Source organism: Dermatophilaceae bacterium Sec6.4 (genome assembly GCA_039636865.1).
In the GTDB taxonomy this organism is placed as follows: Bacteria; Actinomycetota; Actinomycetes; order Actinomycetales; family Dermatophilaceae; genus Allobranchiibius.
In genome coordinates, this window is sequence record CP144172.1 from 2,068,886 (window position 1) to 2,299,571 (window position 230,686).

Here is a 230,686-nt window from a genome sequence, read left to right on the forward strand (position 1 = left end):
CGCACGCGGTAGAACTCGGTGGCAGCCGCGGTACCGGTCGCCGTTCCGGTAGGACAGCCGAGGGCAGTACCGCCGGCCGCGCGGCGTCTGCGGCAGGGGGAGCGACGAGCGTGTCGGGAGCTTCAGGGCTGACCGACGCGGCGGGACCCGACTCCCGCTCGGACATCTTCAAGGCATATGCGCCCTACCTGATCATCATCGTGGTCTTCTCCGTCGCCCAGATCGGATTCATCGCGAAGCTGCTGGCCAAGGGCGCGACCAAGTTCACCTGGCCCGGGCTGGACATCCAGACCCCGGCCGGGAAGTCTCCGTCCGCTGTCACGTTCGCGTTCGGCTGGCTCCCCGCAGGCGGCACGCTGCTGCTGATCTCCGGAATCATCACCATGCTGGTGTTGGGGCTGGGCCCGATCACCGCACTGCGTGACTACCTCAAGACCCTCGACCAGCTCAAGTGGGCCATCGTGACGGTCGCCGGAGTGCTCGCCCTCGCCTATGTGATGAACCTGTCCGGACAGACCATCACGATCGGTAAGTGGATGGCCGGCGCCGGAGCGGCATTCGCCTTCCTGTCGCCCATCCTCGGGTGGCTCGGTGTTGCCGTGACAGGGTCGGACACGTCCTCGAACGCGTTGTTCGGCACCCTGCAGACGTCCGCTGCCCAGTCGGCACACCTGCCGCCGGTGCTGATGGCTTCCGCGAACAGTTCCGGTGGTGTCCTCGGGAAGATGATCTCCCCGCAGAACCTCGCCATTGCCGCGGCTGCCGTCGGCCTGGCGGGAGACGAGGGCGTGATCCTGCGCAAGGTCCTCGGATGGACACTCGGCTTCCTGCTGTTCATGTGTGTGCTGGTGTATCTGCAATCCACCAGCGTCCTGTCCTGGATGCTGCCGTGAGCTGACGCCGCCCAGTACCCGTCAAACGCCCACTGCCCTCATCGGCAGTGGGCGTTTGACGTTCCCCGACATGCAGGTGGGTCAGGACAAGGCCTGCGCTGTGACCACGAGGCCGGAGAGTAGAGCGAATCCGAGGACGGTGTAGCGCATCAGCGGACCGGTCAGTCGGTGATGCACGAGGTGGCTCAGCAAAGCGCCGATGGCCACTGCCGGTAGCAGCAGAACCGCTGATCTGATCTGATCCGATCCGATCCTGCCGGTCAGGGCCAGAATGACCAGCGAGATCACCTCACCTATGACGAAGCACGCGGCGACGGACGAACGCAGCGTGGGCGCCGGGCGATGTTGAAAGACGAGCGCCAGTGGTGGACCGCCGATGCCCGTCGAGGTTTCCGTCACGCCGGTCACCACCCCGGCGATCACGAACGCAACCCGCTTCGGGTCGAACGACGGCGCGAGCAGCGTCGTGATGACAGCGAGGATGATTGACAACCCGATGAGCAACTGCAGCTGGTGCGCGGTCACCAACAGCAGCACACCCAACCCCCCGAATGTTCCGAGGAGCCTCCCGGCGCTGACCCAGGTGATCCCAGGCCTGTCGATCCCTCCGCGTTCGCGCCACAGGATGTAGCTGTTCAGCGGGATCATCTGGATCAGCAGGAAGCCTGGCAGGAGTGCTGGTTCCACAATTCCGATGACAGGCCCCGCCAGCAGAGCGAAGCCGAAACCTGTCGCGCCTTGGACGAAGGCAGCTATCAGCACGGCTGCCGCCAGGATCAACAGGTCGGTCATTCGTCCTTCGGGGTTGACCTCATTCAGTGGATATCGACCGAGCAGCTTTCTGGGAGGCTGGAATCACCATTGGCGGAGATGGCAACCAATCAGGGTGCGCGTCACTCGGTTTGGGGGACCAGTCCTGCCGACTCGATCCCTGCGATGGCTGCTGACTCGTCGTTGTCCGAGGTGTCACCGGTCACCCCGACCGCTCCCAAGAGGACGCCGGCAGAGTCTCGCACGAGCACCCCACCGGGAACTGGCAGCAACGCTCCGCCGACGGCATGGGAGACCGCTGCGATGAAGTAGGGCTGTTGCTCGGCCCGAGCCATGATGGCTCGTGACCCTATGCCGAGCGAGAGCGCACCGTGGGCCTTGGCGAAGGCGATCTCGAAGCGCTTGTTGGACGAGCCGTCCTCGCGCTCGGCTGCTACGACGTGACCACCAGCATCGAGAACCACGATTGTGAGCGGCTTGAATCCCACTGACGAGGAGTGGTCACGAGCACTGGCAATGATCCTCCGGGAAGTTTTCAGGTCCAGTGTCATGAAGCGACGTCCTCGTTGATGAGTTTGCGGGCTGCCCGTCGCCGGTGCAGGATCGGTTCGGTGTAGCCACTCGGCTGGAGGATCCCCTCCAAGATGAGGTCCCGGGCGGCGAGGAACGCCTGGCCGTCGAAGTCGGGCGCCATCGGTACGTAGGTCCTGTCGTCGGCATTCTGGCTGTCCACGACGACAGCCATCCGGCGTAACGTTTCTTCGATCTGCTCCTTGGTCACGACCCCGTGCAGCAGCCAGTTAGCAACGTGCTGGGACGAGATTCGACACGTCGCACGGTCCTCCATGAGGTTCACGCCGTGGATGTCGGGGACTTTCGAGCAACCGATGCCTGCATCGATCCACCGCACCACGTAGCCGAGCGCACTCTGCACGTTGTTGTCCAGCTCTGCCTGCCGGTCCTGCGGCGTCCACTCAGCCGCATCACCCAACGGAATTGTGAGCAACTGGTCTCTGGTCGATCGTCGTCCGCCAGCAGCCAACTCGCTCTGTCGCTGCGACACATCCACCTGGTGGTAGTGAATAGCGTGCAATGTCGCAGCGGTAGGGGAAGGGACCCAGGCGCAGGTTGCACCGGCCTGTGGGTGCTCGATCTTCTTCTCCAGCATTTCGGCCAGGTTGTCAGGTGCGGCCCACATGCCTTTGCCGATCTGAGCTCTACCCTGCAACCCGCATTCGAGGCCGATGTCCATGTTGGAGGCTTCGTACGCCGTGATCCACGGCTCGTTGCGCATGTCATTTTTGCGCACCATCGGTCCGGCCTGCATGGACGTGTGGATCTCGTCGCCGGTCCTGTCGAGAAATCCGGTGTTGATGAACGCAACGCGATCACTGGCGGCCATGATGGCTGCTTTGAGGTTCAGCGACGTGCGACGCTCCTCGTCCATGATCCCGACCTTGATCGTCAGTGCGGGCAGGCCCAGGGTCTGTTCGACTCGCGCGAACAGTTCACAGGCGAACGCGACTTCGTCGGGTCCGTGCATCTTGGGCTTCACCACATACATTGAGCCTGTTCGCGAGTTCCCCCGTGTTGTGTCGCCTCTGAGGTCATGCGTGCTTCCCAGCCCCGTGACGAGAGCGTCGAGGATCCCTTCCGGAACCTCGTGGCCCTCGCCATCCAGCACCGCATCGGTCGTCATGAGGTGGCCCGTCTGACGAATGAAAAGCAACGAACGCCCGTGCAGGGTCACCGCATCTCCAGCCGGAGACGTGTAAATACGATCGGGGTTCAACTCGCGGACGAATGTGCGTCCGTTCTTCGATACCTCTTGCGACAACGTCCCCTGCATCAGGTGAAGCCAGTTTCGATAACCGAGCACCTTGTCTGCAGCGTCAACCGCAGCAACGGAGTCCTCCAGATCCATGATCGTTGAGACCGCCGCCTCGAGGATGATGTCCTTCACGCCGGCCGAGTCCGTGGCTCCGATGGGGTTCTGATGGTCGATGGCTATTTCCAGGTGCAGCCCATGGTGTTCGAGCAGAACGGCGTCGGGTGCGTCTGCCGAACCCCTGTAGCCGGTGAGCTGTGCGGGATCTTCCAGCCGGAGGATTTCTTCCTTGACGGACACGGCCAGTCCCTGAGCATCGACCGCGTACGAAGTGGCGTCGACATGAGAACCGCCAGAGAGCGGCACGTACTCATCGAGCAGTGCACGTCCCCGGGCGATGACCTCAGCGCCTCGTACGGTGTTGTAAGAGGTGCCTCGGGCCAGGTCGCCACCCTCCGGAATGACATCGGTGCCGTAGAACGCGTCGTACAGGGATCCCCAGCGGGCATTGGCCGCGTTGGTGGCGAACCGGGCGTTGAGCAGTGGTACAACCAGCTGAGGACCCGCAATTTCGCAGACCTCTGCGTCAACGCCCGCTGTTGTGATTGTGAAATCTTCGGGCTCCTCCAGCAGGTACCCGATCTCCCCTAAGAACGAGGAGTATGCGTCTGGCTCAGGAGTGCCTGGGTGGGCGCGGTGGTAGTCGTCAATTTGCTGCTGCAACGTGTCACGTTTTGCCAACAGTGCAGCATTTCGAGGCGCAAGATCATGAATGATCGCGTCGGTGCCGGCCCAGAAGCGGTCCGCATCGACTCCCGACCCAGGCAGGGCCTCCTGCACGATGAACGTATAGAGCTCCTCTGCCACGCTCAGCCGACCGACCTGCACACGCTTCGTCATGTGGATCCCTCACTCGTTTTTCCACTAGATGAACAAAAGTTTCCGTACGTCGAAAATATCGTCCCATGTGCCGACACCGAGCGAAAACTGACGCGACGTGAGCGGGAACGGGTTTCCTGCCCACCAGAGCGGGCACGGCAGGAGAGCGCCGGGGTCAGTCGTGGTGGTCGCGTGGTGTCAGCTGCCGTAGCTGGGTGACGTGTGCGGGTTGGAGGTCGGCGATCGTAGGCACCTGTAGGAGTTTCATGGTCCGCTCAATCTGCTCGGCGAGAATCTCGATGGCCCGGTCGACACCGGCTCGTCCTCCGGCCATCAGCCCGTAGAGGTAGGCGCGTCCTATCAGGGTGAAATTGGCGCCGAGGGCTAGCGCAGCAACGATGTCCGCACCGTTCATGATTCCGGTGTCCAGAATGATCTCGACGTCTTTTCCCACTTCTTTCACGACCGATGGCAGCAGGTAGAAGGGCACTGGTGCGCGGTCCAGCTGACGACCACCGTGGTTTGACAGCACGATCCCGTCGACGCCGAGGTCCACCAGCTTGCGCGCGTCCTGCACGGTCTGAACGCCCTTGACGGCGAGCTTCCCAGGCCACAGGTCCCGGATGATTTTCAGATCCTCGAAGCCGATCGTGGGGTCCATGGCCGAGTCGAGCAGCTGGGCCACGGTGCCACCGGTTGATGTCAGGGAAGCGAACTGCAACGTCGGTGTGGTGAGAAAATCAAACCACCACTGTGGCCGCCGCGCCGTGTCGAGCACGGTGCGGGCGGTCAGTTGCGGCGGGATGGAGAACCCGTTGCGGACGTCTCGCAGGCGCGCCCCGGCCACTGGGGTGTCCACGGTGAAGAAGAGCGTGTCGAAACCTGCCTGGGCCGCGCGGTGCACCAGGTCGTAGGAGATCTCCCGTTGGCGCATGACATACAGCTGGAACCAGTTACGACCTGCCGGGTTGGCGGCCCGCACCGCTTCGATCGACGTCGTGCCGAGCGTCGATAGGGTGAAAGGGATTCCGGCCGCGCCGGCCGCACCGGCCCCGGCCGTTTCTCCCTCGGTCTGCATCAATCGGGTGAACCCCGTCGGGGCGATCCCGAACGGCAACATCGACGGGCCGCCAAGAACCGTGGTGGACATGTCGACCGTTGAGACATCCCGCAGGATCGCCGGATGGAACTCGATGTCCTCGAATGCCCTGCGCGCCCGGGCCAGGCTGAACTCCGCCTCAGCGGCACCGTCGGTGTAGTCGAATGCTGCCCGTGGGGTGCGCCGCTTGGCGATCTGGCGCAGATCGTAGATCGTCAACGCTCGGGAGAGCCGGCGGTGGGTTGCGTCCAGATCCGGCCGACGGAACTGCATCAGCTCGCGGATCTCCGCCGGTCGAGGGACTTGCCGAGAAACCATGATCAACACCGCGATCCATCCAGAAAAAGCCCTTCCGGGCCTGGCACCAGGCGCGAACTCCTGGTAACCCAATCGAGAGCTGGATACCGCAGGTCAACGCACCGTCGACCACCAGGCTAGCCGCGCAACCGCTCTTGGGACCTCGGTCGGCCGCCCGGTGAGGCCCGTCCTAGGGAGGGGGGCCTGCAGAAGCGGTCATCGTCGTCTCGTAGAGGCGTGGGTTGCACGCGGGCAGAACACGCCGCGGCGCACCTGTCCTTGGCTACGCAACCGTGGGATCCACACCTTTGGCACGCGATGTTCTCGGTTTAGTAGCAGATGAACCGCCAGCCGGAGCCGGCCATTTCGAACAGGGCCAGTGGGAGAAGTGCGCGCCAAGCACGATGTGCCAGGTGACCAGCCCGCGCACGTCGAGCAGCGTCAGGAGTTCGACCCCGCACAGTCGTGGGCGTGTCGAGGCGGGCGATCACGCTGTCGACGGTGGGGTCGACCCGTCCACCCGAAACTTCTGCCCCATCCAACTGACAGGGCTTCCATTGCACCCGGTCAATGAGACGGTCCTGTAGTTGTTTCTCGTGGAAGCTGTCTTCTTCGCGCTGCGCGGTTGGTGGAGTGGGCATCCCCCTTGTCTCGGGTCTGTCGTGACGTCGCTGGAGCAGGCACAGTACGCGATCAACAAGCCCTCGACGGGTGGGACCATGGCCGGTGGTATTTCCACCATCGGGACCGTCGGTGGGTCTGCGACGACTCCATCGAACTCCACTGCCGTCCCGCCCACCCATCGGCAGAAGACCACCGCCGTTCCCGTATGGATCACGCCACCGGCCCAGTCGAGATTGCGACCCGAGGGCAAGGGCACGACCTGTTCTCCGTCAGGTGCGCCGGGGCAGCCCGAACTGCACTGTTGACGCCCGGACACTTTTCAGGCGTCCTCGATCACGGGGTGTGCAGGTCACCGTCACTGTCTTGTTCGACGCCCGGGGTTTGTGATCTTCGGTCGCCGGGTGCTGTCAGCTTGGAGAGTGCGTCGGGTGCCGCAGCGACGGACAGTGCCGCCACTTCAGGGTGGTGCAGGTCGAACGCGGGGCGTTCGGAGCGGATGCGGGGGATGGAGTCGAAGTTGTGCCGCGGGGGTGGGCAGGAGGTTGCCCATTCCAGGGAGGCCCCGTAGCCCCAGGGGTCATCGGTTTCGACCAGGGGTGCGGTGCGCGCCGTTTTGTACACGTTGTACAGGAATGGCAGCATCGAGACGCCCAGGATGAACGAGCCCACGGTGGATACATCGTTCATCCACTGGAAACCGTCTTGGGGTAGGTAGTCCGCGTAGCGCCGTGGCATGCCGTCCACGCCGAGCCAGTGCTGGATCAGGAACGTGGTGTGGAACCCGATGAAAAGCAACCAGAAGTGAATCTTCCCCAGCCGTTCATCTAACATCCGGCCGGTGAATTTGGGCCACCAGAAATAAAACCCGGCGAACATCGCGAAGACCACGGTGCCAAAGACGACGTAGTGGAAGTGCGCGACCACAAAGTAGGAGTCCGTCAACGACAGGTCCAGGGCCGGACTGGCCAGGATGACACCGGTCAGGCCGCCGTACAGGAACGTCACCAGGAAACCGATCGCCCAGATCATCGGCGTCTCGAACGAGAGCGACCCGCCCCACATGGTGCCGGCCCAGTTGAAGAACTTCAGACCGGTAGGCACCGCGATCAGCATCGACATGACCGCGAAGAACGGCAGCAGCACTTGCCCGGTGGCGTACATGTGATGGGCCCATACACTCACCGACAGCGCTGCGATGGCGATCGTCGCGAACGCCATGGTCTTGTACCCGAACAGTGGTTTGCGGGAGAAGACCGGCAGGATCTCGGAGATGATCCCGAAGAACGGCAACGCGATGATGTAAACCTCCGGGTGGCCGAAGAACCAGAACATGTGCTCCCAGAGCATGGCTCCGCCGGTTTGGGCATCGAAGACGTGCGCGCCCATCACCCGGTCGGCACCTAAGGCGAAGAGCGCTGCCGCGAGCACGGGAAACACCACGATCACCAGGATCGAGGTGATCAGCACTGTCCAGACGAACATCGACATCCGGAACATCGTCATACCGGGGGCGCGCATGCAGATGATCGTGGTGATGAAGTTGACCGATCCCAGGATGGTGCCGAACCCGGCCAGCGCCAGCCCGAAGACCCACAGGTTCCCGCCCAGGCCGGGGCTGTAGACCGAGCTACTGAGCGGCGAGTAGGCGAACCAGCCGAACGACGCGGCGCCTTGTGGGGTGAGGAAACCACCTGCCGCGATGAGCCCACCAAACAAGTAGAGCCAGTAGGCGAACATGTTCAACCGTGGGAACGCCACGTCCGGCGCGCCGATCTGCAACGGCATCAAAGCGTTTGCGAAACCCGCGAACAGTGGCGTCGCGAACAACAGCAACATGATGGTGCCGTGCATTGTGAACAACTGGTTGTACTGCTCAGGGTTGTCCACGATCTGCAGACCCGGCGCCCACAACTCCGCGCGGATCAACAGCGCCAACAGGCCACCGATCAGGAACCAGGCGAACGAGGTGATGAGGTAGAGGTCGCCGATGACCTTGTGGTCTGTCGTCGTCATCCACTTGACTGCCGCGCGGCCGGGGTGGCGGAGGGGCGCGGGTGGTGGGTTCTGGCGACCATCCGACCTCGTCGGTGGCGCTTGGGTGGTTGCCATCGGGGTGGCCTCCTAGAATTTTTGTGAACTGGATCAGAAGCAGAGGGGCGGTCGGACAACCCGAGATATCTGCGCCTTCTAACGCGCTTTTTAACGCGCCTTCAGCGGCAGGTCTGAACGGTGGGGCACGGGTATCGCCAGCGGCGATCTGGGGCCGCGCGAATCCTTGATCTGACCGTCGCGGCGGTCCGGCTCACCCGGGGGACAGAAAGGCTGTCCGAGAGGAGCGCAGGATCGGGAGCAGGGCCAGTGGCCCAGAGCATGCTCATGGGGTGGGGCATCGCGGTCCTGACGAGAACAGCAATCGCCGTGGTGTCCGGTTGGGAGCGTGCGCTCCAGAAGGCGGCAGCGGACGGCCGGTCTTCGTTCGAACCTGCTGTGGTCTCAGCACTAAAGACGTTACCTGGGCGGGCCCAGTGTTGTCACCCTTACTCGAACCGACCCGTTATCCACTGCTACAGTAATTGCAAGATTGTGCAAGTCTTCATATTCGTGCCCGAGACTCCAGGTAGTTGAGGGCGGCCATCGTTCAGGACCACTCCGGGAGGTAACGCATGGTGACCCCTCTGCATCAGGTAAAGGCCGAGTTCTTCAAGACCCTCGGCCATCCGCAGCGAATCCGGGTGTTGGAGGTTCTGTCCGATGGTGAGCACTCAGTGGGCCAGATGCTTCGTGCGATCGAGATCGAGGCCTCGAACCTCTCGCAACAACTGGCAGTCCTGCGCCGTGCCGGCCTGGTCACGACGCGCAAGGAGGGGTCGACGGTCTACTACTCCCTGGTCAGCAGCCAGATCGCGGACCTGATGGGTGTTGCTCGCTCGATCTTGACCAGCGTGCTTTCCGAGCAGACCCAGCTGCTCACCACACTCCAGTCTGATGCGGAACCTGCACGTCGCGACACGGTCCGCCGGGGCGGGTCGTGAGAGATCTGCTGCGCCTGGTCCACCGGACCGGACGGATAGCGGAACCGGCGCCGCCAAGGCCCCCGGTCGCCAGAGGAAACAGCAGCGCCGACGCTGTTTTCGGTGGCTCGATCCAGGTGCGGCACGTGGATGCGGGCTCCTGCAACGGATGCGAGATCGAGATCGCGTCGGCCTTCGGACCCGTCTACGACCTGGAGCGGTACGGCGTGCGACTGGTGGCCTCACCTCGGCACGCGGACGTCCTGCTGGTCACCGGGCCGGTAACCCGCAACATGGTGGATCCGCTCATCAAGGCCTATGAGGCGATGCCGTCGCCGAAGCGCGTCGTCGCTCTGGGTGACTGCGCGCGCGACTGTGGGATCTTCGCGACCGCCTACGGGGTGCTGGGGGCGGTCAGCGATTTCGTCCCTGTTGACATCACCATCGCGGGGTGCCCACCCGAGCCTGAAGTCATCATCGCCGCGCTGCGCGGGTTGAGCGGCCGATGAGCCTGATCGCATCCGGTCTTCTGCTTGTCGCGGGCGCCACAGCCCTGGCATGCGCGGGTGCGGCCTTGGCCTCACGCATTTCGCACCGGTGGCGGCCACTTCTCTCGGGGGCGCTGACCTGTCTGGTCGGCCTCGGCGGCGTACTCGCCGGCATGGGTGCGCTGAGTGGCGCGTCGTGGTCGGTGACTATGCCGCGCCTGCTGCCGTTGAGCCAGGCGGTGCTCGTGGTCGACCCGTTGGCTGGGCTCTTCATGACCCTGGTGGGTGTCGTCGCCATCGCGGCGGGCATCTACAGCGTCGGTTACCCCCATCCGCACGGCGATGAACATAAGGCTGCCGAAGGGGTCGGGTCGCGGACCGTGCAGGCAGCCCTGCCAGTTTTCGTGGCCGCTATGGTGGCCGTTCCCGCGGCCGGGAACGTGACGACCTTCCTGGTGATGTGGGAAGTGATGGCGCTGGCTTCGCTGGTGCTCGTGCTCGCCGAGCACCGGGCGCGACCCGAAGTGGGCCAGGCCGGGGTCTGGTACGCGGGAATGACCCACGCCGGCCTCGTGGCCATCCTGCTCGGCCTTGTAGTGTTCGCGAACGCTGCCGGCACTGAGTCGTTCGCAGGGATGCGGGCGGCGTCCTCGGGCCTGTCGTCGAGCACGCGTTCGCTGGTGTTCCTGCTCGTGTTCGTCGGGTTCGGGTCGAAAGCCGGGCTGGTGCCGCTACATGTCTGGCTGCCGCGAGCCCATCCCGAGGCACCGAGTTACGTCTCGGCGCTGATGTCCGCGGCGATGGTCAACCTGGGGCTGTACGGCGTGTTGCGGGTCGGGTTCGATCTGCTCGGTGGCGGCCAGCGGTGGTGGTGGATCCTGGTCCTCGCCGTGGGTGCGCTCTCCGCGTTGTACGGGGTCCTGCAGGCCGGGGCGGCCACCGATCTCAAGCGGCTGCTGGCGTACTCGACCACCGAGAACATGGGCCTGATCTTCATCGGTGTGGGTGCCGCCGGCATGTTCGCCGCCGCGGACAACGCGACGCTGGCCAGCCTCCTGATGATCGCTGCCCTGTTGCACACGGTGAACCACGCGGGTTTCAAGACGTTGTTGTTCCTGGGCGCCGGGGCTGTTCTGCGTAGCACCGGGCTGCGCGATCTGGACAAGATGGGTGGCCTCGCACACCGGATGCCGGCCACCGCCCTGCTCTTCGGGCTCGGTGCGCTCGGCGCCTCGGGCCTGCCCCCGGGCAACGGATTCGTCTCCGAATGGTTGCTTCTGCAGGGGCTGATCCACAGCCTGTCGCCATCCGGCTCGCCCGATGTCGCCACGGCCATCGCCATGCCGCTCGCCGTGGGCGCCGTCGCACTGACCGCCGGACTCGGTGTCGCCATGTTCGTGAAGGCTTTCGGGGTGGGGTTCCTGGCTCGGCCACGATCGGCCGAGGCGGCCGCAGCCACCGAGGTCCCTCGCACCATGCGTGCGGGCATGGTGCTCGCAGCGGTGTTCTGCGCGATCCTGGCGCTGGCGCCGCTGGCCCTGGTCCGCTCACTCCAGCGGGCGCTGCGCGCGCTGCCCTCCATCAGGCAGGAACGACCTGTTCACGGTGCCCTGGAACTGCAACTGTCGGGCATCCGAGGGTCGATGTCCCCGGTACTCATCGCGCTCGCCCTGACCGGGGGAGCGCTGCTCATTGCGTTTCTGGTGCGCCGTACAAGTGGTCAGCAGCGACGTACTGCTCTGGTCTGGGGGTGTGGAGGCACCCGACTGAGCCCGCGCATGCAGTACACCGCCACGGCGTATGCCGAGCCACTCACCCGGGTCTTCGACGACGTGCTCGGTCCCGAGCAGGACATTGACGTCACCCATCACGCCGAGTCGTCCTATCTCGTGCAGAGCATCCACTATCGCCAGCGCGTCGCCGACCGCATCGAGAATCGTCTCTATCCGCCCCTGTTCGCTGCGGCATTGTGGTGGGCGACCGTGGCACGACGCCTGCAGAACGGCAGCGTGCACCGATACCTCGCGTACGGACTGGTGGGTCTGCTGGTCGTGCTGATCGTGGTCGGGGTGTCGTGGTGAACGGGGCCACGACGTCATGGTCGGTGCTCGGCGTGGTCGTGCAGGTCATGCTGGTCATCGCCGGCGCCCCGGTCCTGGTTGCGCTGATGCGTCAGGTCCGGGCGAGGCTCGAGGGTCGCGTCGGCGCCGGACTGGGGCAGCCTTGGCGGGACTTGCGCAAGCAGCTGAGGAAAGAATCCATCGCGCCCGACGGTTCGACGATGGTTTTCGCCGCTGCGCCGGCCGTGGCGCTGAGTTCCATGGTGCTGATCGTGTGCGCCGCCCCGTTCATCACGACGACCTCCCCGCTCGACGGGGTGGCAGACCTGTTCGCGGTGGTGTCGTTGTTGCTGGTCGCGTCGATCGCTTTGGCCTTGGCCGGGCTCGACACCGGTTCGGCCTTCGGTGGCATGGGATCGAGCCGCACTGTCACCGTGGCCGCACTGGCCGAGCCGACGCTACTGGTGGCGGGCTTCGCTCTTTCGGTGCAGGTCGGGTCCTCGAACCTGGCAAGCCTGGTCGAGCACGGCCAGCGGGTACCAGGCACGATCTTGTCGCCGGCCAGCCTGCTGGCTGCGGTCGCGCTGTGGATCGTCGTCGTTGCCGAAGCTGGTCGACTGCCCGTGGACAACCCGTCGACCCACCTCGAGCTGACCATGATTCACGAGGCGACGATCCTGGAGTACGCGGGCCCAGACCTCGCCATGGTGGAGCTTGGTTCCGCCATGCGTCTGGCGGTCCTGCTCGGTCTATGGGGAAACCTGTTCCTGCCCTGGGGAGTGGCGACCACAGCCGGACCCGGCACGCTGGCTCTCGGTGCCATCGTCTTCGTCGTCAAGGTCGCTGCCCTCGGTGCTGTTCTTGCCGCGAGCGAGGTCTTCATGGCGAAGTGGCGTCTTTTCCGGGTGCCCGAACTGCTCGCGGGATCCTTCCTCTTCAGTGTCCTGGCCGTCTCGTCCTCCTTCTTCCTCTCATGACCTGCCCTCTCACAACCGCCACGGGAAGGAGATAGCTCGTGTCCGTCGCGCTGTTTTCACAGCTTCTCTACCTCCTTTGCGGTGGCTTGCTGCTGTCCTCGGTGCTGATGCTGTGGCGCCGGCAGCTGTCGGCACTGGTCGGCCTGCTGGCCGCCCAGGGTGTGCTGCTGGCGGGGATGGCCGCGCTGCTGGGGACCCAGGACGGCGGCCTGGAGCTGTACGTGGTCGCTCTGGGCATTCTCGTGCTCAAGGGTGGTGTGCTGCCCGCAGTATTGCGCCGTGTGCTGGCCAATAGTGGTGCAGCGCGGGAGACGCAGCCACTGGTCAATGTTCCTGCCTCGCTGCTTGCGGCAGCCATGTTGACCCTGCTGGCCTACGCGGTGAGCAGGCCGCTGGTGGAGCTGGACCCGACGCCGATCACGCACGCGGCGCCGGTCGGTATAGCCATGGTCCTGCTGGGGTTCTTCATGTTGGTCACCCGCCGCCGCGCACTGTCTCAGGTAGCGGGGTTCCTGCTGCTGGACAACGGCATCGCCGCCACTGCCTTCCTGGTCACGTCGGGGGTTCCGTTGATCGTCGAACTCGCAGTGTCGATGGACCTGCTGCTGGTCGTTCTGGTCCTGCAGGTCCTGACTGTCCGGCTCAGAACGGCCTTCGGCGACACGGACATCGGCGAACTACGGGAGCTGAAGGACTGATGCTCGAGATGGTCGGGGCTCCCGCCACCGGACAGGGCGGTTTTGTGGACGCCCTGCTCATCGGGGCTCCCGTGGCTGCCCCCGCACTCGCCGCCGTGGTGGCCCTCGCTCGCCGTACGCCGAGCCGCGCGACCGGCTGGATGAGCGTCGCTGCCGCATTCGTCATCCTGGGCAGTGGCGTGTTCGCTGCGGTGCTCACCGTCGACGGGTACGCCCTGAGAGCCGGTTCCCTGCTGCGCGTGGACGCCCTCTCCGCCGTGATGCTGATCGTGATCGGATCGGTGAGCGTGATCGCAACCTGGGCCAACGTCGACTTCGTGGGCAACGAACTGGCCTCCGGGAAGGCATCGAGCGCCGACCTTCGTCGCTACACCACTCTCGTGCCGACGTTCCTGGCGGCGATGGTCCTGGCGGTGTTGGCCAACAACCTCGGACTTCTGTGGGCTGCGGTCGAGGCGACCACCATCGTCACCGCGTTCCTCGTCGGCCACCGACGCAGCCGCGGCTCGGTCGAGGCGACCTGGAAGTACGTGATCATCTGCTCGGTCGGGATCGCACTGGCCTACCTCGGCACCATCCTCGTCTACTACGCGGCACAGCAGACCACCATTCCTGCCGGTGCCGCGCTGGAGTGGGATCAGCTGGTCGCCCACTCGACCGAGCTCGACCCAGGCGTGATGCGGATCGCGTTCGCGCTGCTGTTGATCGGGTACGGCGCGAAAGCAGGCATGATCCCGCTGCACAGCTGGCTACCGGATGCGCACAGCCAGGCCCCGGCCCCGGTCTCCGCACTGATGTCCGGCGTCCTGTTGCCGGTGGCGGTCTACGCCCTGATCCGCTACCGGGTGATCGCCGTGCACAGCTTGGACCCGTCGTTCGTGCGGGCGCTCCTGCTGGTGGTGGCGCTGGCGTCGCTGGTCCTGGCGACCTCGCTGATCATCGCCCAAGGCAACTACAAGCGGCTGCTCGCCTATTCGAGCATCGAACACATGAGCCTGATCGTGATCGGTCTGGCGATCGGCACGCCATTGGCGATCGCTGCGAGCCTGCTGCATATCATGGGACACGGGCTCGGCAAGGCTGTGCTTTTCTGCAGCGCCGGTCAGGTGCTACTTCTCGAGGGGACCTCCAAGATCGCCGGCGTCCGTGGGATCCTCGCGCGACGCCCGGTGCTCGCTGCTGTGTTCGGCGTAGGTTTCCTGGCACTGCTCGGTCTGCCGCCGTTCAGCCTCTTCGTCAGTGAGCTCGGTCTGGCGCGCGCCGCGTCCGCCGATGGCCTCACCTGGGTGATTGCCCTGGCCCTGATGATGGTGGTGATCGTCTTCGTAGCCATCACCACCCAGTTGGCTCCGATGATCCTGGGGTCGGGCAGTGGCTCGAGCGCTGCTGGGCGCGATACCGGCTCCACCACCCCGTTGGTCGTGGGCCTGGTGGCGCTGGCCACATTGGGCATCGTTGCCTGGCCGGTGGACCAGCTCCTGCATGCTGCCAGTCTGATCGCGGGCACACCGTGACCTGCCGCCGCCACCATGATCGCCACCAGGTCGAGGTGACCGTGGAGAGCCTGAGCGTCCGGGCACAGGAGTTACTTGACGACGGTTTCCGCCTGGCTCTGATCGCCGCCCACGAGGACGAGGACCGTTTCCGCATCGTCTACGTCTTCATCGCGCCCGGACCCGACCGCCGCGTCGAGCTCGTGCTGCCCACCGACCGCGAAGCACCCTCGATTCCCAGCCTGGCGGGGCTATCGTTCCCGGCGGGACGTTTCGAGCGGGAAATGCGGGACCTCTACGGCATTACGCCGATCGGTCATCCCCTGCCACGGCGCCTGGTGCGACACCAGCACTGGCCGCAGGGCTGGTACCCGATGCGCAGTGACGCCGGCCCGCCCCCACCATTCGGCTCGACGGAGGAGCCGTTCCCCTTCCTCACAGTGCAGGGCCCAGGTGTCTTCGAGATCCCCGTCGGACCCATCCACGCCGGCCTCATCGAACCTGGCCACTTCCGACTCTCGGTCGTGGGGGAGACCGTCCTCAAGCTCAAGGCCCGCCTGTGGTTCGTGCACCGAGGCATCGAAAAACTCGCTGAGGGACGTGACCTGCCAGACGTGGTGCCGCTGATGGAACGGGTATCGGGCGACACGGCTGTCGGGCACGCGTTGGCGTACTGCCTCGCCGTTGAAGAGGCCATGGGCTGGCCGGTGCCGGCCCAGGCCCAGGTGACGCGCGCAGCGCTGTTGGAGCTGGAGCGGCTCTACAACCACGTCACGGATATCGGTGCCTTGTGCAATGACGCTGGTCAAGGGTTGTTGAACACCCATGCCCAGCGGGTCCGGGAGCGGCTGCTGCGGCTGAATGCCGTCGTCACCGGCCACCGGCTGCTGAGGGGCGCGGTCTTCCCCGGAGGGGTGCATATCCGGGACTGGCCGGATGCGCGCGAATTACTCGAGATCGCCGCCGATGTCGCCGAGATCGTCGATCTCGCGTTGACCCACAGCGGCGTCCACGACCGCTTCGCCGGCACTGCGGTCCTCACCGCCGCACAGGTCAGGGACATCGGTGCGGTTGGTTACGCCGCCCGCGCGAGCGGCGTCGATCTCGATGCCCGCCGTGATCACCCTTTTACCGAGGCGACATCCGCGTTGACGGTGGTCACTGAAACGGGCGGGGACGTGCTGGCCCGGTTTATGGTGCGAGCCAGGGAGGTCCAGGCATCAATGGCCGTGCTGTTGCCGCTGATCGACGACGTCAGTGCCGGGGAGGTCGCGTGCGACAAACCCGTGCGGCAGCTTCGAGGAGCGTCCGGGTTGGGTCTGGTCGAGGGGTGGCGCGGCACCATCGCCCACCGCGTCGAGATCGGTCCGGACCATCGTCTGAGCCGGCTCAAGATTGTGGACCCGTCGTTCCTCAACTGGCCGGCGGTGCCCCTCGCGATGGTGGATACCATCGTCCCTGACTTCCCCCTGACCAACAAGAGTTTCAACCTCTCCTACGCAGGCAACGATCTATGAGCGCTTCTCGCGCAATAGTGCGGTGTGTGCACAGTTCCTCGACAGTCGCTTCGCGCCCGACCAGCGAGTTTGCCCACATCCGCACCCGCCCACTGTTGATTCACTGCACTAGCTGGTGGTGCAGGCTCGGCATGTGGTGTGGGCACAGCCAGAGCATGGGGGTGATCCATCGCGATTCAGGTGGCAGAGAACGGTCGGTTGCGCGAGATGTGAGGGCCCCTATTCGGCGGTGGTTCCCCGAGCGGCATTGCTCAACAACCGTGTCAGTTGCAGGTCATCCAGGGCGCTCCACGCCAACTCGTCCCGGTTGCCGGTGGGGGTCACCACTACGCCTGAAGGTGCCGTGACTGCTGGTGGTGCTGGGGTACGTCGCGGTAGGCAGGCGCGTACGAGGAGTGCACAGACCGCGGTGAAGCCCTTCGCCTGCCGGGTCGGGGTGGACGTGGCGCGGGCGTGTCGAGCTGGACCCAGTAGCCAGATGGCCGTCCAGAATGCTGCGTAGATCCCTAGCGCGATGAGGGTGACCATGGGTGGTGCTCGATTCAGCTCGGGTAGGTCGATACGTGGCATTGCCGACCGGAGGTGATCGGCGCAGCTGACCATGCTCGCGTATCACCGGATGATCTGAGCAGTGTCCAGATCAGTGCGGTGTACGCGTAGAAGGTGGATCTCGCGGTGTGCCCGATGGTGAGCTCATGCTCGTCGCGGTGGCCGTGGGGCAGGCCGCGATGTCCAGGCCGGCTGCGATGCAGCCAGATGTGAATCTACGCCCCTACGGGGCCCACGTACAGCGGCGCCAGGACGTCGGGTTCGCAGGTCAGATCACGATCCAGGTCGGCGCGAATGCGCAGGTTCAGGCCTTACCGCTGCTCACCGGTTCATGGCCGGCGGTTCATGCTGGCGCCTGCGATGTAGCTCTTGGGTGATGGTCTCTTCTCGTTGCCTCAGTGCGGCGCGGCGGGCAACCCCACCTGGTGAGGGCCGGTACCCGCTGGCAGCTGCGTCGGCGCTCACGGTGTTCTGCAGCCTGGTCAGATCCTGCAGTAGTTCTCGAATGCTCAGCCCGGTCAGGTCGTTGACCTCCGGTGCGCTCAGGGTGCTCATCGCGACCTGGTGACCGGGCAACCGTGCAGCGTGAACGCACCCGTTCGCGCACGCCGATGATGGTGGGTCACTGGGTGAAGGGGAACCGCGTCGCGGTGGAAATTCGTCATAACAGCTCCTTGCATCTGACGACGTGGGTGGGGCGGTGCAAAAGTTGCGTTCCCTGGTGGGAGGCCGCACTGTTCGGGACCGGTTCGAGCAGATCGGTGGTCGTTGCTGACGTCCAGGATCGCGCGAATGTCCATGTTGATCCGGTCGGTCTCGGACAAGGTTTCATCCAGGGTGTGCTGGCCGACCACCCGGCCCAGACAGAACAGCACCCCTTCCTCGTACTGCTTCACAATCTTCAGCGCAGTGACCACCACCGCGATGAGGAGCACGAGGAGGATGACGATGGTCAGGGAAAGAGTGGAAGAAGACACGAGAACCTACTCAGAGGCAGTGGTGACGTGCGAGGGGGCTTGAGGCTTGTGCCCCAGCGGCGCGGCGGCGGACGGCCACACCATTCCCGAACTGGCTGAACTGATCAGCAACTCGAACGCTACACCCGAAGGGATGACATCGAGTCCGGCTGCGGTGAGTGTTGGTGAGCGGCGTCGTCGCCACCATTGATCTGTCGCAACGAGAAGTTCTGGATGCCGGCCAGGGGTGGTTCTCGGTGGTTGGCGGTATCTTTGAAAAGGACCAGTCTCGCGGCGAGTGTCTCCTACCGGCGTTCCACCGCCAGCTGTGCCCATTGTGTCTCCAGCAAGAGGGGAACGGCAATGAGTGATCAGCCGCCGCATGTAGGTTCGATCAAGCCAGCCACCGAAACGCAACACCAGCAGATCGACGAAGACGACGCGGATCTACACACCAGCCTCGCCGATCTGGCCGCGTTGGTGACCAGTTCTCATGGTTTGGATCGGTTACTGGAACTGGTGGCGACGTATGCGGCCAAGGCGATTCCTGGCGCGGATGGTGCGGGGGTGACCTTGTTGCGGATTGACCGCCCGGATAACAGGGTGCAGGCGTTGGCTGCCAGTGACCCGTTCGTTGCCTAGATCGACCATATTCAGTACGTGACGGTGAACGAGGGCCCGTGTATTACTGCCGCGTTGGAGGGGCGCACGGTGCGTTCGGGGTCGCTGGGTGGGGAGAAGATGTGGCCTCATTTCGGGCCGCGGGTCGGGCGTCTGGGTGATGATCACGCCCAGGAGTTGGGTGAGTTGTTTGCCGCACCGGCGGCGGTGCGGTGCACAACGCGCACACCCTGTCTCAGGCGGTTGCGTTGACCACCCAGTTACAGACCGCGTTGGCCGACCGGCCTGTCATTGATGAGGCGATCGGGTTGATCCGCAGTCGCACGGGAGTCAGTTCGGTCCAGGCCCGTGAACGGTTGCAGACGATGAGCCAGCACGAGCACGTGAAAATGGTCGATATCGCCGCACACATGGTCGATGAAGCGGTACGACGCGCCCGCGCCCGCCACGCGGGCAGCTGACGTGACGGCGCGGAGGACATACGGACGGGCGGCAGCAGGCTCGTTAGCTCTGCGCTCGGGAGCGCTATCGGAGCAGATGCCGGATGGAAATCACTACCGCGCTGAGCGCAGATCTCGCTCTTTTGAGTGCCGCCCTGGGTGACCCAGTGACCGGCCCCAGGATTGACACTGCAGGGCTGGTCGCGGAGTCAGATATCCAGTTAGTGCTCGACGCGGCAACACCGGGCGCGTTCGTAGACCTGGCTGCTGACGAGCAAAATCTTGACGGTCCTGCGACCGGACGGCATGGATCTAGCGCGCCGGTGATGCGCCGTTGGCGCGTCACGCGCCCCTGATTGCCGTGGGCGGTAGCCGCCGCTAGGGGGGCTTCTCGGAAGGGATCGTGGTGTAGAGCATCGATCAGAGCACGTGAAACGCCGTAGTGTTGGTATTGCTGGGATCCCAGCAGGTCCGAATACCGGTCGGCCGTCCGCTGCCGCCGCAGGAGCATCCGCTCCGATCCGGACACCACGGCGATCGCTTTTCGTCAGGATCACCATGTCCACCACATCAGCACATCGCACAACAGTGCAGCAGGTTCGCCCCGATGCCCTTCAGACCGCAGGGCGGGCACGTGTGCCGGGCAAAGTCCCGGGTGTTCTCCGACCCCTCGGATGGAATCGGTAAAAGCACACCGGGGACACGCGGGGCGCGCAGGCGGGTCCTCACGTTTGAGGCATGGCTGGGCGGCGCCGGGATTCGGACCACCACCGAAGGACCGTCTCGCACGGCCGGGGGTCAGCACGTCCTGGTGGCCGTTGCCTCACCCGCAGTGCGCCCTGTTCCGTCGGGGCTCGGTGGACCAGACCGGCAGGAGTTTCGGTGATGAAGGCAGTTCAGTTCAGCGAGTATGGCGGTCCTGAGGTTCTGACGGTCGTCCAGGTGGCCGAGCCGCACGCCGGGGGCGCGCAGGTGCGTATCGCGGTGCGCGCGGCCGGGGTCAACGCGTGGGACTGGAAATTGCGGCAGGGTTTGATGAGGGAGCAGATGCCGCTGGATCTGCCGGCGGGTGTGGGCCTGGACGCATCTGGTGTTGTTGATGAGGTGGGCGAAGGAGCGCACGGTGTCGCTGTGGGCGATGCCGTGTTCGGTAGTGGCCCGGGCGTTGGTGGCTCGGGTGCGTACGCACAGTTTGCGGTGCTGGATCATTGGGTCGCGAAACCTGCGCGGATGGCCTTTGAGGAGGCTGCCGGGTACGGGGTGCCGGTGGAGACCGCTGTGCGGATCTTGGACCAGGTCGGTGTGCGGTGGGGACAGGTTCTGCTGGTCAGTGGCGCGTCGGGCGGGGTGGGGTCGGCGGTTTTACAGATCGCTATCGACCGTGGGATCACGGTGATCGCCACGGGTAGCCCCGCAAATCAGGATTATTTGCGCGGGTTCGGTGCTATTCCCACGACGTATGGGCAGGGATTGGTCCAGCGGGTGCGTGGAATTACCCCGGACACGATCGACGCGGCGCTGGACATCGCCGGGTCGGGGGTTATCGATGAGCTCATCGAGCTCACCGGTGACCCTGCGAAAGTGTTGTCGATCGCGGACTTTGGTGCGGGCGCGAAGGGCGCGAAAGTCTCAACAACTGCGGTGCGCCAGGAGGAGGCATACAACCAGGCCGCTGCGCTGTTCGAGGCCGGGAAGTTCACCCTGCCGGTGGAGCAGACTTTCACCTTGGAGCAGGCAGGCGCGGCACACCAGGCCAGCCAAGCCGGCCATGTCCGCGGCCGGTTCATCATCACGGTCTGAGATCCACCCGCGGCGTCGTGACGGTGAGGAGGTGCTCAGCTTGCCCGGGGGCAGTCCCTGGCTCCTGGGTACGGCGCCCAGATCGGCGCTGAGCGACGTCCGGCGCCAACGGTCTCGGGTGTAGCGTCAAAGTTGCTGATCAGATCAGCTGGTTCGGGAAGGGTATGGCCGTCCGCTGCCATGCCTCAGGAGTCTTTGCTCCGCGCCCTTTCGTCCTGGCATCCCTCTCGTTGTGCAGGTCCCCCATGATGATCAGCAAGCTGCCGTCGGCTCCGACTGATGTCGATACTGAATTGGCCTCCCCGGTCCTGTTCGTCCGGCACTCGATCAACCCAATACATCGTGTGCGCACGAATGATGTTGATGGGGCGGGTGGGCGGTAGCTGATGGCTCAGGACAGTGTTACCCATGTCAGGGCGGTTCGTGCCGGTTCGGGGGTGGCTTTGAAGGCTGCGATGGCGGTGTCGGGTTTGCTGATGGTGGTTTTCCTGGTGGGTCATATGTACGGCAATTTGAAGGCTTTCGCGGGGCGGGGCGCTTTTGATGGGTATGCCCACCACTTGCGGACCGTTGGTGAGCCGTTTTTGCCGTATTCCGGCGCGTTGTGGATTGTCCGGGTCGTGTTGTTGGTCAGTGTGGGGGTGCATGTTTACGCGGCGGTCGTGTTGTGGCGTAGGGCGCGGGTAGCGACTAGCGGGCGTGGCGGGTGGCGTTATGAGACGTCCAGGAACCGCGGCGGGGTTCAACGTACTTACGCATCGTTCACGTTGCGTTGGGGTGGGGTCCTCATTGTGTTGTTCGTGGTGTATCACCTGTTGAATTTGAGCGCGGATGTGATCCACCCTGGTGGTGTGTCCTCGAGCCCGTATGACCGGCTCGTGAATGGGTTCCAGATCTGGTGGGTCACGGCCAGTTACGTGCTGCCGTTGCTTGTCCTGGGTTTTCACCTGCGTCACGGGTTGTGGAGCGCGTTCGCGGATCTGGGGGCGAACACCAGCGTTGCTCGCCGCCGTCACCTGAACGTGTTCGCCACGACTGTGGCGTCGGTTATCACGGTTGGTTTCCTTGCTCCGCCTCTCGCAGTTCTCTTTGGATGGATAGGCCCATGAAGATTTCGCACGAGGTATTTGATGGTCGGGCGCGCTGATGGACTTCACCCTGCGGGTCTGGCGGCAAGCTGATGCGGGCAGTGCTGGTGAGATGGTCAGCTACCAGGTCGGTGATGTTTCTGAGCAGATGTCGTTCTTGGAGATGTTCGATGTGTTGAACGAGCGTCTCGTGCTGGCGGGGCAGGAGCCGGTCGCGTTCGACCACGACTGCCGCGAGGGTATCTGCGGATCGTGCGGGATGGTCATCAACGGCATCGCGCATGGCCCGCAGGCTGCTACGACTACCTGCCAGTTGTACATGCGTAGCTTCAATGATGGTGAGGTGATCGACGTCGAACCGTGGCGCGCGACCCCGTTTCCGATCATCAAGGATCTGGTGGTTGATCGCAGCGCGTTCGACCGGATCATCGCGGCCGGTGGTTACATCAGTGCACCGACCGGGGCGCCTGCTGAGGGCAACGCCATCCTGGTGGCCAAGAAGGCGGCCGACCATGCCTTCGATGCGGCGATCTGCATCGGTTGCGGGGCGTGCGTGGCTGCCTGCCCGAACGGGTCGGCGATGTTGTTCGCGGGGGCGAAGGTCACCCACCTGGGTCTACTACCGCAAGGACAGCCCGAACGGGACTCGCGGGCCTTGTCGATGATCGCCGCCCATGATGCTGAGGGATTCGGTGGGTGCACACAGATCGGGGAATGCACCGCGGTCTGCCCACAGAGCATTCAACTCGACGTCATTTCCCAGTTCAACCACGACGTCCTGCGCGCACTACTACACGGAGAAAACTGACCGGAGGAAGGCACCGACGCACACACCGCGATCGCGACCGATCAGACCCATTGGATGCCGGCCGGTCTTGCCGACAGAAGCAGCCAATCTGCCCCCTCGACCCAACTCCTGCCATCAGCGGGACCGCAATCCGCACCATTCGCACCTTTCGCACCCTGAAAGGATCGAGGAAGACCCAGCACGACCTTCCATCTCGCAGCGGTGAGCAGAGCATCCGCCACCGGCGCGAGTTCAATGCAACATCCGCCCTGGTCCAGAACGCCCACACCGATCCTGAACTCTTCACCGGCTGGATGGGTCCACGCGGCACCACCGTCCACCTTGATCGCTTCGAGGCCGTTACCAGCGGCGCCTTCGACCTGTACATCCAACGAGGCCTGTGACGCGATGCTGGCCGGCGGCCTGGACTCCGGCATGGACGAGGGCGGTTTCACCTGCGGCATGGCCCCGCTGCTGATGGAGGCCGACGTACAGGAAGCCCGCGGGGATCGAACCGCGCACCACGTGCGGCGTGCTGCTCCAGTGCAGACTGCGTCTGAAGATGAGGCGAACTGGCGGGTGGCTTCTGGGTTAAAGCTGCCCCCGGGAACTGCAGAATCAGCGCTCAGCGCAGGTAGCTCAGTGAGGTGGACGGATTCGTCAGGAAATTCGCGGGACCGGCAACCACCCCGTCCTGCGGGTCCCCGTATCCGCTACTTGTCAACCTCGAGCCGTTCGGATAGTCAGCGGTCCACAACTGCGCCCCGGCCGCGAGGGAGAACCCACTGGCGCGGGAATCATTCGTGATCACCACGCTGTCGTGGGTGCAGCGGATCTGCGGATAGGTCCCCCCGTCGAAGACCGTCGCCCACCGGCCGGCACCGCTGGACGGGTCGTAACCGGCGAAGACACCTCTCATGGAGGTCACGATCACGCCCCCGCAGTAGGCGACCGGCTCCTCACCCGTGTGCAGGTGGTGAGCATTGTGAACTGGATCAGTGGGAGCCCGGGTCACGAAGCTGCCCGTGGAGAATTGCGTCGTCAGGACCGGCTCGCCCGGTGATCGGTCGTCGGCGGAGAGTACTGAAACAGCGTTGTCGGCGACCTTGCGGTTACCGATGCTCATCTGACCTCTGCCCACTTGGGTCACGACGCTCTGGTCAATCACAGTCAGCACGTGGCCGGGTGCCGAGCGGATCGGTGTTCCCTTCTGAACCGCGAAGATAGCCGCCCGCCCGCCCACTTCGCTGAGCGAGACCAGCGCCCTACCGGCCAGTTCGTGCACCTGGGGGCTAGCTTCCTCGCCGGTAATCCCCGAGAAGCTCCCCTGCGGCTGGATGACGGTCACCAGGTGATTCCACTGCGGCGTGCCGTTCACCGAGAACCGCACGACCGTGCCCGCGGAGTTTGAGTCGCGGCCGAGGACATAGAACCCACTGGGTCTGACTCCGACTCCAGCGAAGGCAGCAGCGACGCTCGAGCCCGGTATCGGCGAACTCCGCAGGACAACACCGGTGGTCGGGTCCAGCCCGGTCAGCACCGCGCTACGGTAGGCAGCGCTGAGTTGGGGACGGCCGCTGAGGGGCTGATAGGCCAGCGGAACCGTCAGACACCACAGTCGCTTGTTCAGAACCATGCAGTCGTACGTCGAACCGGCGGGTGCGCGTCTGTGCCAGGTGACACCACCATCCGCCTTGCTCAGCCCGACAAGTTCGGCCTGCTGGGAACGTTGCACCGACACCACGACAACGTCGGCCACCGTCGCACTGGCGGTAACGACGCACGGGTCCGCAATCGGAGGGGTCGGTGTAACCACTGTTGGGCATCGCAGGTCCGGTGCGATCTGGGCCAACGGGTGTTGCCACCGCACCTTCGGGCTCGAAGAGACCCGCACCACCCCGTACGCAGCGCCGTCAGGCACGCGGGGCGGCGCAGACCGCAATGCGGCATACGTCGCGCCGAGCGCTAATCCGAGGACCACCACAACCGTCAGAACCAACAGGCGCGCCCGACTCGGGTGCGCCCTGTCGGCCCCCGACCACCTCTGCAACTGATCAAAATCGGCAACCTCTGCGCCACCGCCTGCGGCCTGCTGCAGACCAGCCGTCGGCGCCAGCACCGTAAAGGGGGCCTGCGACGAGGTGGCCCTGATCGGCTCGCCACAAACCCCACACACCCGGGCCTTGCGAGGCAGTCGCTGACCGCATACCGGGCACGACCTCGCCATCAACTCACCTCAGCCTCGGTGCATGCACCCGCCGACCGTACCTTCGATCACTTGATGGAAGATCGGATCAGGTCGTCCACCAGGGACGGACGGTCAGTCGATGCTCGGGACTGGACCTGACTGAGCTGCTTTGCGAGACCCGGTCACTGATCGTCATCTGAGACGATGGCCCTGTGATGATGGCAATGGCGGGGGACCGCCTTCAGCAGACGTGTCTCTGGTTGGGGTGGGTGGTCTGTACCGGTGCGCCCGGCCCGCGCGCTGAGGTCGCACCACGGCATTACCTACGAGGGCGCACCTTCAGATGAACGACGCCTCGGTCGCCACCGACCCGCGCAGTGACAACGAGCCCGACAAACCCAGCGCTGGCGGATTGACTGCAACGTTGGACGGTTTCCAGCGGCGCCATCCCCAAGCTGGATTCCCTCTTGCTGTCCTCTACAAATATTTCGATGACTCCGGGGGGTATCTTGCAGCGCTGATTGCCTACTACGGGTTCTTGTCGCTGTTTCCCCTGCTCCTGCTCCTGTCGACCATCCTGGGGTTCCTGCTGGCCGGCGACCCGCACCTGCAACAACAGATCCTGCACTCGGCGTTGAGCCAGTTCCCCGTCATCGGCAACCAGCTCAACGACCCCAAGAGGGTCGGTGGCGGCGCCACCGGCCTCATCATCGGAATCCTGGGGTCCCTGTACGGCGGCCTGGGAGTGGCCCAAGCCGTCCAATACGCGATGAACACTGCGTGGATGGTCCCCAAGAACAGTCGTCCCAACCCGTTCAAGGCCCGCGGTCGCAGCGTGCTGCTGCTGGGTACCGCTGGCCTGGCCATTGTGGGCACCACGGCGCTGTCCACCCTGGGCGCCAGCAACGTCGGATCCTTCGGGCCGCTGCTGAAGATCGTGGTGCTGGTCGCCTCAGTGCTGGTCAATGCAGCGGTGTTCGTGTTGGCTTTCCGTATTGCCACCGCCCGCAATCTGTCGGTGCGCGACGTCGCGCCTGGTGCGTTGGCCGCTGCCATCGTGTGGCAACTACTGCAAACATTCGGCGTGGTCTACGTCGGGCACGTCGTCAAAGGCGCCAGCGCGACCAACGGAGTGTTCGCCCTGGTCCTTGGACTCATTGCCTTCCTCTACCTCACCGGTGTCGCGGTCGTCCTGTGCGTCGAGATCAACGTCGTGCGGGTAGACCGACTACACCCCCGATCTCTGCTGACCCCCTTCACCGACGACGTCGTCCTGACCGGTGGCGACCGCCGCGCCTACACCGGGCAAGCGACCGCACAACGCAACAAGGGCTTCGAAGACATCGACGTCGAATTCCACCCGCCCGGCCAATAAATGCCGTCACACCAGCTGCCCCCATGTGACCATCGGTGACCCGGATGGTCGGGACTTGACCGGCCCTGTCCGGCGCGTCCCCGGTGCGTTCGTTGAGGCTGCGCCTGCGGCACCGGGGAGAATCTGCAGCGCGGTGTTCTGATGGGATGGACGTGGCGATTTGCCGACCATGGACGCGTGCTGCGGGGCGAGGCTCCTCACTGCACCAGGTTCGTGCCGCCGGGGGTGAGGGTGGTCAAGATTCTGGTTGCTTCGGTGAGTCTGTTGGTGGTTGCTTCCTGCGCGAGGGTGTCCAGTTCGGTGTGGGCCTGTTCACGGGTGTTGCCGCGGCCGATCAGGACCCCAATTGCTTCGCTGATCATCGATTCATCCTGGATGACGCCGGTGATGTCCGGTTCGCGCGCCAAGCGTTGATGCCGGTCCAGGTCGGCGCTATCGAGTTCGTTGCCGGTCAGGAACGCCAGGTCAGCGGCCAGGTCTACGAACGCGCCCGGTGTTGCCGCGTAAAGCACTACCTGGATATCCGGCAGGTCCTGGGTTGTGTCGGCCGGTCCCGGCAGTAGCAGGGATGTCGTGATGTCACCCGGATCAGCGGGATCCTCCAGCAGGGTCAGGCGCAGCAGGACCTGGTCAGCCAGTGCGCGGGTGCGCTCGGTGATGGTGATGCTCAGCCCGACGAACGAATCCACTGCGAGCCGGGTGGTGGCTGCCAGGTCCAGGACTGCCACGGCAACGTCAGTCTTGGGTTCCGCCGCGAAATCGAAAAGTGCGGAGGTGAGTAGGGTCAGGTCGGCGTTCAACGCGGCAGAAATCTTCATCCGGCATCTGCTCCGATAGCGCTCCCGAGCGCAGAGCTAACGAGCCTGGTGCCGCCTGTAACGAGTCGTCGCGGAGCGGTGGGTGCGGATGTGGCAGGCGTCAGGAGCCTGCCAGACTTACACATCCCTTGATCACCGTACGCCACTGGCCGCCTTGTCCGTAGCCCCTGCGGGCAGAAGGGTGGGCCATCCTGTCGCTCACCTGTCGGAGTGGCGAGCGCGGGCGCGTCGTACCGCTTCATCGACCATGTGTGCGGCGATATCGACCATTTTCACGTGCTCGTGCTGGCTCATCGTCTGCAACCGTTCACGGGCCTGGACCGAACTAACTCCCGTGCGACTGCGGATCAACCCGATCGCCTCATCAATAACAGGCCGGTCGGCCAACGCGGTCTGTAACTGGGTGGTCAACGCAACCGCCTGAGACAGGGTGTGCGCGTTGTGCACCGCGACCGCCGCCGGCGCGGCAAACAACTCACCCAACTCCTGGGCGTGATCATCAAAGACGTCCTTACCGCGGGCGTACACATTGATCGCACCCACCACCTGACCGGGAAGTAGCAACGGCAACGACAACGCACTGTGCACACCCAGGCGCCCGACCCGCGGCCCGAAATGAGGCCACATCTTCTCCCCACCCAGCGACCCCGAACGCACCGTGCGCCCCTCCAACGCGGCAGTAATACACGGGCCCTCGTTCACCGTCACGTACTGGATATGGTCGATCTCGGCAACGAACGGGTCACTCGCCGCCAACGCCTGCACCCTGTTATCCGGGCGGTCAACCCGCAACAAGGTCACCCCCGCACCATCCGCGCCAGGAATCGCCTTGGCCGCATACGTCGCCACCAGTTCCAGTAACCGATCCAAACCATGAGAACTGGTCACCAACGCGGCCAGATCGGCCAGGCTCGACTGCAGATCATTGACGTCGTCCTGAATCTGCTGCTGTTCTGCCTCCGTCGCTGGTTTCATCGGATCCGTTTGTTGCGGCTTGTCATTCATTGCCGTTCCCTCTTGTTGGAGACACATGGGCCACAGATGACGAGATCACGCTCGGTATGAAAAAGACACTCGCCGCGAAATGGCCCTACTTTGAAGGTACTGCCAGCAGCTGGGAACCACCCCATTCCCCGCATCCGGGGCCCCACCTTGCGCGAGGTGGCAGGTGGTGAACCCGCCAGTGAACAGGACCGGCCCGGCGGATATGCACATGTCATTCTCCGGCACCGCACGACAGGCATCGCGTGTAGAATTTGATCTGCTGAACCACTTCAGCAAGTCGAAAGAATCCCGCCGTCCGCTGCTGGATTCTCGGGCATCAGCTCGGTGTCGACAACTCGGTGACCACCCGCTCGATCGGGATCATCATGATTGTTCGTTCATCTATTTCCGTTGAATCGTGCCGCGGTTCCGCAGACGCCCCCGACTGTGCGGCAGCGCAGCGATGAGCGCCGAACCGCTAATGCCTCCTGCACGTCACGTGGTCGTCGGTGTCGACGGCTCCGAGTCGAGCAGGCAAGCGCTGCGCTGGGCGCGCGTGTTGGCAGCGCCGGCTGCAAGCACCGTGGAGGCCGTGATGGCCTGGACGCTTCACACGGAGTGGGGTGTCATGAGCGCCGGCATGGACGGGATAGTGCCGACCACGGATCCCGAAGCCGATGCCAAAGAAGTCCTGATAGCGACCGTCCACGAGGTTTTCGGTGATGACCGACCGGCTGGTATGTGCTTGTCCGTCCGAGAGGGCCACCCGGCAGAAGTACTGATCGAGGCCAGTCGGAGCGCATTACTGCTCGTCGTCGGTAGTCGAGGACACGGCGGTTTCGCCGGACTGTTGTTGGGCTCGGTCAGCGCGGCCTGTACGGCGCACGCTTCGTGCCCTGTCGTGGTTCTGCACGGCGACACCCCGCCACCACAAGTCCCCAGCAAGGACGACCATCAGTAGCGTGCGGTGACGACTGATCGGTCCGCTCGAGGTCCTGCTGCGACGTGGGAGGCCGAGACCGCGATAGTCCAGGCGGCCACCCAGGAGACCGGCGTCGTCCTGACGCAGCTCGCCACGTCTGGTGAACGCGGACTATCGGCTGACGACGTCGCCCGGCTTCAAGAGCGATGGGGTCCGAATGCGGTCTCCTCGCACAAAGCACGACTGCTGCCTGTGTTGTGGCACCAGTTGCGCTCGCCGTTACTGGTGTTGCTGCTCACGGCGGCAGCGGCGTCGTATTTCGTCGGTGAGCGCAGCGGCGCCCTCATCATCGGCGCGATCGTCGCGTTGTCGGTGGGGCTGGGATTCGTGAACGAGTACCGTGCCGAAGCGGCGGCCGAGGCTCTGCACGATCAGATCCGGCACGAGACGGTCGTAACACGCGAGGGGTCGCCGCGTTCGGTCGACGTGACGGAGCTGGTGCCTGGCGACGTGCTCGACCTGCGTCTGGGCGACATCGTGCCGGCCGACGTGCGGCTGCTGTCGGTCGTCGGGTTGAGCTGCGATGAGTCAGTGCTGACCGGTGAATCATTGCCGGTCGAGAAGACTGCGGCCACCGTCTCTGCGCAGACGCCGCTGGCCGATCTGATCGGTTGTGCGCTGATGGGCACGGTGGTCAGCGCCGGCAGCGGGCGATGCGTGGTCGTGGCGACCGGCGCGCACACTGAGTTCGGCAAGATCGCCGCCGGTTTGAGTACCCACCAACTCGATACGGAATTTCAGCTGGGATTGCGCAGGTTCTCGATGCTGCTCGTATATGTCGCCGGCGCGTTGACCACCTCGATCTTCGTGCTGAACGTGGCCCTGCACAAGCCGATCATGGATGCGCTGCTCTTCTCGCTGGCGATTGCTGTCGGAATAACGCCGCAGCTGCTACCGGCGGTCGTGTCCAGCAGCCTGGCTGCCGGGTCGCGGCGGATGAGCAGGCGCAAGGTGCTCGTGAAACGGCTGGTGTGCATCGAGGACCTGGGCAACGTGGATGTGCTGTTCACCGACAAGACCGGCACCCTGACCGCGGGACGCATCGACTTCACCCGTGCGGTTGTCGCAGGCGAGTCGGACGCCGAATCGGTCGTGCGGTGGGGCCTGCTCGCCACCGAGAACGGCGGCACGAACGGCGCAGCAGTCGGCGGCAATCCCCTTGACCAGGCCCTGTGGCGAGCACCGTCAGCCGATGGGCTGAAGGCTCGACTGGCGACCTTCGAACGGCTCGGCACGGTGCCGTTCGATCATGAACGCAATATGGTCTCGACACTGGTGGGGGACACCTCGCGGCAGCTGACACTGGTCACCAAGGGCGCGCCGGAAGCTGTGCTGGATCGTTGTGTCGATGTCTGCAACACGGCCCGCGAGGCACTGGCCCGGGAGTTCGCTGCGGGGAACCGAGTCGTCGCAGTAGCCACCCGGAGCGTCACCTCGACCACGGCTCCGACCACGGCCGACGAGCAGGGAATGCAGTTGGCCGGCTTCCTCGTCTTCCTGGACCCACCGAAGGCGGACGCCGCTGCGGCGCTGGCCCGGCTGGCCACTTTGGGCATCGCGGTCAAAGTCGTCACGGGTGACAATGCGGCCGTGGCTGTCAAGGTGTGCCAAGAACTCGGACTTGACGTCGGCGGGACGCTCACGGGTGCGCAAATCAGCGCCCTGGACGACGACGCGCTGCAGGCATCGATTGCGACGACGACGGTGTTTGCACGCGTCAGTCCGCAGGACAAGGCGCGGATCGTGCGGGTCCAACGGCGCAGTGGTGGCGGTGTCGCCTTCCTCGGTGACGGCGTCAACGATGCGCTAGCGCTACACGCCGCCGACGTCGGCATCTCGGTGGACTCCGCAACCGATGTCGCCAAGGACGCCGCGGACGTCATCCTGTTGGAGAAAGATCTGGACGTGCTCGCCGACGGTGTTGCCGAAGGGCGGCGCATCTTTGCGAACACGATCAAATACGTGCTGATGGGCACGTCGAGCAACTTCGGCAATATGTTCTCCGCGGCTGGTGCCTCTGTCTTCCTGTCGTTCCTGCCGATGCTGCCCTCCCAGATTTTGTTAAACAACCTGCTCTACGACACCAGTCAGCTCGCGATTCCCACCGACAACGTCGATGAGGAACAACTGCGCCGCCCCTCCCACTGGGATATCGCCTTCATCCGACGCTTCATGATCTTCTTCGGACCCCTGAGCTCGGTCTTCGACTTCGTGACCTTCGGGGTGATGTTGTGGGTCTTCCATGCTGGCGCCGCAGAATTCCGATCCGGCTGGTTCGTAGAATCCCTCGCGACGCAGACTCTGGTCATCTTCGCGATACGGACCCGGCGTATCCCGTTCTTCCGCAGCCATCCGAGCCTGCCGCTCACCCTCGCGGCGCTGAGTGTGGTGGTGGTGGGGGCGGTGCTACCGGCCACCCCGCTGGCCCACATGCTCGGATTCAGCCCGCTACCCGTAGCTTTCTTTGCGGCGCTAATCGCCATGGTGCTCGGCTACCTCGTGCTGATCGAATTCGGGAAGCGGCTCTTCTACCGCACCGGGCCCGTACCCGCCGGTCGTCGACAGAACAATCGCAGGCACACGCTGCGCCGCAGGGCCGGTCGGTTCAGTACTTCGGCTGCACGTCGCTGAGAAGTACCGGCCACGTGTATGGGGACGTTCGCCTCTACCTTGCGTTGCCTGCTTGCAGGAGCGTTGTGGCAACAACTCAGGAGGTCCCCGTCATGACTATTTCCCGATCACTGCATCGGTCCGACACTCATCCAGAACGGCCGCCGCTGCCGGTGGCCACGCTCACCTCGGCCGCCGCAAAGGCGCTGGCGGTGCTGCGTATTGCGATCGGTTTCGTATTCCTGTGGGCCTTCCTCGACAAGACCTTCGGGCTGCACTATTCGACACCGTCGGCCAAAGCGTGGATACACGGTGGCTCACCTACGAAGGGGTTCCTCAGCGGTGTCGCGGTCGGCCCGTTCCAGTCCGAGTTCCACTCGATCGCCGGCACCTGGTGGGCGGACGGGTTGTTCATGCTGGGCCTGCTCGGCGTCGGTGTCGCGTTGATGGCAGGCGTGGCCGTGCGAATCGGTGCTGTCTCAGGAGTCCTGCTGGTGGCCGGAATGTGGCTGGCGACCTACCCGCTGGCGCAGTTCGACGCCACCGGAGCGGCAACCCACTCCACCAATCCGCTCATCGATGACCACGTGCTGGAAGCTCTCATCCTGATTGCTGTTGCCCTCACCTGCGCGGGAACGACATGGGGCTTCGGGCGGATGTGGGCGCGGATACCGTTTGTCAGCCGCCACCACTGGGCACTATGAGCTGACAGGTGGCTACAGCCGCCAGGCCGCGGGTCAGGACAGCTACTGCGTTGCAGCTGTCCTGACTGCACGGCTGTCGTCATCACCGTCCGCGACGCGCGCGGCGCAATCGACCGTGACCCTTGCGGCAGTGTGCGATTCCTCGGCAGTTATGACCCTTCACCGTGAGGTCGTCCGGGTGCTCGACAGCATGTGATGCCAATCGCGCCGTGGCGCCATTGAGCGAGGCCCGCCACCTCGTCTAGGTAGGTCGCTCGGTCGACTCCCTCTGCCGCGAACGCTGCACGGGCGGCGCGATGAAGCGTTGCCGTGAACTAGAAGTTCACACGATGAGTGCAGGAGGTTTTCGTGGGCACCACCGGTCGCGTTACCGACGTGGTGATCCAGGCCGTGGACCTGCGCAAGAATTTCGGCAAAGTAATTGCGCTGGGCGGTTTGGACCTGTCGGTCCGCCGCGGTGAGGTGCATGGCTTCCTCGGCCCCAACGGTTCCGGCAAGTCGAGCGCCATCCGGATTTCGCTCGGCCTCGTCCGAGCCACTGGCGGCACGGTTCGGCTCTTCGCCGACGATCCGTGGCGTGCGGCGATCGAGCTGCATCGGCGGCTCGCCCATGTGCCCGGTGACGTGTCTGTGGTCCGGTTGACCGGTGGCGAGTCCCTGTCAATGGACTTCGTCGTGTGAACCGGCCTTGCGGGTGGTTTCCTCGTCAGCAAGCTCGCCGTCGGCGGGACCCCATCCAGTGTGGGTGCGGCCGCTTTCGTACCCGCCTCCGTCGCCCTGACTTTGTCCGCTGGAGGCTGCCATTCCTCCCGGTTGGGAGCGACGATCATGATCTCGCCACGCGTCGCCGTCACCGTGGTGCCGCCCCCCGGAGGAGGCCGACTCTTCCTCAGCGAGCTCGCCGTCGGCGGGACCCCACCCGGTGTGTGTGCGGCCACTTTCGTAACCCTCGCCGCCGCCCTCGCTCTGTTCACCGGAGGCTGCCATTCCTCCCGGCTGGGACTGGCGCATGTCATCTCGCCACGCATCGTTTCCACGGGCCTGTTCTTCGTGGACCTCCGCGTCGCCGGCCCGGTCTTCGTCGCTCATGGTCGAACCTCCATCGAGTAGCAGGTGGATGAGGCGGCGCCTGTTGTCTGTCCAGTACATGCCTGCCGGGTCACAGGTGGTACATCCCGGTGTGGTCCGGTAGGTAGCCATGACCCCAGTGCGACACGTAGCCGAAGTGGTCGGCGATATTCGCGTGGTACACCCGGTCATCGACCAGATGGGGAACATACCCGGGCGCCGAGGCGACCCGTTCGCGCGTCTGGTCGATGAGCACCTTGTCGTGAGTGATCTTCGTGACGGCTTCGACCGGTAGCAACGTCTTCGATTCGCCCATCCCGAGGAATCCGCCATGCTCGATCACCAGGAAACGGACCTTGTGCTCCTGGTCGTCGACGAGCAGGTCGGACACTTTGCCGATATCGGTGCCGTCGGTGTCTTCGACCGTGTAGCCACGGACGTCGTTGACGGTGCCGTCGATGGTTTCACCGCGGTCACCGAGCGTGTAGAGGGTGGCGATGGGCTTTTTCTCTGTCATCGGTGTTCAGCTCCTGGCGTTCTGAGGCATGGTCTCGAGCAGCTCGTGGGCCCGAGCGGCTTGCTTGTGCTCTACGAGGACCTCGTATTTGGTGGCCACGATCTGCTTGACGGAGGCGAAGTCGCGAGTGCCTCGCCGGGTGGTGGTGCTGTAACCAATCTGGCTCCAGGCCAGACCGAAGGCCGCTCCGAGCAGCGGCGTGGTCGCGAGGTAGCCGACCTGGTTCTGGGTGCTGAAAAGACTGAAGACGATCCCGACGAACAACCCGATCCAGAGCCCCGAGAGGGCGCCGGCAAGGGCGATCCTGCCTCGGGTCAGGCGGCCGGTGACGCGCTCGACGGAGCGTAACTCGGTGCCTACGATTTCCAGGTTCTGCACTGCGAATCCCTGATCGGCGAGGTAGTCCACACATCGTTGAGCCTGGTCGTACTGCCCGTACACACCCAAGGGCATCGGGTATTCCAGTTGGATGCCGGCGGAGTCGAGTAGTTGATTCTTCAGCATGGCAGGGGTCCTATTCGGGGTCGGTGCGTCGTGCGGACTCGGTCAGGAGCCGGGTCAGCTGAAGATCGTCCAACGCCGTCCAGCGCATCCCGGCCGCGTGGCTGCCGCCGGGCATCATGTCGTCCTGGAGCGGTGAGCCAGCAGGCCCGCCAGGGGCAGGGCTGCGATCGTGCCGATTTCGGTGCATCAGTTGACGTGCCAGGTAGGCCGTGGAACACACGGAGGCGATTACCACAGTGATGAAGATGATCATGAGTTGTGCTCGATTCACTTCGGGTTGTTGATCGCCGATCGAACGGGTCGGCGCAGCTGGTGCTCACGTGGTGCCTGATCGCTGGTGCGGCGAGGTGAACGTGGCTGAGGTGATTCCCCGAAGTACCCGGTGGTGAGCGCATGCTCGTCGTGGTGGCTAGGGCAAACCACGAGGTCCGGGCTGGCTGCGATGCAGCTACCTGTGACGTTACGCCGGTGCTGCTGGCAAGTACAGGGCAGATCGGGTTGGTCGAGTCGGTCATCGCCGTGCCTCCACGTCAAGGACATGCCGCGTCGTCTTGACCACCGTGTCAGGGTTGAGCGATATCGATTCGATGCCCAATTCAACGAGGAACTCGGCTATCTCGGGGTAGTCCGACGGGGCTTGGCCGCAGATCCCGGAGTGGATGCCGTTACGCGCGCAGCCCTGCACCGCGAGTCGGATCATCTCCTTGACGCCTTCGTCGCGCTCGTCGAAGTCGAAGGCGACGATGGCGCTGTCGCGATCAACGCCAAGGGTGAGCTGGGTCAGGTCGTTGGAGCCGATCGAGAAGCCGTCGAAATGCTCTGCGAATCGGTCGATGAAGATGACGTTGTTCGGGATTTCGCACATCGCGTAGACCTTCAGGCCATTCTCGCCACGCCGTAGGCCGAGCTCAGCCATCGTCTTCAGCACCTGAATTGCCTCGGCGACACGGCGCACGAACGGCAGCATCAGGATGACGTTGGTGAGCCCCATTTCCTCCCGCACCCGCCGCATTGCCGCGCATTCCAACGCGAAACCCTCCGCGTAGGAAGGATGCGCGTAGCGCGATGCGCCGCGGAAGCCCAACATCGGGTTGTCCTCGACCGGCTCGAAGTCGGCTCCACCGGTCAGGCTCGCGTATTCGTTGGTCTTGAAGTCCGACATCCGCACGACCACCGGCTTCGGCCAGAACGCAGCAGCGATCGTGCCGATGCCCTCGGAGAGCCGCTCGACGAAAAAAGTCCCGCCGTCGACGTAACCCGCAGTGAGCCGCGCGATCGCCGCCCGCGCGACCGGATCGGAAACCTTCTCGGGGTGGATCAGAGCCATGGGGTGGGCCCTGATCGAGCTGGAGATGATGAATTCCATCCGCGCCAGGCCGACGCCGTCGTTCGGCAGGAACGAGCTCTTGAAGGCAAGATCCGGGTCGGCGAGGTTGACCATGATCTGCGTTTTCGGCCGCGGCATACCCGCGATCTCGGAGTGCTCGACGTGGAAGCTCAGTTCACCCGCGTAGACCCGGCCGGTGTCGCCCTGCGCGCACGACACGGTGACGGGCACCCCGTCCGCGAGGGCGGTGGTCGCGTCACCCACGCCGACGACAGCGGGGATGCCGAGCTCACGCGCGATGATCGCCGCGTGGCAGGTGCGACCGCCCCGGTTGGTCACGATCGCCGCAGCCGTCTTCATCACCGGTTCCCAGTCCGGCGTCGTGGTGTCGGTGACGAGGACCTCTCCCGGTTTGAACTCCGATAGACGCGCCACCTTGTCGAGCACGCGGGTGGTGCCCGAGGCGATCTTCTCGCCGACGGCGCGACCCTCGATCAGCACTTCATCGGGATTGTCGAGGGTGTAGGTATCGAGGGTGTCGGCCGCGCGCCGCGAGGCGACGGTCTCCGGTCTTGCCTGCACGATGTAGAGCAGATCGTCAGTGCCGTCCTTGGCCCACTCCATGTCCATCGGGTGCCCGTAGTGGGCTTCGATCGCGATCGCGCTTCCTGCGAGTTCGAGCACATCGTCGTCGGTGAGGCAGAACCGCGCGCGGTCGACCTTGGGGGTCGGAATGTTGCGCGTGGTGCGCTTGGTCTCGCCCTCGACGAAGATCATTTTGACGGCCTTGTCGCCGAGCAATCGACGAAGTACCGTGCGATGGCCCAAGGCGAAGGTGGGCTTGTGTACGTAGAACTCGTCGGGGTCAACGGAGCCCTGCACCACGTTCTCGCCGAGGCCGTAGGCGCCCGTGACGAACACGACGTCGCGAAATCCCGACTCGGTGTCGAGGGAGAACATCACCCCCGACGATGCGAGGTCGGAGCGCACCATCTTCATGATTCCGATCGAGAGGGCCACTTTGAAGTGGTCGAACCCGTTGTCGAGTCGATAATGGATGGCCCGGTCGGTGAACAGGCTCGCGAAACAGCGCCGGCAGGCGTCCAGCAGACTCTGCTCGCCCTGGACGTTCAGGAACGAGTCCTGCTGACCCGCGAAGCTGGCGGTGGGCAGGTCTTCGGCGGTCGCTGAAGACCGCACCGCGAGGCTCACGTCGTCGCCGTACTCATCCCGCAGCCGTCGGTAACCGTCGAGGATCTCGGCCCCGAAGTCTTTCGGCAGCCCTGCTCCGTAGACGATCTCCCGCGCTTGCTTGGCGCGACGTGCGAGATCATGCACGTCGGAGGGGTCGAGGTCATCGAGCGCGGCGTGCAGTGGCCCCCACGCGTCGGCTTCCGCCAGCATGTAGCGGTACCCGTCGGACGTCGTCGCGAAGCCGTGGGGTACGCGCACCCCCTGGTCGGAGAGCTTCTGGTACATCTCACCCAGAGAGGCGTTCTTGCCTCCGACGATCGCCACGTCCCCGACCCCGAACTCCTCGAAGAACTTCACATAGCTCAATGGGTTCACGCGCACGGATTTCTCCTGGAAACCCTGCGGGCGTCGCGGCCGGTCGTCCCGCCGGTCCCCGAGGGCACGCCGGCTTCCACCGTCGGTCCATCGGGGAAATTCAGGGTCACAGCGAGCGTCGACCGGGACCAGGGGTCCAGGATCTGCAACGCATCGGGCGTCACGGGTGCGCAAGCCATAGGGGCCTCCTTGAGGTAGCCGATCTGATCCTCCGCTGCTACCGACCCGTCTCACCAGGGCACAACGTCACGACGTCTGTCATTTTTTCGGTTGACGTCGTTTGCGTGGGTTACGCGGCGGGACCCCGGCGGCGCTCAGCCGCGGGCGAGGGCACGTCGTACGGCTTCGTCGACGACGTGTTGGGCAACCACAATCATTTTGAGCTGTTGTTGTTGGCTCATGGCTTGCAACCGTTCGCGTGCCTGCACAGAACTGAGGCCGGTGCGGGCCCGGATCAGACCGATGGCTTCGTCGATGACCGGGCGAGCGGCCAAGCTCGTTTGCAGCTGGGTGGCCAGTGCAATCGCCTGCGACAGGACGTGCGCATTGTGCACAGCCACGGCAGCGGGTGCGGCGAACAACTCTCCAAGTTCCTGGGCGTGGTCATCGAAAGCATCCTCGGCGCGGGCGTACACACTGATCGCTCCTATGACCTGCCCCGGAATGAGCAGCGGAAGCGACATCGCGCTCTGGATGCCCGATCGCGCAATGCGTGGCCCGAATTGCGGCCATTTGGTGTCCTCACGGAGGGAACCAGATCGCACCGTGTGGCGTTCGCGCGTCGCAGTGATGCACGGACCTTCGTTCACCCGCCGGTGCTGTATCTGATCGATCTGCGTAACGAACGGGTCGCTGGCTGCCGATGCCTGCAGCCGGTTGTCGGGGCGCCCGGCATCCAGGAGGGTGATCCCGGCCCCATCTGCGCCAGGGATCGCGTGGGCTGCATAGGTCGCTACCCGTTCGAGAATGTCCGATAGGCCACCGGGGACCGTCACCATCGCTGCGAGGTCGGTAAGGCTGGCGCTCAAGGCTTCCGTGGCCTGCAGGTGTTGCCGTGGTGGCTGGGGCCGCTGCGTGGCGGGACAATTCGATGTTGTCTGCAGAGGGGTCGGTGACAGTGATGTCGGGTCCATGGGATGTCCTTCGTCGGTCGGTAGGTGGCCGATCTGACCGGGGTGCAGGTTGCCTGTGCGGCGACCTGGTCGCACCTCGCGGCGGGTGGACGTGTTCCTGAGAGGTGATGGGCGGTAGGTCAATCTTTCGATGCTGCTGCATGGGGCGCACGGTGCTCAGCGGAGCCCGCGGTGGGCAGCCCGCGCGATGCCTGGCGGTGAGTGATCTCGCACCGGGTGCGGCGTACGCGGCACTCGGGCTCCAGGCCGGCTGATTCCCAGCGATCACGACCCTATCGTCGATCCAGGGCACCGACGAGTGTGTATCCCGCTTTTTGCCCAGTGCGAACTGCAGCTCTCTGGCCGTCCGCCGCCGCACGGTCGCGTGGGCGCAGAGAGTGCACCGACCGCGCCGGAGATCGGGCCGGGCCCGGGCCGAGTAGCCACCAAATTCTGCGAAATCTGACGGGGCGCCGGTGTTGCGGGGACGTTCGGCCCTAGCTCACGGGACCGTCCGGCGACGATCCTAGGGAAGGGGAACTGCGACCCTCGAGGGAGGCCACGGTGCAGGAGCTACCGACGCCGGAGGACGTGTGCAGCCACCTCGCGTTGACTGAATCAAGAGAAGGACTGACATGACGACACGTATTGCCATCAACGGATTCGGCCGCACCGGACGGGCGCTCTACCGGGCGATTCTGGAGCGTCATCTCGACATCCAGATCGTGGCGATCAACGACCTGGGGGCCCCGGAGGCGCTGGCCAGGCTGGTCCGGCGCGACTCCGTACACGGCCGGTTCCCCGGGACGATCACGGTGCAGGGTGATGACCTCGTTGCGGACGGACACCACAGCCGTCTGCTGCGGGAACCGGATGTCGAGCAGCTGCCGTGGAAAGAACTCGGGGTTCAGGTCGTCGCGGAGTGCACCGGCCGGCATCGGACTCGCGACGCCGCTGCCGCGCACCTGGGCGCAGGCGCCGAGCGGGTCGTGGTCTCGGCGCCGTGCAAGGAAGCGGACGCGACCTTCGTCATCGGCGTGAACGACCACGAGTTCGATCCTGAGCGCCACATCGTGGTGTCCAATGCCTCGTGCACCACCAACTGCTTCGCGCCGATGGCCAAGGTGCTGCAGGATGCTTTCGGGATCGAGTCGGGCCTGATGACCACGGTGCACGCGTACACCGGCGACCAGCTCCTGATCGACGGGCTACACAAGGATCCTCGTCGTGCCCGGTCGGCCGCACTGAACATCGTGCCGACCTCGACGGGCGCCGCGCGTGCCGCAAGCCTCGTACTTCCGTCACTGGAAGGGCGCTTCGAGGGAGTCTCGCTGCGGGTGCCGATTCCGGATGGCTCGATCACCGACTTCGTCGCGCTTCTCGCGAGGCCCGCCTCGGCAGCGCAGGTCAACGCGGCGTTCCTCGATGCGGCCAGCGGACCGCTCGGTCACGTCCTGGAGTACTCGCAGGAGCCGCTGGTCTCCACTGATGTGGTGGGGTCGGCTGCTTCGTGCATCTTCGACTCATCGCTCACGCTGGGCCACGACCGGCTCGTCAAGGTGTTTGGTTGGTACGACAACGAGTGGGGATACTCCAACCGCCTCGCCGAGATGTGCATGCTGGTGGGTGGTGGCGGGCAGTAGGTACCCGATCGGGCGTACCGGAAGCCACGGACATTGGTTTTGTGCTGCCCGTCCTCTTGTGCACTGATGGTGGATCCGCGATGACATAGGAGGGCGGGCGACGCAACGCCTAGCTGCGGGTGTCGCAGGCACGGGCGTGTCCTACTGCGTCATCGACCAGGTGTTGCGCGACGTCGATCAGTTTCAGGTACTCGCCGTGACTCACCGCGCGTAACCGTTCGCGTGCCTGTTCCGAAGTGAGGCCGGTACGGGCACGCATCAGGCCGACCGCCTCGTCGGTGATAAGAGGGGCGGTCAGTGGCGTCTGCAGCCGGGTGGTCAGTGCGATCGCCTGGGTCAGGGTGTGCGCGTTGTTCAGCGCGACGGCAGCGGGCGCGGTGAACAACTCCGCGAGTTCCTGTGCGTGGTCGTCGAAGACGTCCGTGGCGCGGGCGTACACACTGATCGTGCCGATGATCTGGTCTGCTGTCACCAGCGGAAGCGCCATCACGCTCTGGATGCCTGCCCGCCCCGCGCGCGGCCCGAACCGTGGCCACCTCGGCTCGCTCTCAAGATCGCCCGAACACGCCGTCCGGCCCTCCAGTGCAGTGGTGATGCAGGGGCCCTCATGCACGCTTCGATACTGGATCTGGTCGATCCTGGCGATGAACGGGTCACTCGCGGCGGACGACTCCACCCGGACGTGCGGGTGATCGACGGACAGCAGCGTCACCACGGCTGCGTCGGCGCCTGGAATGGTGCGTGCCGCGTAGGTCGCGACCTCGTCGAGCATGTCGGGCAGGCCGCCGGCGCCGGTTACGAGCGCTGCCAACTCGATCAGGCCGGCGTGCAGCGTCTGCAAGGCTGGCGAGGCCCGTACTTCTTCTTGTGTCGGTGAGCTCTGATCCATGGCCCGTGTCCTTCGCTGGTCGAGTCTGACGGCGGTAAGCCCTGCAACATCGAGGCCATCCAGGTCGTGGCGTCCGGCCGGTTCAGTCGCGGGCAGGACAGGCCGACGTTCGGAATCTACGAGTTCGGATGGGCGGGAAGTCCGCCTATGGTCATCTGCCTACGTCCCGACCTCAGGGCGGGCCTTGGGCGGCGATTTCCTGCTGTCGGGGCCACTTACATCTGCAAGCTCACGGTCGCTCTGACCGCTGATCGAGCGTCCCCCTGAGTGCCTGGCGGTGAGTGATCACTCTGCCGGGAGCGGCGTACGCGGCCTACCCGGATCCAGACTGGCTGGTTACCAGCACTTCTCAACCTACCGCCGGCCCTGGGCTTTGACCAGAGCACATACCGATGGCGCACCGCGTGAATTCGGGACCTAGGACACTGTGCCGCTACCCGCGTCAGCGTCATGGTGGAAGTGCGCGAGCCCGCGCCGACGAAAGGCATCATTGTGACCACCAGCGCGTTCGTGAGAAGTGACCTCCAGATCCAGGAGTCAGTGCGAGAGGAACTGGCCTGGACCCCCGATGTCGACGACGCGGGTATCGGGGTGGCTGTCCGGGATGGCGTTGTTGCCCTGTCCGGAGAGGTCGACGATTACGCCCAGCGCTTGGCTGCCAATCAGGCGGCCTTCCGCACCTCGGGGGTGACCACCGTCGTCGATGACCTGGAGATTCACCCGGCGTCCTACGCGTGGACGGTCACCGAGACCGATATCGCCAAGAATGTCCAGGACGTGATTGACGAAAGCATCCAGCCGCCAAATTCGGTGCGTGCCACCGTGCAGAATCACACCGTCGTCCTCAAGGGCGTGGTGCGGTGGAACTACCAGCGTGAGGCTGCTCGTAGTGCGGTCGAACGCATCAAGGGCGTCGTCCTCGTGGTCAACGACATCACCCTCAGCAGTCGCCCGTCGGCTGCAGATACCGAGGGCAATATTCGTAAGGCTCTGATCCGCAGTGCGACCGTGGACGGCAATCGGGTCCATGTCACCGTGAGCGGCAACACCGCCACTTTGAGCGGCCACGTGCGTTCCTATATCGAACGCACAGAGGCCGAGACCGCTGCCTGGGCCTCCCCGCACGTCACGCACGTGACCAACAACATCGAAATGACCTTCTAGCACCAAGATCGGAGACGTTCTGTGCAGGACATGGCGGCATGGGCTGCGGGAGGTGTACCCGGACAGATCAGACTGGTGACGAAGCCCCGTCCCACGCCGGGCCCGGATGAAGTCGTCGTCCGTGTCGAGGCGTGCGGACTGTGCAGGACCGACCTGCACATCGTCGACCACGAGCTCGAACGCCATCTGGTCGACGTGACCCCCGGCCATCAGATCGTCGGGACGGTGACTGCGCTCGGCGATCGCGTGCAGCAGCTGCGCGAAGGCGACACGGTTGGAATTGCCTGGCTTCGACGTACCTGCGGGGTATGCCCGTGGTGCCGGAGTGGTCGCGAGAACCTCTGCCCAGAATCGCAATACACGGGTTGGGATGTCGATGGGGGCCTCGCCGAGTACACGACCGTGCCGGAGGCATTCGCGTATGTACTGCCAAGGACAGCTGATGCTGTCGAACTCGCTCCGCTGTTGTGCGCCGGGATCATCGGGTACCGCGCGCTGTCCCGGGCCGCCGTGCCTGCCGGTGGCATTCTGGGAATTTACGGTTACGGGTCCAGCGGCCACATCACTGCTCAGATCGCGCAGGCTGCGGGGGCCACCATCAACGCGATGACCCGAGGCGAAGCAAACCGGGATCTCGCGTGCAGCATCGGCGCGGCCTTCGTCGGCGGCGCGATGGACGAGCCACCCGCGAAGCTCGACTCCGCAATTGTCTTCGCACCTGCGGGAGAACTCGTCCCGGTCGCGCTCGGCGCAACCAAACGTGGCGGCACAGTGGTCCTGGCCGGCATCCACATGTCCGAAATCCCCGCGATGAACTACGACACTGAGCTTTTCAACGAACGTGATCTGCGCACCGTCACGGCCAACACGCGCGCCGACGGGGCGACCTTCCTCGCGTTAGCGCACAACTTGGCGATCAAACCGACCGTGACGACCTACCCATTCGACAGCGTTGACAAGGCTCTGAGCGACCTCCGTGTCGGAAACGCCTCAGGATCGATTGTCATCACCACGCTCTAACCGAAGACGCTTGAGCTGGAGAACGAGAAATCAGCTGAAGATTCAGGTTCATACCGACTTGAATGTCGATGTCGACGAAGCACACAGCGAGCAGATCGATACGCAGATCGCGGATGCGCTGGAGCGGTGTGAAGATCGCGTGACGCGCATGATCGCGCTTTTGGTGAGCAATTATTTTGCGTGCTGCCGTAGTGTCAATTTGCGTGCTTCGCTGACCCAGAGGACGGCGCTGGCCAGCGCGATACATACCCCCCACTGGCTGAGCGTGAGGGGTGTGGTGGTGAAGGCGGTTTGGAGCACTGGCGTCTGAACGACCGCGACCTGAAGGGCTATTGCGATGCCGATAGCAGCCCAGAGCCACCGATTCGCGAACGGCTTGTGGAAGGCGCTGCGGGTCTCTGAGCGGGCGTTCAACGCATTGAACAGCTGCGCCAGGACGAGCACGGTGAATCCCGCGGTCCGGGCGTTGTCGAGTGTCTGAGTTCCTGGGATCAGTCCGCCCGGTAGGTAGAAGTCGATCGCTGTGAGCGTGGCGATCGCGATGACGAGACCGATCATCACGACACCGGCCCACATCCGTCCGTCGATGAGCCGGTCGTTCAGTCGGCGCGGTGGGCGGTCCATCACGTCTTCGGTTTCCGGGTCGACTCCCATGGCGAGGGCTGTTCCGCTGTCGGTGAGCAGGTTGATCCACAGGATCTGGGTGGCCAGTAGCGGCAGCGCAGTCGTGCCCAAGTCGTCGCTCAGCCCGATCACCCCCGCGAAGACGACGCCGAGAAACACGGTCAGCACCTCGCCGGTGTTGGAGGACAGTAAATAGCGAAGGAACTTGCGAATGTTGCCGAAGATGATCCGGCCCTCGCGGACCGACCGGACGATCGTCGCGAAGTTGTCGTCGGTGAGGATCATGTTGGCGGCTTCTTTGGCGACCTCCGTCCCGGCCAGGCCCATCGCCACGCCGATATCGGCGGCCTTCAACGCCGGAGCGTCGTTGACTCCGTCCCCGGTCATCGCGACGACCTGACCTTGCGCTTTCAATGCTGTGACGATGCGTAGTTTGCTACGCGGCGAGACCCTGGCGTACACCGTCGTGGTCGGGACGATGCGCCGCAACTGCGCGTCATCGAGTGACTCCAGCTCGGTACCGGAAACCGCAACTGTGCCGGGATCGGTGATGCCGAGGTCGGTAGCGATCCGTGCCGCCGTGCTGGGGTGGTCACCGGTGATCATGACGACCCGGATACCGGCGCGATGTGCTTCCTCGATGGCGGTGGCCGCCTCCTGCCTGGGCGGGTCGATGATCCCGACAACCCCCGCGTAGATGAGGTCCTGTTCGAGTCCGTCGCCGTCGCCGTCACCAGCACGGAATGCGTCCGCAGCATCGTCCCCCAGCGGCCGGTACCCGACGGCGATCGTGCGAAAGGCTTGACTCGAGAGGCGTTCGACATCCCCCAGGAGCTTGCTGCGCCACGCAGCGTCCAATGGCTCGGTGCGATCACCAACCTGGACGCGTGAACATCGCTGCACCAGTACGTCCGGTGCCCCCTTGGTGACCAGGGTAAGCTTTCCGTCCCGCTCGCAGTCGGCTTCGATACTGCTCATCATCTTGCGTTCAGACGTGAACGGGACCTCGCCGACGCGGTCGAAACGCCTGGCCCGGTGTTCTCGAAGGCCCATCTTCGCCTCGGCGACCAGGAAGGCGGCCTCGGTCGGATCTCCGTGGATCAGCCACTCGCCATCTGTCTCGAACAGGGCGGAGTCGTTCGCCAGGCTCCCACCGGACAGCACGAGAGCAGTTTGCTTCCACACCCCGCTACCGGCCTCGATCGGCGACCCGTCGCACTCCACCTGGCCCTCGGGGCGGTATCCGGTCCCGGACACGACGACCTCACCGGCTGCGGTGACAACACGGCCGATGCTCATTTCACCGCGAGTCAACGTGCCGGTCTTGTCGGTGCAGATCACTGAGGCTGAGCCGAGCGTCTCCACCGAGGACAGGTCTTTCACGATGGCGTTGCGCCCGGCCATCCGTCGCACCCCGAGCGCAAGAACGACCGACAGGATCGCCGGAAGTCCCTCCGGGACGGCTGCAACGGCAAGCGCCACACCGAGCAGCAGCGCCGTCACCGCACCCTCGACAGAGTGGACCTTGAACACCAGGAACACCGTGCCTATGACGGCGACCGCGATGAGGATGACGGCCCCGCCGAGCATCCGGCCGACCCTGGTGATCTCACGCTGCAACGGGGTCGGGTCCTGGTGTGTGGTCTCCAGCAGATCGGCGATCTGGCCCGTCTGCGTTGCCATCCCGGTTGCTGTGACCACTGCCCGGCCGACGCCCTGGGTCACCGCGGTGCCGCTGAAGATCATGTTCTGCCGATCCCCGAGCGAGGCAGGCCGCTGCAACGGCGCGCTGTCCTTGATCACCGGGGCGCTCTCCCCGGTCAAGGAGGCCTCCGACACCTGTAACGCCGAGGCGCTCAGCAGCCGAGCGTCGGCGGCGACCGAGTCGCCCTCGCCCAGCACCAGAACATCCCCGGGGACGAGATCGCGGGCGGGTATCTGCGCGGGCGCACCGTCACGCAGCACGGTCGCCATCGGAGCGCCCATCCGGCGCAGAGCGGCTACGGCCCGCTCGGCTCCCGACTCCTGCAGGTAACCCAGGACGGCATTCAGCACGATGATGACCGCGATCACGATCGCGTCATAGGGCCATTCAGCCGTGCCCTCGAGCCACCATGCCGCGAGTGAGATAACGATCGCGGCGAACAGCAGATAGATGAGCGGATCCTGGAACTGCTGGAGCACCTTGCGCCAGACGGGCACCGGCAGCGACTGACGCACCTCGTTGGGACCAGACCAGATCAACCGATCAGATGCTTCGGTGGCCGTCAGGCCGCGCTGTGCATCCGTCTCCAGCCCGCTCAGAACTTCGACCACGTCCAGGATTGAAGGGTCCTCCAATTTCGGCTCCGGCATCTGGGGGGCCCACTCTTCTGCTAGGAAATGCGAACCTGTCTGGCCGGGCGGGGGTCGAACGACTCGTCGGCTACAGCACCGATCCAACCGCGATCATGGCCGTACACAAAACCACCAGGAGCAGGATCAATGGTGCGACGAAGCGCAGGTACTGGTCGTAGCGAACCTTGGCCAGGGCCAGTCCGCCCATCACGACCGCCGACGTGGGGGTGATCAGATTGACGACTCCTGAGGCCGACTGGAAGGCCGTGATCACCATCGACCGGGGGACGCCGGCGAAGTCGGCCAGGGGCGCCAGGATCGGCATGGCCAGTGCGGCGTGGCCGGAAGTTGATGGCACCAGGAATGCCAGCGGCAGATTGATCAGGAACATCAGTCCGCCGAACACTCCTGAAGAGGTGCTATGAACGATGTTCTCCATGGAGTGCAGCACGGTGTCAGTGATCTGTGAGTTGTTCATGATCACGGTCACGCCGCGGGCGAGCACGATGATCAGACCGACCCCGACGAAGTCACCGGCACCTTTGACCAGCGTGTCGGTCAGGCCCTTCTCGCCCAGGCCGCCGATCAGGCCGACCACGATCGACATCACGAGGAAGAGAGCAGCCAGTTCAGGGAAGTACCAGTCCAGCTGCCAGCTGAAGCTGGCCGCGTCCGGTCCCTTGAAGACCTGCGCCCAGGGCACGATCGAGAAGATCATGAACGCGAAGGTGAACGCGATGATCGCCAACACGCTCTTGTGCTTGCCGGTCAGGTCGGGCACCTCACCGATGCCGGCAGCGGCAATCGTCGCGTCCCCCTCCTTCGCGCCGACCATCGATTTCGTCGGATCCTTCTTGACCTTCCTCGCGTATCGCAGGACAAATCCGACGCCGATGGGTACGAGGACGACATACATCAGCAGACGGAAACCGATCCCGTTGCCGATCGATACGCCGGCCGACGCGGAGGCGACACCGGTGGCGAACGGATTGACGGTCGAGGCCAGCACCCCGATGCCCGCACCGATCAGGATGGTCGCGGCGGCGACCATCCTGTCGTATCCCAGCGACAGCATCAACGGGATCACCAGCGCGTAGAACCCGAGAGTCTCCTCGGCCATGCCCTCGGTGGTGCCGCCGATCGAGAACAGGATCATCAGAATCGCGATCACGACCGCGCCGCGGCCGGCGAAACGTTTGGCAATGTGCGCCACACCCACGTCGATGGCGCCGGTCTTCATCGACATGGTGATGAAGATCCCGATGGCCAGCACGAACAGGAACACTCCGGCAGCGCCGAACAGTTCGCCGCTTTCATTGGGACCGATGAAGCCGCCGTCCGTGGCCTTGATCCCGTAGAGCCCGTTCACCGGCGCCATGAACAGTTGCATCAAGCGGTCGTAGAACGACAGTCCGGACGCGACGTGGTGGTAGCTGCCTGGGATGGGGCCACCGGTCTTCTTACTGACGGTGTAGGCGCCGGTGGGTACGGCGAAGGCGAGCAGCCACACCGCGATGGTGACCCCGTACAGAATGGTGAACGCACTGGGGAAACTGAACTTGCGTGGTGTATCGCCCGGGTCCGTCTGTTTGACCGTAGCCGTCTGAGTGGCCATGGGGCTCCCTTGCCGAGTCCGATGTATGCCGTGTCAGCCAAGCAGCGCCCAAGGTCGCCTGCCAGGGTCCTTCGTCCCCCTTGGCGGGGGACCTTGGGCCCTCAGCCGGAACCCCCAGTGGGCCCAGACTTCGGTCATCCGGATAGGAGTAGCTATATGCCCACCAGCACGCTCGAAGCTCAGGTTGCCGAGCTCATGCCGCAGTGCAGAGCAGATCTCGGCGAACTCGTCGCTCTGAAATCTGTTGCAGATGCAGCCGAACAACCGATCTCCGAATGCCATCAGGCAGCCGATTGGATTGTGCGCAAGTTCACCGACGCCGGCCTGCAGGAGATGACCCGTCATCGGACGTCGGACGGTAGTGACTGCGTCACCGGCTATGCGCCCGGGCCGATCGGCGCCCCTACCGTGCTGCTCTACTGCCACTACGACGTACAGCCGCCCCTCGGGGAAGGCAGCTGGCGGACCCCGGTGTGGGCCCTGACCGTGGGTCAGGACGGTCGATGGTACGGAAGGGGCACTGCTGATTCCAAAGGCAACATCGTGGCCCACCTGACCGCCCTTCGCGCCCTGAGAGCCGTCGGTGGGTCATTTCCGCTGAATGTGAAATTCGTTGCCGAGGGGTCAGAGGAACAAGGCACTGGCGGTCTCGAAGCGTTCGTTCCGCAACATCCCGACCTGCTGCGCGCGGACGCGATCTGCGTCGTCGACGTGGGCAACGAGGCCGTCGGCCATCCCACTCTCACCACCTCGTTGCGTGGGATCACCACCGTGGACATCACGCTCGCAGCCCTCACCAGCCCGCTGCACTCCGGCCTCTTCGGCGGGCCTGCACCAGATGCCCTCGCGGGTCTCATCGCCGTCCTCGCCTCGTTGCACGACAAGAATGGCAACACGACAATCGACGGGTTGGACAACGACAACGTCTGGCAGGGGGCGGAATACCCGACCCAGCAGTTCCGCAACGACGCGAACGTCTTGGACGGGGTGGACCTCACCGGCAGTGGATGCGTCGCCGACATGCTCTGGTCACGCCTCACCGCAACGGTGCTGGGCATCGATGTGCCGGCTGTGGAGAGTTCGGTCAGCGCGATTCAGGCATCAGTCCGCGCCCGTATCTCCCTACGCGTGCCGCCGCTGATAAGCGCGTCCGACGCGCAGGAGGCGCTCGTTTCCCATCTGCAGGCACGCATCCCGTGGCACCTACGCTCGAGCATCGAGAAGATCGACGTGAGCGAACCGTTCACCGGCTCGCTCACCGGCCCGGCCTTCGATGCCATGAAGGCCGCCATGCGGGAGTCTTACGGCCGGCCCATCGTGACGCGAGGCCAAGGCGCATCGATTCCGCTCTGCAACGTCTTTCAACAGACCTTTCCAGATGCCGAGATCATGCTCTACGGCGTGGAGGAACCGCTGTGCCTGATCCACGTACCGAACGAAAGTGTCTCTCCGACCGAGATCGAGCACACGGCTCTCGCCGAGGCGCTGTTCATGCGTAACTACGGCAGGTGGCAGGCAGAACCGGCCGTGCCCAGTTGAGGACGGGCGAACCGAACCGCAGTCCCAGTGCATCCGACCGCGACGCTGTCGGCACGGGCGGGCTCACGGCGCTCGTGGCCGGGGCCGGTGTGGTCAGCTGCCGCGCCTACGACAACGGCGTCCTGGACACCGGCGACGGCCGCCTCACGAGGCGTGACGTCACTGGCGCGACGATCCGAGCCCCCTAGCCGTCAGTTCCAACCCTACGCAAGTCGCCTCGGCGGGGCTGGGCCCCGGCTGGACCAGCATCGCGACACCCTGCGTCGCCCTGCTGGAAATCCCGCTGATTCGCGATTTATCGCGAGTGGATTACGCAGTGTGCGCGTCGTGAAGACGGGGTGGCAGGGAGTCACCATGCAGCACCACGACGGGGCATTTGGCGTGCTGGGCGCATGCGAGGCTGACCGAGCCGAGCAGAAGTTCGGCGAAGCCGCCATGCCCCCGATTGCCCACCACGAGCAGTTGGGCGCTCTGGCTGGCCTGTATCAGGGCCTGCGCCGGATTGCCATGCCATACGGTCAGCTGCAGTCGGTCGGGTCGTTCATCGCCGAAAACGTCGGTGACGATCGCGGCCAGCGCCTTCTTCGCACCCTGATCGGGAGTCCAGCTCGGCGCGAGCCCGGCCAGTCCGGCGTTCATCATGGTGTACTCGCTCGGGGGCGTCCAGACGATGACGGCTTCCACGGTGCTTGCACTGGCACGTGCCAGGAACGCAGCCCAGCGGAGTGCTCTCTTACTCGAGTCGGAGCCGTCTACGCCGACCACCACACGACGCGAGGAGGTAGCGGCCGGATCGGCATTCACGAGCGCGGCCGCGAACGCGTCGAGGTTCGGATACAGGGACCAGGCGATTTAAAGGCGGAAACTGGAAGAACATTCATAATCATCCGAATCTTCCTGTGGTCACTGGGTGTCGGTGTCGAGCGCATGCTCGCGCCTGCAACGTCGGATCGCTGAACCAATCTCGACAGGTTCAATCGGCGGGAGTCTCAGAGCTGCAGCGGATGCCGACGCCATTCATCCAGGCCTCGAAGCTGAGGACTCTGCGGCGCGCTCCGCCGGTTCCGTGGGCTGGGGCGGCAAGAACGGGGGATTCGCTGGGGTTCTTCGGGATGCAAGAAGGACCGACGTTGATGCTTGGGAGTGTGAAGACGGTGGGATTCATGGTGATCCTGACGCGCAGGAAATCGCCGGTGTGTCCGCGTCGGAGCTCGTGCTCCGGGAGGCGGCAGCGGACGGCCGGCCTCTTGAGGACCTGCTGGGTTCTCCAGCACCTACAGACTACAGGGTTACTGCGGCTGAAACGAGGTCTGGTCGACCCCGGATCAGGCTGTTTCGATGGTGGTTGGCAACTCGCCAACAACTGCCGTGCTGAGGACAGCCGGGGAGCGGAAATGACGTGTGTCCGGCCGCAGCACACCGACAGTATGAGCGGGTGCACATTGAGGATTCCTGGCTCGGTAGGTCCCCGTTCATCCCATCCGACTGGCGTCGAGACGGCGGGCGCAGGCAGCGCAGCGGCAGTAGGCCGAGGACCATTCCTCACCCATTTGCGGCCAGGGACCGTCGAGAAATGGCGTGTCGATTCCGCACAGCGAAGTACTTTGCCCGGCTTCGGTCGCGTGTGCCATACCCGTCGCGTTGTTTGCTGGGTCCAGGCTCCATGCAATCCGCATTGACCTAGTGCCTTGGGAAGTCATTTGGGTCATAAGTGGCGCCCGCCATCCATGTTCGGTCGGTACCCGACACCCCAGTACGGCGCGTATCCGTAATGTTGGTAGACGCCCGCGTGATGGAGCCCGTCGTCAATCAGCTTCGGGTCGTAAGCGGGAGCAGCGGTGACCCTCTCACGTGACTGGTCGATCAGCACGTGGTGCTCGGTAATCTTTGTAATGGCTTCGACGGGGATCAGGCTCTTCGTCTCTCCGAATCCCAAAAACCCGCCGTGTTCGACCAGCATGAACCTGACCTTCTTCTCCCGTTCGTCGATCAGCAGGTCCGCAATCGTGCCGATGCCGGTGCCATTCGGGTCTTTGACCTCGCGGCCGCGGACGTCGTTGACCAAGCCGTCGATCATCTGGCCGCGGTCGCTGAGCATGTAGAGCGTCGAGCGTCCGGTGAACGTGGGTTCGGTAACGGTGGATTCGGCGGTCGTGGATTCGGCGGTTGTCGTGTCGTCGATGGTCATTGCGTATCGTCTCCGTGGGCTTCGTAGATGCGGGTCGCGAGATTGCGGTCGAACTCAGTCAGCAACAGGTGCGGTGATCGTGTTTGCCGATTTCCAGCGCGACGCGGTACCCGACAAAGGAGCGGTCCCGGTACTACCTGACGGTGAGCGAATGCTCCTCGTGGCGGCCGTGAGGCAGGCCGCGAGATTCAGGCTGGCTGCGATGCAGCTGTTCATCACCGTACGCGCATCAAGCAGCGCCGTACAGGGCTGCTGCGGGGCCATCTGCAAGGACGTCGCGGGGTGCCCGGCCCGCTCTATTTCGCGTCTGTTGCTGCAGAGACCGGATTGACGTCGGGGAGGCCGGGAGGCGCGGTGTCACCGCGCATCACAACGACAGGGCAGGCCGCATGTGCCGAGCAGACCGAGCTGACCGAGCCGAGCAGGAGCCCCGCGAACCCACCGTGGCCCCGGTTGCCCACTACGAGCAGCCGTGCGTTCTGACTGGCTTCGATCAGCACCTGAGCCGCGTTGCCCTCGTGCACGCTCAGACGCAGTCCGGCCGGGCGATGGTCACCGAAGACCTCGTCGACCGTCGCCCTCAAAGCTGTACTGGCATCCTCGGCAGGATTCCAGTCGGGTGGGATTGCGGCCAGTCCAGCGCCCATCGCGCCGTAGGTGGTGAAATGGGCCCAGGCCGCGACTGCCTCGAGGGTGGCGCCGGTCGCCTGGGCAAGGAACTGCCCCCACAAAAGCGCATTCTTACTCGGTTCGGAACCATCAACGCCAACCACGATGAGATCCCGCTCCGGGCTGATCATCGGTTCGTCAGCCATCGACCCGCTGCTGCAGCGCACGAGGCGCCCGCGTCATCGCGACATGGTTCAAGCAGTGGAAAATGGAAGATGATCATGATGGTCCCGATCGAGCGGGTAGTCACCGAGTGTCGACAACGAGTGAATACTCGGGAACGCAGCGGCGGACAGCTGAATTCTTTCGACTGGCTGATGCAGTCAGCGGTTCAAACCTACCGGCCGGCTCGATGCATCGCCAGGCACGCGGCCTGAGTTTCTTTCTCGACCAGCTCCCCGTCCGAGGTTCCCAACCCGTACAGGTGCGGCCACCTGCGCAGTTGTCGAACGTGATCCGGTTTTTGAGAGCACAGTTTTCGACGGCGCGTACGCGGGTCCGGATAGCTGGTCCAACCCGACGTCGATGTCAGACTTCGGGTGTAGCGTTGAAGTCGCTGATCAGTTCAGCCAGTTCGGGAATGGTGTGGCCGTCCGCCGCCGCGCCGCTGGGGCACAAGCCTCAAGCCCCCTCACACGTCACCACTGCCTCTGAGTAGGTTCTCGTGTCTTCTTCAACCCTTTCCCTGACCATTGCCATCCTCCTCGTGCTCCTCATCGCGGTGGTGATCGCTGCGCTGAAAATCGTGAAGCAGTACGAAGAAGGGGTGCTGTTCCGTCTGGGTCGGGTGGTCGGGCAGCGCAAACCTGGGCTGCGTCTGATCATCCCGTTCGTGGATGTGATGCACCGGGTCTCGTTGCGGATCGTGACGATGCCGATCCAGTCCCAGGGCATCATTACCCGCGACAACGTCAGCGTTGATGTGTCGGCGGTGGCGTACTTCAAGGTCGTTGACCCGGTCAAGTCCGTGGTCGCTATCGAGAACGTGTACTCCGCGATCGACCAGATCGCCCAGACCACCCTGCGTAAAGTCGTTGGCCAGCACACCCTGGATGAAACCTTGTCCGAGACCGACCGGATCAACAAGGACATTCGCGCGATCCTGGACGTCAGCACAGTGGACTGGGGGGTCGAGGTCACCCTGGTAGAGCTGAAAGACATCCAGCTGCCGGACAGCATGAAACGGGCGATGGCCCGCCAGGCCGAAGCCGAGCGGGAGAAACGTGCCAAGATCATCAACGCCGAGGGCGAATCGTTGGCCGCGGCAGCGTTGGGTGATGCGTCCGACACGATGATGAAACACCCGTTAGCGCTGCAACTGCGCAACCTGCAGAGCATGGTCGAGATCGGTGTCGACAAGAACACCACCGTCGTGTTCCCCGCACCACTGATGAGCACTATCGGCGAACTCGGCGCCTTCCTGGCCCGAGAATCCAAATCCGCGACGGACCTGGTGTCCAGCCACCCGGAACCACCAAAAGATCCTGCGACCGATCTGACGAAAACGCCGGTGGACCTGCCAGAGCCCGTCCCGAACGGTGTGGCCTCCCACTGAGTCGGACGCTCGGCTGCCTACGCCGCACCCCGTTCACCCCGCTTCGCCCGTTCGTTCAGGAGTGATGATGAAGAACATCGACGACGACCCGGTCGACACGCCGACCCCCGCCGGTCCGGGGTCGGCGCCCGCTTCCAGGCGGACAGCACCGGCCGGGGATCGCGGGATGGGCCTGACCCAGTCCACCGCGCTGATCGTCGGCAGCATCATCGGCGTCGGGATCTTCAGCCTCCCGTACTCACTCGCGGCCTACGGTCCGATCAGTCTCGTCGCGCTGGGCATAGCGACCGTCGGAGCGCTGGCTTTCGCGGTCCTGTTCGCTGCTCTGACCCGGCGGATGCCGGCTGACGGCGGCCCCTACGCGTACGCCCGGACCGCCTTCGGCAATGTCATCGGTTTCGGAAATGCGTGGACCTACTGGATCACCGCGTGGGCGGGTAACGCGGCAATCGCGGTGGGCTGGGTCTACTACGTGGAGAAGTTCATCAACCAGGGTGGCGGGAAATTCTGGACCATTGTGATCGCCCTGTCGGCGCTGTGGATCCCAGCATTGGTGAACCTCACGGGCATCCGCAACGTGGGCAGTTTCCAGGTGGTCACCACGGTGCTGAAGTTCATCCCGCTGCTGATCATGGCGACCGTTGGCCTGTTCTTCATCCACGGCGGCAACTTCACCCCGTGGAACACCAGCGGGGGCTCGAGTCTGTCGGCGATCGGTGGCGCAATGGCGATCTGCCTCTTCAGTTACCTCGGCGTCGAAACGGCTGCGGTTGCCGCCGCCCGGGTCCGTGATCCGTCGCGCAACGTGCCGCGTGCCACCGTCTACGGCACATTGGCCAGTGCTGCCGTCTATCTGCTCTCGATGATCGCGGTTTTCGGCATCCTGCCCACCAGCGAGTTGGCCAAGGGCGCGAACAAGGCGTCCTACTCGGTCGCTGCCGACACGATGGTCGGTGGCTCCTGGGCGGGCGACCTGGTCGCAGTGGCCGTCATCGTCTCCGGTATCGGCGCCTTGAACGGCTGGACGATGATCTGCGCCCAGATGCCGCTGGCGGCGGCCAATGACGGCTTGTTCCCCCGTAGGTTCGCGGGCCTGAGCTCGCGGGGTGCGCCCGCATTCGGCATTGTCTCCTCGACGGCTCTTGCCTCGGTGGCTGCGGTGGTCTCCTACCTCGGCACCAGCGGCTCCACGGTCTTCACGACCCTGGTGTTGATGACCGGGATCACCGCGGCCGTCCCGTTCGGTTTCTCCGCTCTGGCGCAGATCGTCTGGCGCATGCGGGACCGCGGCCACTCGATCAGTACACCGCGGCTCGTGCGTGACCTCGTGGTCGCCGGGGTCTCCCTGGTGTTCGCGATCGCGTTCATCTACTTCTCGACCAACACAGGTAATACCTGGTACGTCGTGTGGGGGCCGTTCCTGATGACCGGCGCCGCACTGGTGATCGGGGTGCCGGTTTACCTGATCCAGCGCAAACACATGACCGCACCCGAGCCGGTGCCGGCGTATCGGTAACCCGCCCGCGCAGCCATCCGCCCGCCCGCCGACTCCACCCCCGAAAGGAAGCAACCATGAACTTCTCCGTCAACTCCGAGGTCGGCACTCTGCGCCAGGCCATCGTGCATCGCCCCGGTCTGGAGCTGGACCGGCTCACTCCGCTGAACGTCGACGACCTGCTCTTCGACGACGTGATGTGGGCCTCGCGCGCGAAGGAGGAGCACGATCTCTTCTCCGGTCAGCTGCGATCGCACGGTGTCGTCGTCCATGAGTTCTCCCAGTTGCTCCGCGAGGCGCTCGATATGCCGGGTGCCCGGGAGTTTCTGATCGAACGGCTGACGATCGCGACCCGCTTCGGTCCAGCGCTGGACAAGCCGCTGGATCTGCTGGTCTCCTCCACCCCGGCGGCCGAACTGGCCGACATCCTCATCGGGGGGTTGCTCAAGCGCGAGATCCTGCCTTTGCTGCATACCTCGAGCCTGCTCATCGACCACCTCGAGGACAACGATTTCCTGCTCACCCCACTGCCGAATCACCTTTTCCAGCGGGACAACTCGGCCTGGGTGTACGACGGGCTCTCGATCAACCCGATGACCAAACAGGCCCGTAAGCGCGAGACGGTCAATTCCCAGGTCGTCTACAACTTCCACCCGATGTTCGTCGGCGCGATCAACACCTTCCTCTACGGCAACGACGGACTGAATCACGAGCCGGCCAACATCGAGGGCGGCGATGTCACCGTGATCGGTAACGGCGCGGTGCTGATCGGGATGGGCGAGCGCACCACACCGCAAGGGCTGGAGTTCCTCACCAGACGGCTGTTCGAGACCGGCACCGCGACGAAGGTGATCGTCGTCGAACTGCCCAAGTCACGCGCTTTCATGCACCTGGACACGGTGATGACGATGATTGATCAGGAGACGTTCTGCGTCTACCCGTTCCTACCGGGGGAGTTGCGCTCATTCCTGCTCAGCCCGGTCGGAAACGGCGGCGACTACAAGGTCGAGGAGAACAAGACTCTCTTCCCCGTTGTAGCCGATGCGCTCGGTCTGGAGAAGGTCAGAGTGCTGCGTACCCCGATCGACGAGATGGGCGCTCAGCGCGAGCAGTGGAACGACGGCAACAACTTCCTCGCCCTCTCGCCCGGCGTGATCATGGGTTACGAACGCAACACCACCACCAACAGCTACCTCACCGATCACGGCATCACCATCATCCCGGTCGTGGGGTCGGAGCTGGGCCGAGGTCGCGGCGGACCACGCTGTATGACCTGCCCCATCGAGCGCGATGCGGTGTCGTCATGACCAGCGCCCAGACGATGCCGAGCACGGGCGCGCCGGTGACGTGGGAGTCACTCGCGGGCGCCAGTTTCCTCAAAGAGCTCGATCTCACTGTGCCGCAGTGGCAGGCGCTGCTGGACCTGGCTCGGCAGTTGAAGGCGGACAAGAAGGCCGGGCGCGAGCATCGGCATCTGAGCGGTAAGAACATCGCGTTGATCTTCGAGAAGGCCTCCACGCGCACCCGCTGCGCTTTCGAGGTTGCAGCCCACGACCAGGGCGCCCACGTGACCTATCTGGATCCGACGGGCTCGCACATCGGTCACAAGGAGTCCATTCGGGACACCGCGCGGGTGCTGGGGCGGATGTACGACGGGATCGAGTACCGCGGCTTTGCGCACGCAACCGTCGAGACGTTGTCCGAGGCGGCCGGTGTACCGGTCTGGAACGGTCTGACCGATCTGTGGCATCCGACGCAGTCGTTGTGCGACATGCTCACGATGACCGAGCACGCTGGTAAGCCCGCATCTGAGATCTCGTTCGCCTATGTAGGCGATGCCCGCGACAACACCGCAAATTCGCTGCTGGTCGCCGGGGCGATGATGGGTATGGACGTGCGCATCGTCGGTCCGGACTCGCTGCGAAACCCTGACGACGTGGTTGAGGCTGCCAGACGGATCGCCACGCAGACCGGCGCCCAGATCACCCAGACCGACGATGTCGGAACAGGGGTGCTCGGTGTCGACTTCGTCTACACCGACGTCTGGGTATCCATGGGTGAGCCGGACAAGGAGTGGGACCAACGCATTGCGCTCCTGGGGGAATACCGGGTCACATCCCAGATGCTCAATCTCTGCCGCAACCCCGCCGTCAAGTTCATGCACTGCCTGCCCGCCTTCCACAACCGCGAGACAGAGGTCGGTGAGGCGCTCTTCAAGCGGACCGGCATCTCCGAGCTCGAGGTCACCGAGGAGGTGTTCGAGTCGGAGCACTCGATCGTCTTCGACCAGGCCGAGAACAGGTTGCACACCATCAAGGCAGTGCTCGTCGCCACGCTGGCCGGCCCACAGGGTGGCTGACATGCTGACCGTGGTTGCGCTCGGCGGCAACGCACTGCTGCAGCGTGAGGACAAGCCCGACGCCGTCATCCAACGCCACCACATCCGCGCCGCTGCCGCGTCGCTCGCACCACTGGCAGCGCAGGACCAGCTGCTCATCTGCCACGGCAACGGCCCGCAGATCGGGTTGCTCGCGATGGAGAGCGCGGACGATCCGGCGTTGAGCAGTCCCTACCCGCTGGATGCCCTCGGCGCCCAGACGCAGGGGATGATCGGATACTGGCTGGCTCAGGAGCTGCACAACGCGGGGGTGGCCCGGCCCATCATCACCGTGGTAACGCAGACGCTCGTGGATGCGGCAGACCCCGCGTTCGCCGCGCCGTCGAAGTTCATCGGTCGCGTCTATCCCCGCGCGGAGGCTGAGCGACTGGCGGAACAACACCACTGGACGATCCGCGCCGACGGGTCGTCCTGGCGCCGCGTTGTGCCCTCCCCGCGACCACTGGGCATCGTCGAACAGGGCTGTGTGCAGAGTCTGCTCGAGACCGGAGCGGTCGTCATCTGTGCTGGTGGGGGCGGTGCACCTGTCACCCGGGACGGGTCCGGTGCACTCATGGGGGTCGAGGCAGTGGTCGACAAGGACTACGTCAGCGCTCGTATCGCCCTGGACCTCGGCGCCCAGCGCCTGCTCATCCTCACCGACGTGTCGGCCGTGATGCGCGACTTCGGCACCTCGGATGCTTCCGCGATCACGCGCCTCAGCATCGAGCAGGCAGCAGCGCTGCACTTCCCGAACGGCTCCATGGGCCCGAAGGTCGACGCGTGTGTCCAATTCACCAAAACCTCCGGTCGGCCGTCGGCCATCGGCTCGCTCACCGAGGCTGCCGCCGTTCTGCGCGGCGAGGCCGGCACCACCATCAGGGAAGAGACCACCTCATGACCACCACCATCAGACCGCAGCACTCGGCTGCCACCCCTGGCGAGAGTCCGACGCTCAGCCCGGAGTTGCTGCAGGCAATGAACGCATACTGGCGCGCGGCGAACTACCTCTCGGTCGGCCAGATCTACCTGTACAACAACCCGCTGCTGCGGCGGCCGTTGGCGCTGACCGACGTGAAACCGCTGGTGGTAGGGCACTGGGGCACCACACCGGGCCAGAACTTCATCTATGTGCACCTCAACCGGGTCATCAAGTCCGGCGACCTGAACATGATCTATGTCGCCGGGCCCGGCCACGGCGGTCCGGCGCTGGTCGCCCACACCTACCTGGAGGGCAGCTACAGCGAGATCTACCCCGACGTCAGCCAGGACGAAGCCGGGATGAAGAAACTCTTCACCCAGTTCTCTTTCCCCGGCGGGATCTCCAGTCACGTCGCCCCCACCACACCGGGTTCGATCCACGAAGGCGGCGAGCTCGGGTACTCCCTGAGCCACTCGTTCGGGGCAGTGTTCGACAACCCCGACCTGATCGTCGCGTGCGTCATCGGTGATGGCGAGGCTGAGACCGGTCCGCTGGCCACCGCCTGGCACTCCACCAAATTCCTCAGCCCGGTCGGTGATGGTGCGGTGCTGCCGATCCTGCACCTGAACGGTTACAAGATCAGCAATCCGACCGTGCTCGCCAGGATCGAGCCGGAGGAGTTGGACCAGTTCCTACGCGGCTGCGGATGGGACCCGCGCTACGTCGAGGGCGAGGACCCGGAGACGATGCACGAGCTGATGGCATCGGTGCTGGACGGCGCGATCGAGACCATCCAGAACATTCAGACAGCTGCTCGTACGGGCGGTAGCACCACGCGGCCGCGCTGGCCGATGATCGTGCTGCGGTCGCCAAAGGGGTGGACGGGCCCGAAGGTGGTCGACGGCCTTGCTGTGGAGGGCACTTTCCGGTCCCACCAGGTGCCACTGCTGGTGAACGACGCGCACCCGGGTCACGTCGAGCAGCTGGACGCGTGGATGCGCAGCTACCGGCCGCAGGAGCTGTTCGACGAGGAGGGGCGACTGGTGCCCGAGCTGGCTGCCCTCGCTCCAGAGGGTCAACGGCGGATGGGCGCCAACCCGCACGCCAATGGCGGACTGCTGCTGCGCGATCTGCGGATGCCCGACTTCCGCGAGCACGCGGTTGCGGTCCCAGTACCCGGCGCTGTGCAGGCGAAGGACACCCTCGTGCTGGGGGAGTTCCTGCGGGACGTCGTCACCCTGAACGGACAGGAGCGCAACTTCCGGATCTTCGGTCCGGACGAGACGCTGTCCAACCAGCTCGGTGCGGTCTTCGAGGTCACCGACCGGCAGTGGGAGGCCCGCACCGTAGAGAACGACGAGTGGCTGGCCCCTCAGGGCAGGGTGCTCGATTCGATGCTGTCCGAGCACCAGTCGCAGGGATGGCTCGAGGGCTACCTCCTGACAGGTAGACACGGACTGTTCAACTGTTACGAGGCGTTCATCCACATCGTTGACTCGATGTTCAACCAGCATGCGAAATGGCTGAAGATCACCAAGGACCTGCCGTGGCGACGCGATATTTCATCGCTGAACTACCTGCTGGCCTCGCACGTCTGGCAGCAGGACCACAACGGCTTCACCCACCAGGACCCCGGATTCCTGGACCACGTGGTGAACAAGAAGGCCGACATCGTGCGGGTCTACCTACCGCCGGACGCGAACTGCCTGCTGTCGGTCGCCGACCACTGCCTGCGCAGCCGGCACTACGTCAATGTGATTGTTGCCGGAAAGCGCGATATGCCGCAGTGGCTGACCATGGCGCAAGCGGAGGTGCACTGCACCGAAGGCATCGGCATCTGGGAGTGGGCGGGCAACGACCGCGGCAGTGAGCCGGACGTCGTGCTGGCCTGCTGCGGTGACACGCCGACCCTGGAGGTGCTGGCCGCCGTCACGATCCTGCGCGAGCACCTGCCGCAGCTGAAGGTGCGGGTCGTGAACGTGGTCGACCTGATGAAGCTGCAGTCCGCCAGCGAACACCCACACGGGCTGTCCGATGCGGACTTCGACGCGTTGTTCACCCGCGACAAGCACATCGTCTTCGCCTTCCACGGCTATCCCACCCTGATCCACCGCCTAACCTACCGCCGCACCAACCGCAACATGCACGTGCGCGGATACGTCGAGGAAGGCACCATCACCACGACATTCGATATGCGGGTGCAGAACCGGCTCGACCGGTTCCACCTCGTGCAGGACGTCCTGGAACGGCTGCCGCAACTCGGGGCAACCGGGGACTACCTCAAGCAGACGATGGCCGACAAGCTCGTCCAGCACAATCTCTATATCAACCAGCACGGCCAGGATCTACCCGAGATCCGCGACTGGACCTGGACGTCGCTGCAGTGAGCACCCCCAGTGCGTCATCGCAGTCTGCTGACATGTATTGGCTGGTGGCCGCCGCGCATGCACTGGTCGCTGGCGACAGGGGACTGCTCGCGGCCGATGAATCCATTCCCACCTGCAACAGACGATTCGCCCGGCTGGGCATCGCGCAGGACGAACCCGCCCGCCGCGCCTACCGCGAGATGATCGTGACAACTCCCGGTCTTGGTGACTTCATCAGCGGGGTCATCCTGTGCGATGAGACCATCCGGGAGGCCACCAGCGACAGCGTCCCGTTCCTGGAGGTGTTGGCCAACGCGGCAATCCTGGCAGGAATCAAGGTGGACCTCGGTGCGAAACCGTTGACCGGCCATCCTGGGGAGAAGGTGACCGAGGGGCTGGACGGACTGCGGGAGCGACTGGTCGAGTACGCCGCCATGGGTGCGCGCTTCGCGAAATGGCGGGCCGTTTTCGGTATCGGCGACGCGATCCCGAGCCGAGCGTGCATCGAGGCGAATGCGCAGGCACTCGCGCGCTACGCGTCCCTGTGCCAGGAGGGTGGTCTGGTGCCCATCGTGGAGGCTGAGGTGCTGATGGCCGGTGACCACTCGCTGGCTGAATGCGACCGGACCACCGAGGCGGTGCTGCGAGAGGTCTTCGCCCAACTTCGTGCCGAGGGGGTGGTGCTGGAGGCGATGCTGCTCAAACCCAACATGGTCATCTCCGGTGCGGACTACCCGGTCCAACAGCCGGCTGATTCCGTGGCCGCAGCGACCCTTGACTGCCTGCGGGAGGTGGTGCCGGCCGCCGTCGCAGGTATCGCGTTCCTGTCCGGTGGGCAGACCGGCGACCTCGCAACCGCCCGGTTGGCGGCAATGAACGCCCCTGGACTGACCCCGGCGCCATGGCCGCTCGCATTCTCGTTCGGCCGCGCTATTCAAGAACCGGCACTCACCATCTGGGGCGGCGACGACGCCCAGGTGAGGAGGGCGCAACAAGCCCTCCTTCAGCGGGCCGGTTCCAATCGCGATGCACGCCGAGGGATACATCAATGAGCACCCATTTAGCCGACCCCTCCGCCAGCACGGCGTCTGGCAGTACACCCGACCTGAAGAAGATACCCATAGCCGAGGTCGAGAAGCAGCTCGACTGCACCTCGGACGGGCTGACCAAGGCTGAGGCGACGAAGCGCCTGGCCACATACGGCCCGAACGAGATTGCCGAGCACAAGACCAACCCGCTGCTCAAGTTCCTGTCTTATTTCTGGGGCCCGATCCCATGGATGATAGAAATTGCGGTAATCCTGTCCGGTGCCGTGGGGCACTGGCCCGATTTCTTCATCATCCTGGTACTGCTGTTTGCCAACGCATTGGTGGGATTTACCGAGGAGCGCCAGGCCGGTAGCGCGATCGAGGCGCTGAAAGCCAAGCTCGCGATCAACGCGCGCGTACGACGCGACGGCAAGTGGAGCACTCCCGCTGCCCGCGAGTTGGTGCCAGGCGACGTGATCCGGCTGCGCCTTGGTGACGTCGTACCCGCCGATGCCCGGTTGCTGGACGGGGATGAGATCGAAGTCGATCAGTCCGCCCTCACGGGGGAGTCACTACCCACGACATGTGCTGCAGGGGACGCGGTCTTTTCCGGATCGATCATCCGCCGCGGCGAGATCGGCGCGTTGGTCTACGCCACCGGCACGCACACCTACTTCGGCGAGACGGCCGAGCTGGTGCAGGACGCGCATACGGTCAGCCACTTCCAGAAGGCCGTCCTCAAGATCGGCAACTACCTCATCATCCTTGCGGTCGCCCTGGTCAGCGTGATCGTGGTCGTTGCGGTCCTGCGGGGCGACAAGATTCTGACCACACTTCAATTCGCGCTGGTGCTTACCGTCGCCGCGATCCCTGTTGCAATGCCGACCGTGCTGTCGGTCACGATGGCGGTCGGTGCCCGGTTGCTGGCCAAGCAGAAGGCCATCGTCAGCAAGCTCGTCGCGATCGAAGAGCTCGCCGGCGTCGACATCCTGTGCGCGGACAAGACCGGCACCCTGACACAGAACTCCCTGACCCTCGGTGACCCGTTCAGCGTCGGCGACATGGCGCCCGCTGACGTGATCCTTGCGGGTGCGCTGGCTTCCCGCGGCGACAATGACGACCCGATCGACCTTGCGGTACTGGGCGGACTGCAGGATGAGACGAGCCTGGACAAGTACACCGTGACCCACTTCGAGCCGTTCGATCCAGTGCACAAACGCACCGAAGCCACGGTCACCGACGCCGACGGATCGACGCTCAAGGTCAGCAAGGGCGCTCCGCAGGTCATCCTTGCGCTCGCCGACACCGACTCCACCACGACCGCATCGATCAAACCGGCCGTCGATACGGCGGTGAACGACTTCGCTGCCCGCGGCTTCCGTTCGCTGGGGGTGGCGCGATCAGACGGTGACGGTCCGTGGCGGATGCTCGGCGTGCTGCCGCTGTTCGACCCGCCCCGTACAGATGCGAAAGAAACCATCGCGACTGCGCGGTCGATGGGCGTGACCGTCAAGATGGTCACCGGCGACGCGATCGCGATTGCCAAGGAGACAGCGTCCAAAGTCGGTCTCGGCACCAAGATTCTGGACGCGGCAGGGCTGGGCGACGTGAAAAAGAAGGAAACGCCGCAGGTGGCCGAATCGATCGAGGTCGCAGATGGATTCGCTCAGGTCTTCCCCGAGCACAAGTACCACATCATCGACGTCCTGCAGCAGCGTGGACACATCGTCGGGATGACCGGCGACGGGGTCAATGATGCGCCCGCGCTGAAGAAGGCCGACTGCGGTATCGCTGTGTCCGGGGCGACCGATGCTGCGCGCGCTGCTGCCGCGATCGTGCTGCTCACCCCCGGCCTGTCGGTGATCGTCGACGCGATCAAGGAGAGCCGCAAGATCTTCCAGCGGATGAACTCCTACGCGATGTACCGCATCGCGGAGACCCTGCGGGTGCTGCTGTTCATGACGGTGGCGATTCTCGTCTTCAACTTCTACCCGGTCACCGCAATCATGATCGTGATGCTCGCGCTGCTCAACGACGGCGCGATCTTGTCGATCGCCTATGACAACGTGCACTACCGGATGAAACCCGAAGCCTGGAACATGCGCGTCGTGCTGGGCATCTCCACGGTGTTGGGAGTCGTCGGCCCGATTGCCGCTTTCGGGCTTTTCTACCTCGGCGACAAGGTCTTCGATCTGGGGCACCCGCGGTTGCAGACCATGATGTATCTGATGCTGTCCGTCGCCGGACACCTGACGATCTTCCTGACCCGCACCCGCGGCCCGTTCTGGTCGATCCGCCCGGCGCGCATCCTGCTCTTCGCCGTCCTCGGCACCCAGGCCATCGCCACCCTCATCGCCGTCTACGGGTTGTTCATGCACCCGCTCGGTTGGGGTTGGGCAGCCTTCGTATGGGGTTACGCCATCATCTGGGCGCTACTCAGCGACCGGATCAAACTGGTCGCCTACCGCGTCTTGGACCGCACGGGCGCTCCCGATCAGCACACGGCGTCCGATACCGATCTCGCCCACCCTGACGGTGTTCGCGTCGGTTGACGGTGCCTGAACACCGTCAACCGTGCTGAACGCCGTCACCGTCCAGGAACGCGAGGAATGCCCGTGTCAGGGCTGAATCCGAGCGCTGCCAGTTGTGGCTGTTCGCGCAGGCTGCGTTTGAGCTCGGCGAACCCGGGGAAGCTGGCCAGTGCGACCACGTGATCCCACAGCTGGCCGGCCTGCTCCTCGGCCGGCAGTCGGCTGATGACGGGACCGAAGAAGGCCACGCCTGCGGGGGGCTCGAAGTGGATGATCGGCGTGCCCACGTCTTTGCCCGTCAAGGCCAGCCCCTCGTCGCCTTCTGTGCGGATCTGCTCGTCCCACGACTCGTCATCCAGGGCGTCGGTCAGTCCGATCGGCAGACCCGCCTCGGCGAGGATCGGCTCCACGAAAGCCCGTGACCCGCGCCGTTGATGAAGGTCGCGCTGGGTCTCGTGGTCATCGGCGGGGGCGGTGTCGAAGATGTGTGCTCCGAAAGCGGCGTACAGCGGCCCCATCGCCTCTCGCCCGTGTTCGGCTCGTGCCCGTGCGGCTACCCGCAGCAACCGCAGGCCAGCGGTATGTCCGGCGTCGTACTCGGGTGGGAAGTGCGCGTCGTAATCGACCGCGGCGTTGATCAGACGTAATGAGATGAATCGCCAGTCCACGGTGTAGTCACGCTGGGACTGCACCTGGCGCACCCACTTGCTGGTCATCCAGGCGAAGGGGCATACGGGGTCGAAGTAGAAATTGATGTCTGCATCCATTCCTTCACCCTAAGGTCGATACCGAGGCGAGTTGTGCTTCTTCGTCTGCTCGGGACGTGCCCTTCACCATGACCAGGAGCATCCATGCATGAACCGCGATCCACGTCTGGCCACCCCGTCGAACTGCGCGGTTCCCGTCGCCCGCAACTGCTGATCTTCGATGTCAACGAGACGCTCTCCGACCTGGCGCCACTCGGCGCACGTTTCGTTCAGCTAGGGCTACCCGAGCATTCAGCCGGTACCTGGTTCGCCGGTCTGTTGCGTGACGGGTTCGCGTTGACCGCAGCCGGTGCGAGCGCACCGTTCGCCCAGATTGCCGCGGAATCGCTACGGGTTCTGCTCGGTGCGCACCAGCTGAACCGCGGACTGGAAGAGGCCGTCGGGCACGTCATGCACGGGTTCGCCGACCTGGGCGTGCACGCCGACGTCCCGGCCGGGTTGACTGCGTTGGCCCAGCTGGATGTTCGCGTCGTGACACTCAGCAACGGCTCGACGGCCGTGGCCGAGGAACTGCTGAGCGCGGCGGGCGTACGTCATCACTTCGAACGGCTGCTCTCTGTGCAGGACGCCGGCGCATGGAAGCCCGACTCCCGCTCCTACGCCTACGCGCTGCGGCAATGCCAGGTCGACCCATTGGATGCCATGCTCGTAGCAGTCCACCCCTGGGATACTGACGGAGCCCGCAGAGCCGGTCTGTCCAGCGCCTGGATCAACCGCAGCGCTGATCGGTACCCCGCGTACTTCCTTGCCCCTGACGTGGAAGCCGACTCGATAATCAGCCTGGTCGAGCAACTGCACTGACACGCACCAATCACCGCAGCAGACCGCTCAACTCAGGGCGCGATAGTGCCCGCTGGTTCTTCTGCTCGCGGGTCGTTGACATTGCTGGTTTCAGACGGGTCTGCTGTGGGGCCTTTTGGCCCTTACGGCGGCGATGGTGCGCATTTAGCGTCTTCAGTAGGGAAGTGCGTCCTCAGATCGCTCCGGGTGACGTGCCCGCCACACGACATACGGTCTGCCTCCTCGCGGGCCTGTTCTGGAGTCCCGAATGACGATCACCCGAGAACGCAGTTCAGCTGAGATCGATGCCCTGACTGATGGGGACGCGGTGGCGCGGGCTGAGCATCTGTGCAAGGTCTATGGGGTGGGCGATGCGTAGGTCGTGGCCCTGGACGATGTCACGGTGGAGTTCGGTCGTGGCCGGCTTACTGCGATCATGGGCCCGTCGGGGTCGGGTAAGTCCACGCTGATGCACTGTATGGCAGCGCTGGATGCGCCGACGTCGGGTCAGGTGATCATCGACGGTGTCGATATCCGGGGTCTGAAGGACAAGGCGCTGACGATGTTGCGTCGCGACCGGCTCGGGTTCGTATTCCAGGCCTACAACCTGGTGCCGACTCTGACGGCGCGCGAGAATATCACCCTGCCGGTCGATATCGCGGGCGCGAAACTCGACAGCGCCTGGTTCGACACGGTCGTGGATACCCTCGGTATTGAAGATCGGCTGACGCACCGGCCGGGTGAGTTGTCCGGTGGACAGCAGCAACGGGTCGCCTGCGCGCGTGCCCTGGTACGTCGACCTGCGATCGTGTTCGCCGACGAACCGACCGGCAACCTGGATTCTGCTGCGGGCGCGGAGATCCTGGCGTTCCTGCGTCGCTCGGTCGACGACTTCGGGCAGAGCATCGTGATGGTTACCCACGACCCGGTCGCGGCGTCGTTTGCCGACCGGGTGCTCTTCCTCGTCGACGGTCGCATTGTTGATGAGATCCTCGCCCCGACGACCACGTCGGTCCTGGAGCGGATGAAGAGCTTCGAGCTCGCCCGCCGGAAGGCCTGAGATGTTGCATGTCACCCTTCGGGGTCTGCAGGGCCACGTGATGCGGTTGCTGCTGACGGCGTTCGCGGTGATGCTCGGGGTATCGGTCGTGGCCGGCACCTTCGTGTTGAGCGACAGTATTAACAACACCCTGGGTGGCCTGGTTTCCCAGGCGTCCAAGGGGTTGGACGTCCAAGTCCGTAGCGTAGGGAACGCGGCCGTGTCTCCGGTCTCCGCAGGTGGATCCACCGTCAAGCCCGGCATACCTCTGACCCTCGTCCCGGTTGTCGCGGCCGTGCCTGGGGTCGCGCGCGTGGCGCCGGACCTGCAGGGCACCGCCCTGCTGGCCGGGAAGGACGGGCTCGCTGTCCGCAACGGCGGCGCGCCATCGCTGGGTTTCGCCTTCACCAAGGACGACCCGGCGTTCGTCCTGGTCTCCGGCCGCGGACCCACAGGCCCCACTGAGGTCGCGGTCGAGAGCAGCACCCTGGCTCGGGCGCATTTGAAGGTGGGGGACCGCACCCGCGCTGTGATCGGTGACCAGGCCAGGTCGGTCATCATCACCGGCGAGGTGGCTTTCGGATCGCTTTTCGGTGCCACGGCCGTTCTCGTCGACGATGCCACCGCCCGACGGGCCTTCGCGCCCGACGGCACGGTCCCGTCACTGTCGGTCACCGCCGCCCCGGGAGTCAGTCAGGCGACGTTGCGGGCAGCCGTCGCGAAAGCCCTACCCGCCCAGTTGGAGGCGGTGACCGGTGCGACCGTGCAGGCCGAGACCGAGACCTCGGTGCAGCAGGGATTGTCGTTCTTCACCACGTTCTTGCTGGTGTTCGCCGGTGTCGCGCTCTTCGTCGGTTCGTTCATCATCGTCAATACCTTCTCCATGCTGGTCGCGCAGCGCGCCCGCGAGCTGGCCCTGCTGCGAGCCGTTGGAGCGACCAGGGCCCAGGTGATCCGGATGGTGCTGGGTGAAGCGGTCGTCGTTGGCCTGGTGGGTTCGGCGTTCGGCATCCTTTTCGGGCTGCTGATCGCGGCCGGCGCCAAAGCGGTCATCAGCACCTTCCTCAATACCGATCTCGGATCGGGCCTGCCCGTTCACCCCACCACCATCGTGCTCAGCGTGCTGGTCGGGGTCGTAGTCACCGTCATCTCTGCGGTGCTGCCCGCACGTCGTGCCTCGCGCGTCGCGCCGGTCGCCGGGATGCGCGGCGATGACGGGTCGAACGCCGGTGGCCTGGGCAGGCGTGGCCTGATCGGCGTGGCCATGGTGATCTGCGGCGCTCTGGTGCTCGGCGTCGCGGTGACCCGCGCACAAGTGTCGTGGCCGGTAGCGGCCGTGGGAGCAGTGGCGACTGTGCTCGGCATGTTGGTCGCGGCGCCGCTGGCGACCCGCCCGGTCGTCCGGGTGATCGCCTGGCCATTCGTTGCCCTTCTCGGAGCTGTGGGGCGGCTCGCCCGCGAGAACGCGCTGCGGGTCCCACGTCGTACGGCAACCACAGCGAGTGCCCTGATGATCGGACTGGCCCTGATCGCCGGTATCTCGGTGCTGGCGCAGAGCGTCAAAGCCAGTGTGAGCAGTGGAGTCGCCGACGAGCTGACCTCCAACTTCGTGCTCAACAGCGGCAATATCGCCCCGGTGCCGGCACCCGTGGCTGCCGCTGCCCGCGACTTGCCGTCGGTGCGCTCGGTAGCCGCGGTGAGTTTCGTGGATGTCCGGATCGGGACCTTCCACACCAGCGCTTCGGCCACCAGTGCCGCCGACGTCGCGGACAACTTCCGGGTGCCGATGAAGAACGGCGCCCTGGCAGCACTGGGTCGACACACCGTCCTGGTCGATCAGACCACCGCCACCGCACGCGGCTGGCACGTCGGAGAGCCCCTGTCCGCAACGGTCGGCACCCTCAGGGGCGAACCCCTGGTCGTGGGCGGCATCTACAAGGACAGTCAGGCGTTCGGCTCGCACCTGATCATCGACCGGTCTCTGTACGACGCCGCACTTCCGGTGAGTCAACGGGCCGATGCCCGACTCTTCGTGCGGGCCGTACCGGGGGCCGACCTCCCGGCCCTGCGAGTCGCGCTGAGCGATCTCGTGCGTCCCTACCTGATCGTCTCGGTCCAGGACGGCACGGAATTCGCCAACGCCCAAGGCGCCTCGATCGACCTGCTGATCAACCTGCTCTACGTCCTGCTGCTCTTCAGCATCGTGGTCGCCGTCCTGGGAATCATCAACACCCTGGCCCTGTCGGTGTTCGAGCGAACCCGAGAGATCGGGCTGCTGCGGGCGATCGGCCTGCGCCGTCAACAGCTGGGCGCGATGATCACCATCGAGGCCGTGACCACCGCAGTATTCGGCGCCGTGCTCGGCACCGGCCTCGGCCTCGGGCTGGGGGTGGCGCTGCAGCGTGGCCTGGTCTCTCAAGGGCTGACCCAGCTCGCGATCCCCTGGCCGCTCATCCTCGCCATGCTGCTGGCTGCTGGCGTGGTCGGAGTCCTCGCCGCAGGCCTACCGGCCCTGCGCGCTGTCCGCCTGAACATCCTGCAGGCAATCGTCACCTCCTGAGGATCCACACCAAAAGGGACGTCTTGAACCGAAAGGCAGTGCCGCGGAGGGCGACAGGGGCGACGACCGCGCTACTGGCGTTGGAGTCGATCACGTCGGTGACCGCACTGTTTGGCGGGTTCCTGCTGGTAGCGGCGCCCGACGGCAGGTTGCTGGCCTCTGGTCCGGCATGGCTGTCCTGGTCCTGGCTTCGCTACCCCCGCAACCCCAGCAGTTCGATCTCAATCATCCTGTCCGCCTCACCTATCCTGCGAACCGAGAGAGCTGATTCCTATGACCACCACACTGCGCTGGGTGCTCGTTGTCGTGCTCACGGGGCACGGTCTGATTCACCTGCTGGGCGCCGCAAAAGGATTCGGGGTGGCCGATGTTCCCCAGCTCACCAAGCCGATCGGAGTCGTCGAAGGCGGGCTCTGGCTGCTCGCTGCCATCTGCGTGCTCACCGCCGCGGCATTCCTCGCCGCCGGCGCGCCCACCTGGTGGTGGGCCGGTGCGCTCGGTGCAGCGGTCATCTCACAGATCGCCATTGCCACCTCCTGGCACGACGCGCGGGCCGGGACCATCGTGAACCTCATCCTGGTCCTCGCCGCCAGCTACGGCTTCGCCGCTGAGGGACCGACGAGTTTCCACGCTCAATACCGCCAGCATGTCGCGCAGGAGCGGGCCGATGTCGACCCCTCCCCAACAGTGCTGGCCGAATCGGATCTCGTAGGCCTACCAGCCCCGTTGGCGGCCTACATCCGAGGTTCCGGCGCAATCGGGCGACCCCGGGTGGTCAGCTTCCACGCCGACTTCCACGGACGTATCCGCAGTGGCCCGCACGCAGCATGGATGCCGTTCACCGGTCAACAGGTCAACACCTACGGACCACGACCACAGCGGATCTTCCTGATGGACGCCACCAAATCTGGGTTCCCCGTCACCGTCCTGCACGTCTTTGCTGACACCACGGCCACCATGCGGGTGAAGCTGCTTTCGGTGTTCACCATGGTCAACGCATCCGGCCCCGAGATGAACCGAGGGGAGACCATCACCGTGTTCAACGACCTGGTCGTCATGGCCCCTGGCGCGATCGCCGACGCTCCTGCCAAGTGGAGCGCCATTGACGCTTTGCACCTCCGTGGGGAATTCACCGACGGCAACCAGACCGTCTCCGCCGTCCTGACCTTCGACGCACAGCACGATCTGGTCGATTTCGTCTCCGACGACCGAGCGGCAGCATCCGCCGACGGGAAAACATTCACTCCACAGCGCTGGTCGACCCCGCTCGCAGGCCACCGTGACACCGGCGGACGCCGGGTCCTGACCTCCGGCGAAGGGGTATGGCACGCCGCAGGAATGGACGGCACGTTTACCTACCTGGAGTACCACCTCGACGCCATCACCTACAACCCGCGCAACGGTGCGACAAAGGCCGCCGCACCCCGGTCCACACCCGCAGTCATCAACCGCGCCCGCCGCTAATTAACCGCCGTCCACGCGGGGACGACAGCCCCGGGCGCGGCGTCCCTCTCCGCGACAGCGAATCGTCGCCCAGCACGGTCGATGCAGCAGGACGCACCCTGCCTGCCTCCCCAGCGGGGCAGGCCACCTCGGGTCCGGTCAGGGCATTGGGCAGGACCAGGGGAGGAAGCGGGCCCTGCTGACAACGTGGGTAGGGCCCGCGTGGGCCCTGCCGGAACCCCAGCTGCGCTCGGCCAGGGGTGTCCCACGGTTATCTGTTCGACGGATAGCTCAATCGCCCTGGCCGCGGTTTGCCCATGCCGTTGCTCGGACGCACCTTCGGAACGCTGTGGGAGTTTCCGCATGCGCGATGCTCCGAATTTGCGATAGTCCCAGGGCTCGGCCCAGGTATCGATTTCCGGCAGGTCGTGGGACGTGGTCGGGACTGTGAGCGTCATCCTCAGGTCGTGCTGTCCGGCAACTGGATTCGAGAGTCCCGGTCAGCTGGATTGGTCTGATTCCGGCTGATGATGGACCTCGATTTCCCAGTCGCTGGCCAAGGCGGCGATTGCTGCAACTGCTGTCAGAGCAGGTGCTGCGATGGCGGCGACGATCCCGGCGGTGACTGGGATCTCGATCACGGTGTGGCCCTGGTCGTTTTTGACCGTGATGCGTCGAACGTTGCCCTCGTGCAGGAGGTCTTTGACCTTCGCGGTCATCGCCTCGCCGCGCAACTTGGTCTTCGGAGTGAATGGTCCGTTAGCCCGGTCTGGAGAGTTGGGACCTTCGTGGCTCGTTGTGTCGTCGTTGTTCATGGCTGCCTTTCGTCCTTCAAGTTGTCGTGCGCGTGGTGTGTCTAGCGATGAGTTCTGCACCGGATACGACTGGATTCCGGCCGTAGGTTTTGCCGTCGGGGTGGAGTTTCGCGAATTGTCAGCGCCGCATGAGAGTGCACGGCAGCGTTGGGGTGCGAGCAGAGGTGCCACAAGGAATCCAGGGTTGGAACCCTAGGGCTGGTGTTAGGGAGTGATGTGGCGGTGTTGCTCGCGACGGTGACATGGACCTGGTTGGTAGTGATTCCACCGCACCTCTCCTTTGGGGTCCACGGTGTGTTGTGGACGGTCGCGCGCACGGAGTCTGGGAGTTTCGCGACCCATTTGATGGCTTCTTCGACGGTTACCCCGATTCTGGCGTCGTCTCGATCTCCCGGACCCGACCAGCTCTTCCTGGACGGACTCTCGGATTTGGTAGTCGCCCTTGATGATGGTGCTGGGGATGGTGCTGGCTTTCGTTGGCGCTTTCGCGCGGTGGACAATGTGCCGTAGTGGTCAGTGGGTGAGACATTCGAAGTGGGATGCGGCACACGGGGATGCGTGAAGGATCGGTGACCTTCCTCCCGCGAGCGCCGTTGGGTACGCAAGGAAGACCTGAGGCGTCGAAACTCGAATGTGACGCTGCTGGCCTGGTGCAAAGCTGGAGCTCTTCCAGGTCGGCGGCGGACGGCTTCCGTGGCGAGCGCGCGATGTTCATAGACAGCGGAGCTGGTTATCGATGTGCTGGTGATCGGCGAGGTAGGTGACGGCGACCTCGACCGCAAGTAGGTCACCGGCAGATGAGGCTACCCCGGTGAGGGTGATGACGTCGACGTCGATCTGCACGCTGATAGTGGGCAGGGGTAATCGAAAGATGTGCTCAATGGCCAGGTGAGCGGTTGCCGTGGCGAGACTGATGACAGGGGTAGTTGCCGGACCAACTGGGCAGAGCGCACCACGAGCGGCATTGACATCATCTGCAACAAGGCGAACATCGCATAAGAAGTTCACCGCAGCCTGGACACTGAGCCCGGTTTGGGGGGTTGCGCTCGCCCGGATGGGGTAGGTTCTGTGGCCGTCCTGAGTGGTGACCATGGTCGGTGGCGCGTGCCGATCTGAGCCGGCCCAACGGGCCGGTGTATTGATCCTCATCGGGCGCGCTCCAGTTCCACCAGCCGGCGGCGAGTTGCTCGATGGACGGAGCTCACCACACTGTCCGCGACCCGAGAGCGAGGCCGCCCGTTGGGATCACCGATGGTGAAATGTCCGCGTTGTAGCGGGAATGTAATGGCAGCCAGGGCGCGCCCTCGGTCATCGATGCCGCGGGTCCGCACGCGGATGCGGTCTTTGTGGGCGCAATTGTTGACCGCATGCACCAGCGGGCTGAGCATGCTGGAATCGTTGGATTCAAGGACGACCAGTGTAGTGGCGAGCCCGTTGCGATGCCAGGTAAACCACACGTCTCCCAGCGCGGGAGACAGTAGACCGCAGGGCCCGGCGCAGCAGTGACCTAGACCGCACAGCACCACGGCGAGGCAGGGAGAGCGATTCGGTTGTGCCGAGCCGAGCGGGCGTGAATGGGCGCACATGAAGGTAGTCCCGACTTTTCGGTGACCCCGTACGTTCCGGCTGCGAGCTGAACATGCTCTGAAGCGCGCAGCAGACGGCAACGCTTCTTCCGGTGGGCTGACCTCTCAGCGTTGCCTACGCTAGCAGTTGGGGCAGCAGTCCGCTCCCTGGGCGTGAACACGTCGGTCTGCGGGCCTTCGACGTGGCTGCGAACAGGATCAGCTCGTCTTGGGGGGTGGGGGATGAGCAGAACCTGTAGCGTGGGCACGCTGAGAGAATCAGCCAGTCGAAAGGGATTCAGCCGTCCGCTGCTGGATTCGTGAGCCTTTGCTCGGTGTCGACGCCCCGGTGACTACCCGCTCGATCGGGATCATCATGAATGTGTTTTTTGTTTCTCTGTGTGAATCGTGCCGTAGTGGTGCGATCACCTCGACCTCATCGGCAGCGCGCTGATGGGCGCCGCGCCCGGGACTGGCTCAGGTCGGGGGGTTGTGGTGGTGGGTGTCGATGGTTCGGATGCTAGTAAGCAGGCGCTGGTGTGGGCCCAGTTCTTTGCCCACGCGACCGGCGACACCCTCGAGGTGGTCGCGGCGTGGGTGCCGTTGACTTCCTACGGGGTGATGGGCGCCGGGGTAGCAGTTGTCCCACCGGCCTGGGATCCCCGCGCCGATACCGCCAAAGCCTTGACCGCGACCATCAGCGAGGTTTTTGGACAGCACCCACCTGTCGGTTTGCGCCAGTCTGTGCGGGAGGGTCATGCGGCGCAGGTGTTGATCGAGGCCAGCCGGGGCGCTCAACTGCTCGTGGTCGGCAGCCGGGGCCATGGTGGCTTTGCTGGGCTTCTGCTGGGATCGGTCAGTTCAGCGTGTTCCGAGCACGCAGAGTGCCCGGTTGTGGTCGTACGCGGTGACACCCCGCCACCGGGCGTACCTGAGGAAGACCGGGCCAGCCGGGATAAGTAGCGGCCTGGCACAACATGCCAGATGGGCGGGACCACCTCGAGGGTCGCGGCGTCGGGCTCAGGGCCTCCGCAGAGCACTACCCCGCAGAAGCGCGGCGCCGACCTGCATTGGGATCGCGATCCGCACGAATTGCTAGCGGACGTCGCCACTCCCGACCTGATCCACGGGAGTACCGACCGTGCCTGCAAGAGCCGGAGGAACCGGAGGGCTTCCCAGGTCTGCAAGGTTGAGCCCGGCCTCAGGAAGTCGGACGACAGGTTCGATGATCCCCTCGAATCCGCTCGTCTGGCTCGCGAACGCCGTGAGGTTGGCCGGCGCGTACCCACCCTCCTGGTAGTGGCTGACCGCGGAGGACGCCACTCGCACGGACAGGGCGTGTTTGTCGGTCAGCAGACGCAGCCGGTGGCTGAACTCGCTCTCCTGCTCATGCCAGGGGAGATGCTCTTTCACCCCAAGAATCGCGTTGTCGACCTTGTATATCAGGCTGAGGGGGTTGTGACAGATGGGGTCGGACCCGCTGTTGACATAAAATCCCAACAACTCCGTGTCGAAGACCAGGCCCGCGGCGTGGGCCTCGCGCGCCATCCACAGCAGCGACGTGTCGGACAGGCCGGTCTGGGCATAGCCCCCTCCGACATCGGAGTGTGCCCCCTCGAACCACACCTGCTTGACCCGCGGGTCCTCTGTTGCGTCGTCCGAAGGATCGCTGGGGGCCTCCCAGAAGGTGGGCGCGAACTTCAACCTGGTCTCGTCGATCGCCAGCGCCTGTCGAGCACACAGCACCTGGTCGCTCAGTTGGACGTCGTGGAAGCGTGGTGTGTCGCGCTCGAAGCCGGGCACCCCCAGGGCGCCTACGGTGTCGAAGACGCCGAGGAAGGTCACTTGTGTAGCGTGGCAGTGGTCGTGCTTGAACTCATCCACACTCTCCCCGAAGGCGCCCTCGGGCATCTTGGTCCGTGTGTAGAGGTGAACGGCCTCGGGCAGTCTTTCCTGAACCAGCGCCATCTTGGTGAGCAGCCCCACGCGTGCGAGCATCCCGGCCACCGAACGTGCGGTGTATGAGCCCCGACTGAAGCCGATAATGAAGATCTCGTCGCCGGGTTCGTAGTTTTGTGCCAAGAACCGGTAGCAGGCAATTACATTGTGTAACAGCCCGAATCCAAAGGCCCCACCCAACACCCGGTCAGCGCCGTAACTGCCGGCACCGACCCCGCTGATGTAATACACCAGCTGGTGGACGCCTCCGGTCGCCAACGGGTCAGTCTGTACCGTGCGGGCAATCTTCTCGACGTTGGTGACGTTCTCATTGTCCGGCTTGTTCCACGTTCCGTCGCAGCAGACGACCAACCTTTTCATATTGTCATCGTGGCACCGCTGGTGCCGTTGCGCATCGGTTCGCAACGAAACTTTGAGCTGATCTCTGACCCGGACGATGTGGTCCACGATGAGCCGACCGGACGAGAGAAACAACCGACGTCGCTACAACAGGCGATGATGGCGGCTGGGCCCACACCCTTCATCCACCCGACGATCTGGAGACGACATGACGCAGTACGAGAGCAAGCAGGTCCACCTTCGTGAACGCCCTGTCGGATTACCCTGTGACGACACCTGGGACGTCGTCAGGGTCGATATTCCGGAGCCGGTGGACGGGCAGTTCGTTGTCAAGGTCGACTACATATCGCTCGATCCAGCGATGCGGGGATGGTTGAACGACGTCCGCTCCTACATCCGCCCCGTGGCAATCGGGGAGGTCATGCGGGCTGCGGCAGTGGGCGTGGTGGTCAGCTCCAAACACCCGCAGTTCCCCGAAGGGGTGGCCGTGTCCGGTCCGTTCGGAGTCACGGAGTACGCACTCAGTGACGGCTCCGGGGTGTCCGCGATCGACCTCGAGGTAGCGCCCGCGCCGACCTGGCTCGGTGCCCTGGGGATGCCCGGTATGACCGCATACTTCGGTCTGCGGGACGTCGGCGCACTGAAGGAGGGTGACACCGTCCTGGTATCCGCCGCCGCCGGCGCGGTAGGCAGCGTGGTGGGGCAGATCGCCAAGGCTGCCGGGTGCACCGTCATCGGTATCGCCGGAAGCAACGAGAAATGCGGATGGCTCACCGAGCTCGGTTTCGACGCTGCGATCAACTACCGCGACGGCGATGTGTTGCGCAAGGTTCGAGCGGCCGCCCCCAAGGGAATCGATGTCTTCTTCGACAACGTCGGTGGCGACATCCTGGACGCAGGGTTGGCCAACCTGCGTCGTGGAGCGCGCGTGGTGCTGTGCGGCGCGATCTCCACCTACAACGACACCGAACTCGCTCCCGGGCCGCGGCGGTACATGTCGCTGCTGGTCTTCCGAGCATCGATGACCGGCTTCGTTGTCTTCGACTTCCAGGACCGTTATTCCGAGGCCGTCGAACAGATCAGCGAATGGATCGCGGCCGGGAAGCTGAGCGCCCGCGAGACCATCGTCCCCGGTGGGGTTGAGGCATTCGGGCAGACTCTCCTCGGTCTCTACAGCGGGATCAACACCGGCAAACTGGTGCTCCAGATCTGAACGTCTCGACGATCGTGCAGCCGTAGAACCTACCGAAGGGCAATCCGATGGACACCAGCACACTGTTCTCGCTCGCAGGACGCACCGCTCTCGTGACCGGGGGGTCCCGCGGCATCGGCCGGATGATCGCTGAGGGATTCCTGGCCCAGGGTGCGCGCGTCTACATCTCCTCCCGCAAGGCAGCGGTGTGTGATGCCACCGCCTCGGAGCTCTCCGCGTTCGGCGACTGCCTCTCGCTGCCGGCTGATGTCTCGACGCTGGATGGTGTGAACGACCTGGTACAGCGGTACGCCGATCGTGAGTCCCACCTCGACATCCTGGTCAACAATGCCGGAGCCGCCTGGGGCGCACCACTGAGCGAATTTCCCGAGTCCGGGTGGGACAAGGTGATGGACCTCAACGTCAAGGCCCCTTTCTTCCTGACCCAGCAGTTCCTACCGCTGCTGCAACGGGCCAACAGCTCGCACCTCGCCAAGGTCATCAATATCGCCTCGATCGACGGCATCGCCGTCAACCCGGGGGAGACGTACTCCTACCAGGCGAGCAAAGCGGCGATCATCCAACTGACCCGCCGGATGGGGATCGAACTCGCCGTGAAGGGCGTCGTGGTGAGTGCCATCGCGCCCGGCGCGTTTGCCTCCAGCATGAATCGGGACGCGCGGGACCACGAGCAGGAGGTCGCAGCCCAGATCCCGGCGGGTCGGATCGGCACTCCGGAGGACATGGCGGCCGCCGCCATCTACCTGGCCTCTCGGGCCGGTGACTATGTCGTCGGGTCGACTGTCATCGTCGACGGTGGGATCGCGCATACGAGGGGATGATCAGCGAGTCTCTCCATCGCTGAGGTCGATCGCGCGCTTCAGGATTTTCCCGGTCGCGCCCTTGGGCAGCGTCGGAACGAAGCGGACGATCCGCGGGATCTTGTAGGCGGACATCCGCTCGCGCGACCATGCGGTGATTTCCTCGCCGGTTACTGACGCGCCGTCCCGCAGGGTGATGACCGCTGCCACTTCCTGGCCGTAGTACTCATCCGGCACACCCACCACAGCCACCTCGATGATGTCGGGGTGGCCGTAGAGCACCTCTTCCACCTCGCCGGGGTAGACGTTGTAACCACCGCGGATGATCAGATCCTTCAGCCGGTCCACGATGCGTAGATCGCCATCGGCATCGAGTGCGCCGAGGTCACCGGTGCGGAACCATCCGTCGACGAATGCTTCTGCGGTGGCTTCGGGTCGATTCCAGTAGCCCTTCATCACCTGGGGGCCCCGCATGAAGACCTCGCCCACCTCGCCCTGGGCGACGACCTGGCCGTCCAGTGACCGGATCTGGATTTCCGAGCGGGGGATCGGTGCTCCTGTCGACCCGATCTTGGGGCCACGATCCAGATCGTTGAAGGTGCCCAGGGCGCTGGATTCGGTCAGTCCGTAGCCCTCGATGACCGGGCATCCGAAACGTCGTTCGAAAGCTCTGGAGACCTCCGCCGGCAGGGACGCACCCCCGGAGACGGCCGCCCGCACGCCCGCAAAGTCACCATCACCGGCACCTTCAGCGGCGCGCAGCATCGCGTTCCACATCGTCGGTACGCCGAGCACGATGGAGATCTGGTCCCGTCGGATGAGTTCGAGCATTCGATTGGGCTCGAACGGTGACAGGAGCGACAGCGAAGCCCCCGCTGTCAGAGCCGACATCATCACCGCGATCTGACCGAAGACGTGGAACAGGGGCAGTCCAGTGGCGAAGCGGTCCTGGGGAGTGCTACGGCCGATCTGCACCGAGATCTCTGCGGAGTCCAGGATGTTGGCGACGCTCAGCTCGGCGCCCTTGGGGCGACCAGTGGTACCCGACGTATAGAGAATTGCCGCGGTATCACTGCGATCCCGTGGACAGATGGCGCTCTCTGACCCAACCGGCCGATGCGCACCGGGGGTGAGCTGCCTGAGCACCTGCAGGGGGACACCGAGGTCGTCGGCTGCCTCCCGCGCAGCAGCGCCCAGTGCATCCCACGCAATGATGCGCGCAGCGCCCGAATCGTTCAGCACGTACCGGATCTCGTCGCGCACCGACATCGTGTTCATCGGGATCACCACGCACCCCGCCGCTGCGATGCCAAGGTAGGCGACCACGAATTCCGGTACCGACGGGGCGATCACACCATGTGGGTACCGGGCGCCATACCGAAGGCCTGCAGGTCCGCCCCGAATGCCTCGGCGGCGCCGGCCACGTCGCCGTAGGTCCAGTCGCCCCGTTCGTCGCGGAGCGCGATGCGGCCACGCTCTTCTGCAGCATGACGGAGAATCGGGTCCAATACGCTCGCCATCGCTTAGAACCAGGCCTCGTCCAGATCAAGAGTCGAGCGGTCCAGGGTGGCCAGGAGCGCCAGTTGAGCATCGACTTTGGGCAGTTCGAACAGGTAGAAGTAGCCCGCCGCAGCACGTTTGCCGTCGTAGAAGCTGCCGGTCCTGCCATCGGCTGCCAGACATTGCTCGAGCCACAGCCAGGCCACCACGATGTGGCCCATGGCTTCGAGGTAGACGCTGGAGTGGGCCAAGGCAACCTCGGGGTCGCCGCCACGCCACAGCGTGTCCGTCGTTTCGACCAGTGCCTCGATGCGAGGCCTCAGCTGATCGGCACGCTGGCTGAGGACTCCACCCGCGCTGGACGCGACCTCGACGGTCGCCGACATCCGGTCGACGAGGAATTTGAAATCGAGGCCGCCCCTGGAACGGACCTTGCGACCCAGCAGGTCCAGGCCCTGAATCCCGTGGGTCCCTTCATGGATGGAGTTGAGTCGGTTGTCGCGGTAGTACTGCTCCACGTCGTAGTCACGGGTGTACCCGTATCCGCCGTGTACCTGGATCGCAAGATCGTTGGCCGCGACGCACCACTGGGACGGAAAGGACTTGGCGATCGGGGTCAGGATCCCGAGCAGGGACTCAGCGGAATCCCGCGTCGATGCCTCCGGCGCGGTGCCCGCCTCATCTACCAGTCGCGCGCAGTAGAGCACGAGTGCCAGACCGCCTTCGACGTACGCCTTCTGCGCGAGCAGCATGCGTCGGACGTCCGGGTGGTTGATGATCGGGACCGGAGCCGAGCTGGGGTCCCGCTGGCTCACCGGGCGGCCCTGCAGACGGGTCCGTGCGTAATCCAGCGCATGCAGGTACCCGGCGTACCCGAGGGCCACTGCGGTGGTGCCCACCCCGATCCGAGCCTCGTTCATCATGTGGAACATGTAGGCCAGGCCGGCGTGTTCTTCACCGACCAGGTAGCCCACGGCCCCCCGCACCTCATCGACGGCATGCGTGCCATCTCCGAAACTGAGCAACGTATTGGTCGTGCCGCGGTAACCCATCTTGTGGTTGAGACCCACCAGCGTCACGTCGTTGCGTACACCGACCGCGCCGTCATCGGCGACGAGAAACTTGGGCACCACGAACAGCGACAGCCCTTTGACACCGGCCGGTGCGCCAGGCGTCTTGGCCAGCACGAGGTGCACGATGTTGTCACCGAGTTCGTGGTCGCCACCGGAGATCCACATTTTCGAGCCCCGGATGCGCCACGTGCCGTCGGCTTGCCCCTCGGCGGTCGTGCGGGTGTCCGCCAGCGAGGAACCGGCGTCCGGCTCCGAAAGGCACATCGTCCCGTAGAAGCGGCCTTCGATGATGGGGCGCGCATAGGTGTCGATCATCTCCGGTGACGCATGCGCCACCAGCAGATTGGCTGCAGCAGACGCGAGGAACGGGTAACTGGTGGTGGCCGCGTTTCCGGCTGCCAGCCAGGCGGCACAGGCGGTGCGGATTGTCTCGGGCAGCTGCATACCGCCCAGCTCCACGGGGAAGGATGACGCCTGCAGACCGGACTCGTTGTAGCGATCGAGCGCCTGCTTGATCTGTGGAATCAGCTGGACCGAACCGTCTGCTGACATCACCGGCTCGCAGCTGTCCGAGGCCTTGTTGTGTGGCGCAAACTCATTCACCGCGATGTCTTCGCTCAGATCCAGGACCGCGGCGAAGGTCTCCGCCGAGTGATCCGCGAAACGAGGCCGCTCGAGCAGGTCGTTCACCTGCAGCCACTCATTCAGCAGGAAGTCCAGATCGCGACGCGACAGATGAAGTGCTGACACCGTAGTTACCTCGTTCGGACGTGCGTTGGTGGTGGAACGCCGCTCAACCGGCGCAGCGCAGCTCTCATGATGGACCTGCTCCACCAACCTAGCCAGTGTCGCGCCCTGGGGACCGACGCCACCCGGCGCACTTGATGACTGCTGCTCGTCAGCCGCGGCGCGCGAAGTGATCGTACAGATCCGGTCGGCGGTCGGTGTGGACGTTGCTGTGCTGGCCGATGTTCTTGTCCAGAGCATCGGCCAGGCGGCATTCAGCGATCGTGGTGATGGCCTCGGTGGTCGCGGATCCGCCGGCAATGGGCCACCCGTCGGCGTCGACGATGACCGACCCGCCGACCCATTCGGCGCCACGTTCCGGGCCGGTTCGGTCGCAGGCAGCGATGTACATCCGGTTCGCGCCGGCATCGGCTTGCACCCTGACGACTTCCGCGGGGCGTTCGCCGTCCGGGCGGGGATAGGCCGGCCAGTTGACCGGGGCACAGAGCAGCTGGGCACCGGCCAGCGCCGGAAGCCGAACCCATTCGGGAAATTCGAGGTCGTAACAGATCATCATCGCGATCGCACCGAATCTGGTGTCGAACACGGGTGGTGCTTGGCCGCCAGGGGTGAAGATGAAGCGTTCGGCGTCCCACAGGTGTGCTTTCCGGTAGGTCCCGCGCAGGCCGTCCGGGTCGAGGAGTGGGGCACTGTTGTAGACCTCTGCGTCGGACCCCAGTTCGCAGAATCCGCCGACGATCACGATCGCATGCTCGCGAGCGAGACGCGCCCACAGGGCCAAGGTTTCTCCATCAACGGTTTCCGCACTGCCTGCCGCTTCAGCGGTGTCGGTGAACATGTATCCGCTGGACATCAGCTCCGGAAGCACGATGATCTGGGCGCCCGAGACGACCGCTTCGGTCACCGCGTCTGCCACACATTCCCGGTTGGCGGCTGGATCACCAAGGGTGGGGGCAAGTTGACAGCAGGCTACGACGACAGCCGATCCGGTTTGGGTGTCCACCATCTCAGTATCCGCGGACTCAGCCACGGTTGGTCAGATCCCTGTCGACGGTTGCCGGTGGGTATTAGGGTCGGTGGGTATCCCACACCTGGACGTTAAGAGGCTCGGCATGGATACTTCCCGACCACCAGTCACCACTGAGCTGACCCGCGCGCTCGCGGAACACGCCAGGTTGCCGCTGGCGGAGGAGCGGATTGCCGGCGCAGCGCAGGTACTCCAGGGAGTTCAAGGGCTGATCGACCAGCTGTACGAGGTCGAGCTCGGCGACACAGCGCTGGCTGCAACCTTCGACCCACGGTGGACGTGATGGAGTCCTACGAGCTGACCCTGAGCGCCGCTGCCGACGCCATCGCGGCCAAGCAGCTCTCCCCGGTCGAGCTGACGGAATCGGTCATCGGGCAGATTGAACGCCACGAGACTCAGGTATGCGCGTTTGCGGCACTCACTCTCGATCAGGCTCGCGAATCCGCCCGGATCGCCGAGGCCGAGATCGCAATATCGGGGCCGCGTAGCCGACTGCACGGGATACCGATGGGCGTCAAAGACCTGTTCGACACGCAGGGCGTCCTGTCCACGTCGAGCTCACAGACCAGGGCGGGGCGGGTCGCAGCCTCGGACTCGGCCGTCTCGGCACGGTTACGCGCAGCGGGCAGCGTCCTGATCGGCCAGACACACACCCATGAGTACGCCTACGGCGTCCTGACCCCGACAACCCACAACCCCTGGGATCTGACGCGTACGCCCGGTGGATCCAGTGGTGGCTCCGGTGCCGCATTGGCTGCCCGGATGGTGCTCGGGGCGGTCGGCACCGACACGGGAGGATCCATCCGGATCCCCTCAGCACTCAATGGCATTACCGGGCTAAAGCCCACGTTCGGGCGAGTATCCCGACACGGTGTCACGCCTCTGTGTTGGGCGCTGGACCACGCCGGCCCGATGGCTCGGACCGTTCTCGATACCGCGGAGCTGCTTCAGGTCATCGCGGGTTACGACCCGCGTGATCCGGGGAGCTTGGATGTACCGGTGCCCGACTACACCACCGGGTTGGGCAACGGGGTGAAGCACATGACGCTCGGGGTGCCGACCAACTACTTCTTCGACCACATCGAGCCGGATGTCGAGGCCGCCTTCCGGGCCGCCCTCACGGTGCTCGAGTCGTCGGGCGCCACTATTCGCCAGGTCGAGCTTCCGTTGTCACAGACCTACCTAGCCACCGAGTACGCATTGTTCGTGGCGGAGGCGAGCAGCTACCACCAGGGCACTCTGCGCGCCAAGGCCGACCTCTATCAGCCCGACGTGCGGGCACTGTTGGAGGCCGGTGAGCTGCTGTACGCGACCGACTACATCCGCGCGCAGCGCGTCCGCGAGCTGATCAAGCAGGGCTGGAGACAGATGTTCCAGGATTACGGCATCGACGCGGTGCTCGCGCCGACCCTCCCCGCCGTAGCGGTACGCGCAGACGACCCGACCGTGCGGTGGTCTGACGGCAGTGCGGACTCGGCGATCAACGCGTACGTCATCACATCGGCGCCAGGTAACCTCACCGGGCTGCCGTCGCTGTCGGTGCCGTGCGGATTCGACAGGCAGGGCCTACCGATCGGCATTCAGATCATCGGCAGACCGTTCGACGAGCCGCTGGTGCTGCGTGTCGGGTCGACATTCGAGTCAGACACCGACTTCGCCAACCGGATGCCGACCGGCCTGGGCTGACCGGTTGCTGCGGCATAGGGGGAGCAACAGGTCTCGTGCTGCTCTCGCGTACCGTTCGAAATGTGACACCGACAGATGACAATGACGGGCCGACGTCAACTCTCGCTTGTGAGATGTGCGGCGAGCAGATCGCTGTATAACGGATTGCAGCGCTGCCCCGCGCGACGACCTGCATCCGATGCGCCAGCAGGCACAAGCGACCGTCGCGTGGTCGCACCTGCTCGTGACCCGGGACTGCGAGGCTCGAGGTCACCCGGGCAACAGGTACAGCTGTCGGGACGTCAGGCGAAGCGTGCGACCAGTGCCTCAAGGGTTTTGGTGATGCCGACCTTGTTCTTCTGGTCGGTCTTCGTCAAACGGATGACCGCGGGGATCTTCGTGGTCGAGTAGTCGAACGTTTCGGTGACCATCGTCATGCCCGGTCCGGCAGATTCAAACTCCCAACGCCACAGGTGGCCCATCGGGTGCTGCCACTCCACGAGGTGATCATCCTCGAGTGCGGTGCAGGTCGAGGTGATGGCGTAGGGAATACCGTACATTTTCATTCCCACCCCAAATTTCGCACCGACCGACAGCCGGTCGGGGCCTTTGACGTCGCGGGCGCGGACGGTGCCCGACCCGTCGAGCTCGGGGTGACGGTGCGGGTCGGCTACCAGGTCGAAAATTACGCTCGCTTCGGCGGGCACCAGCACCTGGCAGGAGACTTGCTCAGGACCGGTGCTGACGGACGTCACGGGGGATTGGCTCACGCCGTCACTGTACTGAGGTCGCCACGGCGTTCAGGCCGGCCAACGAGCCATGCCGGCCACGCAACGGACTCAGCGCGTCCAGGTGCCGTGCTTCTGAGCGTCGAAGAATTGCAGGGTCACCGCGGAGGCCTTGCCGTGGGAGACCACGAATTTGGCCGAGGACAGCGAGCCGGCTGGTGCGTTCTCGCCGGTCGGTATGAAGGAGAAGGTACTGCCGTCCCAGTGGTTGAGGGTGAAGGTGTACCGGTGCCGGGGGCCGAGTTCCATCGTCAAGATACCTCCGTGCCGACGCACGACCGCCGTTCCGTAGTAGTGGTTCCGGTAGGTGCCGACCAGAGCGTTCGTGGGTGCGGACGGTGCTGGGTGCTTCGGTGGCTTGACGCCGACCAGGTCGCCGACGGGGTCCATCAGACCGGCCAGGGCCGGTTGGTAGGTCTTCCACCAGTCGCGGGTGAGGTAGCCGAACTGCACGATGTCCAGGAACGACGCGATGAGTGATTCAGCGGCTCCCACGGGCGAACCGTTGGTGAGTACGACGATGCCGATGTCGGCGCTGGGGATCATGGTGAACGCGGTGCCGACTCCTTGGGCGAAGGCTCCGGAGTGACCCATCGTCACTCGACCACCGGGTTGGACCCCGACGTTGAAGCCGTAGCCGTACTGACCGGGACGAGCCAATACGTCGTTGGCCGGGTGTTGGATCATCTCGGCGCTGATGGCGGGCAGCAGGGCGGTGGTTTCGATCCACTGGTTGTGACCGATTTTGCCCTGGGCCAGGACCATTTTCATCCAGGCGGCCATGTCGATGACGTTGGAGGAGACCCCGCCGGCGGGGGACTGTGGGTCGGCGTCGCGTTGGTAGAGCGGTAGGAACCGTTTGCCGACCTTTGCGTGCATGGCGGCCCGGTTGGTCCGTGCAATGAAGTCGCGGTACCGGGAGCTGGTCGAGGTCATCCCCAGCGGTCCGTACAGCTGCTGTTGGGACAGGGTGTCCCAGTCGATACCGGCCGCCCGCGCTACCGCTTCGGCGCCGATCGTCAGCCCGAAGTTCGCGTAGGCGTAGGAGCTACGGAAGGGGGCCAAAGGTTCGTCCCGCAGGTGGTGCAGCACGTAGTCCCGGCCGTACCCGATGTCCTCCAGCAGGTCTCCGGCTGCCGGTGGCAGACCGCTGCGGTGGGCGTAGCAGTCACCGATGGTCAGGTGGGAGGTGACCCACGGGTCGGCGAGGGCGAAGTGGGGCAACAGCGCCGTCACTGGCGTGTCCCACTTCACCTGCGAGCGTGAGACCTGCCTGGCCACGACGGTGGCACCGATGGGCTTTGACAGCGACGCCAGCTGGAAGACGGTGCGGGTATCGACCCGGCCGGGTTTACCGATCTGGCGGACGCCGTATCCCTGCGCGAACACCGTTTTGCCCTGGTGAACCACGGCGATCGCCAGGCCGGGAACCCTGCTCGCTATCAGTGTCGAGCCGGTCAGCCATGGCAGCATTCTCAGCGCTTCGCTGACGCCGCCTGCGGGTGACTCCACGACAGCCGTGCCTGGATTCGGCGGGGACGTGACTCGGATGCGGGTGTCCACGGGTAGTGGTCGAGGTTTCCCGGCCGCCGGCTGCGACGCCGGTTCTGTCGCTGATGCGGAACCCGTGACTGCTGCGGCGGCGACGCTCAGGCCGGCGCCGATGAGAAATTCACTGCGTTTCATGACGGTTTCTCCATGTCAATGTTGCTGGGGCGGGGTGAAGGTGTGACCGAGCGCCGTCGACAGGGCGACGAAGATGCGCACGGCCGGGGAGGAGCAGACCAGCTCGCGCGGGTGATCGGTGAGAGTCGGTGGTAGGCCGCTTCGAGGGCCCGGCCGGTCACGTTCTGGACGGCCATGACCAGCAGGGCGCTGTTGGTATTGGCGTAGTTGAACTTCGCGCCGGGGGCGAACAGCGGCGACTCGCTGGGGCCAACCTTCAGGAGTTGCCGCGGGGTGAACACCGTCTGGGGCTTGGCGAAGTAGGTGTCGGTAAAAGGTGGTGCTCTGCGTGTAACTGGCGACACCGCTGGTCATATCCGCGAGCTGACGCAACGTGATCTCGTCCCCGTTGAGGACCCCTGGCACGTACTTACCGGTCGTGTCGTCCAGCGACAGTTTGCCCCGCTGCGCGAGCTGCATCAGCACGGTGCCGGTGACGGTTTTGGTGATCGAGCGGATACGGGTGTCGATGATGACGGTCATCGATGTAACTGTCGTGGGTCGGCTTTGCCGTAGGTCTTGGTCCAGGTGCCTTGCGGTGTCCGCACACGAACCACTACGCCAGGGGCGGATGCCCGCCCTAACGGCTCCGTGGCAGCAACGTCAGGCCGGGCGATGAGACCGGTGGGCAATGCAGCCTTCGTCGTGTGCGGGGTCGGTTTCCTGGCGATGACCTGCGCGACATGTGCGATACACGGCTTCGCTGTCGTCGCTGATCCGGCCGTTGTCGCGGCCGAGGTGCTGCTGGCCTGTGAGGGGGACGGTGTGCTGGTGGCGGTCTTCGCGCCAGCGGTCGTGGACGACGCAGTAGTGGTGGTTGTGGAGCATGTGCTCACGCCGGCCGGCGAAATCGCCGCCGTCGCGGCCACTACAACGCGGACACCACCCTGGGGTGGTACTCCAGCTCCCAGCACGATGCGGTCCCTTCTGAGGCGGAAGTACGAACACCATCCACGCTAGGCAAACGCGGACAGCGCGTCTGTAGACCCAGGTCCACACTTTGTGCCCGCGACAGTGCCCGAAATGTGCAGCTGTCTCCTGTCTGATGCTTTTGTTGATAGATCGCTTCGCGTCGGATGCAACATAAGGGCCTGCGTGCAGGTCGGACTCTCCTCGCGAAACCCCCCAGGCTGGACGTCACCACCGCCACAGCCCAACAGCATCCTGCAGCTGAAGCAGCCCATGCAATCCACCACCACCAGGAAACCCGGCGGGTTCAGGACGTTCGTTCTCGACATCCCCAACGACCTCATCATCGGCGACCTCATCATCCGCTCCATCAGGTTGACCCGATGATGACGCCCGTCGGCACGCTCTTCGTCATCCTGCTGGTGATCGGCACATCGTTCTCGATCGGTTCGTCGGGGTCCCGCGCGTGGCCGGTACTGCTGTGGTACGTACATCCGCGCTGTACCTGGCCGCCAGAATGATCGCCTGGCGGCGACGCCCACACAACCGCATCGGCCTCACGTGCGGGGACGGTTCGCGCGTTTTCCCGTCCTGGCCGACTATGTAGCGTCTGCGGTTCTGCAGGTACCGCTTCTCCTGGTCGGCGACGGACCGATGGCCATCTGGGGTTCGAACGAGGAAGCAACGGGCGTTGATCTCCGAGCTACGTACCCGTGAATCGTAGTTGTACCGGTCGCGTCGACGGCTGCTCCAGGCCGAAGACGTGGAGCGTCGGAGAATTGCGCGCGACCTGCACGATGGGGCGCAGCAACACATCGTCTTCCGGGGGCTGATGGCTCGACAGCTGAGTCTCAGTGCCACCGACCCGGACGTGGCAGCGTCGGCTGCCGGTATCGCCGACGGTATGACCGGTCTCCTGGCCGGGTTCCGCGACCTGATCGCGGGAATCATGCCTGCACCGTTGCTCGATCGGGGACTACTACCAGCGGTGCATTTGCTGGCCGAGAGAATGCCGATTCCAACGACTGTGACAGCGTACGTACCGGCCGGTGAGCTGCCCACGGACGCCGAATCGACGCTGTACTTCACGGTCTCTGAAGCCTTGACGAACGTCGTGAAGCTCGCAGCGGCCACGTCGACGCAGGTCGGCATCAACAGGGTCGGTGATAACCCTCGGTGGTGAACAGCATGATCCGGCGTCAACGCCGCGACAACCCGATCGACCGGCTCAGCCCACGTCGACGAGAAGCGCTCGCACTGATGGCGCAAGGCATGAGCAACGCGCATCGCTGAGGAGCTCGTCGTGACAGAGCACGCCGTCGCACGGAACATCTCGGCCATCTTCGACACGCTCGGTCTCCCACCATCCACCGACGACCACCGCAGGGTGCGCGCGGTCATCCAATACCTCAATCGGCAGGAGAGCTAGCGCGATCGGGAGACAGTCGAGCGAGCAGATACGGCGCCGTCGCGCTGGCTGCCGTGCGGGCAACAGTTTCCGGGGTGCCGGTCGCCATCACGCAGCCGCCCTTGTCCCCACCGCCGGGCCCGAGGTCGATGACCCAGTCCGCGCTGATGATCGTGTCCAGATCGTGCTCGACCAGCACCACGGTGTTTCCGGCGTCGACCAGCCGGTGCAGCTGATGCACCAGCAATGCGATGTCGGCAGGATGTAGTCCCGCCGTGGGTTCATCGAGTAGGTAGAGCGCGTGCCCCCGGCGGGCGCGCTGCAGCTCGGTCGCCAGCTTGATCCGCTGCGCTTCACCGCCACTGAGTTCAGTCGCCGGCTGGCCGAGGCGCAGATAGCCGAGGCCGACTTCGCGCAGCGTGGTGAGGCTGCGCGCGGCGGTCGGCACATCGGCGAGGAAATCGGCTGCCTCTTCGACCGACAGGGCGAGGACATCAGCGACATTTTTGCCGCGGTATTCGATCTGCAGCGTCTCCGGGTTGTAGCGCGTTCCGTGGCAGGTTGGGCAGGGCGCGTAGGTGCCGGGCAGGAAGATCAACTCCACCGAGACGAACCCTTCCCCCTGGCAGGTCACGCAGCGTCCCTCTGCAACGTTGAAAGAGAAGCGACCGGCGCCGTACCCACGAGCCTGGGCCTCCGGCGTCGCGGCGTACAGCTTGCGGACGGCGTCGAAGAGGCCGGTGTAGGTCGCCAGATTGGAGCGCGGCGTACGACCGATCGGGCGTTGGTCGACCCGCACGAGTCGGTCGAAGGCGTCCAGGCCGGTGGCGTCGTCGACGTCGACCTCGAATCCGTGGTCCTCGGGACCATCGCCCGCCTGGCCGAGGTGCTGTCGCACCAACTCGGCGAGCACCTGGGTGACCAGCGTCGACTTGCCTGACCCCGACACTCCGGTGACCGCTGTCAGCACGCACAGCGGTATGTCGACGCAGAGGTCGGTGAGGTTGTGCCGACTGACTCCGGTCAGCCGCAGCCAACCGTGCGGGGTGCGCTGGGGGCGCGCAAGTGGCTCCGCACGGCCGAAGAGGTACCTACCCGTGACCGAGGCCTCCACGTGTTCGAGGCCGGCAACCGGCCCGGAGTAGAGGACGTGTCCGCCCCCTTCACCCGCTTCGGGGCCGATGTCGACGATCCAGTCCGCACGGCGTACGACGTCCATGTCGTGTTCGACCACGAAGAGTGAGTTGCCAGAGCTCTTCAGCTTGTCCAGCACGTCCAGGAGCGGCTCGGCATCGGCCGGGTGCAGCCCCGCCGACGGCTCATCGAGGACGTAGACGACTCCGAAGAGACCCGACCGCAGCTGAGTGGCGATCCGAAGTCGCTGCGCCTCACCGGGGGAAAGAGTGGTGGAGTTGCGGCCGAGCGATAGGTAGCCCAGGCCCAGGTCGAGCAATACCTGGATGCGGTCCACGAGGTCGGTACAGATGCGCACCGCCACCTCGGTGACTTCTCCGGAATCAGCAAAGGACGTCGCTGCGCCCGCATGGGTCAGTTCGGCCACCGGTCGGAGCAGCTCCACCAGGTCGGTGAACGACAACGCGCTCAGCTGTCCGATGTTCAGGCCTCGTACGGTGACCGTCAGCGCATCCACCCGTAGCCCGGTGCCACCACAGACCGGACAGGTGTCGCTGCGCACGAAGCGCATCGCCTTGTCCCGCATCATCTGACTCTTGGTGTCGGCCAGCGTGTGTCGGATGTACTTGCGGGCACTCCAGAAGGTGCCGTAGTAGTCCCGGCCGGTGGAGTCGTCGGGCTCTCCGCGTCGGTCGATGAGCACTCGCGGCTGCTCGTCGGTGTAGAGCAGCCAGTCGCGGTCCTTCTTGGGGAGGTCGCGCCAGGGGACGTCGACGTCGATACCGACGGTGTTGGTGACCCGCAGCAGATTTTTGCCCTGCCAGGCGCCCGGCCACGCGGCGATCGCACCGTCGCGGATGCTGAGCGAATGGTCGGGTACGAGCAGGTCCTCGGCGACGTCGTGGGCCTCGCCGAGGCCGTGGCACTCGGCGCAGGCTCCGGCTGCGGTGTTCGGCGAGAATGCCTCAGCCAGTAGCCGTTCCATGCCATCGGGGTAGGTGCCAGCGCGCGAGTAGAGAATCCGTACCAGGTTCGACAAGGTGGTCAGCGTGCCTACTGTCGAGCGGGAACTGGGTGCACCGCGCCGCTGCTGCAGCGCGACCGCGGGCGGCAGGCCGGTGATCTCCTGTACGTGCGGTGCACCGACCTGCTGCAGCAACCTGCGGGCGTAGGGCGCCACCGATTCGAAGTAGCGACGCTGGGCCTCGGCGTACAGCGTGCCGAAGGCGAGCGAGGACTTGCCGGAGCCCGATACACCGGTGAAGGCGACCATCGCGTTGCGCGGCAGGTCGACGTCGATGTTCTTGAGATTGTTCTCGCTGGCTCCGCGGACGTGAACGAAGTGATCGTTGAGGTCATGGGGCACACCACTGTCTAGCCGCTCGTCGGGCTCGGTGCAATATCCGGCTGCAAGGCACGCCGCCGCTGTGTGCAATCGGCAGAGCGTGGGACAGAATCACGCGCTGCGCCTCGCGTCGGGCCGTACACAGCAGAGCCACAGAATGATCGGCTTACGAGGCATGGTCGTCATGCCGGGTGCCCTCAAGAAAACGCGCCCACGCGTGTCATAAATACCGCCAAGCCCAGCCCAAACGCTCGTTCAGCCATTCATTTTCTACTACCGTTCATCCACCGCACTGAACACGTTTGGCCAACGAAGGGCAGGCGACCATGGCGCTCAACGCCCTGATCCGGTTCCAACGCCGTGTTGCGGTCAAGATCATTGAGGTCAGCGCGGCTAATGCCAACGCGGTCGACGAAGACACGGAAAACTCCCTGATCCTGGATCTAGCCCTCTCCCTGTCAAAAGACTGCCGCCACGACATCGCCCGCAAAACCAAGAACGGTCTGGAAGCAGCCCGTCGCCGCGGCTATCTCGGCGGACGATGGCAAGTACTCGATGATGAGGAATGCGCCTCGATCCTCGCCCGCCGTGAACGCGGGCAGTCCATTCCCGCTATCGCCGCCGGACTCAACGTCTCCATCGAGGCCGTTCAGAAGACCCTCACAGACACCAAAATTCTTTAGGTCCGAGCCGGCCACCGGCATCAGCGTTGACGTGCTCTGCGATCGGCCCGCGCGGTCCTAGATCGCTTCATCCTTCGCCGTGCCCTTTTGAAAATCATCCGGTCGAGTACTGCGTGGCGAATGTTGCGGCCTTCGTCGTTATTTTGATCGTGAGATCCCCCTTTTTTGCTACTTCGTCGACTCCGGCGGGGGGCCGGCCAAAGCGACTCTGCGAGCACATAGGGATGGTCGAGCGAGACCGGCTGCGTCGGGTGAGGTCGATTATGGCTGAGATGGCTGCCCGATGATTGATCGCCGCTCTTCGGCAGGAAGCCGGTCCTGTCCCTGTCATCCATCCTGCAGTGAAACGGGTTCTGTTGTGTCCCTGGGCGTGTTGGACGCATTTGATTCCAAAGATCATGCCCCGTGGGGATAATTCGCTTATGACGTGGCGCAGGGTGGTGCTGGCGGTCGTTCTCACCGTTGCGGTCTCGATCGGTGGGCTGTGGCTGTGGGGAAAACCGCGTTCTTCGCACGTGATGCCCACAGCGCAGACGTCGCCAGTCGACGTCGTGATGACGTACGTGCGCGCGTTGAATGATCGAGACTTCGCAGCGTCCGTTCGGATGGGGGCCGATAGCCGTGGCGACATCAGCGCGGATTGGTTCACCGTTCATGCGCCCAACATGACGAACGTGACGATCGACCACGTCGATGCCGTGATGCCTGGGCCCCGGGCAGCCACCTACCTTTCCAACTCCGAGTTGGCGGGCTGGGAGCAGACCGTCCACGTCGATACGACCGTCACCTTGAACAACTTCGAGGGATTTCACGGACCTGAAACCGACCAGCCGTGGTCATACGAACTCGTGCGACACAACAACTCGAAACCGTGGCGCATCTTTGACCAGGGTGAAGGGTGAGTCGTGTGACCAGAGCGTTACCTGCGGGCCCCTCAGACGAGAGTGATGCGGCGACGACAGGCAGTTGCTCGCGCCTCGTGCCGAGGCGTCCCGAAACGGTGTCCCGTATGAAGCGCCCGTCGGCGCGGCCCGAATTGCAGCTGCTGTCGCCGGATCCCGTTCGACCTGCGAGTCGTCGCCAACCCGGTTGTGGCCGTGCCGGCTTGTATCGTCCAGCCATGGGTGAAGATCTCGGGCCGCCCCAACACGAGGATCATCGTGACCGCGGCATGATCACCGGTGCTGATGGGCGCGGATACAGCCGGCGGGGAACCAAAGCCAAGCGCCGCGCTGCCGATGCTCTTGTGGCCTCAGGTGCGCCGTTGGTTCTTGAGATGTACAGCAGCGGTCAATTCGAATGGTTCGAAGGCGATGCGGCGATAAAGAAGTGGGCAGAGGTTCGCCCATACGTGATCTCTACCGAACCCACCAGCAAGCAACTGGTCAAGCACGAGGCATGGAATGCCGGGGTTTGGGAGTGCGAGACGGGTGGGCAGTTGCTGCACCTGACGGGATTCTGTTGACTCGCTCAGGAGCCAGACTTCGGTTCGGCACACCGGTCATCGATCGGGATGGCGGGCGTCGTGGGCTCGGCGTTTCGCTCGCAGTGCCTTGTCAGGCACTCCTTGGGCGGGCTGGTGGCCCGCCCTACCCCGCCACGTCGATCCTCCGCCGAAGCCCGCAGGTGTTCTGCCGTTCGTGAGTGTGCCTGACGAACTCACCCTTGACCTTCACGACCTTGATCCCGTAGTCATTGGGTCGAGCCACCACCGTGGGCGAAGGATGCCCGGAGAACAACGAAAGTTTTTCGCTGCTGTCCACCGCCTCCTCAGCCATGGCCCGGCCTCGCATAACCAGGACTGCGCGGGCGATCCGACCTCGTCGCGGCACGTGGCCCGGTTCAGGATCCGTGACCGGTGCCGAGTGGTCAGTGACGTGGCCTAGCCGGGGTTAATCTCCGGACACTACCTGCCCGTAGTCGTACCCGAGTGTGTCCAGCATCGGTGCCGAGTTGACCTGGGTGGGTGTGTCGCCCCGTAGGCCGGCGGTCTTGGTGGTGGCAAGGTAAGAGACGTCATACCCGGCCCGACCCGGGGCCACGAAACACGCGTTGTCGGCGCTGATCAGATGAGTATGGGGATTGGTCTCCACCAGGTTGCCGAACCACTGCAACCAGCCCGTGCAGTTGCGCAGGGTTGCTGAGGGTCCTCTGGTGTCGACGTGATGGTTGTAGTACCAGATGTTGTCGGCATCAACCGGATTCTTGGCGGGTCCGTAACTGGCGCGGTGGGTGGTCTCAACGAACCGGTCGCTAGTGGCGATAGGTGCACCCGTGGTGGAGGTGTACCCCACCAGGTAGCTCCATTGCGCGCCTTGGACCGGGTAACAGGTGAACCGTAGATCGCCGCCATTCTTGGACTCGACGTTCAACTCCGGCAGAAGCGCAGCGCTGCGAGACTTCTTGACCTGGGCAACTTCCCATGAAGCGTGTGCCGCGCAGTCACTGCGCGCCCAGAAATGCGCCATTCCTCTGGTGCCGTGTACGAAGACCGACCCCGCCGGGTGCGACTCGGCGGCCGGGGCCGGGACGGCCTGGGCTGGGGTGGCCAATGCCATCACCGAGCCTGCCACGGTCAGACCCAACGGCATTGCGATCAGTGCGAGCTTCTTCATTAGTTTCCCCACGTTCACGGGCGACGACGCCGCCATGAATGTGTCTGAATTCCTAGCAAGCCGCGGCGCATGCGCCGTGTTCTCGGGCGCCTGCAGTAACTCCGCTCGAACCCCTGCTGTTGGACCGGATCTGTTCTTCCAGGTCAGTGTCAACGCACGTCTTGAACTGCGTGCCGCACTGGTGACCGCCTCCCATCCCGGGCAAACCAACAACACCCGGCTACCCCTTCAATATCGCCGGTCTCACCACCTTGTTCCTATCGGGCTCAGTCGCAGCTTTGAAAACATCGGAGGCCTAGGCCCTGCCCACACGGCGCAGTGGAACCCCCAGCAAATCCTGCGTCAGACCCGCCACGTGTGGTGTTGCGCGTCACACCAGATACCCCAATGCAATCGTCGCGCTGAGCGATATCTGCGCGCGAGGCTCGCTTCGCGCCCACGACCCTGCCCCAAGGAGCAACACACATTCTGGTCGCCCGCTACCCGCGCGCCCCCACAATCAGCCACCCGCCGTAGACAGCCTCGCGCGAGATGGCCCACCCGACCCGGCGGTCGCCCTGATCGGGCATCCCGTGAGGGTGAAAAGTGGTTGCACGCGTCAGGCGAGACTGTTGCGATGGCCCAGTGGCCGACCTGCATACGGAGCGATTGATCCTGCACCCCATCACTACCGATGAGGCCGAACGCATGATCGCCCGCCAACCGGGCCCACAAGACGCATGGGCAGACGACTTTCCCTTCGACGGCGAACTCATCGCCGCCACGATGTTCCTGCGCGCGACCATCGCGCTCGGTGACCAACAACCCTTCGGTCACTACGTGATCATCCGAACCGCAGACGGCCTGGCGGTGGGCGGAACCGGATTCAAGAGTCAGCCGAGCAACGGAACAGTCGAGATCGGCTATGGGCTCGCCCCATCCGCCCGTGGGAAAGGCTTCGCTGCGGAGGCCGCACGAGCCCTCGTCGAACTCGCTGGCGAGCAGGGAATCCTGCGCGTCGTCGCCGACACGGACATGGGCAACACCGCCTCCCAACAGACCCTTGAGAACGCCGGCTTCACCAACACCGGCATCGATGGAGATCTCCTCCTTTACGAGCGGATCACCTGAGCGCGCCGTATTCGACAATGGCGGCCGCCAGAACGCCCACAGATTGCGGGACAGGACATTGGGCGAAACGCCGATGACGGAGCATCCAGGTGAAGGACGTCCAGCGCGGCCTTCTGCTCGTGGTGATCAACTCGTCTGCTTCGTGATCGTCGGTGCGCAGGAATACACCTGGCGCGACGACGATGACACCCGTGACAGTCAGATCACGGTTCGCTGGGCTCATCTCGTCCATGAATCGGGTGGAGCCGCAGATGCAGACAATCTCGGGTCGGTTGGGCACGGCAAGCGTGGGTGCTCGCGTGCCGAGAGGCCTCAGGGTGCGACCCGGTAGAGCGTGCAGGCGTTATCGCGTAGCACCCCGGCGGTGAGGTGTTCTCCGAGGACGTTGATGATCAGGTCGAGATCGGCATCCCGGAAGGGTCGGGGTGCTCGAGTGGAGGGCAGGTCTGTACCGGCGATCAGCGTTGAGGGGTTGGCGTGTGCCAAATCTCGCAGGGCGGTGGGTACGTCCAGGTCGCCGCGGCTGAACCCGGTTGCTTTGACGTAGGCGCCGTGTTCGGCCAGGCGCAGTAGGGCCGGAAACCCATGGCGGGACAGGCCGAGGTGATCGATGCTGATCTGGGGCAGTGCCGTCAAGATGGGTTCCAGTTCTGGCAGGTCGCGGGCGTCGAGGTAGAGCTCGGTGTGCCAGCCGGCGGTCTCGTGGACCCGTTGGGCAAGGTCCGCGAGGTGGTTCAGTGTCTCTCCGCCACCGCGGAACAGATTGAACCGCACCGCGCGCACCCCGGCGCTGGTGAGGGATTCAATCTGACCGGTCGTGGCCGAGGCTGGCAGTTGGGTGACGCCGACGAAGCCGGGCCCGAGACGGGTAAGGGCATCGAGCAGGTAGGTCTGATCGAAACCCTGGAAGGAGCCCGATATGACTGCGCCTCCCACGACGTTCAGATGCCTCGTCCGGCTGCGGTAGTCCTGCACGGTAAAGGCCGGCGGTAGATACCCGTGGTTGGCCGTCAAGGGGAAACGGGGATCAATGATGTGCAGGTGCGCATCGAACAAGGCCGGCCGCTTGCGTTGTGTGTCGTCATTTGTGCCATCGGAGACCATTGGGGTAACCAGCATGGTCCATCCTCGCCCGCGATTGACGGGTTCTCAGGACACGGCGGCCGGGCACTGCCTCCACGCCGGGAAGCGGAATCGAAGCACAGCACCTGACCCGCTGCTGCCATCGTGGCCAGCACGAGCACCACGCATTCAACCGCAGACCGCCCCTCAGGGCGACACAGGCAAAGCAACTCCAGATAAGCGACGGCATGTGGCGACAAACTGGCCCTCCGTGAGAGTCGATCGCGGCCGTCCCGCCATTGCTGTAACGGGATCGGTGATCGGTCACTGGAGGTCCGGTAGGTATTCGTTCGACATGGTGGCTCGTACCCGGTGGGATGTTCCCGTGACCTTTCATGAGGATGAACTCGGGATCGACGAGCCACTGGTGCGTGCGCTGGTTGATCGGTACTTTCCCCGATTCGCCGGGCTACCCCTTCGGCGGATGCGCGCTTCGGGATCCAGCAACGCGCTCTTCCGGCTCGGTGTTGACTTCCTGGTTCGGTTGCCTCGCCAGCCCGGCGGGTCGCAGACCATCGCAAAGGAAGCGCGTTGGGTTCCGCACATGGCGCCCGAGCTGACGGTGTCGATCCCGGAGATCGTGGGTGTTGGCGAGCCTGACCTTGGGTACCCGGAGTCTTGGTCGATCGTGCACTGGATCGATGGAAAAACACCTGCCGCGCCGTCCCATACCGGTGGGACGACCGATCGGCTTGCTCGTGACCTGGCGGGTGTCGTGCGCGCCCTGGGCGAGGTGACCGTGCCGACCACGGCGATGACTGACACGTCGTTGAGCTGGTATCGGGGCGGCCCGCTGGCGGCGATGGACGAGATCATTCGGCATTACCTTGGTCAGTGCCGCACGCTGCACGGCCTGCATCTTGATCTAGATGCGTGCCTGCAGGTCTGGGAAGAGGCAATGACAATGCCCGGTGCCAGCGAGGTGACTACGCCGCGATGGCTCCACGGTGACCTGCTCGCTGAGAACCTGCTCGTGCACGAAGACCGATTGGTCGCGGTGCTCGATTTCGGTGGCCTTGCGGTCGGCGACCCCACCGTCGATCTGATGGTGGGATGGGAACTGCTCGATCCAGCCGGACGCGAAAAGTTCCGCTCAGCTTTGCAGGTCGAGGAGTCGACCTGGTTGCGTGGGCGGGCCTGGGCCCTCGCCATCGCGATCATGACCTTTCCGTACTACTGGTCGAGCATGCCCGAGCGATGCGCAAGCCGGCTGGTGATGGCCCGCTCGGTGCTCGCCGATACCGGCCTGCTCGCGGAATGAAGACGCTGACATGCGCAGACACGACCCCATCAACGAACTCAAGGACGAGGAATGACTCGCCTCCAGCCTGACGCCGCGATCCTGGGCAAAGCGACCGATGGTGGATCACCTATCGGGCGCAGGGAAGTACTTCAAAATCGGCAGGCTGGTCAGCCCAGTGACCCGATACTGGGGTCGTGGTGTTCTCGGGAGACTGGCCCCGTGACCCCAGGCTGGATCCATTCCGCGATGCAGTGTGGGAGTTGAGTCGTGACGGATGTGTCGAGGCGTTTCTGACGACCGCGGTGAGCCGGATGCGCGGGCTTCCGTTCTTCTGGGTGAAGCGAGAGTGACTTTGGTACCAGGTCAACTGGCGGGACGACCGGCGTGATGAGAGTAATGATCAGAACCTGTGGATGGAGTTCGGCGAGGTGACGTGAAGAGGGCGTACCTCCCGAGCAAGATCTGAAGCCCATGCAAGTTCTGATCGGGGTCGGCGTTGGCGCGCCGGCTCGGGAAGGTACGCCCATGCTCAAGGTAGCTCAGGAGAACCGCGGGTCCAGCGAGGACAGTAACGAAAAGATCGCCGTGGTTGAGGGCGGGTCGTTGCTGGATCAGATTGTGCGTGATGGTGCCCGGCAGATGCTTGCGGCAGCGTTGCAGGGTGAGGTCGCCGCGTATATCGACGCGTTCGCGGACCAGCTCGACGTTGATGGTCACCGGTTGGTGGTGCGTAACGGGTTCCACGAGCCGCGGGAGGTGAGCACTGCGGCGGGCGCGGTGCCGGTCCGGGCACCTCGGGTCAACGACAAGAGGATTCAGGAGGGCACTGGGGCGCGGGCCCGGTTCGCCTCAGCGATCCTGCCCGCGTGGGCGCGTAAGTCCCCGCAGGTCGCTGAAGTGCTGCCGTTGTTGTACCTACACGGTCTGTCGTCGAATGATTTCGCTCCGGCGTTGGAGCAGTTTCTAGGCAGTAGCCATGGCCTGTCACCGGCAACGATCACCCGGTTAACGACCGCGTGGCAAGGCGAGGCGGACGCGTTCACCAAGCGGTCCCTGTCCGGCACCGACTACGTGTACATGTGGGTGGACGGGATCCACCTCAAAGTTCGCCTGGCCCAGGACAAGGTGTGCCTGTTGGTGATGATTGGGGTCCGCGCTGATGGGACCAAAGAGTTGATCGCGTTGGAGGACGGGCACCGCGAATCGACCGAGTCCTGGGCGGACCTGCTGCGCTCGTGTAAACGCCGCGGGATGGCCGCCCCGGTCCTGGCAGCAGGCGATGGGGCGTTGGGGTTCTGGGCTGCTGTGCGCGAGGTGTTCCCCGAAACACGTGAGCAGCGGTGCTGGTTCCACAAGATCGCCAACGTCCTAAATTGCCTGCCGGAGTCCGCTCAGCCGGGCGCGAAAGCCGCACTGGCCGAAATTTGGAACGCCGAGGACAAGACGCACGCCCAGGCCGCGGCCAGGTCGTTCGCGAAGGAGTACGGCACGAAATGGCCCAAGGCTGCCGCGAAGATCACCGATGATCTGGACGTGTTGCTCGCGTTCTATGACTATCCGGCCGAGCATTGGGTCCACCTACGCACCACCAACCCCATCGAATCAACTTTCGCGACCGTCCGGTTGCGCCAACGGGTGACGAAAGGACCCGGCTCGAGGGCCGCGGGGGTCGCGATGGCCTTCAAGCTCATCCAGTCCGCCCAAACCAGATGGCGAGCAGTCAACGCACCCCACCTCGTCGCCCTCGTCCGAGCCGGCGCCACCTTCAAAAACGGCATCCTGATCGAACGACCCAGCGACCACGAATCAGGCGGTGATCAACACGTCGCGTGACACGCCCATCCACAGGATTTGACTATTACTCGCGTGATGAGCCGAATGAGGACTACGGGCCGCGCTGGTGTGTGGTGGCCGAGCTCGAACAGGGCAGGTTCGAGCACGACAATGTGAACGGGCTCGTATTTGACGCCAAACCGGTCGGGAGACCGGAGCGCGATGAGTTGTGGCAGCGGTACGGGCCGCCGTGAGCGCGGCCATGACCGCAGCCCGCCGGTCTGTAGGCCGATCGACTACCGGTGTGCGGCACAGGGTCAGCGTCCTTGACGACGGGGATGACCCGTAGAAGCCCGCTCGTTCCCGTGCTTGTAATTGCCGGTCACGCGCGCCATGAGTTGTTGAGGATCTCGATTCTCGACATCACTCAAGAACCGGGTCATGGCGGCACCTCGAAGGATCGTCGCCTGCCGGCCATGGTGGTCGATCACGATCTCTTCGCCGACGCGTGTGTAGCTGAAACCATGTGGGGATCTCGCCATGGTCACCAGCATGCCCTGCAGAGATGATCTGGGCATTCGTTTGATTCGAGCGTAAAGGCCGACGTCCGCCCATCTCCATCCTCGACCGGTGATCAGCCCAGTGCCCGACATCGACCGCCAATCGGGATGCTTCGGGAGGGTGCGTCTGTTCCGTCTTCAGGCTGGAAAGGGCGCGAAGGACCCGTCGGCAAGTTGGCGATGTTGCATTCGGAAGTGAACGGGCCCGTCCGCCCATTCAGACTCCTGCGCACGAATCAGAGGGTGCAGGAAGCTGCTGACCTGATCCAGATTGAGAGTCAGCGGATTTCGCCACGCGGCCGCGACGACCTCTGGTTCCTCGGGGCGGACCCTAGGCTGGGATGCCTCGTCGATAGGGACTGCTGCAAAGAAGCAGATGATTTTGCGCGTCCGTCGCTCGGGCCACTCGTGCACGCAGGTAGCCATCAACCGGTCGACGCGAACGACGACACCAGCCTCCTCGAGAGTTTCGCGTGCAGCTGTCTGTTCCAGACTTTCACCGGACTCGACATGGCCGCCGGGTAACTCCCAACGGACGGCGCCACCTCGCTGGTGTTGCAACATCAGCCAATCGCTGTCGCGTCGCGTCATCGTGAACGCCGTGACGCGGGTTTGCCAGTCGGTCATCAACGAATCGTAAGTTCTCTGCAGACCGCGCGATGATCCGCAATTGGGACCAGATTCCGCTGGGATTACCGCTGGGTCGGACCGCCGGACGGCGGTAATGCTGTCACAAGCTCGACGGGCACCGCTCGAACAACCGGACGACTGCGCGGCAGCAGCGTGTCCGCCTATAATACGATCTAACTTTAGCTGGGTGCCGTGTTGGTTGCTGGCGCAACAGGTTGCAAAAATGTTCGGCGCATGAATTTTTGGGGGAATACCATCGACCGTATGCCTGCTAGTCCCGCCAAACATCCATAGAAACTTCGCCAAAGAGACCCAGTTCGAGAAAGGCCCTTGATGTGGTGGTACTGGGTCGTGCCGATCATTGTCTCGCTGATGTGGTTCTTCCACTTGGCTGATGCGTGGTTACAACCGCAACGAGTAGGTCTTGCCGGCTGGCTTGTCTTAGTAGGGCCACCTGCGACGATCTTGATTATTGCCGTGTCATCTACAATTTTAACTGACACGCCAGATAGCCCTGGAACTCAAGGGAGTGATTCGACGCACGGACTATTTTCCTGGCCTATTCTCGTAATTGGTGAATTGTTGCTAGCGTGGGTCGCGTGTCTCTTTTTGGAATCGATCCTCATCGTCATCCGGGCATTCCGCAGAAGAAATGGCGCCCCGCCTGTATCTGATGTGACCAGCCCGAGCAACTGAGAGCGCGAGATCCACTCATTTCTGCAGGCATCACCATTGATGACGTCCTGGTTTGCCCTCTGACCATGTCAAGAGACCAGAACTACGCACAGTGACCCACCGCGCCGGTCTGTGTTGCTCGCTGACTGCTGTTCACTTCGCCGTGAGGCAGACGCTCCGAACAACCACACCGCACCAAGCGAAAGAAACACCCACATGTTGGCAGTTCTTCAAGTTCTATTGGCTATCGGGACCGTCTTCATCCTGCTCGGCGCCCTCCTACCCGGCCTGTTGTGGCTACTGATCGTCGGCGTGGTGCTGGTCCTCGCGACCGGCTCCATCAGATTCGTCAAACGGGAGGCACCAGGTCGACGGCGTTAGATTCGAGCCGCCGCAGCTAGCCAGAAGTCAGGTCCTAAAGTGAACCTGAAATTCCAGTGCCTCGGCTTCTGAAGTGAGACCGGGGTGCCGTCAGCCGTTGCTGAGGTAAATGTAGATCGTGGTGCCGCTTACGACGTTCCCCTTCCGAGCTAGGGCTCGGGGCGACGTCCAAGGCCCGTTTTCCGTACTTATTTGCGGCGGAGATCGCGAAGGTGAAGGAGAGACCTGAGCTTCAACGCACGCCGATCAGCGGAGTTCTCCAAGCCGTCGACGATGACGGCAGCACCCGATCGTCGGTCCGAAGAACAGAACGACGGATCGCCATCTCCAACTGCCGATCTCGGTAGTCAGGCGGCGTATTGCGCCGCAGCCACACGTCATCATCCGATGCTCGATCAGCCTCTTTCCGAACTTCTGCGAAACCGACGCCCAGCTGCATGGCGACAAGCGGCCCCAGCAAAGAGCCGCGCGACTCCGGACCCATCACCACAGTCGATGTCTCTTCCTCAAACAACGTCGCGAGGGCACTGCCGATTTCACTAAGAATGGTGGGTTCGCGCCACCACCCGCTGTTATCCGCGTAGTAGATCCGGTGCTCGGGCCAAACAGGTGGATCGGAGTGCCAGTGAAACGCTGAGATCAGCTGAGTTCGTACATCCCGCATTTGCGACAGTCTGACAGTCCCTACGGAATGGCCGGTCAGCGATTGGCAATACCGCTACGAGGGAGCGAGGAGCTTCTGAATCTGGTGGAGGAGGTCGAGCGGGTACGGATGTCGAGCCCACATCTTGGCGTAACCATCACGATCGTGCTCGTCCAAGACGGCCTGGGGTCCGTCCACAATGGCGCGAGCAACGGCAAGGATCAGGGCGTAGAGAGTGCTTTGACGGTGCTGGTCCAAACGTAGACGGGAATCGCGGAGTCGCGTGGTATCGGTCCTGCTAGTCCAGTACCGCCGCCACGACGCTATGACTCCACCCACACGCCTTCTTTCATAAAGCCCAGTCAGCCCTGCCTGGTGCCTCCACGCCCATGTGCAGGTGTAAAGAAATTCATGTGTGGGTGACCGGCCCCGCCGGCCCGAGAACTACCGACGCTCGCGGCGACGCTGGGGTCGGTCGTATCGGGTATCAGAACCTGGCTGGTCGACTTGGTCCCGTACCCAGTCAAGGGCACCGCCACGCAGGTTGGACCGCGACCTGCGAAGGCTTTCTGGGGTGTTACCAGCGTGCAGGGCAGTGGGTCGGATGGCGTCATTGGTGTATGTCGAATCGGAAAAGGGGGTCTCGGAGTTGGCCCTTTCCTTCCTGCGCGGTTGTCCTGACTGTGTTGTTCCATTTCCGCTGGTGTCCAACAGGCCTGTCGCTCCCCCAGAGCGCATGAACAACACGATCGCCTCACCGACCAGGGTGAGTCCAAGGGTAAAAACAAGCGAGTTCCCAACGGTGGAGAAACTCATGCCTGCTGCTACTCCAACTGCGTCGAGGATCACCTTGACCACGAGGTTGGCCGCGAACAGCCCGAACGACATCACGCCCCACTGTACGTACTGGCCCCCGTCGCGGATGGAGATCTTGTCCGCCCGTCCACGCATGACTCCTAGCACGAGCGAAATAACCGAACCAATAGCGATCAACGCGATCTCGAAGGGCTTGATCGTGCCGCGGGTAGCGTCGCCATAACCGATTACGACAATGACGATGGGCAGCGCGAAGAGCTTCTTCGGCGCTTTCATCGGCCACCCCTTCGCCTTTCCGTAAAGGACATACGCGATCAAAACAACATATAATACGACGTTCGCGAAATTCATTACATCTCCTTCTCTTTTTCGAACTTGTGGCCAGGGTCAATAACTCCTGGCAGGCGTTGGGGTTCTTAGACCGATTCGAGCCGGCGCACGACGCCGCCAAATCGACGACGATTGATGTGGTGGGCTCGGCTTGCCATAGCAACAGTGCGTGTGAGCAGCACGGCGACAGCCACGAAGATAAGGGCGTTCGTGATGGCGTCAAACATCAGACTGTTGGTAAGCATCCGCTGGTTCGACTGCGAACTGAACTAAAGTGTTGAACCGTAGGAAACGCCGGATCGGGCGCCGATGGCGGTCGTCCACGGGGCTGCACACGAAAGGCCAACCCGGCTGACGGCCCGCGAGGTTCGGGGACTGCGATGGATGCCCATCAGCGAGGTAGCCGCCAGCCCGAGTCCATTCTGGTGTTCTCCGCTGCATCATGTGACTCCAATACGGGAAACGGGTTGTCTGTACCCATTGATCGTGTATCGGATCCGGGCTGACCGAATCGGCGCAAAGACGGCATTCGTAGGGGACAAATGACGGCCTGCACCTCGGCCTTATGATGTAGACACCCCTCGGAACGGGCGTGCGGTGAAGGCCTGGGTCCGGTGCAAGCACCGGAGGGGTCACGGTTTCTCGGCTTCGCTGTTCCTGTGACCGGTGAGCACCTGAAGCGAGATGCTGGCCTTGGTTTGACAGCGCTTGGGGCACCACCAGTATTGATGTTGACACCTTGACCCGACGCCATTGGTTCCAGATGTGGTGGTGTGTCGATGGCCTTCCTGAAGGGCTGAGTTCGCTGCAGGAAAATCGATCAGCCAACGGACACCAACGCGGGCGACCTGACACGTGTGCCTGCCAGATCCGCTCAGCTACTGCCAACCCAACAAGCCTCCTTGGCATCGCCCGCACCAACGGCGCTGGTAGAGCTCCGCATCCGCCTAGCCCGTCCCGCAGCCGTACCGATGTCTCGGACAGTCCGTGCGGTCGGTGAGCGCAACGGCGTACGACGACAAATCAGCACCATCGTGGTCGTCGATCAACCGGACTCAACGAATTGTCGTAACGGGATCCCGTTACGGCGATCCCCCGATGGGCGCGACAGGCGCCCATCGGGGAATCTGATCTGTTGTCGCATGCATTTCGGCCTACGGGACCCAGGTTGTGACTGCCAATGTGGGCATCTGCTCTCGCCTGTCATACGAGGCGCCGGCGAACACCGTTACTCGCTCCAGAGCCGCGCACCAGTTCACCACCGCGGGTCCATCGTGGCCGCCACCGCGCGGGGGACTGTCCGACGAACGGGGACGGGATCGACTTTCGGCGCGTGTGGGCTGGTGCTGTCGGAGGTCTCAGCAAATTCTCAGAACATCTCTATTCAATGTGGGCTCCATGTAGCGCCGGGTCGGTGCTTGCGATGGCTGCTATGTGTGCGCCGTTGCATTGGTGAGCGACACGCAGCGCGAAAGATTTATTCATGCGAACCACGTCAGGGAGTAGATCTGTGGATATCAGTCGTCGCGGGTTGCTGGTGGGTTCGGGGTTGGGTGTTCTGGGGGCTGTTGGTGGCCTCACTATGGGTGTTGAGCCGTCGGCGTCGGCGGCCACGGTGCGGGCGCCGTTCCGGCTGCAGTCGCGGGCGGCGACGGTCGCGAAGTTCGCGGGGCAGCGCCCGTCGTATTGGGGTTTTTACGCCCCTGGGGTGCATTCCACGTTCTCGACTGCGACCGCCGCCGGGAAGGATGCGATCGCGTTGGCGTTCGACGCGTGTGGTGGGACGGTCACCTACTACGACGCGGCGTTGATCGCGACGTTGCGTAAGTACCAGGCGCCGGCGACGTTGTTCATCAACCGGGTCTGGGCTACCAACAACCAGGCCACTTTCAAAGAGCTCCTTGCGGACCCATTGTTCGAGATCGAGTCCCACGGGTGGGCCCATATCCCACTCTCGGTGACGGGCCGGTCCGCGTACGGGATCCGGGGCACGTCCAACGTGGCCGGCGTGTGGGAAGAAGTCGCGGCTGATTACTGGTGGATGGGGTACAACTGCAACCACGCCACCCGGTTCATGCGCGTCGGGACGTGTTTCACCGACGACGTATCCGCACGGGCAGCGACGTGGATGGGACAAGAGTTGGTCAGTTTCGCGGTCAACGGTGACGCTGGGGCAACGTTCCCCGCAGACGTGGTGTATTCCCAAGTGATGACCTCCCAACCCGGAGACATCCTGATCAGCCACATGAACCGCCCCGGCAGTGGCACCAACCCCGGCTACCAACGGGCCATCCCCGCCCTGAAAGCCAAAGGGTTCGCGTTCCGTCATCTGAACCAAGTGGTGGGCGCCACCACCGTTACCACGCAGCCGGCCGGGTGGGCCACGATCTCCCAGGGCAGCCACGGGAGCGAAGTAGCGCAAGTACAACGTGTGGTGCACGTCACCGCGGACGGCTACTTCGGGCCGCTCACCAAGGCTGCAGTCGTGCGGTACCAGAGCGCGCACCACCTGACCCCCGACGGCATCGTTGGCCCATTGACCGCAACCGCGATGGGACTCACGACCTAGCCGGTAGTGCGCGTCCTCGCGGTCAGCGCGTCACCGGCCGGCGATCCCGTTCCGGAGATGACGGAACAGAGTTCGTCCAAGGGCTGCCGCTCCAGCGCCGAAGACTTCTGACATCAGTGCGGACGACTTCTCAAGCTGACACCAGCCCCGGTGAGTACTGGGCCCGAGCGTCCCGTAGGCCGTATTCAGTGAACTATTCCGCTCAATGGGAGACCTACGGCACGACGGTCCCGGACGGTCGCGCGCGCTTCCAAATCCTAAGAATCGTGTCAGCGACCCTGCTTACCAGCGCGAGGTGGCCAGCAGAGCCTCGTCTCGCGAGCTCCAGATGGTGCGCGACGCTCGAGATCGCGAACCGAGAAGGCCTCTGCCATCGCTTCTTTCCTGCCCTGCGAGCGCCTCGTTGCGCCGCTACCGAGGTGAGCCAGGATTGGATGCATCAGTGTCTCGAAGTCAAGGATTTCCATGCTGCTGGGTGCCTTGATGCGAGGGAGCACAGCGCATCCCACCGGCGCCTCGCGACGCCGTGGTGACGCAGTAGAGCGAGGTCCCTGATGTCCTGCACCGCCCAACGGGATAACCACCTGCCTCAGGCGCGACTCGGCGACCCGGGGGGCCGCGTTGTTTGCACCGGTTCTTCAGCTGGAGGGGCTTGTCGGTGGTGGATGCTTTGATGGGTACATGGGTTCGAGGCGGGATGTCGCGGCTGTCAGTGACAGCGGAGATTCCGTTGCGCCGGTGAGGCTTTCGGTCGTGACTGGTGCGGATCCATTGGACGTGGTCGGGGCGATCTGTGGGCGGTTGAACGCCGCACACGCGGAGCTGATCGCGCTGGTCGCGCGCTTAGTGGCCGATGATTTGTGGGCGATCCGGGGTGTGCGTTCGGTGGAGCATTGGTTGACGTGTTTCGCGGGGGTTTCACCCTCAACGGCTCGGGATCTGGTGCGGATCGCAACAAGGTCGGGGGAGTTGCCGGCGTTGGGTCGGGAGGTGGCTTCGGGTCGGTTGTCGTTGGGGCAGGCCGCCGTCGTCGCCGCGCATACGCCGGTGGGGTACGACACGGATGTGGTCGATCTAGCAGTTCACGCGACGGTTCCGCAGTTACGGCGGGCGTTGGTGAAGTACGACTTCACCGAGACCCCACCCGGTCGCGATATCGACGCACCCCAGCAGGTGCCCGACGCGTTGTCGGTTGCGGCGCAACCGGCGGAGTTGGTGATGCGGTGGGAGCGTGACCGGTTCCACCTGGAGTACTCCGCGCCCGCTGATATCGGTGCCCTGGTCGAACGGGCCCTGGTGGAGGCCAAGGATGCGTTGTTTCTGGCCACCCAGGGTGGCGACGCCGTCTCGGGCGCGTCCGGCATGGCCAGCGCTGGGTCCTCGGGCCAGGGCAGTGACCGCAGGGTGCGGATGGCTGATGCGATGGAGCAACTCGCGACCCGATCCCTACACGTTGGCACCGAGAGTGTGGCGGGTCGGGCCAGCAAATTCCGGATCTACCTGCACCTGGACACCAACGGCCAAGGCTGGGTCACCAAACGTGGTGCGCTCCCGGGCCACTTGTTGCGTAAGTGGACCTGTGACGGGCTGCTGCAGCCGATCTGGGAGACCGAAGGGTCCCCGGTCAATGTCGGTCGTTCGCAACGGATCGTGCCCGACCGGACCCGCCGTTTGGTGGAGGACCGCGATCGTGGCTGCGCGTTCCCCGGTTGTCTGAGCCTGCATCATGTGGAGTGTCACCACATCACTCATTGGGCTGATGGTGGCGCCACAGCTTTGGACAACCTGATCAGCCTGTGTCCGCATCATCACGACCGTCACCACATCGGTGATTTCAGTATCCATCCGGTGCCGTGGGGCCAGGGCGACTCCAATGGTTCTGGTCGGCGCGGTCGTTTTGAATTTCGGGCCCGGGCCGGGTGGGTGATCGAACCTGTCACCGCACCACCACCACCGCCCGCACCGTCCGCAGTACCTGCTGGACCCGATCACAGACCCGATAATGGGTCGGCGCATGTAACGGATCAGCCGGATCGACCCATGCCACCGCGATACATCGGGCCTACCAACGAAGTGCTGCACCTGGACTGGGTCCGATTCCACCGTCGACCACCACGCGTATCCGCCGATGAGGACCCGGCAGAAGATCCACTGTCTGACCAGACGGTCGTGCAGCCGGACGCGACTGACTGAGAAACCCCGATCACAGCGGCCGCACGAACGGAGCATCGCGCAGCCTCCCGTTTCGCGCCGTCCGTGAATGCCGTGGGGGTTGTATCGCTACCGAAAAAACTGGACAGTAGGGTCCAGCACCCGAGATCTCCATGAGGTTGCCGTGCCGCCCAGCGGAGTCGCCTGTGTGGTACGGCCCGCATGCCGACGCACGCCGAAGGTAAACCGTGACCAACCTGGCCGAAAATTTGACTCACACCGCCGAGCAGCACGGCGACCGCCCCGCGATCAAGCTCGACGACTTGGCACTGACCTACACACAGTTGCAGGACGGTGCACGGCGGGTTGCAGCCCTGTTGAAGTCCAAGGGAGTGGCTCCGGGCGACCGGGTCGGTCTCGTGATGCCCAACGTGCCGCCCTTCCCGGTGCTGTTCTACGGTGCCGTGGCCATGGGTGCTGTCGTGGTGCCGATGAATCCGCTGCTCAAGGGCCGCGAGGTGAAGTACTACCTCGAAGACTCCGGTGCCTCGATCGTCTTCGCGTGGAAGGACATGGCCGCAGAAGCCGAGAAGGGCGCGTCGGAGGTCGGGATCGAGTGCATAGAGGTCGGGCTCGACTTCGCCGAGATGCTCGGTCAGCACCAGCCCGACGACGAGGTCGTGGACCGCGAGGACGACGAGACCGTTGTTCTCTTGTACACCTCAGGCACCACTGGTCAGCCCAAGGGCGCAGAGCTGACCCACCACAACCTGCACACCAACGCGGTCACCAGCGCCGAGACACTGGTCGAGCTCACCGAGACCGACGTCGTGATGGGCTGTCTACCGCTGTTCCACGTCTTCGGTCTCACCTGCGGCCTCAACGCATCCGTCTTCAAGGGGTCATGTCTGACCCTGATCCCGCGCTTCGATGCGGAGAAGGCACTGCAGATCGTGGCGCGCGATCACGTCACCGTCTTCGAGGGCGTCCCGACGATGTACGCCGGCCTGTTGCATGCCGAGGGAGCCGACAAGGCGGACATGTCGAGCCTACGTACCTGCATCTCCGGGGGGTCGGCAATGCCGGTGGAGGTTATGAAGAACTTCGAGGAGAAATTCGACTGCATCGTCCTCGAGGGGTACGGCCTGTCCGAGACCTCTCCCGCCGCTTCCTTCAACCAACCGGGCCAGCAGCGCAAGCCGGGCTCGATCGGGAATGAGGTGCGCAATGTGCAGATGAAACTGATCGACGACGACGGCCAGGACGTCGCGCAGGGTGAGGTCGGCGAGATCGTCGTCAAGGGCGAAAACGTCATGAAGGGCTACTGGGGCCGCGCAGAGGCCACTGCCGAGGCAATCAAGGACGGCTGGTTCCGCACGGGCGATCTTGCGAAGGTGGACGAGGACGGGTACTTCTTCATCGTCGACCGCAAAAAGGACCTGATCATCCGCGGCGGTTACAACGTCTACCCGCGCGAGGTCGAGGAGGCCCTGTACGAGCATGAGTCAGTCGCGGAGGTGGCCGTCATCGGCATACCCCACGACAGCCTGGGTGAGGAGGTGGGCGCCGCCGTAGCGCTCAAATCCGGCACGAACATCAGTGAAAAGGACTTGCAGGCGTTTGCCAAAGAGCGGTTGGCCGCCTACAAATACCCGCGGTCGGTATGGATCGTCGACGAGTTGCCCAAAGGTCCCACCGGCAAGATTCTGCGGCGCGAGGTCAGGTCGCCGCAGAAAGATTCGAAGTGACTAACGCGTCCAAGCAGGCTCCTGATCAGGCCGAGCGCCGGATGCATGCCCAGGACGAAACGCAGGAATCGGCGGACCTGTCGGCCGACACTGCGCTGGCAACTCCACTGGACCTGCTGCTGGCCAAAGCGGGGGAGGGCCCGTTCCGGCAATTCGTCCCGGGGATGGCGGGGGTGAAGTTCGCCGCAGGACTGCTGAAGCACCCCCGGGTGGTCACCAGACGCGCGGCCGGACTGGCCTATGAACTGACTCGGGTCGGCCTGCGCCGTTCACTGCTGGAACCCGGTGCGAAAGACCGACGCTTCGGTGAGGAGGCGTGGGCGACGAACCCGGTCTTCAAGGCGACCCTGCAGAGCTATCTGGCAGTCGGGTCAGCAGCCCGTGGGCTGGTCGACGACGCCGACCTGGACTGGGCTGATGATCAGCGGATGCGTTTTATCGTCGATAACCTGGTCGAGGCAGCTGCGCCCAGCAACAATCCGTTCCTGAATCCAAAGGTCATCAAGCGGACGCTCGACACCGGTGGAGGCAACCTGCTCGCGGGCGGGCGGCGGTTCGCGCAGGACTTCGCCACCACCCCGCGCGTGCCGTCGATGGTGGAGGCCGACGCGTTCGAGGTGGGCCGCGACGTCGCAGTGACGCCGGGTGCCGTCGTGCTGCGTACCGATGTCTTCGAACTGATTCAGTACACCCCGCAGACTCCCAAGGTCCGCTCCGTGCCGATGTTGATCGTGCCGCCGACGATCAACAAGTACTACGTGATCGACCTGGCGAAGCAACGCTCACTGGTGGAGCACCTCGTGCAGCACGGTCAGCAGGTCTTCTGTATCTCCTGGCGTAACCCGGACGTACGGCACGCCGACTGGGGTCTGGATACCTACGGTCAGGCAATCCTGGAAGCGATGAAGGCCTGCGAGGACATCACGCGGCAACGGAAAACCGCGATCTTCGCGATCTGCTCCGGCGGTCTCATCACCTCCATGCTGATGGCCCACCTGGTCCAGCTCGGTGAGCAGGACCGTGTCGCGTCGTACAGCCTGGCCGTGACCGTCCTCGACCAGAAGCGGGCCGGTGTCACCAGCGCACTGCTCTCGCAGAAGGTGGCCGCCGCCGCGACCCTCGCCTCGAGCGAGAAGGGATATCTCGACGGGCGCACCCTGGCGGAGATCTTTGCCTGGTTGCGACCCAACGACCTGATCTGGAACTACTGGGTGAACAACTACCTGATGGGTTACGCCCCCAAGGCGTTCGACATCCTCTACTGGAACGCCGACCCGGTTCGAATGAGTGCGGCCATGCATCGCGACTTCATGGACCTCGCCTTGCGTAACGCATTGGTGCAGCCGGGCGCCTCGACCATGCTCGGTACGAAGGTCGACCTCGGCACGGTCTCGACCGACTCCTACGTGGTGGCCGGAATCGCCGATCACCTCTGTAAGTGGCAGTCGTGTTATCAGACCACCCAGCTACTGAGCGGCGACACCAAATTCGTGCTGTCCACCAGCGGTCATATTGCCGCGATGGTCAACCCGCCCGGCAACCCCAAGGCCAGCTTCCAGACCTCGCCGTCGGGCGAAGGGAAACAAGGAACAGACAACCCGAAGGACGCGCAGGAGTGGTTGACGGCGGCGGTCAAGGTCAAGGGCAGCTGGTGGGAGGACTGGGTGCCGTGGCTCGCGCTACGCAGTGGCGCGTTGCGCACCGCACCACGCAAGCTGGGTAACGCTGCATACAAACCGTTGGACCCGGCACCGGGCACGTATGTCCATGACCGCTGAGCCCGCGAAAGGCGCTGGGTCACGAGCCGAGGACCGGGTGCGTAACGTAACGGTCCGCGGTATCACCGCCCGCGTCTCGGTGCGCCCGGGTGTCGGTGCCTACACCGACAAGCCGCCCCTGCTGCTCTGCAACGGCATCGGCGTCAGCCTGGAAGCGCTGCAACCGCTGGTCGATGAGCTGCATCCTGACCGGGGACTGGTGCGATTCGATGTGCCCGGCATCGGCGGTTCCGCTTTGCCGCCGTTCCCATATGCCATCGCGGCGCTGTCTTCCTGGGTGACCGCGCTGATGGCGAAACTGGGTCACCGCCGGTTCGACGTCTTCGGTCTCTCCTGGGGTGGCGGCCTCGCACAGCACCTCGCTGTGCAGTCCCCACGCCGGGTACGGCGGGTGGTGTTGGTCGCGACCGGCACCGGGACGCTCATGGTGCCGGCCCACCCACGCGTGCTGAAGATCATGTCGACGCCGCGCCGGCACCGCGATCCCGCCTACGCGGCGGAAGTGGCGCCGCAGATCTACGGCGGATCGATGCGCACCGACCCCGCGCACGGGGCGGCGCTGCTGCACGCCGCGACCCGCTCCGGGCCCAAGCGGGGCTACTACTACCAGCTGACCGCGATGACCGGGTGGACGAGTCTGCCGTTCCTGGGTCTGTTGCGGCAGCCGACGCTGGTGATGGGCGGCGACGACGACCCGATCATCCCGGTTGCCAACCCGAAGATGCAGGCCGCGCTCATCCCGCATTCGCAGTTGCACGTCTACCACGGCGGGCACCTCGCGATTCTGACCGAGGCCGATGCGCTGGCACCCGTCATCGACGCGTTTCTGGACCGTGGCAGCATCAATGCGACAAGCCCCGATGAGGAGAACCCACGATGAGCGAACTAGACGGCAGCCGTCTTGCTGACCGCAGCCTGGAGGATTCCCCTTTCTCCGATTTCCTCGGCTTCGAGCTTCTCCTGGAAGACCAGGACCGCGACCTGCTGAACCGGGTACGCGCGTTCATGAACCGCGAGGTCGAGCCGATCATCAATGACTACTGGACCCGTGCGGAGTTTCCGCATGAGCTCGTTCCGGGCCTGGCGAAGCTCGGCATCGCTGGCCTGGCGTACGACGGCCCCGGATGTCCGGATCGCGGAGCCCTGGTCGACGGCATGATTGCAATGGAACTGGGCCGGGTCGACCCGTCGATAGCCACCTTCATGGGCGTGCACGGCGGGCTGGCAATGGGTTCGATCCAGTTGTGCGGCTCGCAGGAGCAGCGCGAGCGGTGGCTGCCCGCGATGGCGCGAATGGACCTCATCGGTGCGTTTGGTCTGACCGAGCCGGATGTCGGCTCCGCGATCTCGAACGGGCTGGCCACCAGCGCCCGCCGCGACGGGGACGAGTGGGTGCTCAACGGGGAGAAGAAGTGGATCGGCAACGCGGCGTTCGCCGATCTCGTCGTCATCTGGGCTCGCGATGAGGACGATGGTCAGGTCAAGGGTTTCGTGGTGGAAAAAGAGACCGAGGGGATGGTCTTCGACAAGCAGGAGGACAAGATCGCCCTGCGTGTCGTCCAGAATGCCGAGATCCACCTGCACGACGTCCGGGTGCCCGAGGCAAACCGGCTACAGAACGCCCGTAATTTCCGGTCCACCGCCGACGTGCTGCGCGTGACTCGAATGGGCGTGGCGTGGCAGGCGACCGGATGCGCGCGCGGGGCATACGAGCACGCACTGCGGTACACCAAGGCTCGTCAACAGTTCGGTAAGCCGATCGCGTCCTTTCAGCTGGTACAGGACCTGCTGGTCAAGATGCTCAGTAACGTCACGGCCTCTACCGCTATGAACGTGCGGGCATCGCAGCTGCAGGATGCGGGGCTGCTCAAGGATGAGCACGCATCGCTGTGCAAGGTGCATTCGACGGTGCGGATGCGCGAGGCGGTCGGGTGGGCACGCGAGGTACTCGGTGGCAACGGCATCCTGCTGGAGCACCACGTGGGTCGGTTCGTTGCAGACGCAGAGGCGATCTACTCCTACGAGGGCACCCGCGAGATCAACACGTTGATCGTGGGTCGCGCCATCACCGGCGAGAGTGCCTTCGTCTGACCCGGACACGAGGGCTGTGTGGTCTGCGGTGCAGTGGTGCTGCTGGAACGCGGACCGACAGCTACCGTTTCGTTGTGCACTCATTTCGTAACCAGACCCTGCCGATCTCATGAGCAGTGGATCTGGCGGATCGGACAGCATTGCCCCGCCGAAAGGCTCTCGCAAGGAGCCCGCGCTTGAGGAGACCTACGAGCGGCTGGTCGATGAAGGTCACGAGCGGTTGGACCGACCTCTGCTCCCGCTGGTGTCGACAGGCCTTCTGGGCGGTGTCGATGTCGGGGTAGGAGTGTTGATCTACCTCGTGGTGGAGGCCAAGACGGGCGACGCGCTCCTCGCATCGCTGGCGTTCACGGTCGGCTTCGTGGCGCTGCTGCTGGCCAACAGTGAGTTGTTCACCGAGAACTTCCTGGTGCCCGTGATCGCCGCGGTCGCCAAAGTGGGTACGTTCACGCAGCTGATCAGACTGTGGGTCATCACGCTGGGAGCAAATCTGATCGCGGGCTTCGCGATGGCCGGAATGGTTGTGGTGGCCTTCCCTGACGTCCACGACGCCGCGGTGAAGGCCGGGTCCCATTACGCGCACCTCGGCGTCTCGTGGCGCTCCTTCTTCCTCGCCGTGCTTGCGGGCGCAGTCATCACGTTGTTGACGCGGATGCAGCACGCGACCGAGAACCTCGGCGTACGCATAGTGGCTGCCGTGCTGATGTCCTTCGTACTGGTCGGCGCCCAGCTCTTCCACTCGGTGTTGGATTCGATCCTGATGTTTGCCGGGCTGCTGACCGGCAGGGCGGACTACGGGTATCTCGATTGGTTGGGCGCCCTGGGGTGGTCCGTCTTCGGCAACCTGGTGGGTGGGCTCGTCCTCGTTACCGGCCTGCGACTGCTGCGTATCCCGCATCGGATCGCCGAGAGCCGCGACGATGGCCAGACCGGCTGAGATCGCTGCGGTCCGTTCGGACAGCAAAATCGGGCAGCCCATGCCTGGGCTGCCCGATCACCTGACTGACGAGCTGTTCAGCGAGGTCCGGTAAGGCGCCATGCTGTGGGCAACGCCCCGGATGCCGCGACAATCTTGAGCAGGTCACCGATCAGGAAGGGCAGCACGCCGAGTGCCATCGCTTTTCCCAGTCCGAGGTGGGCAAAGGCCATCAGCCACGGCACCCCGATCGCGTAGATGGCGAGGTTGCCCGCGATCATCAGGCCCGCAGTGTGCAGCGGTCGCCGGGTTGCGCCGCCCTGGGCAAGCCGGCCGACCAGCGGCGCGGCGATCAGGAACCCGAGCACGTAACCGAAGGACGCGGACGAGATGCCGGAGCTGCCGTCGCTGAGCCAGGGCATACCTGCAGCGCCGGCGGCCACGTACAGAAGCATTGACGCAAACCCACGTGCCGTTCCCAGGCTCGCACCGACCAGCAGCACGGCAAGGGTCTGCAGAGTCAATGGGACGGGCGTGAACGGCAGCGGAAGCGCGATCTGGGCAGCGATCCCGGTCAGCCCGGCACCGCCGGCCACCAGCGCGATATCGCGGACCAGGCCGCCGGGGATCGCGTCACCGAGGACGCGGGGGGTAGGGACGGTCATCGACATAGGTCGAACTCCTCGAAGTCGTAAGGAACAGGGTGCTTGTTCGCACAAGGGGGAGTGCTCGCGCACCATTGTGGCGGTAGATGCGGCACGGAGCCACCCGAGTTCGCCGCGTGTTGCTGCGACTGCTGCATCACAGCACGCGACCGGCATAGAGGTGATGCGCGCATGAGGAGCAACGACTGTACGGACGGTCCCACACTTTGCCTGGCAGCGGCCACGAGTCGCCCAGGTAGGGAGTGGCGATCCCGCACAGCGCGGTGGACTGCCCACGGTAGGTCGCGTGCGCCATCCCGATTTTTCCGCTACCCCGCGGATCGGATACCCAGCCGATTCTCGGTGCTGTATTCGTCGTATCCATCTGGTTGGCCTCCACCGTCAAACCTGCACTGAAATATTGTCTTATAGCAACAATAGGGCATGCACTACCTGCAGGTAGGTTGCCGGGACGGATGATCGGCGTGGGTAGTGATCAGGCCGAGTGACGGATGGCTTTCTCGGATGCGACGGCGGTGGCTACGTCGCGTGGATAGGTGCGTCGGCCGACGAGGAGCAGGAGAAGGCCGGAGATCGCCAGTGGGATCAGCATGAGTAGCAGGGTGCGGTCCAGCCCGATTGCGTGGTACGGCTGGGTGGCATCCGGGTGGCCGAATCCGCCGCCACTGCCGCCGAGTTGAGTGGATACCCACCCGAACAGCAGGGGTGCGCCGGCCTCCAGTGCTTTTCGTAGGACGCTGCGGACGCTTTCAGCACGCCCCCACAAGGGGGAGGGCATGATGTCCAGCCGGGCGGCGTCCAGCGGTGGGTTCGCTCCGCCAATCCCCATGATGCCCAGGAAGATCAGCGGGAACGCGATCCACAGCGTGGTGGTCAGTAGGGCGGGTATGAAGAAAGCCACAGCTGTCAGGAAGCCGACAGCGGCCACGAGGGGTCGGGCGGCGATGTGGTGGCGTGCAATGAGTGAGTCACTGAGCCGGCCGGCGATCAGTAACCCGACGATCGATCCGCCGCCGATCAGGACCAGCATCAGACTGGCTTGGTTTTGGGTCAATCCGAAGCGGCCGCGGGCGAAAAGGATGGCGTAGGTCTGCATCCCGGACAGGAAGAAGTACCCCAGCGATGAGGCGATGATCAGGACGACGTTGGTCCGCACCGACAGCACGTAACGCGCGGCCCACCAGATGGATCGATGCTCGGGTGTATGACGTAATTGCAAGTTTTCGCGGGGCGGGATGTGTGCGCGGCGGACTTCGGTGTCCAGGACGGTTTCCTTGGCGACAACAGATTGCTCGCCGGCGGGGGAGTGCGCGATGTCCTGTGCGGTGGGTATGTCGCTGGCGCCGACGGCAAGCCTGCTCGCGCCACCTCTGGCGGGCTCGGGGAGCACACCTCGGATCGTCCACGCCAACCCCAGACCGAGTACGGCCATCAGAGCGAACGGTGCGCGCCAGCTGACCGCAGCGGACAGGTCCCCGCAGATCAGTAGTCCGAAGCCGGCGCCCACCAGTTCCCCACTGAGAATGTACCCGTAGATCCTGCCGCGTTCGGCGGGCTCGAACAGGTCACCTGTCAACGAGGCGATCAGCGGGCTGGCTCCCGCGATGGCGGCCCCGAGCAGAAGCCGGGAGATCAGAAGCCAGGTGTAGGTCGGCGCGGCCGCGCAGGCTGCCACCATCACGCTCCAGGCCACGATGCTGATCAACAGCAGCCGCACCCGTCGGACACGATCGGCAAGCACCCCGAACGGGATCGTGGTCAGTACTCCGATGCCGCTGGAGGCGGTGACCAGAAGGCCGATGTCGGTGTTGTTGATGTGCAGCGCCATTTCCAACTGTGGCGCGGTCGCGCCGATCGTCGACAGGTCTGCGGTGGTCAGCGAGAGCACTGCGGCCAGTAGCACGATCACCTTCAGCCGGGCAGCCCCACCGACCATGCCCTCCGCACGGATTCGCATACGCGCGGCGACCTTCGTGCGCTGCCCCTGATGTTGCTGCTCTTTCATGGCACCGATCCTGGATGTCGTAGTGGGGTTGTCGGTGCTCCTTGCCGCCAGTGGGACAGGTGCGGTAAGACAGTTGCTGTAGGACAACAATAACGCCCATGTTCGAAATCAAAGGAATCCTATGGGAATGCGCAGTACGACCGACCTGGCCGACCCGCAGTTACTCCAGCCGCAGTTACTCCAGGAGGCCTTGGCTCAGCGGGTCGACGGGGAGGTGCGGTTCGACACGGGGACGCTCGCGGCGTACTCCACCGATGCCTCGAACTACCGGCAGATCCCGATCGCCGTCGTGATTCCGCGCAGCGTGGAGGCGGGAGTTGATGCCATCGCCGTCTGCCGCGAGCATGACGTGCCGGTCGCTTCCCGCGGCGGCGGCACCAGTCTGGCCGGGCAGGCGACCAATGCTGCGGTGATGATCGACTGGGCGAAGTATTGCCACCGGCTGATCAGCGTGGATGCCGACGCGCGCACCTGTGTGGTCGAGCCGGGGATCGTGCTGGACGTGCTCAACGAACAGCTTCGGGAGTACGGCCTGGGCTACGGCCCCAGACCGGCGACGCACCCCAACTGCACCCTCGGCGGAATGATCGGCAACAACTCCTGCGGCGCGACGGCGCAGCGCACCGGGAAAGTTGTCGACAACATCGCTCGGCTGGAGGTGCTGCTCTACGACGGCACCCGCTTCTGGTGCGGCGAGACCACTGACGAGGAATACGTCGACATCGAGAGGCACGGCGACCGTCGCGCCCACGTCTACCGTCAGTTGCGCGCGCTGCGCGACGACCATGCCGACCAGATACGCGAGCGCTACCCGCACATCCCGCGTCGAGTGTCCGGTTACAACCTGGACTCGCTGCTGCCGGAATTCGACTTCGACGTCGCGGGGCTGCTGGTGGGTTCGGAATCCACCCTGGTCACCGTGCTGCGGGCGGAGCTGGAGTTACTGCCCATCGTGAAGCATCGCTCGCTGGTGGTCCTCGGCTACGACACGATCGCCGATGCGGCTGACGCGGTGCCCGACATCGTGTCGCATGACCCGATTGCGCTGGAGGGATTCGGGGATCGGCTGGTCAAGGATGAGCAACTGCAGCACCTCAACGCCGGCGGGTTGGCACAACTGCCGGACGGCAGCGGCTACCTGATGGTGCAGTTCGGGGGCGACACCGCGCAGGAGGCCGACCAGGCCGCGCATGCCGTGGTGGAGGCGTTGGGCAGGTCGGCCGACGACGCGAATGTGGTGTTCATGGACACGGCCGAGCACGCCGATCAGCTGTGGGAGGCGCGCGAGTCCGGCCTCGGTGCGGCAGCGCACGTGCCTGATCACCCGTCCACCTGGCCCGGCTGGGAGGACGCCGCCGTCGACCCCAGCCGACTGGGGGACTATCTGCGCGAGTTGGAGCAGCTGTTCGAGGATTTCGGGTATGCCGACGACACTGCGCCCAGCCTCTACGGTCACTTCGGCCAGGGCTGCGTGCATACCCGCATCCCCTTCGATCTACGCAGCGCCGAGGGGATTGCCGACATGCGCCGGTTCGCGGGGCAAGCCGCTGAGCTGGTGGTCAAGTACAACGGGTCGCTGTCAGGCGAACACGGCGACGGCCAGGCCCGCGGTGAGTTGCTGACCACGATGTTCGGGCAGGACATCGTCGATGCCTTTGGGCAGCTCAAGGCGATCTTCGACTCCACCAACCGGATGAACCCTGGCAAGGTCGTGGATCCCAACCCGCTGGATCAGCAACTGCGTCTCGGTGCCGAGTGGGCGCCGACCTACAACGGCGAGCTGTACTTCTCCTACGTCAACGACGGCGGCTCGTTCGTGAACGCTGCGACCCGTTGTGTCGGCGTCGGCAAGTGCCGCCAGCACACCCATGAGGGCGGGTCGGTGATGTGCCCGTCGTACCAGGTCACCGGGGAGGAGCAGGACGCAACGCGCGGCCGCGCACGACTGCTTTTCGAGATGCTGAACGGCCACCCCGACTCACCGATCACCGACGGGTGGCGTTCGACCGAGGTCCGCGACGCGCTCGATCTGTGCCTGTCGTGCAAGGGCTGCAAGAGCGACTGCCCGGTTGATGTCGACATGGCAACCTACAAGGCGGAGTTCCTCGCCCACCATTACGAGGGCAGGTTACGTCCACGCTCGCACTACGCACTCGGTTGGCTGCCGCTGCTGTCCGCCGGAGTGACCCGCGGCCGGCTGTCGAAAATCGTCAATGCGCTGGCGCATGCGCCGCTCCTTCCGGGTCTCGCGACCCGGGCAGCCGGTCTGGAGCCACGGGAGATCCCGCTCTTCGCAGACGAAACACTGCAGCAGTGGTGGCTGCGCCGCGGGGGGTCGCGCCCCGGATCACTGGGGCGGGTGCTGCTGTGGCCGGACACCTTTACCAACGATTTCCATCCGCACGTCGGGCAGGCTGCGGTCGCGGTGCTGGAGGATGCCGGCTGGGAGGTCGTGATACCCACCGAGCCGCTGTGCTGTGGGTTGACCTGGATCTCGACCGGCCAACTCGACATGGCCAAGAAGGTGCTGCGGCGCACTGCCGCACAACTGGCGGACCACGTGCGGGCCGGTGGGTTGGTGGTGGGCCTGGAACCCAGCTGTACCGCAGTCTTCCGCTCGGATGCACCCGATCTGCTGCCGGAGGATCTCGACATCGCGCGGCTGCACGACCAGACGGTCACTCTGGCCGAGCTGCTCACCGAGCACACTCCGGGCTGGTCACCGCCCCGGCTGGACGACGTACACACCATCACCCAGGTCCACTGTCACCAGCATGCCGTGCTGGACGACTGGGCTGCCGACGAGAAATTGTTGTCCGATGCGGGCGCCACGCGGGAGCGGTTGGATTCCGGCTGCTGCGGGTTGGCGGGCAACTTCGGCTTTGAAGCGGGCCACCTGGAAGTCAGCGTGGCGTGCGCGGAGAGTGTTCTTCTACCCGCGCTACGCAAGGCCGACCCGGCCGCGGTCGTGCTTGCTGACGGGTTCAGCTGCCGCACCCAGATCCATGAGCTCGACAGTGGCGGCCGGGAGGGTTTGCATCTGGCCGAGTTGCTGCATCGGGCTCAGCTCGGACAGCTCACCGGCGGGACCAGCACAGACCTGGAGCAGGGGGATCGCCCCCGTCTGCCGGGTAAGGCCGCACAGATGGTCGCTCTGGCGGGTGTCGCAGCAGTAGCAGTCGCAGGTGCCTGGTCGTCGGTCGTCGCGGGGCGGCGGTGCCTCAAAGCGGCCATCGACGTGGGTCGCGGGTGGTAGCCGGCTGCAGAAATTGGCAATGAAGTCGATAGCCGCTAAAATTTGCAGTAAAGCAATAGTTGCGTAGTGCTGCAGAGGGTGTCTCAATCCTGTGCCGCGGTCCATTCGGACGGCACACGCACCACGTCCCGACCTAGGAGAAGTAGATGACTGACACCGGTAACCGTCCCATCGTCGTAATCACCGGAGGCAGTGCGGGGGTGGGTCGAGCCACCGTCCGCGAGTTCGCAGGTGCGGGGTACAACGTAGCGATCCTGGCTCGTGGTGCTGCGGGGCTGGCAGGGGCCGCAAAAGATGTCGAAGCCGCGGGTGGAAAGTCGTTCACCGTCGAGTGCGATGTCGCCGACCATGAGGCGGTGGATGCAGCGACGGATCGGGTCGAGTCGGAGTTCGGGCCGATCGACGTGTGGGTCAATGTGGCGTTCGTCGGCTCGCTCGCGTTCTTCTGGGACACCGAGCCGCAGGAGTACGAGCGGATGACTCAGGTGACGTATTTCGGTCAGGTCAACGGGGTGCGCTCGGCGTTGCGGGTGATGCGCCCACGGGATCGTGGGGCGATCGTGAACGTGTCCTCGGCGATGGCCTACCGCTCGATTCCGTTGCAGTCGGCGTATTGCGGCGCGAAGCATGCGATCAAGGGGATGACCGAGTCGGTGATCACGGAGTTGAAGGCGACCGGAAGCAATGTGACGATCGGGTTGGTGACGTTGCCGGGGGTCAATACAACGCAGTTCAACTGGAACCTGAACAAGATGGGCAATCACCCGCGGCCGGTACCGCCGATTGTGCAACCGGAGGTGTGCGCGAGCGCGATTCGCTTCTCGGCCGAGCACCCACGCCGGAATATGTGGGTAGGCATCTCCACGGCCTACACGGTCATGGGTAACCGGGTTGCCCCGGCGTTCGTGGACTGGTACCTCGGCAAGACCGGGGTGAAATCCCAGCAGGTGAAGAAGGACTACCCGCGCTGGGGTTCCAATGTGTTCGAGCCCCAGGACACCGAGCACGACCGCGGCGCACGGGGCGAGTTCAACTCCAAGGCCGTGATCCACGACCCGGTCTCGTTCGTCGCCAAGAACCGCCTTGCGACGCTCGCCGGTGCCACGGCAGCGGTTGCCGCGGGTGTCGCGACCATCGCACGCCGCGCCGGCCGGTCCTGATGGGTGATCGGCTGGTCCGTGACGCGGACGGGTACGCGCCGATCGGTGAGTACGCCGTGTTGGGCGACGGGCGTGGGGTGGCGTTGCTGGCATCCGATGGTTCGATCGACTGGTGGGCCGTACCCCGGCTGGACTCCACGCCGCCGGTAGCGGCATTGCTGGACCCTGAGCGTGGTGGTCGAATCCGGTTGTGTCCCAGCGACCCTGACGCGACGTATGAGTGGCGTTACCTGCCACACACCAACCTTGTCGAAACCACGTGGAGTACCGACTCCGGCCGGGTCCGGGTGACCGACTCGCTGAATTCCGGACGCGCGGGGGCGCTGCCGTGGGGTGAGTTGGGGCGCCGCATCGAGGGGCTGCAAGGCAGTGTCGAGATGACGCTGCTGGTCCAGCCCGGCGACGGCATGCGCGAGTGGGAGCCCTGGGTCAAGGATGACGATCGCGGCCCGATCATGCACGCGGGAGCGCTGATCATGGGCGTACGCGCCAGTGAGCAGATCGCTCTGCGGGTCTCGCATGCTCAAGTCGACGCCGCCTTTGAGGTGGCTGCGGGTGAGCGCCGCGTGGTCGGCGTGGTCGCAGCCGACGGCGATCCGCTCTTCATGTGCGACATCGATGCCATCGACCATCGGATCGACGTCAGTGCCGACGCGTGGCGTGAATGGGCCACCTCGGTGCAGTGGGAGGGCGCAGGGCGCGAGCAGATCGTCCGCAGTGCGCTGGCCTTGAAGACCCTCGTCATCGCCGAGACCGGCGCTGTCGCCGCAGCCGCGACGACCTCACTCCCGGAAAGCATCGGCGGCCCCAAGAACTGGGACTACCGCTACTCCTGGATCCGCGATGCGGCGTTCACCATCGACTCCCTCTCGCTGCTGGGACTGCAGGAAGAAGTGCACGCTGCTGTGGCCTGGCTGCTGAACGCAATTCACGACAACGGGCCCGACGTACACGTGATGTACACGTTGAGCGGCGGTGAGCCGGCCGGTGTTCGAAAACCGGACCTGCCGGGATATCAACACAGCCTGCCGGTGCAACTCGGCAACAGCGCCTCGGGTCAGACCCAGCTCGGCGTGTACGGAGACTTGTTCGGCACGGTCGCGAAATGGGTCTTCGACGGGCATGTGCTCGACGTGGGGTCCAATCGCGAGTTGGCCGACCTCGCCGACCGGTGCGCGGACGAATGGCGACACGCGGATGCCGGTATCTGGGAACTACACACGAACCGCCAGTACACCTCGTCCAAGATGAACTGCTGGCGCGCGCTGGATTCCGCCGCGAAACTCGCCGAAGCCGGCCACCTCATCGGGTCCGGCATCCGGTGGCGCGATGAAGCCGACGTCATCAAGGACTGGGTCAACGAGAACTGCTGGTCAGCTGAGAAACAGGCCTACACCTTCTATGCGGGTAGTGAAGAACTGGACGCGTCGGTGTTGTTGGGCGCTCAGATCGGCTTCGACAGCGGTCACCGGATGTCCAGCACCATCGACGCGCTCAGCGCCGAATTGGGCGCCGGGCCGATGCTCTACCGGTACACCGGGGCGCACCGGGAGGAGGGGACGTTCACTGCCTGCGGTTTCTGGCGGGTGCACGCCCTGGCCATGGTCGGTCGGGCCGACGAGGCGGAACACCTACTCGACGAGATGATGACCGTCGCCGGGCCGCTCGGTCTGATGTCCGAAATGTGCGACCCCGGCACGCATGAGCAACTCGGCAACCTGCCGCAGGCTCTCAGCCACCTCAGCCACGTCGAAGCGACTGCCGCGGTTCGAGCGGCAGCAGCAGCAAAATAACTGGTGCAGCGATATGACAGCAGCTCATAGCGGAAGGTATTTACATGCAGCACAGAGCAATTGAAATCGGTCGAGCAGTCTGGGGTGCCGGCCTGCTGGTGGCCCCTTCGGCGACTCTCAGCACGTTCCAGGGTCTGCAGGTCGACACCAAAAGCACTGTCGTCACCCGGATACTGGGCGCCCGGCAACTCGCCCAGGCGGGCCTGTCCGGGGTTGCGCCCAGCCCGGAGGTTCTCGCGATGGGCGTGTGGGTCGACGTGGCGCATGCCGCGACAGCATTCGGGCTGGCGATTGCTGATCGCTCGCGCGCGCGTGCCGGGATCATCGACGGTGTCGTGGCCCTCGGCTGGGCCGGTATGGGATATCGCGATCTGCTGCACGACAAGGCCACCCCACCGAGTCACGACCGCTATCGCGACCAGCTGGCCCGCGCGGTGCTCGAGCTCGCGCCTGGTGGCGGACCACTACTGCGTATCAGTCAGCGCGCCCGACACGCATGAGTGCGGGTGGCGGCTTAGTGATCGAGGCTCTACAGTTGTCATATGACAACTGTAGAGCCCGATGAGAAAGTGACGGCCCGACCGAGCGCGATGGACGTGGACGGCCTGCGGCGTGCTCGTGCGGAACTGATGGGTGGACGTGGTCCCGGAGCCGATGACGAAGAGGTCGCGGCACACACCCGTAACCGTGTAGTGGTGGCCGGAATGTCGGCCACCCGCCGGCTGGAGTTGGCCGCTCGGGATACGGCGCGCGCCCGAGGGGATGAATCGCAGCTGGCGGGTATTCTCCAGCGGGCGCACGTAGAACGGACCCACCCGAAGCAGAGTCTCGGCTGGGACCACCCGGTCAGTGCACAGGCACCTGTCGGGTACGAACTTCGCCGACGACCGGCCGGCGGCCGCCCCGCACCAGGTAAGAAGCACGTTCTCCTCGGTGCGGTAGGACTGTTGATCGGGTGGGGACTGCGGCGCAGGTCCTGAACCAGCGCCCATTCAGGCGCTCGGTGGAGCCGCGTTGCCAAGGTGACCTGGCAAGGCCGCGGGTCAGCTCCGCAGATGGGCGCGGCCTTGGACGTTGAGGGCCTGCAAGATCGTTGCGGGCTCACCCGCATCTCCGCCCGGCCAGTGAACGTCCCCATTTGCGGCTGACCGCGGCTGAGGGACGCTCGCATGCCCGCGCGATCGCTCGCACAACGTGGCCCGCCCAGGTGGGAGATCCGCGATCCGTACCGCACCCTCACGCTCATGCACCGACCCGAAGATAGTGGCTCCTTCCGGGAGATCTGTCCGCCCGTTGCTCGTTGCCATCGGCGTCCGGTTGCGGATCTCGGGGGTTCTCCAGCGTGGGGGGCGTTTCAGCGCGTGCAATCCGCTCAGATGCCAGCTGCGTTGGAGTAGTACTGCTGGTCTTCGCGCCACCCGCCCTGGCCCTGGCCGATGTCCTTGGTGTCGGCAACCAGCTCAATGGCTTTGACCCATTTGACCATCTTGAATCCGAGCTGGGTCTCCAGGCGGACCCTGATCGGCGCGCCGTGCTCCACCGGCAGCGGGACACCGTTCATCTCCATGGCGAGGATGCTCTGCGGGTTGGTCGCGATGTAGAGCGGGATCGACCCGTAGAAGTAGCCGTACCGTCCTTCGCCTTCGGTCAGTCCCTTGTCATCCCATGCGTAGAAGACGATGTGCTTGGCCTCGGCGGTCGGTTTGACCAGCTCCAGGACTCGCGCGATCGGCACACCCTCCCACTCTGCGACAGCACTCCACCCCTGGATGCACTGGTGCTTGGTGATCTGCTCACTGGTGCCGAGATCACGCAGCTGCGCCAGAGACAACGTCACGGGATTCTCGACCAGCCCACCAATCGGTAGCTGGTAATCCTCGAAACCGCCGGATGCCAGCTCGTTGTACTCCTGCGACGGTGGGGGATAACCGTTGACGCGGTGGAAAGAGGAGATCTGATCTCGGGTGTAGTGCTCGCGAGAGGTGAAGGTGCGGGATATGCCGGCTTCGAACGGGTTGACCACCAGTCCCAGTGCCCGCTGGGTCGTGCGCGGTCGTCGGATGGAGAACATGGTGACCGCAATGTTGAAGAAGACGATGAAAAGCAGCGCGGCCAGTCCGATCCACAGGGCGAGGGTCTCGTTGTCGTGGCCGGCGAGGACTGCGTTGGTGAACTCGTGCGGCAGTCCGTGCACGATCACCATGAAGACGTGGATCGCGATAAATGCCGCGAACGAGCACAACCCCAGGAAATGCAGACTTCGGGCGCCTTGTTTGCCGCCGAAGATCTTGCCGTACCAGGGGAAGCGCGCCAGGACGGACGGCGACATCGCGGCGCCGGTTGCGATCTGCAGTGGTGAGAGCACGAAGATGACCAGAAAATAGGTGAGCTTCTGTGCCGGTTCGAAGGGTTGGCCAGGGATTTTGGCTGGGATCTTGAACTGCAGATAGGTCCCCACCGAACGGATCGAGTCCGGGATGATCGACCAGCTGGTCGGGATCAGATAGTGCCAGTAACCGGTCGCGAAGACCATCACGACGTAGACGATGCCGGTCAGGATCCAGAACTGGATCGTCAGAAAATGCCAGTGCCGACCCAGCCCCAGTTGTTTGCGTCCCGGCAGCGCCACCACCGGTGACCAGGACTCCTCCTCATCCAGCGATGACCAGGGCTGACGGGAGTCGGCGCCAAAGGTCTTCTTGCTGAGCCGGAGCCATTCGTGCCCTGGTGCGCAGTCATCGCGCCAGTAGAACTTCGGGAACGCCGACAGCACCTCCAGACCGCTGCGGAACAACAGCACCATAAAGAAGATGTTCAGGAAGTGGGTGATCACCACCCACCAGGGGAAGAAGCTAGGCATCTGACGTTTGCCCTCCGTAGCAATAATTGCAGTACAGCAATTATTGTGCATTCGCGGAAGCGAGAACGCAAGATGCGCAGGAGGTTTGCAGCAGTGCACTCCCACATGACGGCGTTGTGGACGGCGAGTGCGTGGCGGAGCCGGCAGATTCGCGCTAACGTTTGCCGCATAGCAACTATTTGAGGTCCTGGTACCTCACTACTTCACGAGGAGAACTCGGCTATGGCCATGAACGTCAGCGACTTCATCATCCAGCGCATCAGGGACTGGGGTGTCAGCCGTGTCTTCGCCTTCCCTGGGGATGGGATCGGTGAGTTCGACGGCGCGCTCGGGGCGGCGCAGCGGGAAGGGGACGGGCTGGACTACATCCGTCCGACCCATGAGGAAATCTGCTCGCTGATGGCGACGGCCCACGCGAAATTCACCGGTGAGATCGGTGTCTGCATCGCCACGTCGTCCCCGGGTGCTTTCCACATGCTGAACGGGTTGTACGACGCCAAGAGTGATAACCAACCCGTCGTCGCGATCGTCGGTCAGCAGGCGCTGACGTCGCTGGGCACATTCGAGCAGCAGGAAGACAATCTCGAGCGCACGATGGAGGATGTGGCGGTCTACGTCCAGACGATCGTCACGCCGCAGCAGGCGCAGGCCGTCGTCGACACGGCGTTCCGCACCGCCCTGGTGCACCTTGGTCCGGCCGTGATCGTGCTGCCGCACGACGTGCAGAGCATGGAGATGCCAGAGCTCGAACCGGCGAACGGCGTATCACGTTCGAGCGCCGTCGCTCCGTCCCGTTCGATCGTGCCGCCTGACTCGGTCATCCAGCAGGCTGCCGAGATCATCAACGCTGGAAACAAAGTCACCTTCCTGGTGGGCCACGGTTCGAACGGTGCAGGCGAGGAGGTGCTGGCCGCCGCGAAACTATGCGGTGCGGGCATCATCACCGCGTTGCGCGCCAAGCAGGTCATTTCCTCCGACGTGCCCTTCCACACCCAACAGCTGGGGTTGCTCGGCACTCGCGCGAGTCAACATCAGATGGACGGTTGCGACACGCTCGTCATGCTCGGTACCAACTACCCGTATTCGCAGTTCCTGCCCGAAAGCGGCCAGGCCCGCGCGATCCAGGTCGACCTCAAACCTGAACAGATGGGTCTGCGCTACCCGACCGAGCTGAACATCTGGGGCGACGTCAAGCAGACGCTGCTCGCGCTCATCCCGCATCTGGAGCGCAAGTCCGATCTGTCCTGGCAGAAGGGCGTGGCCAAGGACATGGTGGAGTGGGAAAACGAGATGCACGCCCAGGCGATGGTGAACTACTCCGACGGGGTAAACCCCCGCCGCGTCTACCACGAGCTGAACAAGCGGCTACCCGCGAAGGCCGTGGTCACCTGTGACGCCGGCTCCACCGCCGACTGGTACGGCCACCACATCCGCCTGCGTGACGGGATGACCGGGGACCTGTCCGGCCGGTTGGCAAGTATGGCGGCCGCGATGCCGTATGCGACGGCGGCCAAGTTCGCCCATTCCGACCGGTGCGTCGTGTGCACGATCGGCGATGGCGCCTTCCAGATGCTCGGGATGAACGAGCTGATCACGGTCAAGAAGTACCTGAGCAAGTGGGACAACCCGCAGTTCATCGTCATGGTGCTGCACAACAACGACCTGACCCAGGTGTCCTGGGAGATGCGCACCGAGGACGCCAACCCCGTCTGGTCCACGTCCCAGGACGTCGAGTCGGTGGACTACGCCGGTTGGGCCGAACTGCTGGGCTTCAAGGGCATTCGGGTCAAGAGCGACGACGATGTCGCGGCGGCCTGGGACGAGGCGTTCGCGTATCAGGGCGTCACCCTGATCGACGCCTACACCAGCAAGAATGTGCCGCCCCTGCCGCCGAAGATCACCATGGAGTTCGCCAAGAACACCGCCACGGCTCTACTGCACCGCGATCCTGACGAGGTCGCGGTCGTGAAGGACTCCGCCAAGGCACTGGCAACCGAGGGAATCGAGCGGGTCAAGGGCAAGCTGCACATCGGTCAGGACGGGGCATGAGGCTCCTGGGACGGGCGATTCGCCGCTGAGTCACCCCGTCAGCACTGTCGAAGTTCGACGCTGCGCGTCGTCACCTACTGGTGACGGCGCGCAGTTTTGGTCCCCACGCGGCTAATTCGACCGGTGACTCCAGCGACGTCGACTCGGCCCCTGCCAACGCACTTCCGGGTCCCGACCAGTCCAGGCACAACACGACCGCGTCGTCGTCGAGGTCGTTCTCGCCCCGGTGCTCATACAGCTCATCGACGACCCGGCGCACCACTTGTTCAGCCGAGCCCTGAGCCGTCGCCGACATCAGATCGGACAGTCGCACATCGCCGAAACGATCACTGCCGGTCGAGCGGGCGTCGTGCACGCCGTCGGACACCATCAGGACTCTGTCGCCATGCGCGAACGCGAGGTACTGCTCGACGTAGTCGTTGTCCTCGAACATGCCCAGCGGGACCTGCTCGGTCAGCCGCGGCTCATAGACCTGACCATCGCGCAAGATCAACAGGCGCGGTGAACCGGCCAGCACAACGTCCGCGAGGCCGGTGCTCAGGTCGATGCGCAGCAACAGGGCACTGACGCATTGATTGCCCTGGTGGTGGGCGTACACAGCCTGATCAGCCAGCAGCGCCTGGTCGGCGATTGACAGCCCTGCCCGACGCGCGTTGCGCAATGCGGTCAGGGTGAGGGTGGACAGCAGTGCATGGACCCCCTCGCCGTTCGAACCGTCGACGAGGGTGAGCGTGAGGTGGTCATCGTCCTGGGACCAGTCGAATGCGTCCGCATGTACGTGGTACGCGGGCTCCAGGTGCCCCGCGATGTTGTATTCAGGCGCTCGGCAGCCGCGTCCGGGAAGCAACTGCCACTGCAGCTCAGCGGCGAGGGTCAGCCGCTGGGTGCGCCCGGATCTCTCCAGTGCGTCCGTCTGTCGGCTGGCTGCACGCAGCGACAGCGCGATCGTCCGCGCCAGGCTGACCAGTTCAGCCAGCTGCGTCGGGTCTGGATGCGATGGCAGCAGGAGCTGGAGTACGCCCATCCTGTCGCCGCGGGTGCTCATCGGCAGATAGACCTCGACCCCCTGCTCAGGGACATCGCGTGTCACCGGCTCCTGGTCGACAAAAGCGCTTCCTGCAGGCGTGTCGCTGAACGCGACAGAATTCTCTCGGTCGTGGATCGGGTGCAGGGCGGTCAACTGATAGTTCGCCATGAGCAGGCGCACTTCGGTGGCCTGCAGGTGCTGCGCCAGAAGCGGTTGCAGAACAGCCAGTGCCGCAGTCGGACGGGCTATCTCAAGAGCTTCGAGGACTATGTCGCACAGGTCGACTGAACGCATCCGGCACCACCTCAGGAAAGGACTAGGTGGTAAGTATCGCGACTTCTGCCATCGAGTGCACGGCGAGGTGGCACAATACATGATGTAGGTCAATATTTCCTGTGAGCAACCATCAGGGTCTGCCCACAACTGGATGGAGTGATCATGCCCTCGAATTTCGGTCGAGCAGCGACTGGTTCGCCATTAGCTTCTGCAACTGCGGCCGAGGTGATTACCCAGGCGCAGGACCTGGTGTTGCTCTGGGACCGCGCAGAGGACTGGGCAACGCCCCGAATCCCACCCCTCCAGGTGCGGGTGCTCACGGTTTTGGACCGGCAGGGTTCGATGAACCTCACCCAACTGTCCCGGGCGGTCGGTGCCATCCCGTCATCGGCCAGTCGATTGTGCGACCGGCTGGAAGCGGCCGGACTGCTGGAACGACAGGTCAGCGCGGATAGTCGCCGTGAGGTCACCTTGCGCCTCAGCGTCGTCGGTCGTCATCGACTGGAGGCTTTCGCCGAGACGCGACGCCGTGATTTTGCGCAGGTCCTGGACCGGATGAGCCCGCAGTCGCGCGATGCGCTGGTGGCGGGCCTGCGTGGTTTTGGCGAAGCGAGTGCCGAAGTCGCGCAGGGGCAGAGCCAGGGCGCCTGAAAAGGACTACAGTTGTCATATGACAACTGTCGAAGAACCTACGATCGATGCAGTGACCGCACAGGTCTACACCTTCCCCACCGATCAGCCGGAAGCTGACGGCACCCTGGCGTGGTCCTCCACCACCATGGTCCTGGTGCAGATCCGCTCCGGGGACCGGACTGGTACCGGTTACACGTACGCGGCCGGGGCCTGTAAAACGCTGATCGATGACGTATTGGCCGACGCGGTCATCGGGCGTGCGGCGATGGACGTCAACGGTGCGTGGGAGGCGATGGTCCGGCAGATCCGCAACCTGGGCCGCCCCGGTCTTGTGTCATGCGCGATCAGCGCGGTCGACACCGCGCTGTGGGACCTCAAAGGCAAGCTGCTGCAGACCCCTGTATGCCGGCTGCTCGGTGTCATTCATCCAGCCGTGCCGGTCTACGGCAGCGGCGGCTTCACGACCTACGACGAGCACGCGACCCGCGCGCAACTCGCACAGTGGGTAGGGGAGTGGGAGCTACCCCGGGTGAAGATCAAGATCGGCGAATCCTGGGGCAACGATGTCGCCCGGGATCTGTCCCGGATCGCACTGTGCCGCGAGGTCATCGGCGCGGATGTCGAACTGTTCGTCGACGCCAACGGGGGCTACACCCGCAAGCAGGCGATTCGGGCGGGTGAGGCAATGGCGCAGTACGACGTGCGGTGGTTCGAAGAGCCGGTGTCATCCGATGACCTGGCCGGGCTCAAAGAGGTGCGCGACCAGTTGCGTATCGACGTCACGGCGGGGGAGTACGGCTTCGACCTGGTTTATTTCGCCCGAATGATCGCCGCCCAGGCAGTGGACTGTCTCCAGGTCGACGTCACCCGCTGCGGGGGTATCACCGAGTGGGTGCGGGTAGCTGCCGTCGCCGCAGCGGCAGGTCTGTCGGTCTCGGGCCACTGTGCACCGAACCTGCACGCGCACGTGGCAGCCTCGGTGCCCAACCTGCGCCACCTGGAGTATTTCCACGATCACGTCCGCATCGAAGATCTCATCTTCGATGGGGCGCTGTCGCCGCTGGGTGGGGCAATGCACCCCGACCAGTCACGGCCCGGGTTGGGTCTGGAGTTCAAGGAGTCCGCTGCTCAGCCCTACCGCGTGAACTGATCGCCCTTGGCTCGGTCATCGCGAGCGGTGTGATCGTCAATGCTTGCGATGATCATCAGGGCTCGAACCAACCAGGGTCCGCAGGCCACGACGGGCCAGTAGGGCGCAAAGTGCGGCGATGGGCAGTTCCAGCAGTAGGGCGGACAGAATTGCCCGGGTGCGGTCCGATCCGGTGGCTGCGGTGGTCACGTCGAACCACGCGTCGGTCACCAGGAGCGTGGCACCCACCATGAAGGTCAACACAACGTTGGGGGTTCGGCGGTGGGCGTACCAGCCGATACGAGCCATCACCAGGATCAACAGAACGTCGAAACCAACCCAGGTCAGGCGGTAGTGCGCGCTGATACTGCGTCTCGGCAGGCTGATGGCGAGATACACGTCCCAGGGGATCAGCACGGCGGCCATACCCAGATACACCCACGGTAGCCATTTGTTGAGCGCCGACGTCAAGCCGTCACCGGGTGACGATGTTTCAGCCATCTCGTTCCTCCTCGCCACCGCGTCATCACCCGTCGTCATCGCCTGCCCTTGGGTGGTAGGGAGATCAGAACGTTGATACCGCTGGCACGGATCGTAAGGGTGGTCCGGCCAGGGCTGATGCTCGTGACCTGCTGGCCGAACGGGAACATCGCTGTGGGGATGGCCAGGGTCAGCCGTTGTCCCAGGAGCACCCGACTGGCTGCATCCAAGGAAGAGCCGGTGTCCAACTGGGTGGGGGTGATCTGCAGATAACCCGGCACCGGACGAACCGTGGCGTCGGCCGATACCGCGAATGACTTTCCCAAGACTGTGGCGTGACCGGTCACCTTCACCTGACCGGTCGGTCCGGCTGCCAGGGTGAACGGGCTGCCCTGCGCCTTGAGATAGGTATCGAGGGCGGCGTAGGTGAAGACCAGCGTCTCGCGGGATTGTTCCACCAGGATCGTGCTCACCCCATTGGTCACCACGGAGTGCAACGGTACGTGCGTTCCCTGCAGGTGTGCCGTGACGCTGGAAAGCCGCAGGGTGCCTTCGCGCAGGTTGCGCAGGGTGATGTCGACCTTGTCGTACCGCCCGGTGACCACCTGAGGCAGGAAGAACCACCCGTGGACGTCGACATTGGGCCGTTGCGTCAGCTGTTGCGCGTGTTGCACGCTGCGTGCCACGACGCCCTCCGCACTGATACGTGCTGCCCAGTCCAGCCCCCAGGCAGTGAGCGCGAGGACCACCAAGGAAATCACCAGGTCGGTCAGCAACGTGCCGGTCCGGCGTATCGCTCGGTGACGGTCGTTCATTGCGGCGCCTCGGGCCTACGGCGCTCGCTGAGGCGATGACCGGGCCACCCGCTGATCGGCCCGACCAGGCTCAGTAACGCAGGGGTCAGCAGCGTTCTGACGATGAAGGTATCCACGAGGAGTCCGACGCACATTGCGAATGCAAGTTCGGCGAACGTCTGCAGCGGAATCAACGCGACAAGAGCGAATGAGCCGGCGAGCGTCACTCCTGCCGCAGTGATCGCCTTCGTCGACCGCGGTAGCGCGACCCGGATTGCCTCCCGCAACGACTGGGTGGCGGCCTGCTCCCAGATCCGGCCGACACCGAAGACGTTGTAGTCCGATCCGAGTGCGAGCAACAGGACGGCGCTGGCGAACGGGACGTAGAACGTCAGACCCGGCGCGCCGAGCCAATGCTGGAAAACGGTCACCGTCAGCCCGAGAGCGACCGCGACGGTCAGCACACTGCAGGCCAGCAGGTACAGCGGAGCGACCAACGAGCGCAGATAGATCGCGAGCAACATCAACTCGACCACGATTGCTGCACTCAGGATCACCGCCAGATTGCGGAACGTCAGACGTGCCATGCCGGAGGCGAGGGCCGTCTCTCCGGCGTAGGCGAACTGCACGTTCTTCAATCCCGCCGCCCGCGCCAACTGCTCATCTCGATCTTGGAGCGTGCGCAGGGTGGCGGTGGCCCGGGCGCCGAGGGGGTCGCTGTCGTAGACGATTGCCAGTCGCGTCGTGTCGGCACCTGCGGCGAAGATCACGCCGTGTGAGCCGGGGAACGGATCGTCGGCCGGTCCGAACACCGTCGCGACTCCCGGTTGGGTTGCCACGGAGCGTTGGAACGCGGCGAGCGCTGGGCGTTGCTGGTTCACGTTCTTGCCTTCGATCAGTAGCTCGGTCGGCGACGTACTTCCGCGCGGGAATGCCGTTGTCATCGCTGTGACCCCTTGTTGGACCGGGTTGGCTGCCGGAAGTGCGCCCGTGGTCGACAGGCTCAGCCGTAGACCGGACACCGGCAACGCCAGCAGGATGAGCCCGATGGAGCAGACGAGCGCGGTGACGGTGGCCCGGCGGCGAGTGTCGACCGCCCGCACCGCCCATGGCGTGCGCTGATCGGCCGATGTCGGTGCGTCTGCTGCATGGTGCTGCTGTGGGTGACTGGGCCAGAAGAGGTGCGGCCCCACGATGGCGATCATCGCGGGGATCAGGGTAAGGGCGGTGAAGAGGCCGACCAGAACGGTGATGGCCAGACCCGGCCCGAACGCGCTGAACAGTTTGGTAGGTGCGACGTACAGCGCGCCGCAACCGGCGGCAACCGTGAGACCTGCAACAGCGATGATCGGTGCATTCAGTGCGATCGCGGACCGTGCTGCATCCCGCCAGTCTCTTCCCGAACGTAGTTGTTCCTGGAAACCGGAGATGAAGAACACCGTGTAGTCGGTCAGCACCCCGAGCAGCAACGCGATGATCAGCGGGGACAGCTCGCTCGGGACGCTGATCCCGGCTGCGCGGCTCAACCAGCCCAGCAGTCTCTCGTCGGTGACGTAGGCCAGCGCGGCAGAGGTCAGCGCCAGTAGCGGGGCTACCACAGAACGGAACGTCGCCGCGACGATCAGCGTAATGAGCGCGAGGGTCGCGTACTCAACGAGAGCTATCTTGCTGGTGAGGTATCCCGCCTCAGCGTTATGAGCGGGTACCACGCCGGTCACATACGAGCGCACCCCCGGATCCATCTGGAAATGTGCGGCGTACGCGTCGGACATCCGCTGCTGAGCTCCGGTCGACGCGCTCGGCGCGAAGTAGAGGTAGGTCAAGGCCGTGCTGCGGTCGCGGGGGTTGAACACCGGTAATGCGCCGAGGACCTGGTCACGTGGATACGGCCGGTGCAGCCCCGGAAGCTGCTGATCGATCGATGCAGCATAGAGCGTGATGTCGGCCAACGTGCCGGCAGACAACCCCCCTGGTTTGTGCAGCACCAGCACCGTTCCAGTGGTCAGCGGCACATCGAACGCGCTGAGTGAACGCTGCTGAGCGACGATCGCCGGACTGGTGGCAGGCAGGAAGTCACCGATAGTTCCCCCGGTGGAGGGCCTGGGAAGCATCGTGTACGCCGCGCAGACCAACGCCAACCAGCCGAGCACAACGGCCCACCGCAGCCGAAACACCATCCGCGCGTAGAGCTGCGCTCCGCGGCCGCCGCCCGGTGCATCAGCTGCGCCCTTCTTCGGTCGCCCGAGCATGATGTCGACCCACTTGCCGTAATAGATGCAACATGACGACTATTACCCTATGACAATAAACTGGTTCAGCGCATGACACACCCGGACGCCCCAGACCCGCGACCGCCATCCGCTGGACGCGGGCGTGCCGGCCGGCACGCCCGCGGGTTGCTTGCGGTACTTGTCGCGCTCATCGTCGGAGTCGTTGTCGGCGGGGCCATCGTGGCGGTCTACAGCGGCAGCAACGAAGTCGCCGTGCCCGCGACGAGCGTAAGCGGGTCGGCCGGGTCGCCTACGGCGCCGGGCACCACGGCATCCGCGACATCGCCCACGGGGGGCGCCGACGTGCAACTCAGCGCCGCGTGTGTGCGGGCGGTGAACGACGCCCAGGATGCCTATACCGCGATCGGTGGGTTGGATGCGGCGGTCCAAAAACTGGACCTCACGAAAGTGGACGGCATCATTCGCCAGGTGCAGGTCATCCAGCGCAGGCTGAAGGTCGATGTTCCTGCCTGTCACGCTGGAATCCAGCTGCCGAGCGACTCGGTCCGTCCAACGCCCACCGCAACCGTCACAACCGGTTGAGACCACGACCGGCGGCGCTCGCGGGCGCAGGCGAGTCCGATGAACACCAGTGCAGGTGCCGAGAGGGAGGGGCGGCGTTTTCAATCTGCCCGTTGGACAGGCATGGGGCGGGTTCTGTCCAGCCACCAGACGGCGGCGGCGTGCGGGACGGTCAGGGCTGCGAGGATCGCCAGGTCCTGCGCGACGAATTGGTGCAGGTGCCCGTGCGCAGCGCCGAACCAGACGAAGGTGATGACCGTCAATGCTGCGACGGTGGGCAGGGCAGCAGCGATTGCAAATCGGCTCATGGGGCGGGTCAACCGGCCACGTGACAGGTCTCGGCGGTTGGCAGGGTTCTCGGCGAGCAGGACCATCAGGTGCCGCACGGAGTGCCAGGCCCCGAAGTACACCCCCAACGAGACGGCTGGAGGTGCGAGCGCCATCAATGCCACCAGGAGGGCCGTTTCGCCGGCTTGGAGGTAGGTCCTGTTCCTCAGGTGCATCACAATGACCCCGGCCGTCACCACGAGGACGATCCCGCTCGCAACCGTGGCAGCAGTGGGAGTCAACCCCCAGTGAGTGTTGGGTGCGAACGCGCGCAGGTAGGGGATGACCTGGTTCTGGTGGGTGGTGATGGGTAAGACGACGACCGCGCCCCCGGCCAGTACCCACCCCCACTGGCCGGCTGCTCGGTACCCGTCGCGGATCTTGGCAAAGGTGGCCTCGCCCGTCCCGAAGTGCACTGCGGAAAGAACCAGGAACACACTCAGGCCGACGGTCCGGAACCTGGCGATCATTACCCAGGAAAGGGCTGCGAGCAGGGCGTAACCCAGGGCCGTTACCGCCAACCTCGCGGTGCTGGTGGCGCGCCGGCGGTACAGGGGCAGCAGGTGGTCCACGGCGCCGTGCGGGACCCCTATCAGTAATCCAACCACCAGGACGCCCGTACCAGCCCTGTCCCACAGGTGTGGTGCGGCCACGGTGATGACCAACGCGGCAGTGGCGATGGTGATGCTCGCAATGCTTCCGGCGCGGGTGGTCGCTGCGAAGGCTGGGCCGTTGGTGGCGTCCGCTGTCACCGCCCTGGGCGTAGCGGCCCAGGGCGGTGACAGCGGAGGCTGGGCGTGGCCCAGGTCGCTCATGTGCTCACAGACCGCGGCGGGTGCGGTGTGTCCCATCCGTCTCGGTGCCTGCGTCTTGCACACCACGGTGGGGGCTCAGGAGTTCGTCATTGACCCAGATCGGTTCATCTGAGCCGGGCAGTCCCTCGGCCATATCGGCGGCGGTGCGCATTTTGGCCACCTTGTGGATCAATGCTCCGAAGCCGACCTTGGCGATGATGTCTGCCGCGGAGAACGCGAGCTGGATGACGACGGTCCACCAGCCACCATGGAAGAAGATCGGAATCAGGTACACGATCGGGTAAACCACGAACGTGGACAACAGGACCGTCATGGCCAGTACGAGGGTTCTGCCGGTGACCTCGGGTAGTTCTTTGGCCGATTTCAACACTGCCGGTACCAGCGCGACGTACAGGTAGATGAAGAAGACCATGCTGATGGCCCACCACAGCCACAACCAGCCGGTACTGCCACCGTGGTCGAAGACCTGTGAGCCGAGGTACCCGGTGATGATCATCAGGAACGAGGCGGCGATGGTGCTGGCGCGCAGCGTGCTGAGTTTTTTGCCAACCAGGGTCGTGACGGCCAACAGTTCGATCGTCAGCAGTGGAACGGTAACGGTCCAGTCGAAGTAGCGCGGGGAGATGCTGAACAAGGCACCGGGGTTGGGCAGGTAGCGCCCACCGGCGAAGGTGTACCCGGTGTCGACCTTGAGCAGGATCACCGCGTAGGACAGTGTCGCGATCGCGGTAATGCACATGCTGGCCAGTACCGCGGGGCGGTAGCGGGAGCTGACCTCGCCTTTGGTGCACACCGAGTGCAGGAAGGACGCGAACAACGCGAACGCTGTCACGACCACGGCGTAGAAGATCAGGTCGTACTGATTGGAGGACAACACCGCTGTCTCTGGCGGTGTGCCCGTCATAAGTGAACTAAATCCCATCAGGGATATCCCTTCGAAACAAGTGGTTTACGGAGCCACCCATTAATACTTCAAATATTGTTGTACAGCAACTTACTCGAACGAAACCCCCTCTCCCCCAGGGGGACCGGATCCGTTTCAACGTGGCCGTCTTACGCCGATCACGTCGAGGCCTTCAGGGTGCTGAGTGACCAGTGGATCAGACCGAGCGCGACAAGACTCCAGACGGCAAAGGCATCCCAGAAGATCACCAGGGAGACCGTGTGCAGTGCGGGCATCCCCAGTGACCGGGCGACGGCCTGGGTTGCCGTCGCGTACATGCCGAGCGGAAAAACTGCTGACCACCACGCTCTCGCGAAGCGCAATCCAGCCCGACGATGGTCCAGGCTCCACATTTCGGCGTAGAGCAGCACCGGGATCCACGCACTGGCCAGGATCCAGGCCAGTAGGGTCACCGTGCGCGCGGCGGGTAGGAGCGGGTGCAGCGATCCCGTGACGTGCAGTGCTGTCATCGCGGTGATGATTTTCGCGCCCGCCAAGGCGTTGATGGCCAGCGCTCCCATCAGGATCCAGCTGTCCGGCGTTACGTCCCTAGGAGCCAGCCGTGCGCAGATCGCCCGACTCAGGATCAAGCCGGTCGTTACGCCATAGAGGAGTATGGCCAGCAGCCATGCAGCGGCGGCCAGCACGATCCAGCCATCCCAGTGATGCTGGACCGTGAGGTCGGATGCGGTGATCGCCAGGCCGGCGGTGCCTACGCTGGGCAGCAGCCATCCGCCGTGTGCGTGCTGACGCAGTGCGCGCAGCGGGCGCGAACGCACGTCACCGGCAGCCAGTGGCGCGAGAATGAGCCACCCCAGCGCCGCCGCGCCGCCGAGCAGCGCCATCACGACATGATGCTGCGTCAACCGGGTGCCCAGAACGGCGCAGGCAGCCACGAAAGTGAACGACAACACGGCGACATCGGGGGAGCGAGCATGACGCACGGCCTGGCCGGGATCGATCAGGGCCCGCCACGCCGCATCGAGGGACAACATGAGGAACGCCAGAGCCGCCACGACGGTGAGGGAATCGTCGATCACGTTGTACCCGTGATCACGTGCGGCAATGGCGACGATCCCGGTAGCCATGACGACCGCGAAGACGTCAGGGGGCAGTTCGAGACGCTTCATCATGCGGGCTCCTCACGATGGCGGTGCAGTGATGCCCCATGTCGAACTGGTCGACTGCCCGGGTGCGAGCATCAACAGCCCCTCACCCGACCGGCGTGCACCCGGCGCGCAGGTTGCCGGCTTCACCCCAAGAGAAGTGCGGAAGTGAGGTGGAGCCTGCGTATGAGAGGTGTAGACCTCGATGAACGGGTAGCTCTGGTCCACCCACAGTGCGGTCGTTGCGCCGCAGCGATCGGTCAACCACAACCACGCCCGACCGTCCGCGTCGCGATGAAATCCCGTGAACGCAACCTCCAGATTCTGCCGACCGATAGCGGCTGCCGATGAGAAGTCGAACTCTGATCCGCACGAGGCTTGCGTGGTGAGCGCTGCGCTGTGCGGATCGGTCGAAATGTAGCGATCGGCTGCGATGCGCAGGTGGCACGCGTCGATCCTGGATCCGAACTTCAGATAGGGCTGGTGGGCGGCAGCGTAGGAGCAGGTCTGGATCCCGGTATTGACGGCCGTCGTGCATACGGTGAGTCCGCTGCGGCTCAATTGGTATTCGACGCTCACGTCGAGACAATCGGCTCCATTTCGGGTCGATCTGACATCCACGCCCAGCAGCACATGATGATCACTCTGCTCTCGGCAGATCCAGCGCTGCGACCGCGGCAGGTGTACCTCGTCCGTGCCCGCCGTGCCCGCCGTGCCCGCCGTGCCCACCGTTCGCACAGGTGACCGGTCCAGCGACGTGATGAGCGGGAGCCCGCGCGCGCCCGTGCACCCGACGTGACGCGAGTACCCGTCCAGAACTTCCCGCCCGTCGACGCTGAGCATGCGCAGGCCCGCGCCTACTTCGACGACCGTCGCCCGCCACGGGCCTCGGGTCAGCTGGAACTGCCGACCCGAGGGTGACTCGTCCTCGGCCCCGTGATCGCGCACTGCCTACCTACGCGCCGACTCCGGCGCGCGCGACCCCGCTCGGACAACCGGGTCATCGCTCATCGCGACGCCGGACGCCATCTGCTGGGCCAGTCGGGAGGCCAACGACATGATCGTCAAGGCGGGATTGGCGGAGCCCTGCGTCGGGCATACCGAACCGTCGGCGATGAACAGGTTGGGCACGGCCCAGCTGCGGTGGTTGGCATCGACCACGCTGTTGCTCGGGGCCGAACCCATCCGCGCTCCGCCCACCAGGTGCGCGTACCGGTGGATCGTCAGAATGTCCTGGCTGCCGGCGGCGTGCAGGATGTCCTTGATGATCTTGGTGGAGTACTCAACGTTGGCGTGGTCGTTGTCGCACAGCGAATAGTCCATCCGTGCGATCGGAATCCCGTAGGGATCCGTCTCGTCGGCAATGGTGATCCGGTTGTCCGGTTGGGGCAGTAGCTCGTTCAGCACGCCAATCGTGGTCCAGTGGTTGTAGTCGCGCATGTATTCGCGCATTGCCCGTCCCCAGTGCCCGTCGGCCAGAACGTGTTCGGCCCAACCGATCGGCAGCGGTGAGACCGTCTGGATGGAGAAGCCGCGCTTGAAGCCTCGCGAGGAGTCGGTCTCGTAGAACTGTTCGGAGGAGATCTCCGGTGGCGGCGCTTTGTACATCCGCAGCTCTTCAGGGAATCGTCCGGCGGTCTGGCTGGCGCCCTGCACCATGATGTAGCGCCCGACCTGGTCCTCGTTGTTGCACAGGCCATTGGGGAACCGCGCGGACGTGGAGTTCAGTAACAGGCGCGGTGTCTCGATCGAGTAGCCCGCGACGGCGACGAACTTCGCGCGCTGGATGATCTCCTTTCCACCGATTTCCTGGTGGTAGATGACTCCTTTGGCCTTGCCGGTGGACTGGTCTATCTCGATGCGGGAGGCCATGCAGTTCGCCCGGATCTCCACCGAGTGCGACAACGCGTCGGGCAGGTGGGTGACGTACGGGCTGGCCTTGGCGTTGACCTTGCAGCCCTGCAGGCAGTACCCGCGGTAGATGCAGTGCGGGCGGTTGCCGAAAGTGCCGTTGACGATGCCGACCGGACCGACCCGCATCTCGATACCGGCTTTGCGGGCGCCCTCCCACAGTTTGGCAGCGGCGCCGGACACCGGGTGCGGGGAGAACGGATACTTGTGCGGATATCCCCACGGCCAGTTCTGCCCGGCCACGGGTAGTTCGGCCTCGACCTGCTCGTAGTGCGGGCGTAGGTCCTCGTAGCGGATCGGCCAGTCGGCGCCGACACCGTCATCGGTCAGGGTGGAGAAGTCGCTGGGGTGGAAGCGCGGGGTGTATCCCGCGTAGTGCACCATCGACCCACCGACGCCGCGACCGGAGTTGTTCTTACCGAGTTCGATCGGGTCGGACCCGCCGATGATGCGCTTCTGGGTCCAGTACAACTCGTGCGAGCCGGCCTCGTCGGAGACCCAGTCCTCGTCGGGGTGCCAGAACGGACCGGCCTCCAGGATGACTACCTTCCACCCTTGGCGGGCCAGTCGTTGAGCGAGCACAGACCCGCCCGCGCCCGCACCGATCACGACCAGGTCGACCTCCTCGTCCGGGGAGTACTGCCGCATCGTGTCCTGACCCGGCAGGTCGCGCGAGTGCACGTCCAGCAGGAACCGGGAGTCATTGTCCTTAGGTCCTACCGCGCCCTTGAGCAGGCCGCGTAGTAAATCGCTCATGAATCTCCCCTGACAACGTCGGACGGGTCTTCGCTGGTCGAGCCGTGTGTCTCGAATGGTTCGGTCGTGCTCGTCGGGCCCAGTCGCATGTAGCCGCGTGGGTAGGCGGGGCCGCCGAAACCGATCTCGTTCCACGCCCACGGGTGGGAGTAGAACCCGGAGAGGATGGCACGCAGGCAGACGCTCCAGGCCCGCGACGGATCCATCTGGTCCCAGGGGCCGCCGGACAGCTTGCCGCCTGCGAAGTCGGCGATGATGGCTTCCTGCTCGGGCAGTGTCGCGGCGGCGAAGCTGTCGGCGCCATGTGCCGAGGCTGCATGGTCCAACCCGCGCAGGGCTGCCTTCCACGTGTCGCGGTCATCGGGCATATCGGCGTACTGGTAACCGTCCAGTTGGCCGGTCGCCATCTTCTGGTCGATCGATTCGGCGACCGGCACGCGTGGTTCGCCGTCCTGGGCGAGTACGACATCGCAGAACGCGCGGAGGGTTTGCTCCTCGTCGGTGTCGAAGAACTGCATCGGACCGGTGGGCTCCAACCGGGCAAGCACCACCTTCGTCGTTGCGTGGTCCCACGTATCGACCGCCGACAGCACGTCGAAGTCGGGGTATCGCCCGATCATCTGCGGGCTGACGCCGACCCGTTGTCGCGGCAGCCACGAAGGGTGTGGCGGCTGACCGTCAGCGCGTAAATTGGGTAGGTGGGAGGGTTTGCGGAAGTCGGGCACGACGGCCTACTTCTCGCGGCGCAGGACGGATGCCAGCAGGCCCATCCCGCCGACCATGGCCATCAGTCCGGGGGCTGAAATCGGTGGCCCCATCGGCAGGTTGTACGTCCACAACGCGAAGCCGCCCGGCTTCCGAGCGACACCCCGTGCGTGGTAGTACTCGCCGACCAGTCCGTTCAGCATGAAGATTCCCGAGGTGATCGGCAGAGCAGTCTTGGCCCACTTCTTACTGAAGACGCCGCCGATACCGGCGATGACAAGCGGCGGGGTCACCAGGATCGGACTCCACATCACCTTGTTCCCGAAACTGGCCTTGTAATGCGACAGATAAACCTCCGAGCACGTCACCACGGCGGCGAACGCGGTCAACCCCGACAGGGAGCGTTCGAACCTTCCGTACTCGACATTGGTCAACAGTGTGTCGAGCAGATGCTCGGCTGCGGGTGCCAGCGCAGTGGTGTTGTCTGACAGAGCGACCGGTGTGTGCATGCGATCTCCTTCGTCGTCGACATGACCTGTGCGGGGCGCCGTCGTAGAGCGGTGGAGAGGCACAGCAGGCACTGATCAGGACGTTTGCTATATCGCAACTATCATTGCCCAATGACCACGGAAGCGCAACACGCAGCGCTCAGAATCTGTGCGAATGTGCCGCTGAGGCCCGCTCATTCGCCGGTTCGCTGACGCAGGCGTTGAGCGCTGTCGCGAAAGCGATCCACCCTGCGTAGGGCGCCAGCAGGGCTGCTGACGCGGGGTCTTCTTTACGGATGGCCCACAACTCGGCAGCGACAAGCGCGTCGAGGGTGGCGATCACGGCGAGGGACTTGCGCTTGTCCTTGACGGTGAAGAACACCCACGACCACGACGCGTTCACCGTCATCTGCGCGAGGTGCAGTCGTTTCGCGCGGTCGGAGACCTTCGGGTACATCCGCCAGCCTGCTGTGCCGATCAGGCCGTAGAGAGTCGTCCACGCCGGCCCGAACAGCTCGGCCGGCGGTGCCCACGTCGGCTTGTCCAACCGTGCGTAGACCACGGGAGCATCTTTCGAGCCGATGCCGCCGATGACAGCAGCAGCGACGGGTGGGACGGCAGCGAACAGCACACGTTTGAGGTCCATCGCAGCAGTATGCCCGGCACGGATGAAGAAGCGCCGCTCGCCGTTGTCAGATGGCGGCTGCTTCATCGGGTAACGCAGTTGCGCGGGGTGGACGCTTCGTAGCGTCCACCCCGCGGTCCTCGATGAGAAGAGTCAGGAGTCCCCGCCGGCGTTACCCGTGGTACCTGCAGTCACGTCGAGCAGGCGGTACTTCGCGGCCGCCTCGCGCGCCAGCGATGCGTCGATCTGGCCGTCCTGCGCCAGCGTCTGCAGCGTGCGTACCACGATCGACTCGATGTCGATGTGGAAGAACCGGCGTGCCGCGGCGCGGGTGTCGGAGAAGCCATGCCCGTCCGCGCCCAGCGTTGCGAAACGGTTCGGCAGGAACTGCCGGATCTGGTCCGGCACCTCTGAGACGAAGTCCGTCGAGGCGATGATCGGGTAGGGCGAGTCGGCCAGTTTGGCGGTCACGTACGGCACTCGAACCTCGCGGTCCGGGTGCAGGAATGCCTCTTCCTCAGCGGCCAGGCCGTCGCGCCGCAGCTCGTTCCACGACGTCACCGACCACACGTCAGCCGAGACACCCCAGTCCTTCGCCAACACCTCGGCGGCCTCCAGTACCCAGAGCACGGATACCCCGGAGCCCATCAGGTTGGCGCGTGCGCCCTCGCCGGATCCGGTATGGATGCGGTGCAGGCCGCGCACGATTCCGTCGATGTCGACGTCGTCGGGCTCCTTCGGCTGCAGCATCGGCTCGTTGTAGACGGTGATGTAGTACATCCAGTTGCGGTCGGTGGAGTCCTTGCCGTACATGGTCTCCAGACCATCACGCACGATGTGCGCAATTTCGTAACCGAACGCCGGGTCGTACACCTTGGTGCCCGGGTTGGTCGCCGCGAGTACGGGGGAGTGCCCGTCCGCATGCTGCAGCCCCTCACCGGTCAGCGTCGTGCGGCCGGCGGTCGCGCCGATGATGAATCCACGTGTCATCTGGTCCATCGCGGCCCACATCGAGTCGCCGGTGCGCTGGTACCCGAACATCGAGTAGAAGACGTAGATCGGGATCAGCGGCTCACCGTGCGTCGCATAGGACGTACCGGCCGCCGTGAACGCCGCGACCGAGCCGGCCTCGTTGATGCCGGTGTGCAGAATCTGCCCCTGCTCGGACTCCTTGTAGGCCAGCAGCAGCGCACGGTCGACCGGCGTGTAGTTCTGCCCGTTCGGGTTGTAGATCTTCGCCGTCGGGAAGAAGCTGTCCATGCCGAAAGTACGCGCCTCGTCTGGCACGATCGGCACGATACGGTTGCCGATCCCCTTGTCCCGCAGCAACTCCCGCATCAATCGTACGAACGCCATCGTCGTGGCGGCCATCTGCTTGCCCGAGCCCTTACGCGCGATGTCGTAGGTCTTCTCCGGCGGCAGCTCCAGCTCACGAGGGGAGTTGCGCCGTTCCGGCACGAAGCCGCCCAGCTCGCGCCGACGCGCCATCATGTACTTGATCTCGGGGGAATCCGGCCCGGGCGTGTAGTACGGCACTTTGTACGGGTCGGCGTCGATCTGCTCATCGGTGACCGGGATGTGCAGGAGGTCGCGAAAGGTCTTCAGATCCGCGACCGTCAGCTTCTTCATCTGGTGGGTGGCGTTGCGCGCCTCGAAGTTGGCACCCAGGCCGTACCCCTTGACGGTCTTGGCGAGGATCACGGTCGGCCGACCGGTCGTGTTGCCGGTGGTCGCGGCGCGGTAGGCGGCGTAGACCTTCTGGTAGTCGTGCCCGCCTCGCTTCAGACTCCAGATCTGGTCGTCGGTGAGGTGCTGCACCAGCTCTTTGGCAGCCGCTGATTTACCGAAGAAGTGCTCACGGATGTATTCCCCCGATTCACCCTTGTACGTCTGGTAGTCCCCGTCCGGGGTCTCGTTCATGACCCGCACCAGCTCGCCGTCGTGGTCCTGCGCCAACAACGCGTCCCACTCCCGACCCCACAGCACCTTCACGACATTCCACCCCGCACCCCGGAAGAAGCCTTCCAGCTCCTGCACGATCTTGCCGTTGCCGCGCACCGGTCCGTCCAAGCGCTGCAGATTGCAGTTGATGACGAACGTCAGGTTGTCGAGGTTGTCGTTGGCGGCCAACTGCAGGAAGCCGCGCGACTCCGCCTCATCCATCTCACCGTCGCCGAGGAAGGCCCACACGTGCTGGTCGCTGGTGTCCTTGATGCCACGGTTCTGCAGATAGCGATTCAGCTGCGCCTGATAGATCGCGTTCATCGGGCCGATACCCATCGACACGGTCGGGAACTGCCAGAAGTGCGGCATCAACCGGGGGTGCGGGTAGGAGGACAGCGCGTGCCCTTCCTTGGACTTCTCCTGACGGAACCCGTCCAGGTCCTCCTCGGTCAGTCGGCCTTCGAGATAGGCCCGCGCGTACATGCCGGGGGACGCGTGCCCCTGGAAGAAGACCTGATCGCCTCCGCCGGGGTGGTCCGGCCCGCGGAAGAAGTGGTTGAGACCCACCTCGTAAAGCGTCGCGGCACCGGCGTAGGTCGAGATGTGCCCACCGACTCCGATGTCGGGGCGCTGGGCGCGGTGCACCATCACTGCTGCGTTCCAACGCAGCAACCGACGGTAGGCCCGCTCGGTGTTCTCATCGCCGGGGTACTCCGGCTCTTGCGCGGGGGCGATGGTGTTGATGTAGTCCGTGGTCACCGTCTCCCGCGGAGAGAGCCCGGACATCGCTCCCTTCTCGCCCAACATCCGCAGCACGGCACCCGCTCGGCCCGGTCCGCCCTGATTCAGTAGCTGATCGAAAGACTCGCCCCACTCCTGCATTTCCTCGGGGTCTGAGTGATCGCCATTGATGGCTGCATCGGGTGTGGGGGCAGTACTCATGTGTCGACTTCTCCTCGGTGGTGGCACGACGGTTCGGATCCCGCGGGTGTGGTGCGGGTGCTGGGGACAGCGTTGCAGAGAATGACTGAAGGTGATGCGGGTCAGATGACGTGTTCGTAGGCGGGAAGGGTGAGGAAGTCCACGAAGTGATCGTTCAGGCAGAGGTCGGAGATCAAACCAAGCGCAGGGCGGTTGTACTGCTCGAAGCGCTCGGCGCTCACCTCGCCACGCAACCGTTCGGATTCTTCGCCGAGCAGCCGCTGCACCAGGGGGCGGGTCACTTTCTCACCGGTGTCGGCCAGGGTCTCGCCATTGGCTATCAGCTGCCACACCTGAGAGCGTGAAATCTCCGCGGTAGCAGCATCTTCCATCAGATTGTGGATGGCTACCGCGCCGTTGCCGGAGAGCCATACAGCGGTGTAGGCCAGCGCGACATACAGGTTGTTTCGCAGCCCGACCTCGGTATTGCTGCCCTGCGCGGACCGTACGTCGAGCAGTTGATCGGCAGTGACCCAGACGTCTTCGCGCAGTCGGTCCAACTGGTTGGGTCGTTCACCCAGTACGCCGTCGAAGACCTCTTCGCAGACCGGTACCAGCGCGGGGTGGGCCACCCAGGAACCGTCGAAGCCGTCGCCGGCTTCACGCGTCTTGTCCGCGCGCACCTTGTCGAAGGCGATTGCGTTCGATTCCGCGTCATGGGTGGGGATGACGGCGGCCATCCCGCCCATCGCGTAGGCACCGCGGCGGTGGCAGGTGCGCACCAGCAGCTCGGTGTAGGCCCGCATGAACGGAGCGGTCATCGTGATATCTGCGCGGTCGGCCAGCACGAACTCGTGACCTGTGTCGCGGAAGTACTTGATGATGCTGAAGAGGTAGTCCCAGCGACCGGCGTTCAGACCCGATGCATGCTTGCGCAGCTCGTAGAGCATCTCGTCCATCTCGAACGCGGCCGGGATCGTCTCGATCAACATCGTTGCCCGGATCGTTCCGTGAGCGATACCGAGCTCATGCTGAGCAAAGGTGAAGACGTCATTCCACAACCGCGCCTCCAGATGACTCTCCATCTTGGGCAGGTAGTAGTAGGGGCCGTTGCCGTTGTCGATCAGTTGCTGCGCGATGTGGAAGAAATGCAGCCCGAAGTCGACCAGTGCGCCGACCGCGCGCTTCCCGTCGATGAGCACATGCGCCTCGTCCAGGTGCCAGCCCCGTGGTCGAGTGACGACGACGGCGCGCGGTGCGTCCTCGCGCAGGCGGTACTCGCGCCCATCGGGGCTGTCGAAAGACAAGGTGCCTCGCGCCGCATCGCGTAGGTTGCGCACGGCGGCAACGACATTCGGCCAGGTCGGACAACTGGCATCCTCCATGTCGGCGAGCCACACTTTGGCGCCCGAGCTCAGCGCGTTGATCGCCATCTTGGCGGGCACTGCGGGGCCGGTCATCTCCACGCGGCGGTCCCGCAGCGCCTCGGGTGCGGGTGCGACGTTCCAGTCGGCATCTCTGATCGCCCGGGTTTCGGGCAGGAAATCAAGGCGGCCGGTACTGGCGGTCTCAGCCTGGCGCTGCACACGCGCGGCGAGCAGCTCATCGCGACGACCGGCGAAGCGGGTATGCAGCGCCTCGACGAAAGCCATCGCCTGCGTGGTCAGGATCTCCTGTGCGCCCTCGACGGGATGGGCATCGGTCAGTTCGATCACGGTTTCAGCCTTTCGGTGCGCAGCGAATCAGACGACTGGCGTGCTGTTGGCGACGACGGCCGCTGCCACCTTGCCGGCGACATCGGGGTCGAAGACACTGGGGATGATGTAGCTGGCATTCAGTTCATCGGGGTTGACGCAGTCGGCGATCGCCTGGGCGGCTGCCACGAGCATCGGGGTGGTGATGTCGCTGGCGTTGGCGTCGAGCAGTCCGCGGAACAGCCCCGGGAACGCGAGCACGTTGTTGATCTGGTTGGGGAAGTCGCTACGCCCGGTCGCCACTACGGTTGCGTGCTTCGCGGCGTCGAGCGGGTGGATCTCCGGGTCGGGGTTGGCCAGCGCCAGCACGATGGCCCCCGGCGCCATCGTGGCGACGTGCTGCTCCTCGATCACGCCAGGCGCCGAGACGCCGATGAAGACATCGGCACCGGACATCGCGTCGTGCAGGCTGCCGGAGAAGTTCTCCGGGTTGGTGTTGTCCGCGATCCACTGACGGTGCGGGTCCTCATAGGTGCGGGTGCGATCAATGGCGCCCTTGCGGTCACACGCCACGATCGGACCGGCGCCCTGAGCATGCAGCAACTGGATGATCGCGTGCCCCGCAGCGCCGGCGCCGCTGACAACGATGCGGGCGTTCTCGATGGTCTTGTCGACCACGCGCAATGCGTTGATCAGCGCAGCGAGCACGACGATCGCCGTCCCGTGCTGGTCGTCGTGGAACACCGGGATGTCGAGCTCATCGCGTAGTCGGCGCTCGATCTCGAAGCAGCGCGGCGCAGAGATGTCCTCGAGGTTGATGCCGCCGTAGACCGGCGCCATTGCCTTGACGATCATGATGATCTCTTCGGTGTCCTTGGTGTCCAGGCAGACCGGCCATGCGTCGACGTCGGCGAACCGCTTGAAGAGCGCGGCCTTACCCTCCATGACGGGCAGCGCAGCGGCCGGGCCGATATCGCCCAGGCCGAGGACAGCGGTGCCGTCGGTGACGACGGCGACGGTGTTGCGTTTGATCGTCAGGCGACGGGCGTCGGCGGGGTTCGCAGCGATCGCCAGGCAGACTCGCGCGACACCGGGGGTGTAGGCACGGGACAGGTCATCGCGCGTGCGCAGCTCAACCTTCGGCTCGACCGACAGCTTGCCGCCCAGATGCATCAGGAATGTCCGGTCGCTGACCTTGCCGACGCTCACTCCGGGCAGCGCGTCAACGGCCGCGGCGACCTGCGCCGCGTGCGCGTCGCCCTCGGTGTTGCAGGTGAGGTCGACGATCACGTTCTCGTGAGTGGATTCGATGACGTCCAGAGCGGTGATCTCCGCGCCGGCTGCTGCTGCCGCTGCAGTCAGCTCCGAAGTCGCGCTGAAGCCCGTGGGCGCGCTGACTCGCATCGTGATGGCGTGACCTGGGGTGGGGCGCGACATAGGCGGTCCTCTCATGGTTATGATTTCGTTAAGTGGACTCTAGATTCCACCAGGCGGAATAACAAGTGATTCTGAGTCTCCGCTGGGATATATCTTCGCCCCTCGGCGGGTATCTCCCCGGGGTGGTCGTGGATCGCGCGCGGGCAAGGCGCACAGTGGGGGTATGACGGTGCAGCCGGTGAGCTCGATCGCCCCCGCTCTGCGCGGGTTTCAGATCATGAGTCAGGACTGGCTCGACCTGACATTTCTGCACTGGCGGGTCCCTGCGGACGTCGTAGCGCCGCTTCTCCCGCCGGGAACCCATCCGGACCTCTACGACGGGTCGAGTTGGGTGGGACTCATCCCATTCCGGATGGTCGACGCCGGCATCGCCAAGGGTCCGGCGGTTCCGTGGTTCGGCACCTTCGCCGAGACCAATGTGCGGCTCTACTCCGTGGATGACCAAGGCCGGCGCGGCATTGTTTTCCGCACCCTCGAAGCGTCCCGGTTGGCGGTGGTCCTCGGCGCGCGCGCGGCGTTCGCGCTGCCCTACACCTGGTCGCGGATGCGGGTCGCCGAGACCGGGGGAGTGCTGACCTACACGTCCACGAGGCGCTGGCCCGGCCCTCGATCGGCGCGCACCACCATCGTCGTCAGGCCGGGCGCCATGCTGCCGCAGGAGGATCCGATGGCCGAGTTCCTTACCGCACGGTGGGGACTGCACACCCGGGCCTTCGGCCGCACGCTCTACGTGCCCAACGAACACCCGACCTGGTCGCTACAGAACGCTGAGCTGTTGCACCTGGACGACACCCTGGTCGAAGCATCCGGACTACCCGGCGTAGCGGCGCGTCCGCCGGACTCGGTTCTCTTCTCCCGGGGCGTCACCACCCAGTTCGCGTTCCCGTTCACTGCCTCGCGCCCACTCGCGCCGCCGGTCCGCTGACCGGCCAGGCCCCCATGACGGGCACATCTGATCCGGATCGTGCACCATTGCGTGCTCACTGACCTTGGATGAGCCGGTGCTCGGACCCGAGCCCGCGCGTCGAGGTGGCCGGATAGAGGTCGACTTCGCCATCGCTCCAGGTGACCAACGCATCGTCGGCCTGCGCCGGACTGGTGTATCGGCCCACGGTCAGAGTACGAAAGTATCGTGACCAGGTGGCGTCGTGTTTGGGCACCAGCGTTGTTTCCGTAAGGCGCGCGCCCGGACCGATGTTGCTGTCGATGGTGACTTGCCCGTCCAGCCACTCGGTCATGATGCCCCAGCCGGTACCGGGAAAGAGTCCGGCGGAAAGAGAATGTGCGTACTTCCACGACGAACCTTCTGCGGCGACCCGCCGCTCCTGGCCCAGGTGCAGACCGCAATCGACATATTGTGAGACCTGTCCATCGACCCACTGGACAATTAAGTCGTTTGCGTTCCCTGTGCCGACAAATGCGCCAGCAGCGATTGCTCGCGCGTACTTGAAAACGGAACCTTTGGCCGCGAGTTGAACCTGGTGGCTCAATCTCGAAGAGGGGCTCACCGACCGGTAGAGGGTCAGCGTTCCATCGCCGAAGTTCACCACGAGGTCTGAAGCGGTGGATGTGAACCCAGCAGCGGTGATACTGATCGCGCGGGTGAAGGCAGAACCGCTGTTGGCCAAGCGAATCTCACCGCCGAACTGCTCGTTCCCGAGGTTCGGGTATGCGTCGACCTCACCATTCTTCCAGACCACGAGCAGGTCACTGAAGCTGGAAGTCGTACCCGCGAATCGGCCGCTTGCGGTGAGTCGGGCGTTCGCCCACGCCTTTCCTGGGGTGTGCAGCCCCACGGGTGGAAGTGCTGTCGGTGCGGTCGAATTGAAGAGGTTGATGGTGTTCTGGTCGAAAAGGGGGCTGTAACTGACCCAGTCGTCATCGGCAGAATTCCCACCACCGCCCAAACCCCCGGTGACCCCGATGAGGTCGCCCAGGTGCGTTGTTGAGTTGTAGTTTGCTATCCACGGACCCCCGGAGACGCCGTCGTGGAAGTAGTCGCAGGTCATCTGCATCTGTCGGTACCCGGGCAGTGGTTTCGTGTCAACTGCGCATTGCACGGGTGCCCCCTGGGGGTCCTGCAGTATTCCATTACGCACCCACGAACCCGGATAGCCCGATGCCAGGACGTGATTGGTCGCGCTCGGTGCGGCCGTCAACGTCAGCCCGCCGTGCACCACGTTCTCGAGTTGACCTTTTTCACCGGTCGCTACTGTGGCAAAAGCCTCATCAAAGTTCGATGCCTGCGCCGTGTTCTGGTAGTACCGCGGATCAATTGTCCAGTGCGTCACCGTGAACGCCCCGAACGGCTGATGCGCCATATCAGCACCGCTCTTGTACATAGGAACGAAGATTGCAGATACACCCTGCTTGCAGTGTGCAGCGGTGGAGATCACATCTTTTGCTGCACTGTGCACGACGCTCGCAGAACAGAACATGGCGTTGCCCGATATGTCGAGCATGAAGAGCCGCCCGACCGCCGGGATTCCCGCGGTATAGGTGCCTGCCAAAGTGCCGGCAGGGGGGCTGGTGGTGCTTGATTCTCGCGGTGGTATCGAGTGGGAGCCGTCGGTGCGGGCCCTGAGTGCATCTACTGGTGCAGCCGAAGCCATCCGAGCAGCCGTCCAGGTTTCACCGGTGTTTTCCTGGGTATTTTCTGAGACTTTACTGAAATTGGGTACGGCGGCCCCGCTGCCATTTGTGACGGCAAAAATCATTGTTGACGCCAACGTGATAAACAGCGCGCGCAGCCCGTTGGGCATCGTCCTCATAATCGGAAATTACCACGCGACAACCGCAGATCGGGCGGGCCGGCAGGTGATGTAGGCGCACGTTGAAGTTGGCCGGATAGCGCACTCGATCGAACGACCGTCCTGTACCGGTCGTGGGCAGCACGGCCGGGGCAGGTGTGACCGTCGGCGGCGGGGTCAGCGACAATCGGCTGCATGGCATGGGCGCGCAACACCGGATTGGCACTCGCGGTGGTGTCGGGCTGCGCGGGCTGCGGTGTGCCCGCGGTTCTACAACCAGGGCGCAGCGTTCAGCAGTCCCCGCAAACTCTGGTCCATCGCACGACCAAAGCATTCCCCGAAGGGGCGGTTTTCGACTACCAGATCGGCGGCCCGTACCAACCCGCAGTCGATGTGGGGATTGTCGACCGGGACCGCTCGCAGAAGGGGGTGCCTGGGCGCTTCAACATCTGCTATGTCAACGCCTACCAGGCGCAGCCGGATGAACTCCAGTGGTGGCGCAAAGAGCATTCCACCCTGCTACTGCGGGACAAGGCCGGTGCACTGGTCATCGACAAAGTCTGGAACGAGGCCCTGTTGGACATCAGCACACCTGCCAAGCGGACCCAGCTCGCCAAGATCGTGGGTACCTGGTTTGCCGGATGCGCACGATTCGGACACGATGCCGTCGAGCCGGACAACCTCGATTCATACACCCGTTCCACGGGCCTGATCAGCAGAGGTGACGCAATTGCATTCGCGGCGGACCTGGCGCGCGAAGCACACATCTACCAATTGCTGGTCGCGCAGAAGAACTCCTCTGAGCTCGCCCCGAAGCTGCGCACTGCGGGCTACGACTTTGCGATCGTCGAGGACTGCCAGGAATTCGGTGAGTGCGCGGCGTACACCTCGGCGTACGGCAGGAAAGTCATCGAGATCGAATACGACGCGAAGCGATTCGCTACAGCGTGCAAAATGCGTAGCGGCAAGGTGTCCTTACTGCTGCGGGATGTGGATGTAGTGCCCAGAGGGAAACCCGGGTACGTCAACAAGACCTGTTGACCCGGTGGCAGTGAATCAGAAGTAGGGCGGGTACCCGCACTGCATACGTCCATTTACGGCAGGCCCGGTGTCAGTCGTGGTTGCGAGCTCGGATCTGACGTGCCGGCGAGCTGTCGTCCAACTGCGCCACCTCGCCGCGTGAGGTCACGAAATCCGAGAAAGACCGGAAACCCAGCGCCTTTTCACTGAACGACGGGTCCATTCGTTTCATCTGACTTTTCACCGCCGAGCTGTGCAGCCACTCGTCGTCATTCTTCTCATGTCCGAGGCGAAGTGCTCGCTCCAACAATCGACTCGCAGCGACCTGCGGGTCGTCCTCGTCCTTCCTGGTCTGTTTGCGGGTCGCGCGCTTGCGCTTGGCGGGAATGCTTTTGTCTTCAGTGCCAACCTCGTCAGAGTCCACACCCGGTTCGGTCGGGCCGGCGGAAGCCGTCGGCGCGGCTGGTGCCTTCTGCGGCTCGGGGATGGGCTCGACGCCAGGCAGCGCGTCATAGGTGACCAGTTCATCGCACGCAGCCGCGAGTGAACGACTGGTGGAACCGGCGACACCCACGCCGACGACGTAACGTCCGAGACGCTTGCAGCGCTGAGCGAGCGCGATGTAGTCCGAATCACCGGCGACGAGCACCACATGGGTCAGATCCGGCAGCCGGAACATGTCTTCGACGGCGTCCACGGCGAGCCGGATGTCTGCGCCGTTCTTGCCGTAGGCCGCGGCCGGGAAGAGCTGGACCAGGTCCACTGCCCGCCCGACGAGTTGGCCCCGATAGTCCGCGTTCACGTCGGCCGACCAGTCCGCGTAGGCCCGAGTCAGGACCAGCGTGCCGAACGAGGATGCGAAATCGATGATGGCGCCGACGTCCACCGTGGCGGCGGCCAGCTTTTCGGCTATTTCACTGCCCGGCTCCCGGTCCGCCGTGCGGACCTTGTCCTTGGAGAAGCGCTGCCGCCCATGCACCTGGTCGTAGCGGGAGATGACGATGTTGTCGAAGTCGAGGTACACAGCGACACGGGTGTCACCTTGTTCCGGCATGGGAATCCTTTCGCAGGTGCGGTTATCGAACGGCCGCCAGTCTGCCGCATCGGCCCTGTCCCACCAGTTCGAGGCTGCAGGCGCAGCCCCGACTGACAGCTCAGACCTGGTAGACGTCGCCCAGATGTACGGGCTGCAGGTGCCGTGCCCTGATGATCTCCACCAACTTGCCGTAGACCTTGCTCACCGGATCGTGATTTGCGTGCCCAATCACGATATGACCCGGGTGGATCCACTTCTCGGCGTTCTGGACGATCTTTTCCGGTGTGATGACGGTCGAATCGCCCAGGCTGCCGTACCACATCGTGACTGCTGGATACCCCAGATCAGCCACCTGGCGGTCGACGCGCGCATTGCGGTACCCGTAGGGCGGTCGGAGGAACGGACGGCCGGTGACCCCATAGGTGTTCTGCAGAAATCGCTCGTTGCGATGCACCTGATCGGCAAGTGCTGAACTGCTGAGGCTCAGCAGGCTTGGGTGTGACCAGGTGTGGTTGGCGATGAAGATCTGCCCGTCATCCAGTAGCGGTCGCAGGATCGGCGCGGATTCGGTCCAGCTGCGCATGTATCCATTACAGAAGAATGTCAGTCGTATCCCGGTGTCCTTGGCCAGTTTCGCGTAGCCCGCGACGACGCCTGCGTCGGTGCCGTCATCGACGGTAAGCGCTACGTTGTCGCCTCTGCCGGGCAGGCCGTAAAGCGTGCCATGAGGAACCGGCACCTTCACGATGCCTACGGGAGCATGGAAGGGCTTCGTTGAGGCCGTGTCGGAGGGTGCGGTGCCTGCTTTCGTGCCCTTGGGATCAGTGATCGTCGGCGCAGCGGGGCTGCGGGCCTCGCTGCATCCCGCGAGTCCGGCTGCGACGCCTGCCGCCAAGGTGATGAGTAGATTTCTTCGTTCCACGTATTCATTTATTGCATACCTATCTGTCGGCACTGTGCAGGCGCACCGGCACGTCCCCCAACTCTTCTTCCAACAACATCGACCGGCCATCGATACCGAGTCTGGAGCCCCTTGCTGCGGAACGAGGGGAAACCAGTAGGACGGGTGTTCGGTTCACCCGGTCGGGGAGGTTCCCAAGACGCCGTTCGTTGGGGCAGGATGAAGGCCGACCCCGAGGCAAGGATGACCTGATGAACTTCATGGACAAGGCGAAAGACGCCCTCGAGAAGGCCACTAAAGTCGCCGAAGAAAATATCGAGAAGGCCAAGAAAGCCACTGTCGACAACCCCGACAAGGTGCGCGGCGGCATCGACAAGGTCGGCGGACTGGTGAACAACGCGACCAAGGGCAAATACGCCGACAAGATCAAAGCCGCGAGTGACAAGACCGAGCAGACCATTCAGCAGCAGGCCGGTGGAACGACATCCTCGACCAAGGCTGACTTCAAGGGTTCCCCTCAACCTGATGCGGATGCGCCGTTCAACCCCGCCGCATCTCCGATCGACCCGGCAACGCCCCTGCACGACCCGTTGGCCCCAGGTCAGTAGTCACAACATGCCGGCACGACGCGAAGGCCCCCTCACCGACTGCGGTGAGGGGGCCTTTCCGCAGCCGGTCGTTAAGCCACTTGGCACAGTCGGCATCACGTCACGGTCCTCAGGTCTGGTTGTCGTCGCCCATGAGCTCGCAGTTGCGGGCTTTGACTCGGGCAGCACGTTCGCAGAGGTCGCGTTGTTCTTTGGTGGGCGGTTTCGCTGCCGCCGAGAGTCGTCTCTCGACTGGTTTGCCGCTCAGAGTGGCCAACTGCTCGACGTACGCGGCGGGTAGGCCTGTTGGCAGGTCTTTGCCCGCTGTGGTCCGTAGATGGACGCTCGCATCCCATCGGCCCGGCTCGATGATTCTCTCGATCCCAGCCCAGGATGTGATACGCAGCGTTTGGCGTCGCCTGATTCCGTTGCGGTCGGCCCGGACGGCACGGAAACGGAGCCAGAGCATGATCCACCACCCCACCATGAGCACGGTCTGGAAGATCGAGTTCTCAGCGGGTTCGGTGATCGCTGCAATTGCCGCGAGGGTGGCGAAGAGCGCCAGCAACGCCAGCCCAGCAAGCCACCAATGACGTTTCGCGCCTGTCAGGCCGATCACCAGGTCACCATCAGCCGGATCAGCCACTGGAGCCTCGCGGAGTCTCGGTCTCGCCCAGGAGTTCTGCGTTGCGCGCCTCGACACGGGCGGCGCGGGCCGCGAAATCGTCCTGCTCCTGCTGCCAGGTCTTGCGGACTTCAACCTTGGGCATCGGGTGTTGCATCACCTTCTCGGTCTGGATCGGTCTGCCACTGACCCTGCTCAGCTCGTCGGCGTGCGCCACCACAACCACCCAGAAAACCATCGAGACGATGAACAGGACCATGTCCGTGCGCGTTCCGGTCGGAGATGGTCGAAAAGCGATTCGGCTGTTCGCAGGCTGTTGAGTCATCAGCGGTGCTCCCCTATCAACTCAGCAGTGCGGGCGCGCATGTGCGTGATGTGCTCCTGGACAGCAACCGCGGAACTGCCGTCCCTCGGACCACTGCTCCACGGTTGGATAGTACGGCGAAGCAGCTGGGTTGTACCCAGTTCGCTGCGCTCAGATGTGGTCGTCTTCGTCGTCGAGGGCTCGGCGGGAGACCGTTGCCGCCAGATGCATGGCCATTGTGCTGCTGTGGACTGCGGCCCGATCCAAGACCTGCTCAATCTGCGCGCGGGTCAGCCCGGTTCGACATGCGGTTCGGACTTCGGCGGCGAACTCCTGCTGGCTGCCAGCCTCCAGGAGAACGGCCCGTGCAGTGAGGTCGACGATCGATCGGGTGTGTTCGTCCTCGCCGGATCTGCTGTCGCGTTGGCGCGGGAGTTTCTGCGTCTCGTCCTGCCCGGTCATCGATTCGGAGTCGCTGCGGATGATCTGCGCGATCTGCTGGGGCGCTTCGGCCACGGCCAGATGAGCGACGTCATCCAGCACGACCAGTTCACCGGTGCGCACGCTGTCCGCGATCTCCCGGAGCCCGGCAACAGGAGTGGATTCGTCAAGTGATCCCGCGACGGCGACGACCGGGTTGCGGATGCGATCCAGTCTGTCCCGCACGTCGAACCGCGCCAATGCGCCGCATACCTGGGCGTACCCCTCGTCGTCGGCATCCCGCAACGCTTGCAGTAGTTCGGCTGCGACGGACGGCTCGAGGTGTAGAAAACCGGGGGAGAACCAGGTGTGGGTAGCGCGCTCGATGGTCGTCTCGGTGCCCGAGGCGCGAACCATTGCTGCTCGCTCCGCCCAGGATTGCGGCGTACCGATGATGGCGCCCGTACAGACCAGCACCGCGCGATCTACCCGCAGCGGCACGTCGAGCAGCAGCTGCAGTCCGACCGCGCCGCCTACCGAGTCACCGGCATAGGTGAAGGAACCGCCAGGCTCACCGCGCGCGGTGAGCACGTCATCGACCAGCGAACGCACCCCGGCAGCCAGATCTGCTATCGAAAACGGTTCTGCCACCTCGGTGTTCGAGCCGTGGCCGGGTAGGTCCCAGGCGAGGACCTCGAAACGGTCGGTGAGGTGGACCGCGCAGCGCGACCAGAGCGCGCGAGCGCTCGTGCCGAGGGCCGGGCCGAGGACGAGCAGCGGTAGCGCGGACGAGCCGCCGAGGCGTACGGCGCTGATGTAGGGCGTGGTCACCCGTCGTTCATACACGCTTGGGTTGCATCTTTTGGTGAGGGACGTGCAATAGCGACACCCTCACCAAAAGATGCAGCCAATGGGGCGGGAGGAGTTCGGCGCAAACGCAGGTGAAGCGGGTGGGGCTGGACCATTAGCCTTGACCGCGCAGCAGTCGGCAGCCCGCCGACGCGCGTCGCAAGAGGAGATCCACGTGTCAGCCCAACTCACCATCCACGTCGGTACAGACGAGCGATCGGTGGACCAGGGCACGACGGGCACCGATTTGTTCGGTGCCGACAAGGGCGTGGTGGCAATGCACGTCGACGGGGCGCTGCAGGACCTTTTCCGCGAGATTCCGGAAGGCGCACGAGTCGACCCAGTCGACATCGGCTCGCCTGACGGGCTCAATGTGCTGCGGCACAGTGCCGCCCACGTGCTCGCACAGGCCGTCCAGCAGATCAACCCGAGCGCAAAGCTGGGCATCGGTCCGCCGATTGTTGATGGGTTCTACTACGACTTCGACGTTGAAACGCCCTTCACCCCTGAGGATCTGAAGGCCCTCGAAAAGGCGATGCAGCGCATCGTCAACGAAGGCCAGACCTTCGTCCGACGAGTCGTCAGTGACGACCAAGCGCGCGCGGAACTCGCGGACGAGCCGTTCAAGCTGGAGCTGATCGGCCTCAAGGGCGGCGCGGCAGACGCCGCGGACGGCGCCGAGAACGAAGTGGGCGCCGGTGAACTCACCATCTACGACAACATCCGGCGCGACGGATCCCGCGCCTGGGGCGACCTGTGCCGGGGGCCGCACCTTCCGTCTACCAAGCTGCTCGGCAACGCGTTCAAGGTGATGCGGTCGGCGGCGGCGTACTGGCGGGGGAATGAGAAGAACCCCTCACTACAGCGCATCTACGGCACCGCGTGGCCGAGCAAGGACGAACTACGGGCGCACATCGAGCGGTTGGCCGAGGCGGAGAAGCGCGACCACCGCAAGCTCGGCGCCGAGCTGGACCTGTACTCCTTCCCGGAGGAGCTGGGGTCGGGGTTGCCGCTCTTCCACCCCAAGGGTGGCGTTATCAAGCGCGAGATGGAGGACTACTCCCGCCGCCGGCATATAGAGGAGGGTTTCGAGTACGTCGGTACCCCGCACATCACCAAGGACGGGCTGTTCCACACCTCGGGACACCTGCCCTACTACGCCGACACGATGTTCCCGCCGATGGAACTGGAAGGCGCGAAGTATCAGCTGAAGGCGATGAACTGCCCGATGCACAACTTGATCTACCGGTCGCGGGGGCGCTCCTACCGGGAGTTGCCGCTTCGGCTGTTTGAATTCGGGTCGGTGTACCGGTACGAGAAGTCTGGTGTGGTGCATGGGCTGACCCGGGTCCGTGGCCTGGAGATGGACGATTCGCACTCCTACGTCACCCGCGAGCAGGCGCCGGGGGAGATCAAGCACCTGTTGAATTTTGTGTTGTCCCTGCTGCGCGATTTTGGGCTCGACGACTTCTACCTGGAGCTGTCGACCCGTGATGACGGGAAGAAGAAGGACAAGTTCATCGGCAGTGATGAGCAGTGGGCGGAAGCGACGGCGATCCTGGAGAAGGTCGCGACCGACTCGGGCCTGGATCTGGTGGCCGACCCGGGCGGCGCAGCGTTCTACGGCCCGAAGATCTCAGTGCAGGCCCGCGACGCAATCGGTCGGACCTGGCAGATGTCGACGATTCAGTACGACTTCAATCAGCCGGAGCGGTTCGGCCTGGAATACCAGGCGGCGGACGGCACCCGGCAGGAACCGGTGATGATCCACTCCGCGAAGTTCGGCTCCATCGAGCGCTTCCTCGGTGTGTTGGTGGAGCACTATGCGGGGGCCTTCCCGCCGTGGCTTTCCCCGGTGCAGGTATTGGGCGTGCCCGTTGCGTCGGAATATGACGACTACCTGCAGGGTGTGCTGGACCAGATGCGGGAGAGAGGAATTCGCACTGAGCTCGACACCTCGGACGACCGTTTCCCGAAGAAGATTCGTAACGCGTCCAAGTCAAAGGTGCCGTTCACACTGATCGCCGGCGAGGAAGACAGGGAGGCTGGGGCCGTGTCGTTCCGCTTCCGAGACGGGTCGCAGCAGAACGGCGTGCCTGTCGATGAGGCGATCGAGTTGGTCCGCACGGCGATCGAGTCGCGCGCCCAGGTTTAAGCCCTGCTCCTCCCGATTTGGACATGCTGAGCGGGGCATATTCGCCCCGCTCAGCATGTCCAAAGACTGGGATGATCCACATCCACCGATCGACACCTCGCTCACCCACAGATTGACTGCAGTCTCTCGCCCGGGCGGCGCCACGATGCTGACATCTGGCTATGGCAATCGCGGAAGTTTTCACCGATCTCGCACCACCAAGGCAGCGAGGCACGTCGCGAACTGGACGCGCGGCGATATTTGCACGGCTAGCCGTCCTGCATGACGGGGTAGTGCACCGCGATGACCTGCGGCGTGCGGGGGTGACTCGGGCGGACCTGCGAACAGAGGTCAGAGCAGGTCGATGGCGCCTCGCAGGGCGCTACACGGTGCTTCTTGTCGGGACCGAACTCTCCGGCCGCGCTCGCTGGCAATGGGCGATCTGGGAAAGCGGCTCGGGCGCTGCACTCGATGGTGTCACCGCGCTGCAGGCCGCCGGTCTGGAGAACTTCGACGAGCCAGCCGTGCACATCAGCGTGCCGTCTGCCAACGCAACACACGACCTGCACGGGGTGACCCTTCATCGACCAAATGACGTCGGGGCAACCATCGGTGGTCCGGTCACTCGCGTGATGCCTGTAATCGCCTGTCTGCGGGCCGCCGGGTGGGCCGTCACCGACCGCACAGCGGCCCTCATCATCGCCATGGCTGTGCAGCAAGGGGTCGTGCACGGCGAGAGGTTGCAGGCAGAGTGGGCGAAAGTCGGCTACACAGCTCGGCGCGGGACCATCGCACAGTCGATCCAGGACGTGTGCGACGGCGCGGAATCGCTCGGCGAACTCGACTTCGCAGCCCTGTGCGCGTCATACGGTGTACCCTCACCCGAGCGGCAGATTCATCGTCAGCGACCGAACGGTGTCGCCTACATCGATGCGGGATGGGAACACATTGGGCTGCTGGTCGAGATCGACGGCTCGCAGCACTTCACGACAGAGGGCATCACCAGCGATGCGCTACGTCAGAACGATGTGATGTTGGGTAACGAGCGGGTACTGCGGATTCCGCTATTCGGATTGCGCCACCATCCTGAGAAGTTCATGGATCAGGTGGTGCGGGCGCACCGAGAGGCGATGGGTCGCACCTGACCACGATTTGGACATGCTGAACGGGGCACATATGCCCCGTTGAGCATGTCCAAACCGTGAGAAGGGTGGTTGACTGCCTGCGTGGACGACGTGCGTGTGCGGATCGCTGAGCGAGATGACGCACTGGCGCTCGGGGCTCTACAACTGCGCTGGGATTTGGAACGCGGGGGTGTTCCTCAAGGGGACTTCATCAGTCGGTATGCCGACGCGTGGCTGACCGACTGCCACAGCCGTCCGGCGTGGGTCGCCACGACTGTTGATGGCAACCCGATCGGGTTTGTTGTGGGGGCGCACGTTGAGAAGCTGCCGAGTCTGTTTCGGCCCCGCAACGGCTGGCTGCATCTGTCAGCGGTGTACGTCGATGTACTCCGACGCCGACAGGGGGTTGGCGAACAGTTACTGCGTGCTGTCCTCGGGTGGTGTTGGGAGCATGACATCACTCGTATCCAGCTCAACGCCGACGATGCCGCGCGTGGACTGTACGAGCGCATCGGTTTCACCCGGCCGAGCGACCGGCTGATGGAGCTCAATTTGGCCATGGCGCAGCAGCCGCCCTTGAAACTCTTCTAAGGATTGAGATTTGGACATGCTGACCGGGGCATATATGCCCCGGTCAGCATGTCCAAATCGCGAGATGCGGGATAGCAGGTCGGGTCAGACGGGCTCGACGAGGAAGACGGGAATCTGCCGGTCGGTCTTGGTCTGGTACTCCGCGTAGGGCGGGAATGCCGCGACACCACGCTCCCACCACACTGCACGTTCTTCGCCGTCGATCACCCGCGCGACACCGTCATGGTGGGATGCACCGTCATGAACCTCGACGTGAGGGTTAGCCACGAAGTTGTAGTACCAGGCCGGATGCTTCGGTGCGCCACCGTACGAGGCCACCGCGGCATACACACCGTCGTGCTCCACCCGCATGAGCGGCACCCGACGCAGCAACCCGGTCTTGGCACTACGCACCGTGAAGACCACGATCTGCAGGCCATGAACCGATGCGGCCTCCGTGGTGCCGGCTTCGTCGATCGTTGCGAGCTGGTCGCGTACCCAGCCGGTCTTCTCCGTGGCGTACTCACCCGTAAGTGGCATCGATATCTCCTCATCGTCGGTCGTCATGAGCCAATCCACCTCGCAGGGATCGTGCACATCAAAACTACCCACCGCGGCTGGGAGCGCCGGAGAATCAGGGCGCGAGTGTCACGCCTGCACCAGTACCGCGTGCAACCGGGCCAGCTCGGCGGCGGGATCGAACGTCAGGCCGCCATGGCGCGGCCCGGGACGCAGCACGGTGGAGCGCGGCGCCGCCAGCCAGCCGAACCGCGGGCCCAGGCCGGACAACTCCGGATGACCCTCGAGGCTGCCTTCCCGGCAGGTCGCCTCGGCGCCGGCCAATGCTGCCCGTACCTCGGCACAGTCCAGGGCGGGCCACAGCGCTCGAACCCGGTCCTCCTGCACCGACCAGGCAACACGGAGGAACTGCGCCTGCTGGCAGTAGAGCACGACTCCGACGTTGACGAACTCCTCGCGCACCGCCGAGGGCACGACCCTCAGCACGACGTACTGATACCCCATCAGCTCACTCATGACGGGTCCTGCGGCAGCCACGGCGAGGGTGTGGCCATCCGCGCGAGCAGATGCTCGACGTAGATCGACCGCACGCCGACCGGGTCGGACAGGTTGCCCGGCCCCATCGCGGTCTCGAGCCATTCGTCGGGCACCAGCTCCAGGACCCTTCGCAGCATCGGCTCGGCAATGGTCGCGGCGAAGCGCTCATGGATCGGCACAAGCCCGCGCGCCACCGGTCGTAGTACATGCGTGGACGCGTCGAACTTCTGTGCCGCGAATCGGGCAGGATCCGTGCCACGCGAGGGCCAGGAATGGTGGAAGTACAACGCCGCGCCATGGTCGATGCACCATGTATTACCGTGCCAGCGAAGCAGATTCGGGTTGTGCGGGGTGCGGTCGATGTTCGCGGTGTAAGCGTCCAGCCAGAGAATCTGCGCGGCGACCTCGGCAGTTGGCGGCCTCGCCGGGTCGTAGTTGAACGCCGAGGGCAGCAGGTCCACCCCGAGGTTGCGCCCGATGCTGGCGACGAGCAGGTCCTGCACTTCTTCGTCGGCTTCGTACCGGGCGATCTGGGCGGGCAGTTCGACGACCTTCAACTCCGGCACCCTGATGCCGAGCGCGCGCGCCAGCTCACCGACGATGACCTCTGCCACCAGGGCCTTGACACCCTGACCGGCCCCGCGGAACTTCAGCACCCAGGTGCCCAGATCTTCTGCCTCCACGATGCCGGGCAGCGATCCGCCCTCCCGCAGCGGGACGACATATCGGATGGCACGGGTAGTGGGCAGCACGAACGTGAGGCTACTCACCTGTCGCCTAGGATCAGGCGCATGCCTGACGAAGTCCACGATGAGCGCGAGTTCGCCCGTGTGCCGGACGGTTTCGAGCGGTTGTGGACGCCGCACCGGATGGCCTACATCCAGGATCAGAAGCCTGCCGAGGATGACGACAGCGGGTGCCCGTTCTGCGCCTCACCGATCAGATCGGACAGCGACGGGCTGATCGTTTACCGCGGCGAGACGTGTTTCGTGGTGCTGAACCTGTTCCCGTACAACCCTGGTCACCTGCTGGTCTGCCCCTACCGGCATGTGGCGCGGTACCTGGACCTGACGCCCGCCGAGCTGGTCGAGTTCACTGCGCTGACCCAGGCCGCGATCCGGACTCTGACGACGGTTTCGGAACCGCACGGCTTCAACCTGGGGATGAATCAGGGCGCGGTGGCCGGCGCCGGGGTGGCCGCGCACCTGCATCAGCATGTTGTGCCGCGCTGGGGAGGCGATGCCAATTTCCTGCCCATCATCGCTCAGACCAAGGCACTGCCGGAGCTGTTGGAGGACACCCGCACGCGCCTCGCGGACGCCTGGGAAGCGGAGATCGGCGCCAGCCCCCGGTAGTCTCGGCCTCACCATGCTCAACCGATTCGCGCGCGCCTTCTTCACCACCCTCCTCACACCGACTGCTCGGTTCTTCATCAAATGCGGCATCAGCCCGGATGTCATTACGATCGTCGGCACCCTGGGTGTCATGGTCGGCGCGCTGGCCTTCTACCCGCTCGGTGAGTTCTTCTGGGGCACACTTTTCATTACCGCGTTTGTTTTCTCTGACCTGATCGACGGCAACATGGCCCGTCAACTGGGTCGCTCCAGTAAATGGGGTGCCTACCTCGATTCGACCCTGGACCGATTCGGGGATTCTGCGATCTTCGGTGGGCTGGTTCTCTTCTACGCCGGCCGGGGCGACAACATCCTGATCGCCGCACTCGCACTGGCCTGTCTGATCCTGGGCAGTGTCGTGTCCTACGCCAAGGCCCGCGCCGAAGGCCTCGGCATGACGGCGAATGTCGGTATCGCCGAGCGCGCGGACCGGCTCGTGGCGATACTGATCGTCACTGGGCTGGTCGGTATCGGCAACTTGTTCTCGCAGGGCAATGCGATTGGTAACTGGGCCGAGGGCATCGTGCTGGCGGTTCTCGCCGTGCTCAGCTTGGTGACCGTCCTGCAGCGGATGCTTACCGTCCGCAAGCAGGCATTCGCCGCGGACGAGTCTGCGGCCGCCCTGTGACAGGACACCGACGAGGCTCCCGCGGGAAGGGTGCCGCAGCGAAAGGTGGCGCAGCGAGCATCGCCGACCGGTTGACGTTGGCCGGGTTCCGGACCGGTTGGGCACTGGTACAACGGTTACCGGAGCGTTCCGCGTACGCGCTGTTCGACAAGATCGCCGACCGCCTCACCGCCCGCGCCGGCAAAGATGTGCAGCGGTTGCGCGCCAACTATGCGCGGGTCCGCCCCGAGCTCGACGACGCAGCCCTGGATGAGCTGGTGCGCGCCGGTATGCGCTCATATTTTCGGTACTGGTGCGACGCGTTCCGGTTGGAGCAGATTGCCGGCGGTCCCGCTATCGATCAGATGTTGCGACTGGCAGGAAATGGAGAAGAGGCCAAGGCAGTTCTCGATCGCGGTGAGGCCGTCATCCTCTTCCTCGGTCATCTGGGCAACTGGGACATGTGCGGGGCGTGGGCCACCCGCAACTTTGCGCCGGTCACCACGGTCGCCGAGCGGCTGAAGCCCGAGGCGTTGTTCGAACAGTTCGTGGCGTACCGCGCGAGCCTGGGGATCCGTATTCTGGCGCTGACCGGTGCCGGGAACCCCTACCCGGAGCTGGTGAAGGCAGTCCGCGCGGGTGGGTTCGTGCCGTTGCTGTCCGACCGTGATCTGACCTCGCGGGGGGTGAAGGTGCAGCTGTGCGGGCACCCGGCGCGGATGGCTGCCGGACCGGCACGGCTCGCCCTGGAGACCGGCGCTGCGCTCTACCCGCTGAGCGTCACCTACGAGAAGCTGCCGGGCCGTTCGATGCAGCGGGTGGTCGCGGACTTCGGTCCGCGCGTGATGGTTCCGGAGCACGGAAGCGACCGGGAGAAGGTCGTCGCGATGACCCAGCAGTGCGCCGACGCGCTGAGCGGAACAATCCGTGCCAGCACGCAGGACTGGCACATGATGCAGCGGGTCTTCCTGGACGATCTGCGATGAGGATCGGGATGGTCAGCCCGTACTCCTTCGATGTGCCGGGCGGGGTGCAGCTGCACATCCGCGACCTGGCGGAGTACTTCATCGCAGACGGCCACGACGTCAGCGTCCTGGCCCCCGCCGACGAGGACACCCCGCTCCCGCCGTATGTCACGAGCGCCGGTCGTGCGGTGCCCGTTCCGTACAACGGATCGGTCGCGCGGCTGCTCTTCGGCCCGGTGACGGCCTCGCGGGTCGGCAAATGGATCGAGCGCAGCGACTTCGACATCATCCACGTGCACGAACCGGTCAGCCCGAGCCTGTCGATGCTCGCGATGTGGGCATCGGAGGATCCCCTGGTCGCGACGTTCCACACCGCGACGATGCGGTCGCGGGTGATGCACGCGGCCCAGCCGATCCTGCAGCCCGGTTTGGAGAAGGTTGCCGGACGGATCGCGGTCTCCCAGGAAGCGCGCAGCACGGTGCGGCGACACCTGGGTGGGGACGCGGTCGTCATACCGAACGGCGTATACGTCGACCGGTTCGCCGAGGCGGCGATCGCGCCGTGGTGGCAGGGCACTGCGCAGCGGCCGACGCTGGCCTTCCTGGGCCGGATCAACGAGTCGCGCAAGGGTCTGCCGGTGTTGTTGGCAGCGATGCCGCGGTTGTTGGCTGCCCGGCCTGGCCTACGGTTGCTGATAGCGGGTCCCGGCGACAGCCACGAAGCGCTGCGTGGGGTGCCCGACCAGGTCGCCGAGGCGTGCGAATTTCTCGGCGCGGTGACCGATCAGGAGAAGGCCAGCCTGCTGGCCTCGACCGACGCCTACATTGCGCCCAATACCGGCGGCGAAAGTTTCGGGATCATCCTGATCGAAGCGATGAGCGCCGGCGCACCGGTGCTGGCCAGCGACCTGGAGGCCTTCCAGGCGGTGTTGCGCAACGGGCAGGACGGTCGGCTCTTCCGGGTGGGGGATTCAACCGACCTGGCCACTCAGGCGCTGGCGTTGTTGGATGATGCCGCCGCCCGGGCCGCCTACCGCGTCGCGGGACCGCAACGATCCGGTGAGTTCGACTGGTCCCGGGTGGGCTCGCAGGTGATGAATGTCTACGAAACTGTTATCTCGGCCGGTCCGCCCGTTGTGACACCGCGCCGCGCGATCGCCCGACGTCGAGGAGTGCGCTGATGATTCTCTGGTTCTGGGTTGCCCTGACTGTTGCCGTGCTCGCGCTGATCGCCTGGTACCTGTCCTACAGTGCGGCGCGACTGGATCGACTGCACGGCCGCGTGGAGGGGTCGGTGTCCGCGTTGGACGCGCAACTGGTGCGTCGGGCCGAGACCAGCATGGAGCTGGCCAACTCGGGCCTGCTGGACCCTGCGAGCTCGATGCTCCTGGCCGAGGCCGCTGGGTCCTCCTTGGATGCATCCGATGCTGCTGAAGTCGCCTCGGAGGTGCAGGAGCACGGTGTCGATCAGGGACGGGCCGCCATCGAAACAGATCTTACGACGACGCTGCTCGCGCTGCTGACTCCGCAAATCGTTGTCACCGACGGGGTGGAGGACTACGCCCACCGGGTGCGACAGGCGGGGGAACGGGTGCAGTTGGCCCGGCGGTTTCATGACGACGCGGTGCGTGACGTACGCCGGGTGCGCGGTAAGCCGGTTGTGCGGTTGTTCCGGTTGGCCGGGCGCACCCATCTGCCCGAGATGGTGCAGTTCGACGACCGGCTGCCGGACGTCGAATAGCCGGCCGGTCCCAAGGTCGGCAGCGGCGCTAGTAAGCTGGGGAGCACCCCAAGTCGCCCGGTTTCAGCGGGCATTTTCCGCTCAGCAAGGAGCTCACTATGACCCCGCAGACCACCGACGCGGCCGATCAGGGCGCTGGGGCTACCGGCACCGCCCGCGTCAAGCGCGGGATGGCCGAAATGCTCAAGGGCGGCGTCATCATGGACGTTGTCACGGCCGAGCAGGCCAAGATCGCCGAGGACGCCGGTGCGGTGGCCGTGATGGCCCTCGAGCGGGTGCCGGCCGACATCCGCGCGCAGGGCGGGGTATCGCGGATGTCTGACCCGGACATGATCGACAGCATCATTGCGACGGTGTCCATCCCGGTCATGGCCAAGGCACGCATCGGCCACTTCGTGGAGGCGCAGATCCTGCAGAGCCTCGGTGTGGACTACATCGACGAGTCCGAAGTACTCACCCCCGCGGACTACGCCAACCACATCGAGAAATGGAACTTCACTGCGCCGTTCGTGTGCGGCGCCACCAACCTGGGCGAGGCGCTGCGCCGGATCACCGAGGGCGCGGCGATGATCCGCTCCAAGGGCGAGGCCGGCACCGGCGACGTGTCCAACGCGACGACGCACATGCGCACCATCCGTGCCGAGATCCGCCGACTGACGACGATGGCCGAGGACGAGCTCTACGTCGCAGCCAAGGAGCTGCAGGCGCCGTACGACCTGGTCAAGGAGGTCGCGAAATTGGGCAAGCTACCCGTCGTCCTCTTCACCGCCGGCGGCATCGCGACACCGGCGGACGCCGCGATGATGATGCAGCTGGGTGCCGACGGTGTCTTCGTCGGCTCCGGCATCTTCAAGTCCGGCAACCCGGCGCAACGCGCCGAGGCAATCGTCAAGGCCACGACCTTCTTCGACGACCCCGACGTGCTCGCGAAGGTCTCGCGCGGCCTGGGTGAGGCAATGGTCGGTATCAATGTCGAGGAGATCCCGCAGCCGCACCGGCTCGCCGAGCGCGGCTGGTAACAACGACACGGTCACCGCAGGATGGCGGCAGTCGGCACGCGGGCGCCCGGACGAAGTGGGTGGCCGGCACCGACGTAGGCGTGAGCGCCCAGCACGACGTCTTGCAGCGAGGCCGGTCCGTCAACCTGGGCGCTCGGGCCGAACGCGCATGAGTCAGCCACGACTCCTGCGTCGAGCCGTGCTCCTGCCATCACGATGGTGCCCCGCACATCGCAGTTTGCTGCGATGACGGCGCCCGGTCCGACGTACGAGCCGTCCCGCACACGGGCAGACGGGTCGACTGAGGCGGCAGGGTCAATGATCGCGGGCCCATGACGTAGCACCGCATCGCGGGAGGCGGCGATCAGGGTTGCCGGGGTCCCGATGTCCATGCTGTACGCGTCTTCGACGTACGCGGTGAGAACACCCCCGGCTCGCAGCAGGGCTGGGATCACTTCACGCTCGAAGCTGACCGGTTGCCGACGGGATACCCCGTCCAGGCAACTCGGGTCGAGCAGATAAGTGCCGGCGTTCACGATGCCACCGACAAGCTCCTCCGGTTTCTCGCGGAACGCGGTGATGCGGCCGGCGGCGCCCACCTCGATCAGTCCGTAGGCACGCGCATCCGCGACGGGCTTGGCGTGCAGTGTGCCCACCGCCCCGAGCCGCGATCTGGCGGCCGCGAAGGCGTTCAGCTGAGCAGCGACATCATGTGCGCTGAGCTGATCACCGTTCAGCACCAGCAGCACGTCGCCATTTGCCGGGGCAAGGCGATCGACGGCCGCCGCCAGCGCGCCACCGGTGCCGAGCGGGGCGTCCTCGCGGCAGTAGTCCAGTTCCAGTCCCCACGCCCCGCCGGTGCCGAGGACATCGCGGAACTGCTGCGCTCGATACGACGTCGTGAGCAGCACCCGGGAGACATCCAGGGCCGCGAGCATCACGAGTTGATGGGCCACAACGGGCAACCCCGCGACGGGGAGCAGCGGTTTCGGAGTGCGGTCGGTCAACGGCGCGAGGCGGGTGCCGCGGCCGCCCGCGAGGATGACCGCGTGGAGGGTCATTTTTTGCGGAGGATCTGTTGCAGCTGCGGGGCGAACCACGTCCAGAACACCGCACCGGAGGCGGCCGAGAAGTGCAGTCCGTCGGGGTAGAGAGGCGTCCCGTTGATCGTGGGGTGATATCCGCCGGTGCAGAGGAAGCCGAATTGGTCGATGACCGCAACGCCGCGTTCGCGGGCCCAGGCGCGTACGTCGCGGTTGGTGCGCTCGACTCTCTTGATGTCGTTGACCAGGGCGACTTTCGGGGATGTGTTGGCGAATGGTTGGTTGTGACAGGCAAGCGTCACGACAGCGAAGCGCGCTACTCCCGCCGACGCAGCCCCCCGTTTCGCTTCGTCAAGAGCCGATCGGATGAAGGCCGAGTACGCCGGCGTCCCGAACGTCACTGTGCGGCCATCGGCTTCGTGGTCCAGCACCATCGTCTGCGGGATGAAGAAAGCTGCCAGATCCGGTTTGTCGGTTTGTAGTTTTGTGGTCCACGAGCGACGGAACGCCGAACAGTTCGCAAGGGGGTCCTCCCGCTTGCCGTCGACCACGATCGATCCTGCGAAGGTGTCACATCCGAAACTGGCATCGGGTCGAAGATCGATGTCGGGGTATCGCGACGGACGGAAGGCGCTGTCGACGCTCGCCGGAATCGAGTTGCCGATGAGGGACACCTTGTGAACGGCCGCCAGCGGCGTGTATCCGGCCGGTAGGTACGTCAGCGGCGCGACGGGTGTGTCAGCGCCTGCGGCGAATGAGGGACCTACTGCATTCGCCGTCTGCGCGACCAGGACGCTGGCGACCACCAGTGCAGGGACGGCAGCGATACCGACCAGTCGTCCGAAAGATGGGGCAACGGGCAGCAGCGCACGGAGCCCCCCTGCACGCACGGGTCGCTCGATGAACCAATATGACCCGGCCGCCAGCACCAGCGAGACGACAACCTGCAGCGGACTGAGGATTGCGCTACGCAGCGGCAGGCGCGACGGCCCGAGGAACACCACGACCGGCCAGTGCCACAGGTAGAGGGAATAGCTGATGAGTCCGAGCCTCCGTAGCGGCTCGAACGCGAGCAGCTGCGAGGCCCGGCTCGGTATCTGGGCGGCACCGCCGCATACCGGTACGGCGGCTACGACGCAGACCAGTACCAGTCCGCCCGGGAAAAGGATCGCGGAGTCGAAACGCAGCACGGCGAAGGCGAACAGCAGCAACGCCAGGGCGGGCCAGGTCAACCAACCCATCAGCCGGTCGAAAAGCACCCGGCGTTCGCCGCGGAACTCCCGGGTGCCGACCCAGACTCCTGCCGCCGCGCCGATGAACAGTTCGAAGATCCGGGTGTCGGTGCCGTAGTAGATGCGGTTGGGATCGGACCCCGGAACGTACAACGCACCCATCCGCCAGGCGGACAGAGCAGCCAGCACCAGCAGCGCTGCACCCAAGACGTTTCGACGGCGGTGCGGGGATAGTCCGCGCGTCAGCGCGAGAAGGAGGAGCAGCAACAGGGGGAAGAGGAGGTAGTACTGCTCTTCGATGGCCAACGACCAGGTATGGAGGACGGGGGACGGAAGGCCGACCGTATCGGCAAAATACTGCTCGTCCGAGAACAGCATCCGCCAGTTTGCGACGTAGAACAACGCGGAGATCACGTCGAGACTGACCGGTAGCCGACGGCTCGGTATCGTCCAGAAGTAGGACGCCACCGATACCGCGAGCAGCATTGCGACCAGCGCCGGTAGGAGACGGCGAGCGCGGGCGGCCCAGAATCCCAACAGGCTGATGGTCCCCCACGAGTTCCATTCGGCGACGAGCAAAGAGGTGATCAGAAAACCGGACAGGACGAAGAAGACATCGACCCCCAGCCAGCCGCCGGGCAGGGCGTCGGGCCAGACGTGAAAGACCACGACGGCCGCTACGGCGATGCCCCGCAGGCCGTCGAGGGCCGGTCGATACGAGAGCGACCGGTGCCGATCAGAAGTCACCAGGAACCCTTCCGCGGAGCCGGCTGCGATGTCGCCCGAGTATAGATACCGTCTGGTAACCAAGGCATCCGCATCGCGGTTATCATGACGGCATGTCTGCAGATGAGCCCGGTGAGACCCGCACGCAGTACCTGCCGCGGACCGGGAGCAAGATCACCATTCTGATCGGTTTGGCGCTGCTCGTTGCCGCGGTTTACGCAGCGGTAGTGCCGTTGTCAGTCGCATCTCAGACCGGTGTGCAGTTCGGGTGTGGGACTGCGCTCAGCCCCAACGTGAGCTCGTTCGGCAAGGGCTACTGCTCGGCCGTCGACCAAGAGGCGCAATACCGGGCGATTGCCTTGTTGATCGCAGCTCTGCTGATCGCGGGAGTCGGATCGGCGCTCTTCGGCTTCGACAAACGCAGCCGTACCCGGGTCATCCGCGAGGACCTCGGCAACGACTACGACGACGAGGATCTTGCGACGGACAAGGGCGGCCGCGACAGCCGCGGGAACACCTCTGTGCATGCTCGTCCCGGGCGCAGTGCCATCGCCGCGAAGAGCCGCAGCGCTCGCTCCAGGAACGTTCCGGGCACCGACCGCCTGGGCTATGACGATCTGGACCGCGATGATCGGGACCACGGCGATCCGGGCCATGACGATCTGGGCCATGACGATCAACAACGCGATGATCGGGACCACGATGACGTCGATGATCGGGACCCCGGCGTCTCCGATGACCGGCCACGCAGATCTCGGGGTCCACGCGACCGTCGGTGAGTGAACGTCCATGACCTGTTGCGGTAGCGGGCGCTGCACTGAAACGGGCCGGTTCCCCTGATGTCACGACGCACCCGGTACCGCTACTCGCCGGCTCTGGATGGTGTGCGGGGCACGGCCATGGTGCTTTTCATGGCCTTCCACTTCGGGGTGGCCGCCCTGCAGGGTGCCTGGGTCGGGATCAACCTCTTCTTCGTGCTCTCGGCCTACCTGATCACCCGGCTACTGATCGAGGAGCACGCCAGATCCGGGCGGCTGGATCTTCTCGCGTTCTACCGCCGACGCGCGCGACGGCTGCTGCCGGCGTTGTTCGTGTTGCTCGCTGCGCTCGGGATCTACGGCGCGTTGATCGCCCCGCCCTCGGTGCGCGGCGCTCTGCGCGGCGATATGTTGGCCACCCTGTTGTTCGTCCAGAACTGGCACCTGATCCTGCAGGGCGACCAGTATTTCGATCTCTTCGGTGCGCCCTCCTTTCTCCGTCAGGCCTGGACCTTGGCGGTCGAAGAGCAGTTCTACCTCCTTGTTCCGCTCGTGGTGCTGGCTCTCGTGCGATGGGTCCGTCGGCGAGAGGTGCAAGCGGGAATTCTGCTGACGCTCGGGCTGGCCGGTGCACTGTGGACCGCACACATCGGGGTCGCGACCACAGAGGCACAGACGCATGCCTACTACGGCACCGACACCAGGGCGCAGGCACTGTGCATAGGTGCCGCGCTGGCGTTCTGGACAGGACTACGTACCCGGCGGGCGGACCAGGTAAGACTGCCGGCACCGGTTGTTGCCGCGCTGGGCTGGGGCGGGCTCGTCGCGATGGGCTACGCGTTCTTCGCGATCGCGCCTTTCCAGGGTTTCATGTACGACGACGGCGGGATCTTTCTCTTCGCGCTGGCCGCTGCCGCCCTGGTCCTCGCGTGCGCTGACGAGCGGGCATCCCGGCCCCGTGCCGTGCTCGGCTGGCGGCCGTTCGCCTACCTCGGCCGGATCTCCTACGGGCTCTACCTGTGGCACTGGCCGATCCTGCTCTGGATGCGGCGTGTCGACCCGCGGCTGGGCACCAGCCTGACGGTGGGCATCGGGATCTGCACGACGCTCGCGATCGCCGCAGCTTCCTATCACTTCGTGGAGCGCCCGGTCATTAATGGGGGAATACGGGCGTTGCTTCCGCGCCCGCGCAAGGACCGCAGTGCCCGGGGCGTCCTCGGGTGCGTGGTGTCGGCCATCGTCGCGTTGGCCTTCGCCGCCGGTCACGGTGCGACGCCCGCGGTCGCTGCAGGGGCCGCGGCTGTGGGGACGGGTGCGGATCCGGCGAAGACCCCGATGCTGGTGTCGGGCACGCCGGCGTATGTTCCCGCCTCGGTGCAGACCAGGGTGGCGATCTTCGGTGACTCCGTGCCGTACGTACTGGTGCGCGACAAGCCGCCCGGCAGCTACCCCGATCTGGTGATCACCGACCTCTCACAACCCGGTTGCGACCTGATGCAGTCGCGCTACGCGAATCGCAGTACCTCGGTTCAGCCGGCGGCCTGCCTGCACACCAAGCGCGACCTGGGAACGTTGTTGCGAGGATCCGGTGCCCGGCGTTTCGTGCTCTTTGCCTCAATGACGATGGCCTTTCCGCACGCGGCGCAGGACGGGTCGACGCTTGATCTGGACGATCCCGGTTACCGCGCCCTCGTCGCGTCGACCCTGTCGGAATACCGGGCGACGGCCCGTGCGGCCGGGGTCACCTCGATGAGCGTGGTGACCGTGCCCTGCCGCGACAGCGATCTGTCACAGTGGCCGATCGAGTTCAGGTCTGCCTTCGCGGGCTCGCGGACGGTGGCGCAGGTGACCGATCCCACCCGGCTGAACTCGGTGATCACCGGGTGGGCGGCCCGTAACGGTGTCGGGGTCATCGATCTGTACCACGCCGTCTGCCCGGACGGCAGGTTCCAGCCCCGGATACACGGCATTCAGCTGTACCAGGATCAGGTGCACCCCTCCGTGCCCGGTTCGTGGATGATGTGGACCTGGCTGGCGCCGCAGATGCGCGACGCGGCGATGACCACGACGGGGTCCGCCCGGCCGGCCGCCTCGAACTCGGCGGGTCGCCCGTGACGAGAGTCCTCCGATGAGGGTCCTGGAGACGGCGCGCGCCGCCGTCAGCACCGACCTGCAGCATCGGGGCCGCAACTACCGCCCGGCGATCGACGGGTACCGCGGTCTGTTCATCGTGCTGGTGGTCGCCTACCACTTCGGGGCGACGGCGCTGGCCGGCGGTTGGATCGGGATCAACCACTTTTTTGTCTTCTCCGGATTCCTGATCGGCAAGCTGCTGATCAAGGAACGGGAGCGCACCGGTCGGATCGACTTCGTGCGCTTTTATCTCCGGCGCGCACGGCGGATCCTTCCAGCATTGGCGATCCTGGTGACCGCCGTGCTGATCCGCGTGGTGCTTGTGCCGGGCCAGCACCGGCCACAGACCGCCGGGGACAGCTTCGCCGCCATGACGTTTTGGCTCAACTGGCGGCTGATCGCCCGCAATGACCAGTACTTCGACCTCTTCGACGAGCCGTCGCCGCTGCGTCACGTCTGGACGCTGTCGGTCGAGGAACAGTTCTACGTTCTGATCCCGATGATCGTCCTGATGCTCTACATCGCCGCGCGCCGCCAATGGATGCGGGTCGCGCTGGTCGCCGCGGCGGCGTGCGGGTCGGCGCTGTGGACGGCCCATCTGGTCGGGACACCGACCGCGACGTTCAGCAGGCTCTACTACGGAACCGACATCCGTGCGCAGGCGCTGCTGGTCGGAGTCGCCGCCGCGTTCGTACACACCAAGGTGCGCGGCGGTAGACCGTTCCGGATATCCCGACTGACCGCCAACCTGTTCGGATGGGTCGGGACCATTGCCTCGCTGACCGCGTTCTTCCTGTTGGGCTCCTCCAGCGTGGGGGTGTTCCGGTACGGCGGGCTGCTCGCCTTCGCGGTCCTGGCCGCGATGATGGGCGCCAGCGCGCTGGACCCGCGTGATCTGCTGATCAACAAGGTGATGAGTAACCGGGTGCTGGTCCACCTCGGTCAGATCTCGTATGGCATCTATCTCTACCACTGGCCGATCGGCCTGTGGCTGCCGATGCCGGGGCTGCCCAGAGTGCTGAGCGGGACTCTGCAGTTCGCGGTCACCTGGGTTTGCGCGGTGCTGTCCTACCGTCTGGTCGAGATGCCCGTGATGGCGCACGGGGTGCGCGGACTGGTCCGGCCGCTACGGTTCGTGGGCCCTGGCGTGGTGGCCTTCCTGGCGGTTGCTGCGCTGGTCGTCCAACAGGTGGTGCCGGCCGCTGCGGCCTCGATGTGGAACGGTGCGGCGTTGAATCCTGCCGTCCGGTACCTGCCGCCCCGGACACCGCTGAAGGTGGCCATCGTCGGGGACTCGATACCCGCCTCCATCGCGGATGGTTTCAAAGGATCCTCCTACCCGGGTCTGGACCTGCTGCGGCACGCCGAGTACGCCGGGTGCGATTTCGTGCCCGTCACGCTGGCGGTCGGGGACCGGCTCATCCCCGAGGACGCGCACTGCCCCGGGTGGCGCTCCTCGTGGCCGAAGTCCGTCCGTAAGGAGGGGACACAGGTGGTGCTTGCTCCCGCCGGCCTGGGATTCACCCTTCCGCAGCAGATCGACGGCAAGGTGGCCCCGCTGCGCTCGCCGCAGGTCCGTACCGCCCTGACCGCCAGCCTGGACGCCTTGCTGGCGGCGTTCCGGTCATCGGGAGCTCGCCAGCTCGACATCATCAATGTGCCGTGCCGGGTACTGCGGCCGGGGAGTCTGCCGGTGTCCGCGCAACTGCAGATCGGGACCGCGGCCATCCCGCTGGACACGACCTGGGTGAACGCGATCATCGCGACCTGGGTCCGCGAGCACGCGGCCAGCGGGGCACGACTTGTTGATCTGGACGGGCAGCTGTGCCGCGGCGGTTACCGAGCGCGCATCAACAACGCGCAGCTCTACCAGGACGGGATCCATTTCACGGTTACCGGTGCCGCGCTGGTCTGGAGCTGGCTTGCGCCGACCGTCGTCGACACATGGCAGCAGGACCGGTGACCAGCGTGCTCACCGGTCCTTGCGGTAGTTCCAGTTACCACTGATCTGACCGAGCATCCAGCGCCACACCATCGGTGTCGCGGCGGGGGAGAAGTGCAGTCCGTCATTGAAGACCGGCAGGTTGTTGATGACCGGCTGATACCCGGCCGGCGAGCACAGTGCGCCGTACAGATCGACCAGTTTTGCGTCGGTGTGTTCGCCGACCCACCGGGCCAACAGCCGGTTGATCTGCACCGGGTCGTTGAACTCATCGATGTATCCCGGCGTACGGGCCTGGATCTCCTTGTACTGCTCGGAATCCTTGGACTCCCCGAACTCACGGCAGGGAACGTTGACGATCTGGATCTGGGTGACTCCCGCAGCGCGGGCCCGTGCGTCGATGCCCGACAGAGTCCGCAGCACGAAGTCGTCGTAGACCGGCTGGCCGATGTGTGCCGAGCTGCCGTCGGGCATCACGTGCGGCACGGCGAGCAGGGGAGAACCGAACACGAGCAGGACCTTGGCGCCCGCGGCGCGTAGTACCGAAGGCCAGGTGCGTTCGGTCTCGGCGCACATGGCGTGCTGGTCCTTCACCCCGAATGCCGTGGCGAGCTTCAATGGGAGCAGGTCGCAACCCTCATGGGCGACGTTCACCGGGTGGACGCCGGGGAACAGTCGCGCCGGGAAGCGTTTGGCCAGATACCACGGCACCGAGTCGCCGAGGACGCCGAAATCCGGTGGCGCACCCGGTACGTAGCTGAGCTGGTTCGGGACCAGTGTGGGTGGCAGTCTGGTGCTGGCCGACGCTACCGGGCCGGCATTGGCCGGAAGCATCACGGCCGAGGTGAGCGCCACCACCAGGGCCACTGGAGCGATGACCGCGAGCGAGGCACGGCGCAGCCTGGGGAAGAGTGCGCGCACGCCGTCGTGCAGGACCGGTTCCTCCACGAACCGGTTGGACAGGTAGGCCAGCACCGTGGAGATCGCGAACCCGATGCATCCGGTGACCAGTGTCGAGTGCAGGATGCCGCTGGTGCCCAGCAGCAGATGCACGGGCCAGTGCCACAGGTAGAGCGAATACGACAACCGGCCGAACTGGCGCACGATCCGCAGCGAGAACAACGCCTTCAGCCGACTGGGCGAAGGGTCATCCAGAGCGACGATGAGCGCCGCAGATCCGATGGCGCCGAAGAGTGCGCCGCCCCGGTCCCACATCCAGGTGGTGTAGGGGTCGATGAACAGGAACAGCAGGACATTCGAGGCAAGCCCTGCCCACCCGACCACGAACACCGTGCGCCTCGACAGGGTCGGCACTCCGCCACGCGGGGACCACCCGAAGGCAATCCCGATTGCCGTGCCGATCAGCAGAGAGGTGACCCGGGTGTCGGTCCCGTAGTAGAGCCGACTGAAGTCTCCGGGGTTGCTGTCCGCGACGTAGGCCGTCCAGACCGTCATCACCACAGCTGCCGCGAGCACGGCCGCGACGCGGGCCCGCCGGCTGCGCCACACCCAGCAGAGCGCTGCCACGATCACCGGGATGACGACGTAGTACTGCTCTTCGATGGCCAGGGTCCAGGCGTGTCGCAACGGGGGGGTGATCAGGCTGTTGCCGAAATACTGGTCATTGAGGGCGATCAGCCGCCAGTTCATCGAAAAACCGAGCGTGGCGAGGGTGTCCAGCCCGAAGCGGTGCCGCACGGCCTGTGGCGCGAAAAAACATCCGTAGATCGTGACTGCGGTCAGCAGCAGGAACAGTCCGGGCAGCACCCGTCTGCCGCGGCGACGGTAGAAGGCGAGGAAATCAATACGACCCGTGCGCTGCTTCTCGGCGAACAGCAACCGGGTGATGAGGAACCCGGAGAGCACGAAGAAGAGGTTGATGGCGATCCACATCCCGGACAGGAACGTCGCGCCGAAGTGGAACGCCAGGAAGCAGGCCATGAAGACCCCGCGGAGGCCATCGAGCGCTGGACTGCGCCCGTACCGGGACCGTGGCACCCGCAACTCCTTCGTCTCGACATCACCCCTGACCGCACAGAGTTGCAACGGCGATATGTTACCCAGCCGTAAGGCGCAGGAGAGGCTATCGGCAGCAGATGGTCATGACCCGGACCGGCGAGACCGGCGTCGGCCACACGGCGGCGGCCTCAACTCTTGATGAAGACCTGAATGCCCTGGGGGGAGCCGCTGATCGCCGAACTGCCGGGGAAGGTCAACATCGTGGCGCCGGGTGGTATGTCGCCGATCGACCACAAACCACTGCTTGTGCGTTGACGTACCCAGATGCGCACGGCGGTGGCGGGGGCCTTGTCAGGATCGTGTCGAAAGCTGCTCTCGCCCTCAGGCCACAGGCGCGGAAAGTACACATCGTGGCCCCGTGACAGCAGATGCAGTTCCAGAGCCGGCGCGAGGCTGCCCTGAACGGTGCCGTAGGCGGCGCGGATCAGGATCGGTGCGTGGTCGACTCCGCGCCGATCTAGCTCCCGATCGACCGAAGTCGCCACGGTGCGGGCGAACCGCTCGTGCTGCGACCATTCGACCGTCCCGCTGACCAGGGAATTACGGGGCGCGGCGCTGAAGATCGCGACAGCAGCCAACGCGGCAACCGGTACGAGGAGCCCGCGCGGGGGACCGACCGAGGCGGTCGGGCGCAGGGCGCGCAATCGCGCCCCAGTACCCCAGATGGCGAGGCAGGTCAGCCCGACTGGTGCGGCGACGCCGATTTCGGAGTACCAGAGCTGCAGACCGCCAGTGACGTGCGACGTGGTCACTGTCAATGCCGCGGTGCACAGTGCAGTGACCGCAATCCCGGCTGCGGCGGCACGGTGATGTCGCTGGGCACGGGTCAGTTCCTGGACGCGCCGACCTGCCCGGTGGCTGTCGATCTGGGACTTCCATACCGTCAGATAGCCGGTGCAGACCCACCCGGCGGCGGCTGCCACCCCCGCAGCGGCCGTCCACTGCAGGACGCTGGCCGAGCCGAGGTGGAACGCATCGACATGCCCGGTGGGCACCATGAGCTGCACCGTGCGGCCCAGCGCTGAGCCGAGACTGAGATGCGGGTTGTCGCGGAATCCGAACTGGATCAGCTTCACGGTGTTGCCGGGGAAGTAGATCACGGCGTCGGCGATCACCGGTGCCCACACGACAAGCGCGACAGCCGTTGTCACCCACCCGGGTCGCGTTCGGCGAGGCCGTCGGCGCAGCCGGTGCGGGACGTAGCCGGGCATCGGCCATATCGCGTCGCGTCTGCGGTACCACCGAGTCACCCCCACGACCGAGAGCAGGATCGTCAGCAGGCCGACGATGGGCAGTTGCAGCAGATGCGCCTGGGCGGTCATCGACGCCGTGAGCGCGAACCACGGCATCGCCCACAGCTGTCCCAGCATCAGGCGCCACGCCAGCATCATCGTGACCAGCAGGCCGAGCATGGGCGGGAAGGTGTTCCAGGGGTGCACCAGGAACGATCGGTTCGCGCCCTCCACGAAGAGGATGGCGAAGAAGACAGCCGTCGCGGCTGCGAGACCACCCGCCTGGCGCGCCGAACGAATCGCCAGTACCGCGCATCCCGCAACGATCAGCAGCGAACCCAACGCCAACCCCACAGGATGCCAACCGGTCAATGCGTAGGGAACTGCCAACAGGTAGTACTGCAGGGGACCGGGATGGTGGGCATACAGACCGGGGTCGCTGAAGCTGGTATCGGCCCGCTGGCCTTCCAACGGTGGATTGACCGAGAACACGTCGCGGGTATGGATCCCGATGATGGCTTCGTCGCCCTGCGGCACCCAGTGGTGACCGGCGAGTTGGACCAGGTACCAGAGCAGCGGCAGCACGACGACCAGCTGCATCGCGCGCTCGCATCGACGGCCGTCCGGCACCCGCACCGTGCCGGTTCGCCCTCGACGGGCCATCAGTCCTGCTGCAGGCACGGACCGGCCTCCCCCTGAACGTGGGCGCTGGACCCGGTCGTCTGGAGCATAAAAGTACAGCAAGGGCAGCGGCCACGTGCGCCCTCGACGCAGCCACCACCCGACCGGCGATCCGTCGGGCAGAAACGCTACCGATCAGTACAGTGGGCCATCTCGAACATCCCTGCGGCACACGTCGCACCGACCCGGAAGTAGTCGATGGACACCGCCGCGTTCCTTACCCAGCTCGCAGATGCGTTCCCGGGCGACCCGCAGGACACCGATCCGACGGACCCGCGTTGGGCGCAACTGGCGCAGGACGTCACCGGGTTCACCGGACCCAATGAGCTCGCCGTGCTCAATGTCGCGGCTCGCGTTCTCCCGGCCGACGAGTCCTACCTGGAGGTCGGCACCTTCAAAGGACGCTCGCTCTGTGCCGCCGCGCAGGACAACGACGACAAGACGTTCCTCGCGATGGAGAACTTCATGGAGTTCGGGATGGCCGGCCGCGAGGCACGGGCGGAACTGGAGGGCAACATCCGTCGCTACACCAGCGAGCGCTCGGTCACCCTCATGGAAGGAGACTGCTTCGAGTTGATGACCGAGCTCGGTAGCGACACGAAACCGGTCGGCGTCTACTTCTACGACGGTGAACACACCCTGCTCGCGCAGTACCTCGCGCTCGCGGTCGTCGAACCGCTGCTCGCCGATGAAGCACTGGTGCTGGTCGACGACGCCAGTTGGCCTGTCGTGCAGCGGGCCCACCGGCTGTTTCTACGCCGTCACGCCGGGTGGAGCATCGCCGCAACCTGGGACGCAGCGCACGCCGACGACCCGCGGTGGGCGAATGGACTCCACGCACTGGTCTTTCGCAGAACGACACCGAACCGTGGTTTGTCCAGGTCGGACGAGGCGTTGCGGCGCTACCAGACGCGGGTACAGGAGCGCCTGAACGCGGCACTGTGGAAAGGCGCCGGCATCTTCCCCGGACCGTTCAAGGCAGTGGCAAAACTGGTGCTGTCACGTTCCCGCGCGATCGGCCGCGACCAGGGCTGAGCCCCGATCCATCGGCAGCACCCGCCGGCGGTGCTGGGCGATGGCGCGGACCAGTCCCGCGATCGCGACGGCCATTGCGCACACAGTGCAGACCGCGACGATCTGCACCGCACTGCCGTGCCACAACAGAACGACGGCCAGGATCTCGATGACGACGGCCGCCCACGTCAGCGCACCGAGCAGATGTTCGCCCGCGCCCATCTCGGAGAAGAGCCACACCTGGGCCAGTGCCCAGGCGATCCCCAGCAGCACACAGGCCTGCGCGACATGGCCGTACTCCGAATACTGACCGCCGCCCGCGATTCGTACCCAGAACCCGGGGTCGATGCTGACGACAACCAATCCCAGGATCCCGATTCCGAGCACGAGTGCACTGGCCCGAAGCAGCGTGCGGGACGCGTCCTGCCCGCGCATCCGCGGTACCAGGATGAGGGCGATGAACTGGGTGCCCCAGCAGATCGCCCGCCCGAAGGTGGAGGCGAGCGCGTACCCACCGGAGTTGTGCGGCGACAGGTAGTGCCGGGCCAGGAGCACGTCGACGCTGGTCAGGGAGATCAGGGCCGCGAGTGAGGAGTTGGATCGCCATAGTTCGCCGGCGAGGCCGGACCCGCTCGCGCCCATCGACCTGGTCTCGGAGCGGCACAGATATCCGCCGAGCACGGCGGTGAGCAGCACCGCCACCAGCATGGCCGCGAAGACCTGCACCACGGAGAAGCCGGCCACGGTTGCCACCACTGCTGCCACCAGCCGGCTGAGCGCGGTGACGACGTAGAGCAGCGACAGCGCGCGTAACCGTTGGGCACCCAGCAGGATGCCCTGAAAACAACCGGTCACCGTCATCGGTAGCAGCATCGCGCCCATCAGGATCGGCGACCACGGGGTATCGAGGTTGAAGAGGTCTGCGAGACCGCCGGAGGCCAGCACTGTGCCCGCAAAGAGGACGACGGCCACGATCGTCCCCAGCCTCAGACCAGTCGTGAGCTCGGTCCGGTCCCCTCCGGCGACCCGTCGGGCGATGACCACCTGGAACGCACCGGCGGGGATGGCGAGCAGCACCCCGAAGGTGCTGAGGGCCGTATAGCCGCCGAAATCCGCAGGGCCCAGGGTGCGCGACAACAGCAGTACCAGCAGATAACCCAGGGCATTGGAGATGCCCATCGCGACACCGAGCAGGGCACCGAGAACGGTGGTCGAGACCGGGCCGCGCTGCTGTCGACTGCTTCGGGCACCGTGTTCGAGGGGCGTGCTGGCGTCGGTCGACACAGAAGTTCAGGCCTTCGACGAGGGAGTGGCACGCAGGGCGCCGTAGCGGATGTGACCTAGGTTACTCGCGGGTTATATTAGCGTCGCCGTACCTCGGATCAGCGGGTCTCGGCAGGCATCCGAAGCTCGTTCCCGCTCGCGAAAGTTTTCACCCCGTGCGTCGACCAGCAGTGTCCATCCGTCGGCGTGTGCCCGACGGAGCGGGCAGGGCGTACCCCGCAACCGTCATCGCGTTGCTGGTGGTGCTCGCAGCGGTGGTCTTCCTCAACGGTTTCGGGCACTTCTATACCGACATCAAGCCGGAGGTGTACCTCGCCCCGGGCCGGATGATCCGCGCCTACCTGTCCTCGTGGACGCAGTCGCCCTACCTCGGAGCGCCGAGTTTCAATGTCGGCCTGGTGCCGGTGCTGGGGGTGCTGGCGCCGCTTCGCGCCATCGGCCTCAGCCCGGAACTCACCTACAAGCTCTTCCACTTCGCGTTGTGGGCGCTGACCGCATGGGGTGCCGCCAGGCTGCTGCGGGCGACCTACGCGCGGGCCGACAGATGGACCGGTCTGGCTGCCGGTGTTCTCTACGTCGCGAACCCGTACACGATCCAGGCCGGTTCCACACTCGCGATCGCGCTGCCGATGGCGCTGTTGCCGTGGATGATGCTCGCGTTCCTGCGTGCGTTGCAGGATCCGCGGGGATGGCGCTGGCCGGCCATTTTCGGGCTGATCTTCTTCGCGATGAGCGGGATGAACGTCGCGGTCGTGCCGATTCTGCAGCTGTTCGCACTGGTCCCGCTGATGGTGGCTGCCCGGTGCAGCTGGCGTATCGGATGGCTGGATATCGCGCGGGCGCTGGCCAAATGCGCGCTGTTCACCGTCGGCGTCTCGCTCTACTGGTTGGTTCCGGCCGCGGCCGCGCTGTCGACCGGGTCTCAGATCGTCAGTTCGTCCGAGACGATCACGGGTATCGCCAAGACCGGTTCGTTCCCGGAGGTGTTGCGCGGGCTGGGCCTGTGGCCGCTCTACGGCAGGGACGCGAACGGGCCGTGGGAGGGCCAGTACGCGGGGTATATCACCAGCCCGTTGCTGATCCTGATGACGGCGCTGTGGCCGGTCCTGGGGATGCTGGCGCTGCGCTGGTGCCGGGGATTCGTGCGCGGGCTGGTCATCGGGTTGCTCGCGATCGCAGCGGTGGTGTCGGTCGGTGCGTTCCCGACGCAGAGCGCACCGGCTTCGCCCTTCGGGCACGTCGTCGTCGCCTTCCTGCAGCTGCCGGGAATGGGCGCGTTCCGCACCACCAACAAGATCGGGGCACTGCTCGCCCTCGGCATCGCGATGGCCCTCGGGGTGGCGGCCCGCGAAGTGTGGCGGCGTCTGAGTACCGTGGATTTTTGGGCGCCGGTGGCGGCGATGGTGGCCGTGGTGCTGGTCACCGCCTGGGTCTCACCGGCCCTGACCAATCGGCTCTACCTGTCACCGATGGACATCCCCGGTTACTGGCACCAGGCGGCGAGCGCCATCGACAAGGGCGATCCCAACGCTGCTGTGCTCTTCCTCCCGGGACAGACCCGTCCGCAGTACCGCTGGACGGTGCCGCGTCCCGACGACGTCGCCAATTCTCTGTTCAGCCGCACCGTGATCATCCCCGAGACCACACCGAATGCGTCGGCTCCCGGTGCCAACTATCTGACGGCGCTCAACTCCACTCTGCAGAACGGGGTCGTCCCGCCCGCTGCGATATCGGCGTACGCACGCTATCTGGGTGCCGACACGATCCTGTTGCGGCACGACATCGACTGGGAGGACACCGGGGGTGCGCGGCCGGCCGTCACCAGCAAGGTCCTCGCCGCTGACCCCGGCCTGGTCGGGGTGGCCAACTACGGCGTGGACGGCGAGTTCACCCAGGCACCCGGCTACGACCCCGCGGCCTACGGAGAAGACCGCCTTCCGCCGCTGCAGCGTTACGCAGTTACCGACCCGTTGCGCTCTGTGCGCGCCGAGCCCACCGCAAACTCGGTACTGGTGGCCGGCGACGGTTCTTCGGTCGCTCAGCTGTCGTCGGCCGGACTGCTGCGGGCCGCACCCTCCTTCCAGTACGCGCTCGACGTCGGAGCGGCCCAGTTGCCGGGGATGCTCGGGCGCGGGCACCGATTGGTCATCACCGACACCAACGCCCGCCGATCTGCGGTCACCAACCGGTTGAGCAACGGCACCGGACCGTTGCTGACGGCGCGTCAGCCGCTCACCCAGAGCTACGCGCTCGGCACTGATCCAGCTGATCAGACGGTGCTGGTTCCCTCGGGTGCGAAAGTCACGGCGTCCTCGGAGGGCGGGGCATTCTTCGACCTGCCCTACGCCGCTGCCCAGAATGCGCTGGACGGCGATCCGTCGACCTCCTGGCTCTTCGGTGATTTCGGGCGCGCAGCCGGGCAGACGCTGACCATCACCGAACCGTCCCCGATCACCCCCGGCACCGTGCGTATCGCCCAATCCTCGGTCGGGGCCGCCAAGATCGACCGGCTGACCGTCACCGCCGGGGATCGATCGGTGACCAGACGGATGCCGGACACCGGTTACGCCTCCTTCGATATGGGCACAACTCGGACCACGACTGTGACCGTCCGGATCGATTCCGAGCGGGGAAACGGATACAACCTGGTCGGGCTCTCCGATATCAAAATGGCCGGGCCACTCGCGCTCGGCGCTGCGCGCACCCCCACGACATTCTCCGACCGGTACGCGTCCCTGGATGCGGCGGGCCGGGCGGCGTTCGCTGCGACGCCCCTGTCGGTACTGCTGACCAGATTGCAGGGCACGCCGGCGCCCGGCGACGACGAACAGACCGGTCTACATCGCATCGTCACCCTGCCCGACGCCCGCACCTTCACCGGCGCTGCTGCGGTGCGGGTCGACGGCCCGGTGGAGCCGGTGTACGACCAGGTCGCGGGATATTCCGCGGCGGTTCGCGCGACCTCGTCCCGTTTCTACTTCGACGACCCGGCCGTCCGCGCCTCCCAGGCGGCCGACCCGGGGCCGTCGAAGAACAGCACGGCGTGGGTGCCCGGCGACGGGGTGCGCGGCTCCTGGTGGCAGGTGGCCGGCCCGGTCAGGTCGATCGACAGCGTCGCCGTCACTCAGGCAGCCGGGCCCGGTGACCAGACCCCGGACGCCGCGCGTACCCAGTGGGCCACCAGCGCCGTAGTCACCGTCGACGGCCGACGGGTCGCGAGCACCGATCTGAGGCAGGGCGGCACGACGAAGGTGGCGTTTCCCAAGGTCACCGGTCGCGTTGTACGCGTCACCTTCACCGGGGCAACCGAGCCGCCACAGGGCATTCCGGCCCGGTTCCCCAGCATCGACACGGGCATTTCGATGCGCGTCGGCTCATCGGGTCGGCTCGGCCCCGTGGGGGGTGCCGCAGCACGGTGCCTGACGGTCGCGACGATCGACGGTCGTGCCATGACGATGCGTCCGACCACCACCCGGTTGGCCGGGGCGACCGCGCAGGGGACCCGGTGGACCGGATGCGCGGACACCTCGATGACGGCAGGCGTGCATCGGATCGAGCAGGCGCCCGGATTCACCCTTGACTCCTTTGCGTTGACCGATGCACGCACCGCACCCGCGGGTGTGCCGGCAGACACGATCGTCTCGGACGTACACGACGGCGCTACCTCAAAGTCGTTGCGGGTGCGCGCCGGTGGGGCGTTCGCCGTCGTCATCAGCGAAAGTTACGACCCGCGGTGGCAGGCCACCGCGAACGGAAAGAATCTCGGAGTACCGCAGATTCTCGACGGTTTCTCAGTCGGGTGGAAGCTGCCGGCAGGTGGGACCTACGACATCGTGGTGCGCTACGGTCCGCAACGCTGGTCCACCGTCGCACTCGTCATCTCATCCGCAGTCCTGCTCTTCGCGGTCCTGCTCGGCACCGGTCTCGGGCACCGGTTGGCCGTGAGCTGGTCGCGGCGCAGGCGGGCGCGTCAGGCAAGGGGAATGGAGGAGGACACGGATCCGGAGCGCGACGCGGTCACCGATCCGGTGACTGCGGACGCTTCTGCAATGGTCTCCGCGGAGGTACCGCGAGCTGGTGCCGCTGCCGGTGCCTGGCCGGGGCCGATGCCGCGGATCGGCGTCGAGATCGCGCTCGTGCTCGCGGGCGTGTTCTTCCTCGGATACGCAGGTCTGGTCGCCTCGGTCGCTGTGGTCGCCGTACTGCGGTGGGCGCCGGTGCCATCGCAGTGGCTGATCACGGCGGGCGCGGTGTTGGTCGCCGTTTCAGTGGTGGTCTACGTGATCGTGCTGTGGTCCGAAGGTCTGACCGGGCAGGTCAGCGCCGACGCCGTGTCCGCGAGTCTGTGGCCGCACTATCTGGGCGCGGCGGGTCTGCTGATCGCGCTCGTGGGAGCGTTGCGCGATCATGTGCCACTGACCACATCACCGCCCGCACCCCACACTGCACCCGATGATCGGTTGGAGCATCCCGTTGACAGCCACCACTGAAGCACCGCAGCAGCTGGTCAGCGTCGTCGTGCCGACGCGCAACAACACCCGGACGCTGGCTGCCTGTCTGGCGTCGGTCCGCGAGCAGACCTATGGTGCGGTCGAGCTGATCGTGGTCGACAACTACAGCAGCGACGACACCGCAGACATCGCCCGGCGGTACGCCGACCGGGTGATCACAGCGGGGCCGGAGCGGTCAGCACAACGCAATACAGGTGTGGATGCAGCGCAGGGGGATTGGGTGCTGTGGCTGGACAGCGACATGGTCCTGCCGCCGGGCAGTATCGAGGCGGCCGTCGGCACCGCGCACGTATCGGGAGCAACGGGTGTCGCGTTGCCTGAGCGCACCATCGGTGACGGCTTCTGGACGAAGTGCCGTGCGCTGGAGCGGGAGTGCTATCTGACCCAGCCGTGGTTACACAATCCCCGCCTGGTGCGGCGTGACTTCCTGGCCGGCGACGGTGGCTTCCGCCTCGACATGTCCGGCCCCGAGGACGCCGACCTACGGCTGAGGATGCACGCTGTGGGCGCGCGCATCGAGTTGGCCGACATCGTGGTGGATCACGACGAGGGTCACCTGACCCTGCCCGATGTGCTGCGCAAGCGCTATTACTATGGGCGCAGCATCCCCGCGCTGCAGGACAACCACGACGGTGCGGTGGGCAGCCAGGGCAGGGCGCTGCTCAAGTCCTACGTCGACGGGCGTGGACTGCTGGTACGCGATCCGGCCCACGCGGCCGGCATGGTGCTGATGCGGGGTATGGAAGTAGTGGGGTACGCCCTCGGCGCGCGGCGTGGACGTAGGGACCGCCGAACGGCGACGCAGGCCCCCGCGTGACCCGACGGATGCTGTGGGTCTCGCTGCCGGACCAGCGGGCCCGGCGCGAGCTCTACTGGATGTCGCGGATGCCGCGTACGACGGTCACGGCGCTGGCGGCGCAGCAACCGGTCGGCGACATCGAGTGGGTGCCGAGCAGCTACCGGCGCCCGGTCAAACGTTTTGTGGAGGCCGGGGCACTGGCCTGGGTGCACGGTCTTGACCAACAGGACCCGGCGCGTTTCGACTGGGTCACCACGCTCGAACTCTGCTCGCTCGTGACCGGCCAGGCAGCCCGCTGGCGCGGCCGGTCCGCTCCGGGCGCGCATCGGCCTCTGCAGGCCGTCATCACCTGGGAGAACCTGCCCAACCAGCCGCTCTACAAGATCCCGCCCTACCGGCAGGCGCTACGTGCAAGCAGGGGCGCCGACCTGTGGCTGTGTATGGTCGACGCGGCACGGGAACACCTGCTGCAGAACGGTTTCGACGAGTCGCGCATCCGGGTGGTCAAACCCGGCGTCGATACCGATCTCTTTGTGCCTGCTGCGCGCCCCCCGGCTGAGCCGACAGTGGTGTTCACCTCTCCACTGGCGACCAACAAAGGCATCGACCGGGTGCTGGAAGCAATGCGTCTCGTGCGTCGATCGATGCCGGACGCCCGGTTGATCGTGGCCGGAAACGGACCGCTACGCGACATGGTGGAGCAGGAAGCGCGCGCTGTCCCGGGCCGAGTGCAGCTGTGCGGGCACCTGGACGCGGCGGGCGTGGCCCAGCTACTCACTTCGGGCGCCGTCTTCTGCACTGCGCCCAGGGCGACCTGGAAATGGACCGAGCAACTGGGGCTCGCCTACCTGGAGGCGCAGGCCTGCGGGCTGCCGGTCGTCACGACGCGCTGCGGCACCAACGACGAGGCCGTGCACGCGCCCAATCTGCTGGTCGACGACAACGCTGCGCAGCTCGCCGAAGGACTGCTGCACTTTCTGGCCGACCCGACCGAGGCTGCCCGGGTCGGTGCGGCGAACCGGGCGCGGATGACCGCCGAGCACGACCTGGCAACGCAGTGCACGCGGATGGGTGCGGCCTTCGACTCGATCGAGGCGCAGCACCGGTGACCTGGCCCCGATCCGGCGCGCACCGGCGATACCGGCCCGGCGTCAGAGGCACCGGCGCGCTCATCGGTCTCGCCAGCGCGCTGCTGGCGCTCGGCCCGGCGTTACGCCCGGGCTACCTGCTGTTCTACGACATGGTCTTCGTTCCCGGACTGGGTTTCTCAGACCGGACCCTCGGCGTCGACGGGAGCGTGCCCCGGGCGGTGCCCAACGACCTGGTGGTCGCGCTCGCCTCACACGTCGTACCGGGCTGGGTCGTGCAGAAGGCCCTGCTGATCCTGGTCTTCGTCGGTGTCGGAGCCGGTGTCGGTGCGTTGATGGGCAGCAGGCTCGGCGCTGCAGCAGCCGCGATGTTCGCGACCTGGAACCCCTACCTGGCCGAGCGTCTGGCCATCGGGCACTGGGGATTTCTGCTCGGGTACGCGTGCCTGCCATTCCTGGCCACGGCCGCGTCGGCAGTACGACGCGGCGAGCCACGGGGACGCTTCCGGTTGGGTTTGTGGACCGTCGTGGTGGCCCTGACCGGGTCCACGGGTGCCGTGCTCGGTCTGCTGCTCGTCCTGGCCGTGCTGACCGTTCCGGTGGCTGGGACGCACAGCCGTGCGCAGGTCCGCCGCGGCCGGGAAACACTGTGGGTGCTGGCGATCTTCGCGTTGGCGAATGCCGCCTGGTGGTTCCCGTCGATCTTTGTCGGCTCGGTCGGCACCGGCGACAAGGGCGGAGTCGAGGCGTTCATGGCGCGCGCCGACACCCCGTGGGGGGTCTTCGGATCGTTGATCACCGGCGGCGGTATCTGGAACCGGGCGACCTGGACTCCCGGCCGCTCGTCCGTGCTGATCAGCGCGACGATGCTGCTCGTGGTGCTGGTCTGCGTCGGATATGCCGCCTGGTGTCGGGCGTGGCGGGCCTCTGCGGCACACGCCGGTCTGTCGGTTGCAGGCGTCGCCGGCCTGCTCATTGCAGGTGCGGGAGCGATCCCGGGCGGCTCCGCCCTCGTCGATGTCGCGGTCGAGCACGTGCCCGGCGCGGGTTTGTTGCGTGACTCTCAGAAATTCGTGGCCCTGTGGGTGGTGCTCGTCGCTGTCTGCGCAGGTCTGGGCGCCGAGCGGCTACGGGCGATCGGAGTGGCGTGGGGAGTGGACCGGGGCAGTGCCCTGGCGGTGGCAGGCACCTCGGCACTGTGGCCCCTGGTACTGCTGACCGGTCTGGCCTGGGGACTCGGTGGACAGTGGAGCGCGGTGTCCTACCCCGCCTCGTTCGAGTCGATGCGCGCCACGATCTCAGCGCAGCCGCCCGGCGCGGTCGCGATCTTCCCCTGGACGCTGTACCGGCGGTATGCGTTCGACAATGACCAGGTACTGCTGGACCCGTGGCAGCGATTGTCCGGCCGAAACGTACTCGTCAACGACGATCTGCCGCTGTCGAATCGGGTGGTGCGCGGCGAGAGCCTGGATGCCGCCCGGATCACCGCTGCACTGGCGGGCAGCGGTGACGTCCGGGCAGCACTGCGGTCCGCGGGTGTCCGATACGCGCTCGACCAGACCGGTCAGGGCGGTGACCGGGCGACGATGCTGCCAGCGCTGTTGCGTACGGATGTGGTCGCCCGGTCGGGCGATCTGGTGCTGTACGACCTGGGTTCCGTGCCGCCGTCCGGGCTCCCTCAACATGACCCCGGACCGTGGCGCTACCTCGGTCTCGCGGGTCTCGTTCTTGCACCCACGGTCGTGCTGGTGGATGAAATGAGACGCCGACGACGCGAGGTTACCGAAGAGTCACCTCGGTCAGCCGACTGTGGTTAAGATGAGCGAAACAGACCCGCTGCCTGAGCTGCCAGAAAGAATGTGACACGCGATGGACGAGACCAACAAGAAGCTCGCCTACAACGTCGGCGGCGCCGTGATCGGGGTCCTGCTGGCGCTGATCGCCATCTTCGCGCTGATCGCCCAGCAGGGTTCGGTCACTCAACCGCAGAAGTTCAACTCGACCATCAGCTACGACAGCTCCAACTGAGTCCGTAGCACCCACACGTCAGCCGGTCGGACCTTCGGGTCTGGCCGGTTCTGTGTTTTCTGGCTCCGGCCAAGTACACCCGGGTTCAGCGCCGAACGGGGACCGGTTCTCCCGCGTCGCGATCGGCAGCGGGCATACACACCACGGGAGCAGAGGCCACAGCTACTTCGGCGGTCGTTGCCCGTCGCGACTGCACCGGGTGCAGCTCGAGGGTGTGCGGACCCAGCGTCGCCGGCTGGTCAGGCCGCGCGCGGCGGCCGAGCACGGACAGCAGAGTGTGTTCCAGACGTTCGGTGGCCGAGGCCCAACTGAAACTTCGTGCATGGTCGCGGGCGGCTGCCCCGAGCTGGCCGCGCAGCTCCTCGTCCTGCAGCAGCAGCCGGACCTGGGCGCGCATGTCTGCATAATCGCGGGCCAGCAGCCCGGTCAGTCCGTGCAGGATGGATTCGCTGGGGCCGCCGGCGTCTGCGAAGGCGACGCTCGGCGTTGCGTGCAGCCCGGCCTCGACGATGATCAGGCCCCAGCCCTCTTTGTGAGAAGGCACGAGCATCAACCACGACGCCGCGAGGAGGGTGTGCTTCTGCGATTCCTGGACGAACCCGTGCAGGCGCACCCGGTCGCTGACTCCTCGGTCGGCGGCGTGCTGGCGCAACTGCGGCTCCCAGTAACCGGTGCCGACGATATCGAGGGTGAGCGTGGGTAGTACCGAGGCGAGGTCGGCGAGCAGGTCGATACCGAGCTCGACCTGTTTGTGCGGCACGAGACGGCCCAGCACCACCAGCGACGGGTTGGCCGTCCTGGGTACGTCACCGTAGGACGCGAGATCGGCCGGGTGGTCGTTACCGGAGTAGACGAGGTCGATCCGTCCCGGGTCAACACCCAGCGACGCCAACTCCGACCGGGTCGCCTGGGACACCGTGACGTACCGGCACTTGCGATAGACCCGCGGAGCGAGCCTGCTCTCCGCGAACCAGCCGACTGCGGCGAGGTACCTGGGGAACAACGACGTCCACTGGTCACGATGTACGTGATGGGTGATGTTCACGACGGGAATCCGGGCCAGCAGCGGCGACCAGAACGGCACGCCGTTCTGTACGTCCAGCACCACATCGAACTTCGACCGGTTCCGGGCGGCGTACAGCAGGCCACGCAGGTAGCAGGTGAATCGTCCGCCACGGCGGACGACGTCCACCTGACCGTGAGCAGTGGACGAGGCGGCACCCTTGAACCGGCTGGTGAAGATGGTCACGGTGTGACCGCGCTCGGTAAGGATCTGCGCAGTGCGCTCGGTAAATGTTTCGGCGCCGCCGGCCTCCGGGTTCTCGCGGTCGCGCCAGGACAGGTAGAGGACACGCATGGGTGTCTCGACGTCGAACATGCTGCGCGCTACCTCTTTCTCGTTGGCCGATACTGGTGCTGCCCATGCCCGCGGCATCCGCCGACAAACCAGTGGTCAACGCGCCGACGGCTAGGGTAACCCGAAGTTACTGCAAAGTAGAGAGACGAAGGGGACGCGTCGAAATGGACTCCGGCAATGTCGTCCCACTCGGCAGTACCGATGACGTCGATGAGGCCGCCGAAGCCCGCGCCCGCTGTGAGATCTGTACCGGGCGGTGTGACTTCTACGAGCTGCGCGGTGGCGGTTCTTTGCAACGCTGTCGGGAGTGCGGTCACCTCACCCGTGACCTCGCCCTCGCTCCGGCCGGACATCGAGACCTGGCCTACGGCGGCGAACCGACCTTGGACCGACTCAGACTGGGTCTGACCTACCGCTCGATGGTGCGAGCCGGCCGCGGCGCTCCGCCGGCATCGGTGTTCGAGGTGGGATACGGCGCCGGATCGATGCTGCGACGGTTTCACGACGGGGGATCCACCATTTCCGGCGCGGACCCGGACCAGCTCGGTGTCCATGTCGACGCCCAGGTCCTGCGGCATGGTCAGCTGTTCCACGGCGGCGTCGAGGACATCCCGCTCCAGGGCCGCGACGGAGTCGACCTGGTCTACGGAATCCACGTACTCGAGCACGTCGTCGACCCGATGCAGACGCTGCGCGTTGCCTTCGATCTGCTCACTCCCGGTGGCACGGCGCAGTTCCTGACACCGGCGGGTGACAGCGACGGCGTGCGGCTCTACGGATCGGCATGGTGGATGCTGGAAGATCCCACCCATGTCAGATTCTTCACGTCCGCCAGTCTGCACGCAGCGGCGCGGGCCGCGGGTTTCGTTGATGTGCAGGTGCGTCGGCCGATCCTGGACAGCATGGTGACCGATGTCGGGAGCCTCGCCCGACGAATGAGCCCGGCGCAGCGACCACGGGGAGTCCTGGCCTCGAGGAAAGTCATCGCCGTCGGTGTGGCCAGCGCGCCGTTGGTGCTCGCCGGCAGAGCTGCGCGAGCCTCGCTACGACCCACCCTGCACGTCATCGCGCGTCGTCCACGCACCGCTCGGGTGCCGTCGTGAGCCCGGCGCGTCGCGGCATCCGTCGCTCGGCGAATCTGTTCCGTGCGTTCCGGCTGGAACAGAGTCGGCCCGAAGTGTTCTACGGGGCATTGGCTGCCGACTCCGTCGACCTGGTCAGCGAATGGACCGATCTGCACGGCGCGACCGTGTTGGACGTGGGAGCCGGACCCGCCGAGTTCGCCAGGGCGTTCCGCGCTGCCGGATCTCACTACGTGCCCATCGACCACGACGGCTCGGTCGCCTCGATCCGTGACGGCGGTCTGGTCGCCACCGCGGCAGCCCTGCCGATCGCCGACCGGTGCGTCGATGTCGTGTTCAGCAGCAACCTGTGGGAGCACGTGGCCGACCCCGAGCCGGTCGCGGACGAGCTCGTCCGGGTGCTGCGACCGGGCGGTCTGCTTTTCCTGTCCTACACGAACTGGCTCTCACCGTGGGGCGGGCACGAGACATCTCCATGGCACTGGCTGGGTGGCGAGCGGGCGGTACGCCGCTACACCCGACGTCACGGGCACCGACCGAAGAATGTCGTGGACGAATCGCTTTACCGCATCAGTGTGGCCCGCGGGCTGCGTTGGGCTAACGCTCAACCTGAGGTCGAGGTGCTCGTCGCGCGTCCGCGGTATCTTCCCGACGCGGCGCGCCACCTGCTGCGGGTGCCGGGGCTGCGCGAGATCCTGACCTGGAACCTGCTGCTGGTGCTGCGCCGACGATGACGGCGCCGACCGCTCCATCGCCGCCTGCATCCTCAGGACCCGCGCAGGGGCCGGCCTCTCGATCGGCTCCCGACCGCGCTGTGGCGACCTACTGGTTGGCGGTTCTCGCGATGGCGCTGGTGCCGTGGTTGATCGCTCCCGGCCGAGTGCAACCGGACACCAAGGTCGACCTGACGATCTCGCCGTGGTCCTATCTGGCGCGATCGGTGGACGCGTGGAACGGCCATGCCGGTCTCGGCGAACTGCAGAACCAGGCCTACGGGTATCTGTTCCCGATGGGACCGGTCTTCGGGATCGCGCACTCGGCGGGTGTGCCACCGTGGGCTGCGCAACGCATCTGGTGGACGATCCTGGTGGTGGTCGCCTTTTGCGGGGCGGTCCAGCTGATGCAGGTCCTGCGGGTGGGTGGACCGGGCGTCATCCTGATTGCCGGCGCCGCGTACGCCCTCAGTCCGCGAATCCTGACATTACTGGCGGAGAACTCCAGCGAGGCGTGGCCGATGGCAGTAGCGCCATGGTTGGTGGTCGTCGCGCATCGACTGCTGCAGCCCGATCTGCAACGTCGTGAGTTGCTGCGCACTCTGGCGCTCAGTGGGTTGCTCACCGCAGCGCTCGGAGGGGTGAATGCAGCCGCGTCGGGGCTGATGCTGGTGCTACCCGGTCTGTACCTGGTGACCCATCGCCTGGGACGTCGGCGGTTGGGGCCGTGGCTGCTTGCCGTCCTGCTCGGCGCGTCGTGGTGGCTGCTACCGCTGCTGATACTGGGTGGTTACGCCTACCCGTTCCTGGATTTCATCGAGACGGCCTCGATGACCACAGCCGTGACCTCGGTGCCCAACGTGCTGCGCGGTGACTCCGACTGGATCGCCTACATCCTGGACTCCGCTGGACATCCCGTGTGGCAGTCCGGGTGGACCAGCGCCCAGTCGACCATCTCGATCCTGGCGACCACTGCGGTGGCGGGCCTCGGACTGGTCGGCCTGTCGCGGATACGGGGACATCTCCGCCGGTCCGCACTGGCGAGTGTGCTGGTCGGTGTGCTGTTCATGACGATCGGCCACCGGGGCATCGTGGGCAGCCCGATCGCCGCGGAGGTCCGGGCCCTGCTGGACGGCCCGTTGGCTCCATTGCGCAATGTGCACAAGGCGGACGCGTTGATCCGGCTACCGGTCGTGCTGGGCCTTGCGGTACTGCTGGAGGGGTTGCGTCGTTCCGTTGCAGTGCGCAACCGGCTGCTTGGCATGTCGGTGGCGCTCCTCGTCGTCGCGGCGATGACCCCGCTGTGGCAGGGCCGGGTCGGCGACTCGGGCAGCTACCGCGCCGTACCGGCGTCCTGGCCCGCGATGGCACACCGGCTGGACCGGGAGGCGGCCACAGCGGGTGGCAGCACGCTGCTGTGGCCCGATGCGCGCACGGCGACCTACGACTGGGGGACCACCGGCGACGACCCGATGAGCGCCCTGACCCGGTCGCCGGTCGTCTTCCGGGCGGCTGCGCCGCTGGGCGACCCGTCGGCCACCAGGATGCTCGATACTGCCGACCAACTTGCTGCATCGGGCCAGGTGCAGCCGGGCCTCGCGCCCGGACTGGCCCGGATGGGTATCGCCCGGATCGTCGTGCGGCATTCGATCGCGGCGGCGGTCCAAGCCCAACCGTGGCGTGCGGTGGAGCGCACCTTGTCCAGCTCTCCCGGTTTCAGCTACGTCGGCTCGACGGGCAGCGGCAGCAATCTGCTGACCCTGTGGTCGGTCAAGGGTTCGGCCACCGCAGCTGCCTACGCGCGAGACGCGGCAGTGACGGTCGCGGGCGGGCCCGAGTCGGTCTTCGACCTCGCGACCGTCGGTGCGCTCGGTCCGCACGACTGGATGAAGGTGGTCGCCGGCGGCGCCGTGCCGGGCGACCCACCGCCGCGCATCATTACCGACAGCCTCAGGTGGCGCACGCTCAACAGCGGGGTCCCGACCGCCGACGGCTACAGCCCGACGCTGCCCGCCGCGGACAACGCACCGGACCGGGTCGGCGGCAAGGACCTGCCGCCTGCCGGTGGTGTCGCGACCCAACCCGTGCGCTCCCTGATCGGCATGACGTCGTGGTCTGCCTCGTCCTCGGGAGGCGATCCGTTCGCGCGGGTCTACGCCGGCCCGGGCGCCGGTATCGCGGCGGCTTTCGACGGCGATCCTGCGACCGCGTGGCGCACCGGAGACGGACAACCGCATGCCGAGCTGTCGTTCACGCCGACCCCCGCGACCGCGATTCGCGAGGTCGACGTCACTCTTGCGGCAGGCGCAGGTCTGGACCGGGTCGGGAAGCTACGGTTGTCTGTCGGCGGGGTCACCGGCCCGTCCGTCCAGGTCGCCTTCGGCCAACAGCGCGTGAGACTGACGTTGCCGCGCGCTGCGATTGGGCCGGTGCGGATCGATCTGGACGTTGCCGGCACTCCGACCGGTCCGGTGATGGGCATCACCGATGTACGCATCGCGGGGCATCGACTGGGCAGCGTGATCAGCCTTCCCGGCATCATCGACCCGAGCGCCACCTCCGTGTTGGTGCGCCGCGACCCCCGTGAGCACAGCTCTGACCCGACTCAGGGCGAGGACCCTTCCACGCTGACCCGACGACTGCGCTTCGCACGCAACGGTCAGGTCGTACCGACCGTCTGGTTGCGGACGTCGTCGGCAGGCGCAGTGAATTCAGCAGGCGCAGCGGGTACAGCGGATGGGCGCTGCGGAGCTGCCGGCACGTTGCACATCGGTAGCGAGTCGATCCCGTTGCGGTTCGCCGCGACCGCAGTTACCACCGAGCCCGCTGCGAGCCGCGCACAGACGACGATCGGCGCACTGCGCAAAGCCGAGGCGTGCACCGGTCGGGTCCCGGTGCAGGCAGGCCGTCAGGAGGTATCGGTAGCCGCGACGAAGAGCCTCCGGGCCGAACTGGTGTACCTGCACTCGTGGCCGGTACCGGGGAACGGTGCCTCCCACGGCGCTGTGATCGTCGTGCAGCGACCAGACGCGGCGCAGATCCCCGCCCGTACCTTCGGTGATGTCCGCGGTGGTGGTGGCGAGCTGCGGATCGGCGCCGGTCCGGCGCGGGTCGCCGCGTTGACCCAGGGGTTCAACAAGGGCTGGCACGGCACGGTCGGGGGTCGGGACGTGGCTGCGGTGCGGGTCGACGGTTGGCGTCAGGGCTTCCTGGTGCCCGCCGGCCCGGCGGCCGTGGTGCGGGTGCAGTTCGGGCCCACCTGGTGGCAACGTGCCGGACTACTCACGGGGGCAGGTGCGGTGCTGCTGCTCGCACTGTTGTTCCTGAGCTGTTCGCGCATCCGGACCGCCCGGGATGCAGGCGACGGCGCGCCGGCCGCTGCCCTGATGCAGAGCATGCAGATGCAGAGCAGGCGGGCGCCGACCGTCGGTGCCACGGCCGTGCGGGCCACGACACTCACGTGGATCCTGCCGCTTGTCGTCGGTACTGCCGTGAGCGGCGTATCCGGGTTCGTCGTCGGTGCCCTGATGCTGCTGCTGCCCCAGCGACTGATCGGGTGGGGGATCGGTGTGTCCATGGTGCTGTCGGGTGTGTTCCTCGCCGGGTTCGGCGTCGTCGACGAGTTGTCGGTCGGCGCGGTGCTCGGTCAGGCGGCCGGGACCATCACGGTATGTCTGCTGGCGCGGCGTTTCGGGTCCACCGATGCGCCAGGGTCAGAGCCGGACGCTCCAGCAGCGTCACCGATACCCGGGTCACCATCACCGAGATGACGGTGGTCGCGATCAGCGTCCACGTGAATCCACCGGAAAATAGTGCTCGGCCGGTCAGCAGATACAGCACCTGCAGCACGAGTACGTGCCACAGGAACACGGGGTAGGACGCGTCGCCCAGCCATCGCGCCGCGGGTGATCCGGCGGCTGCGCGCGCCAGCACACCACGCACCGGGCTGGTGGCCGCGAGGACGAGCAGACCGGCGATCAGGGTGTAGAGCACTTCTTTGACAACGGACTGCGCGACGCTCGACGCCCGCAGATCGACGGGTCCCGCCAGCGGGGTGGACGCGAGCAGGTAGAGCAGGCCAGAAGCCAGAAAAACGACACCCGGATTGCCGCGCGCAAAAACAATCCAACGGTGCCTTGTCGGCGACGCGATGCCCGATGCTCGGTCAAACTCGGCGAGGACGGCAAGTGCCGCACCCGCAGCGAACCACGCGGCGTGACCCAGCACCGAGGTCGCGAGCACGCCGGAGATCGACTGCGGATCCGCGCGCGTCCACGCGCTGCTGCCCGCCTGGGTGGCGACACCGACCCCGGCAATTGCCGCGAGCAGTACCCATCCGTTGCGTGCGTTGCGCGCCACGGTGCCGATCACCCACCCGATGGCCGGCACGAACGCGTAGAAGGTGACCTCGGTGGTCAGGCTCCACGTCTGGGAGAAGGACTGGTAGGCGTGTCCGGAGTATCCCTGCAGCAGGACGATGTGCAGCACGACATCCAGACCCGAACCCAGGCCACCGGTCCGACCCGGCGCGAGGCCCGCGACGAGCAAAACCGCGGTGAGTGCTAGCCAGTACGCGGGAAGGATGCGTGCGGCGCGTCGGATCGTGTACCGCCGTAGGCCGGGTGTGGCGGTCTGTTGCAGCCCGGCGCGGACATACGGTCGCAACAGCAGGAACGCCGAGATCGCGAAGAAGACTGCTACTCCGGCGTCTCCACGGGCCAGGAGCGGACCCGACACATCCACGTCCCCGGCGCCCGTCCAGAACGTCACGTGACTCAGCAGCACCAGGGCCGCCGCGAGCGCGCGCAACAGGTCGAGCATGCGATAGCGCTGCATCTGCCGGTAGTCCCTGCCTACTCTCGAGTAGTCTGCTCGGCGTTCACGGTAGGCGATGCCGCCGACCGCCTGTGCGGACCCGTGCCGATGCTGCGAAATTGGGTATCGGGCCGCCGGTCCAACACCTCCAGGAGGCTAGTCGCCGATGACGACGAGCGAGTTCGCACCGACCGACGAATCGGTGATCGACACCTCGCGGCCCGTGCTGCGTGCGCGGGCGCCGCTGCGGATTTCTTTCGCGGGTGGCGGTACTGACGTGGCGCCCTTTCCGCAGCGTGAGGGTGGTGCGGTGCTGTCCGCCACCATCTCCAGCTTCGCCTACGCCACGCTGCGCCCGCGCCTGGACGGTCAGATCACTGTGCAGTCCCTCGACTTCGGCACCTCGATCGGTTTTGCGGTCGACGGACCGGTGGAGTACGACGGCGAGCTGGATCTGCCGAAGGCGGCCATCTCCCGGATCAAGGACATGGGCGGGGCGATGCCGACCGGGGGATTCGACCTGTTCCTGCACACCCAGGCACCGCCGGGTTCGGGGTTGGGCTCCTCCAGTGCGGTCATGGTCGCGGTCATCGGGCTGGTCGCCCAACATTGCGGGGTCGACCTGACCCCGTACGAGATCGCCGAGCTGGCCTACCGCCTCGAGCGGGAGGATCTGGCGATCCCCGGCGGATCGCAGGATCAGTACGCAGCGGCATTCGGGGGTTTCAACTACATCGAGTTCCGGCCCGACCAGGTGGTCGTGAACCCGTTGCGGGTGCGCGACGCGACCGTGCACGAGCTGGAACACAACATGCTGCTGGCGTTCACCGGTGCGACCCGGGCCAGTGATCACATCATCGCCGACCAGCGCAGCCGGTACGAGACCGGCAATCGTGAGGCGGTGGAGGGTTTGCGTGCCCAGAAAGAACTGGCCGAGCGGATGAAGGTCGCACTGGTGCGCGGCGAGGTGGACCATTTCGGCCGGCTGCTGGGTGAGGCGTGGACCCAGAAACGCAAGATGTCCGCACGGATCAGCACCCCGCTCATCGACGATGCTGTCGCTGCGGCACTGGACTGCGGTGCGCTGGGCGGGAAGGTGACGGGTGCCGGCGGGGGTGGGCATCTGATTTTCGTGTGCGAGTTCGAACGCAAGCACATCGTTGCGGACACCCTGCTGGGGATGGGTCTGACGCTTTCGGAGATCACCTTCAGCAGGGAGGGGGTGACGACATGGCGCGCGCAGAAATAGGCAGGGGTCAGCCGGGCAGGCAGCAGATGGACGACGGATCGGTCCCCGTGCACGGCTCATCGCGGTTAGGCCCACCCACCCATCCGTTGCACGAGGCCACCGCCGGACAGGTCGCGGACGAAGTGACCGCCCGGCTGAGGGCGGGGGTGGATTCGTGGGCAGTTCTGGCGCGTGCGTTGGGTGACGCCGACCTGCAGCGGGCGGTGAGCTGCGCCGGTACGGCACTGGTGCAGGCGCTGGTTGACGGGGGCACCCTGCTGATTGCCGGCAACGGCGGAAGTGCAGCCATTGCCAGCCACATCGCCGCGGAGTTCATCGGTAAGTGCGTGCATGACCGTGAACCGCTTCCGGCGATCAACCTCGCCGAATCGCTGTCATCGGTAACCGCGGTGGGCAACGACTACGGCTTCGATCAGGTCTTCCGGCGCGGTGTCGCCGCTCATGCCAGACCCGGCGATGTACTCCTCGCGATGAGTACGAGCGGCAGTAGTCCGAACGTCCTGGCGGCGTTGGAACTGGCCCGTGAACGCGGCGTACTCACCGTTGCGTTGACCGGGGCGCACGGCCACGCGATGAGTGGAAGCGCCGATCACGTGCTGGCTGTTCCATCGGTTCAGACGCCCCGGATTCAGGAAGTTCACCTGTTGTGGGCGCATGCGTGGTGCGAAGCGGTCGACCACCTGGCCAACCCGCATCTCGCGTCGAGCTGAGGATTGTCCGCAAAGTCGTCAGTCATGTGATGAACATCGCATTTTTCCTGCTACTCTCCGGTAAGTTTGCCCTTGTCCCCACCCCCTGCCCCGGAGGTTGCCGTGCGGAAGTCCGCCATCGTCATTGGTTTTGGAGCATTTTTCCTGACCCTGGCGTTGCTCCTGAAGTTCTACGCCTACGACAAGCTGACGGTGATCCCCGCCGACACCAACGTGCAGCAGGTGCTCAGCGATCCGAACGCCAAGTTCTTCGACGCTGACACACTCAGTCCGAAGCAGGGCAAGGTCTCCACCATCCAGACGGTGGTGGCCGACAAGAAGGGATCCGAAGCCCAGGGCGGCAACTCCATCGTCCTGAACATCAACCAGGTCACCGACAACAACAACCAGGCTCCGCCGATCGACGCGTTCAGCTCGCACCTCGGTCTGAACCGGCACACCGGCCTGCCGCTCGACTGCTGCGACGACAGCATGACCCGGCTACAGGGCACCAAGGTGGTGACGAAACCGGTCCAGCATCAGGGATACACGATCAAATTCCCGTTCGGGGCCGGCAAGGGGAGTTACGACTACTGGGACAACACCCTGCAGAAGTCGATGACGATGAAGTACGTCGGCACCGACACGATCGAGGGCCTCGCGGTCAACAGGTACGAGGGGTCGGTCCCCGACACCAAATACACCCAGCAGGCGCTGCCCGGCGTGCTCTTCGGTGGCGCGAAGACCAGCCCCGGTGTGCTGGCCGACCGCTCCTACAAGAACGACCGCACGATCTGGGCCGAGCCGACGACCGGTGCCTTTATCAAGGTTGCCGAACACCAGGTCATCACATTGACCGACCCGGCGACGGGCAAGACCGTTATCGGTATCGACACCAACCAGGTGATGAACGACGCCACCGTCAAGAAGAACGTCGACGAGTACAAGGGCAAGGCCAGCCAGCTGAAGCTGCTCCAGCTGATGCCCTGGGTGCTCGGCATCCTGGGTCTGCTGCTGATCATCGCCGGGATCGCGATCCTCTTGGTGAGCGGGCGTAACGGTGGCGGTCAGCACGGCGATGGCGCCCATCAGGGCGGATCGACTCCCGTCGATGACGGCGATGACTTTGCGCGAGCCTGACACCGCCCCGATGCGGGTTGTCGTCACGGGTGGCGCCGGATTCCTCGGCTCCCATCTGTGCGAGACCCTGATCGGCCAGGGTGCCGAGGTGGTCGCGGTTGACAACCTGTGCACCGGGCGCGCCGCCAACGTGCAGCACCTGCACGGCTCTGGCCGTTTCACCCTGCTCAGTCAGGACGTGAGCCTGGACCTGCAGGTCGATGGCCCCGTCGATCTGATCCTGCACTTCGCGAGTCCGGCGTCACCGATCGACTACCTGCGAATGCCGATCGAGACGCTGTTGGTGGGCTCCCAGGGCACCCGGCACGCGCTGGAACTGGCAAAGGACAAGGGTGCGCGGCTGGTGCTCGCCTCCACGTCGGAGGTCTACGGCGACCCGCTGGTGCACCCTCAGCGCGAGGACTACTGGGGCAACGTCAACCCGGTCGGGCCACGCGGGGTCTACGACGAGGCGAAGCGGTTCGCGGAGGCGTTGACGCTCGCGTACCGCCAGACCCACGGTGTCGACACCGGGATCGTCCGGATCTTCAATACGTTCGGACCCCGGATGCGTCCCGACGACGGTCGCGCGATACCCAACTTCATGCGGCAGTCCCTCGCCGGTGAACCGGTCACCGTGTCCGGTGACGGGTTGCAGACCCGGTCCATCTGTTATGTCGACGATCTGGTCGCCGGCGTTCTGGCGATGGGTCGCAGCGACCACCCGGGACCCATCAACATCGGCAACCCGCATGAGATCTCGATGCTGGACCTCGCCCACTGGGTCGTGAAGCTCGCGGACTCGCCATCACCCGTGGTGCATATTGAGCGACCGATCGACGACCCGACGGTGCGTCGCCCGGACACCTCGCTGGCGCAGGAGGTACTGAACTGGGCACCGCAGGTCATGATCGAGGACGCCCTGATGCGGACGCTGGCATGGTTCAGCGGGCACACCGACTCCACGCCCCCACTGACCGCAGCGGCCACCCAGGAGATCTTGGCCGGTCCGTAACCGCACGTCCGTAAGTTCCCCCACCCCAAGTCTCCCGACACTCGCGGTGCAATCCGACACTCGACCGGCGAGTGGGTATCGGCAGGGTGGCCGCACTCAGTCGAACGTACTGCGGAGGTAACCCGCCGGGACGGTTCCGTCCACAGCGAGTGCCACCGCAGCGCGGGCCGCGACCGGCCCCACCAGATTGCCCGAGCCGCTGTATCCACCGCACGCCACGACCCCGTCGTCGACTTCGATGCAGAGCGCCCGTCGGTCGGCCGTGTAGCCGACCGAGGCAGCCCACCGGTGGGTGATCTGCACCGGTTGCCCCGCAACCCGTGACGCGGCCCGCTCGATCCAGCGCTGCACCTGTTCGGTCGGCTGGTCGTCGAGAGATTCTTCCGCTGCGGCGAAGCGATCACGGCCACCGCCGATCAGCAGCCGCCCCGCCGGATCCTGCTGGGCCCACTCGAAATCGTCGCGGTAGCTCACGCCACACGACAGTCTCCCGACCGCGATCGGAGCCGTTGTGAGCATCTGCAACCGCACCGTGCGTACCAGCTCCGCAAGTTGCGGAAGCAGCACATCGAGTCTGCCGTCCACCGCCACCACGATCACCGGCGCGCGCACAACACCGTCGCGGGTGGTGACCGCACCGGCCCGCACATCGGTCACGGGGGAGTGTTCGTACAACCGCACCGAGCGTGGCAGCGCCGCCGCCACCTGGAACGCCCGACGTACCGGGTTCACCGAGGCCGTGTCCGGGTTGAAATACCCCTGGCCCAGCTCGCCCTCGTAGTCCTGGACGGCGATACCGATCGACGCCAGCGCATCGCGTTCCGCGCGCAGGTGATCCAGGTAGACCGCTGCATCCCGGGCGTGACCGTCATACATGGGTGCGCCCGGGAGACCCGCCAGTGAGAGCGACCCCGTCCGCCGCACGACGGAGGGGCCGAGACGGTCCAGGAGTCGTTCGAGCTCAGCACGTGTTGCCAGATACAACTGCTCGCGCGATTCCAGCGGGACGGTTGAGCCTGCCTCGAAAGAAGCCAACCCCATCGCGCCACCACACGACAGGAAGCCGCCGTTGCGTCCCGCCGCCCCACCCGCAATGCGGTGCGCATCGATCCCCACGACGGCGAGCCCGCGAGCGGCAAGGTCCTCAGCGGCCGCCAGCCCGCTACCGCCCAGGCCGATGACACAGGCATCTGCGTGCACGGTGCCGGTCAGTGGTGCCCGGCTTTCCCAGGCCGGCAGCTGCGGATCGTCATCCCATCCGGGTCGGCCGAGTCCCGCGAGCGAGGTGATCGAGCCGTGCGTCATGCGTTCCTCCGGTGGTCCTCGTAGCGGCGGGCGAGAAAGATCGCCGTTCCCGGCAGAATTCTGCCCCGAGTCGGGCTCCACCCGCCCCATACGTCGGTGTTCGACTCCGGCCACTCCGGCTCGATGAGACGTTCGAGCACCAGGCCGGCTTCGGTCAGCTCGCGCACCCTGTCGCCGAGGGTGCGGTGGTGTTCGGCGTACAGCGCCCTGCCCGACCGGTCGTATTCGGCGTACGGCGTCCGGTCGAAGTACGAGCGGTCGGCGCGTAGACCCTCCGGCCCCGGGGTGTCAGGGAACGCCCATCGGATGGGGTGGGTCGTGGAGAAAGCAAAGCGCCCGCCCGGGCGCAACACGCGCGCCGCTTCGTGCATCACCGCCCGTGAGTCCGCGACAAACGGCACGACCCCGTATGCGGTGAAGACAAGATCAAAGGATGCCGACGCGAACGGAAGGCCTGTCCCGTCGCACTGCACCAGCGGCAGGGGGCTGTGATGGCGCCCGTTCAGCGTCCGTGCCGTGTTCAGCATCCCGCTGGACAGATCACTGGCGACGACCCGCACCCCCTGGGCGGCGACCCATCGTGCCCCTTGGGCGGCACCGGCCCCTATCTCCAGGACGTCCAGCCCGGCGAGCGAGCCCGGGTCACCGAACACCCGCAGATCCTCCTCGCGGCAGCCCTCGGGGCCCCACACCAGGTCGGTGTCACCCAGGAACTCACCATGCTCGAGGTAGTACTGGGCGGCCTGATCGTCCCACCACCGCCGGTTGGCGCGGGTGTGACCGTGCCCGTGCACCCGGCGTTGACGAGGTGACAACTGGTCGTCATGAGCAGCACCGTTTTGACCGTCCTGCCCGGCACTCGATAAGATGTTCGAGCGCATGACTGTGCTGTGCACTTCCTCTCTCGCTGATTGCTCGAGTCGTCCTCCGGACACGTTCTCGGAGTTCATTCGGTCCTCTCTGGAGAGGTCGGCATCCGGCTCACTCATGGCGATCTGATTTCACTGTTCGGCTTCCGCATATTCCTACTGTCACCCACCTAAGGTTTCCTACTACATGACTGCCACCACCGCCTCACCGATCGCGATCAACGACATCGGATCGGAAGAGGATTTGCTCGCCGCGATCGACGCGACGATCAAGCACTTCAATGACGGAGACATCGTCGAGGGTGTCATCGTCAAGGTCGACCGGGACGAGGTCCTGCTCGACATCGGCTACAAGACCGAGGGTGTGATCCCCTCTCGCGAGTTGTCCATCAAGCACGATGTGGACCCCGGCGAAGTCGTCTCCGTAGGCGATCAGATCGAGGCCCTTGTCCTCCAGAAGGAGGACAAGGAAGGCCGCCTGATCCTGTCCAAGAAGCGCGCGCAGTACGAGCGGGCATGGGGCACGATCGAGAAGATCAAGGAAGAGGACGGCGTCGTCACCGGTACGGTGATCGAGGTCGTCAAGGGTGGTCTGATCATGGACATCGGGCTGCGCGGCTTCCTGCCGGCGTCGCTGGTCGAAATGCGTCGGGTCCGCGATCTGCAGCCGTACGTCGGCAAAGAGATCGAAGCCAAGATCATCGAGTTGGACAAGAACCGCAACAACGTGGTGCTGTCCCGCCGTGCATGGCTCGAGCAGACCCAGTCCGAGGTGCGGTCCTCCTTCCTCAAGGAGCTGCAGAAGGGCCAGGTCCGCTCCGGCGTCGTCTCCAGCATCGTCAACTTCGGTGCGTTCGTCGACCTCGGCGGGGTCGATGGCCTGGTCCACGTCTCCGAGTTGTCCTGGAAGCACATCGACCACCCGAGTGAGGTTGTCGAGGTCGGTCAGGAAGTCACCGTCGAGGTGCTCGACGTCGACATGGACCGCGAGCGCGTCTCGCTGTCGTTGAAGGCGACGCAGGAAGACCCGTGGCAGCACTTCGCCCGGACCCACTCGATCGGTCAGATCGTGCCGGGCAAGGTCACCAAGCTGGTTCCGTTCGGTGCGTTCGTGCGCGTCGAAGACGGCATCGAGGGTCTGGTGCACATCTCCGAGCTCGCCGAGCGTCACGTGGAGTTCCCCGAGCAGGTCGTCACCGTGGGCCGCGACGTCTTCGTCAAGGTCATCGACATCGACCTGGAGCGTCGCCGCATCTCGCTGTCGCTCAAGCAGGCCAACGACGCCGGTGCCGGCGCCGCCGAGTTCGACCCGACGCTGTACGGCATGGCGGCGGAGTACGACGAGGCGGGCAACTACAAGTACCCGGAGGGCTTCGACCCGGAGACCAACGAGTGGCTCGAAGGCTTCGACACCCAGCGCGAGAAGTGGGAGTTGCAGTACGCCGAGGCGCACGCTCGTTTCGAGGCCCACCAGGCCCAGATCGAGCAGGCCCGTAAGGACGATGCGGACGCTGCTGCGGGTGCGGCAACCTCCACGTCGTACTCCTCGGACAGCGCGGATGACCGTGGCGACGACCACGGCGATGACGCCGGCTCCTCCTCATCCAGCAGCAGCACCCCGGCCCCGGCCGAGGGCACGCTGGCTTCGGATGAGGCCCTGGCGGCACTGCGCGAGAAGTTGACCGGTAACTGACCCAGTCAGTAACCCCGAAGGGCCCCGGCGTTTATTCGCCGGGGCCCTTTTCGTTATCGATTCGTACCGAACTTCACCCGTTGGTCATCGATATGTCGGTTACTGTTCGATTCGTGGTCATCTGGTCAACGAAGACTGTCCGACTGTGACAGACGTAGCGGTTCGTCCCGCGCCTCCCGCCCCGGTGGGTGATCCGCCGCGCCGTCGTGGCCGTCCTATAGGGGAGTGGTGGCTCGCCGGCCTCCTGCTGCTGCCCAATCTCGTGCTGCTGACGATCTTCACCTACCGCCCGCTGATCGATAACTTCCGGCTGTCCTTCACCAGCTGGAACATCGCGGCCCCCGTCGCTAAGTACATCGGGTTTGCCAACTACACGCGGTGGTGGCACGACCCGAACTCCCACCAGGTGCTGATCAACACTGCGATCTTCACAGTGGCTACCGTCGGTGTCTCGATGATCCTCGGACTGGGTCTGGCGATGTTGCTGGACCAGAAGCTGCGCGGGCGAAATGTAGTGCGCTCGGTGCTCTTCGCGCCGTTCGTGATCTCCGGTGCGGCAGTCGGCATTGCCTTCCAGTTCGTCTTCGACCCGAACTTCGGCTTGATCCGTGACCTGCTGCACCGAGTCGGCCTGAGTACTCCGGACTTCTATCAGCAACCGCACTGGGCGCTGTTCATGGTCACGGTGACCTATATATGGAAGAACCTGGGCTACACCTTCGTCATCTACCTGGCCGCGTTGCAGGGCCGACGGGCGGATCTGGACGAAGCGGCCGAGATCGACGGTGCGTCGCCGTGGCGGCGGTTCTCCAAAGTGCTGTTACCCCAGTTGCGGCCCACGACCTACTTCCTGTCGATCACCGTGTTGCTGAACTCGGTGCAGGTGTTCGACATCATCTACACGATGACCCGCGGCGGGCCTCAGTTGTATGGCACCTCGACGTTGGTATTCCAGGTCTACCAGGAGACGTTCAAGAACAGTCAGGCCGGTTACGGTGCGACGATAGCAACGATCATGTTCGCCATTTTGCTGGTGGTCACGCTGGTACAGGTGCGGCTGATGGACAAGGGACGCCAGTCATGACGGTACTGATGAAGCCCGAGAAGAAGAACCAGGGCGGCAAGCAGGCGCACAACGTCGAGGCAATGAGCCATGGTGGTCGCGGATCGAAAGCATTCGCCTACGCCGCGATGGTGCTGGCGTTCCTCATCGTTGCGGTGCCGTTGTTCTGGATTGTGGTGACATCGTTCAAGGAACGGCCTGACATCTTCACCCAGCCGGCGGAGTGGTGGCCGAAGCGCGCCACCGGTGACGGTTATCACACCGCGCTTTTCGGCATCCCATTCAGCAGCTACCTCAAAAATTCACTGATCATCACTGCCATTTTGTCGATCACGAAGATCATCCTCGGCGTTATATCGGCCTATGCGTTGTCGCTGCTGCGCTTCCCAGGTCGGAATCTGGTATTCATCGTGGTGATCGCGGCGCTGATGGTGCCCAACCAGATCACGGTGATCTCCAACTATGCGCTGGTCAGCCAACTCGGCTGGTTGAACACGTATCAAGGCATCATCATCCCGCTCGCGGGAGTTGCTTTCGGTACGTTCCTGATGCGCAACCAGTTCCTGTCGATACCCACCGAGATCATCGAAGCCGCTCGGCTGGATGGCGCCGGGCCGCTGAAGCTGCTCTGGCGGGTCGCCCTGCCGATGTCCTGGCCGACCCTGGTGGCGTTCTCCATCATCACCATCGTCACCGAATGGAACGAATACCTCTGGCCGTTCCTGATCTCCGAGGATTCCCGCACCGCTACCCTCCCGATCGGCTTGACCTTCCTGCAGCAGAATGACGGCATTACCAACTGGGGACCGGTGATGGCGGCCACCGTGCTGACCATGCTGCCGATGCTGCTCATTTTCCTCGTCCTTCAACGTCAAATGATCAAAGGTCTGACCGCCGGTGCGGTCAAGGGCTGATCGCACTTCAATGAAAAGGAACTGACTGACATGACTGACATCAATCGCCGCGGACTCCTGACCGCAGCCGGTGGAATTGCCGTTGCGGCCGGTCTCTCGGCATGCGCTGGATCCGGTGGCAGCACCAGCCCGAAGAGCGGTGGCGGCAGCGGAGGTGGCGGCGGCGGTACCAACCAGATCGAGTTCTGGAGCAACCACCCCGCCACGTCCAAGCCAACTGAGCAGAAGCTCATTGCCGGTTTCGAGAAGGCGAACCCCGGCTTGAAGGTCAAGCTGGTCGATGCCGGCAAAAACTATGAGGAGGTCGGCCAGAAGTTCAACGCTGCCCTCGGCGGCGGCAACCAACCGGATGTCGTCGTTGTCTCCGACGTCACCTGGTTCAACTTCGCTCTCAACAAGCGGCTGGCTGACGTCGCGACCCTGTTGACGAGCAACGGCCTGAAGTCCGACGACTACGTCGACTCGCTCTATGCGGACTACAACTTCCAGGGCACCGAGCACTACGCGCTGCCCTACGCGCGCTCGACCCCGCTCTTCTACTACAACAAGGATGTCTGGAAGAAGGCCGGCCTGCCCGACCGTGGCCCCAAGGACTGGGACGAGATGACATCCTGGTGCCCCGCACTTCAGAAGGCTCTCGGTTCGGGCAAGGCGCCGATCATCCTGGACGACGGCTCGGATTACCTCGACTGGACCTTCCAGTGCATTGCCTGGTCCTACGGCGGCGGTTACTCCGACAAGTGGACGCCCACCTTCTCCAAGGCCGGCACGGTAAAGGCCGGAAAGGTGCTGCAGGGCTGGGCGAAGAACAAGTACCTCAAGACGTCCGCGGACTCCCAGAGCGACTTCTCAGCAGGACTCGGTGCGGTGCTCCTGGAATCCACCGGTGACATCTCCGGTATCCAGAAAGACGGCAAGTTCGAGTTCGGAGTGGCATTCGTGCCCGCACCGAACGGCATCAAGACCTGCCCGACAGGTGGGGCCGGTCTGGCGATTCCACAGGGCATTTCCGATGCTCGCAAGAAGAACGCGATCAAGTTCGCCGAGTTCATGACCAACGCCCAGAGCACCATTACCTTCAGCCAGGCGACCGGGTACATGCCTGTCCGTAAATCGGCTCTGGAAGACCCGGCTGAGAAGGCCTACCTGGCCAAAGACCCCAAGTACGCCCTTGCGGTCAAGCAGTTGCCGCAGACCCGCCCGCAGGCTTACGCGCGGGTGTTCGTGCCCGGTGGCGGCGCGAAGATCGGGCAGGCACTGGACAAGATCGTCGCGGGCGCCGACGTTGAATCCACCTTCAAGGGTCTGGACTCGTTGATCACGACGACCTACAACACCCAAGTCAAGCCCCTGCTGAAGTCCTGATCAGATGGCCAGCGTCTATTTCGACGAAGCAGTCCGGCTGCACAAAGGCAATGAGCGGCCCTCGGTCGATGCGTTGACCCTGGACATCCAGGACGGGGAATTCCTCGTCCTGGTGGGGCCCTCGGGGTGTGGCAAGTCCACCACCCTGCGGATGCTCGCCGGTCTCGAACCGGTGGATGGCGGACGCATCCTGATCAACGGTCACGATCAGGCCGGCGTCCGTCCCCGCGATCGCGACATCGCGATGGTGTTCCAGAGCTACGCGCTGTACCCGAACATGTCGACGGGCGACAATATGGGTTTCGCGCTGCGTAATGCAGGCGTGAGTAAGAGCGAGACTGCGGCGCGCGTGCTCGAGGCGGCAAAGATTCTCGAGCTGGACGAGATGCTGGACCGCAAACCTGGCCAGATGTCTGGTGGGCAACGACAGCGGGTGGCGATGGGTCGCGCGATCGTGCGTGACCCGAAGGTGTTCTGTATGGACGAGCCGCTGTCCAACCTGGACGCCAAATTGCGGGTCTCCACCCGAGCTCAGATCGCTGCGCTGCAGCGTCGGCTCGGTGTGACCACCGTCTACGTGACCCACGACCAGGTGGAGGCCATGACCATGGGCCACCGGGTTGCAGTGCTCAAGGACGGCGTCCTGCAGCAGGTGGCGACACCCGATGAGTTGTACTCCGAGCCGGTCAACACGTTCGTCGCCGGGTTCATCGGATCTCCGTCGATCAACCTGGTGGAGTGCGACGTGCGGGAGGGGTTCGCCGACGTCTATGGGATTTCAACACCTCTGGACCGAAACATGCTCGGTGATCGCAGCGCAGTGGATATCGGTATTCGCCCCGAGTCGTGGTCGCTGGCCGGTAATGACACCAGCAATGCGCTGGAGCTCGTGGTCGACATCGTGGAGTCACTCGGTTCGGAGTCGTTCGTCTACGGCCACCCGGCACACGACACGAAGGCCCGGGCGGTGAGCACGCAGGACCATGAAGAAGGCGATGCTGCGAAGGTCGGCAACGTCGTCGGCCCGAGTGTCACCGTGCGGCTCGGACCGGGCTTCCGGCCCTCGGTCGGGGACCGGCTTCAGGTAGTGACCCGACCGGAGGGGATGCTGCTGTTCGACAGCGCGAGTGGGCAACGGTTGACCTCCCATGGCACACCCAGTGGTCCGACGCCGACGAACCAGTCGACGGGCGCCACCCGGGTCTGATCCGGCGCGGTTCCCGCAGTCATGGCGGGCACCCTGCTCAGCCTCGGCCGAGCAGGGTGCCTCCATTGACCTGCAGGATCTGGCCGGTCGTCCATCCCGCGTCCGGATCCGCGAGGTAGGCCACGGCCGCAGCGATTTCCTGCGGCGTGCCCGCTCGCCCCATCGGGATCGGTGCGATCCGGTCGGCGACGATATCCGGGTCGGTTGCGATCCGCGTGCGCCAGAAGTCGGTATCCGGCACAAAACCAGGGGCGACCACATTGACGGTTATCCCGTCGCGAGCGAGGCGCCCCGACATCCACAGGGCCCATGCGTCGATCGCTGCTTTCGCGCCGCCGTAGGAGCTGCTTCCACGAAGCGCGGCAATTGAGCTCATCGCCACGATGCGCCCACCGGGCCGGACGAAATGGGCCAGCAGGGCTTCGGTGAGGAGCACTGTCGGCAACACGTTGCCGTCGAAGTCGGCCCGCCAGTTGGCTGCAACCTGGTGCAGATCTCCCTTAGCCAGGCCGAAGTTGCCCCCGGCATTCGCGACGAGCACGTCGATCGGTGCGCCTTTGACAATGGTGTCTGCCAGCTGTTGCACCGCGTCCGGGTCCATCAGGTCACCTGTCAAGGTCGTCACCATGCTCCGTGGATCCTCGCTCCGCAGGGCCTCGGCTGCCTTTTCGAGGGGCTGCTCGCGCCGACCGATGAGGATGAGCTCAGGGTGCTCGGACAGGAAGCGCGTCGCGACTGCACGTCCGATCCCGGTGCCACCGCCGGTCACAATGATTCGTCTGGTCATATCTGCCATTGAATCAGCGTGACCTCGGGCCCGGATACGCTGCGGGCGTGCTGAGAGTGGGACTGACCGGAGGCATCGGATCGGGTAAGTCGGCAGTTGCTGCGCTGTTGGCCGGATGCGGTGCGGTAGTGGTCGACGCGGACCTGATCGCCCGGGAGGTCGTCAAGCCGGGCACTGCCGGTCTGCGTCAGGTCGCGGATCGTTTCGGCTCCGGCGTGCTGAGCGCGGACGGATCGTTGGACCGGCCGGCACTCGGAGCGATCGTCTTCGCCGACACCGCCGCCCGGCGCGATCTGGAGGCGATCACCCACCCACTCATCGGTGCCCGGACGCTGGAGTTGATCGAAGCGGCCGGTCCAGCCGCCGTCGTCATCCACGACCAGCCGCTGCTGGTCGAGATGGGTCTGTCGGCGATCAACCACCTCAACATTGTCGTGAGCGCGCCCGTCGATGTCAGGGTGGCGCGTGTTGCCCAGAACCGGGGGATGAGCGAGGCCGATGCCCGTTCCCGCATCGCCGCACAGGCCGATGACAACGCGAGACGTGCAATAGCCGATGTCTGGCTCGACAACGACAGCGCCCACGCGGATCTGGCCCAGCGGGTGGTTCGGCTCTGGGGAGAGCGGCTGCTGCCCTTCGACGAAAATCTACGCGCCGATCGACGCGTGCGCCGTGACACGTCGATCCCTGTCGCACTGGTCGAGCATGACGCTGCATGGGCCGATCAGGCGGTGCGGATCATGGCGAGGGTGCGTTACCAGCTCGACGCGGCTCAGGTGGCCTATGCCGGGATCGACCACATCGGTTCGACAGCCGTGCCCGGGTTGATGGCCGAGGGCGTCATCGACCTGCAGTTGCGTCTGCCACGCCTGGATGCGCCGGGCGCAGAATTTGCGGCTGCGCTGCGGGCAGCCGGCGTGGTGGGTCTGCAACCTCTCCAAGACCATCCGCACGCGTGGGCTCCGGACCAGGCCGACTGGCAGAAGCTGTTTGCCGGGGGTGCGGACCCCGAGGTCCTGCTGCACCTGCACATCCGTGCGGAGGGATCGCCCGGTGCGCAGGCTGCGCTGTACTTCCGGGACTGCCTGCGCGCGGTCCCGGTCGAGCGGTCCGCCTACGCTGCGCTGAAGACATCCGTGGCGCAGCAGTATTCGTCGGCGGACTACCCGGAGGCCAAAGAACCCTGGCTCGCAGAGGCATTCCCCAGGGCTCGCGCGTGGGCAATGTCCTCGGGATGGACATCGCCCTGAGCGCCGCCGCCGAGGTGTCACCTTCGGAGGGTGTTCGAGCTCCCGGACCCTCCGAAGGTGACACCTCGGGCATGACAGGTTGATGGCATAGCCTGTCTATGTGGAGATGGGTCGGCGTCGCCGGATGCTGGTGCTCGGAATCTGCTGCATGAGCCTTTTCGTCGTCGGTATTGACGTCACCGCGGTCAACCTCGCGTTACCTTCGATCAGTCGTGATCTGCACGCGTCGTTCGCACAGCTGCAGTGGGTGCTGGACGCGTACACGTTGGTGCTCGCCAGCCTGCTGATGCTGTCGGGGTCGGTCGCTGACCGGATAGGGCGCCGCAAGGTGTTCCAGGCCGGACTCATCCTCTTCGGGCTCGGCTCCCTGCTCTGTTCGGTATCGGTGAGCGCCCCGATGCTGATCGGCGCGCGAGGGCTGCAGGCGGTCGGGGGTTCGATGCTGAACCCCGTCGCTATGTCGATCATCGTCAATACATTCACCACACCACGCGAGCGCGCCCAGGCCATCGGTGTATGGGGTGGTGTGGTCGGGCTGAGCATGGCGCTCGGGCCGGTGGTCGGCGGCGCGCTGGTCGACGCAGTGAGCTGGAAGGCCATCTTCTGGATCAACGTGCCCATCGTGATCCTCGCGGCGGCGCTGGCGGCGCGGTTCATCCCAGAATCCAAAGCACCCCACCCGCGGGAGCTGGATCCGATCGGGCAGGTGCTGGTCGTCGGTCTGCTCGCCAGCCTCGTCTACGGGATCATCGAGGGTCGCGGGCTGGGCTGGACCTCGGCGACAGTGATCGGCTGTGGACTGGTCGCGGTGGCCTGCACCGTTGCGATCGCCGTGGTGGAGCCGAAGCGGGCCCAACCACTGATCGATTTCGGATTTTTCCGCAGTGTCTCCTTCTCCGGTGCCGTCGTATGCGCCATCGTCGGGTTTGCCGGCCTCGGCGGATTCCTGTTCGTCAACACGCTCTACCTGCAGCAGGTACGAGGGCTGTCCCCGCTGGATGCCGGCCTGATGACATTGCCGATGGCCGGGATGATCGCCGTGTGCGCGCCCATCTCGGGCAAGGTGGTGGCGCACATCGGACCGCGCATACCGATGGTGATCGCCGGGGTGGGTTTCTCGGCCAGTGCCCTGATCCTGATCGCTCTTCGCAGCGACACGTCACTGGTGGTCCTCGCCGTGTCGTATGCGCTGTTCGGCGCCGGATTCGGTTTCCTGAACGCACCGATCACCAATTCAGCGGTCTCGGGGATGCCACGTGAGCAGGCAGGGGTTGCCGCGGCCATCGCCTCCACCAGTCGCCAGATCGGATCTGCGCTCGGTGTTGCCGTGTTCGGTGCGCTGGTCTCTTCCAGGTTGACCGGTCCGGTGAAGATGTCGCTGGCCACAGCAAGTCACGCGGGCTGGTGGGTGATGGCCGGCTGCGGCGTCGTGCTGCTGGGAATGGCCTTCGTGACTACCGGCCAACGGGCGCGACGCACCGCCTATGAACCCTCGACTGCCTGATCGCCCCGCTGCTACCGACTCGCCGATCGAGTGTCGGGAAACTGGGGAGGGGGCTCAGGCTGCTCCGTAGCCGATCACACCGGTCGCGTTCAGGTCGGATTCTCTGACTGAAATCGTCTGTATGCCGATTCCGGCGTTTTGATTACCGCCGACAGTGGTGATCCGGTTTCCTCTGGTGCTGACCACGAGATTCGTGTGCTGCCCCCACGAGCCACCGTCGTAGATCACGATGTCAGCCGGTTGCGGGCGGTAGCCGTCACCGACCGGGTGGAAGCGTCCGGTCGTGGTCAGGTAGGACTGCAGTGTCAGGACGCCTGGGATCCGCCACGATCCGGAGTTGGGGTTGCTCATCGGGTACCCCGCCTTGCGCACGACCCAACTGACGAAATCGGCGCACCACTCCTCTTCGACGCCCTGCGAGTACCGGGTCGGCGCACCGGGCGTCTGCCACTCGGTGCGCGCCACGGCGAGGATCGATTTCTGCCGGGCGCTCAGGCCGGCGGACAGACCGGGGAACTCTCCCCGCCCGGGATTCAGCCGCTGCCAGCCGAGATAGCCGGCAACCCCGAAGATGAGGACGACCACCATGGCGGACGCGCTGAGGGCAAGGCATCGACCGGCGCTGCGCTGTGCGGGAACGGCCATCGGCGCAGCATACGTTCCGGATCTTTGTGGGCCCGGTACAGCTGCTGCCCGATCAGTCGAGGTGAGCCGATCCGGGTGGCGAGAACGGCGCGAGCGCACCGACGTACTCCTTGGCGATGGGTTGCGCGAGCTCACCGTGCGATGCAGGACGTAGCGTCAGCCGAATCAGCGCTTCAGCCATCGCCGTGGCGGCACCGACGCCGTCGATGACAGGAACCCCGAGAGCCGCGGTCAGGCGCGCGGGCAGCCACGCCATTCCCGCGCAACCCAGGACTATCGAATCCGAGCCGTCAACGCGCAACGCGTTCTGCGAGCTGCTGAGCACGCGCTGAAACGTCTGCTCGCGGTCCGCGTCGAGCGATAGGACCTCCATCTCGCAGGCCCACACGCCTGCGCACTGCCGCTCCAGGCCGTAGGTACGGGCCAGCGAGCGGGCCCGGCCGATCGTGCGCGCCAGGGAGGTCACCACGGAGAAGGAGTTGCCGAGCAGGGTGGCCGTCTTCATGGCGACCTCGGCGATGCCGAGCACCGGGACGGTGGCCAGTTCACGGGCAGCCTCCAGACCGGGGTCGCCGAAACACGCAATGACGAACGCATCGGCAGTCGGGTCGGCAGTGATCGCCTGCAGCAGACCCGGCACGCTCAGCGCTTCGTCGTAATGACCTTCGATCGAGGGTGGACCCATTGACGAGGTCACCCCGAGCACCTCGGCCCGGGCGACGGCATCGCGGGCGCTGGTCATCATCGCCCGCGTCATTGCCACCGTGGTGTTCGGATTGATCAGCACGATGCGGGCACGCCGGGTGTTGTCGCCCGGCCGATCCGACCTGCCGGAGCCGTAGGACGGTAGCCCATCGACAACGCTCACGGTGCGTAGTCTTCGGCAGGTTCCGGCGCCGTCGGAGGAGCTGTCCAGGTGTCCAGCGCAGTAGTGAGGCGCTTATGATGCTCCTCGCCGGCCGCCCGCAACGCCGACGCATCGCGGGCGATGAAAGCCGCAAGCATCTGTTCGTGATCCCGCCGCAATTCCTGCTGGGTGTCGGCGTCCACCCGGCTCATCGCCTGTGCCGGTTCCGTGAGGTTCCACGCAGTCTTCAGCATGCTCAACAACCGCGGCATCCTGCACGGGTGCAACAGCGCGAGGTGGAACTGTCTGCTGGTGCGCTGAAATCCGCGGGAGTCGTGGGAGTCGACCGCGCTCGTCAATTCCTCATGGATGCGCTGCGCATGAGCGTCATCGTCGGGGGTCGCGTGCCGCACGGCAGCCTCAATGGCAGCCGCCTCCAATGAGCCGCGTACGACGTAGAGCTCGTGCAGCTCAGCCTCGGACAATCTAGTAACCAGGAAGCCGAAGCGCGGCTGGTGGGTGATCAACCCTTCGCCGATGAGTGTCTTCAGCGCCTCGCGCACCGGGATGCGGCTCAGACTGAAGAGGGCGGCGACATCGTCGACAGGTACCGGCGTATCCGGTGCGATCCGGCCCGAGGCGATCACCCGGCGCAACTCACGCAGCACGTCCGGTCCGCTCGGCGGGCCGTCGGGAGGACGCAGGAGACTCAGAAATGCTGCTTTCGAGGGCGGCATGGCCATTGGTGTGCACCCTTCAGGCCGATGAGGAATCGGATGAACTTGACCAGACCGATGATGCCGTAGACCGCGGTCGTTGTCCCGTGATGTGCCGGCCTGTTACCTGTTGCTTACCCCTGATGCGGCGAGGACGGCGTCCCGACGTCTGTCCATCCTGCCGATGACCGGGCTCGCGGCGATTCCGTGCACGGCCACCGACAACACGATGGTGAAGGCGACGATCGACCAGAGGCTCTCGGCTGCGGGGAAATTGTGATGCCCGGTTGCATACGCGAGGTAATAGATGCTGCCTACCCCCCGTACCCCGAAGAAGGCCGTCACGAGACGTTCACGTGGTCCGAGCAGCGGTTTCTGGTTGAAATCGCCGCCCCGCCTGCCCCACAGTGCGACCCACGCGGTGATCGGTCGCACGACAAAGATCAGCAGAACCGCCAACCCGGCTCCGCGCCAGCTCAGCGAGGCCAACAACCCGTTGGTCAACGCCGCACCGAGCAGGAGCAACAGCATGAGCGTGAACAACCGCTCCAAGCGCTCGATCACCCCGTGCATCGCCTCGTGATACTGATGGCCCCGGTCGCTGCTGCGCAGGGTGACCGCGCAGACGAACACCGACAGGAAGCCCCAGCCCTGCAGGAGCTCACCGACGCCGTACGCGATCAACGGAGCAGCCACGATCAGCAGCGGGTCGCCGAGTCGCGCCACCTGGAACGATTCGCGAATCCGGAAGGCGACCAACGACAGCATCCGACCGATGACCCAGCCGGCGGCGATCCCGATCAGGGTCTTGCCGATGACCTCCCACGCCAGCCACCGTGCCCACCACTGTGCCACCGGACCCACTGTCAGTAGGAAGATCGCTGCGTAGACGAAGGGGAATGCAGCACCGTCGTTGAGGCCGGCCTCGGACGTCAGCGCGAACCGCACCTCGTCCCGTTCGTCGATGTCCTCCGGTTGGGTGCCGTCATGAGCAAGGGTCGTCGGACCCGCCACCTGGACGTCTGCGGCCAGGACCGGGTCGGTCGGCGCGAGGACGGCGGCCAGGAGCAGCGCCGCGGCTGGGACCAGACCGAGCAGGACATGACCCAGGAATGCGCTGACTGCGATTGCCAGCGGCATCCCGATGAACAGCAGCCGCCAGGTCGAAGCCCAGCGTCGCCAGCTCGAGCGCAGGTGCGTGAGCGGTCGGTCAAGCGCGAGGCCCACCCCGGTCAGTGCCACCAGAATCGTCACGGCGCTGAACTGTTCGGTCAGACGGGGATGTTCCATGGGGTTCAGGGTCAGGCCCCTCGGAAACGGCAGCAGGCCAACAGCTGCGCCGGCGCAGACCAGGATGAGGGGCGCCGAAACGGCTCGCTCGTCGGTGAACGCCGGCAGCAGGACGCCCAGCAGGAGCGCGACCCCGAAAATCAGGTAGACCACGGGGATGAGCACGGCCCATCCTCGCAGGCGAGCCGTGTCGCAGGCGTTGTCGGTACCCCGACGTACGGTTGAGCCATGCGCCCCATCACTGACCTGAAGCGTCGCGTAGCGCCGTTCGAGGTCATCTCCGAGTTCACACCGAGTGGCGACCAGCCGACCGCAATCGCCGACCTGACCAGACGGGTCAAAGCGGGGGAGCAGGACGTGGTGCTGCTGGGCGCGACCGGCACCGGTAAGTCCGCGACAACGGCCTGGATGATCGAGCAGGTGCAGCGGCCGACCCTGGTCATGGCCCCCAACAAGACGCTCGCTGCCCAACTTGCCAACGAATTTCGTGAGCTGTTGCCCAACAACGCGGTCGAGTACTTCGTCTCCTATTACGACTACTACCAGCCTGAGGCGTACATAGCGCAGACCGACACCTACATCGAGAAGGACTCCTCGGTCAACGAAGAGGTCGAGCGGTTGCGGCACAGCGCGACCAACTCGCTGCTCACCCGCCGCGACGCGATCGTGGTCGCCTCGGTGTCGTGTATCTACGGTCTGGGCACGCCCCAGGAGTACGTCGACCGGATGGCTCGGCTACGCGTCGGGCAGGCGCAGGACCGCGACGACCTACTGCGCCGTTTCGTGCAGATGCAGTACACCCGCAACGACCTGGCCTTCACCCGTGGCACATTCCGGGTGCGCGGTGACACCGTGGAGATCATCCCGGTGTACGAGGAGCTGGCAATCCGTATCGAGTTCTTCGGCGACGAGATCGAGCGGATCTACACGCTGCACCCGCTGACCGGGGAGGTGGTGCGCGAGGAGGAGGAGATGTACGTCTTCCCGGCATCGCACTATGTGGCCGGTCCGGAGCGGATGGAGCGGGCCATCAACAGCATCGAGGCAGAACTGGAGGCGCAGCTGGCTTCGTTCGAGAAGCAGGGCAAGCTGTTGGAGGCCCAACGGTTACGGATGCGCACCACCTACGACATCGAGATGATGCGCCAGATCGGGTCGTGCTCCGGCATCGAGAACTACTCCCGCCATATCGACGGCCGAGGTCCGGGCACGGCACCGAACTGTCTGCTCGATTACTTCCCCGAGGATTTCCTGCTGGTCATCGACGAGTCGCACCAGACGGTGCCGCAGATCGGCGCGATGTACGAGGGCGACATGTCGCGCAAACGTCAGCTGGTCGATCACGGCTTCCGGCTGCCCAGCGCCATGGACAACCGGCCACTGAAATGGGAGGAGTTCCTGGAACGAACCGGCCAGACCGTTTATCTGTCCGCGACTCCCGGCAACTACGAGGTAGCCAAAGCCGACGGCGTGGTGGAGCAGGTCATCCGGCCGACAGGTCTGATCGACCCGGAGATCGTCCTGAAGCCCACGAAGGGGCAGATCGACGATCTCGTGCACGAGATCCGCGGACGAACCGCCAAGAACGAGCGGGTCCTGGTCACGACCCTGACCAAGAAGATGGCCGAGGATCTGACGGACTACCTGCTCGAGAAGGACATCCGGGTGCGCTATCTGCACTCCGAGGTCGACACGTTGCGTCGGGTGGAGTTGCTGCGCGAATTGCGGCTTGGCGAGTACGACGTACTGGTCGGCATCAACCTGCTGCGCGAGGGCCTGGACCTGCCCGAGGTGTCACTTGTCAGCATTCTGGACGCCGACAAGGAAGGCTTCCTGCGGTCCGCGCGCTCGCTGATCCAGACGATCGGGCGTGCCGCTCGCAACGTCTCCGGCGAGGTCCACATGTACGCCGACAAGGTCACTCCGTCGATGCGCGAGGCGATCGATGAGACGGGCCGACGACGGGAGAAGCAAGTTGCCTACAACAAGGCGGCAGGTGTCGATCCCCAACCGTTGCGCAAGAAGATCGCCGACATCACCGATCTGCTGCAACGCGAGGATGCGGACACCGACGCATTGATGGGCAGTGGACGCGTGCAGTCACGTGGAAAGACCGCGAAGGGCGGTAAGCGCGGCGCAGCGGGCCGCGCCGATACCGGTACGAGCGGTCCCAAGATCACCGGGGTTCCGGCCGGTGAACTGGCGATGTTGATCCAGGACCTCACTGATCAGATGCACCTGGCCGCGACCGACCTGCATTTCGAATTGGCTGCCAGGCTGCGAGACGAACTAGGTGATCTCAAGAAGGAGTTGCGGCAGATGACGGCCGCTACCAGCTGACCCACCCATCCAGAGGTCAGGAATCGAAGCCGAGCCCGGCTCTGTCCAGGGCCCGCAGCCAGAGGTTTCGTCTGCCGTCATTGCGGTCCGCTGCGGCCAGCGCCATCCGGGTGGCCTGGATGCCGACGAATGCTGCCGGCTCGGGCGGAAAGGGCAGCGGCTTCCTACGTACCATCTCCAGTTCGGTGAGCTCGGTCTTGGTACCGCTCAACAGGTCGAGCATGACCTCTGCGCCGAATCGGGTCGCTCCGACCCCTAGGCCGGTGTAACCGACGGCGTAGGAGACCCGCCCGTCGTACGCCGTACCGAAGAAGGCAAAGAAGCGGGTGCACGTGTCGATTGCGCCGCCCCAGCGGTGGCTGAATTCCAATCCCTGCAGTTGTGGGAACGTGTCGAAGAACTGCTGCGCCAGCAGTTCATACGTCTCGAACCGGTGGTCGTACTCCGGGCGCACCTGGCGGCCGAAGTGGTAGACCGCGTCATAGCCGCCCCACAGGATGCGATGATCCGCGGTCATCCGGTAGTAGTGGAACTGGTTGGCGGCATCGTCGAGGCCCTCCTGGCCGCTCCATCCGACAGCCTCCAGTTGCGCGTCGGTCAGCGGCTCCGTCATCAGCACATAGTCGTAGACAGGCACCGTATGCAGTCGGACCCGTTTGACCAGGGCGGGGAACGCATTGGTGCCGAGCGCGACGTGGGCAGCGCTGACGGTAGGGCCACGTTCGGACTGCAGCACGATCCGGTCGCCGTCCTTGGACAGACCGTTGATCTTGGTGTGCTCCACGATGCGCACCCCGAGGTCCTCGGCAGCCCGCGCGAGTCCCCAGGCCAGTTTGGCCGGATCGAGCAGGGCGACGTCGCCGTGCTCGAGGTACCCGGCCAGGTAGGTGGGGGAATGCACGCGTGATCGCACGGCTTCCTGATCCAGGAATCCCGGCCCGGCGTTGCGTAGCTCTTCGACCTGGTAGTTCTCGGTCGCGACGGTGAGGGAATCGCTCATCCGGAAGTCACAATCGATTCCATAACGTTCGACGGCAGCTGCGATCTGCTCGAGATTTGCTGCGCCGAGTCGGTCGAGGGTGTCGATCTCATCGGGGAAACGTTGCTCGCCATTATCGCGTCCGTGGGTCAGGCTCGCGGAGCAGAACCCACCGTTGCGACCGGTCGCGGCCCAGCCGATGCGGTCGCCCTCGATGAGTACGACATCGCGTTCGGGGTCGCGTTCCTTGGCGATCAGGGCCGTCCACAGACCGGAGAAACCGCCGCCGACAATGGCCAGGTCGCACTGGGTATCTACCGACAAGGAGGACCGCGCGTCAGGTCGGTCGGGGGTATCCAGCCAATACGAGATCGTGCGTGCCTCGCGCCAGTTGCCGAGATTCGTCGCGTCGGTCATCGATCAGGCTCCCGTCGTATGACGATCGGCCACGTCCAACGCAGCATCCAGGATGCGCAGGCCCTCCGCGACTTCGTTTGCGGTGCTGGTGCAGGGCGGCACGACGTGCGTGCGGTTGAAGTGGATGAACGGCCACAGCCCGGACTTCTTGCACGCCGCTGCGAACTGCACCATCGGGGCGGCATCGGCGCCACTGGCGTTGAAAGGGACGAGCGGTTCGCGCGTCTGTCGATCACGGACCAATTCCAGGGCCCAGAAGACGCCGAGCCCGCGCACCTGGCCGATGCTGGGGTGCTTCGCAGCCAGCTGCGCCAGGCCCGGCCCAATGACGTCCGCACCGAGCATCCGGGCGTTCTCGATGATGCCCTCGTCCTCAAAGATGCGCATCGAGGCGACGGCGGACGCGCAGGCCAGAGGGTGTCCGGAATAGGTGAGCCCGCCGGGGAACACCCGGTCCGCGAAGGTCGCCGCGACGGCATCGCTGATGATGACGCCGCCCATCGGAACATACCCGGAATTGACGCCCTTTGCGAAGGTGATCAGGTCGGGGGTGACGCCCCAGTGCTGCATGGCGAACCACTCGCCACACCGGCCGAAACCAGACATGACCTCATCCGCGATCAACACGATGCCGTGCTCGTCGCAGATCGCCCGGACGCCTTGCAGGTAGTCCGCCGGGGGCACCAGAATCCCGTTTGTTCCCACCACCGGTTCCAGGATCATCGCGGCAATGGTGTGCGGGCCTTCCAGCATGATCAACTCCCGCAGGTGCGCGAGGGCCCGGTCGCTCTCCTCCTGTTCGGTGCTGGCATGGAATGCCGACCGGTACAGGTAGGGGCCGAAGAAGTGCACCGTGCCGGGCACCGCCGGCTCCGACGGCCAGCGGCGGGGGTCACCGGTCAGTGAGATAGCTCCGGCGGTCGAGCCGTGGTAGCTGCGATACGCGGCAAGCACCTTGTGGCGGCCGGTGTGCAGCCGGGCCATCCGGACGGCGTTCTCGTTGGCGTCCGCCCCGCCGTTGGTGAAGAAGACGGTGTTCAGACCATCGGGCGCACGCTCGGCGATCATCCTGGCGGCCTCACCGCGGACGTCGCTGGCGAGCCCCGGAGCGAGCGCGCACATTCGCTGCGCCTGCTCCACGATTGCGGCGACCAACCGCGGGTGCTGGTGGCCGATATTGAGGTTGACCAATTGACTGGAGAAGTCCAGATACCGGTTGCCGTCGTAGTCCCAGAAGTAGGAACCCAGCCCGTGCCCGACGGGCATCGGATCGATGGCGCCCTGCGCGGACCACGAATGGAACACATGGGTGCGGTCGTCGCTGCGCACCTGCTTCTGCGAGCCGTGCTGAAGCAGGCTCTGCGAGCCTGCCGCCAGATCGCTGTGCGTGGTGGTGCTGGGGGAGATGGTGTCAGTCATGGGGTCCTCGGTATCAACGGGTGGTCGGGAAACCTAGATCGATCGTGGAGGTGGCCGGGTCGGGCCACCGGGAGGTGACGACCTTCCCGCGGGTGTAGAAAGCCAGCCCTTCCGGTCCGTACATGTGATTGTCGCCGAAGAGCGAAGCCTTCCAGCCGCCGAAGGAGTAGTAGGCGACCGGGACGGGGATCGGTACGTTGATGCCGACCATGCCGACCTGGACGTCGTACTGGAACCGCCGGGCGGCGCCACCGTCCCGGGTGAAGATCGCGGTGCCATTGCCGAATTCGTGATCGTTGACCAACTGCAGCGCCTCCTCGTAGCTGTCCACCCGCACGACCGACAGGACCGGCCCGAAGATCTCGTCGGTATAGACCGACATCTGCGGAGTTACGTGGTCAAGCAGCGTGGTGCCGAGGAAGAAGCCGTCCTTCGGTACGTCTGCTGCACGACCGTCGACCACAACGGTGGCCCCCGCGTCCGCGCCCGCCCCGATGTAGGACGTCACCTTGTCGCGGTGCGCGGCGGTGATCAGTGGTCCCATCTGGGTGTCCGGGTCGGAGCCGTCTCCGATGGTCAGATCCGGTAGTCGTCGCGCGATCGCCTCGACCAGCGGATCCGCGGATTCACCGACGGCAAGGACCACGGAGATGGACATGCAGCGTTCGCCCGCCGCGCCGTACGCCGCTGACACGGCCGCATCGGCGGCCATGTCGATGTCCGCGTCGGGCAGGACGACCATGTGGTTCTTGGCGCCGCCGAGCGCCTGCACCCGTTTACCGGCGGCCGTGCCTGCTTCGTAGATGGATCGGGCGATGGGGGTGGACCCCACGAAGCTGACGGCCTCGACATCGGGGTGCGTCAGCAGCGCGTCGACGGCCTCCTTGTCACCCTGCAGGACGGTGAAGACGCCGTCCGGTAGACCGGCTTCCTGCCACAACCGCGCCAGGAACAGCGCCGCCGACGGATCCTTCTCCGACGGTTTGAGGATGAACGCATTGCCTGCGGCAATGGCACCCGCGCACATCCACATCGGCACCATCACCGGAAAATTGAACGGGGTGATGCCCGCGACGACGCCGAGCGGCTGGCGGATGGAGTAGACGTCGACTCCGGTCGAGACCTGCTCTGAGAATCCGCCTTTGAGCAGGCTCGGCACTCCCGTCGCGTACTCGACGTTCTCCAGTCCTCGGGCGATCTCACCGAGCGCATCGCTGTGCACCTTGCCGTGCTCGGCGGTCACGATCTCGGCGAGCTCGTCACTGTGGCGGTGCAGCAGTTCGCGGAATGCGAAGAGGACGGCGCAGCGGGTGGACAACGACGCGTTGCGCCACTCACGGGCCGCCCGGCCGGCACTGGCAACGGCGAGTTGGACATCTGCGGCATTGGCGAGTTCGACCTCACCTGTCTGGACTCCGGTCGCAGGGTTGTAGACCGGGCCGAGCCGCTCGGAGCTGCCGTGGGCGCTGGCACCGTCGATCCAGTGTGAAATACGTGTTGTCATAGTTGTGACACTAGGACATTTTGATCGGCATACAGTCGCGGGAATGTTACGTTACATAAATGTCGATTGCAGCCGTGCTTGATCTGCAGGACTTCTCGCACCGTGGCTTGACCCGGGCGGTGACAGCCGCGATCGAAGCCGGCCTGCTGCGCGAGGGCGAGCGACTGCCGCCCATTCGTTCCGTGGCGAAGGAGCTGCAGCTGTCCCCGACGACGGTCAGCGCCGCATGGTCCACGCTCGTCCGACACGGAGTCATCCGCACCGACGGGCGACGGGGCACAACAGTCGCCACCCCTGGAACGCACGGGCCCACCCGTTACCGCAGGGCACTGGAGAGCCGGGCCGGGTTCGTGTGGGACGTCGCGACGGGGATGCCCGATCCGGCCCTGCTACCCGCGCTGGACGGGGCGCTGCAACGCGTGCCGCAGGAGAGTAGGCAGCACAGCTATCTCGATGATCCTGTGCTCCCGCAGTTGCGGGAGGCGCTGCGCGGCTCATGGCCCTACGACGCTGAGGAGCTCACCGTCACCGACGGTGCGATGGACGCGATGGACCTGATCTGCGCGGTGTTCCTGCAGCCGGGGGACACCGTCGCTGTTGAACATCCGTGCTTCCCACCGCTTCTGGATCTGCTCGAAGCATGCGGAATCCGTACCCGGGGGTTGGCAATGGACGAACAGGGTCTGACCGTTGCCGCGGCACGTGGCGCAGTTGCGGCCCGGGTACGGGCGGTCTTCCTGCAACCGCGAGCGCACAACCCCACCGGCATCTGTATGAGTGGTCAGCGCGCGGTTGACCTCGCCGACGTCTTCGCCGACACCCAGATCCTGATCGTCGAAGACGACTCAGCAGGCGATGTTGCGTCGTCGCCCGCGGTGAGTCTGGGGCGTTTCATCCCGCAGCGGGTGCTGCACATTCGCAGCTTTTCCAAATCACACGGGCCGGACCTACGCCTCGCGGCGATCAGCGGCCCGTCAGACCGTATCGCGGCTCTGAGCGAACGGCGTCTGCTCGGGCAGGGCTGGACGAGCCGGCTGCTGCAGGCGGTCCTTGTGCAACTGCTGTGCTCGGACGACACCGTGGCGACGATCGATCACGCGCGGGACGAGTACGCGCGTCGCCGTGCGGCCGTGGTGTCGGGATTGGCGGATCGGGGTGTTCCGGTTATCGGCACCGACGGTCTCAACATCTGGCTTCCCGTGCAGGATGAGGCGGCATCGTTGGTGCAGCTTGCCGGGCGCGGAATCGCCGCGGCCGCAGGCAGCCCGTTCCATGTACTTCCTGAGGACGCAGCGCATCTGCGGGTGACGACCGGTCTGGTGGGATCGGACCACGCGCAGTTCGTGCAGGATCTTGCGGATGCGGCGACAGCACTTCCCTGGGCGGGACCACGGTGATCTAGCCCGGTCGGTGCCGTTTAGGCTCGACACGTGACATCCACCCCCGAGCCGACCACGTCAGCACCCACCACGCGTCCGACCGCGTCGCAACCGCCCACCTCTCGTCGGCTCGCATCGCAGGTCTTCATCGCGGTGGCGACGCTGGAGGCGCTGTCCTGGCTCGCTCTGCTGATCGGGATGTACTTCAAGTGGATTGCGCAGTCGACCGACCGGGGAGTGCAGATCTTCGGGATGGTGCACGGGATCGTCTTCATGTGCTACTTAGTGACCCTGGTCTGGGTTGCCAGGTCGCGTAGGTGGGACACCCGCACCGCGCTACTGGGCGCGATCAGCAGCATCCCGCCGTTCATGACGCTGTGGTTCGAGCGTTGGGCGCTGCGCCGCGAGCTGCTGCAGCCGCGCGGCTGACCACCCGGGCAGGAGAATCGACGGACGCCAATGTGATCAGGCGGTCGCGAGGCCTCGGCAGGATCGCCGTTCCCGTCCTTCTCCGGCCGCCCCGCCGCTCCGAGGGTCAAGGAACAACCAAACCAGCGCTTAGCGGTAGGAACGGCTCATGTTTCAGGGTCCGACAATGGGCAGCGCGGAATCTGGCGTTGGTCGAGATCACTCAGCATCGGGGGCGCGCATCTTCGTGTTACGAATGTCCTTTGTTGGTTTCAGTATTTCGGCGCGTTTCAGGGCCCGGTAAAAGGTGGAGCGGGTGATGGAGAACAGTTCCTCGAGTTCGGTAATGGTGCGCCCGCCGCCGTGGTAAAGCTCGACGAGGTGGGCCTCTTGTTGGGGGCTGAGTTTGGGTTGCTTACCGCGCAGCCGCCCCTCGGACCTGGCCACGGCCATACCTTCACGGGTCCGGGCTCGCGCCAGGTCGGCTTCAAACTCAGCGATCATGCTCAAGGTCGTGAACAGCAGCCGCCCGATCGGGTCGGTCGGGTCGCGCAGGGATCCGCCAATGTTGAGCCGCACCCCGTTCGCGGTGAGCTCGTCAATGATGTCGCCGGCGCGGCACGCAGCAAGGGCTTGGCGTAGGCCAGGGCGGTGACGGTTGGTGCCGGTCAGTCCGTGGTCCAGGTAGATCCTTTTCGGGTCCACGCCTTGCGCGGCGAGGGCGTTTTGCTGCGCGGTGAGGTCTTGATCGACGGTAGAGACTCGGCAGTAGCCAATCTTCAGTTCCGGGATACGACCAGTACGCCGCTTGGCACCCCTTGATCGGGACGGATCACCGAACCGGTCTTACGGGACGATCAGTCCCATTGCCCGCCTGGCCTGGGCAGATGGCAGGGGTGCGTCGCATGACGTTCTGCCTACGGGACGGTTTTGAGTTCGATTTTTGCGGGCGGTTTTCGTTCTGCGACCTGGGGTGAGATCACATGTGCGTGTCGGGTCGTGCGGTCGGGCAGGATGGCTGGTATGGATTTGCCAGGTGTGATGTGTCGCTACGCGGACCGGTTTGCTGTGCTGGGCCGGGGGGAGCATCACGTGGGCTCACCGCTGGGTGCCTGGTTGATGCTGGCGTTGGCTGCGCCTGCTGCGACCGGTGAGTTGACCGACCAAATCGTTGAGGCGCTGGGTGTTGATGTGGTCTCCGCGCACCAGGTGGCCACTGAGTTGCTGGGGAACCCGAAGCCGGTGGTATCAGCGGCTGCAGCCGCGTGGACCCGGGAGGGTCTGACGGGGTTGGACCCGTGGCTGGAATCGCTGCCCGTGCGGGTTCAGACCGGCCCGGTGCCGACCCAGGATCAGGCTGATCAGTGGGCGCAGCAATACACCAACGATCTGATCGACCGGTTTCCCCTGGCCACCACACACGCCCTGGTCGTGCTGGCTTCTGCGTTAGCGACCCGGGTCAAGTGGACAACACCGTTTGATACCGCTGACGCCGCCGACCTGAGAGGGCCGTGGAGCACCACCTTGACCCGGGTCCTACGCATGCCCCAGGACACCCACGATCACGACGCCTTCTTCGTCAACACCCAACGTGCCGGTCTGCTAGGGGTACACCGAGCATCGGCCATTGGCATGGACGTCACCTCCGTGATCGCCGACCCGCACGTGGCACCGGCGACCGTGCTTGCTGCAGCTCACCGGGTCGCGGTGGCCCAGGCTCGGCACAGTCGCAACCTGGGACCGGTGTCACTGTTCGACCTACCCCTGGCCGATCACCCGCACTGGAGCATCACCCAGGAATAGGCATCGGAACGCGGTGAGCACGTGGACGCCCTGCTCCCGGCCTGGAACGCCGCCAGCACGCACGACCTGCTGACCGAACCCACCCTCGGCCTCGGCGCCGCAGGCCATGCCCTAGGACAACTTGCCAGAACCAACGGGCCCATTGACGCCGCGCAGAGCGTGGTCGCCCGGTATGGCCGGCACGGATTTCAAGCCGCGGCCCTGACCGCCTTGGACGTAATGGAAAGCTGGTCAGGCCGCAGACCGCCTGGTCCTCACCGCACCGCCACTCTGCGGTTCACCCACCCCTACGCCGTTGTGGCCACCACCCGCGCATCCACATCCCGCGACCCCTGGAACGCACTACCCGTCTTCGGCGCCTGGATCACCGACCCCGACGACACACAGGACTCGCCGTAACGGGATCGGCATACGGGTGTCTTCTCGGTCCAGTATTGGTACCGACCTATCATGGTGCCACAATGGCACCATGAAACGAATGAATCTTCGTGACGTGCCCGATGACGTCTACTCGGCCCTGGTCACGGCAGCTGGGGATCGTCGGCAGTCGCTGAGCGCGTTTGTGGTCGATCGACTCGCCGAGGTGGCACAAACAACGCGCGTTGCTGACTACGTCGCGACCTATCCAGCACCCCGTGGAACCGGCATCACCACCGACGATGCGGTCGCTGCGGTCAGAGGCGTGCGAGAGGCCTCGTGAGCCTGGCCATCATCGACGCGTCCGTTTTTGCTGCTTTTTACGCCGCTGACGATCCACGCCACGCTCTCGTGGCGGAGCGGCTAAGCACCGGGGACGCGTTGTACGCACCCGCTCACCTGGATGTGGAGATTGCCTCCGCCCTGCGCGGCATGGCCCGGAGCAACCCCCGACTTGATCAGATAGCGCCAGATGCATTGGCACACCTCGCGGGTTTTCCGATCCGCCGCATGCCGCTACCCCCGCTGCTGAACCGTGCGTGGGAACTGCGTCACAACCTCACTGTCTACGACGCCGCCTACGTCGCACTGGCCGAACAACTCGACGCTGTGCTGGTCACTTGCGACGCCAGGTTGGCTAACGCGAGTGGACCGCGCTGCAGCTTCGACCACATCGGATGACCAGAGAAGGATCGGCAAGCTCGTCACGGGCGGTGATCCCCGTCCCGCTCACCGATCCCGATACGGACGCGATCACGGCACCCGGCGTCCCGTATGGAGCACCCGTTCGGGACACATCGGCGCGAGACGCGAATTGCGGCTGCTGTCGCCGGTCGGCGTTCCGCTTATGAACCGCGCGGATGCGGGCCGTCCTGGGTGCAGTGGGGTCGGCGTGGTCAGAGCTGGTCCTTTGCAGTAGCACTACGGTAGCATCGTGGTATGAAGATCAGTGTCAGTTTGCCGGACGAGGATGTGGCAGTCCTCGACGACTTTGCCCGCACCACCGGCCTCTCGTCGAGGTCGGCCGCGTTGCACCATGCCGTGCGCATGCTGCGACTTCCTGAGCTGGAGCAGGACTACGAAGCCGCTTGGAAGGAGTGGGAAGCATCGGCCAACCACGCGGCGTGGAGTGGGACTGCTGCTGATGGGCTGGGCGATGCTGCGCGGTGAGATCCGGCTCGTCGACCTGGACCCTGTGCGTGGAAACGAAGCCAACAAACGACGACCAGCAGTGATTGTCAGCAACGAGCGGGCAAACTCGGTCGCGGCGCGGCTTGGGCGCGGAGTTGTCACCGTTGTGCCGGTCACCAGCAACACCGACCGGATCTTCCCG

General features: G+C 65.1%; 198 protein-coding genes (2 of these 198 cut by a window edge). 110 read left to right on the top strand and 88 right to left on the bottom strand.

Annotated features, from left to right (window positions below; translation table 11 throughout):
• Window positions 1-893, top strand: the 3' portion of a protein-coding gene (locus V3G39_09950; GenBank protein ID XAS74990.1) for an L-lactate permease. 883 nt of this gene lie to the left of the window's left edge; the window shows 893 of its 1,776 coding nt (coding positions 884-1,776); its start codon lies beyond the left edge, outside the window; it ends in the stop codon at window positions 891-893.
• An 81-nt stretch (window positions 894-974) separates the two neighbouring features.
• Here V3G39_09950 and V3G39_09955 read toward each other — a convergent pair whose 3' ends face one another.
• The 5 genes from V3G39_09955 to ctaD form a co-directional block, all read right to left on the bottom strand.
• Window positions 975-1,685: a sulfite exporter TauE/SafE family protein gene (locus V3G39_09955; GenBank protein XAS74991.1), complete on the bottom strand. Its 711-nt coding sequence runs from the start codon at window positions 1,683-1,685 to the stop codon at window positions 975-977.
• A gap of 101 nt (window positions 1,686-1,786) precedes the next feature.
• The gene (locus tag V3G39_09960) at window positions 1,787-2,215 is read right to left on the bottom strand and encodes a heme-binding protein (protein ID XAS74992.1); all 429 of its coding nucleotides are present in this window, start codon (window positions 2,213-2,215) and stop codon (window positions 1,787-1,789) included.
• Window positions 2,212-4,392: a malate synthase G gene (locus tag V3G39_09965; GenBank protein ID XAS74993.1), complete on the bottom strand. Its 2,181-nt coding sequence runs from the start codon at window positions 4,390-4,392 to the stop codon at window positions 2,212-2,214. The genes V3G39_09960 and V3G39_09965 overlap by 4 nt, the downstream gene beginning before the upstream one ends.
• A 154-nt stretch (window positions 4,393-4,546) precedes the next feature.
• Window positions 4,547-5,788 carry an alpha-hydroxy acid oxidase gene (locus V3G39_09970; GenBank protein ID XAS74994.1) on the bottom strand — a complete coding sequence of 414 codons (1,242 nt, stop codon included), beginning with the start codon at window positions 5,786-5,788 and terminating at the stop codon, window positions 4,547-4,549.
• 936 nt (window positions 5,789-6,724) lie between these two features.
• Window positions 6,725-8,500, bottom strand: coding sequence for a cytochrome c oxidase subunit I (gene ctaD, locus V3G39_09975; GenBank protein XAS74995.1), 1,776 nt, complete (start codon window positions 8,498-8,500; stop codon window positions 6,725-6,727).
• Between the two features lie 554 nt (window positions 8,501-9,054).
• Here ctaD and V3G39_09980 point away from each other — a divergent pair.
• The 7 genes from V3G39_09980 (at window position 9,055) to V3G39_10010 (ending at window position 16,635) form a co-directional block, all read left to right on the top strand.
• Window positions 9,055-9,423, top strand: coding sequence for a metalloregulator ArsR/SmtB family transcription factor (locus tag V3G39_09980; GenBank protein ID XAS74996.1), 369 nt, complete (start codon window positions 9,055-9,057; stop codon window positions 9,421-9,423).
• Between the two features lie 125 nt (window positions 9,424-9,548).
• Window positions 9,549-9,911, top strand: a complete 363-nt coding sequence (gene nuoB / locus V3G39_09985; GenBank protein ID XAS74997.1) for an NADH-quinone oxidoreductase subunit NuoB — start codon at window positions 9,549-9,551, stop codon at window positions 9,909-9,911.
• On the top strand, window positions 9,908-11,971 hold the full coding sequence (locus V3G39_09990; GenBank protein XAS74998.1) for a proton-conducting transporter membrane subunit: 2,064 nt from the start codon (window positions 9,908-9,910) through the stop codon (window positions 11,969-11,971). Before nuoB ends, V3G39_09990 begins: the two co-directional genes overlap by 4 nt.
• A complete protein-coding gene (locus V3G39_09995; protein ID XAS74999.1) occupies window positions 11,968-12,927 on the top strand; it encodes an NADH-quinone oxidoreductase subunit H in 960 nt (319 codons plus the stop codon). The genes V3G39_09990 and V3G39_09995 overlap by 4 nt, the downstream gene beginning before the upstream one ends.
• 38 nt (window positions 12,928-12,965) lie before the next feature.
• Entirely contained in the window at window positions 12,966-13,625 is a 660-nt protein-coding gene (locus tag V3G39_10000; protein ID XAS75000.1) for a hypothetical protein, read from the top strand.
• Window positions 13,625-15,139, top strand: coding sequence for a proton-conducting transporter membrane subunit (locus V3G39_10005; GenBank protein XAS75001.1), 1,515 nt, complete (start codon window positions 13,625-13,627; stop codon window positions 15,137-15,139). Before V3G39_10000 ends, V3G39_10005 begins: the two co-directional genes overlap by 1 nt.
• Window positions 15,140-15,174: 35 nt before the next feature.
• Window positions 15,175-16,635, top strand: coding sequence for an NADH-quinone oxidoreductase subunit C (locus V3G39_10010; GenBank protein ID XAS75002.1), 1,461 nt, complete (start codon window positions 15,175-15,177; stop codon window positions 16,633-16,635).
• 219 nt (window positions 16,636-16,854) lie between these two features.
• On the opposite strand, the gene V3G39_10015 is transcribed toward V3G39_10010, so the two are convergent.
• From V3G39_10015 to V3G39_10025, 3 genes are all read right to left on the bottom strand, one after another.
• The gene (locus V3G39_10015) at window positions 16,855-17,163 is read right to left on the bottom strand and encodes a hypothetical protein (GenBank protein ID XAS75003.1); all 309 of its coding nucleotides are present in this window, start codon (window positions 17,161-17,163) and stop codon (window positions 16,855-16,857) included.
• A gap of 342 nt (window positions 17,164-17,505) precedes the next feature.
• Complete coding sequence (locus V3G39_10020) at window positions 17,506-17,739, bottom strand: hypothetical protein (GenBank protein XAS75004.1); 234 nt, start codon at window positions 17,737-17,739, stop codon at window positions 17,506-17,508.
• A complete protein-coding gene (locus V3G39_10025; GenBank protein XAS75005.1) occupies window positions 17,736-18,161 on the bottom strand; it encodes a hypothetical protein in 426 nt (141 codons plus the stop codon). The genes V3G39_10020 and V3G39_10025 overlap by 4 nt, the downstream gene beginning before the upstream one ends.
• 342 nt (window positions 18,162-18,503) lie before the next feature.
• On the opposite strand from V3G39_10025, the gene V3G39_10030 reads away from it, so the two are divergent.
• The 5 genes from V3G39_10030 (at window position 18,504) to V3G39_10050 (ending at window position 22,897) form a co-directional block, all read left to right on the top strand.
• Window positions 18,504-18,782 (top strand): hypothetical protein, encoded by a 279-nt coding sequence (locus V3G39_10030; protein XAS75006.1) that lies wholly within the window; start codon window positions 18,504-18,506, stop codon window positions 18,780-18,782.
• Between the two features lie 191 nt (window positions 18,783-18,973).
• On the top strand, window positions 18,974-19,222 hold the full coding sequence (locus V3G39_10035) for an ANTAR domain-containing protein (protein ID XAS75007.1): 249 nt from the start codon (window positions 18,974-18,976) through the stop codon (window positions 19,220-19,222).
• 864 nt (window positions 19,223-20,086) lie between these two features.
• Entirely contained in the window at window positions 20,087-21,001 is a 915-nt protein-coding gene (locus tag V3G39_10040; protein ID XAS75008.1) for an NADP-dependent oxidoreductase, read from the top strand.
• A gap of 386 nt (window positions 21,002-21,387) precedes the next feature.
• Window positions 21,388-22,110 carry a succinate dehydrogenase cytochrome b subunit gene (locus V3G39_10045; protein ID XAS75009.1) on the top strand — a complete coding sequence of 241 codons (723 nt, stop codon included), beginning with the start codon at window positions 21,388-21,390 and terminating at the stop codon, window positions 22,108-22,110.
• Window positions 22,111-22,147: 37 nt separating this feature from the next.
• On the top strand, window positions 22,148-22,897 hold the full coding sequence (locus V3G39_10050; protein XAS75010.1) for a succinate dehydrogenase/fumarate reductase iron-sulfur subunit: 750 nt from the start codon (window positions 22,148-22,150) through the stop codon (window positions 22,895-22,897).
• 604 nt (window positions 22,898-23,501) lie between these two features.
• On the opposite strand, the gene V3G39_10055 is transcribed toward V3G39_10050, so the two are convergent.
• Entirely contained in the window at window positions 23,502-24,995 is a 1,494-nt protein-coding gene (locus V3G39_10055) for a PQQ-binding-like beta-propeller repeat protein (GenBank protein ID XAS75011.1), read from the bottom strand.
• A gap of 412 nt (window positions 24,996-25,407) precedes the next feature.
• Between V3G39_10055 and V3G39_10060 the strand changes: the two genes are divergently transcribed.
• On the top strand, window positions 25,408-26,439 hold the full coding sequence (locus V3G39_10060; protein ID XAS75012.1) for a YhjD/YihY/BrkB family envelope integrity protein: 1,032 nt from the start codon (window positions 25,408-25,410) through the stop codon (window positions 26,437-26,439).
• A gap of 197 nt (window positions 26,440-26,636) precedes the next feature.
• On the opposite strand, the gene V3G39_10065 is transcribed toward V3G39_10060, so the two are convergent.
• Both V3G39_10065 and V3G39_10070 read right to left on the bottom strand, forming a co-directional pair.
• Window positions 26,637-27,257, bottom strand: coding sequence for a hypothetical protein (locus V3G39_10065; GenBank protein XAS75013.1), 621 nt, complete (start codon window positions 27,255-27,257; stop codon window positions 26,637-26,639).
• 198 nt (window positions 27,258-27,455) lie between these two features.
• Entirely contained in the window at window positions 27,456-28,232 is a 777-nt protein-coding gene (locus V3G39_10070) for a GAF and ANTAR domain-containing protein (GenBank protein ID XAS75014.1), read from the bottom strand.
• A gap of 490 nt (window positions 28,233-28,722) precedes the next feature.
• Here V3G39_10070 and V3G39_10075 point away from each other — a divergent pair, with 490 nt between their 5' ends.
• From V3G39_10075 to V3G39_10090, 4 genes are all read left to right on the top strand, one after another.
• Window positions 28,723-29,202: a universal stress protein gene (locus tag V3G39_10075; protein ID XAS75015.1), complete on the top strand. Its 480-nt coding sequence runs from the start codon at window positions 28,723-28,725 to the stop codon at window positions 29,200-29,202.
• A gap of 6 nt (window positions 29,203-29,208) precedes the next feature.
• Entirely contained in the window at window positions 29,209-31,854 is a 2,646-nt protein-coding gene (gene mgtA, locus V3G39_10080) for a magnesium-translocating P-type ATPase (GenBank protein ID XAS75016.1), read from the top strand.
• A 92-nt stretch (window positions 31,855-31,946) separates the two neighbouring features.
• The gene (locus V3G39_10085) at window positions 31,947-32,537 is read left to right on the top strand and encodes a DoxX family protein (protein XAS75017.1); all 591 of its coding nucleotides are present in this window, start codon (window positions 31,947-31,949) and stop codon (window positions 32,535-32,537) included.
• Window positions 32,538-32,885: 348 nt separating this feature from the next.
• Entirely contained in the window at window positions 32,886-33,218 is a 333-nt protein-coding gene (locus V3G39_10090; protein ID XAS75018.1) for an ATP-binding cassette domain-containing protein, read from the top strand.
• Here the strand turns inward: V3G39_10090 and V3G39_10095 are convergent.
• From V3G39_10095 to V3G39_10120, 6 genes are all read right to left on the bottom strand, one after another.
• Window positions 33,198-33,626 (bottom strand): hypothetical protein, encoded by a 429-nt coding sequence (locus tag V3G39_10095; protein XAS75019.1) that lies wholly within the window; start codon window positions 33,624-33,626, stop codon window positions 33,198-33,200. The two genes, V3G39_10090 and V3G39_10095, sit on opposite strands and share 21 nt — an antisense overlap.
• A 70-nt stretch (window positions 33,627-33,696) precedes the next feature.
• Window positions 33,697-34,122, bottom strand: coding sequence for a PRC-barrel domain-containing protein (locus tag V3G39_10100; GenBank protein XAS75020.1), 426 nt, complete (start codon window positions 34,120-34,122; stop codon window positions 33,697-33,699).
• Between the two features lie 6 nt (window positions 34,123-34,128).
• Window positions 34,129-34,626, bottom strand: coding sequence for a general stress protein (locus V3G39_10105; GenBank protein XAS75021.1), 498 nt, complete (start codon window positions 34,624-34,626; stop codon window positions 34,129-34,131).
• Between the two features lie 10 nt (window positions 34,627-34,636).
• The gene (locus V3G39_10110) at window positions 34,637-34,879 is read right to left on the bottom strand and encodes a hypothetical protein (GenBank protein ID XAS75022.1); all 243 of its coding nucleotides are present in this window, start codon (window positions 34,877-34,879) and stop codon (window positions 34,637-34,639) included.
• A 258-nt stretch (window positions 34,880-35,137) separates the two neighbouring features.
• Window positions 35,138-37,528 carry a phosphoenolpyruvate synthase gene (gene ppsA / locus V3G39_10115; protein ID XAS75023.1) on the bottom strand — a complete coding sequence of 797 codons (2,391 nt, stop codon included), beginning with the start codon at window positions 37,526-37,528 and terminating at the stop codon, window positions 35,138-35,140.
• Window positions 37,529-37,836: 308 nt separating this feature from the next.
• A complete protein-coding gene (locus tag V3G39_10120) occupies window positions 37,837-38,655 on the bottom strand; it encodes a GAF and ANTAR domain-containing protein (GenBank protein ID XAS75024.1) in 819 nt (272 codons plus the stop codon).
• A gap of 614 nt (window positions 38,656-39,269) precedes the next feature.
• Between V3G39_10120 and gap the strand changes: the two genes are divergently transcribed.
• Entirely contained in the window at window positions 39,270-40,277 is a 1,008-nt protein-coding gene (gene gap / locus V3G39_10125; protein XAS75025.1) for a type I glyceraldehyde-3-phosphate dehydrogenase, read from the top strand.
• 109 nt (window positions 40,278-40,386) lie between these two features.
• Here gap and V3G39_10130 read toward each other — a convergent pair whose 3' ends face one another.
• Window positions 40,387-41,166: a GAF and ANTAR domain-containing protein gene (locus tag V3G39_10130; GenBank protein ID XAS75026.1), complete on the bottom strand. Its 780-nt coding sequence runs from the start codon at window positions 41,164-41,166 to the stop codon at window positions 40,387-40,389.
• A 510-nt stretch (window positions 41,167-41,676) separates the two neighbouring features.
• Here V3G39_10130 and V3G39_10135 point away from each other — a divergent pair.
• Both V3G39_10135 and V3G39_10140 read left to right on the top strand, forming a co-directional pair.
• The gene (locus V3G39_10135) at window positions 41,677-42,330 is read left to right on the top strand and encodes a BON domain-containing protein (protein XAS75027.1); all 654 of its coding nucleotides are present in this window, start codon (window positions 41,677-41,679) and stop codon (window positions 42,328-42,330) included.
• A gap of 30 nt (window positions 42,331-42,360) precedes the next feature.
• Window positions 42,361-43,350, top strand: a complete 990-nt coding sequence (locus V3G39_10140) for a zinc-binding alcohol dehydrogenase family protein (protein ID XAS78216.1) — start codon at window positions 42,361-42,363, stop codon at window positions 43,348-43,350.
• A gap of 171 nt (window positions 43,351-43,521) precedes the next feature.
• Here the strand turns inward: V3G39_10140 and V3G39_10145 are convergent, their stop codons facing one another.
• Together V3G39_10145 and V3G39_10150 are read right to left on the bottom strand one after the other, a co-directional pair.
• Entirely contained in the window at window positions 43,522-46,329 is a 2,808-nt protein-coding gene (locus V3G39_10145) for a cation-translocating P-type ATPase (protein ID XAS75028.1), read from the bottom strand.
• A 70-nt stretch (window positions 46,330-46,399) separates the two neighbouring features.
• Window positions 46,400-47,926 carry a YfcC family protein gene (locus V3G39_10150; protein ID XAS75029.1) on the bottom strand — a complete coding sequence of 509 codons (1,527 nt, stop codon included), beginning with the start codon at window positions 47,924-47,926 and terminating at the stop codon, window positions 46,400-46,402.
• A 156-nt stretch (window positions 47,927-48,082) separates the two neighbouring features.
• On the opposite strand from V3G39_10150, the gene V3G39_10155 reads away from it, so the two are divergent.
• Window positions 48,083-49,465 carry a dipeptidase gene (locus V3G39_10155; protein ID XAS75030.1) on the top strand — a complete coding sequence of 461 codons (1,383 nt, stop codon included), beginning with the start codon at window positions 48,083-48,085 and terminating at the stop codon, window positions 49,463-49,465.
• Window positions 49,466-49,774: 309 nt separating this feature from the next.
• On the opposite strand, the gene V3G39_10160 is transcribed toward V3G39_10155, so the two are convergent.
• The 3 genes from V3G39_10160 to V3G39_10170 form a co-directional block, all read right to left on the bottom strand.
• Window positions 49,775-50,230: a universal stress protein gene (locus V3G39_10160; GenBank protein ID XAS75031.1), complete on the bottom strand. Its 456-nt coding sequence runs from the start codon at window positions 50,228-50,230 to the stop codon at window positions 49,775-49,777.
• 940 nt (window positions 50,231-51,170) lie between these two features.
• The gene (locus tag V3G39_10165; GenBank protein XAS75032.1) at window positions 51,171-51,653 is read right to left on the bottom strand and encodes a PRC-barrel domain-containing protein; all 483 of its coding nucleotides are present in this window, start codon (window positions 51,651-51,653) and stop codon (window positions 51,171-51,173) included.
• 296 nt (window positions 51,654-51,949) lie between these two features.
• Window positions 51,950-52,468 carry a universal stress protein gene (locus V3G39_10170; protein XAS75033.1) on the bottom strand — a complete coding sequence of 173 codons (519 nt, stop codon included), beginning with the start codon at window positions 52,466-52,468 and terminating at the stop codon, window positions 51,950-51,952.
• A 518-nt stretch (window positions 52,469-52,986) separates the two neighbouring features.
• Here V3G39_10170 and V3G39_10175 point away from each other — a divergent pair.
• The 8 genes from V3G39_10175 (at window position 52,987) to V3G39_10210 (ending at window position 64,617) form a co-directional block, all read left to right on the top strand.
• Window positions 52,987-53,877: a slipin family protein gene (locus V3G39_10175; protein XAS75034.1), complete on the top strand. Its 891-nt coding sequence runs from the start codon at window positions 52,987-52,989 to the stop codon at window positions 53,875-53,877.
• A gap of 67 nt (window positions 53,878-53,944) precedes the next feature.
• On the top strand, window positions 53,945-55,393 hold the full coding sequence (locus tag V3G39_10180; protein XAS75035.1) for an amino acid permease: 1,449 nt from the start codon (window positions 53,945-53,947) through the stop codon (window positions 55,391-55,393).
• A gap of 56 nt (window positions 55,394-55,449) precedes the next feature.
• Window positions 55,450-56,679 carry an arginine deiminase gene (locus V3G39_10185; protein XAS75036.1) on the top strand — a complete coding sequence of 410 codons (1,230 nt, stop codon included), beginning with the start codon at window positions 55,450-55,452 and terminating at the stop codon, window positions 56,677-56,679.
• 14 nt (window positions 56,680-56,693) lie between these two features.
• The gene (argF, locus tag V3G39_10190) at window positions 56,694-57,731 is read left to right on the top strand and encodes an ornithine carbamoyltransferase (protein ID XAS78217.1); all 1,038 of its coding nucleotides are present in this window, start codon (window positions 56,694-56,696) and stop codon (window positions 57,729-57,731) included.
• Window position 57,732: 1 nt separating this feature from the next.
• Window positions 57,733-58,650 carry a carbamate kinase gene (locus V3G39_10195; protein ID XAS75037.1) on the top strand — a complete coding sequence of 306 codons (918 nt, stop codon included), beginning with the start codon at window positions 57,733-57,735 and terminating at the stop codon, window positions 58,648-58,650.
• Window positions 58,647-61,058, top strand: coding sequence for a phosphoketolase family protein (locus tag V3G39_10200; protein XAS75038.1), 2,412 nt, complete (start codon window positions 58,647-58,649; stop codon window positions 61,056-61,058). Before V3G39_10195 ends, V3G39_10200 begins: the two co-directional genes overlap by 4 nt.
• The gene (locus tag V3G39_10205) at window positions 61,055-62,089 is read left to right on the top strand and encodes a class I fructose-bisphosphate aldolase (GenBank protein XAS75039.1); all 1,035 of its coding nucleotides are present in this window, start codon (window positions 61,055-61,057) and stop codon (window positions 62,087-62,089) included. Before V3G39_10200 ends, V3G39_10205 begins: the two co-directional genes overlap by 4 nt.
• Window positions 62,086-64,617, top strand: coding sequence for a plasma-membrane proton-efflux P-type ATPase (locus V3G39_10210; GenBank protein XAS75040.1), 2,532 nt, complete (start codon window positions 62,086-62,088; stop codon window positions 64,615-64,617). Before V3G39_10205 ends, V3G39_10210 begins: the two co-directional genes overlap by 4 nt.
• Window positions 64,618-64,652: 35 nt before the next feature.
• On the opposite strand, the gene V3G39_10215 is transcribed toward V3G39_10210, so the two are convergent.
• Entirely contained in the window at window positions 64,653-65,363 is a 711-nt protein-coding gene (locus tag V3G39_10215; protein ID XAS75041.1) for a hypothetical protein, read from the bottom strand.
• Between the two features lie 84 nt (window positions 65,364-65,447).
• On the opposite strand from V3G39_10215, the gene V3G39_10220 reads away from it, so the two are divergent.
• The 4 genes from V3G39_10220 to V3G39_10235 all read left to right on the top strand — a co-directional run bounded on the left by V3G39_10220 (window position 65,448) and on the right by V3G39_10235 (window position 71,206).
• Complete coding sequence (locus V3G39_10220) at window positions 65,448-66,164, top strand: haloacid dehalogenase type II (protein XAS75042.1); 717 nt, start codon at window positions 65,448-65,450, stop codon at window positions 66,162-66,164.
• A gap of 361 nt (window positions 66,165-66,525) precedes the next feature.
• The gene (locus V3G39_10225; protein XAS75043.1) at window positions 66,526-67,203 is read left to right on the top strand and encodes an ABC transporter ATP-binding protein; all 678 of its coding nucleotides are present in this window, start codon (window positions 66,526-66,528) and stop codon (window positions 67,201-67,203) included.
• 1 nt (window position 67,204) lies between these two features.
• Complete coding sequence (locus tag V3G39_10230) at window positions 67,205-69,742, top strand: ABC transporter permease (GenBank protein ID XAS75044.1); 2,538 nt, start codon at window positions 67,205-67,207, stop codon at window positions 69,740-69,742.
• A gap of 273 nt (window positions 69,743-70,015) precedes the next feature.
• Window positions 70,016-71,206 carry a DUF6544 family protein gene (locus tag V3G39_10235; protein XAS75045.1) on the top strand — a complete coding sequence of 397 codons (1,191 nt, stop codon included), beginning with the start codon at window positions 70,016-70,018 and terminating at the stop codon, window positions 71,204-71,206.
• A gap of 479 nt (window positions 71,207-71,685) precedes the next feature.
• Here V3G39_10235 and V3G39_10240 read toward each other — a convergent pair whose 3' ends face one another.
• Window positions 71,686-72,000: a DUF4342 domain-containing protein gene (locus V3G39_10240; GenBank protein ID XAS75046.1), complete on the bottom strand. Its 315-nt coding sequence runs from the start codon at window positions 71,998-72,000 to the stop codon at window positions 71,686-71,688.
• A 711-nt stretch (window positions 72,001-72,711) separates the two neighbouring features.
• Complete coding sequence (locus tag V3G39_10245; protein ID XAS75047.1) at window positions 72,712-72,843, bottom strand: hypothetical protein; 132 nt, start codon at window positions 72,841-72,843, stop codon at window positions 72,712-72,714.
• A gap of 1,175 nt (window positions 72,844-74,018) precedes the next feature.
• Here V3G39_10245 and V3G39_10250 point away from each other — a divergent pair.
• Window positions 74,019-74,528 (top strand): universal stress protein, encoded by a 510-nt coding sequence (locus tag V3G39_10250; GenBank protein XAS75048.1) that lies wholly within the window; start codon window positions 74,019-74,021, stop codon window positions 74,526-74,528.
• Window positions 74,529-74,660: 132 nt separating this feature from the next.
• Here the strand turns inward: V3G39_10250 and V3G39_10255 are convergent, their stop codons facing one another.
• Window positions 74,661-75,884, bottom strand: a complete 1,224-nt coding sequence (locus tag V3G39_10255; GenBank protein XAS75049.1) for a DUF2235 domain-containing protein — start codon at window positions 75,882-75,884, stop codon at window positions 74,661-74,663.
• Between the two features lie 187 nt (window positions 75,885-76,071).
• On the opposite strand from V3G39_10255, the gene V3G39_10260 reads away from it, so the two are divergent.
• Together V3G39_10260 and V3G39_10265 are read left to right on the top strand one after the other, a co-directional pair.
• Window positions 76,072-77,076, top strand: coding sequence for an NADP-dependent oxidoreductase (locus V3G39_10260; protein XAS75050.1), 1,005 nt, complete (start codon window positions 76,072-76,074; stop codon window positions 77,074-77,076).
• Between the two features lie 47 nt (window positions 77,077-77,123).
• Window positions 77,124-77,897: an SDR family oxidoreductase gene (locus V3G39_10265; protein XAS75051.1), complete on the top strand. Its 774-nt coding sequence runs from the start codon at window positions 77,124-77,126 to the stop codon at window positions 77,895-77,897.
• Here the strand turns inward: V3G39_10265 and V3G39_10270 are convergent, their stop codons facing one another.
• From V3G39_10270 to V3G39_10285, 4 genes are all read right to left on the bottom strand, one after another.
• A complete protein-coding gene (locus V3G39_10270; protein XAS75052.1) occupies window positions 77,898-79,229 on the bottom strand; it encodes an AMP-binding protein in 1,332 nt (443 codons plus the stop codon).
• Window positions 79,226-79,396: a hypothetical protein gene (locus tag V3G39_10275; GenBank protein ID XAS75053.1), complete on the bottom strand. Its 171-nt coding sequence runs from the start codon at window positions 79,394-79,396 to the stop codon at window positions 79,226-79,228. Before V3G39_10275 ends, V3G39_10270 begins: the two co-directional genes overlap by 4 nt.
• A 3-nt stretch (window positions 79,397-79,399) precedes the next feature.
• Complete coding sequence (locus tag V3G39_10280; GenBank protein ID XAS75054.1) at window positions 79,400-81,199, bottom strand: acyl-CoA dehydrogenase; 1,800 nt, start codon at window positions 81,197-81,199, stop codon at window positions 79,400-79,402.
• A 148-nt stretch (window positions 81,200-81,347) separates the two neighbouring features.
• Window positions 81,348-82,202 (bottom strand): nitrilase-related carbon-nitrogen hydrolase, encoded by an 855-nt coding sequence (locus V3G39_10285; protein ID XAS75055.1) that lies wholly within the window; start codon window positions 82,200-82,202, stop codon window positions 81,348-81,350.
• A gap of 106 nt (window positions 82,203-82,308) precedes the next feature.
• On the opposite strand from V3G39_10285, the gene V3G39_10290 reads away from it, so the two are divergent.
• Window positions 82,309-82,506, top strand: a complete 198-nt coding sequence (locus tag V3G39_10290; protein XAS75056.1) for a hypothetical protein — start codon at window positions 82,309-82,311, stop codon at window positions 82,504-82,506.
• Window positions 82,506-83,909, top strand: a complete 1,404-nt coding sequence (locus V3G39_10295) for an amidase (protein XAS75057.1) — start codon at window positions 82,506-82,508, stop codon at window positions 83,907-83,909. The genes V3G39_10290 and V3G39_10295 overlap by 1 nt, the downstream gene beginning before the upstream one ends.
• Window positions 83,910-84,190: 281 nt before the next feature.
• Here V3G39_10295 and V3G39_10300 read toward each other — a convergent pair whose 3' ends face one another.
• From V3G39_10300 to V3G39_10310, 3 genes are all read right to left on the bottom strand, one after another.
• Window positions 84,191-84,658: an SRPBCC family protein gene (locus V3G39_10300; GenBank protein XAS75058.1), complete on the bottom strand. Its 468-nt coding sequence runs from the start codon at window positions 84,656-84,658 to the stop codon at window positions 84,191-84,193.
• A gap of 69 nt (window positions 84,659-84,727) precedes the next feature.
• Window positions 84,728-86,362, bottom strand: coding sequence for a serine hydrolase (locus tag V3G39_10305; GenBank protein XAS75059.1), 1,635 nt, complete (start codon window positions 86,360-86,362; stop codon window positions 84,728-84,730).
• A gap of 15 nt (window positions 86,363-86,377) precedes the next feature.
• Window positions 86,378-86,884: a serine hydrolase domain-containing protein gene (locus tag V3G39_10310; GenBank protein XAS75060.1), complete on the bottom strand. Its 507-nt coding sequence runs from the start codon at window positions 86,882-86,884 to the stop codon at window positions 86,378-86,380.
• 141 nt (window positions 86,885-87,025) lie between these two features.
• On the opposite strand from V3G39_10310, the gene V3G39_10315 reads away from it, so the two are divergent.
• From V3G39_10315 to V3G39_10325, 3 genes are all read left to right on the top strand, one after another.
• Complete coding sequence (locus tag V3G39_10315) at window positions 87,026-87,361, top strand: hypothetical protein (protein XAS75061.1); 336 nt, start codon at window positions 87,026-87,028, stop codon at window positions 87,359-87,361.
• Window positions 87,362-87,693: 332 nt separating this feature from the next.
• Entirely contained in the window at window positions 87,694-87,831 is a 138-nt protein-coding gene (locus V3G39_10320) for a hypothetical protein (GenBank protein XAS75062.1), read from the top strand.
• Window positions 87,832-88,073: 242 nt separating this feature from the next.
• Window positions 88,074-88,493 carry a histidine kinase gene (locus V3G39_10325; protein XAS75063.1) on the top strand — a complete coding sequence of 140 codons (420 nt, stop codon included), beginning with the start codon at window positions 88,074-88,076 and terminating at the stop codon, window positions 88,491-88,493.
• Between the two features lie 226 nt (window positions 88,494-88,719).
• Here V3G39_10325 and uvrA read toward each other — a convergent pair whose 3' ends face one another.
• Window positions 88,720-91,218 (bottom strand): excinuclease ABC subunit UvrA, encoded by a 2,499-nt coding sequence (gene uvrA / locus V3G39_10330; protein XAS75064.1) that lies wholly within the window; start codon window positions 91,216-91,218, stop codon window positions 88,720-88,722.
• Between the two features lie 281 nt (window positions 91,219-91,499).
• Between uvrA and V3G39_10335 the strand changes: the two genes are divergently transcribed.
• The 3 genes from V3G39_10335 (at window position 91,500) to V3G39_10345 (ending at window position 93,345) form a co-directional block, all read left to right on the top strand.
• Window positions 91,500-91,880, top strand: a complete 381-nt coding sequence (locus V3G39_10335) for a hypothetical protein (protein ID XAS75065.1) — start codon at window positions 91,500-91,502, stop codon at window positions 91,878-91,880.
• A 422-nt stretch (window positions 91,881-92,302) separates the two neighbouring features.
• The gene (locus tag V3G39_10340; protein ID XAS75066.1) at window positions 92,303-92,782 is read left to right on the top strand and encodes a hypothetical protein; all 480 of its coding nucleotides are present in this window, start codon (window positions 92,303-92,305) and stop codon (window positions 92,780-92,782) included.
• Window positions 92,783-93,000: 218 nt separating this feature from the next.
• Window positions 93,001-93,345: a hypothetical protein gene (locus V3G39_10345; GenBank protein ID XAS75067.1), complete on the top strand. Its 345-nt coding sequence runs from the start codon at window positions 93,001-93,003 to the stop codon at window positions 93,343-93,345.
• Window positions 93,346-93,469: 124 nt separating this feature from the next.
• On the opposite strand, the gene V3G39_10350 is transcribed toward V3G39_10345, so the two are convergent.
• Complete coding sequence (locus V3G39_10350; protein XAS75068.1) at window positions 93,470-93,658, bottom strand: hypothetical protein; 189 nt, start codon at window positions 93,656-93,658, stop codon at window positions 93,470-93,472.
• Between the two features lie 114 nt (window positions 93,659-93,772).
• Window positions 93,773-94,495 carry a hypothetical protein gene (locus V3G39_10355; GenBank protein ID XAS75069.1) on the bottom strand — a complete coding sequence of 241 codons (723 nt, stop codon included), beginning with the start codon at window positions 94,493-94,495 and terminating at the stop codon, window positions 93,773-93,775.
• 624 nt (window positions 94,496-95,119) lie between these two features.
• Here V3G39_10355 and V3G39_10360 point away from each other — a divergent pair.
• A complete protein-coding gene (locus tag V3G39_10360) occupies window positions 95,120-95,605 on the top strand; it encodes a GNAT family N-acetyltransferase (GenBank protein XAS75070.1) in 486 nt (161 codons plus the stop codon).
• Here the strand turns inward: V3G39_10360 and V3G39_10365 are convergent.
• Window positions 95,598-95,885 (bottom strand): hypothetical protein, encoded by a 288-nt coding sequence (locus V3G39_10365; protein ID XAS75071.1) that lies wholly within the window; start codon window positions 95,883-95,885, stop codon window positions 95,598-95,600. The genes V3G39_10360 and V3G39_10365 overlap by 8 nt on opposite strands.
• A 32-nt stretch (window positions 95,886-95,917) precedes the next feature.
• Window positions 95,918-96,724, bottom strand: a complete 807-nt coding sequence (locus tag V3G39_10370) for an amidohydrolase family protein (GenBank protein ID XAS75072.1) — start codon at window positions 96,722-96,724, stop codon at window positions 95,918-95,920.
• Between the two features lie 328 nt (window positions 96,725-97,052).
• On the opposite strand from V3G39_10370, the gene V3G39_10375 reads away from it, so the two are divergent.
• The 3 genes from V3G39_10375 to V3G39_10385 all read left to right on the top strand — a co-directional run bounded on the left by V3G39_10375 (window position 97,053) and on the right by V3G39_10385 (window position 99,997).
• Window positions 97,053-97,988, top strand: a complete 936-nt coding sequence (locus V3G39_10375; GenBank protein XAS75073.1) for an aminoglycoside phosphotransferase family protein — start codon at window positions 97,053-97,055, stop codon at window positions 97,986-97,988.
• Between the two features lie 507 nt (window positions 97,989-98,495).
• Entirely contained in the window at window positions 98,496-99,803 is a 1,308-nt protein-coding gene (locus tag V3G39_10380) for an IS256 family transposase (GenBank protein XAS75074.1), read from the top strand.
• Complete coding sequence (locus tag V3G39_10385; protein XAS75075.1) at window positions 99,800-99,997, top strand: hypothetical protein; 198 nt, start codon at window positions 99,800-99,802, stop codon at window positions 99,995-99,997. The genes V3G39_10380 and V3G39_10385 overlap by 4 nt, the downstream gene beginning before the upstream one ends.
• A gap of 444 nt (window positions 99,998-100,441) precedes the next feature.
• Here V3G39_10385 and V3G39_10390 read toward each other — a convergent pair whose 3' ends face one another.
• Window positions 100,442-100,930: an NUDIX hydrolase gene (locus tag V3G39_10390; GenBank protein XAS75076.1), complete on the bottom strand. Its 489-nt coding sequence runs from the start codon at window positions 100,928-100,930 to the stop codon at window positions 100,442-100,444.
• An 894-nt stretch (window positions 100,931-101,824) separates the two neighbouring features.
• Here V3G39_10390 and V3G39_10395 point away from each other — a divergent pair.
• The gene (locus V3G39_10395; GenBank protein ID XAS75077.1) at window positions 101,825-101,989 is read left to right on the top strand and encodes a hypothetical protein; all 165 of its coding nucleotides are present in this window, start codon (window positions 101,825-101,827) and stop codon (window positions 101,987-101,989) included.
• A 232-nt stretch (window positions 101,990-102,221) separates the two neighbouring features.
• On the opposite strand, the gene V3G39_10400 is transcribed toward V3G39_10395, so the two are convergent.
• Both V3G39_10400 and V3G39_10405 read right to left on the bottom strand, forming a co-directional pair.
• Window positions 102,222-102,653: a hypothetical protein gene (locus V3G39_10400; GenBank protein ID XAS75078.1), complete on the bottom strand. Its 432-nt coding sequence runs from the start codon at window positions 102,651-102,653 to the stop codon at window positions 102,222-102,224.
• Between the two features lie 423 nt (window positions 102,654-103,076).
• Window positions 103,077-103,799, bottom strand: coding sequence for a hypothetical protein (locus V3G39_10405; GenBank protein XAS75079.1), 723 nt, complete (start codon window positions 103,797-103,799; stop codon window positions 103,077-103,079).
• Between the two features lie 1,489 nt (window positions 103,800-105,288).
• On the opposite strand from V3G39_10405, the gene V3G39_10410 reads away from it, so the two are divergent.
• The 7 genes from V3G39_10410 (at window position 105,289) to V3G39_10440 (ending at window position 115,052) form a co-directional block, all read left to right on the top strand.
• Window positions 105,289-106,347, top strand: a complete 1,059-nt coding sequence (locus V3G39_10410) for a polysaccharide deacetylase family protein (GenBank protein ID XAS75080.1) — start codon at window positions 105,289-105,291, stop codon at window positions 106,345-106,347.
• Window positions 106,348-107,100: 753 nt separating this feature from the next.
• Window positions 107,101-108,540 carry a DUF222 domain-containing protein gene (locus V3G39_10415; protein XAS75081.1) on the top strand — a complete coding sequence of 480 codons (1,440 nt, stop codon included), beginning with the start codon at window positions 107,101-107,103 and terminating at the stop codon, window positions 108,538-108,540.
• 206 nt (window positions 108,541-108,746) lie between these two features.
• The gene (locus V3G39_10420) at window positions 108,747-110,246 is read left to right on the top strand and encodes a long-chain fatty acid--CoA ligase (protein XAS75082.1); all 1,500 of its coding nucleotides are present in this window, start codon (window positions 108,747-108,749) and stop codon (window positions 110,244-110,246) included.
• Window positions 110,243-112,024, top strand: a complete 1,782-nt coding sequence (locus V3G39_10425) for an alpha/beta fold hydrolase (protein ID XAS75083.1) — start codon at window positions 110,243-110,245, stop codon at window positions 112,022-112,024. Before V3G39_10420 ends, V3G39_10425 begins: the two co-directional genes overlap by 4 nt.
• Window positions 112,014-112,904, top strand: a complete 891-nt coding sequence (locus tag V3G39_10430; GenBank protein ID XAS75084.1) for an alpha/beta fold hydrolase — start codon at window positions 112,014-112,016, stop codon at window positions 112,902-112,904. The genes V3G39_10425 and V3G39_10430 overlap by 11 nt, the downstream gene beginning before the upstream one ends.
• Complete coding sequence (locus V3G39_10435) at window positions 112,901-114,115, top strand: acyl-CoA dehydrogenase family protein (GenBank protein ID XAS75085.1); 1,215 nt, start codon at window positions 112,901-112,903, stop codon at window positions 114,113-114,115. Before V3G39_10430 ends, V3G39_10435 begins: the two co-directional genes overlap by 4 nt.
• Window positions 114,116-114,224: 109 nt before the next feature.
• On the top strand, window positions 114,225-115,052 hold the full coding sequence (locus tag V3G39_10440; GenBank protein ID XAS75086.1) for a formate/nitrite transporter family protein: 828 nt from the start codon (window positions 114,225-114,227) through the stop codon (window positions 115,050-115,052).
• A gap of 77 nt (window positions 115,053-115,129) precedes the next feature.
• On the opposite strand, the gene V3G39_10445 is transcribed toward V3G39_10440, so the two are convergent.
• From V3G39_10445 to V3G39_10455, 3 genes are all read right to left on the bottom strand, one after another.
• Window positions 115,130-115,702: a biotin transporter BioY gene (locus V3G39_10445; GenBank protein XAS75087.1), complete on the bottom strand. Its 573-nt coding sequence runs from the start codon at window positions 115,700-115,702 to the stop codon at window positions 115,130-115,132.
• Window positions 115,703-115,832: 130 nt separating this feature from the next.
• Window positions 115,833-116,060 (bottom strand): hypothetical protein, encoded by a 228-nt coding sequence (locus tag V3G39_10450; GenBank protein XAS75088.1) that lies wholly within the window; start codon window positions 116,058-116,060, stop codon window positions 115,833-115,835.
• 111 nt (window positions 116,061-116,171) lie between these two features.
• Window positions 116,172-117,701, bottom strand: a complete 1,530-nt coding sequence (locus V3G39_10455) for an MFS transporter (protein ID XAS75089.1) — start codon at window positions 117,699-117,701, stop codon at window positions 116,172-116,174.
• 127 nt (window positions 117,702-117,828) lie between these two features.
• On the opposite strand from V3G39_10455, the gene V3G39_10460 reads away from it, so the two are divergent.
• The 5 genes from V3G39_10460 (at window position 117,829) to V3G39_10480 (ending at window position 124,890) form a co-directional block, all read left to right on the top strand.
• Window positions 117,829-120,957, top strand: a complete 3,129-nt coding sequence (locus tag V3G39_10460) for an FAD-binding and (Fe-S)-binding domain-containing protein (GenBank protein ID XAS75090.1) — start codon at window positions 117,829-117,831, stop codon at window positions 120,955-120,957.
• 146 nt (window positions 120,958-121,103) lie between these two features.
• Entirely contained in the window at window positions 121,104-122,117 is a 1,014-nt protein-coding gene (locus tag V3G39_10465) for an SDR family oxidoreductase (GenBank protein ID XAS75091.1), read from the top strand.
• Window positions 122,117-123,910 (top strand): glycoside hydrolase family 15 protein, encoded by a 1,794-nt coding sequence (locus tag V3G39_10470; protein ID XAS75092.1) that lies wholly within the window; start codon window positions 122,117-122,119, stop codon window positions 123,908-123,910. Before V3G39_10465 ends, V3G39_10470 begins: the two co-directional genes overlap by 1 nt.
• A 44-nt stretch (window positions 123,911-123,954) precedes the next feature.
• On the top strand, window positions 123,955-124,410 hold the full coding sequence (locus V3G39_10475; GenBank protein ID XAS75093.1) for a hypothetical protein: 456 nt from the start codon (window positions 123,955-123,957) through the stop codon (window positions 124,408-124,410).
• Window positions 124,411-124,452: 42 nt separating this feature from the next.
• The gene (locus V3G39_10480; GenBank protein XAS75094.1) at window positions 124,453-124,890 is read left to right on the top strand and encodes a hypothetical protein; all 438 of its coding nucleotides are present in this window, start codon (window positions 124,453-124,455) and stop codon (window positions 124,888-124,890) included.
• 392 nt (window positions 124,891-125,282) lie between these two features.
• Here the strand turns inward: V3G39_10480 and V3G39_10485 are convergent, their stop codons facing one another.
• Entirely contained in the window at window positions 125,283-126,770 is a 1,488-nt protein-coding gene (locus tag V3G39_10485) for a molybdopterin-dependent oxidoreductase (GenBank protein ID XAS75095.1), read from the bottom strand.
• 228 nt (window positions 126,771-126,998) lie between these two features.
• On the opposite strand from V3G39_10485, the gene V3G39_10490 reads away from it, so the two are divergent.
• Window positions 126,999-128,819, top strand: a complete 1,821-nt coding sequence (locus V3G39_10490; protein ID XAS75096.1) for a thiamine pyrophosphate-requiring protein — start codon at window positions 126,999-127,001, stop codon at window positions 128,817-128,819.
• 70 nt (window positions 128,820-128,889) lie between these two features.
• Here V3G39_10490 and V3G39_10495 read toward each other — a convergent pair whose 3' ends face one another.
• Complete coding sequence (locus V3G39_10495) at window positions 128,890-130,140, bottom strand: PP2C family protein-serine/threonine phosphatase (GenBank protein XAS75097.1); 1,251 nt, start codon at window positions 130,138-130,140, stop codon at window positions 128,890-128,892.
• A gap of 144 nt (window positions 130,141-130,284) precedes the next feature.
• Between V3G39_10495 and V3G39_10500 the strand changes: the two genes are divergently transcribed.
• Together V3G39_10500 and V3G39_10505 are read left to right on the top strand one after the other, a co-directional pair.
• Window positions 130,285-130,773 carry a MarR family transcriptional regulator gene (locus V3G39_10500; protein XAS75098.1) on the top strand — a complete coding sequence of 163 codons (489 nt, stop codon included), beginning with the start codon at window positions 130,285-130,287 and terminating at the stop codon, window positions 130,771-130,773.
• Between the two features lie 19 nt (window positions 130,774-130,792).
• Window positions 130,793-131,905, top strand: a complete 1,113-nt coding sequence (locus V3G39_10505; GenBank protein ID XAS75099.1) for an enolase C-terminal domain-like protein — start codon at window positions 130,793-130,795, stop codon at window positions 131,903-131,905.
• Between the two features lie 36 nt (window positions 131,906-131,941).
• On the opposite strand, the gene V3G39_10510 is transcribed toward V3G39_10505, so the two are convergent.
• From V3G39_10510 to V3G39_10520, 3 genes are read right to left on the bottom strand one after another with little or no spacing between them, the layout of a single operon-like run.
• Window positions 131,942-132,385, bottom strand: coding sequence for a hypothetical protein (locus V3G39_10510; GenBank protein ID XAS75100.1), 444 nt, complete (start codon window positions 132,383-132,385; stop codon window positions 131,942-131,944).
• A gap of 35 nt (window positions 132,386-132,420) precedes the next feature.
• On the bottom strand, window positions 132,421-133,179 hold the full coding sequence (locus tag V3G39_10515) for a DUF2993 domain-containing protein (protein ID XAS75101.1): 759 nt from the start codon (window positions 133,177-133,179) through the stop codon (window positions 132,421-132,423).
• Window positions 133,176-135,407 carry an MMPL family transporter gene (locus tag V3G39_10520; GenBank protein ID XAS75102.1) on the bottom strand — a complete coding sequence of 744 codons (2,232 nt, stop codon included), beginning with the start codon at window positions 135,405-135,407 and terminating at the stop codon, window positions 133,176-133,178. Before V3G39_10520 ends, V3G39_10515 begins: the two co-directional genes overlap by 4 nt.
• 72 nt (window positions 135,408-135,479) lie before the next feature.
• On the opposite strand from V3G39_10520, the gene V3G39_10525 reads away from it, so the two are divergent.
• Window positions 135,480-135,971 (top strand): hypothetical protein, encoded by a 492-nt coding sequence (locus V3G39_10525; GenBank protein XAS75103.1) that lies wholly within the window; start codon window positions 135,480-135,482, stop codon window positions 135,969-135,971.
• 80 nt (window positions 135,972-136,051) lie between these two features.
• Here V3G39_10525 and V3G39_10530 read toward each other — a convergent pair whose 3' ends face one another.
• The 11 genes from V3G39_10530 to V3G39_10580 form a co-directional block, all read right to left on the bottom strand.
• Window positions 136,052-137,092: a Brp/Blh family beta-carotene 15,15'-dioxygenase gene (locus V3G39_10530; protein ID XAS75104.1), complete on the bottom strand. Its 1,041-nt coding sequence runs from the start codon at window positions 137,090-137,092 to the stop codon at window positions 136,052-136,054.
• A 4-nt stretch (window positions 137,093-137,096) separates the two neighbouring features.
• Window positions 137,097-137,996: a bacteriorhodopsin gene (locus tag V3G39_10535; protein XAS75105.1), complete on the bottom strand. Its 900-nt coding sequence runs from the start codon at window positions 137,994-137,996 to the stop codon at window positions 137,097-137,099.
• A gap of 158 nt (window positions 137,997-138,154) precedes the next feature.
• Window positions 138,155-139,168 (bottom strand): tellurite resistance/C4-dicarboxylate transporter family protein, encoded by a 1,014-nt coding sequence (locus V3G39_10540; protein XAS75106.1) that lies wholly within the window; start codon window positions 139,166-139,168, stop codon window positions 138,155-138,157.
• Window positions 139,169-139,177: 9 nt separating this feature from the next.
• Window positions 139,178-140,089 carry a hypothetical protein gene (locus tag V3G39_10545; protein XAS75107.1) on the bottom strand — a complete coding sequence of 304 codons (912 nt, stop codon included), beginning with the start codon at window positions 140,087-140,089 and terminating at the stop codon, window positions 139,178-139,180.
• 3 nt (window positions 140,090-140,092) lie between these two features.
• A complete protein-coding gene (locus V3G39_10550; GenBank protein XAS75108.1) occupies window positions 140,093-141,808 on the bottom strand; it encodes a GMC family oxidoreductase in 1,716 nt (571 codons plus the stop codon).
• Window positions 141,805-142,533, bottom strand: coding sequence for a gluconate 2-dehydrogenase subunit 3 family protein (locus V3G39_10555; GenBank protein ID XAS75109.1), 729 nt, complete (start codon window positions 142,531-142,533; stop codon window positions 141,805-141,807). Before V3G39_10555 ends, V3G39_10550 begins: the two co-directional genes overlap by 4 nt.
• Before the next feature lie 6 nt (window positions 142,534-142,539).
• Window positions 142,540-143,022 (bottom strand): hypothetical protein, encoded by a 483-nt coding sequence (locus tag V3G39_10560; GenBank protein XAS75110.1) that lies wholly within the window; start codon window positions 143,020-143,022, stop codon window positions 142,540-142,542.
• Window positions 143,023-143,161: 139 nt separating this feature from the next.
• Window positions 143,162-143,713 carry a TspO/MBR family protein gene (locus tag V3G39_10565; protein XAS75111.1) on the bottom strand — a complete coding sequence of 184 codons (552 nt, stop codon included), beginning with the start codon at window positions 143,711-143,713 and terminating at the stop codon, window positions 143,162-143,164.
• Window positions 143,714-143,779: 66 nt separating this feature from the next.
• Window positions 143,780-146,512: a pyruvate dehydrogenase (acetyl-transferring), homodimeric type gene (aceE, locus tag V3G39_10570; protein XAS75112.1), complete on the bottom strand. Its 2,733-nt coding sequence runs from the start codon at window positions 146,510-146,512 to the stop codon at window positions 143,780-143,782.
• Between the two features lie 101 nt (window positions 146,513-146,613).
• On the bottom strand, window positions 146,614-148,206 hold the full coding sequence (gene aceB / locus V3G39_10575; GenBank protein ID XAS75113.1) for a malate synthase A: 1,593 nt from the start codon (window positions 148,204-148,206) through the stop codon (window positions 146,614-146,616).
• A 27-nt stretch (window positions 148,207-148,233) separates the two neighbouring features.
• On the bottom strand, window positions 148,234-149,622 hold the full coding sequence (locus V3G39_10580; protein ID XAS75114.1) for an NADP-dependent malic enzyme: 1,389 nt from the start codon (window positions 149,620-149,622) through the stop codon (window positions 148,234-148,236).
• A 163-nt stretch (window positions 149,623-149,785) separates the two neighbouring features.
• Between V3G39_10580 and V3G39_10585 the strand changes: the two genes are divergently transcribed.
• Window positions 149,786-150,547: a DUF2071 domain-containing protein gene (locus tag V3G39_10585; protein XAS75115.1), complete on the top strand. Its 762-nt coding sequence runs from the start codon at window positions 149,786-149,788 to the stop codon at window positions 150,545-150,547.
• A 55-nt stretch (window positions 150,548-150,602) separates the two neighbouring features.
• Here the strand turns inward: V3G39_10585 and V3G39_10590 are convergent, their stop codons facing one another.
• Window positions 150,603-152,234 carry a hypothetical protein gene (locus tag V3G39_10590; GenBank protein ID XAS75116.1) on the bottom strand — a complete coding sequence of 544 codons (1,632 nt, stop codon included), beginning with the start codon at window positions 152,232-152,234 and terminating at the stop codon, window positions 150,603-150,605.
• 333 nt (window positions 152,235-152,567) lie between these two features.
• Between V3G39_10590 and V3G39_10595 the strand changes: the two genes are divergently transcribed.
• Window positions 152,568-153,413: an endo alpha-1,4 polygalactosaminidase gene (locus V3G39_10595; protein ID XAS75117.1), complete on the top strand. Its 846-nt coding sequence runs from the start codon at window positions 152,568-152,570 to the stop codon at window positions 153,411-153,413.
• Between the two features lie 70 nt (window positions 153,414-153,483).
• Here V3G39_10595 and V3G39_10600 read toward each other — a convergent pair whose 3' ends face one another.
• On the bottom strand, window positions 153,484-154,446 hold the full coding sequence (locus V3G39_10600) for an NYN domain-containing protein (protein XAS75118.1): 963 nt from the start codon (window positions 154,444-154,446) through the stop codon (window positions 153,484-153,486).
• A gap of 100 nt (window positions 154,447-154,546) precedes the next feature.
• The gene (locus V3G39_10605) at window positions 154,547-155,350 is read right to left on the bottom strand and encodes a polysaccharide deacetylase family protein (GenBank protein XAS75119.1); all 804 of its coding nucleotides are present in this window, start codon (window positions 155,348-155,350) and stop codon (window positions 154,547-154,549) included.
• Between the two features lie 230 nt (window positions 155,351-155,580).
• Between V3G39_10605 and V3G39_10610 the strand changes: the two genes are divergently transcribed.
• Entirely contained in the window at window positions 155,581-155,937 is a 357-nt protein-coding gene (locus tag V3G39_10610) for an antitoxin (protein ID XAS75120.1), read from the top strand.
• Between the two features lie 109 nt (window positions 155,938-156,046).
• Here the strand turns inward: V3G39_10610 and V3G39_10615 are convergent, their stop codons facing one another.
• The 3 genes from V3G39_10615 to V3G39_10625 all read right to left on the bottom strand — a co-directional run bounded on the left by V3G39_10615 (window position 156,047) and on the right by V3G39_10625 (window position 158,096).
• The gene (locus tag V3G39_10615; GenBank protein ID XAS75121.1) at window positions 156,047-156,535 is read right to left on the bottom strand and encodes a hypothetical protein; all 489 of its coding nucleotides are present in this window, start codon (window positions 156,533-156,535) and stop codon (window positions 156,047-156,049) included.
• 19 nt (window positions 156,536-156,554) lie between these two features.
• A complete protein-coding gene (locus V3G39_10620; protein XAS75122.1) occupies window positions 156,555-156,800 on the bottom strand; it encodes a hypothetical protein in 246 nt (81 codons plus the stop codon).
• A gap of 216 nt (window positions 156,801-157,016) precedes the next feature.
• Window positions 157,017-158,096 carry an alpha/beta fold hydrolase gene (locus V3G39_10625; GenBank protein XAS75123.1) on the bottom strand — a complete coding sequence of 360 codons (1,080 nt, stop codon included), beginning with the start codon at window positions 158,094-158,096 and terminating at the stop codon, window positions 157,017-157,019.
• Window positions 158,097-158,289: 193 nt separating this feature from the next.
• Between V3G39_10625 and thrS the strand changes: the two genes are divergently transcribed.
• From thrS to V3G39_10640, 3 genes are all read left to right on the top strand, one after another.
• Entirely contained in the window at window positions 158,290-160,269 is a 1,980-nt protein-coding gene (gene thrS / locus V3G39_10630; GenBank protein XAS75124.1) for a threonine--tRNA ligase, read from the top strand.
• Window positions 160,270-160,637: 368 nt separating this feature from the next.
• Entirely contained in the window at window positions 160,638-161,393 is a 756-nt protein-coding gene (locus V3G39_10635; GenBank protein XAS75125.1) for a hypothetical protein, read from the top strand.
• An 81-nt stretch (window positions 161,394-161,474) separates the two neighbouring features.
• Window positions 161,475-161,963, top strand: coding sequence for a GNAT family N-acetyltransferase (locus V3G39_10640; protein ID XAS75126.1), 489 nt, complete (start codon window positions 161,475-161,477; stop codon window positions 161,961-161,963).
• Window positions 161,964-162,047: 84 nt separating this feature from the next.
• Here V3G39_10640 and V3G39_10645 read toward each other — a convergent pair whose 3' ends face one another.
• The 3 genes from V3G39_10645 to V3G39_10655 all read right to left on the bottom strand — a co-directional run bounded on the left by V3G39_10645 (window position 162,048) and on the right by V3G39_10655 (window position 163,768).
• Window positions 162,048-162,509, bottom strand: coding sequence for a nitroreductase family deazaflavin-dependent oxidoreductase (locus V3G39_10645; GenBank protein ID XAS75127.1), 462 nt, complete (start codon window positions 162,507-162,509; stop codon window positions 162,048-162,050).
• 81 nt (window positions 162,510-162,590) lie between these two features.
• Window positions 162,591-162,977 (bottom strand): DUF3037 domain-containing protein, encoded by a 387-nt coding sequence (locus V3G39_10650; GenBank protein ID XAS75128.1) that lies wholly within the window; start codon window positions 162,975-162,977, stop codon window positions 162,591-162,593.
• Window positions 162,974-163,768: a HipA family kinase gene (locus V3G39_10655; GenBank protein ID XAS75129.1), complete on the bottom strand. Its 795-nt coding sequence runs from the start codon at window positions 163,766-163,768 to the stop codon at window positions 162,974-162,976. Before V3G39_10655 ends, V3G39_10650 begins: the two co-directional genes overlap by 4 nt.
• 21 nt (window positions 163,769-163,789) lie before the next feature.
• Between V3G39_10655 and V3G39_10660 the strand changes: the two genes are divergently transcribed.
• From V3G39_10660 to pdxS, 6 genes are all read left to right on the top strand, one after another.
• On the top strand, window positions 163,790-164,353 hold the full coding sequence (locus V3G39_10660) for an HIT domain-containing protein (GenBank protein ID XAS75130.1): 564 nt from the start codon (window positions 163,790-163,792) through the stop codon (window positions 164,351-164,353).
• A gap of 13 nt (window positions 164,354-164,366) precedes the next feature.
• On the top strand, window positions 164,367-165,020 hold the full coding sequence (locus tag V3G39_10665; protein ID XAS75131.1) for a CDP-alcohol phosphatidyltransferase family protein: 654 nt from the start codon (window positions 164,367-164,369) through the stop codon (window positions 165,018-165,020).
• Window positions 165,017-165,985 carry a phosphatidylinositol mannoside acyltransferase gene (locus V3G39_10670; GenBank protein XAS75132.1) on the top strand — a complete coding sequence of 323 codons (969 nt, stop codon included), beginning with the start codon at window positions 165,017-165,019 and terminating at the stop codon, window positions 165,983-165,985. Before V3G39_10665 ends, V3G39_10670 begins: the two co-directional genes overlap by 4 nt.
• Window positions 165,982-167,145, top strand: a complete 1,164-nt coding sequence (locus V3G39_10675; protein ID XAS75133.1) for a glycosyltransferase family 4 protein — start codon at window positions 165,982-165,984, stop codon at window positions 167,143-167,145. Before V3G39_10670 ends, V3G39_10675 begins: the two co-directional genes overlap by 4 nt.
• Window positions 167,145-167,705 carry a hypothetical protein gene (locus V3G39_10680; GenBank protein XAS75134.1) on the top strand — a complete coding sequence of 187 codons (561 nt, stop codon included), beginning with the start codon at window positions 167,145-167,147 and terminating at the stop codon, window positions 167,703-167,705. Before V3G39_10675 ends, V3G39_10680 begins: the two co-directional genes overlap by 1 nt.
• 98 nt (window positions 167,706-167,803) lie before the next feature.
• Entirely contained in the window at window positions 167,804-168,724 is a 921-nt protein-coding gene (gene pdxS, locus V3G39_10685; GenBank protein XAS75135.1) for a pyridoxal 5'-phosphate synthase lyase subunit PdxS, read from the top strand.
• Window positions 168,725-168,735: 11 nt separating this feature from the next.
• Here pdxS and V3G39_10690 read toward each other — a convergent pair whose 3' ends face one another.
• Both V3G39_10690 and V3G39_10695 read right to left on the bottom strand, forming a co-directional pair.
• On the bottom strand, window positions 168,736-169,764 hold the full coding sequence (locus V3G39_10690) for an NDP-sugar synthase (GenBank protein XAS75136.1): 1,029 nt from the start codon (window positions 169,762-169,764) through the stop codon (window positions 168,736-168,738).
• Window positions 169,761-171,725 carry an acyltransferase gene (locus V3G39_10695; GenBank protein XAS75137.1) on the bottom strand — a complete coding sequence of 655 codons (1,965 nt, stop codon included), beginning with the start codon at window positions 171,723-171,725 and terminating at the stop codon, window positions 169,761-169,763. The genes V3G39_10690 and V3G39_10695 overlap by 4 nt, the downstream gene beginning before the upstream one ends.
• A 92-nt stretch (window positions 171,726-171,817) precedes the next feature.
• On the opposite strand from V3G39_10695, the gene V3G39_10700 reads away from it, so the two are divergent.
• Genes V3G39_10700 through V3G39_10710 form a run of 3 tightly spaced genes read left to right on the top strand, consistent with a single transcriptional unit; the run spans window position 171,818 to window position 176,558 of the window.
• The gene (locus V3G39_10700) at window positions 171,818-172,483 is read left to right on the top strand and encodes a hypothetical protein (protein XAS75138.1); all 666 of its coding nucleotides are present in this window, start codon (window positions 171,818-171,820) and stop codon (window positions 172,481-172,483) included.
• 60 nt (window positions 172,484-172,543) lie between these two features.
• A complete protein-coding gene (locus V3G39_10705) occupies window positions 172,544-174,577 on the top strand; it encodes an acyltransferase (protein XAS75139.1) in 2,034 nt (677 codons plus the stop codon).
• Between the two features lie 13 nt (window positions 174,578-174,590).
• Window positions 174,591-176,558, top strand: coding sequence for an acyltransferase family protein (locus V3G39_10710; protein XAS75140.1), 1,968 nt, complete (start codon window positions 174,591-174,593; stop codon window positions 176,556-176,558).
• Between the two features lie 9 nt (window positions 176,559-176,567).
• Here the strand turns inward: V3G39_10710 and V3G39_10715 are convergent, their stop codons facing one another.
• Both V3G39_10715 and V3G39_10720 read right to left on the bottom strand, forming a co-directional pair.
• A complete protein-coding gene (locus tag V3G39_10715; GenBank protein XAS75141.1) occupies window positions 176,568-178,535 on the bottom strand; it encodes an acyltransferase in 1,968 nt (655 codons plus the stop codon).
• 149 nt (window positions 178,536-178,684) lie between these two features.
• The gene (locus V3G39_10720; GenBank protein ID XAS75142.1) at window positions 178,685-180,469 is read right to left on the bottom strand and encodes a hypothetical protein; all 1,785 of its coding nucleotides are present in this window, start codon (window positions 180,467-180,469) and stop codon (window positions 178,685-178,687) included.
• Window positions 180,470-180,667: 198 nt separating this feature from the next.
• Here V3G39_10720 and V3G39_10725 point away from each other — a divergent pair, with 198 nt between their 5' ends.
• Entirely contained in the window at window positions 180,668-181,504 is an 837-nt protein-coding gene (locus V3G39_10725; protein ID XAS75143.1) for a class I SAM-dependent methyltransferase, read from the top strand.
• Here the strand turns inward: V3G39_10725 and V3G39_10730 are convergent.
• Entirely contained in the window at window positions 181,469-182,767 is a 1,299-nt protein-coding gene (locus V3G39_10730) for an oligosaccharide flippase family protein (GenBank protein ID XAS75144.1), read from the bottom strand. The genes V3G39_10725 and V3G39_10730 overlap by 36 nt on opposite strands.
• Before the next feature lie 155 nt (window positions 182,768-182,922).
• On the opposite strand from V3G39_10730, the gene V3G39_10735 reads away from it, so the two are divergent.
• From V3G39_10735 to V3G39_10755, 5 genes are read left to right on the top strand one after another with little or no spacing between them, the layout of a single operon-like run.
• The gene (locus tag V3G39_10735; GenBank protein ID XAS75145.1) at window positions 182,923-187,257 is read left to right on the top strand and encodes an alpha-(1->3)-arabinofuranosyltransferase family protein; all 4,335 of its coding nucleotides are present in this window, start codon (window positions 182,923-182,925) and stop codon (window positions 187,255-187,257) included.
• A complete protein-coding gene (locus V3G39_10740; GenBank protein XAS75146.1) occupies window positions 187,220-188,095 on the top strand; it encodes a glycosyltransferase in 876 nt (291 codons plus the stop codon). Before V3G39_10735 ends, V3G39_10740 begins: the two co-directional genes overlap by 38 nt.
• On the top strand, window positions 188,092-189,186 hold the full coding sequence (locus V3G39_10745) for a glycosyltransferase family 4 protein (GenBank protein ID XAS75147.1): 1,095 nt from the start codon (window positions 188,092-188,094) through the stop codon (window positions 189,184-189,186). Before V3G39_10740 ends, V3G39_10745 begins: the two co-directional genes overlap by 4 nt.
• Window positions 189,183-190,982 carry a hypothetical protein gene (locus tag V3G39_10750; GenBank protein ID XAS75148.1) on the top strand — a complete coding sequence of 600 codons (1,800 nt, stop codon included), beginning with the start codon at window positions 189,183-189,185 and terminating at the stop codon, window positions 190,980-190,982. Before V3G39_10745 ends, V3G39_10750 begins: the two co-directional genes overlap by 4 nt.
• 52 nt (window positions 190,983-191,034) lie before the next feature.
• Window positions 191,035-191,193, top strand: a complete 159-nt coding sequence (locus tag V3G39_10755; protein ID XAS75149.1) for a hypothetical protein — start codon at window positions 191,035-191,037, stop codon at window positions 191,191-191,193.
• Between the two features lie 85 nt (window positions 191,194-191,278).
• On the opposite strand, the gene V3G39_10760 is transcribed toward V3G39_10755, so the two are convergent.
• Complete coding sequence (locus V3G39_10760) at window positions 191,279-192,628, bottom strand: glycosyltransferase family 4 protein (GenBank protein ID XAS75150.1); 1,350 nt, start codon at window positions 192,626-192,628, stop codon at window positions 191,279-191,281.
• An 86-nt stretch (window positions 192,629-192,714) separates the two neighbouring features.
• Here V3G39_10760 and V3G39_10765 point away from each other — a divergent pair, with 86 nt between their 5' ends.
• From V3G39_10765 to V3G39_10775, 3 genes are read left to right on the top strand one after another with little or no spacing between them, the layout of a single operon-like run.
• On the top strand, window positions 192,715-193,653 hold the full coding sequence (locus tag V3G39_10765) for a class I SAM-dependent methyltransferase (GenBank protein XAS75151.1): 939 nt from the start codon (window positions 192,715-192,717) through the stop codon (window positions 193,651-193,653).
• Entirely contained in the window at window positions 193,650-194,366 is a 717-nt protein-coding gene (locus V3G39_10770) for a class I SAM-dependent methyltransferase (GenBank protein XAS75152.1), read from the top strand. Before V3G39_10765 ends, V3G39_10770 begins: the two co-directional genes overlap by 4 nt.
• The gene (locus tag V3G39_10775; GenBank protein ID XAS75153.1) at window positions 194,363-198,115 is read left to right on the top strand and encodes an alpha-(1->3)-arabinofuranosyltransferase family protein; all 3,753 of its coding nucleotides are present in this window, start codon (window positions 194,363-194,365) and stop codon (window positions 198,113-198,115) included. Before V3G39_10770 ends, V3G39_10775 begins: the two co-directional genes overlap by 4 nt.
• Here V3G39_10775 and V3G39_10780 read toward each other — a convergent pair.
• Window positions 198,009-199,181, bottom strand: coding sequence for an acyltransferase (locus V3G39_10780; protein XAS75154.1), 1,173 nt, complete (start codon window positions 199,179-199,181; stop codon window positions 198,009-198,011). The genes V3G39_10775 and V3G39_10780 overlap by 107 nt on opposite strands.
• 145 nt (window positions 199,182-199,326) lie before the next feature.
• Here V3G39_10780 and V3G39_10785 point away from each other — a divergent pair, with 145 nt between their 5' ends.
• The 4 genes from V3G39_10785 to V3G39_10800 all read left to right on the top strand — a co-directional run bounded on the left by V3G39_10785 (window position 199,327) and on the right by V3G39_10800 (window position 203,232).
• Window positions 199,327-200,409: a GHMP kinase gene (locus V3G39_10785; protein XAS75155.1), complete on the top strand. Its 1,083-nt coding sequence runs from the start codon at window positions 199,327-199,329 to the stop codon at window positions 200,407-200,409.
• Window positions 200,391-201,119 carry an SIS domain-containing protein gene (locus V3G39_10790; protein XAS75156.1) on the top strand — a complete coding sequence of 243 codons (729 nt, stop codon included), beginning with the start codon at window positions 200,391-200,393 and terminating at the stop codon, window positions 201,117-201,119. The genes V3G39_10785 and V3G39_10790 overlap by 19 nt, the downstream gene beginning before the upstream one ends.
• A gap of 102 nt (window positions 201,120-201,221) precedes the next feature.
• Window positions 201,222-202,238: a DUF3068 domain-containing protein gene (locus V3G39_10795; protein ID XAS75157.1), complete on the top strand. Its 1,017-nt coding sequence runs from the start codon at window positions 201,222-201,224 to the stop codon at window positions 202,236-202,238.
• A gap of 10 nt (window positions 202,239-202,248) precedes the next feature.
• On the top strand, window positions 202,249-203,232 hold the full coding sequence (locus tag V3G39_10800; GenBank protein ID XAS78218.1) for a UDP-glucuronic acid decarboxylase family protein: 984 nt from the start codon (window positions 202,249-202,251) through the stop codon (window positions 203,230-203,232).
• A 96-nt stretch (window positions 203,233-203,328) separates the two neighbouring features.
• Here V3G39_10800 and V3G39_10805 read toward each other — a convergent pair whose 3' ends face one another.
• Together V3G39_10805 and V3G39_10810 are read right to left on the bottom strand one after the other, a co-directional pair.
• Entirely contained in the window at window positions 203,329-204,537 is a 1,209-nt protein-coding gene (locus tag V3G39_10805) for an FAD-dependent oxidoreductase (protein ID XAS75158.1), read from the bottom strand.
• Entirely contained in the window at window positions 204,534-205,418 is an 885-nt protein-coding gene (locus V3G39_10810) for a class I SAM-dependent methyltransferase (GenBank protein ID XAS75159.1), read from the bottom strand. Before V3G39_10810 ends, V3G39_10805 begins: the two co-directional genes overlap by 4 nt.
• Window positions 205,419-205,593: 175 nt before the next feature.
• On the opposite strand from V3G39_10810, the gene rpsA reads away from it, so the two are divergent.
• The 5 genes from rpsA (at window position 205,594) to V3G39_10835 (ending at window position 211,648) form a co-directional block, all read left to right on the top strand.
• Window positions 205,594-207,099, top strand: coding sequence for a 30S ribosomal protein S1 (gene rpsA, locus V3G39_10815; GenBank protein ID XAS75160.1), 1,506 nt, complete (start codon window positions 205,594-205,596; stop codon window positions 207,097-207,099).
• Between the two features lie 145 nt (window positions 207,100-207,244).
• Window positions 207,245-208,183: a sugar ABC transporter permease gene (locus V3G39_10820; protein ID XAS75161.1), complete on the top strand. Its 939-nt coding sequence runs from the start codon at window positions 207,245-207,247 to the stop codon at window positions 208,181-208,183.
• Complete coding sequence (locus tag V3G39_10825; GenBank protein ID XAS75162.1) at window positions 208,180-209,076, top strand: carbohydrate ABC transporter permease; 897 nt, start codon at window positions 208,180-208,182, stop codon at window positions 209,074-209,076. Before V3G39_10820 ends, V3G39_10825 begins: the two co-directional genes overlap by 4 nt.
• Before the next feature lie 30 nt (window positions 209,077-209,106).
• A complete protein-coding gene (locus V3G39_10830) occupies window positions 209,107-210,441 on the top strand; it encodes an ABC transporter substrate-binding protein (protein ID XAS75163.1) in 1,335 nt (444 codons plus the stop codon).
• A 4-nt stretch (window positions 210,442-210,445) separates the two neighbouring features.
• Window positions 210,446-211,648: an ATP-binding cassette domain-containing protein gene (locus tag V3G39_10835; GenBank protein ID XAS75164.1), complete on the top strand. Its 1,203-nt coding sequence runs from the start codon at window positions 210,446-210,448 to the stop codon at window positions 211,646-211,648.
• A 37-nt stretch (window positions 211,649-211,685) separates the two neighbouring features.
• Here V3G39_10835 and V3G39_10840 read toward each other — a convergent pair whose 3' ends face one another.
• The gene (locus V3G39_10840; GenBank protein XAS75165.1) at window positions 211,686-212,435 is read right to left on the bottom strand and encodes an SDR family oxidoreductase; all 750 of its coding nucleotides are present in this window, start codon (window positions 212,433-212,435) and stop codon (window positions 211,686-211,688) included.
• Between the two features lie 47 nt (window positions 212,436-212,482).
• Between V3G39_10840 and coaE the strand changes: the two genes are divergently transcribed.
• Both coaE and V3G39_10850 read left to right on the top strand, forming a co-directional pair.
• Window positions 212,483-213,685 (top strand): dephospho-CoA kinase, encoded by a 1,203-nt coding sequence (gene coaE, locus V3G39_10845; protein ID XAS75166.1) that lies wholly within the window; start codon window positions 212,483-212,485, stop codon window positions 213,683-213,685.
• A gap of 106 nt (window positions 213,686-213,791) precedes the next feature.
• Window positions 213,792-215,189 carry an MFS transporter gene (locus V3G39_10850; protein ID XAS78219.1) on the top strand — a complete coding sequence of 466 codons (1,398 nt, stop codon included), beginning with the start codon at window positions 213,792-213,794 and terminating at the stop codon, window positions 215,187-215,189.
• Window positions 215,190-215,243: 54 nt separating this feature from the next.
• Here the strand turns inward: V3G39_10850 and V3G39_10855 are convergent, their stop codons facing one another.
• The 4 genes from V3G39_10855 to V3G39_10870 form a co-directional block, all read right to left on the bottom strand.
• Window positions 215,244-215,834, bottom strand: coding sequence for a CHAP domain-containing protein (locus tag V3G39_10855; protein ID XAS75167.1), 591 nt, complete (start codon window positions 215,832-215,834; stop codon window positions 215,244-215,246).
• Between the two features lie 52 nt (window positions 215,835-215,886).
• Complete coding sequence (locus V3G39_10860; GenBank protein XAS75168.1) at window positions 215,887-216,702, bottom strand: aspartate/glutamate racemase family protein; 816 nt, start codon at window positions 216,700-216,702, stop codon at window positions 215,887-215,889.
• Window positions 216,699-217,424, bottom strand: coding sequence for a GntR family transcriptional regulator (locus V3G39_10865; protein XAS75169.1), 726 nt, complete (start codon window positions 217,422-217,424; stop codon window positions 216,699-216,701). Before V3G39_10865 ends, V3G39_10860 begins: the two co-directional genes overlap by 4 nt.
• Window positions 217,425-217,520: 96 nt before the next feature.
• Window positions 217,521-218,852 carry a cation:proton antiporter gene (locus tag V3G39_10870; GenBank protein XAS75170.1) on the bottom strand — a complete coding sequence of 444 codons (1,332 nt, stop codon included), beginning with the start codon at window positions 218,850-218,852 and terminating at the stop codon, window positions 217,521-217,523.
• Window positions 218,853-218,915: 63 nt separating this feature from the next.
• Between V3G39_10870 and uvrB the strand changes: the two genes are divergently transcribed.
• Window positions 218,916-221,027, top strand: coding sequence for an excinuclease ABC subunit UvrB (gene uvrB, locus V3G39_10875; protein ID XAS75171.1), 2,112 nt, complete (start codon window positions 218,916-218,918; stop codon window positions 221,025-221,027).
• A gap of 16 nt (window positions 221,028-221,043) precedes the next feature.
• Here the strand turns inward: uvrB and V3G39_10880 are convergent, their stop codons facing one another.
• Genes V3G39_10880 through V3G39_10890 form a run of 3 tightly spaced genes read right to left on the bottom strand, consistent with a single transcriptional unit; the run spans window position 221,044 to window position 225,346 of the window.
• Entirely contained in the window at window positions 221,044-222,423 is a 1,380-nt protein-coding gene (locus V3G39_10880; protein XAS75172.1) for an FAD-dependent oxidoreductase, read from the bottom strand.
• 3 nt (window positions 222,424-222,426) lie between these two features.
• Window positions 222,427-223,842 (bottom strand): aspartate aminotransferase family protein, encoded by a 1,416-nt coding sequence (locus V3G39_10885; protein ID XAS75173.1) that lies wholly within the window; start codon window positions 223,840-223,842, stop codon window positions 222,427-222,429.
• A gap of 13 nt (window positions 223,843-223,855) precedes the next feature.
• Window positions 223,856-225,346, bottom strand: coding sequence for a CoA-acylating methylmalonate-semialdehyde dehydrogenase (locus V3G39_10890; GenBank protein XAS75174.1), 1,491 nt, complete (start codon window positions 225,344-225,346; stop codon window positions 223,856-223,858).
• Between the two features lie 59 nt (window positions 225,347-225,405).
• Here V3G39_10890 and V3G39_10895 point away from each other — a divergent pair, with 59 nt between their 5' ends.
• Both V3G39_10895 and V3G39_10900 read left to right on the top strand, forming a co-directional pair.
• Window positions 225,406-226,743: an aminotransferase class I/II-fold pyridoxal phosphate-dependent enzyme gene (locus V3G39_10895; protein ID XAS75175.1), complete on the top strand. Its 1,338-nt coding sequence runs from the start codon at window positions 225,406-225,408 to the stop codon at window positions 226,741-226,743.
• Between the two features lie 33 nt (window positions 226,744-226,776).
• A complete protein-coding gene (locus V3G39_10900) occupies window positions 226,777-227,154 on the top strand; it encodes a DUF3817 domain-containing protein (protein XAS75176.1) in 378 nt (125 codons plus the stop codon).
• A gap of 198 nt (window positions 227,155-227,352) precedes the next feature.
• Here the strand turns inward: V3G39_10900 and V3G39_10905 are convergent, their stop codons facing one another.
• A complete protein-coding gene (locus V3G39_10905; protein ID XAS78220.1) occupies window positions 227,353-227,925 on the bottom strand; it encodes a recombinase family protein in 573 nt (190 codons plus the stop codon).
• Between the two features lie 231 nt (window positions 227,926-228,156).
• Here V3G39_10905 and V3G39_10910 point away from each other — a divergent pair, with 231 nt between their 5' ends.
• The 6 genes from V3G39_10910 to V3G39_10935 form a co-directional block, all read left to right on the top strand.
• Window positions 228,157-228,936, top strand: coding sequence for a serpin family protein (locus tag V3G39_10910; GenBank protein ID XAS75177.1), 780 nt, complete (start codon window positions 228,157-228,159; stop codon window positions 228,934-228,936).
• 21 nt (window positions 228,937-228,957) lie between these two features.
• Window positions 228,958-229,335 carry a hypothetical protein gene (locus V3G39_10915; GenBank protein XAS75178.1) on the top strand — a complete coding sequence of 126 codons (378 nt, stop codon included), beginning with the start codon at window positions 228,958-228,960 and terminating at the stop codon, window positions 229,333-229,335.
• A gap of 70 nt (window positions 229,336-229,405) precedes the next feature.
• Window positions 229,406-229,636 carry a hypothetical protein gene (locus V3G39_10920; GenBank protein XAS75179.1) on the top strand — a complete coding sequence of 77 codons (231 nt, stop codon included), beginning with the start codon at window positions 229,406-229,408 and terminating at the stop codon, window positions 229,634-229,636.
• Window positions 229,633-230,034, top strand: coding sequence for a type II toxin-antitoxin system VapC family toxin (locus V3G39_10925; protein ID XAS75180.1), 402 nt, complete (start codon window positions 229,633-229,635; stop codon window positions 230,032-230,034). Before V3G39_10920 ends, V3G39_10925 begins: the two co-directional genes overlap by 4 nt.
• Before the next feature lie 258 nt (window positions 230,035-230,292).
• Window positions 230,293-230,523, top strand: a complete 231-nt coding sequence (locus V3G39_10930; protein ID XAS75181.1) for a ribbon-helix-helix domain-containing protein — start codon at window positions 230,293-230,295, stop codon at window positions 230,521-230,523.
• A protein-coding gene (locus V3G39_10935) for a type II toxin-antitoxin system PemK/MazF family toxin (protein ID XAS75182.1) crosses the window boundary here: on the top strand, window positions 230,483-230,686 show its 5' portion. 171 nt of this gene lie beyond the right edge of the window; 204 of the gene's 375 nt are visible here — the first part of the coding sequence; the start codon lies at window positions 230,483-230,485; its stop codon lies beyond the right edge, outside the window. The genes V3G39_10930 and V3G39_10935 overlap by 41 nt, the downstream gene beginning before the upstream one ends.

Excerpts from the sequence above, each read along its gene's own strand:
- V3G39_09955 (XAS74991.1), bottom strand. The coding sequence starts at position 1,685 with ATGACCGACCTGTTGATCCTGGCGGCAGCCGTGCTGATAGCTGCCTTC.
- V3G39_09960 (XAS74992.1), bottom strand. The coding sequence starts at position 2,215 with ATGACACTGGACCTGAAAACTTCCCGGAGGATCATTGCCAGTGCTCGT.
- V3G39_09965 (XAS74993.1), bottom strand. The coding sequence starts at position 4,392 with ATGACGAAGCGTGTGCAGGTCGGTCGGCTGAGCGTGGCAGAGGAGCTC.
- V3G39_09970 (XAS74994.1), bottom strand. The coding sequence starts at position 5,788 with ATGGTTTCTCGGCAAGTCCCTCGACCGGCGGAGATCCGCGAGCTGATG.
- ctaD (XAS74995.1), bottom strand. The coding sequence starts at position 8,500 with ATGGCAACCACCCAAGCGCCACCGACGAGGTCGGATGGTCGCCAGAAC.
- V3G39_09980 (XAS74996.1), top strand. The coding sequence starts at position 9,055 with ATGGTGACCCCTCTGCATCAGGTAAAGGCCGAGTTCTTCAAGACCCTC.
- V3G39_09990 (XAS74998.1), top strand. The coding sequence starts at position 9,908 with ATGAGCCTGATCGCATCCGGTCTTCTGCTTGTCGCGGGCGCCACAGCC.
- V3G39_10005 (XAS75001.1), top strand. The coding sequence starts at position 13,625 with ATGCTCGAGATGGTCGGGGCTCCCGCCACCGGACAGGGCGGTTTTGTG.
- V3G39_10015 (XAS75003.1), bottom strand. The coding sequence starts at position 17,163 with ATGGTCACCCTCATCGCGCTAGGGATCTACGCAGCATTCTGGACGGCC.
- V3G39_10020 (XAS75004.1), bottom strand. The coding sequence starts at position 17,739 with ATGAGCACCCTGAGCGCACCGGAGGTCAACGACCTGACCGGGCTGAGC.
- V3G39_10030 (XAS75006.1), top strand. The coding sequence starts at position 18,504 with ATGAGTGATCAGCCGCCGCATGTAGGTTCGATCAAGCCAGCCACCGAA.
- V3G39_10040 (XAS75008.1), top strand. The coding sequence starts at position 20,087 with ATGAAGGCAGTTCAGTTCAGCGAGTATGGCGGTCCTGAGGTTCTGACG.
- V3G39_10045 (XAS75009.1), top strand. The coding sequence starts at position 21,388 with ATGGCTCAGGACAGTGTTACCCATGTCAGGGCGGTTCGTGCCGGTTCG.
- V3G39_10050 (XAS75010.1), top strand. The coding sequence starts at position 22,148 with ATGGACTTCACCCTGCGGGTCTGGCGGCAAGCTGATGCGGGCAGTGCT.
- V3G39_10060 (XAS75012.1), top strand. The coding sequence starts at position 25,408 with ATGAACGACGCCTCGGTCGCCACCGACCCGCGCAGTGACAACGAGCCC.
- V3G39_10065 (XAS75013.1), bottom strand. The coding sequence starts at position 27,257 with ATGAAGATTTCTGCCGCGTTGAACGCCGACCTGACCCTACTCACCTCC.
- V3G39_10070 (XAS75014.1), bottom strand. The coding sequence starts at position 28,232 with ATGAAACCAGCGACGGAGGCAGAACAGCAGCAGATTCAGGACGACGTC.
- V3G39_10075 (XAS75015.1), top strand. The coding sequence starts at position 28,723 with ATGCCTCCTGCACGTCACGTGGTCGTCGGTGTCGACGGCTCCGAGTCG.
- V3G39_10085 (XAS75017.1), top strand. The coding sequence starts at position 31,947 with ATGACTATTTCCCGATCACTGCATCGGTCCGACACTCATCCAGAACGG.
- V3G39_10095 (XAS75019.1), bottom strand. The coding sequence starts at position 33,626 with ATGAGCGACGAAGACCGGGCCGGCGACGCGGAGGTCCACGAAGAACAG.
- V3G39_10100 (XAS75020.1), bottom strand. The coding sequence starts at position 34,122 with ATGACAGAGAAAAAGCCCATCGCCACCCTCTACACGCTCGGTGACCGC.
- V3G39_10105 (XAS75021.1), bottom strand. The coding sequence starts at position 34,626 with ATGCTGAAGAATCAACTACTCGACTCCGCCGGCATCCAACTGGAATAC.
- V3G39_10110 (XAS75022.1), bottom strand. The coding sequence starts at position 34,879 with ATGATCATCTTCATCACTGTGGTAATCGCCTCCGTGTGTTCCACGGCC.
- V3G39_10120 (XAS75024.1), bottom strand. The coding sequence starts at position 38,655 with ATGGACCCGACATCACTGTCACCGACCCCTCTGCAGACAACATCGAAT.
- gap (XAS75025.1), top strand. The coding sequence starts at position 39,270 with ATGACGACACGTATTGCCATCAACGGATTCGGCCGCACCGGACGGGCG.
- V3G39_10130 (XAS75026.1), bottom strand. The coding sequence starts at position 41,166 with ATGGATCAGAGCTCACCGACACAAGAAGAAGTACGGGCCTCGCCAGCC.
- V3G39_10140 (XAS78216.1), top strand. The coding sequence starts at position 42,361 with ATGGCGGCATGGGCTGCGGGAGGTGTACCCGGACAGATCAGACTGGTG.
- V3G39_10145 (XAS75028.1), bottom strand. The coding sequence starts at position 46,329 with ATGCCGGAGCCGAAATTGGAGGACCCTTCAATCCTGGACGTGGTCGAA.
- V3G39_10150 (XAS75029.1), bottom strand. The coding sequence starts at position 47,926 with ATGGCCACTCAGACGGCTACGGTCAAACAGACGGACCCGGGCGATACA.
- V3G39_10155 (XAS75030.1), top strand. The coding sequence starts at position 48,083 with ATGCCCACCAGCACGCTCGAAGCTCAGGTTGCCGAGCTCATGCCGCAG.
- V3G39_10165 (XAS75032.1), bottom strand. The coding sequence starts at position 51,653 with ATGACCATCGACGACACGACAACCGCCGAATCCACGACCGCCGAATCC.
- V3G39_10170 (XAS75033.1), bottom strand. The coding sequence starts at position 52,468 with ATGGCTGACGAACCGATGATCAGCCCGGAGCGGGATCTCATCGTGGTT.
- V3G39_10180 (XAS75035.1), top strand. The coding sequence starts at position 53,945 with ATGAAGAACATCGACGACGACCCGGTCGACACGCCGACCCCCGCCGGT.
- V3G39_10185 (XAS75036.1), top strand. The coding sequence starts at position 55,450 with ATGAACTTCTCCGTCAACTCCGAGGTCGGCACTCTGCGCCAGGCCATC.
- argF (XAS78217.1), top strand. The coding sequence starts at position 56,694 with ATGCCGAGCACGGGCGCGCCGGTGACGTGGGAGTCACTCGCGGGCGCC.
- V3G39_10195 (XAS75037.1), top strand. The coding sequence starts at position 57,733 with ATGCTGACCGTGGTTGCGCTCGGCGGCAACGCACTGCTGCAGCGTGAG.
- V3G39_10200 (XAS75038.1), top strand. The coding sequence starts at position 58,647 with ATGACCACCACCATCAGACCGCAGCACTCGGCTGCCACCCCTGGCGAG.
- V3G39_10210 (XAS75040.1), top strand. The coding sequence starts at position 62,086 with ATGAGCACCCATTTAGCCGACCCCTCCGCCAGCACGGCGTCTGGCAGT.
- V3G39_10215 (XAS75041.1), bottom strand. The coding sequence starts at position 65,363 with ATGGATGCAGACATCAATTTCTACTTCGACCCCGTATGCCCCTTCGCC.
- V3G39_10220 (XAS75042.1), top strand. The coding sequence starts at position 65,448 with ATGCATGAACCGCGATCCACGTCTGGCCACCCCGTCGAACTGCGCGGT.
- V3G39_10230 (XAS75044.1), top strand. The coding sequence starts at position 67,205 with ATGTTGCATGTCACCCTTCGGGGTCTGCAGGGCCACGTGATGCGGTTG.
- V3G39_10235 (XAS75045.1), top strand. The coding sequence starts at position 70,016 with ATGACCACCACACTGCGCTGGGTGCTCGTTGTCGTGCTCACGGGGCAC.
- V3G39_10240 (XAS75046.1), bottom strand. The coding sequence starts at position 72,000 with ATGAACAACGACGACACAACGAGCCACGAAGGTCCCAACTCTCCAGAC.
- V3G39_10250 (XAS75048.1), top strand. The coding sequence starts at position 74,019 with ATGGGCGCCGCGCCCGGGACTGGCTCAGGTCGGGGGGTTGTGGTGGTG.
- V3G39_10255 (XAS75049.1), bottom strand. The coding sequence starts at position 75,884 with ATGAAAAGGTTGGTCGTCTGCTGCGACGGAACGTGGAACAAGCCGGAC.
- V3G39_10260 (XAS75050.1), top strand. The coding sequence starts at position 76,072 with ATGACGCAGTACGAGAGCAAGCAGGTCCACCTTCGTGAACGCCCTGTC.
- V3G39_10265 (XAS75051.1), top strand. The coding sequence starts at position 77,124 with ATGGACACCAGCACACTGTTCTCGCTCGCAGGACGCACCGCTCTCGTG.
- V3G39_10275 (XAS75053.1), bottom strand. The coding sequence starts at position 79,396 with ATGGCGAGCGTATTGGACCCGATTCTCCGTCATGCTGCAGAAGAGCGT.
- V3G39_10285 (XAS75055.1), bottom strand. The coding sequence starts at position 82,202 with ATGGTGGACACCCAAACCGGATCGGCTGTCGTCGTAGCCTGCTGTCAA.
- V3G39_10290 (XAS75056.1), top strand. The coding sequence starts at position 82,309 with ATGGATACTTCCCGACCACCAGTCACCACTGAGCTGACCCGCGCGCTC.
- V3G39_10295 (XAS75057.1), top strand. The coding sequence starts at position 82,506 with ATGGAGTCCTACGAGCTGACCCTGAGCGCCGCTGCCGACGCCATCGCG.
- V3G39_10305 (XAS75059.1), bottom strand. The coding sequence starts at position 86,362 with ATGAAACGCAGTGAATTTCTCATCGGCGCCGGCCTGAGCGTCGCCGCC.
- V3G39_10310 (XAS75060.1), bottom strand. The coding sequence starts at position 86,884 with ATGACCGTCATCATCGACACCCGTATCCGCTCGATCACCAAAACCGTC.
- V3G39_10320 (XAS75062.1), top strand. The coding sequence starts at position 87,694 with ATGATGACGCCCGTCGGCACGCTCTTCGTCATCCTGCTGGTGATCGGC.
- V3G39_10340 (XAS75066.1), top strand. The coding sequence starts at position 92,303 with ATGACGTGGCGCAGGGTGGTGCTGGCGGTCGTTCTCACCGTTGCGGTC.
- V3G39_10345 (XAS75067.1), top strand. The coding sequence starts at position 93,001 with ATGGGTGAAGATCTCGGGCCGCCCCAACACGAGGATCATCGTGACCGC.
- V3G39_10350 (XAS75068.1), bottom strand. The coding sequence starts at position 93,658 with ATGGCTGAGGAGGCGGTGGACAGCAGCGAAAAACTTTCGTTGTTCTCC.
- V3G39_10355 (XAS75069.1), bottom strand. The coding sequence starts at position 94,495 with ATGAAGAAGCTCGCACTGATCGCAATGCCGTTGGGTCTGACCGTGGCA.
- V3G39_10370 (XAS75072.1), bottom strand. The coding sequence starts at position 96,724 with ATGCTGGTTACCCCAATGGTCTCCGATGGCACAAATGACGACACACAA.
- V3G39_10380 (XAS75074.1), top strand. The coding sequence starts at position 98,496 with ATGCTCAAGGTAGCTCAGGAGAACCGCGGGTCCAGCGAGGACAGTAAC.
- V3G39_10390 (XAS75076.1), bottom strand. The coding sequence starts at position 100,930 with ATGACCGACTGGCAAACCCGCGTCACGGCGTTCACGATGACGCGACGC.
- V3G39_10395 (XAS75077.1), top strand. The coding sequence starts at position 101,825 with ATGTTGGCAGTTCTTCAAGTTCTATTGGCTATCGGGACCGTCTTCATC.
- V3G39_10400 (XAS75078.1), bottom strand. The coding sequence starts at position 102,653 with ATGCGGGATGTACGAACTCAGCTGATCTCAGCGTTTCACTGGCACTCC.
- V3G39_10405 (XAS75079.1), bottom strand. The coding sequence starts at position 103,799 with ATGAATTTCGCGAACGTCGTATTATATGTTGTTTTGATCGCGTATGTC.
- V3G39_10430 (XAS75084.1), top strand. The coding sequence starts at position 112,014 with ATGACCGCTGAGCCCGCGAAAGGCGCTGGGTCACGAGCCGAGGACCGG.
- V3G39_10435 (XAS75085.1), top strand. The coding sequence starts at position 112,901 with ATGAGCGAACTAGACGGCAGCCGTCTTGCTGACCGCAGCCTGGAGGAT.
- V3G39_10440 (XAS75086.1), top strand. The coding sequence starts at position 114,225 with ATGAGCAGTGGATCTGGCGGATCGGACAGCATTGCCCCGCCGAAAGGC.
- V3G39_10445 (XAS75087.1), bottom strand. The coding sequence starts at position 115,702 with ATGTCGATGACCGTCCCTACCCCCCGCGTCCTCGGTGACGCGATCCCC.
- V3G39_10450 (XAS75088.1), bottom strand. The coding sequence starts at position 116,060 with ATGGATACGACGAATACAGCACCGAGAATCGGCTGGGTATCCGATCCG.
- V3G39_10455 (XAS75089.1), bottom strand. The coding sequence starts at position 117,701 with ATGAAAGAGCAGCAACATCAGGGGCAGCGCACGAAGGTCGCCGCGCGT.
- V3G39_10460 (XAS75090.1), top strand. The coding sequence starts at position 117,829 with ATGCGCAGTACGACCGACCTGGCCGACCCGCAGTTACTCCAGCCGCAG.
- V3G39_10465 (XAS75091.1), top strand. The coding sequence starts at position 121,104 with ATGACTGACACCGGTAACCGTCCCATCGTCGTAATCACCGGAGGCAGT.
- V3G39_10470 (XAS75092.1), top strand. The coding sequence starts at position 122,117 with ATGGGTGATCGGCTGGTCCGTGACGCGGACGGGTACGCGCCGATCGGT.
- V3G39_10475 (XAS75093.1), top strand. The coding sequence starts at position 123,955 with ATGCAGCACAGAGCAATTGAAATCGGTCGAGCAGTCTGGGGTGCCGGC.
- V3G39_10480 (XAS75094.1), top strand. The coding sequence starts at position 124,453 with ATGACAACTGTAGAGCCCGATGAGAAAGTGACGGCCCGACCGAGCGCG.
- V3G39_10485 (XAS75095.1), bottom strand. The coding sequence starts at position 126,770 with ATGCCTAGCTTCTTCCCCTGGTGGGTGGTGATCACCCACTTCCTGAAC.
- V3G39_10490 (XAS75096.1), top strand. The coding sequence starts at position 126,999 with ATGAACGTCAGCGACTTCATCATCCAGCGCATCAGGGACTGGGGTGTC.
- V3G39_10495 (XAS75097.1), bottom strand. The coding sequence starts at position 130,140 with ATGCGTTCAGTCGACCTGTGCGACATAGTCCTCGAAGCTCTTGAGATA.
- V3G39_10500 (XAS75098.1), top strand. The coding sequence starts at position 130,285 with ATGCCCTCGAATTTCGGTCGAGCAGCGACTGGTTCGCCATTAGCTTCT.
- V3G39_10505 (XAS75099.1), top strand. The coding sequence starts at position 130,793 with ATGACAACTGTCGAAGAACCTACGATCGATGCAGTGACCGCACAGGTC.
- V3G39_10510 (XAS75100.1), bottom strand. The coding sequence starts at position 132,385 with ATGGCTGAAACATCGTCACCCGGTGACGGCTTGACGTCGGCGCTCAAC.
- V3G39_10515 (XAS75101.1), bottom strand. The coding sequence starts at position 133,179 with ATGAACGACCGTCACCGAGCGATACGCCGGACCGGCACGTTGCTGACC.
- V3G39_10520 (XAS75102.1), bottom strand. The coding sequence starts at position 135,407 with ATGCTCGGGCGACCGAAGAAGGGCGCAGCTGATGCACCGGGCGGCGGC.
- V3G39_10525 (XAS75103.1), top strand. The coding sequence starts at position 135,480 with ATGACACACCCGGACGCCCCAGACCCGCGACCGCCATCCGCTGGACGC.
- V3G39_10530 (XAS75104.1), bottom strand. The coding sequence starts at position 137,092 with ATGAGCGACCTGGGCCACGCCCAGCCTCCGCTGTCACCGCCCTGGGCC.
- V3G39_10535 (XAS75105.1), bottom strand. The coding sequence starts at position 137,996 with ATGACGGGCACACCGCCAGAGACAGCGGTGTTGTCCTCCAATCAGTAC.
- V3G39_10540 (XAS75106.1), bottom strand. The coding sequence starts at position 139,168 with ATGATGAAGCGTCTCGAACTGCCCCCTGACGTCTTCGCGGTCGTCATG.
- V3G39_10550 (XAS75108.1), bottom strand. The coding sequence starts at position 141,808 with ATGAGCGATTTACTACGCGGCCTGCTCAAGGGCGCGGTAGGACCTAAG.
- V3G39_10560 (XAS75110.1), bottom strand. The coding sequence starts at position 143,022 with ATGCACACACCGGTCGCTCTGTCAGACAACACCACTGCGCTGGCACCC.
- V3G39_10565 (XAS75111.1), bottom strand. The coding sequence starts at position 143,713 with ATGAAGCAGCCGCCATCTGACAACGGCGAGCGGCGCTTCTTCATCCGT.
- aceE (XAS75112.1), bottom strand. The coding sequence starts at position 146,512 with ATGAGTACTGCCCCCACACCCGATGCAGCCATCAATGGCGATCACTCA.
- V3G39_10580 (XAS75114.1), bottom strand. The coding sequence starts at position 149,622 with ATGTCGCGCCCCACCCCAGGTCACGCCATCACGATGCGAGTCAGCGCG.
- V3G39_10585 (XAS75115.1), top strand. The coding sequence starts at position 149,786 with ATGACGGTGCAGCCGGTGAGCTCGATCGCCCCCGCTCTGCGCGGGTTT.
- V3G39_10590 (XAS75116.1), bottom strand. The coding sequence starts at position 152,234 with ATGGCTTCGGCTGCACCAGTAGATGCACTCAGGGCCCGCACCGACGGC.
- V3G39_10595 (XAS75117.1), top strand. The coding sequence starts at position 152,568 with ATGGCATGGGCGCGCAACACCGGATTGGCACTCGCGGTGGTGTCGGGC.
- V3G39_10600 (XAS75118.1), bottom strand. The coding sequence starts at position 154,446 with ATGCCGGAACAAGGTGACACCCGTGTCGCTGTGTACCTCGACTTCGAC.
- V3G39_10610 (XAS75120.1), top strand. The coding sequence starts at position 155,581 with ATGAACTTCATGGACAAGGCGAAAGACGCCCTCGAGAAGGCCACTAAA.
- V3G39_10620 (XAS75122.1), bottom strand. The coding sequence starts at position 156,800 with ATGGTCCTGTTCATCGTCTCGATGGTTTTCTGGGTGGTTGTGGTGGCG.
- V3G39_10645 (XAS75127.1), bottom strand. The coding sequence starts at position 162,509 with ATGACGACCGACGATGAGGAGATATCGATGCCACTTACGGGTGAGTAC.
- V3G39_10650 (XAS75128.1), bottom strand. The coding sequence starts at position 162,977 with ATGAGTGAGCTGATGGGGTATCAGTACGTCGTGCTGAGGGTCGTGCCC.
- V3G39_10660 (XAS75130.1), top strand. The coding sequence starts at position 163,790 with ATGCCTGACGAAGTCCACGATGAGCGCGAGTTCGCCCGTGTGCCGGAC.
- V3G39_10665 (XAS75131.1), top strand. The coding sequence starts at position 164,367 with ATGCTCAACCGATTCGCGCGCGCCTTCTTCACCACCCTCCTCACACCG.
- V3G39_10675 (XAS75133.1), top strand. The coding sequence starts at position 165,982 with ATGAGGATCGGGATGGTCAGCCCGTACTCCTTCGATGTGCCGGGCGGG.
- V3G39_10680 (XAS75134.1), top strand. The coding sequence starts at position 167,145 with ATGATTCTCTGGTTCTGGGTTGCCCTGACTGTTGCCGTGCTCGCGCTG.
- pdxS (XAS75135.1), top strand. The coding sequence starts at position 167,804 with ATGACCCCGCAGACCACCGACGCGGCCGATCAGGGCGCTGGGGCTACC.
- V3G39_10690 (XAS75136.1), bottom strand. The coding sequence starts at position 169,764 with ATGACCCTCCACGCGGTCATCCTCGCGGGCGGCCGCGGCACCCGCCTC.
- V3G39_10700 (XAS75138.1), top strand. The coding sequence starts at position 171,818 with ATGTCTGCAGATGAGCCCGGTGAGACCCGCACGCAGTACCTGCCGCGG.
- V3G39_10705 (XAS75139.1), top strand. The coding sequence starts at position 172,544 with ATGTCACGACGCACCCGGTACCGCTACTCGCCGGCTCTGGATGGTGTG.
- V3G39_10710 (XAS75140.1), top strand. The coding sequence starts at position 174,591 with ATGAGGGTCCTGGAGACGGCGCGCGCCGCCGTCAGCACCGACCTGCAG.
- V3G39_10725 (XAS75143.1), top strand. The coding sequence starts at position 180,668 with ATGGACACCGCCGCGTTCCTTACCCAGCTCGCAGATGCGTTCCCGGGC.
- V3G39_10740 (XAS75146.1), top strand. The coding sequence starts at position 187,220 with ATGATCGGTTGGAGCATCCCGTTGACAGCCACCACTGAAGCACCGCAG.
- V3G39_10755 (XAS75149.1), top strand. The coding sequence starts at position 191,035 with ATGGACGAGACCAACAAGAAGCTCGCCTACAACGTCGGCGGCGCCGTG.
- V3G39_10760 (XAS75150.1), bottom strand. The coding sequence starts at position 192,628 with ATGCCGCGGGCATGGGCAGCACCAGTATCGGCCAACGAGAAAGAGGTA.
- V3G39_10765 (XAS75151.1), top strand. The coding sequence starts at position 192,715 with ATGGACTCCGGCAATGTCGTCCCACTCGGCAGTACCGATGACGTCGAT.
- V3G39_10775 (XAS75153.1), top strand. The coding sequence starts at position 194,363 with ATGACGGCGCCGACCGCTCCATCGCCGCCTGCATCCTCAGGACCCGCG.
- V3G39_10780 (XAS75154.1), bottom strand. The coding sequence starts at position 199,181 with ATGCAGCGCTATCGCATGCTCGACCTGTTGCGCGCGCTCGCGGCGGCC.
- V3G39_10785 (XAS75155.1), top strand. The coding sequence starts at position 199,327 with ATGACGACGAGCGAGTTCGCACCGACCGACGAATCGGTGATCGACACC.
- V3G39_10790 (XAS75156.1), top strand. The coding sequence starts at position 200,391 with ATGGCGCGCGCAGAAATAGGCAGGGGTCAGCCGGGCAGGCAGCAGATG.
- V3G39_10800 (XAS78218.1), top strand. The coding sequence starts at position 202,249 with ATGCGGGTTGTCGTCACGGGTGGCGCCGGATTCCTCGGCTCCCATCTG.
- V3G39_10805 (XAS75158.1), bottom strand. The coding sequence starts at position 204,537 with ATGACGCACGGCTCGATCACCTCGCTCGCGGGACTCGGCCGACCCGGA.
- V3G39_10810 (XAS75159.1), bottom strand. The coding sequence starts at position 205,418 with ATGCGCTCGAACATCTTATCGAGTGCCGGGCAGGACGGTCAAAACGGT.
- rpsA (XAS75160.1), top strand. The coding sequence starts at position 205,594 with ATGACTGCCACCACCGCCTCACCGATCGCGATCAACGACATCGGATCG.
- V3G39_10825 (XAS75162.1), top strand. The coding sequence starts at position 208,180 with ATGACGGTACTGATGAAGCCCGAGAAGAAGAACCAGGGCGGCAAGCAG.
- V3G39_10830 (XAS75163.1), top strand. The coding sequence starts at position 209,107 with ATGACTGACATCAATCGCCGCGGACTCCTGACCGCAGCCGGTGGAATT.
- V3G39_10835 (XAS75164.1), top strand. The coding sequence starts at position 210,446 with ATGGCCAGCGTCTATTTCGACGAAGCAGTCCGGCTGCACAAAGGCAAT.
- V3G39_10840 (XAS75165.1), bottom strand. The coding sequence starts at position 212,435 with ATGACCAGACGAATCATTGTGACCGGCGGTGGCACCGGGATCGGACGT.
- V3G39_10850 (XAS78219.1), top strand. The coding sequence starts at position 213,792 with ATGGGTCGGCGTCGCCGGATGCTGGTGCTCGGAATCTGCTGCATGAGC.
- V3G39_10855 (XAS75167.1), bottom strand. The coding sequence starts at position 215,834 with ATGGCCGTTCCCGCACAGCGCAGCGCCGGTCGATGCCTTGCCCTCAGC.
- V3G39_10865 (XAS75169.1), bottom strand. The coding sequence starts at position 217,424 with ATGGCCATGCCGCCCTCGAAAGCAGCATTTCTGAGTCTCCTGCGTCCT.
- uvrB (XAS75171.1), top strand. The coding sequence starts at position 218,916 with ATGCGCCCCATCACTGACCTGAAGCGTCGCGTAGCGCCGTTCGAGGTC.
- V3G39_10880 (XAS75172.1), bottom strand. The coding sequence starts at position 222,423 with ATGACCGACGCGACGAATCTCGGCAACTGGCGCGAGGCACGCACGATC.
- V3G39_10885 (XAS75173.1), bottom strand. The coding sequence starts at position 223,842 with ATGACTGACACCATCTCCCCCAGCACCACCACGCACAGCGATCTGGCG.
- V3G39_10890 (XAS75174.1), bottom strand. The coding sequence starts at position 225,346 with ATGACAACACGTATTTCACACTGGATCGACGGTGCCAGCGCCCACGGC.
- V3G39_10895 (XAS75175.1), top strand. The coding sequence starts at position 225,406 with ATGTCGATTGCAGCCGTGCTTGATCTGCAGGACTTCTCGCACCGTGGC.
- V3G39_10910 (XAS75177.1), top strand. The coding sequence starts at position 228,157 with ATGGATTTGCCAGGTGTGATGTGTCGCTACGCGGACCGGTTTGCTGTG.
- V3G39_10920 (XAS75179.1), top strand. The coding sequence starts at position 229,406 with ATGAAACGAATGAATCTTCGTGACGTGCCCGATGACGTCTACTCGGCC.
- V3G39_10930 (XAS75181.1), top strand. The coding sequence starts at position 230,293 with ATGAAGATCAGTGTCAGTTTGCCGGACGAGGATGTGGCAGTCCTCGAC.